Source organism: Paraglaciecola sp., from assembly GCF_039943935.1.
Classification (GTDB): Bacteria; Pseudomonadota; Gammaproteobacteria; order Enterobacterales; family Alteromonadaceae; genus Paraglaciecola.
The window spans coordinates 173,015-369,265 of record NZ_JBDUZQ010000001.1 but is presented as its reverse complement, the minus strand read 5'-3'; the positions used below and the strand labels follow the sequence as shown (position 1 = coordinate 369,265).

The following is a 196,251-nucleotide window of genomic DNA, read 5'->3' as shown; positions in this document are numbered from 1 at the left end:
AATGCAGATGCATCGCCACCGTAAGTTTTTGCTAATACAGTTGTGATTGCAGCTGTTAATGTGGTTTTACCGTGGTCAACGTGGCCGATAGTACCTACGTTTACATGCGGTTTAGTACGTTCAAACTTTTCTTTTGCCATTTTACTGGTTTCCTAGTTAAAAGTCCGGCCCCTATCCTATATGGAGTAGATAACCGGACCAGACCTTCATTAAGATTTACAGTCGCGACTCGGAGATAGCTTTTGCTACCGCACTCGACGCTTCTGCGTAATTAAAAAATTCCATAGAGTATGAGGCTCTACCCTGAGTTGCACTTCGCAGATCAGTAGCATAACCAAACATTTCTGATAAGGGTACTTTCGCATGTATTATTTTAATACCTGCAACACCATCATCCATGCCTTCTATCATACCGCGGCGCCTATTAAGGTCACCGACTACGTCACCCATCCAGTCTTCTGGAGTGGTGACTTCAACTTTCATAGTTGGCTCAAGTAAAACAGGATTTGCTTCTGCAGCCCCTTTCTTGAATCCCATCGACCCTGCGATTTTAAACGCCATTTCTGAAGAGTCAACATCATGATACGAACCGTCGTATAAAGTTACTTTTACATCAAGCACTGGATACCCGGCTACGACACCACTTTGCATTTGTTGCTGAATACCTTTATCAACAGCTGGGATGAATTCTTTTGGAACGACGCCCCCAACCACTTCATTGATAAATTCGTAGCCAGCACCTTCTTCATTAGGTTCGAGCTTCAACCAAACGTGACCATATTGGCCTTTTCCACCTGATTGACGAACAAACTTACCTTCAACTTCAACGCTAGAGCGAATAGTTTCACGGTAAGCTACTTGTGGTTTACCTACATTACAATCAACACCAAACTCACGCTTCATTCTGTCGACAATGATATCTAAGTGCAGTTCACCCATACCAGATATGATTGTTTGCGCAGTTTCTTCGTCAGTATGTACCTTGAATGATGGATCTTCTGCCGCTAGCTTACTAAGGGCAATTCCCATCTTTTCTTGGTCTGGTTGAGATCTAGGTTCTACTGCAATAGAAATAACCGGTTCTGGAAATTCCATACGCTCAAGGGTAATAATATGATTAGGATCACACAAAGTGTCGCCTGTAGTCACATCTTTTAGCCCTATAGCTGCAGCTATGTCTCCTGCTCGTACTTCTTTAAGCTCTTCTCTATCTTTGGCATGCATTTGAACAATACGTCCAAAGCGCTCACGCTTACCTTTTACAGGGTTGTAAACGGCATCACCTGAGTTAACTACGCCAGAATAACAGCGGAAGAAAGTTAAAGTTCCAACAAAGGGGTCTGTAGCAATTTTAAATGCTAAAGCAGCAAAAGGTTCGTTGTCGTTTGCAGGACGTTCCGCCTCTGTCTCATCTTTGTCGTTTAGTACACCAGTAATTGCTGGCACGTCCATTGGTGCAGGTAGAAACTCGATAACAGAATCAAGTACAGCCTGAACACCTTTGTTTTTGAATGCCGAACCACAGGTTGCAAGCACAATTTCATTAGCAAGTGTACGTTTGCGTAAACCAAATTTGATTTCGTCTTCGGAAAGCTCTTCGCCTTCCAAATATTTATCCATCAACTCATCAGTAGCTTCTGCTGCCGCTTCAACTAACTCGGTACGAAGTTCTTCCGCACGGTCTGCTAAATCAGCTGGAATATCTTCATAGGTGAATGTCATACCTTGGTCAGACTCATTCCAATTAATGGCTTTCATCTTGATTAGGTCAACCACACCTTTGAAGGTTTCTTCAGCACCAATATTCAAATGAATAGGAACACAGTTAGCCCCTAAACGATTTCTTATTTGATCTACAACACGCTCAAAATCTGCCCCTGCACGGTCCATCTTGTTAACAAATACCATGCGTGGGACGCGATATTTATCAGCTTGACGCCAAACAGTTTCAGATTGAGGTTCTACACCTGACGAACCACAAAATACCACCACTGCACCATCGAGCACTCGTAAAGAACGTTCAACTTCGATAGTGAAGTCAACGTGTCCTGGAGTATCGATAATATTGATACGGTGTTGGTCATATTGCTTGTTCATGCCCGACCAGAAACAGGTCGTGGCAGCCGAAGTAATGGTTATGCCGCGTTCTTGTTCTTGTTCCATCCAATCCATAGTGGCAGCGCCATCATGGACCTCACCGATCTTATGAGAAAGACCAGTATAGAAAAGAACCCGTTCAGTGGTGGTAGTTTTACCAGCATCAACGTGGGCGACAATACCAATATTTCGGTAACGCTCAAGGGGCGTTTTACGAGCCATAGCTTTCTCTTATTACCAACGGTAGTGAGCGAATGCTTTGTTAGCTTCGGCCATACGGTGAACGTCTTCACGTTTCTTAACCGCAGAACCTTTGTTTTCAGCAGCGTCGAGCATTTCAGCTGCAAGGCGTTGAGCCATTGATTTTTCACCACGTTTACGAGCAGCGTCAACTAACCAACGCATACCTAGTGCATTTCGACGAACGGGACGTACTTCTACTGGTACTTGGTAAGTAGAACCACCAACACGACGAGATTTAACCTCTACCGTAGGGCGGATGTTGTCCAACGCATCTTCAAATATGTCTAAGTGTGCTTTGTCAGCTTTAGAAGCAACAATATCTAGCGCACCGTAAACGATTTTTTCAGCAGTCGATTTTTTGCCATCTAACATGACGACATTCATAAATTTAGCTAATAACTCTGATCCGAACTTAGGATCTGGTAGGATTTTACGTTGTCCTACGACTCTTCTTCTTGGCATCTCAATTCTCCGTAGAATTCAGGGGATTCCCAAAACTCAATTAATACTATAGTTTGGCCTTACTAACGGAGAACCGTTAAGACTTAGGCCTTTTTGCGCCGTACTTAGAACGGCCAGCACGACGATCACTTACGCCAGCACAATCTAATGTACCGCGAACTGTGTGATAACGAACACCTGGTAAATCTTTAACACGACCACCACGAATAAGAACAACACTATGCTCTTGTAAGTTGTGACCTTCACCACCGATATATGAAGAAACTTCAAAACCGTTAGTTAAACGAACACGACATACTTTACGTAATGCTGAATTCGGCTTCTTTGGTGTGGTTGTATATACACGAGTACATACTCCACGACGTTGTGGACAGGCCTGCAAAGCCGCGACGTTGCTCTTCGTCGCAGGTTGTTTGCGTGGCTTGCGCACTAACTGGTTAACTGTTGCCATTAACAAGCTCCTGATTAAAATTACGACTGTTTGCCCTTTTTATAAGGGCGTAAAACGCGAAAAATCCGCGAGCCTCAATAAAGTGATGAAATCATCACCAAATTTCGGGTCGCGGAAGTCTAATGATCAATAGCTGACCTGTCAAGTAGGAGTATCGCTAAACTGTGTTTTATATAGGTTTAGCGACAATTCTAACTTTTTCAGATCATATTTGATCTTATTTTTTACTCATCAGCAGGAATATCACTTACTTCAGCATTTAATGCTTCTGTTAATGCTAACTCTGCTTCAGATGCAGAAACTGAAGGCTCTTCAAGCTCCTGTAGTTCTGCTAGTTTTCTAGCAGTACGTTTTTGATGGTATGTGAAACCTGTACCAGCTGGTATCAGGCGTCCAACAATTACGTTTTCTTTCAAGCCACGTAACTCATCTTCTTTACCTTGCACTGCTGCTTCAGTAAGTACACGAGTTGTTTCTTGGAAAGAAGCTGCTGAGATAAATGACTCAGTAGACAATGACGCTTTTGTGATACCTAATAACTGTGTTTCGTACTGAGCAGGGATTTTGCCCTGTTTTTCCAATTCACGGTTAGCGATTTTCACGTTAGATACTTCTACCTGCTCACCTTCTAAGAACCTACTGTCACCAGCGTGAGTGATCATGCACTTACGCAACATTTGACGAATAACCACTTCGATGTGCTTATCGTTAATTTTTACCCCTTGTAGGCGGTAAACTTCTTGTACTTCATTAACGATATAGTTAGATACAGCACTGATACCACGTAAACGTAAAATGTCATGCGGAGACTCAGGACCATCGGCAATAACTTCACCTTTCTCAACAGACTCACCTTCAAACACGTTAAGTTGACGCCATTTAGGGATCATCTCTTCGTAATGGTCTTCACCTTTAGGCGTGATGGTTAAACGTTTCTTACCTTTAGTTTCTTTACCAAAGCCAATCATACCTGAAACTTCAGCTAAGATAGCTGGCTCTTTAGGCTTACGAGCTTCAAACAAGTCAGCAACACGTGGTAGACCACCGGTAATGTCACGAGTCTTCGAACTTTCTTGTGGTATACGTGCCAATACGTCACCAGGCTTAGCTTCCATACCATCTGTAGCTTCGATAGTAGTAAAGCTTGGTAAACGAATCTCTTGTAAGCCAAACTCTTCACTTTCAAGGATTAGCTTAGGTTCTTTAGCATTCGCTTTAGATAGATCATTTACAACGATACGAGTTAAACCAGTCAACTCATCTTGTTGCATTTCAGTATTACTGTCATCAACATCAGCAAAGCTAATTTTAGCGGCACGCTCTGTAACAATTGGATGTGAATGAGGGTCCCAGTTTGCAACCACTTCACCCGCTTCAACTTTAGTATTGTCATCAGTTGTTAATATTGCACCGTAAGGTACTTTATAACGTTCTTTCTCACGACCTTGATCATCAATAATAGTGATCTCAGTTGAACGAGAAACAATAACCACTTTGTCGTCTGTATTGCGTACAAATTTCGCATTATGAAGTTTCAATGTACCAGTAGTTTTAACTTGTACACTGTTTTCAGCAGACGCTCTAGATGCAGCTCCACCAATGTGGAAAGTACGCATGGTTAACTGTGTACCTGGTTCACCGATTGACTGTGCGGCAATAACACCTACAGCTTCACCATGACCAACCATGTGTCCACGAGCCAAGTCACGACCGTAACATTTAGCACAAACACCAAAGTCGTTTTCACAGGTAATTACTGAGCGAACCATAATTTGGTCAACTGAGTTTTCTTCAAGCATGTCCACTAAGGCTTCATCAAGAAGAACGTTACGCTCAACCAGTACTTCAGTGGTGCCTGGTTTCAGTACGTCTTCAGCCACAGTACGACCTAGTACACGTTCACGAAGCGGCTCAACTACGTCACCACCTTCGATTAGCGGTGTCATTTTAACACCTTCAAACGTGCCACAGTCATCGTTATTAATAACCAAATCTTGTGCAACATCTACTAAACGACGAGTCAAATAACCCGAGTTAGCTGTTTTCAATGCCGTATCGGCCAAACCTTTACGAGCACCGTGAGTAGAGATGAAGTACTGAAGTACGTTCAAACCTTCACGGAAGTTTGCAGTAATAGGTGTTTCGATGATTGAACCATCTGGTTTTGCCATCAAACCACGCATACCAGCTAGCTGACGAATCTGAGCGGCACTACCACGAGCACCAGAATCGGCCATCATAAAGACTGAGTTGAAAGAAGCTTGTTCTTCCATTTCACCATCACGATTTAAAACTGATTCTTTAGATAAGTTTTCCATCATAGCTTTAGCGACTTTTTCATTCGCGTTTGACCAGATATCGATAACTTTGTTGTAACGTTCACCCGCGGTAACAAGACCAGATTGGAATTGCTCTTGGATTTCGTAAACTTCAGCTTCGGCACCTTCAATGATGTCTTTCTTAGCGTCAGGAATAACCATGTCATCAATACCAACCGATGCACCAGCAATCATTGCATAGTGAAAGCCGGTATACATGATTTGGTCAGCTGCGATAACAGTATCTTTCAAACCAAGTGAACGGTAACAAGCATTCAATAACTTAGAAATCTGCTTTTTACCCATGGCTTGGTTAATAATCTCAAAAGGTACACCTTTAGGTAATACTTCAGAGAAAATAGCACGACCAACAGTAGTATCAGTTAAGGTAACCTTTTCAGTCTTAGTTCCATCTTCAGCAACTTCATATTCAGTAATACGAACTTTAACACGAGCATGTAATTCAGCAGTTTCCGTACGGTAAGCTTTTTCAGCTTCCTTAGGACTGGTGAATACCATACCTTCGCCTTTACCATTAACACGATCACGTGTCATATAGTACAAGCCCATTACAACGTCCTGTGAAGGTACGATAATTGGCTCACCGTTGGCAGGTGAAAGAATATTGTTGGTAGACATCATTAAGGCACGAGCTTCTAGCTGTGCTTCGATAGTCAAAGGTACGTGTACCGCCATTTGGTCACCATCGAAGTCGGCGTTATATGCCGCACAAACCAATGGGTGCAATTGAATAGCTTTACCTTCGATTAGAATAGGTTCAAATGCTTGGATACCTAGTCTATGAAGTGTTGGTGCACGGTTAAGCATAACTGGATGTTCGCGGATTACTTCATCAAGTACATCCCAAACTTCCGGATCTTCACGCTCAACTAATTTTTTAGCAGCTTTAATAGTCGTAGCTAAACCACGACCTTCTAGTTTTCCGTAAATAAATGGCTTGAATAATTCAAGTGCCATTTTCTTAGGAAGACCACATTGGTGCAAACGTAAAGTAGGACCAACGGTGATTACAGAACGACCAGAATAATCAACACGCTTACCTAGTAAGTTCTGACGGAAACGACCTTGCTTACCTTTGATCATATCGGCCAAAGATTTAAGAGGACGTTTGTTAGAACCAGTAATAGCACGACCACGACGACCATTATCAAGAAGTGCATCTACCGCTTCTTGTAACATACGTTTTTCGTTACGTACGATAATGTCAGGTGCTGCTAGGTCTAATAGACGCTTAAGCCGGTTGTTACGGTTGATAACTCGACGATACAAATCGTTCAGGTCAGAAGTCGCAAAACGACCACCATCTAGAGGTACCAATGGACGTAAATCAGGTGGTAAAACAGGAAGAACCGTTAAAATCATCCACTCTGGCTTGTTACCAGATAATTGGAAAGATTCTAATAGTTTCAAACGTTTGGTGATTTTCTTACGCTTAGTTTCAGAGTTAATAGTAGGTAACTCTTCACGCATAGCAACTACGTCAGCATCAACATCTAATGCTTTAAGCAATTCGAATACTGCTTCAGCACCCATTTTTGCTTCAAATTCGTCACCATGCTCTTCTAACGCATCCAAATACTCTTCTTCAGTTAGAAGTTGGCTACGCTCTAAGGTTGTCATACCTGGTTCAGACACCACATATGATTCAAAATAAAGAACACGCTCAATATCACGTAATGTCATATCTAACATTAAGCCAATACGAGACGGTAGTGATTTAAGGAACCAGATATGTGCTACTGGGCTTGCCAGTTCAATGTGTCCCATACGCTCACGACGTACTTTAGTTAAAGTAACTTCAACTCCACATTTTTCACATATAACACCACGGTGTTTAAGGCGTTTATACTTACCACATAAACATTCGTAATCTTTTACTGGACCAAATATACGGGCACAGAACAAACCATCACGCTCAGGTTTAAAAGTACGATAGTTAATCGTTTCTGGTTTCTTAACTTCACCAAAAGACCACGAGCGGATCATGTCCGGAGCAGCTAAGCCAATTCGAATATTATCGAACTCTTCAGTCTTATGTTGTTGCTTAAGAAACTTTAATAAATCTTTCACATTTCTCTCCAGCGGAGTTAGTTGCAAAGATCCTGTTAGTGTTAATCACACTAACAGGACAATCGGTCTACAAGCTATATCTGAACGTCTATTGCTCTTCTAGTTCGATATTGATACCTAGTGAACGGATTTCTTTCAACAATACGTTGAATGATTCCGGCATACCAGGTTCCATACGATGATCGCCATCAACAATGTTTTTATACATTTTAGTACGGCCATTCACATCATCGGACTTAACGGTTAGCATTTCTTGTAAGGTATATGCAGCACCATATGCTTCTAGTGCCCATACTTCCATCTCTCCGAAACGCTGACCACCGAACTGAGCTTTACCGCCTAACGGTTGCTGTGTAACTAAGCTATATGAACCAGTAGAACGAGCATGCATTTTGTCATCAACCAAATGGTTAAGTTTCAGCATGTACATGTAACCTACTGTTACTGGGCGCTCAAATGGGCGACCTGTGCGACCATCAAACAAAGTGATTTGACCACTTTCAGGAATGTCAGCTAACGTTAACATATGCTTTATTTCAGCTTCCGTTGCACCGTCAAATACTGGTGTAGCCATTGGCACACCTTTACGTAGATTACCGGCTAAACGGGTGACTTCATCATCAGTAAAGTTATCAATATCAACAACTTGATGCGATTTCCCTGCACTGTAAACTTCTTTTAAGAAGTTACGTAGCTTGGCCATCTCTTCGTGCTCTTTTAACATACGGTCTATTTTCACACCGATACCGCTTGCAGCCATACCTAAGTGAGTTTCAAGAATCTGACCGATGTTCATACGCGAAGGTACACCAAGTGGGTTCAATACGATATCAACAGGGGTTCCGTTCTCGTCATAAGGCATGTCTTCAACTGGTTGAATAGTTGAAATAACACCTTTGTTACCGTGACGTCCCGCCATTTTATCACCAGGCTGAATATGACGTTTAACTGCAAGGTAAACCTTAACAATCTTAAGTACACCTGGTTGTAAATCATCACCTTGAGTGATCTTACGACGCTTAACTTCAAATTTAGTGTCAAAGTCAGCTTTGATTTCACTATGCTGTTCAGCAATTTGATCAAGCTCGGCTTGTGCGTCTTCATCACTTAAGGTTAAGTCAAACCACTTATCGCGAGGTAAACTATCAAGTTTATCTTGATCAATTCCAGATTTAAGTAACAAGTTACTAGCTCTGGCAAAAATGCCATCCGCTAAAATTCCAAACTCATCGCCTAAGTCTTTCTTAACTTCACGCAATTGCATATCTTCGATTTCACGAGCACGTTTGTCTTTCTCAACACCATCACGGGTGAATACTTGAACATCAATAACTGTACCGTGAACACTATTTGGAACACGTAATGATGTATCTTTTACATCAGACGCTTTCTCACCAAAGATTGCTCTTAAAAGTTTCTCTTCTGGCGTAAGTTGAGTTTCACCTTTAGGCGTAACTTTACCTACTAAGATATCGCCACCTTTAACTTCAGCACCGATATAAACAACACCAGAATCATCCAGTTTTCCTAAGGCAGACTCACCCACATTCGGGATATCAGCACTAATTTCTTCTGGACCAAGCTTAGTATCACGAGCAATACAGCTTAGTTCTTGGATGTGAATAGATGTAAATCTATCTTCTTGAGCAACACGCTCAGAGATTAAGATTGAATCTTCGAAGTTATAACCATTCCAAGGCATGAATGCGATACGCATATTTTGCCCTAGCGCTAAGTCACCCATATCTGTGGATGGACCATCAGCTAATACATCACCAGCAACAACTGGTTCGCCAACATTACATGTTGGTTTTTGGTTAATACATGTATTTTGGTTTGAACGGGTGTATTTAGTCAGGTTATAAATATCAATACCTGCTTCACCAGCTGTCATTTCTGACTCGTTCACTTTAACAACGATACGACTTGCGTCTACGTAATCTACTGAACCACCGCGTTTCGCGACTACCGTTACACCAGAGTCAACTGCTACTGTTTTCTCCATACCCGTTCCAACTAGTGGCTTTTCAGCTATAAGTGTTGGAACAGCTTGACGTTGCATGTTGGCACCCATCAATGCACGGTTAGCATCATCGTGTTCTAGGAACGGAATAATACTCGCTGCAACAGAAACGATTTGCTGTGGAGAGACATCCATGTACTTGATGTCATCTACTGGCATTAACGTGGTTTCACCACGGAAACGACAAGGGATCAATTCTTCAGCTAATTTGCCATCGTCATCTAACACGACATTTGCCTGTGCAATCGCAAATTGGCCTTCTTCGATAGCTGATAAATAATCGATTTCGTCGGTTACAACACCATCAACAATTTTACGATAAGGTGTTTCTAAGAAACCAAAATCGTTTGTTCGAGCAAAACTTGATAAAGAGTTGATCAAACCAATGTTTGGTCCTTCAGGTGTTTCGATTGGACAAACACGACCGTAATGAGTTGGATGTACGTCACGTACTTCAAATCCAGCTCTTTCACGTGTTAAACCGCCTGGGCCTAATGCAGAAATACGACGTTTATGCGTAACTTCTGATAACGGGTTATTCTGGTCCATAAATTGAGATAATTGGCTTGACCCAAAGAACTCTTTTACTGCAGCAGAAATAGGCTTAGCGTTAATCAAATCTTGTGGCATAACAGCATCAAGGTCGCCTAAACTTAGACGTTCTTTAACGGCACGTTCAACACGTACTAAACCAACACGGAATTGGTTTTCAGCCATTTCACCAACAGAACGAATACGTCTGTTACCTAAGTGATCGATATCATCAACTTCATCTTTACCATCACGGATAGTGATAAGTTGCTTCATTACTGAAACGATATCATCATTACCTAAAGTGCCAGAACCTGTTGATTCTTCACGTCCTAAACGACGGTTAAACTTCATACGTCCAACAGACGATAAGTCATATCTGTCATCAGAGAAGAATAAGTTAGTAAACAAGGTTTCAGCGGCATCTTTAGTTGGTGGCTCACCAGGACGCATCATGCGGTAAATTTCAACTAAAGCTTCTAGCTTATTAGTTGAATTATCTATACGCAAGGTATCTGATATATAAGCACCATGATCTAACTCATTAATATAAAGAGTATCAAAAGTGGTAACACCGGCTTCAGTAAGTTCTGCTAAGTTTTCTAATGTTAGTTCATCATTAGCACTAACTATAACTTCGCCAGTTTCTTCATTGATGTAGTCACGAGCAAAGACACGGCCGACTAAATATTCAGCAGGAACTTCTAATTCAGTTATTTTTGCTTTTTCTAATGCTCTAGTATGACGAGCTGATATACGGCGACCCGCTTCAACAAGAACCTTACCTTTCGCATCTAGAATATCAAACTGTGCAGTCTCACCTCGTAGGCGGTCTGGCACTATATCTGATAGATATTTATCACCATCAATTCGAACCTGATTTTTCTCAAAGAATAAATCAAGAATTTCTTCTGTGGTCATTTCTAATGCACGTAAGATAATAGTAGCCGGTAATTTACGACGTCTATCTATACGTACAAATAAGTTATCTTTAGGGTCAAATTCAAAGTCTAACCACGAACCACGGTATGGGATAACGCGAGCGTTATACAACACTTTACCGGATGAGTGAGTCTTCCCTTTATCGTGATCAAAGAACACGCCTGGTGAACGATGTAATTGCGACACAATAACACGCTCAGTCCCATTGATAACGAAAGTTCCGTTATCTGTCATAAGTGGAATTTCACCCATGTAGACTTCTTGCTCTTTAATGTCTTTTACTGTGCCTGGTGCTGCTTCTCTATCGAACAACACTAAACGCAATTTCACACGTAGAGGGGCTGAATATGTAACACCACGTATCTGACATTCTTTTACGTCAAATACTGGCTCACCTAAACGGTAACTTACATATTGTAATTCAGCGTTACCAGAGTAACTTTTGATTGGAAAAACTGATCTAAATGCTGCTTCCAGTCCATGTTGACCTTCTTCATCGAGGTCAATAAACTTCTTAAAAGAATCTAACTGGATTGAAAGTAGATACGGTATTTCCAATACCTGTGGGCGTTTGCCAAAATCCTTACGGATACGTTTCTTTTCGCTATAGGAGTAAACCATGGGTTCCTCAGCCTGCCGATTTTTGACCCAACTTGTTTAAGGAGTGCACTCATTAAACAAACTTCCGCTATCCTTTAAGTTTGTACTTCAAATCTTTTCCAAATTCATTAAGAGGCTTACTTAACTTATTGGTTTTATTAGATTTAAAATACATTTTGCACTTTATTACTAGGATCCATATAAAAGGATGAAAATACCAAATCCTACAGCGCAAAAAGGCTGGTGACTAAAAAGTCACCAGCCTATGCCATTTCAGGCTAACAATCTGTGTTTAGACAGATTACTTAAGCTCAACTTCAGCGCCAGCTTCTTCAAGCGTCTTCTTAAGTTCTTCAGCTTCTTCTTTCGATACGCCTTCTTTGATAGCTTTAGGAGCAGATTCAACTACTTCTTTAGCTTCTTTAAGACCTAGACCAGTTGCGCCACGTACAGCTTTGATTACAGCAACTTTGTTACCACCGAAAGATGTCATAACAACATCAAATTCAGTTTGTTCTGCAGCAGCTTCAGCAGCAACAGCAGGACCGGCAACAGCAACAGCTGCAGCAGCAGAAACGTTGAATTTTTCTTCAGCCGCTTCAATTAGTTCAACTAGTTCCATTACTGGCATTTCAGCAATAGCGTTTAAAATATCATCTTTAGTTAGAGCCATTTCTCTAAACTCCTGGGTTTAATGTTAAAAATTTAAATGTACAAAAACGAAAGTTATTTTTCGTCTTTGATCGCCGCCAATACACGCACAAATTTGCCTGGAACTTCGTTGATAGTACGAACGAATTTCTCGGCAGGTGCTTTGAAGGTAGCAAGTAATTTTGCCAACGCTTCGTCGCGGGTAGGTAGTGATGCTACTGCATCCAGTTTTTCTGGACCCAATAAACCACTGCCAATAGAAAGTGCAGTTACGTTTAACTTGTCATTAGTTTTTGCATAGTCTTTAAAAAGACGAGCAGCACCACCAGGTGCTTCAATAGAAAAACCATAAATCAATTGACCAGTTAGCGCACTGTCCATATCAGAAAACTTACTATCAGCTAGAGCGCGTTTTGCTAATGTGTTACGTACTACTCGTAAGTAAACACCTTGCTCACGTGCTTTAACACGAAGATCAGTTAATTCTGCTACTTCCATGCCACGGTATTCAGCGACGGCAACAGATAGAGCTCGAGATGCAACATCGTTAATCTCTGCTACGATCTCTTTTTTTGCTGCTAAGCCTAATGCCACTGAGTTCACCTCTTAAAGTCTGAAACTTCATTTCTTTATGAAATATCCGTTTCAGGATTCACAGATTGATATCATTACTAAGGGGTTAACCTAGGTAAATCCACCGCTCTACGGTGTTCGTTAATCCCAGAGAGTCTGAGTCGAAACCACCGTCTGCGCAGGCTCGCTTTTTAAGTAAGTTGTTTGCGATGTGTAATATCAAAATTACAATCTAGGCGAGTGCTCTCTTACTTCACTCACCAACTTACGCCTGCGGTCTAGGACGGGAGTCTGTCGTTATACTTATCTTGCAACAAGCCTAACTCAGACTCCAACCCATAACCTTTACAGAGAAACAAACAATCAAAAATGATTACTTGCCAAAACCAAACTAATTAAGCTTAAGCGCCTAAAGAAGCTTGGTCTACAGAAACACCTGCACCCATAGTTGTGCTAAGGCTTACTTTCTTGATGTAAGTACCTTTAGCTGAAGAAGGCTTAGCTTTGTTAAGCGCTTCTAATAATGCTGCTAGGTTTTCTTGAATTTGATTTGCTTCAAAAGCGATCTTACCAATGCTTGCATGGATAATACCGTTTTTGTCGTTACGATAACGAACCTGACCAGCTTTAGCATTTTTAACTGCTGTCGCTACATCTGGAGTAACTGTACCCGTCTTAGGGTTAGGCATAAGTCCACGTGGACCTAAGATCTGACCTAGTTGACCAACGACGCGCATTGCATCAGGAGAAGCAACAACAACGTCAAAGTCCATTTCGCCTTTTTTCACTGCAGCAGCTAAATCGTCCATACCAACGATATCAGCACCCGCTTCTTTAGCAGCTTCAGCGTTTGCACCTTGAGTGAAAACAGCAACACGTACGTCTTTACCTGTACCATTTGGTAGTACAGTCGCGCCACGAACGTTTTGATCAGATTTTTTAGCGTCTATGCCAAGATTGATTGAAACATCAATGCTTTCAGCAAATTTAGCAGTCGCTAATTCTTTTAACAAAGTTACTGCTTCGTTAAATTCGTATTCTTTAGTTGAATCTACTTTCTCGGCAATTAGGCGAGCTTTTTTTGATAATTTAGCCATGTCTTATCCCTCTACTACCAAGCCCATGCTGCGTGCAGAGCCAGCGATGGTGTTTACTGCGGCATCTAAACTTGCTGCAGTCAAATCAGGTTCTTTCACTTTAGCAATATCTTCTAATTGCGCGCGTGTCACTTTACCCACTTTCTCAGTGTTAGGACGGCCAGAACCACTCTTAATACCAGCAGCTTTCTTAAGTAAGTAAGATGCAGGCGGCGTTTTAGTTTCGAAGGTAAAAGAACGATCTTCGTAAACAGTAATTTCTACTGGTACTGGAGCGCCTTTTTCTTGAGATTCTGTTTTTGCGTTAAACGCTTTACAGAATTCCATGATATTTACACCGTGTTGACCTAGTGCAGGACCAACTGGTGGACTTGGGTTAGCAGCACCTGCTGCTACTTGTAGCTTAATTAAGCCAGTGACTTTTTTCGCCATGATTAATACTCTCTAATTTGGGTATAACGCCTTGTAAACATTGAGAATGCTCACTCTAACGGCTTCCCTTTCAATAAAATCGGGTCGCGCATTATAGATGAAGTTTTAAACAGGCGCAAGGTTAAATGATATAGAATTTAAATATTTATGCTTACTGAAAGACCACAAACTAAAAAAGGATGCCGTAGCATCCTTTTTTAGTTTTAACATCTGTCAGTGCAGAGTGCTTAAAGAATCTAACGTTAGCCTTTCTCTACCTGTCCAAACTCTAGCTCTACCGGAGTTGAACGGCCAAAGATCAGAACAGACACTTTCAAGCGGCTTTTTTCGTAGTCTACTTCTTCCACTACACCATTGAAGTCTGCGAATGGACCGTCGGTAACACGTACCACTTCCCCTGGTTCGAATAATGTTTTTGGTTTTGGCTTATCCACGCCTTCTTCAAGACGGTTAAGAATAGCGTTCGCTTCTTTAGTTGTGATTGGAGCAGGGCGGTCAGATGTTCCACCAATAAAGCCCAGTACACGAGGAACACTTTTAACCAAATGCCACGAATCTTCATTCATATCCATTTGTACCAATACGTAACCTGGGAAAAACTTACGTTCACTTTTCCGTTGTTGCCCTGCACGCATTTCAACAACTTCCTCAGTCGGTACTAAAATCTCACCGAAAGAGTCTTCCATTTCATGCATTTTAATATGTTCAAGTAATGTTTTTTGAACACGGCCTTCGTAACCAGAAAACGCTTGAACCACGTACCACTTTTTGTCTGACATAGTTTAAATTCCTAATCCGGTTATAAAGGAGACAACTTCAACAATAATCCCGTCTAAGCCCCATAAAATGAGAGACATAACAATGGTTGCTGCCAACACTATCATAGTTGTCGTAGTGGTTTCTTGGCGAGTCGGCCAAACAACCTTTCTTACTTCTGTACGAGAGTCCTTCGCAAAAGCTAAGAAAGTACTACCTTTAACAGTTGTTGAAGCAATAAACCCTGCAATACCGACACCGGCAACAGCTACAAGTGCAATATACAGCACCGAAAGCTCAGGAAAGAAATGGTTGAAAGCTACAACGCCAGCCAACAAACCGAAGACCAACAGCCACTTCAACAAATCTAGAGAATTGGAACTGCTTTCTGTATTTTCGCTCATGCTAAACCCTAATTCTGTTACGCCTTATTGGTTACCCAAATTAGGCTTATCTAATTCAACAACTTGTACGTGTCAAAAATGGCAGGGGTGGAGGGATTCGAACCCCCAACCGTCGGTTTTGGAGACCGCCGTTCTACCAATTGGAACTACACCCCTAAAATATTAATGTATTACCGCAAATTTTAGTCACACTACCCTTGTAGATACATAGATTTTTTCAGGAAAAATTTAGAATCACAAACGGGAGGGTGGCGTATTATACTTATTGGCGAAGCGGATTCAAGCAGAATAATACGCCTACCTTGCCAAGAAGTATAATTAACGATTAAAAACTAAACACAGTACACTTTGTGATAGTAGCTTAGTTAAATTTTCATGAATTAAAAATTACCTTTCCATTAAAAGGTTTACAATAGCTCATCAATGACACTCTGAGTTTATTTAAACATCAACATATTTAGTTCATTAAGCCATTTATTTTGGGAAGATCCCGTTGCACAAAGTATTGGGTTAGCAGCGCTTAGTATTGGTGTCAGCGCTTTTTTTCAAAAAGACGACCAAAAATTACGTTATTTTTTAACAGTCTTCACGCTATTTATGACTGTGCACTTTTTAATGCTTGGACAATGGCCCGGTGCTTTAATGGCATTTTTAGGAAGCCTCAGAAACTATGCATCGAGTAAAACAAATAGTGTAAAAGTGATGTATGGGTTTATATTTTCAGCCTGGGTTTTAGCCATACCGAATATGGAAAGCTTGATTCATCTTCTACCAGTCATCGCCACTACCTTTGGGACCGTAGCCGTATTCAGAATGAAAGGTATACAACTGCGCCTTTTGATGTCAATGGGAACACTATGTTGGCTAACTCATAATTACCTTGTATTTTCAATTGGTGGGGTTTTGGTCGAATCCTTATTTTTAATTATTAATACCCACACAATGTTTAAATTAAGCCAAATTAAAAAGGGGAACTAATTCACACGCCATGCTACAGATTCTCTGTAGGTTAGGTTCAGTAGATTATGGTTAAGTGTGTTCATATTAGTTTTTTCATTGACACAGATATTTTTATTGATATAACCCTTTTGGTTTTTTACTTTCTAAGGGATCTGTATTTTGAATAAGAGCTTGATAACTAATTTGGTAGCATTAACCATACTGCTAGTGGGAATTTTCACCAATTACAGCTTATTAAAAAGCATAGGTATCTTTGCTCTATCTGGGGCAATAACCAATTGGCTAGCGGTACATATGTTATTTGAAAAAGTACCTGGCTTGTATGGCTCTGGTGTTATCCCTAATCGCTTTGAAGAATTTAAGCAGAGTATTCATAATTTGATTATGAGTGAATTTTTTACACAATCTAACATTGAGCGGTTTGCCACTAGCAAGGGAGAAAATGGTATAAATCTATCGCCAATCATTGCAAAAATTGATTTATCACCGACCTTCGATTCATTAATAGAAGTAGTGCAAGCGTCCTCTTTTGGGCAAATGCTAGGAATGTTTGGCGGTACTGAAGCATTAGAGCCAATGCGCCAACCCTTTGTAGAAAAAATGTCAGAGGCCGTTGTGAAAATCACTCAATCAGATAATTTTAAAGGTTTATTACAGGCGCATCTAACGCAATCTGACACACAACAAACTATACAGCAGAACATTACGACAGTTGTTACACAAAGACTAAATGAATTAACACCAGCAATTGTCAAAGACATAGTGCAGAGAATGATTAGACAGCACCTAGGCTGGCTAGTGGTTTGGGGCGGCGTGTTTGGGGGAATAATAGGTCTAATCGCAGCACTGTTAAATATCTAATCTTAGCAATTCAGAAGGGGCTTGGGCTGATAAATGAAATTGGCTTCTGAGAGTGCGGATGTGTAATTGTGATTTCCACGGCATGAAGCAATAGCCGTGCAGCTAAACCTTGAGTCTCAACTGAACCATACAAATCACACCCTAAAATTGGATGCCCAATAGCCTGACTATGAAGTCTTAATTGATGTGTTCGCCCCGTTAAAGGGGTAAATTGCACTCTAGTTCTTGATGGCCCGGTTAACCTTTCAAGTACCTGGTATTTAGATCTAGCCTCCTTCCCCTCTTGATTGCAAATTTTTAGCCTGGGAAACAAGGCCGCATCTTTTGCAATAGGTAAATTAATCACACCCTCTTCATTGCGTAAATGCCCTGCTAAAATTGATTCATAACGCTTAGTAACGGTTCGAGCTTGAAATTGCTGAGTCAAATTAGCGTTAACTTGTTTGTTTTTAGCTAATAACATGACCCCTGATGTCCCAAAATCCAAACGATGAGCTAATGTGACCGTTGGATAATCTTCAACTAATCGATAATGAACTGAGTCTTTGTTTTTAGGGTTTTTACCAGACAAACTTAATAATCCACTTGGCTTATTAATTACCAGTAGAGATTCATCTTCGTACAAAATAGATATCTCTTCGTGGCAATCCGGAACAATAAAATGATCGACTAAATCAACGCTGACTTTTGTTTTAACGCCTTTTACATTCATAATTTTTAGTATTTTTCCCAGTATATACACGACATAAACTTCTAAAGGTATTAATACTATGCAACTCGATAAACGATCGGATTTCGAATTTAACAGTTGTTAACACTGCCATATCTCAGTCAAATAAATTTACACAATATTTACATTCTCATCACATAAAAAATATAACCCACTGAAAAATATGAATAAAAATAAGTGGTATCAAAAATGCTAATCCATAGTCACTCTAAGTGTTGTCGCTCAACTTACATGGGTACTTGAGCTTATTAGGAGTACGTTAAGAAACAATTCATTATATGGTGATTAATATGAAATTCAAAACAACAACAATTGCTTGCGCTGTAATAATACAATCTGTTATCGCTTTGCCAAGCTATGCAACCTTGTCAACTAGTTACTCTTTTAACGGTAATGGTAACTGGTCGTTAGATGGCTGTGGTAGTAATGATACACCTACATGCTCAATTGATGCGATAGTTCCAAATGGCTCAACAGTAGAAGCCGCTTTTCTATATTCGACAAATTATGTAACAAACCTTATTCCAACTGTTAGTTTCGATGGCACTGTCTATTCTGGAGCTGATTGGACGGCATTGGGCCCAAATGCCTCTACAAGTTTCTTAGAGGCTTTTAGAGTAGATGTCACTGCACAGGTGGCAGCAACCATTGGGAGCGGAAGTGCTGCCCCATACTCTTTTACCGTTGATAGTGAAACACCTAATACCTCAATAGATGGTGAAGTATTAGCTATTGTCTATAGTAATCCTTCAGAAGTATTGCGTACTATTGCCTTTTTAGATGGCTCAAGCTCTTCTGCAGGGGACTCAGCGTTTATCTCATTGGCAGATCCATTGACTTCTGCTGACTTATTGGACCCAAATTTTGAAGCCAGTTTATCTTTGGGAATTGGGTTTGGTTTTCAAGGTAATGATAACAGTCAAAGCTCTACAGTAGATGTAAATGGTAGCACTTTAACTACCTGTGCCGGCGGTAGTGATGATGGAATTGAAGCGAATGGAGGCCTTATAACTATTGGCGGCATTGGTGATAACGTTGCCAACGACCATGATTGTAGTGCGCTCAATGGTGACGACGAACTTTACTCACTTGATAGTTTTTTAAGTGCAGGTGACAGCTTGATAACTATAGATACACTTAATCCTTCAAATGATGACAATATTTTCTTTGCAGGATTAAATATTACGGCTGATGCAACTATTAGTGAAAACCCAGTAACAGAGGTACCCGCACCTCAGGCTTTAACGTTACTAGGTTTAGGATTACTAGGATTAGGTTTTAGAAGTAGAGCTCCAAAATAATAGCAATAATTTCTAAGCACTCTGTAATTCGGAGTGCTTTCATTCAATCCCAATAAAGCCACCGGTTTGGTGCTCCCATAACTTGGCATAAATTCCTTTTTTAGCAATTAATTCATTATGTGAACCTTGCTCGACTATACGCCCTTCATCCAGTACTAAAAGCCGATCCATTTGAGCAATAGTTGATAACCTATGAGCAATAGCCAATACAGTTTTATTTTCCATTACCTTATCTAAGCACTGCTGAATCGCGACCTCTACTTCTGAATCAAGCGCTGAGGTGGCTTCATCTAAAATAAGAATTGGTGCGTCTTTTAACATGACTCTGGCTATGGCAATGCGTTGACGCTGGCCACCAGATAATTTAACGCCACGCTCGCCAACATGGGCGTCATAACCTACTCTTCCCTGCAAATCCGTTAGGTTCTGGATGAATTCATGTGATTCAGCTTGTTCAGCGGCCTTGAGCATATCTTCTTCACTTGCGTCTAATCGACCATACAATATATTATCTCTCACAGAACGATGTAGTAGCGAGGTATCTTGCGTCACCATACTGATGTTTGCTCGTAAGGTTTCTTGTTGTAGTTGGCTAATATCCTGACCATCAATTTTGATACTGCCACTTTGAATATCATAAAAGCGTAACAACAGGTTCACTAACGTTGATTTTCCAGCACCTGAACGCCCAACCAAGCCCACTTTTTCTCCTGCTTTAATTTTAATATCCAAGTCATTAAATACAGTTATGGGCAAGTCATTGGCACCTTGGTAACCAAAATTAACCATATCAAAATGAATTTCACCGCCTTTCATTTTAAGTGGCTTAGCATCGGGAATATCTTTCACCGCTACAGGCACAGACAAACTATTAATGCCGTCTTGTACAGTACCGATATTTTCAAACAGTGATGACACTTCCCACATAACCCACTGAGACATACCATTAAGTCTTAGACATAAACTAACAGTTATCGCAATTTCACCCGGAGTAACCAGCTCTAACATCCATAAGTAAATGGCCAAAGCACTGATACTAAAGACCAACAAAGCATTACTAAACCAAACACAAGCATACAGCACTGTTACGAGTCGCATTTGTGGATAGACACTTTTCAAAAAACCTAACATGCCGTCTTTAGCATATTCGGCCTCGCGACTGGTATGAGCAAACAACTTAACTGTGGTGATATTAGTATAACTATCCACAATCCTTCCAGTCATCATAGAACGTGCATCTGCCTGCTTTTGAGAGACACGCTTAAGCCTGGGTATTAAGGTGCGTAAAATCACCATATATATGAAAAACCAAACAATCAATGGCGCGCTTAAACGCCAATCTGCTGTGAATACCAAAAATACTATACTGATGAAATACACACTAACATAAACCAAAATATCTAAGGTTTTCATGACTGTTTCACGGACAGCCAGCGCAGTCTGCATGACTTTAGTTGCCACTCTTCCAGCAAATTCATTTTGAAAAAAACCTAGGCTTTGACCTATTACATACCTATGCGCCTGCCAGCGAATTCTCATAGGAAAATTTCCCATCAAACCTTGATGAGACAATAAAGACTGAGTAATAACCAAAGCAGGCAACACCAGAAGCACCAATAGCCCCATCCAAATCAAATTACCCTTTTCTGTTTCAATAAAGGTATCTCTGTCGCTTACAGCGAGCCAATCCACTAACTGGCCTAAAAAACCAAATAGAGAGACTTCAAGGGCTGCAATAGCGGCTGATAAAAACGATACGCAAAAAATAGCTGGCCACATGCCTTGAGTATAATAACGACAAAAAGCGAAAATGGTTTGAGGTGGTTGCTCTGGATGAGCTGCCGGAAACGGGTTAGTTAACCGTTCAAAAAATGCAAACATGGAGACATTAAACCTTGGAGTGACAAAAACTTATAATTTGACTTAACCTAATAAGCACTAGTAATACACTATATCATCCTCCCAAGCTCAACATTAAATATTTCTGAGTGTTGTCATTAGTAAAGATGTAAACGTCATCAAGTTAATATGTTGAAGTAACAACGGTCCCAATCAATTTTGTACCAACGCACAAATTTCTACGACTGACTAAATAACTTTCCTGAATACTAATTAGTGTGAGTTAGGCAACAACCCACCAATACTAGGATCAAAAACATCATTAAGCGCCTAAAAACTTATAGAAGAATTTCACCACCCAAAAACAACAGATTCCAATTTGAATTAAGAAAAACACAAAGCGAATCTGTACAGCTAAGACACTAGTAGAAATTAAGTGAGTGATTGATTGCCCAAGCCGTGCAGCCAGTAAAAACCAAGCTAGCCCATTAGTGATAACCGCAGAATTTGTAGCCAATGCCAATAACATTAATCCGCCATTAAATGAAAAACTCTCTACACAATTTCCCATCGCTCGGCTTAAACGCTCTCCAAATGGAGGGGAGTCCGACCCATCTGATTTAAATCCATTCGGCTCTTTTTGCTTTTTCATCACCAGTAAGGTTCGGTAAATAGCAATGAATATCAAAAGGAATAGAATCCAAGAAATGTAACCTAATAAAGAAAATATAGTGTCATTCATATGCAGCTCCTCACTCGAAAAATTATACAGTACTGTAACGCAGCCATTAAAATTAACCAACTCACTTATAGTAGTAACGAAACTAACACCACTACAATGACGCGGTTTAAAAAAGTCGGTTGATAAAAAGCAATTGCCATATAGACATAATCATATTACTGACAACTGCTAGAACACGTCAAAGTTCAACAAAAATGCTTATCATCAGCTATATCAACACTTGATTTAAAGTTATTTCTGTTTACATTATCATGACCGGTTGCTTGATGGAGTATGGTTATTATTGTGAAAATGTTTGTTACAGATATAAAACTAAAATACTGTCTTGCTATTTTGCTCACATCAATAATAAATACTCTCGTAGTGGCTGCTCCTGTTGTGCCCACCCATTTCACACACTTATCAGTTCAAGATGGATTATCTCAGGTGACAGTATCCGATATCATTGAGGATAATATTGGCTTTATGTGGTTCTCAACTCAAAGTGGTATTAATCGATATGATGGCTACAACTTTGTAAATTATAAAAAAGACCAAAACCTCGATGGCTCAGGACCAATGGGCGACTATGTTTATAAGATGGCTCTTAACAAAACAACTGGAGATATCTGGGCTGCTAGCTCTAGAGGCTTGAGTCGATACGAACAGAAATATGACCGCTTTATTCATTACCCTTTAATTGACTCCGAAGGGCTACAACATCATTTTGTAGCAACAATTGTATACGATAGAACGGGAAAACTATGGGCGGGCACTAATCTAGGGTTATTTGAATATAACCCAGAATCAGATTCATTCATTCATGTTGAATTAAACCAAAGTGCTAAATTTCGAATACAAGACATTGAACAGGATAGAAATGGTGTAATTTGGCTTGCTACCAGCCAGGGGTTATATGCATTTAGGGAAGATAGGCCCCTATATACGATACCAGAGTTAGAAGGTGTTGAAATCTCAGATATCGAACTTATTAATCAAAACCAAATATGGTTTTCAACCAATGGGAAAGGCATTTACGCAAAACAAGACAATACAAACTTACAGCACATTATTCAACCATTGAAAAAACTGTCCTCAGAACTATCCAGTCCTTCTGTTTCTTCAATTAAACAAATTCGCAATGGTGATATATGGATAAGCACATTAGGCGGCTTAACAATTACCGGCTCAGAAAAGAATTCTGAAATCATCAATTTGAAACACAGCAAAGAAAATAATAGCTTACTTAGCGGTCATCAAATGAGTCGCACCTTTGAAAGCCAATCAGGATTGATTTGGCAAGGAACATGGCGTTCGGGGTTTTCTAAGTTTGACCCTAGCAGTTTACAATTTAAAACCCTACTTGCCGGTAATGAAAAATCAACCAGAGGAATGACGAAAGATAATCAAGGTAATATATGGTTTGGCACCCCAGAAGGATTATGGAAAAGAGAACTGTCTGGAAAAATCGCTGGCCCATGGACATTTGAAGATAGAAAAAATGATGTCGAATTTATAGAGTCAAACATGATCTCATCTATAGCTTACTCTGCATCTTCAGATACAATCTGGATTGGGACACGAACCGGCTTAGCTTACCTTAAAAGAAACCAAGAGCATTTAAAGTATGTAAAAACTATGCAAGGCACGAGAATTTACACTTTAAGTACAGACAAAATTGGAGACCTTTGGTTAGGGAGCTTTAACAATGGATTAATTTATATAGATGGAAAAAATCACAAAATAAAAAAACAATGGTCAATGGGAAGTGTTACTAAAATTTTATTAGATGCTGATGGCTTCGTCTGGGTTGGCACAATGGAAGGATTGTTAAGGATAAATAAACACACTGGAGAAGTCTTAGATTTGTATGCCGCTAACAGGCTCCCAGCCAATCGCAGTCCCCGTATAGTTACCTGGATTTCGAAATCAAAACATGGACAACACTATTGGCTAGGCGCCCAAGGATCTGGCATTATAGAGTTACATTACGATGAAGAAATAGGTGACTTTAAATTTCAACAAGTGGCACCAGGATCGCACTTATCGACACTAGCAATAGGTGGCATAGAGGAAGACAGTAAAGGCAACCTTTGGGCCAGTACCATTGAAGGTATAGTGAAAATAGACCCAAGCTTAGAAAACCTAGAATACTATAACGATAGTCATGGTGTAAAAACAGAAGGGTATTACATCAATCACAGTTTAACTAATATTGATTCAAAAATATTTTTTGGAAGCCCTTCAGGTATCACTTACTTTAGCCCAGAAAATGCCTCTCAATCAAAGTGGAATCCAGCTGTTGTGTTCACTAAGCTGTCGATATTAGGTAATCGTAGTGCCAATACTCAAAATGAACTCCCCACTCATCAACTTCAAATTTATCAGACTAAAGAAATAATTTTACAACCTGAAGACCTTGTATTTAGTATTGAATTTAGCTCACTTGACTTATCTGCTCCTAAGTTTAATCAATATAAATATAAATTAAGTGGGTTTGATACAGCTTGGAATACCACTAGCTCCAAAAATAGGATGGCAACATATACAAATCTAGATGCCGGTAGCTATACATTAATGGTTAAAGGAACTAACAAAGACGGAATGTGGAGTGACCAAATTGGTGAGGTAACAATTACCGTTGTGCCTCCATGGTGGCTGACTATGTGGGCAAAAACACTTTGGATAAGCATAACTGTGGCTTTGCTGATTGGCTTTTATCGAAGAAGAGTTTATGCCTTTAAGAAACGTTCGGAGCTGTTATCAATTCAAGTAGAAGAGCGAACTGCCGAGTTAGAAGCGATGAATAGAAAGTTACTAACATTATCAACAATTGATGACCTAACAGGCCTTAAAAACCGAAGAGATTTTAGAAATAATGCATTGCAAGAATTATCGCGATTTAAAAGAAGCGGGGAAGCATTTTGCATATTGCTTATTGATATCGATTATTTTAAACAAGTCAACGATATCAATGGCCACCTTTGTGGTGATAAAGTGCTTGTTGAAACCGCGCAACTTATGCAAAATCATATTAGGCAGCAAGACTTTATAGCTCGCTGGGGGGGGGAAGAATTCATTATGATGATAGTAAATTCTGACGCCAAAAAAGGTAAAAAGGTTGCCGAAAAAATAAGGTTAGCTATCGCTGACAATATAGTGAAATATGAGGAACAAGAAATTCGTATTTCAATCACTATAGGAGTCAGCCAAATTTATGCAAATGAAGAGCTAGATGTCTGTATAAATCGCGCCGACAAAAACCTTTACCTAGGTAAAAATAAAGGTAGAAATATCGTGATATCAGATTACTAGCAAATTTACCGTGCCTCCCTTTACAGCAACCTTCCAATACCTTGACTAACATCATGCAACGAACAATATAAACCACTACACCTAACTCTATACGATGGTAATCGAGGCAATGAGATAGCTTAGCTTAATTTTCTAGCCTTAAACTTACGGCCTTTGAGTTTACCTTCGTTAAACTGCTTAAGGGCACGTTTTACACTTCGAGTTTTCACAGCAACATAAGTGTGCATTGCGGTAACATTGATTTTACCAATATCATCAAACACAATGTCAGCGTCTTTAGTTAAGGCTCCTATAATATCACCTGGGCGAAGTTTGCTCTTTTTACCACCATCAATACAAATGGTTTCATATTCGGGCTGGATCAACCGGTTAGCATGAAAACGCAAAGCCTGAATACCCGTCCATTTAATTTTAGATTTTTGATAGTCCTCGATGGCATTAGCTCGATGCACTTCTTTGGGTGAACATATGGTTAATGCTAAACCTTTCGCGTCGGCACGGCCCGTTCGGCCAATACGGTGAATGTGCACTTCAGGGTCTGGCGTAACTTGGTAACTGATTACCGCGTTCACTTCTTTTATATCTAAACCTCGAGATGCCACATCGGTCGCAATTAACACAGATACACTTCGATTAGCAAAACGAGTAAGAACTTGGGTACGCTCTCGTTGTTCTAAATCACCATGCAGAGCAAGAGCCGATACCCCAAGCTCTCTCAGTTCGTCATAAACTTCTTGGCAAGCAATTTTGGTATTGCAAAAAATGATCGCTGACTCTGGTTGATAATGACTTAACATGGCGGCAACCGCTTTTACTCTATGAGCTTCTTCTACTTCAAAAAATAGCTGTTCAATTTTACTAGTTTCATGAGTAGCCTCGACACTTACCTCAACTGGGTTACGCTGCACATCCTGACTAATTTGTGCGATTGTATCTGGATAAGTCGCTGAAAATAATAATGTTTGTCTCTCAAGAGGGACAGCTTCAATGACTTTTGCCATTTCAACTTCAAAGCCCATATCTAGCATACGGTCAGCTTCATCAAGCACAAGCGTGTTCACTTCGCTCAAATCCAAACGCTGACGAAAAAGGTGATCCATAATTCGCCCAGGTGTGCCCACTACAATATGCGCTCCATGTTCTAACGAGCCTATCTGTGGCCCCATAGGAGTGCCGCCGCATAAAGTGAGAACTTTGATATTATGAATACCTCGTCCTAGGGTACGGATCTCTAACGCTACCTGCTCAGCTAGTTCTCGTGTAGGGCACATCACCAAAGCTTGGACTCTAAACCGCTTCACTTTAAGGTTATGTAGTAAGCCCAAGCCAAAAGCAGCGGTTTTACCGCTTCCTGTTTTAGCTTTAGCTACCACATCTTTACCTTCTATGATGGCTGGTAAGCTCATTGCCTGTATATCAGTCATCTCTTTGAAACCCATGGTTTCTAGGTTATCTAGTAAGGCATTATTTAAGCCTAATGAAGCAAATTCTTTATTCAAAATATTCTCTTTAGTTACACAGTTTTTAATTACAAACTGCTGTGGCGATCTTTTTCAATACTTTCATCTAACACTTGCAGTAATTCTGCACGGGCTTTTAATTTAGTTTGATGATGAGCTTTCATGTCTAACTTAGTCATGGCTTTTGCAATAAAACTAACTGTAGGTAAGAACTCCTCTTCGGATACCACTTTATCTAAAAATCCTGCAATCACAGCGTCTTGAGGCGATACCATTTCGGCTAAAATCACAGACCGATTAAAAAACACTGGCGCTAATCTGCCTCTCGCTAATTCTACCCCAGCGTGATGCATAGTCATACCAATAGCCACTTCATTTAAACCGATTTTAAACGGCCCTTCTACTCCAATACGGTAGTCAGCAGCCAATAATAAAAATGCTCCTTTAGCTACTGCATGGCCACCACACGCTACCAAAACAGGAAACGGAAAAGACAACATGCGTTTAGTGAGGCTAGAGCCTTTAGCGACTAAAGCCATAGCAGCTTCCATACTCTCACCCATGACTTTTAAATCATATCCACCAGATAACATTCCCGGCTGCCCCATTAATACAACTACAGCTTTATCTTGTTCGGCTTGATCTAAGGCTTGATTTAACTCATCAATAACTTGATGTGATATGGCATTTACTTTGCCATTCTGAAGTGTAATTGTGGCTATATTGTTCTCTATGTGACATGTGACTAGGTTGCTCATAATACTCTCTCATCGGTAAATGGTTATTGTTTCAAATGACTAGGTTGATGTGTGCATATGGGAAGCAAATAGAGCGTAAAGAACAACTCATAAATATTCATATCAAACTATCATTTTAATTAACAGTAGAGGTCCCTTACCTATTGAGAGTCAAGCCAAGTCAACTTTCGAGTAGAATGCCGTTTAACAATCTCATCCACCACACCAGACTGTTTCATATCCTCTATGTGTAAATTAAATTCGGGCAACCTTTGCAACCAAACTTTACTTAACATCAGTGCTATGGACTCTTGCGCTACATAGTCAGGCGTGCGATGTAAAGTATTCATATCAGCAATATTATTTCGCAACCATTCAGTTCTAAAATCATCAACTAACGTTAGGTCACACCTACCCGTCATCATAATTCTGACAATAGGCGCACCCAGTGAAACATTAAGTCTTTTTAATGTTTTTTGCTTCAGAAAAGGTTCAATCACAGGATGTATGAAGTTATCTCTAGTACACACAGTTCTACCTTCAACCCAATTACTTAAAGAGCCGGTACTTTCAAAAGGACGAGTTGAATATAAGTATTCAGCATAGACATAAAAGTCTTCACTAAATAACACCTGCTCTTGAATTGATACCCAGCTCTTAGCTAAAAAAGTGGCATTGTAATTACCGTTTAAGATATTTTCTTCCAGCTTATTTCTGGGTGTAGAAATAAACTCAACGTTTAATCCCATACGCCTGCCGAGCTCTTCAGACAAATCTATCAAAATGCCTAAATAACGTTCATCACTAGGATTAAAGTACACAAAAGGGGGCTCTTGAGCATGAAGGACCCCCACTTTAAAGACATCATCGTTACTGCTAGCAAACACATTGACAGCACTCAGCATTACAAAAATGCTAGACACTAATGCCCAACTAGGGATTCGGAAAATATATTTACTCATATCTAATTCAACTGAACCTACAATGCAATTTTATTGCTAAATTCAACTTTTATCACCCTGATATTTTGATGTAAGTTTGGCCTAAAATAACTTAACTTGATGATAGGTAACTAAGAAAAACCTAACTTATTTTCCAAGCTACAGATTGCCCCGCAAAGAAAGGAACAATCGCTTCGCCACTCGGTAAAGTCACAGTGTCTGGCACTGACCAAGCCTCTTTCACTAACGTCACTTTAGAGGTGTTTCGAGGCAAGCCATAAAAGTCTGCACCATGAAAACTTGCAAACCCTTCAAGCTTATCTAGTGCATTTAACTCTTCAAATACTTGAGCATAAAGTTCTAACGCACTCCACGCGCTGTAACAACCTGCGCAACCACAGGCATTTTCTTTAGCATGCCTAGCGTGCGGGGCTGAGTCTGTGCCCAAAAAGAATTTATTAGAGCCACTAGCTACCGCTTCTCTCAGAGCTTGTTGATGCGTACTTCTTTTTAAAACGGGTAAGCAATAATTATGAGGTTTTACGCCTCCTACAAGCAGATCATTACGGTTTAAGAGTAAATGTTGTGGCGTGATGGTAGCTGCTAAGTTAACAGAGCCAGCTAAAACAAACTCAGCAGCATCTCCTGTAGTAATGTGCTCAAACACAACTTTTAACGAAGGAAAATCATCAACTATCTTGCTCATATACTTATCAATAAATACTTTTTCACGGTCAAAAATATCTATATGACTTTCTGTTACTTCACCATGAATAAGCAGCAATAAGCCTTGTTTTTGCATTTCTTCAAATACTGGATAGAGGGCTTCTATGCCTTTAACCGCTTGTGCTGAGTTAGTCGTTGCCCCAGCCGGATACAATTTTGCTGCAACAACTCCCGCCTCTTTTGCATCAATAATATCTTGTTTAGACGTTTGATTAGTCAAATACAAAGTCATCAATGGCTCAAAGTTACTACCTTGTGTTCGAGCAGCTAGAATTCTTTGTTTATATTCCATAGCTAATTTAGCATTAACAACTGGCGGCACTAAATTAGGCATCACAATCGCCCTTGCAAAACACCTAGCCGTAGCAGGCACAGTTTCGCCTAACATATCATCATCTCTAAAATGTAGATGCCAATCATCTGGGGTTGTAATAGTAAGTTGTTGCATAACCTTGCCTAAAATAAAGAGGAGTATAATTAATCTACATATTATGCCTTAATTTATGCTCTAAAGCCTCTGCGTGTATTCCCTTTTTTACATTATTCCTAACTGACATATAATAAGCCGTATCTGGACATAATAAATTGCTGATTTTCAAAAGAAATTAAAGCAAAATAGATAGATTCTAAATTTATTAATATTATGGAGCTGGTGTTATGCCTGCAGCCATTAGCCTGCTTAATCTTATCCCAAAAGATAAATTAAACCCCTTCAAAACATTTATCATCAAAACTCTTGATAAAGCTCTAGGTATTTCACAATTAAACGAACTGTATTTAAAAACTCGTCTTCAAGGAGTGGATAAAACCACTTTCGCAAAAGGTCTACTGGATACACTTAATATTCAGTTAGAAGGCGTTGCAGGTCTGCAAGCTAAGATTCCTAAAGAAGGACCTGTTGTGATTGCTAGCAATCACCCTTTTGGCGGAATAGAAGGAGTAATTTTAGCATGGGCAATTGAACAAGTTCGACCCGATATTAAAGTGATGGCTAACCAGGGTCTTAAAATATTTCCTGAATTGCAAGACTACTTTATCTTCACTAATCCTTTATCAGAAAATGACCCTAAAAATGCGCCGTCTATACGTCAGTGTTTAAAGCATGTGAAATCTGGTGGAGCATTATTATTGTTTCCAGCAGGTAGGGTGAGCTACTTCCATAAAGATACAAAACGAATTGCGGACCATACCTGGAACAGAATTGTTGCCAGTATTGCAAGCCGTGCCAAGGCACCGTATGTCCCAGTCTTTGTAAGTGGTTTAAATAGTCCTCTTTTTTATCGTTTAGGTAGAATTTACTATCGTTTACGATTACTTATGTTGGCCCGAGAACTTACCAACAAGCAAAATGCAAAAATTAAGGTGTCGGCAGGCTTCCCAATAGAAGAAAAACACTATGCCAAAGATGCTGACTTAACATGTCGTACAGAGTTATTCAGAGCACAAAGTTATTTGATTTCACCTGAATATGAAAAATCCTGGCCTGCAGATCCTGTAACCCAAATGCAACCTCTGGCAGATGAAGTTCCCTATCATGAAGTGCTAGCAGAAATTGCCAAGCTACCGCCAGAACATCACCTGTTAGATCACAAAGATTTCTCTGTTTATTATGGGTATCAAAAACAATTGCCAAAAACGGTAGACGAAATCGCTCGCCTAAGAGAAATGGTATTTCGAGAACACAATGAAGGCAGTGGGGAACCTAGGGATACCGACCACTTTGATGCAACCTATATACAACTCTTTGTCATTAAAAAAGACACAGGGCAAATAATAGGTGCTTACCGAATGGGGCAAACAGATAAATTATTGGCAGACGGTAACTTAGAAAATCTCTACCTTCACCGTATGTTTGATTTTGGTCCAGAGTTTGTCAACCGCCAAAAGCCTTGTTTAGAGATGGGCCGCTCTTTCTTAATTCCTGAATATCAACGAAGCTTTCAAGGGTTATTTTTACTATGGAGAGGGATTGGCGCCTACGTATGTAAATACCCTCAATACCGAACTCTATACGGAACGGTATCAATAAGTAAATTATACGACATGCGCAGCGTGGCAGTGATCGAACAAGCTATGGTTACCACCACAAATAATGTGGCTCGCAGATACCCATACTCTTACAACTTTCATCCGGAGTTTACAGACTTTGCTAAAAAGTATGGACTTAGAGATCACCTTACCTCGCTATTAAAGACAGTTGAAGCAGATGGTAAAGATATTCCTGTTTTACTGAAACACTACAATAAATTAGGTGCGGTATTCCACAGTTTAGGTGTTGATAAAAGTTTTAATGACACACCAGGCTTGTTACTCAGTGTTGATTTACCATCAGCACCAGAAAAGTTACTAAAGCTGTATTTAGCAGACGGTTGGGAAGATTATAAAAAGGCAGTCAAACCCGAAGAGTAGCGATAACAAAAAAGGGCTTAACTAGGTAAATAGTTAAGCCCTTTACATTTCGTGACGCTAAACACATTATATATTGCTACCCATCTTATTAGACATTTCAGTTGGGTCTTTAATAGCGTTTTAATCTCTACCCACTTCTACAAAATATGCTCACTTAAAACACAAATCTGCCCACCTTGCTAAACCAGAAGTAACCGAGCCTTCGTAATCACCATTGGCAATAGGTACGTTACCCACTACTGATTTTATCGCCGCTCTTAAGAGTGGAGAGCGAGCAGAGCCACCTGTGATGAATATTTCATCAGGCTGTATTTGTGCTTGTGCGAGAGTCTCTTGCACTAACTTTTGGATTTTAAGTACCGGGCGATAAATAGATTTTTCCATTTGCAGTATAGAAACAGGAATATCTATACTCTCAGCAGGCAGCTGCAAAGTAGCAATAAAGTTATCGTTATTAGATAAAGCAATTTTTGTTCTTTCTGCCTCAGCCACAATACTATGGCCTAAGGTATTGTCGTACACGTCTATCAGCCTTGCCAGCTTATCTGGCTGCTTAGCCGAAGACTGCATACTCTTCAACTCTCGATAATTAGCCCGCGAATAAAAGGTTTTTTGGGCAATCACATCGTTAATAGCAATACACTCCCAAAATGGCATATTGGGCATAGGTAAGCCAGATTTAGCATCGGTGTCTTTACCAAATTCAAACATAAAACTTTTGCTAGCAAGGTGGATATCTAAGTCATTACCGCCAACAAAACTGCCAGCATGCCCCAGCAAAGATTCCGCACGTTGCTCTTTACCTACCCAACTAGGCCCCATGCGTATCAAAGAGCAATCTGAAGTACCACCGCCAATATCCACCACCAGCACATTTTTGTCAGAGGTTAAACTCGCTTCATACTCTAACCCTGCGGCCACCGGTTCAAACTGAAATTCGATATGTTTAAAGCCCGCTCTAGTGGCAGCTCGACGTAAAATATCCTCAGCCTGAATATTGGCTTGCTCGCCGCCCTTATTATGAAAATTAATTGGCCGTCCAATGACAGTTTCAACTACCGGTTTACCCAATGACACTTCAACCTTTTGCTTAATATTGGCCATCATGGCACACACAATATCTTCAAATATGGTGTAACGAATTTCATCTAAACCCAACAAGCCTAAAAAGGATTTAGGCGATTTCACATAGTAATAGTCGGTTGGGTCTTCTAGATACAAAGCCGTAGCTTGTTTACCAAAACGAATATCATCAGGTACCAGATCTATGCCTTCTCTTTTGTTGGTATTAATCGAGTTTTGTAGCAAGGTTTTACCCACACTACTGATAGGTAAAATTTTTAAGTGTCGATATAGGTATTCAGTAACCGACTCTCTATTAGGCGCGCACAAGGTAGATGAAAGTAACACCTCTCCTTCGTTTAATGGAATGGACTGAACCTTATTATTAACTATGTGTGCAACAGAACATGTGGCGGTACCGAAATCAAAACCAACGGCCATTATTACCTCTTAAAAGATTATATCTAGCTGACTACCTGAGCTCTAAAATAAACGACTCTGTGAACAGCAAGGAAATGCTGAGCTTATATTTTACAGAGAACACAAAGAAAAGACACGATGGCTTAGCTGAAAGATAAGTATCTGTATCTTATGGTCATTACAACCCAGTGAAGGCTGACGGACTCGGGTGAGCGATTTACAGACATATTAGAAATTGTCTTATAGTCTAGGTTAAGGTCAGTTTTCGACACAGAGTAGACTAAATAATCAGGCTACATGGTCGAGGAAAGCCTATGTCATTTTCGGTTCATAGCTACCACGAAGCAAAACTGAACTAGTCTCGCCCCCGCAGGTCCCTTTATAGTGTTAAATTGAATAAGGTCACATCACCTTCCGCATAAATCCTGCATTGATTGACAACGTTATATTTATGGCGGCGCTGTTCACATAAGCTAAGAGCTAAATCATTAGCCTGATTCTGAGATGACTTGTTTACAACATAAGAGTATGCGTACCCCCCATTATCAGCAATGGCTAGTGCAAACGCTTTGTCATATTTAAAATCAAAATATTTCCGAAACGCCTCATTTATTGTACTGATAACCTTTTCAGCTGTGCTGCCTTCTGCAGGGGCAACCTCTACTATTTCATCTTTAAAGGTTAGAGTGTTTAAGAACTGCTCTGCGTCACTACTACTCTTTCGATTAAGCCCATTATAAAGACGCTTATAAAAGTCTATTATCTCATCGTCATTTAAATTTATATCATCTAAATGCGTCTGAACAAATTTTGGCTCTGTACGACTGAGGTCATTCAGGTAATCAATTTTATAGCGGTTAACATCAATATCATTTTGCGCTGATAACCAATTCATCGCATTAGAAGCTTTTGCATCCGGCCATGTCCGCATTATGTCTTTTATCGTTTTAAGCTTATTCGACGAATTTGCTAAATGGTAATCTGCGGCAGCCTCAGGCTCATTATACATCCAATAATGAAAGGCAGTGTCGCTTAGCTCTTTACGTTCAATGATGTTTTCAATGTCACCCAATCGCGCAAACACTGCATCAGGTGATATTTTAACCCAACTCATAAGCACTGAGCTCAATATGGACATATCATTCAACTGCCTTAATTCGTTAAATAGATTGAGGTGGTCATCATCTGTTTTTAACCCATAAGATAAACCAAACATACTATTCTTAAGGTTTACACCCATATTTTTAAACTCGGCAAGGACGGAAACCAACTGTTTTAAGTCAGCTTTAGCTAATACTTGAATCAATGCTGTATTTTTACTTAAATCAATCTCTTCAATTGAGAGCCCCAGCATTTGATTTAAAAACTCAAACCCTAACTCAGGATTTTTCTCAGCTATTTTCGCTTTTATTGATGCTAAATAGTAAGGAAAGTCAGGCATTGAAATATGCTCTTGTGCAAATGCTAGTGCTTTGTTTGGAGCCTTCTCAATCAATAGCGAAATAATCATTTTATTTAGTGTGTTACGTTTAGCATCAATCTCATCTTCAAACATCGACGCTAACGTCATCAACTGTGCTACAGATAAAGTTTCAAGGATCGCATACAATTTTATTGTGGAATGACTATGATTAGGACTTTCAACTAACATGGCTAATAAGCGGCTTACTTCAGCACCAACTTCGTCCATTGTGGAAAACACCTTTGAAGCCGAATTTAATGCAAGTGTAGTCTCAGTATTAATTTTCGAATTCGAAGTAGATTCAAGATTTTCTGAGGTCGTTTCTCTGTCAACCCAAGTGTTTTCTGGGTTTATAACTTTTTTAGATTTAAGTGGCCCATTTTGACCAGTCACATAACCTATCGCAAAAGCAGTAACAAAAGTAATGATTATGGCTGTGGTAGCTATCCAATAACTAACTTTCATGAAACTCCTTTTTTAAAAAACTGTTATCTAGACAATCACAATAAATGACTTTGCTAAGTACGTCCAATTAAACACCCACCACCACGATGATTTTTGAAAGGCTTTGAAGGCTATTCTTGTTTTGAGTTCAAGTCAGCGCTTATCGAGACACCCATTGTAACAAAACAATAAAATACACTTTAAATCAATATTTTACAGAAAATAGCATCGTAAAGAATAGTGATGGAGTGACCAAAACGGTACTTGGTGAAGCCGATGTTTTTGACCTTTACCGACTATAATTTTTACGTTGGTTGTCTATGCCCTAAGTTGAAGTCACGTTGAATATTGAGGTGGCGCTCGCAAAGGTCGTAATAGTGTTGTTTATGTAGACGTTGGAGCCATTACAATCTTGATTAATTGTTCAATAGTTCACTAAGTTTTTTCCTGAGCGTATCACGTAATAGTAGTGCGGCCGGAGTAACTTGTTTACGGGTTGGGCATATGAGATTTAGCTCCACTGGTGATGAACCAAAACTTGGCAATATCCTAACCACCCTGCCTGCATGTAAATCTTCTGCCATATCTAAACGTGACTTATACGCTATGCCTTTCCCTGCAACGACCCAACGGCGAACAACATCACCATCGTTACAACTGCGATTACCATTCACTTTTACTTTAACGCTTTCTTTCTTGCCTTCTAGGTTACAACTGAAACTCCACAAATCGAATAAACGATTTTTTAACTGATAAATAAGACAATTATGTTGTTTCAAATCATTTGGATGTGATGGCATACCGAAAGAACTAAGATAACTGGGAGATGCACATAGTATCCTATCAAAAGTGGCAACTTTAAAAGCTATCAATGATGAATCTTCGGGTTGACCGTAGCGTAAAGCAAGATCAACTCGGTCAAGATAAAAATCTGCCATTGAGTCACTAACATTTAAATGGATAGATAAATTAGGGTGCAGTTCCATAATTTCATCCATACAGTCTATAAGTACATTTCGACTGAGATCTGAAGGTGCTGATATCCTTAACTCACCAAAAACCTTTCCTTGTAACGCATTCATAGATGCCGTGCCTTCTTCCAGAGCATCGAGAGCCTGTCGGCAGTGCAATAAAAAATGCTCACCTTCAGCAGTAATTCGCAATTGACGGGTTGAACGAATAAATAGTTGTACCGCTAGCTCTTTCTCTAAACGCTTCAGAGCGGCGCTCGCAGCAGCTGAAGTAATATCTAACTGTTGGGCGGCATTCGTAATACTTCCGGAATCGGCTATTCGAACAAAAAGGGCGAGGTCATGAGTGTTCATTGTCAAAATATTTTTGATTATATTTCATTTATTACCCCGTTTATATCACATATTAATTAATGAACAATAGTACCCATTGTAAATTAATGAAAAAGTGTGGAGTCGTAATTTTGGACAATATAAAAAATGCCTGTAATGGAGATCCCTCCCTCAAAATTTTACAAGTTGGAGCCGTTGAATTGGCTTATCACGATGTGGGTGACGGGCCACTGGTTATCTTGCTCCATGGATTTCCAGACACAGCTTATACATGGAAAAAGACTCAAACTATTCTTAAAAATGCCGGCTACCGCAGCGTTGCACTTTATTTACGTGGATATTTTCCTTCACAAATACCAGCCGATGGTGACTATAGTCTATCTACGTTAGTTTATGACGTAATTAAACTTGTAGAAAAACTGGGCTATAAAAAGTGCATTCTTATTGGCCATGATTGGAGAGCAATGATTACCTATGCTGCTGCCTTGCTTCACCCCAATATAGTGACCAAAATAGTCACCTTGGCGATACCGCCACCTGCAGTAAGCCTCACGAATATAAGAGAAAGAATTGCTAGGCCGCATAATATATATTTAGGTTGGGGAAAAATTGCCCATTGGTGGGTTAACAGAAAAGAACTTAAAGCGTTAGACTTTTTTTATCGACAATGGAGCCCCAATTGGTTAATTCCACAGCAGCACATGACACATATCAAACAGGTATTCTCATTGCCCGGACGGACGGCTGCAGCGGTAGATTATTATTCGGCGCCAATGGGTAAAGAAGTAGAAAGCATCATAAATTCCCCTATTAATCAGCCAACATTGGTTATTTATGGACTCGATGAACCCAAGGTGCGACTCAGTATGTTTTCAAACGCAAAAAGCGTACTCACAGATACGAGTGTCGTCTCTGCCTTTAAAATGGTCGGCCATTGGCCTCACAGAGAGTCACCGATTAAATTTCATCAAAAACTTGTAAAGTTTTTAGCTGATATTAATATTTCCTGACGCATGAAATTAAAAAATAATCGGGGTCAGATGAACATTAAATCAATAAATCTTGAACTGATTTAGATGTAGCTGTCTTTACTAAGGTTTTTCGTTCAGAGGTAAGGATATCGAGCGAGTAGCCTTCCCCGAGTTTGCCTGATTGGTTTCCACAACAAAAGTCTAAGACATAGAAAATAACCTTGTTCTGACCCCATTAGTTCACCCGATAGTTCGTGAAACAGCTTTAAAAGCGATTCCGGCTCAAAAGACTACCGGAATGAAACGTTTGTGATGGATGGACTAATCCATGATGAAATAACGAGTTGGCGGTGGAGTGATGTTGTATTAATGGTATGACAAACCTATGGGAGTAGCGCAATTGAAATCTCAGATTCACCTACGAAACTAGTTACCCCCCTTCAGTCTCGGATCAGTGGCTTTGGCCCCAATTATTTCACAGACGTCAAACCCTATTTGTAAAAAACTCAGGAGGCTCAACGAGTTGATTCATTGAGCCTCCTGAGTTTTAATCACTTCTTACTTTGGGAGTTTAGCAGTGATCCCCCGCTTGGCTAAGGATTTTAAGCTGATTGCTTTTTCACAAATTTAGCAGTTACCATCATTTCACCAATACCATCCACTTTGCAGTCTAACTCATGGTCTTTTTTATCAAATATTCTTCTAACCAAAGCTTTAGTTCCAATCTTAATAACTTGTGAGCTACCTTTAATTTTTAAATCTTTAATCACTGTCACTTTATCGCCATCAGACAATAAGGCTCCATTGGCGTCTTTGATTAGTATTGCATCATCATCTACTTCACCTGACTGAGGCCATTCATGACCACATTCAGGGCAAACATACATATCCCTGTCTTCGTATGTATAAGTTGAGTTGCATTCTGGGCAAGCTGGTATATCGCTCATTGGAGACAATCCTAGGTAATCATATAATTACCAAGATTATCCGTGGTTTAGCAACTAAATACTAGAGTTGGAATATAGGAGTGTTGATTAAAACGTTACGCTTGTTGACGTAAATAAGTCGCTGTACTTGGCGCAACACCAAAATTAGCACTACTTGCATTACCAAGAAGTGAGCTGATAACACCTAGCAATGAAAAATGATGAATAGCATGACTCGATACAAATACTAACTCTCTGGCTAACGTTGACTTAGTTTGAGTATTTTGTGTTTCGTTAACAGAGGTTTCGCAGATAACACTAATAGCCAAATCTGCATCTAACTCACTTACTTCGTGTAGCCAAGCTTCAATTTCAGACCATGTCGCCAATGCAGTAGTTAAACAAGACTCAACATTGGAGTGCCTATTGCGCTTATTGTAGTTAACTAATCCATGGGTAATGCCATCTTTTAGGGCTAGGTAATGATCTAAAATATGTCGCATGTGCGCCCCTGCACTACTAGCAAAATGTGGTTTGAGAACCTTTTGGTAGCCATCTGGTGTGATCTTTAACAGAAAGTCTTTAGCCTGCTGAACGGTTTCCAATTGACCTGTTAACGCTATTGTATTGTTGAGCATGTGCTACCTGTTTTACTTATATATGTGATTAATTAATTCTGACACGGGTATGACCATGACCAACCGTAAAAACTTTCATTACCAGATTACACTTTTTAGATTCAATTTAAAAAGGTTGTCTAACTAAGGTCTATAAAATTACTACATTTATATTACAAACATATTATTCGAGAAATCATTGTTTTACATTAGTTTAATGTAAGCAAGAACGCTATTTTTACATAACTTACTCGCTCTTTTCATCACAAATACTTCACTTTTTACACCTCAAGCACTACTTATATTCTATAAAATCAAATTCTCGATGTATTTTACCCCTTATCATAAAAAAACAAAGTAATCCTTGACCTGAATCAAACAAGATTCTAAACTTTCAATAATTACTGAAACTTTAGAAGATTAGGAAAGCGATATGAAAATGACACCTATGATCGAAACCTTTGTGATGCACTTTGGCGAGATGGGTAGCCGCTGGGGGTTTAACAGAACTGTTGGCCAGATATACGCTTTGCTAGTTATCACTAAAGAACCCGTTAGTGCGAACCAAATTGCTGAAGCCCTTAGCATATCCAGAGGTAACGTCAGCATGGGCATTAAAGAGTTACAATCTTGGCAACTCATACAGCTGCATCACAAAGCAGGAGATCGCAAAGATTATTATCAAACTAATGGCAGCATATGGGATATGGCTAACAAAGTATTTGAAGAGCGTCGTAAACGTGAAATGGACCCAACCCTCTCATTATTAAGAGATATTTTATTAGACACAGCTGCCAATGAAAACGAAGTCTATGCTCAAGAAAAGTTGCAAGAAGTTCACGACCTACTTGAAGGAGTAACTAAATGGTCAAGCGAATTACAGCGACTCAGCCCTGAAAAATTAGACACATTAATGAAACTCGGTTCCGGAGTCGGGAAAGTACTAGATATTAAAGAGAAACTCTTAAAACGTACCAACGAATAACACTTAACATAAAAAATTAGTCAAACCTACATTCTTAAAACCATCTTTTAAATTAAATATAGAGGTGTCCTATGGACGACGTCTTCCTGTTGTCTCGCCTGCAATTTGCAGCCAATATTAGTTTTCACATTTTATTTCCTAGCATAAGTATCGCGTTAGGCTGGTTTTTATTTTACTTTAAGCTCAGATTCAGCATTAGCGGTCACCCAGTTTGGATGCGAATTTATCGTTTCTGGGTCAAAGTATTTGCGCTGACCTTTGCAATGGGAGTGGTAAGTGGCATAACTATGTCATTTCAATTTGGGACCAACTGGCCTGGCTACATGGAAACGGTTGGAAATATAGCCGGTCCTTTATTGGGTTATGAAGTTCTCACCGCGTTTTTTCTAGAAGCCACTTTTTTAGGCATTATGTTGTTTGGTATACACAAGGTGCCAAACTGGGTGCATACACTGTCGATATTAATTGTGGCAGTAGGAACGACTATCTCAGCTTTTTGGATAATCGTACTGAACTCTTGGATGCAAACACCTGCAGGGTTTGAAATGCGCGAAGGCGTAGCGCACGCAGTTGATTGGTGGGCAATTATATTTAACCCTTCTTTTCCTTATCGCTTAAGTCATGTTTTATTAGCTTCAGGGTTAACAGCATCATTCTTGATAGCTGGTTTGTCTGCTTATCGTATATTGAGAGGCGACCATAAGAAAGCGCCCAGACTGGCTTTAAAAACGGCAGTATTTGCAGCCGCAATCTTAATGCCTTTGCAAATATTTGTTGGTGATGCACATGGTTTAAATACGCTTGAACATCAACCCCAAAAAGTTGCGGCAATGGAAGGTATCTGGGAAACAGAAAAAGGTGTGCCTTTATTGTTGTTTGCCATTCCCGATGAAAAAAATCGTACTAATCATTTTGAGTTGCCCATTCCAAATGTGGCTAGCCTTATATTAACTCACGATCTTGAGGGTGAAATTAAAGGCTTAAATGAATTCATCGGCGAGCACCCGCCCGTTGCTCCGGTATTTTATGGATTTAGAGTAATGGTAGGTATAGGTGTATTGATGCTTATTGTTGCTTGGTATTGCAGCATAACACTTATCCGCAAAAACGTTCTTAGTTCAATGCCTCTTTATGTCCTGCTAGCTATGACCTTCTCTGGGTGGGTAGCCACGCTAGCGGGTTGGTATGTAACAGAAATTGGACGTCAACCTTATCTGGTGTCAGGCGTGCTAAAAACCGTAGATGCAGTCACCGATATCGCGCCAGAAAACGTTGTCTTTAGTTTTATTCTGTACATGTCTGTTTATGTGGTTTTACTAATTGCTTATTTGCATACCCTATTTTTAATGGCAAGAAAGTCCGTCGAAATTGAAGAGATGCGACCTGAAGAAGAAATACAGTCACCGTTTAAAGGTATTGCCAACAAAACAATCGAGCAAGGAGCATAACTATGTTTGCTGATTATAATTTGCCCATAATCTTTGCAGGTCTTATGGCCCTGTCTGTAATTGTATATGCCGTTTTAGATGGTTACGATTTAGGAGTTGGTATATTACTCCCCTTAGAAAACGACCAGCAAGCTGATCAAATGATAGCTTCGATTGGCCCATTCTGGGATGCAAATGAGACATGGTTAGTACTGGCCGTGGGGTTATTACTGATAGCGTTTCCAACTGCTCACAGTGCCATACTCAAAACCTTGTATATTCCAACAGCCATAATGTTAATTGGACTTATATTACGTGGCGTAGCCTTTGATTTTCGTGCAAAGGTAGCTCAAATTAATAAACATCGCTGGAACCAAGTATTCAAGATTGGTTCATTTATCGCCAGTTTAAGTCAAGGATACATGTTAGGTAGTTTTGTAATGGGATTTGAATCATCTGTGGCGGCTTATCTATTTTCAGCCTTGAGTGCGCTCGGCGTAACCTGTGCATATGCATTAATAGGCAGTACCTGGCTAATTTTAAAAACAACAGACTCAATGCAATTACGTGCAATAAAATGGGCAAAATTAACAGGGGTAATTAGCTTTGCTGGTATCTTAGCGGTGTGTATCGTAAACCCCCTCATAAACTCCTTTGTATTTGACCGTTGGACCACAGCGCCTTTTGTTTATTTTGTAGCCTTTATTCCATTTGCCTGCTTTACCCTGCTAACGATAGGCTACCTTGTACTCAATAGGTTACCGTTAAAAGATGATTCAGCTTGTTGGCTACCCTTTTTAATTACGGTAATTGTCTATATTTTTTGTTTTTGTGGCTTAGCATTCAGTTTTTATCCCTATGTAGTTCCTGGCGAATTAACCATATGGCAGGCTGCAAGTGCGCCAGAATCACTCAGATTTATTCTTTACGGAGCCTTAATTGTAATACCTTGCATTTTAGCTTACACCGTTTTTTCATACCGTATATTTTGGGGTAAAGTAGAGGAATTAAGATACCATTAGTTCGATAACTCACATGATAAATTCTGTTCATAAAAAGCACTTTGACGAATATGGTTTTGTTAAGTTACCTAACTTTTTCGTCGAAGGTCAGCTTTCCCCTATACGAGAGCTAGTAGATGTTTTTCATCATGCTTGGTGTAAGGATAATTATGCGTTTTATTGTAACCAAGCAGTAAATAGCTCTGGCTTAACGTCGAAGCAATACCTAAATAATTCAGCGAGACTACGCTTATTTCGACTGATTTGTGACACATCGGTACTCAATGTAATTGAGCAGCTGATTCCTAATCCACTATTTATGGGAACACAGCTCTTTTTTGACCCTATCACCTCTAACCAAGCTAATTATTGGCATAGAGACCTTCAGTATCACTTAACACCTTCAGAGCAAAAGGTCGCATTGACTGGCCCTGAAGTTCTGCACCTTAGAATTCCCCTTAAAGATGAGCCCGGTATAGAGTTGATACCTGGCACTCACAAGCAATGGGATAATGAAGAAGAATTACAAGTACGCTTGCAGCAAAATGGACATACGAATGCAGAGCACTTATCTCGAGGTAAAACACTCCCCTTACAATATGGAGATGCGTTAGTGTTTTCAGCCAATATGATCCATCGAGGCTTGTATGGCAATAATCGGCTTACCTTAGATATTTTATATTGCGAAAGAGCCACACACCTCATTGAATTTATTAATGTAGCGCATCAACCACCGCCATCAGTAAAAGAAAAACTAAAACAAAATATATTTTTATAAACCCCCTCATTGTAATAAATCCGTCACCCTAGCTTCACGTTACTGTCACCCTGCTTTCGTATCCTTACCAAAAAATTTATAACTAAATAGGGATACAGCCAATGACAATATCAACATTTTATAGCAAAACAGCTATCGCCTTAGCGATAACGTTATCAATGACAGGATGCGCCCTAGAAGGCGATGATGGTGCTGACGGTGTGGCAGGGTCACAAGGTGAAACTGGCACAAATGGTCAAGATGGCGCTGATGCGAATGCTGGCATAGAGTTAAGTTTAGTTGGCCGTATTCAATTAAATGAAGATGACCCAGAGGGCGCAGCTGAAATAGTACAATATCATGCTGCCACCAATACCATTTATGCTATCAACAGCGCCGCTGCCGAACCCACAGTGGTGGTTATTGATGCAACCTCAATTACAGATGAAGCGGTTTCTAATCCACTTACAGCCAACAACATGACGTCCAATGCACTTGTACTCCCCACTACACAAGAAGGTATTGATTTAGAAAACCCAACCAGTGTTGCAATTTCGGGTGATTTAATGGCGATTGCCGTTCCTGCCGATGATAAAGCAACTAATGGTTTCGTATTATTTTATAATGGCTTAAACGAAAATGCGCCAGCATTTATGAAAGCGGTAGAAGTGGGTAATTTACCCGACATGGTAACCTTCACACCTGATGGTTCAAAAGCCCTTGTGGCGAATGAAGGAGAACCAAGTGGAGACTACAATATCGATCCTGAGGGTTCAGTATCCGTTATAACCATAACGGATAACGCACCTGCCGATACCGCGATTGCAATTGACTTCCGCGCTTTTAACAGTCAGCAAGCAGCACTCGAAGCACAGGGCATGCACTTCCCTAATCCAACCGGTGAAATCATAAACGGCACCTTAATCGACATCAGCGTAGCGCAAGACTTAGAGCCAGAATACATTACAGCTACAAATGAAGTCGCTTATGTGTCCCTGCAAGAAAACAACGGCTTAGCGATTATTGACTTGTCTGACTACAGCGTAGAAATTATTGGTTTGGGCTTTAAAGACTGGAGCCCATACCAATTAGACGGCATGGAAGATGGCACCGTAAGTTTTGGGCAATACCAAGATGTATATGGTATGTATCAGCCAGATACCATCGCCTCGTTTACGTGGAAAAACGCGACGTTTATCGTTACAGCAAACGAAGGGGATGCTCGCGAATATTTCTTTGATACTTTAAATGCGGACGGTGAGCAAGACGAAGACTTATGTGACGCAGCTGGCGGTGTAGATTTTGATGATGATGATGGCTGTTTATCATATACAGATGAAACACAAGCTAGGCGTTTAGACTACGCTTCTGGTTCAAACCTAGACACCATAGCCGGTGATGATCCTGAAGATGATGACTTTACTAGCTACCCTCTGGGTCGCTTAACCGTTACATCGGCTTTGGGCGATGACGACCAAGATGGCGAGTACGAAGCGATTTACGCCTACGGTGCACGCTCTTTCACTATTTGGGACAATAACGGTTTAGTCGTATTTGACTCTGGTGATGATTTTGAACGGATCACAGCATCAATTCATGGTGATACTTTTAATAACAATAATGATGAAAACGAAGGTGACTCAAGGTCTGCTAACAAAGGTCCAGAACCAGAAGCTTTAACGGTTGGTGTAGTAGGTGACAAAACTTATGCCTTTATCGGTCTTGAGCGTATGGGTGGCATATTTGTTTACGATATAACGAACCCATACAATGCCGAGTTTGTTGACTACGTCATCAATCGAGATATTACCGAAGGCGGCGACTTAATAGGTGATAGTGCCCCTGAGGGGATGGTGTTTGTGGATGCGCAGAGTAGTCCAACGGACAAAGCACTATTCATTGTAGGTAATGAAGTCAGCGGAACAGTATCTGTATGGCAAATAGCAGAAGACTAACCACAAACAGCTACACGTTATTCTATAAAGCTGTGACTTAAGCAAATTAAAACGCCGTTATTTTCTCAAATAACGGCGTTTTTATTGTCTATTACGAGCTACCTATCGCTTTTCACATTAAATACTGTTTTAAAGATCGTATTTATCTTTCATCAAATATGCAAAGGCGGTATTAAATGCCACTTCTTGAAACATCTTCAATCCCGTTTCAGCCATGGGTACATGCACAGGGTTACGTTTTAAAGACTCTTTAATCTCAGTTGGACTAAGTACTTCTACATCAACATCTTGTAATAACTCTAATGCAGCTTCCAATTTAAACCCTACGGCACCACCAGCAAACTTACCTTTCATAGGTCGCTGACGAATAACAATTTTATCAATTTTATAATCAGTAACGAGTTGTGAAAATGACTTTTGGAAGTAACGTATATCTTTACTAATAGCATTTTTAGGTAATGTAAACTTTCGAGCTCGGCAATCTGGAATTTGAAACACTTCTTCTTCTAATGATAACAAACACACATTTGCATCATTTCCACTTAACTCAACACCACATACACGCATTATTTCTCTCCCAAACTTAATTGGTGTCAGTATAACTCAAAGTGCTAATTGACCACAGCTTTCACTATTAAATTAATTCTTGGGTAGCAAACATAACTATAGGAAGCTGCTATGCTGATATTTACAAAGACGATAACTCAAAGAAAAATACACCATGTGCAAAGATACTTACAAACTAAGAAATAGCCTACTTATTCTTATGTTTTTGCTCTCCTTCCCCTTGCAGGGTAAACAAATCGCGTTTAACAAAACTCAAAATGGGGCAGATACTTTGTTCCATTATCGCTGGGACACTGAGTTAGAACAAATGTCCGAAATAAACTTCAGACTAGCCACTAAAGAGTTCAATGTAAAAAGCCACAAACATTTTGTTCCAGATCTGGCACAACAATATGTGTACATAGAGTTACATAAAGAAGCTCGTAAAATTGACCCTCGGGAAGCCCGCATTCAAATAAACAAAACAGGCCAAGATATTCAGGTAAATGTAAAAAGTCGCTCTGACAAACTGTTAAGCAAGTGGCGACAGTCCATGGCACAAAGCCAAGTAAAGGCATTTGACCAATATCTTGATGATAATTATTACAGCCGCTTCCAATCATATTTAGGGCAAGAAGCCGTAAAACCAGACCATTTACGATACATTAATGAAAATAAAACCTCACTACTTCCCATTGCACAAGCAATCTATGAAATGGTGCCTGAAAATAGTGATTCGCGAGATTACATTCGATTACTATTAAGCTGGGTTCAAAGTATTCCTTATGACAAACTTCAAGATCGCATGACATCAAATGGAGCTGGGTATCTGCCTCCGCTATCAGTCATTGCGAATAACATTGGTGATTGTGATAGTAAAAGTGTGCTTATGGGGAGTTTAGTGCGATCACTCTTGCCAGATATAAAAATGGTAATGGTTTATCTCCCAAATCACGCTCTACTTGGAATTAAACTCCCCTTTAGACCTACAGAAAAAACCTATGAAATCGAAGGGGTAGATTACACTTTAATGGAGCCAACAGGCCCAGCACATATGCCGCTTTCAAAAATATCAGCGACTAGCGCCAGGAACCTAGCTTCTCGTATGTTCACATACGAAGTCGTGCGTTAAGTGCCTTAATTAAGTAAATCCTTAAACTAATAAAGCTTGCACAATACGGTCAGCACCATCACGCAATGGGTCAACGCAAGGTAAATCAAATTTCTTGCTAAGTTCTGCACATATTTGTTTGCCTTCATCCACACTCACACTTGAAGTATTTACTGCAAGGCCTACCACTTTAACATCTGGGTTAGTTAATTTGGCGGCTTGGAGGTTTAATGCAATGGTTGTCTCAATACTCGGAAATTGACTACTTGGAAGCCCTCTCATATGGCTACGATTTAACGCATGACATACTACTAACGCATCTGGCTGTGACCCATGTAGAAGCCCCAAACTTACACCGGCAAAAGCTGGGTGAGACAATGACCCTTGTCCCTCAATGACATCCCAATGATCAGGCCTATTTTCTGGAGATAGCGACTCTGATGCGCCAGAAATAAAGTCCGAAATAACACAGTCAACAGCTAGTCCTTGCCCCGCAATCAAAATACCGCATTGTCCGGTGGCACGAAAATCAACGTTAAGCCCTAATTTTTGCATAGCTTTTTCAATACTCAATGAAGTGTACATTTTTCCCACTGAACAGTCTGTACCTACGGTAAGTAGACGTTTACCGGAACGTTTTATGCCAGTGCCAGTTGCAAAATTTTGTTGGGGATGGCGAATATCTAAAAGTGCTCTTTTAGTCTGTTGTGCCTTTTCAACGAGTTCGGGGATATCACTTAGCTTTTGATGTAAGCCAGACACAATATCCATACCTGCATCCATGGCCTCTAAAATATAGGGCACCCATTTTTTATCTAGTATCCCACCACTATTAGCGAATCCCAGAATGAACGATTTAGCCCCTTTATTAGCGCCTTGCTTAATTGTCATTTTTTCCATGCCTGTACTCACAGTACAACCATTTACACTGAACTCACCTATACATAGTTCAGGTCTCCAAGTGGCGACCCCACGAGCCATCTTAATAGCAAGTTGATCGGTTGCGTCACCAATAAATAATAAATAAGGAGTAACAATTTTCATATTAATGTCCATAAAAAAAGAGGGGTACTAGAAGTTTTGCATGCAGTGTAATGGAGTGCTTTGATAATAAAAGTAACAAAGTTTTTGTTGCTCATAACTAAAGGCTATAGGTGGGTTTAAACGTTTTAAATATTTGAGATACCTTGCAACAAATAAGGTAAAAACTCATCGATTAATTTTGTTTTGTTTTGGCTCTCTAGATGTACAGCTTTAATGTCAAAAGTTAGCGGTGGTTCAAATGAAGCAATAGCAATCTTATCGGTTAAATTTCCTTGGGCTGTAGAGCGATCTACCACACATACGCCAAGGCCTTGGGTAACCAGCCTGACGGCAATAAAATACGTTTGCACATTAATTGAAGACTTAAACTCAATATCTTCTTCTAATATTCGAGCCAAAAACATCTCCCCTAAAGGACCACTGTCTCTTATATCAATAAACTCCATATTACTCACATCTGCAAGGCTTAGTTTATCAGGACAATCCGGAAACACTTGCTTTGGGTAAACAATCACTAACTCAGACTGAGCTAGTGGAGTGGTAACAATTGAAGGCATCGTACTTGGAGAAAATAATACTCCTAGGTCGCATTTGTATTCTACTAAAGACTGCATCACCGCATTATTGTGGATTGTTTGGATATTAAAACTAACATTTGGAAAATCTCGGTGATAATTTGCTATCACATCAGGAATAACGTCAAAACCTAACGCTGGAGTAATGCCCAAAGTAATATTGCCAAATTGAGACTTTTTAATGTTTTGAGATAGGTTTCTGATAGAGTGAATTTGCTTATAAATTTTATCCACTTCGTTAAATAGCACCTCAGCTTCATCTGTTGGAGTTAGCCTACCTTTAACTCTTTCGAATAAATTAAAACCAAGCTGTAATTCGGCGTGAGTCAAGACTTTACTGACAGAAGGTTGTGATACGTTTAACAGCTTAGCCGCATTCGTAATAGAACCCGTCGTATATATGGCATGAAACACCTCTATGTGACGCAAGCGCATGTAATTACCTTTAAGAAGCTACAGAGTACATGTGAATATCAATAATTAAAATTAACAATTAGAAGGCCCGACAACATAGCTGGCTATGTTATCGAACCTCATTTTGGGTAGGGTAAACTATAACTGCTCTTCAGCAAACTCTGCTAAACGACTGCGTACTACACCATCTAAATTTAGAGTGGCACTCCCCGAGAAGTTTTTGAACTTCTCAACCAAGTAGGTCAAACCAGAAGTAACCGCACTTAAATAATTACTATCAATTTGCGCTAAATTCCCACTACAAATTAACTTAGTACCTTCACCACAACGGGTAATGATAGTTTTAAGTTGTGAGGCTGTGAGGTTTTGGGATTCATCTAAAATTACAATGGCATTTTGAATACTACGACCACGCATAAAATTAACCGACTTAAACTGTATATTGGCTTTCTCCATGATGTAACTCATTGAGCCTTTAGTATTTTCATCATTTTTATGGAGCACTTCCAGAGAATCAGTAATCGCCGCTAGCCAAGGCGCCATTTTTTCTTCTTCAGTTTTCCTAAGATCCACACTCACGTTGTCAAAAACTAAAATACACAATAGAATAAAATAAATAAGTGGTTATTTAAAATATAACATTACAAGCAAGCTATCAAAATACAATAAAAATGAATAAGTAATAGAAGTATTTTAATGGAAATAAACTCAAACAAGATTTGGACATCCAAGGAATGGGAATCTCATGCAAATGATCTTCTTCGCGAAAGATATCAATCCTCTTCAAGCTACATTCCTATACCAGATACTGACGGTGGCGATGGTGGTATTGAAGGATTCTCATTAGATGGTAACGCCTATCAAATGTACTGCGCTGAAAACCCAATGACAGTTAAAAAGTTATATGAAGACCAGCGCGATAAGATGACTACTGATATTGGTAAGTTTATTAACAATACCGGTAAAATGTCCGGCTACTTTGGTGAAACAAAAATAAAAAGGTGGATTCTTGTCGTACCTACTCATAAATCACGTCATCTTGTTAACCATGCTACCAAGAAAACACAAGAAGTAATCAACGCAAATTTACCTTATGTAGACAACAATGAATTTAGAGTACTTATTTGGGATAGAAACGACTTTAAACGAGAAGAAGCTAGTTTGTTATCTCAAGGCATCGCAATATTAAAACTATCACCTATTGAAGTAACTGATACAGATATTACGGATTTCTCCGCAAGCTCTTCTTCCGAGTTTAATGAAAATATAGACTATAAATTATCTAAACTTGCGACTTCTGAAAGTAGTATACAGCGAGGAAAAGAAAGGCTTATAAAGAGTGCAATTATAAGCCAAAATATGCTGAGTGAACTTAAACAAGATTATGGTCAAATATACGAGCAAGTAATGAATACCGCTATACATCGAGCTGAGCAGCTTGATATTGAAGCTTTTGACTCTCTTCCCGAAATGCATTCTCTTAGCTACCAGATAAATAGGCTTTCTGAACAATTACAAAACAACTGCAATTTGCATAAAGAAAATATAACAGTGATATCAACAGGAACGATATCTGACTGGTTAATGAACTGCACTCTAGGCTTTGACTAATGGATATTTTTAATTCTATTCCCAAAAAAGGTATCACTTTTAACCATAGAGGAGCACCTCTAGACCCTGATTTGCGTCCACTTTGGCGTATATCTTTGATATTGATTATCTTGAAAAAGCTTTGCTCCGGACAAAAAGCCAACTCAAAAAAGGTACAAGCTTTATATTCTCTCGTTTCCTCAGAGAAAAAACGAAACGCTTATCCTGTTAGCAACAACGCTTTAGCTTCAACTAAACCAATAAACATACATTTTGATCCTCTAGTTGACAGGGCAGTTGATATGGGAATCGGATATGACTTATTCAAACTTGATGATTCGAAACGCGTTTGCCTTACAGATAAAGGTGAGAATTTCAGTAAAAAAATAGAAGCAGATTCACATATATTTACTGTCGAAAAGGATTACATGAGCCAATTTAAGAAAAGCCACTTTACTGACAAAGTAATAAATACTCTTATTGCAGGAGATCTATTGTGAGTAAATTAATAATCGAGCAGCTATCAATTAGAACGAGAACAAGTGACGGTTTGTATGGCGTTGACATCCCCTTTCAAGACGGACTAAATGTTATTCACGCAGAGAATACGCATGGTAAATCTACATGCATGCAATCGATAATTTTTGCGCTTGGACTTGAGGGCAGCTTAGGTCCCTCAAGGAAAGTACCATTAAAAACAGCACTGACAAGTCAATTGAGAACATCTAATGGTTCAATGGCACAAATTATTGAATCGAAAATATATTTGCAGTTACACAACGGTGTTAATCGCATCACAATCTTTAGAAGTAGTATCGAAGAAAAAGCAAAACTAGTTTCAGTATTTAACTCTTCAACGATTGAACAGGTATTATCTAATAGAAGTAGTGCTTCTAAAGATTACTTTTTAAGAGACGAAGGCTCTGCTACCAGAGAACGTGGTTTTCACCACTTTCTGACAGGCTTTATGAACATTTCATTGCCAGAGGTAATGAAATTTAATGGTAGTGAATGCCCTTTATATTTAGAGGCAATTTTTTCTATTAACTACGTTGAGCAAACTCGTGGTTGGGGAGGAATTTTAAATATACTTCCAACGTATCTAGGTATAAAAGATCTATCAACTCGGATTATAGAGCATACGCTGGGCTTAGAAGTTCAAGAATATGCGCAGAAAAAGCAGGCACTTAATCAAAAGAAAAAAGATGCTGAACGAAAATGGGCTATTGCGCTAGACAACCTTATATCGATTGCAGGCAGTAGCAAAGGCTTCGTATCAAATGAACTAGATGAGAAAATCGTCAAAAATACTGTAGTTTCAGAAAAAAGCTATTTATATTTATTAGTAAACGATGAAAAAAGCTCTTTTCAAGATCGTATTAACTATCTTAAAAGCGAACTAGAACTAATTAGTTCACGCGTAAATAGCTCTCAAGTTAACACTGAGAAAGTAAACGAATTAGAAACGCAGTTGTCTAAATATAGTAACCTTCTTTCAGAACAAGAAAAAGCTATCTCTATACTTGTATCTGATTTAGATACCTCTGAAAATTACATCGACTCAATAGAATTAAGAATTCACGATGTCAAAGATAGCTTGCGCAGATATAAAGATCTTGTTCGCTTAGAATCTATTGGCTCTGAAGAAGAGTTTAGATTTGACTTTAATAGCTGTCCAACTTGTCATAGTGATATAGATGACTCACTTCTTTCACAAGCGAAAAACAACCAAACAAAAGTTCTTGGGCTTGAAGACAATATAAAATATCTAGAAAAACAAAAAGAAGCTTTTGATGCGCTTTTACTAGGAGAAATAAAGAACACAAGCTTAAAACAAGCCCGATTGACTGAGGGTAAAAGCAAACTTGCCGAAACGCGTACACTGATTAGGGCTATAAAAGATAGCTTAATTGATTCCCCAAGAGCCCCATCAAGAGTAGATATCAAAAAAGAACTAATTATAGAGAGTGAGATAGATAAACTTGAAACAGCAATGAATGATGAACATAAGCTCAAAGAAAAGCTCACTTCTGCGTTAGTTGAATGGAAACTAGCATCGTCTGGATTGAACGCTATTCCACATTCGGGCTTAAGCCAAAACGACTGGAAAAAGCTAAAAGCACTTAAAACTAGTTTTATCAATAATCTTGAACAATTTGGTTATAGCAGTAATTCTTTGAGTGACTTTGAAATATCACAAACTAGCTATAAGCCTACTTTAAATGAGATTGATATCAACGCGGAAGCTTCAGCAAGTGACAATATTCGTGTTATTTGGTCTTATTTATATTCTGTTTTAACGCTCGATCATACGACCAAACTATCAACCAACCACTTAGGTTTATTAATAATGGATGAGCCTCGACAGCAAGAAGCCAAAAACGAAAGTTTCACTAACTTCATATCCAAGGCTGCCAATGTGAAAGATATGGGTAAACAAATTATTATTGGTACTAGTGAAAAATACACTGATCTTCTTGAAGCATTAGTTGGTAAAGATACTAATCTCCAGCATTTTGAATCAGATATCATTAAAAAACTTAGTTAACCTGAACTCGGTTTAAGAAATTGAACTAAATGCCTGTTCCAAGATCGGATCTTTCGACCAAAAACGATTCGATTTAAACAAGGAACAGGCATGAAGAATTTAGTTGAGTTGTACTGCGATGTCGATGATTTTTGCAAAGTGTTTATCCCACAATGGCAAAGGCAAAGGCAAAGGCAATTATTGGCAGATGGCAGCAGAAAAAGACGTCGAGAGGGCCACATGTCTATCAGTGAAATCATGACGGTGGTGATTGGTTTTCACATGAGCCACCACCGTGATTTCAAAAATTATTACACCGGTTATGTGTCAGTATATTATAAAAAAGCGTTCCCTGATTTACTCAGTTACACCCGTTTTTTAGAAATGATGCCACGACTCATTGTTCCCATGTGCGCCTATTTCACATCACTAAAGGGTAAGCCTACAGGTATTGAATTCATTGACTCTACTAGCTTAAAGGTTTGTCATAACATCCGTATTCCTCGCCATAAAACGTTTGATGGTATTGCACAAAGAGGGAAAGGAACGATGGGCTGGTTTTATGGTTTCAAATTGCATTTGGTCGTGAACTATAAAGGTGAAATTGTGGCGGCAAACATCACCACAGGCAATGTCCACGATACCCAACCTGTCGAAGAACTGGCTAAGGGGTTACCGGGTACGCTTTATGGTGATAAAGGGTATTTGAGTAAGAAATTAGAGGCTAATTTGTCAGAGAAAGGTGTGAAATTAATCACGACCGTTCGTAAAAACATGAAGGCTAAAGCGATATCTATGTGGGACAGAGTGATGCTGTCGAAACGCTTCATTATTGAAACGATAAATGACCAATTGAAGAATATTTCATTCATTGAACACTCAAGACATCGCAGTGTACATGGCTTTACCCTCAATTTATTGGCTGGATTGGTGGCCTATTGCCTAAAAGAAAACAAGCCATCCCTTAATTTAACTGACGTAGAGCGTAATTCCATGGTCATGGCTTAAACCGATCTGGGGTTAGTTAAGCATCACTCTTTTTACTGTTATCGATTTAGTACTAATACCCAATAATTAGTAAAGGCGCATCTTTAACAGCAAGTAATTAGTCATATGCCAAAAGGGTGAGAACAACTCACTTTTTTGGTATAGCAAAGTGCTCTTTTGATTAATACACTCCTCACCTTACCTCGAAGCTCCCCGACTAAAAATATCCCAAACACGGTTAAAAACTAGATATTAACTTTAAAGCTACTGCACACTTTGAGTCGAGCTAAGTTTTAGGTTACCTTCGAAGTGGATGGCTAATTGCGGACAATGTCAGGTTCCAACTGTGGATTGGCATTGTCCACGTCTTCGAAGAATTCAACACTACTATCAATTGTAATATGAGTAATTACTTTTCAAAGGAGTACAAAATAGTAACCGTTGAAAGGTTATTATTTGGCGGCAAACAAAATCTATAATAGACCTCAACTGTAATTATGGAATTACTTTGAATACGCAAGCTTAAGACTAGAATCAGTGAAAATAAAAAATCCACATACGCTCAAGCAAGCTTTAGCAAATATTAAGCTCGAAAACTTGTCTCCATCTCACGAAGTAAGTGTACTTCTGCAACAAGCATTAGTGGATGAGAACATTGACACAGAGGACATAAGAAGCCTGTTACGTTCTGCGCACCGTACTGATGAAAAGCGTAAGTAAATAAATGAATTTGCTTCGCACCAAAGTCTGATAATAGTTTATGAAAAAGTACCTGAAGTTTTGAGCTTGTAACTAATTTTGTAGTTAACTGCTTACCATCTTGCGGATGAGATATTGTACCACTCCCCATAAACTCTCTTTTAGCTTTAACAGTAATAACTATGCCACTACAGAAGAACCTATTTGGCGACTTAATGAATTATAAAACAACTTCAATTTAATTTCTTTAAATCAATATTTTAAGTAACTTCCGAGTAGTTCAACTAACTATTTAGGCTTCATGCGTTCTATGGTTCTATGAACGGTTGCCCTGCTAATACCGTATTTTCTAGCTAATGCTGAAATAGACTCACCATTTAATTTATCTTTATGTAATGATTTTGCTAGCTTATTAGACAAAGCAGGCAATCAGCCCATGTGTTTACCTTTAGCTTTAGCTTCTTCACGACCTTCTGCTGTTCTGGCTTTAATTAAATCCCGCTCAAGCTGAGCGAAAACGCCACATAGGTTAATCATAGCGGTAGAAAATGGATTATCATTAACAATGTTTAGTGGACCATCAATGATATTTAAACACGCTCCTTTGTTGTGAATACTTTCAATAACTTCATCACCTTCTCGTATAAAACCTATGAGATCTTTTAACTTCTCATCATTTTTAATCGAGGCACCACTTTGTTTCCCTTGGAATATTTTTTCACAACCATGAGCGTCCAACTTGGACAGTTGAACTTGTAAATCTTGTTCTTGAATCGAAACTCGTGCAAAACCAACTTTCATATGCACGAAACCTATACCTTTCGTACAGGCTAACCAATAAGTGAACAAATATGGGTTGTGATCAATTATTAGTTTGAAAAAATAAAATTACCCACTAAACTTAATTAAGTTAAATAACTTAATTAACTTATTTGGGTGAAGTATGGGTAGAAGAGCTGAATTTACAGACCAACAAATTATCGAAGCGGGAATTATCATCGAAACAGAAGGCAAGCTTGTAAGTCCTTTTGCAATCAGAAATAGATTAGACGGCGGAAGCTCAGAACGAATAAAAAAAGTATGGGATAAATACGTAGCTCAAAAAGAAGTGGTAGTTGATCAAAAAATTGAAGAAATTGACCTACCTAATGAAATTTTAGATAAATTAGAAAAGAACCAGCAAACTGCCAAGCTCCAACTGGAGAAGTTAGCACTTGAAAGCTACCGGGTAGCCCAACAAGTAGCAGAAAAGAGAGTTAAATCTACTATTGAAGATTACCAAGCCAAAATTGCTGAATTTGAAGAATCCGAAAATCAAGCTTCTTTAGCTATCGACTCAAGTGATAGAAAAATAGATCAACTTGAATCAACTATTGAATCTTTAAGTACGAAAAATGAAAAACTGTTAGCAGAAAACTCAAAATTACAAGGTTCACTCGACACTTTGATTGAACATACCCTTAAATTAGAAGAAAAAGAAAAACAGTACGACATATTACAACGAGAGTTTGGAAAGCTTGAGGGAAAATTAGAATCAATACAAAAAACGTGATGTAGTGGCATAGTTAATTTGGCCACCTAACAAGAAATGTTATGCTGCTAGCATAGCAAGATTAGGTGACAAAAATGAAGAAAAGTAAGCGACCTACTTATAGCCCAGAATTTCGGTTAGAAACGGCTCAACTGGTAATTGACCAAAACTACACTCAAGATGAAGCGGCAAAAGCAATGAATGTTGCGCCATCGACTATTAGTAAATGGGTGAAACAACTCAAGCAAGAGCGCCGTGGCGTTCAGATTAAGCAAACACCTATGACGCCAGAACAGATTGAAATTCGTGACCTAAAGAAGCGTCTAGAACGGGCTGAATTAGAGAAGGAGATATTAAAAAAGGCTACCGCTCTGTTGATGTCGGACTCCATGAACAACTCTCGTTAGTCGAGAAACTGAGCCAGAGCGATAAACGCGTTTATTCAATAAAGCTGCTGTGTGAGGTATTTGGAGTCCATCGCAGCACATTTAAATATTGGCGTAAAAGAGATAAACGATTGCCGCCTGAAGTGGCCAAATTACATAGTCAGGTGAAAGAAGTTCATCGGCAAAGTAATGGCTCAGCTGGTGCGAGAACAGTCGCAGTGATGTTGACTAACAACGGTTTCCCACTGACTCGCTATCGAGCCACCAACATCATGCGCAAGCTTAATTTGGTGAGTTGCCAAATCCCAAAACATGCCTATAAGAAGGCAGGGCAAGAGCATGTAGCTATTCCGAATATATTGGATAGGCAGTTTGCGGTAATTGAGCCTAATCAGGCATGGTGCGGCGATGTAACGTATATTTGGACTGGCTCGCGTTGGGCCTATTTAGCTGTAGTATTAGATTTATTTGCAAGAAAACCAGTTGGATGGGCAATGGGCCGCTCACCTGATAGCAACCTAACAAGTCAAGCCCTGACGATGGCATTTGAGAGCCGCGGCAGACCTAGTAATCTGATGTTTCACAGCGATCAAGGAAGTCATTACACAAGCCGTCAATTTAGACAATTAATTTGGCGGTATCAGATTAAACAGAGTATGAGTCGGCGGGGAAATTGTTGGGATAATAGCCCCATGGAACGCTTCTTTAGAAGTTTAAAAACGGAATGGATACCGACAACTGGCTATGTGTGATTCATAGACATCCTTTCACTATAATTGGGTGTTATGAACGATGAAATTCAACAAAGATTGGTCTGGATAAAATTACTTGAATCATCAGGTGATGCAGGTTTAGTTTGCCGTAAATGTGGCATCACCAGACCAACTCTCCGTAAATGGTGGCGGCGCTATAAAGAGTTAGGTAAGGATGGTCTGGTTAGCCGAAGTAAGCGGCCTCATTCATCACCAAACCTTAAAACTACAGACAAGGTTGAGAAGCTAATTTTAGAATTACGCTCAGCAAGAAATCTCGGAGCTAGAAGGCTTCAAAGTGAGTTATTTAGACTTCACAACATATCATTAGGTCTTGCGACAATTCACAAAGTTCTCAAGAAGCATCAAGTTAAACCTGTGCAAAAATTCAGGCGAAAAGTGGATTACATTCGATACGAACGACCATTGCCTGGCGATAGAGTACAAATGGACACTTGCAAAATAGCTCCAGGGCTTTATCAATACACTTCGGTTGACGACTGCACTAGATACAGGGTTCTGAGGCTCTACGGACGTCGTACGGCAGCAAACACATTAGATTTTATTGACGCTGTTGTTGAAGAAATGCCTTTTCCTATTCAACGTTTTCAAACTGATCGTGGCAGAGAATTTTTTGCTGAAAAGGTTCAGAAAAAAATGATGTCACTAGGTATCAAATTCCGTCCTAATAAACCAGCTTCACCTCATCTTAATGGAAAGGTTGAGCGATCCCAGAAAACCGACAAAGCTGAATTTTATGCAACTGTAGATATTGAATCTGATGACTTGGACAATCAACTTTCTGAATGGCAGCACTACTATAACTGGAATCGTCCGCATAGCGCTCACAAAGGCAAAACACCAATGGAAAAGTATTTCGATGTATCAAACGAAACACCGTTCTCAGACGAAGTTCTAGACAATTATGAAGTTAAAAATGAACGGGCTCAGGATGCCAATTACAGACGAGATTTAGAGATCGCAAGATTGAAACGATCTCTATGAATCACACATTTTAGTGAAGCCAAACATAGAATTAATGACTATATTATTGGCTATTACAGTAATATTAGGCTGCATTCATATAATGGTAATTTAACTCCAAATGAATCGGAAGCAAGGTACTGCCAATTTTATAAAACTGTGGCCAAAACCACTTGACCACTACATATGTCCGCAATCGTATCATTGTTGTATTAATCGTTAAGTGTCACTCTTCAAGCAACTGCAATACCCCACACTCTTTAACTTTTCTATCATCTGTGCATGCCGAGGCCATCTCAGATAGTGTAAGTTTTAGCTCCTCAAGTTCTGCAATTCGATGTGTGACGTCAACCATATGTTGATGGATCAAATTGTTCACACTAGAACAACTTTTGTCGGGATTATTTCTTGTATCCAACAGCTGTCTAATTTCTATTATAGTCAAATCTAATGAGCGACATTGCTTAATGAATCGCAGTGTCCTTAACGATGAGGCGTCGTAAATTCTGTAGTTGCCTTCACTGCGATTGCAAGCTTCCAACAAATCCTGTTTTTCATAAAAACGGATCGTCTGAATAGAACACCCACTTTTTTTTGATAGCTCACCTATTTTCATAAACGCGCCTTTTTGTTGTTGACTCTATACTAAGTATAGACTTTACACTGTACCTATAATTTTGGGAATAAGAGTTGAACAATGAGTGGTTGCGGCTGTGAAGTGGAAATCAAATATGCCTCACAAAAACGGGTTTTATATTGGCTGCTTGGCATCAATGCGACGATGTTTTTCGTTGAGGTGACCGTTGATTTTTTGGCTGACTCTACTGCTTTGATAGCAGACTCTATCGATATGCTAGCGGATGCGGTTGTATACGGCATAGGTATTTATGCTGTGGGTCAATCTATACTTCACAAAGCCAAAGCTCTGCAAATCAGTGGTTACTTTCAGTTATTGCTGGGCGTGATCATTCTCATTAATATTACCAGAAGATTAATCTTGGGCAGTGAGCCTATCTCATCATTAATGATAGGAATGGGGGCATTGCACTAATTGCAAACGTCGCTTGCTTGGTGATTATTCGTAATCATAAAAATGACGAAGTACATATGCGAGCCAGCTAGATTTTTTCAGATAACGATGTCATTGCCAACATGGGGGCATCATCGCCGGTGTTCTAGAGGTATGGCTTGATAGTAGAGTACCGGAGTTGGTTATCGGCTGTATAGTGTCGATTGTCGTGCTACGCGGATCGTGGATGATCCTGAAAGACGCCAAGCAAGAAATACTTTATAACGAAGTTCAGAAAGGTAATGCGAGTAATCCACTATGACATACAATAAAGCCGTTAAGCCATATATCGATTCCAAATTAACAGATTACTCAGATGCAATGTCTAACAATAATGAGAGGCAGGCATTTACAGCGCTGGAGGATGCGCATGTAATTGGTCAGCACTCTACTTATTATCATTGTTTAATTCATTGTAAAATGCTGCGACATGGTCTTCTAAACAAAGATTGGAGAGCCGCTTTTGGACAAGTTATAAGAATAGTTGGTGCTGTAACCAAAACAGCTATCGGCCTTGTACCCAAAGGGAATACAGGCGGCACTGACATCAGCCCTTTTAAGCGGCTGCCAATTAGTGCTGAAAATCAAACGATATTGGATAAAATCAACAATGCATAATCATAACCATAGTCACAGTGATAACAGCGCATCAAAACGCATTGGCTGGGCATTTTTCTTGAATGTCGTATTCACTATCATTGAATTTATCGGCGGATGGCTGACAAACAGCACGGCTATAATGGCCGACGCAGTGCATGATTTGGGCGATAGTTTATCCATTGGCACTGCTTGGGGCTTAAATAAACTCAGTGAAAAAGAAGCAACCAATACATTTTCCTATGGCTATAAACGATTTTCACTTCTTGGTGCATTGATCAATGGGTTAGTGTTAACGATTGGCTCAATATGGATCTTATTCGAAGCTATCCCAAGGCTTTCAGCACCAGAAATGCCCCAAGTCGAAGGCATGTTACTCCTGTCAATTTTTGGAATCGCCGTTAATGGATTTGCTGCGTATAAACTTAGCGAAGGGAATTCCTTAAACGAGCGTATCTTAAACTGGCATTTGCTTGAAGATGTATTGGGTTGGGTGGCAGTGCTGATCGTATCGATTGTGCTGATGTTTAAGCCATGGCCAATTTTAGACCCTATATTATCTATTGGCTTCACGTTATTCATTTTATTCAATGTAGTCAGAAATCTAAAAGAAACCTTATTGTTATTCTTGCAAGCCACACCCGATGCTAAGCAGATGGAGGAAGTGCGTAAAGTGCTCAAGTCAAACAGTTATGTGGCGGATATACATCATTTTCATATCTGGTCTTTGGACGGTGAACATAGCGTCATGACGGCACATGTGGAGTTAAAACAAGATGTTTCGGTTTCTCAATTGAGAACACTTAAAGACGAATTTCGCCAAGGCCTTGATGAGTTTGATTTTGTGCACACTACAATAGAAATTGAATTTGCTAGTGAGGATTGTCGTGATGAGTAATGTAATAATTGAAACACTTTGTTTCGATTGGTCTTAGTTCGATTACCTGTTAATATGAAAAAGATGAGGGTAGATAGATATGTTTAGTATGAAGGTGACAAGTTACCTGTTGATTTCGCTGATATTATATCAGTCGTTTTCTGCTGTCGCCAATACCTTGGACTTTCATACTATTGACTCTGAACATTTAAGTGAAGTTCATGAGCATCAGTTTGGTGACAATACCCCTACAGACAAAATAGAAATTCATTCAGAATATGGGATACAAGCTAGTATTGATGGCTCGTCAAACGAAATGTCTCACAATCCAGCTGATTGCCACCATTGTGGACATTGTCATGGAACCCATGCCCAATGGCTTGGAAGCCTTACTTCAATCGAACTTACTTCTATAACAACCCTTCATGATTTCTATTACTTATCGAAAGTAATAGATGGACCGGTCACGCAGCTATTACGCCCCCCTATAGCTTAACCCTGAACTAATCAAACACCTTTTGCCAACAATTTGGCGATGTAATTTTTTGATAATTTAGGAATAAAACAGTGAATCAAATTTCATTGAACCGCCCCTTGCGTGTGCGTGCTTGGGTGGTTTCTGCTATGTTTGTCTTTGCGACAATACATACAATGGTAATCGCACAAACAAATAGTATCCCCAATAGTGCATTAACATTGCAAAGCGCTATTAAACTTACTCTAGCCAATGCACCAGAACTGCATGAGTTTACATTTAAGCAACAAGCGATTGAGGGGGACATAAAAACAGCGTCACTTAAACCTGAGCTTATTGCTGGTATTGAAGTAGAGAACTTTTTAGGTACAGGAGAGGTCTCTGGGATTAAAGATACCGAACTTACACTTACCTTGTCTTCAGTAATTGAATTAGGGAATAAACTCAGCTCACGAAAAGCGTTTGCTTCTGCTCAATCGCAAGCAGCAGAAGTACGAAAACAAGTACGTACACTAGATATATTGGCCGAAGTTACACGCCGCTATATCGATGTGTTAGCACAACAAGCCCTGATAAAGGCTCAAAAGGATGCAGAATCGCTAGCTAGATACACGTATCAAGCCGTCACTAAGCGAGTTGAAGCGGGAGCATCTCCTGCGTTTGAACAGCAGCGGGCCGAGGCTGCGCTGGCTAGAGCTAGGCTGGAAGTGTTAACCGCACTGCAAACGAAACAAGGTATGATAAATAGTTTGGCCATCATGTGGGGGGAGCAAAATCCGACCTTTACCAATGTTGAGGGTGATCTATTTGCTTTGCCACCTTCCCCCTCTTTGACTTCGCTGTTCACAATCTTGTTAGAAAGCCCCAACCTTGATGTTTATGCACAAGACGCGAGGCTACAAACAGCACAAGTCCGTCTTACCCAAGCCGCTAAACAATCAGATTTGAGCTGGACAGCGGGAATAAGACGTATTAATGGGATTGATGAAACAGCCTTTGTAGCGGGCGTGAGTATGCCGTTGTTTGCAGGAAATCGAAATCTTGGTGAGTACGAAAAACAACGGGCTATTCAAGGGCAATTGGAGCAACAAAAACAGTCTGCAACCCAAAACCTTTACCATCAACTAAATATGGCACTAATAGCGAGAAATAATGCGCTACTAAACGTTCAAACATTGAAAAACGCTATTATTCCACCGCTAGTTGATGCGCTCAGTTTGGTTGAGCAAGCCTATATTAATGGGCGTTTTAGTTATCTTGAGTGGGTCAGTACCCGTCAAGAACTACTTAATGCCAAACAAGCCTTAATTCAGTCTGCCAAACAAGCACATCAGCGGGGGGCGGATATCGAATCACTCACTGCACAACCGCTTGCTGATGCAAATGTCACATCTTTTTCGAGTAAAAACCAATGAATAACAAAACATTAATCAAGACACAAAACCCCCTGCTAACTTTCATAACATGCAGTGTGTTCATATTGCTTATAAGTCGCCCAATATACGCATCAGAAGGCGAACATGGAGATGAAGATACCCATGATGCTGAATTTGTACTCATGTCTGACAGTATGGCGAAAAAAGTGGGAGTAATGACGCAAAGTGTGCAAACGGGTAGTCTCAATATCACCACTACTGTCTACGGAAATATCGTGACCGACCCTGCTTCACTGAGTCATGTGCGTGCACGATTCGACGGTATGGTGACCAAGGTCAATGCAAGTTTAGGTGAAAAAGTTAAAAAAGGCGAGACACTGGCGGTAGTTGAATCCAACGAAAGCCTGAAAAGTTATCCCGTTGCCGCGCCGTTTTCAGGCACCGTGATTGCCAGACATGCCAATGAAGGCGAGTTATCTAATGGCCTAGTGCTATTTTCAATCGCAAACTATGATGATGTGTGGGCACAGCTTAAAGTCTTCCCACAACAGCTATCAGATATTGCAGAGAATCAAAGTGTTCAACTTAGTGTGGCAGGCTCATCATTAGAAACCACTATCCAACATATCTTACCCTCACCCGATGAAAAACCGTATGTATTGGCATATGCCAAAATAGCTAATACCTCAGGTCAGTGGCCGGTTGGCGTGGCTATCAAAGGGCTTGTTACAATCAACAAACTTGATGTCGCCATGATGGTGCCTAAAGCTTCGATTCAAGAGTTTGAGGATGCTTCTGTCGTGTTTGTCAAAGAAGGTGATGAATACCATCCTGTGCCCGTTACGTTAGGTCAGCAAGACAGCCACAATATCGAAGTGTTATCAGGTCTGCACATTGCAGATGTGATTGTCAGCCAGAATAGTTATCTGTTGAAAGCCGATTTAGAAAAGTCGGAGGCCGGTCATGATCATTAATAACACAATGCTATGTACATGGTCAGGCGTCTCTGTAATTGGGGGACGAACACATGATTGAATCCATATTACGTTTATCCATAGAGCGACGAGGGATAATGCTGATGTTGATCTTCCTTGTGCTGGGCATGGGGATATTCAGTTATCAAAAATTACCTATTGATGCGGTACCTGATATCACCAACGTGCAAGTGCAAATCAATACACAAGCACCGGGTTATTCGCCTTTGGAAACCGAGCAGCGGATCACATTCGTAGTAGAAACCGCACTGGCGGGATTGCCTGACCTGTCCTACACCCGCTCTTTATCACGCTACGGCCTCTCTCAGGTAACAGCGGTATTTGATGAAGGCACCGATCTGTATTTTGCGCGGAATCTTATTAATACCCGACTGGGAGCGATTAAAAGTCAGTTACCTCAAGAATTAGAGCCTGAAATGGGACCTATCGCCACGGGGTTAGGCGAAATTTATATGTATACCTTGCGAGCCGAAAAAAGTGCCATGCAAAAAAACGGCAAGCCATATGATGCAATGGCACTTCGGGAAATACATGATTGGATTGTCAAACCGCAACTTGCGCTGGTGAAAGGGATCACTGAAGTAAACGCTATTGGCGGGTATGTGAAGCAGTACCACGTCAATCCTGATCCACAAAAAATGCTTAATTTCGATATCAGTTTGAGTGACATCCATAGCGCACTGACACGCAATAACGCGAATCAGGGAGCGGGGTTTGTTGAGCGAAATGGGCAACAAATTCTAGTGCGCTCACAAGGTCAGCTCCAGACACTTAGCGATATAGAAAATGTGGTAATAAAACGCATTAATACTGTCCCCGTTGCGGTGAAAGACATTGGTAGTGTAGCTATTGGCAAAGAGCTGAGAACCGGTGCGGCGACACAGGAAGGTGAAGAGACCGTTTTAGGTACCGCAATGATGCTGGTCGGCGAGAACTCACGCGCCGTTGCTCAATCAGTTGCCACTAAGGTGAAGGACATTCAATCCAGCTTACCTGATGGTATTGTCATTGAGCCAGTCTACGACCGCACCCTACTGGTCGATAAAGCGATTGACACCGTTCAGAAGAACCTAGTCGAAGGTGCATTGCTGGTTATCGTGATTTTGTTCATCTTATTGGGCAATATCCGCGCGGCACTTATCACCGCAGCTGTTATTCCACTGGCGATGTTGGCCACCATCACTGGGATGGTCAATACCGGTGTATCTGCCAATTTAATGAGCCTTGGCGCATTGGATTTTGGATTAATTGTCGATGGGGCGGTGATCATCGTTGAGAACTGTATCAGGCGGTTATCCGAGTCTCAGAAGCGCACAGGTGGAGTCTTGCCACTAAAAGAGAGGCTAGAACTGGTTTTTCAAGCGACCAACGAAGTCATTCGTCCTAGCTTGTTCGGTGTATTGATTATTACTGTGGTGTATATCCCGCTGTTCTCATTGACAGGCGTTGAAGGTAAGATGTTTCAGCCAATGGCAGCCACGGTCATCATGGCGCTGATAGCGGCAATGCTGTGTTCCATTACTATTGTACCGGCAGCGGTCGCGATGTTTATGGGCGGTAAAGTCAGTGAAAAAGAAAGTTTCATTATTGTCGCAGTAAAATCCGCCTATCGCCCCATCATTTTTCTTGCACTAAAATTACGCTGGTTTGTGCTTGTCGGCTCAGTCGTGCTGGTAGTGGGAAGCTTATGGTTGGCAACGCGACTAGGCTCTGAGTTTGTTCCCCAACTTGACGAAGGGGACATCGCACTGCACGCTATGCGAATACCGGGCACAGGTATTGAACAAGCCGTCGAAATGCAAAAAACACTTGAATCTACCTTGATGGAATACGAACAGGTACTCACTGTGTTTGCGAAAACTGGTACCGCAGAAGTAGCTACCGATGCGATGCCGCCCAACGTAACCGATACCTTTGTGATGCTAAAACCACGGGCGCAGTGGCCAGATCCAACTTTATCAAAAGCTGATTTCGTTGAAACCCTTGAGCGAGACTTACAAGCGGTAACAGGCAATAACTATGAGTTTACCCAACCTATCCAAATGCGCTTTAACGAGTTGATCAGCGGGGTGAGGGCTGACCTTGGTATTAAAGTCTTCGGAGATGATTTAACTACGCTGGTTGCTTCTGCAAACGACATTTTGACAGTTTTGCAATCAATTGACGGCGTAGCGGATGCACGGCTTGAACAGGTCGATGATATTCCTATTTTTACTATCAACCCTAAACCAGTCGAGTTGGCTCGCTATGGATTGGACGTGGCCGACTTGCAGGAGTGGCTGGCGTCAGCCATCGGTGGCAATACCACAGGCTTGATATTTGAAGGAGACAGGCGATTTGAACTGCTGGTGAGATTTGACGAAGATATTCGCACAAACTTAGATGCCATTGGCAGAACACCTATCATTACATCCGATGGGGAATTTGTGCCGTTATCAGAAGTCGCTACGCTGGGTTACTCGTCTGTTCCCAATCAAATTAGTCGCGAAAACGGTAAGCGCAGAGTCGTGGTTACCGCCAATGTCAGAGAGCGCGACTTAGGGAGTTTTGTTGACGAAGCAAAAATCAAAATAACCGAACAGGTTGTACTCCCAGCAGGTTATTGGCTGGATTATGGCGGCACATTTGAGCAGCTTGAAAGTGCCAGTCAGCGGCTGTCTATAGTAGTGCCTGCCACGCTTTTTCTAATACTTGTGTTACTAGTGGTGGTGTTTGGCTCATTTCGTGATGCCTTGATCATCTTCACTGGTGTGCCTTTAGCCTTAACAGGAGGTGTTTTCGCGCTCTGGATGCGTGACATGCCACTGTCTATATCTGCCGGAGTCGGGTTTATTGCGCTCTCTGGTATTGCGGTACTAAACGGCTTAGTGATGTTGTCATTTATTAAACAGCGAGTACTGGAAACAGGTGACTTAATTAACTCAATCGTTGACGGAGCTATCACAAGATTGCGTCCGGTTTTGATGACAGCACTGGTAGCAAGTTTAGGCTTTATTCCCATGGCACTTAATATCGGAACGGGGGCTGAAGTGCAAAGACCATTGGCAACGGTAGTGATTGGCGGGATCATCTCTTCCACCATTTTAACATTGGTCGTTTTGCCTATTTTATATCGGATGATGCACTCTAAATTAACCAGAGTGTGATTGCTAGGCACCGTATTGCGGAAGATACGGTGCTCTTCGTCTGGAAATGCAAAACAACTGAAAATGATTACTGAATTGTATATTCGCCAATAAGAAGCTAATTGTCCGCTTAGGTTCACATCTTCCTTCCAGAGAACTTCTTCTCAACGGCTGCAATTGGCACAAAGAAGTCCGTCAGTTCTGATCAAGCTCTGTATAAAGAGAATGTAAGATTGAATTTAGAATAAGTGTGATTACCAAGGGAGGCTGAGACTACATCATCTACTGTTTCTTCCATATAACTTTTATTTTTACTCATCCATTAAACTCTATCAAAATGCCTATTGTTACAGTCCCTTTTAGTTAATTAAACGATCACCAATCAGATTCCGAGCCGTTTTCAAGTTGTTTCAATCCATGCGTTGGATCTAAGCCTAATGCTTCACAGTACTGCACATATTCATATACAAAAAGTTTTCGCTGTCCCTTCTCTATTTTACTAACCATTTGGTATGGCTCATCTAATAACAAGCCTAATTCACGCACTGTCATGCCCTTCCTAATACGCTCATTTTTGAGCCAAGAAAGCAATCTGGTGTAACTTTGGTCATTGGTGGACTTTTTCATCTTGTCCCTATTATGACGACATGCTACGATGTCCCGAAATAAGGGACAAACAGATTAAAAATTTGAAGTATTGTGTCAGATTTTGGCAGGCCTATTTCAAAATGATAATTAGAGTAGAATTCCTACGTCTATTGAATAGAAGAAATTAACTGCTCTATTTTGAAATACTTGTCCATCAGCAAAATATGATAATGAATATCTAGAATTTACTTTACCTTTAAAAGAGATTGGGGACTTGGGAGTCTATTGACCGCGAGGGGCACTTTTACTGTTGAGAAAATACATTAAATTAGAATCTAAATTATAAACACGAGGTATTTTTCATGAGCAATGAAGATAGAAATAGGAATAGCCAATATACAATGTTCAAAACATTAGACGATACCGGTCTGCACTCAGCGCATATTACTATCTCAAACCCAACAGATTTGGCCATAAGAGTTGACACATCTAAATCAGGCAAAACAACTTCCCAATTGACAATTGAAATCGCAGGTGAGGACTTTGATAAATTAACGAAAAATTGGGTTGAGATGAGGTCGAAGGAAAAGCAGGGTTAAAGCATATACCGATAGCGATTTACGTTGTAGATGTTGTGGCATTAAGGATAACTCTGCTGCAAGCCCGTCTAGGAGACTACTTTCCAATCCAAGAAGAAGAGAGAGAAATAAATATCTAGGCCTCAAGAACCCGAGTTTTAAGAGCTATTTAGCTTAAGCAACACCCCCAAGTGAAATAGTATTAATATATTTCAAAACATCATCTATATTACCTCGCACTACAGCAACTTTGGCTGTGCAGCTAAGCTCCAATATATGTTCAAGTTGTGCTATTTGGCGGCGGGTTTGTGACCGCCAGCCCATGTTTTAATTTTTAAAATGATTTGTTATTCGTCGTTTACCTTAGTTTCTACTAATTGTACTTTTAAATTAAATTGATCAAACAGCCGTTTAGATGAAGGTGAGCATATCTTTGCTACTTTTTTGCACCAGTCTATATAAGCTAACTTCCGTTCAAGCGACCACTGGCTAGGAAGAGAAGATACGTTAGATGTTACGTCTGCTAATTTGATTGATTGCGCAGCATTACTACCTGAGGAAATCTGATTCAATAGTGCTATTTTTTTATCATCAGAATTGGTTGCTGAATCACACGTCAGTTCTAATACTATCTTTGAAACTTCATCCCCAAATAGGTAGCGAACACCAATACTGGTAACCTCAGTATCTTCCAAGATGTCATGTAAAACTGCCGCTATTAGTGTATTTTCATTGCTACTTGATTCATAAACCTGAAGAAGTTGCACCACTTCAATTAAGTGGTTTAGGTATGGTTCGCCAGTACTCTTACGTTTTTGGCTCGCGTGATGTAGCGAGGCAAATTTAATCGCAGATTGTAGAGAGCGGGTGTGCTGATGTCCGTATAGTGAAGCGCTGAATACACAACGAATTGATGTCTCATAGGGAGTCATCTCATCTATGGTGGTATGCTTAATAGGCAATGTAGATAAGACAACAGCATACAGCTCGCTACCTTTAAGACTATTGTTTGAAATTAAGCATTGATATTCGCTAGGCAACTCATATACGTTAAAATTCCCTAAACCAGCATAGAATCCGTATAAATATTTCTTACGATCTGGACTGTAATAAAGAGATCTAGCTGCTATCCAGTTACTGATATTTTTTAACGCTATTTCAAGACTTATATCATATCCCATGATTTCTCCCGTCTAGCTTTCTATTAATACGCTGAATCTAACTTAAGTAGCCAGAACTAATGGACGCATTGGAGAGCTAGTAATATAAATCCATGTCATCATTATTACCGTTACTTCTTCGAATCTTAATTCATGAAAGCTGAGTGGTCAACAAAATAAAAACCGTAACATGTTGTATTTAAAGGACTTTTAAAATAAATGATTAACAAAACATCGGAAAATTAATCTTTATCAGATCATTTGATTTTGATAACTCGCGTGGTGAAAACGTTAATATCATCACTGCCTATTAAATTAAAAAAGTGTTCACTGGATTAATTTCACATACCCAATCAGTGCCCAAACTCAGTTTATTTTGCCTACAACCGATTAAAACCTAATGATTCAGGATTGATTTCATTCACAAAAACATCAGTGACTCGAACGGGATTTTCAGCATCGACAAAATCATCTAGCACTTCAGGCAATAAGGTGGTTTGCGTTCTCGATTAACCTTGAATATGGTGAGACATCGCAGATTCTCTCTGGTTTGACTGACCATTTAATTATACTGAAAACGAAGATTAAAGGTAATCGTCCGTCAAGTTAAGAATATTGGAAAAGACAAGGCAGTTCTGGCTGACGGGCAGTAAATACGGTCGTTTGTAAAATACAATTAAACTAACTGATCAATTTTGTGTCACAAACTCTTTGGTAAATTGTTCAGCATCTAGTTTCTGATTACTTTTACATGCTGAAAATACTCTTTCTAACAAACGAGGGTTAAGTGGTAGACCGTCAATACGGCTGTTAGCGACGGCCTCACGGACAATTTTAAGCTGCATACTTTTATCTTCGTGAAAGGCGTCTACTTTGCTCATCATTGGCCTATTGCTGCCAGAAATACTCTGGCAGCAAATTATTAACCTTACATATTTTTTTCTGTAAATTCAGCCAAACTACTTCGCTCAACTTCATCAAAAATTAATACGCTTCCTTTTTCATAATTCCGGAAAATATTAACCGCTGCACTAGCACCACTTGATGCGGGTGTTACAAATCGATCATCAATTTGCGCAAGGTTACCAAGAACAATTGTACGGCAATTTTTACCACCTCTGCTCAGCATACCTTTCATCTGAGCGCGAGTCATATTCTGAGCTTCATCAATAATTAAAACCGCATCATCTATGGAGCGGCCACGAAAATACGCCATCGATGTAAACTCAATGTTAGCGCGGTCAATGATATGCTCAACTGTAGCACGAGTACTTTTTTCATCATTACTGTCATCTGCGTGCATCGAAATCAATGCGTCTGTAACCCCAGCCAAGAGTGGAAGAGATTTTTCTGTTAAATCACCGGGTAAAAAACCCGGGTCGTCATCCATAAAATCTCGACTTCTTACAACAACAATTTTTTTATAAATTTTTGTTTCAAGTACTTGGTGCAATCCAGCTGCAATAGCTAAGAAAGTCTTCCCTGAACCTGCTGGTCCTAATATAATATTTAAATCATAAAAGGGATCGGTCAATTGACTAAGAGCAACAGATTGTCGCGGGTTTTTAGGCGATATACCCCAAATTTTGTCTTGCTGTCTCGGCAACAATTTAGTGTAAACACTACCTTCAGCAACTTCAGTCACTAGCCCAATATGGCCAACAGCATCATACCAGTACATGTTTGCTTGCACTTCTTCATTAAAGAAGCTCGCTGGAAATTTATACACTTCCCCAGATAGTTTAAAATCTTCGTCAGATTCTAAACGATCAAATAAATCACCTTCGAACGATTGCACACCGGTATAAAGCAAGTCAACATCAGAAATCTGGTTATCAACTAATACATCTTCAGCATCAACACCTATAGTTCTGGCTTTGAGACGCATATTGATATCACGACTAACAATCGTGACCTTTTGTCCAAGCTCCTTTTGCATATAGAGCGCATAGTTAATAATACGATTGTCCGCATCACTGCCGATAGCGTGTTTTAACTCATCTGCAAAATCTATTTGAGTATCGATACCAATAAACAACTTCCCTCGCTTAGCTGATTCAGTTGAGGGTAATTCAATTCCTTTTTCCATCTCCTCGGATGTATGACCGTTAATGATATCTTCAAGCATTCTTATAACAGCACGTGCATCCTGACTTACATTTTTATCAGTTCGTTCTTTTAAATTATCTAGCTCTTCAAGAACAGTTAAACAAATATAGATATCATCTTTATATGCGAGAAGGCTTTTGGGATCATGAACCAGTGCAGATGTATCTAATACACGTGGGTTTCGGTTACCAATTGAATTTTTCATTACAGACTCTCCTTAACTCTCATCCACAGGTTTAATATTATATTTTTGTTAATAAAATCTATAATGATGTTATCCAAAAGAATTCACTACCACGTATTAAAGTTTTTTTTTTAATTGAATAACAATAGTTTTTGTTAAATTTTTGATGTTTTTTGAGGCAAATAAATTAGTTACTTCTAGGATTAGAAATAATATGATTGAAAAGGTACAGCACAAAACAATTTTAACTATGTTACTGCTCACTTAGTTTATAAATCTATTAAAGTAAGACACTTGAATATTTAACTACAACGTTAGCAAAAAACAATTAGCTTTACACCACTTTTCCATCCAATAATTCATAAAGATCATCAAGCATATGTCCAACATCATCCATTAATTCAGCACTACTAATTTGACCCGATTGAATTTTCGCTTTTAACTCCTTCACCTCATCTTTTGCAGAGCTAACTCCATATACCACTTGTGCAGCATCCATAGTTTTATTAACACCAGATAACTCACTAAATGCTAAATGAATATAAGGAGAAAGAGACTTTTCATGTTTATGCCCTGTCCAAGCCATGACTTTATCTTTAAAGGCTTTTTCAACAGCAAACTTAGCTTTAAACTCCCCTTCATCTTGCAAATTGAAAAGCTCAATTAACATTTCAATCTTGTCGGTAATAAAGCTATGCCTAAATGCATGAGCCATTAAATTTCCTGTCGCACCTATATCTTTCGCCCACTGATTAAAATAGGTGGTAATCGTATCAGGACCCAGTGGCAACCCACTATTCTCGCCTATAAACACATAACCATGATCTTCTATAGAACTCATCCCTTTTTCTTTACGGGACTTATTTACTTTTTTGAGTATTCTTGCACGATTTCGCTTTATATATTTGGCGATAGACTTCAACGTGGTCCTGTAGACAGGAACAAACCTTTCTTCTTTTTCCTGTTCAAGTGCATGTTCCCTCTGCTTAAGCGTTATTAAGCGTAATAATGGAATTTTGTCTTCGCTAGCTAATGCTTTTTCAATATCGGATACTTGAAGGTTCGCCACTTCTGAACGTCTTCCTCCAGTCGCTTTATAAGCTTTGACTAAACTCTTATTCCTTTCAACAAGATTCCTATTTTCTCCAGCAGAAATAAAAGTCATTAGCTTTTCTACATCGCTGATAGCGACAGGTAACCGCTTCTTATACTCATCTTTAGTGGGAATACATACGTGATTATAATAAGTAACTATTTTTCCATATTCCTTGTATTCACATTCCTCTACCGTCAATCGACAGCCCGATTCCGCTATAAACGACTTATCACTTAGTCTTTTTCCTATACCCACTAAAAAAGCCAATGTTTGGCGGCCAATTTTTCCTACACGAGTATTGCTTCTTACCTTCTGCCCTTTCTTTTTTCCCGTCTCGTGCTTTTCAGCCATTAACCCATTTATGAAAAGTTCAAAATAAGCATTATTCAATTCACTAAAATGAATATTATTGCTAAAACAAAAACGAATAATATGCGGCAGTAAATCAGCATTAGTTTTCGCTGTTCCACCTTTCCCTTTTAATGACCAATTTTTAGTAGTAATACCTTTCATTATGTACAAATTAGCTTCAATACATGGCAGTCCACTAGGCCAATAAAGCATAGGCATGTTCGGTAAAGTACGGTATCTATAATCGTCGCTTAGAACATTGTGAAATAATGGTATTTCCACATTCTCTAAGTTTATTCTTAATTGATGCTTTTTCATGATTTATCTAACTTGAAGCTTTTCATTAATAAGCTTTCAATTCGATTTCTCTCTGACTCAATAGTATTTAGAACTTTTTGTTCTTTCGATGATTCAGCCAAACTACCGAGGGCTTCAAGCGTAACCTCTATGGCTTTAGACAGCACTAAATTTGATGCACGAACATTTAGGAGTTGCTTTTCTAATTCATCCACCTTTAAATTCAGCCCTTCTCGTGTATCCGCCCTCACATCTCGTGTTTTGCAAGTTAGCTCTCTTTGGTATTCATCAATCGCATTTAGGGCCTTTTCTCTAAGCTTATCTAACCCACTAAACCCGTCTAATAAGGCTTGATCACAATGACTTTTAAAAGAATTTAAAGACATTGATATAAATTCATCACCTCGACTAAATTTGGCCCAGCTAGATTGAGATTGAAGTGCATTGATTAGCTCCTCATCTTTAACAAACTTCCCTATTTCTTCAGCTTCTTCAAACAATTTGAGAAAGTCATTTCTTCGTTGTATTGAAGCCAGCTTTTTTTCTTTGTTTTCAGCATGACTACTCATATTTCAATACCAAATCCATAACTTCAGCCTTACTTCCATTGGCATTGGTTACTACTGCATAATCTGCTTTTAAATCAATTACCCCATCAGCCAACATCTGCTCTAAAGAAACTAAAAGTGCTTCGTAACCGCTGTATCTTTGAGGGAGAACATGCTTATGAGCTGGTGACAATGATATAATTTCATCTTCTACATCTTCACATATCTCTTCATAAGTTCGATATTCCAAGCTATTGATGCCGAACCTATTTTTCAAAATGATTTCTAACTCACCAATCTTACTAATGTCATCGTTTTTAATACCATCAATTAGCCGTTCAGCTTGTACACCTCGTAATTCTTCCCCTGTCATTTCTTCCTTGATATAGCGTTCCAAATGAGAAATATCTGTGTGTGCCAAAAAGTACCTTAGTGTTTCACCAGCCTCATAACCATAAGACCAGTAAAAAGTCATGGCAAAGAAGCGTCTCAATTGATGCTGTCGAATATAAAGCCTTCTTGTAATACCATCTTCATCAACATAGGTACTAGTTTGAAAGTAATCACAAAAGGCATCTAGATTATCAACAAAAGACTCTGAATTTCCTTCTTTAAAAGTCAATGTATGAGAGCTTAACGAGTTAAACAACCCCATATTATCAAGGTGTTCAACCAGTCCCAACTCCTTTATTTTTGCATTAAAGGTTTGCCATTTATAAATTAGTGAAGCCAAACTATTCAATATGGGTCTACTCAACTCTTCCCTAAGAATTTCACCACCATAAGCGACACCAGACTTTCTATTATCAAAAATAAGACTAAACTCCTGATCATTTGATTCATCAGGATCTACATCCGATGGTGAGATTGCGCTCAATGGGTCCAAATCTACCAGCTCCCCCATTCTTCTTGCCATTGTCGCACCGATAACTATCTGCAATGAGCCTTGGAGGACGTTAAATAAAAAGAATAAATCTTTATTTTCTCTTCTTTTTTGATATCGATCCTTTTCTGTCGAAACATAACCGATCACCTCAACTCCCAACTCAATGATTTCAGGAGTTAAGTATTTTTTATAGCCAAAGTTAATAAACTCTAACAGCGAAGTCTCTTCTATTTCTTTGCTTCCCGCTTCAAGCATTTTGGTAATTGAATCAAAAAGAATCTCTCTATTGTCATAGATAAATTCAAATGCATTCCTCATTTGAATTAAAACTTCACCAGCACCAATTGTTAAGGTTCTACCTGCTCGCTTCGCAGGTTTTGCCATCAGAGCCTCCAAGTTTATTTCTCCAAACAAGCGGCTATTAATTTCAACAACTTCCAGCCCACTATGCTCTGCAACATGAGCAATATCTGACAATAAAAAGAAATTCTGGCGAATAGCACTAAAATAAGCATGAGAGATCCCAATCTCAGCTCTTTTATTTAAAGGGTGCTGTTTAAATTCACTGGTTTGATTATATGCAGGGTTAGCTATGATCTGATATGCCTGAGGCATGGGAAGCTGAACTCTATGCCCATAAAGCGTGTTTGAGTATAGTTTTTTGCGCAAAAATGATGCGCTAATATTTCCATATCGATGACTTCCCTTTTTAAAATCAAAAGCTCCCTGCGACATCAAAAATGCAAGTTTTCGGATTTGATTCTTATTATCTAAAACCGAGCCATCTATCGGAATTTTTTTTGATAATTTATTAATTTGTTTATCTAATTCTTTAGCACTATATGAAGATATATTCTGCTCAATATAACTAGCTAGTCGCTCTTCTGTGTCATAAACACCAACTGTTATTTTATCTTTATCGAATAAGTCAGCTAACATTGAATAAACATAGTCAGAATTCCAGTTAGAAAAATGTTTTTCCAAATGAAATTTATCCGAGTTTAATAACAGATAATCAATTAAATATAGAGTATTCCTAATTTTTTTAGATATCGTGGCTTGCGATAGTTTTTGAAATCCACTATGTAATGAAGAAGATTGAATTAACAACCAACATTTAAATGTATTGAGTAACTTATGGTGTGCTGGAGAAAGTAACTTTTCTACCCCTTCTTTACTATTAACAAACATGACATCGAAATCTATCTTAACAGCAGCGCTATCAAGTTTTATATTCCAAACTGTATCTGGATAATTCGAAAGCAGCCATTTGGGCGCTAAGATGTCAGAATCATATCCTTCAACATACTTATCAACCAACTCTTTACTTTGAAGGAAGCTCTCCAATGGTGAAAGTCCGACGACCAAACGGTGATATTCACTTTTGTTTTCAACATCAACTAATTTCATATCATCCTCTCACTCTAAAATTACTTATCGTCAACGGGTTCGCTTTGGCCTCTTGATACATATCTAGCACTTCTTCTTCAAACGACTCTGATGTGACGTCATTACTTGTCAACTGATACTCTAATTGAGTAATTATCAACGTTGATAGCTCTTCCCACGTATTGATAGTTTCAACCACATAATCTAAACGTTCAATTTCTTCACTTGTTGCCTCAAAGAAAAAGAATAATATTCGCAATAAAGGGGTAGATAAAACTATCGACCCATCCTGTTTAGGTTTTGCTTCATTAATATTAAAGACATTTCCATCTTTTACATGCCCATGCATACTATAAAGTCTATGATTTTCTAAAAACTCTTCTAACGCATCAGGCGATATATCAATAGCTTTATGCAGATGCTTAGATTCCTTCATTGCTTCATATACGATTGCATTCTGAAAAACCCTTATCCAACGATCTTTAAAATACTTCAATATTGGCAAAGGTAAATAACGATTAACCAAGTCAGCTCTTTCTTCTTTGTGCCCTAGCGCTTCACACATTTTTTTAACTGAATTGGTTTTTAAGAAAACTTCGACACCTGAGCTAGATCTCAGCCTGCTAATAGTCAACATATTGGCAACTTCTTGTGCTCTTTCTTTAGATACATGTGAAGATCGCAAAGATAAACTTCTCGTAAATACAGAACTAGATGTTATTTTCTTTAAATTTGTAATACCTTTGAGCTTAGCTGGCAACTTTTCCAAAGAAGCTATCAATAACATATACTGATAGTCATTATTGCCTTGGCGCTTCAAAAATTCCCTCGCCAATTTTGTATGTTTAATAATACGTTCAACAATAACTTTGGAAGTATCGTTTAACTTAACTATCTGTTCTGCATTAACTGGACCTCTGCGTTTTTTAACACTTCGAATAACCCAGCCATCTTTCACTTTTACATAACCTAATGGTTTTCCACCGTCATCATAAAAGCGCCAGTTCAATAACCATGACTCAGTTATTTTAGGGTGTTCATGTACAAGTAATAATAAAAGAGGGTATAGAATATGATAGGTGGGAATACTTAAGATTTTGTTGAGGTATTCAGTTTGATCTCGATAACCTAAAAACGTTGAATAGCCACCACTTTTTGCGGGTTGTCCCCACAAAAAATGACTAAACGTTGCACAAGCTATTGCTTGTTTTTGAACGATTGAATCATAATCTATAACATCGCCAAGTTCTTTCGGTGCAGCAATAGCTGCATATTGTTCAAAACGTTTTAGCCTTCTATAATTAATCTCACTTGCTCTTTTAGATGTGCTGATCACATGACCTATATCTCTTCGAACGTCCTTAAGCACTTCTTTTATGGCTTGCTTATCAGTTCGTTCAAGTGGAATTTTCGTTAATAATTTATGGTTAAAAATACCGGAACTACACCCTTCAGACTTTTCCATTGAATTATGAGAGCCTGATAATGTGATAGCCTGTCTAAATCTAGGCACAGGAAGTGAAAAAATAGGTTCGTCAAAAATAGAATACGTTATTAAGCACTCTCTATAAATGCTCATTTTTGTCGACCAAGCTTTTACAAATGCGCTTCCATCCAATCCTTTCTCGATATGACTTTTCAGCTCTATATTGAAGATAACGGAAAGATATTTGACCGCCAAACTAGACTGTAGATACTGCCTAAGGGTAGGAAAATCATCAGCTAATTTTATAAAGTATTTAAACAAGCCTTTAAAGTGCTTTATATGGCTTTGAGCCGTCTGTTCTTTAACCTTACGACAAAAGCGTGAAAGTGCTGAAAAAAGTTGCTCAGCTACTTTGTCACCATAAGCTTCTCTAATAAAAGAAAATTCTACTGATATTTTGTTGCCTGTATTATCTTCTAGTAACCAGCCTGAAAAAAAGCCAAGCTTTTCATCGTTAACTCCACTAAAGCTATCAAGTATTTTTTGAACATCGGTATGTACTTTTACCTTAGATAACACTGGAAAAGTCAATTCTACATTTGCCTTTTCAGCAACATGAACAAACACTTGAACCATGTAAGTACTGTAATTGTATTTATGAATAAGAGAGCCATCTAGTCTTTCATAAATAAAGCCAATCACTGATGAAAGATAACGGTCAATTTCGCTGCCACTATTGAATGACTTTAACGTTAAGTACTGTTCAGTAGAATAAAGATATGCGTCAAGAATTTTTAGAACAAGAGAATAACTCTTTTGTGCTTTGTCAGTGCAACTTAGTTTATGCTCTTCAAATGTAGCTCGTTGCGGTTCTGATAATACTTTAAAAGGAAACTGCGATAATATTTTTGTATTGATTAAATTTGTCATTAGGATAAAACTTTTCTTTTATCCAGACTACCATCATTCTTTGACAGTTATCAATAAAAATAAAAACTTAAAATAACACCTCAAGCAGCCAAATACGGCAACTTATTATCTTTTTGACAACCACTGTAAATTAGGAAATACTCTGTACCCGGTAAGAATCCAATAGATTCAGCAATTTCAGGTGTGCTTCGGGTGACAATAATTTTGTCATACATGTTCTTCTCAACAACCATTTCTAAGGCTGCGGCTAACGCTAGCAATGTCTTACCACTACCAGCTGGGCCAGTAAGCACAACTAAGTCAATATGTGGGTCAAGTAAGGCGTGTAATCCCATTGCTTGACCAATATTTTTAGGATGAATCCCCCAAGCCTTATGACTCATAAGTCTGTCATAGCCTAAATCTAACACCTCTAGATAATCGCCATTAATAGACTCAACAACTCCTCCAAAGCTCTTACTCTCATCAATTAAAAACTCATTCACGTAAGCTTCTGGCAGTACTTTTCTGTCGATTGTGTGAATTGTATCTCGGCCTTCGGTTCGGCTATCCACAGCCTTAACTACATCCCAAAAATTACCAGGGAATTCGTGATATCCCTTTGATAAATATTTAATGTCGGTAACAAGTTGATCGGTACGATAATCTTCAACATGAGCAAGTCCAGCGCCTTTCGCTTTCAGCCTCATGTTAATGTCTTTAGTGACTAAAACAATATGCGTCGGATGTTGTGATTTTTGAAGATAAAGTGCGCTATTAATAATTCGATTATCATTTTCATTACTGGTAAAGACCTGTTGAGACACTGGCATGCCATGATCAACAAAAATAGACAATTTACCTGTAGGGGCGGTTTCGCCAGCACCAAGCCCCTTCATAGATACCCCTTGCATCAACTCTTCTGGGGTAGCTTCATGGAGCAAATCTTCCATTGCTCTAATGGAAACCCGAGCATCTCGTGCGACATCTTTTTTACTGTCTTTAATGTAATCGAGCTCTTCGAGGACTGTCATGGGAACAACAACATCATGTTCTTTAAAAGATAAAAAGGCGAGAGGTTCGTGGAGGAGAATATTGGTATCTAAAACATAAATTTTTGAATCTAGTGCTGCTTTTTTTTGCATCCGGCGCTCCTAAATTTACAGATAAGGGCCTGCCAGCTAAAGCGTATTTTGATTGACACTAGATGTAGTAAACAACTGAGTTTAATTATCTATGCCAAACACACACATTTAACTACAGGTTTACGATTGGGTTATTACCCTAACTAATTATTACGTTAGTTGACACCAACAATAAACCACTTTCTTCTCACAATCATCTACTTTTAAACAGTATAAAACTTTATTTTTGCTACAATGCGCGCCGTTTTAGCTTTAGGTGTTGAAAAAGTCCTGATGGCCAAAAAATTTATGAGTGAGGATACAAATGGCAAAACAAGATAGTTTAGCGCCGGGGCAAAGGTGGCTCAGTGACACTGAGGCAGAATTAGGCCTGGGAACCATAGTATTAATAGAGGCACGCACTGTTACTGTATTATTTCCCGCAACGGGAGAAAGCAGAGTATATGCATCGCAAACCGCGCCACTCACTCGTATAAAATTTTCAGTTGATGACATTGTAAAAAGCCATGAAGGCTGGGAGCTTGTTGTTGAACATGTTGAAGAAATAGATGGGCAACTAATTTACATAGGATCCCGCACTGATAACCAAGAATCTGCAATTCTGAAAGAAACGTTCATAGACCATCATTTTCAACTTAACCAGCCAGAACAACGCCTACTTAATGGTCAGTTCGATGACCCTAAGTGGTTTGCCTTACGAGAGCAATGTTTAACCCATCAATTCAACCATAGCACTTCGCCTTTACTAGGTTTTGTTGGCGCAAGAGTCGACCTTATTCCACATCAGTTGCATATTGCATCAGAAATAGGACAACGCCATGCCCCAAGAGTGTTATTAGCCGATGAAGTAGGGCTAGGTAAAACCATTGAAGCCGCTTTGATTATTCATCAACAATTACTAACAGAGCGAGCCCAGAGAGTATTAATTGTTGTGCCCTCTAGCCTAGTTCATCAGTGGTTAGTAGAAATGTTACGCCGAGTTAACTTGGCGTTTTCAGTGTTTGATGCTGAGCGGTGTGAAGCCATGGCTGAAGATGCCAGCAACCCCTTTGAAGCAGAACAATTAATCATTTGTAGTTTAGATTTCCTGACCCACAACAGTCGTTACTACCAGCAAGCATTAGAAGCGCAGTGGGATTTAATGGTTGTAGATGAAGCCCATCATTTAACCTGGTCAGAAGGACAGCCTTCTCAAGAGTATCAAGTGATTGAAGACCTAGCTAACGTTACCAAGGGAGTATTACTACTGACAGCTACACCTGATCAGCTTGGCCATGAAAGTCATTTTGCACGTTTACGTTTACTTGATCCCGCTCGTTTTCACGATTATCACAGCTTTGTAAACGAAGAGAAACAATACAGTAAGTTAGCACAAGCGATTAACCCATTATTGTCAGGTGATTCGCTGTCTGATGAAGATATCGACGCTATCGCTCAATTTGCAGATAAAGACATGCTGCAAGGAATCAATAATGCAACAACAGAGCAAAAAGCCAAACTGTTGCACACCTTATTAGACCGCCATGGTACAGGGCGTTTACTATTTAGAAACAGCCGAGCTGGAGTGAAAGGCTTCCCGAAACGGCAAATATTTAGTCATGCCTTGAGCTTGCCAAAGGAATATGCGGCCATACTTGCCAATGAACCAGAAAACATCCAGCTACAGCTTACCCCTGAGAGGCACCCAGACTTAGTCAATACCTGGACTGATATTGACCCAAGAGTAGACTGGTTTATATCTCAGCTAAAGTCATTAAAAGGTAAAAAGGTATTAACTATATGCGCTAATGCGAGCACGGCGTTGCAACTGTCTGAAGCTTTACGGATAAAAGCAGGCACCCGCTCTACCGTATTCCACGAAGGCATGAGCATAGTTGATCGTGACAGAGCGGCAAATTACTTTGCGCAATCCGATGATGGCGCACAGGTACTTATTTGTAGCGAAATAGGTAGTGAAGGTAGAAACTTTCAGTTTGCCCATCATTTGATTTTGTTTGATTTACCCTTAGTCCCAGATTTACTAGAACAAAGGATTGGGCGTTTAGATCGTATTGGTCAAAAATATGATGTGTGTATCCATGTTCCTTATTTTGATATGAGCGCACAGCAAGTGTTGCTTGATTGGTATCACCAAGGATTAGGGGCTTTTGAACATACTTGTCCAACCGGCATGACAGTTTACGAAGAAACCCAAGAGCTATTGCTTGAATGTATTCAGCATCCCGAGAATACAGACAAATGTTTTCAGCTAATAAATCAAACCGCCTTACTTCATAAAGAATTAAAGAAACGTCTAGAACAAGGCCGCGACAAACTACTAGAACTTAACTCATCTGGACATGGACGGGTTGAACAATTTTTGACACAAATTAACGATGCTGAAGACTCACCTACCCTTGAGCTATTTATGACACGGTTATTTGATAGCTTAGGTATTTTGCAGGAAGAACATGACGAAAGCTGTTACTTGCTAAAACCTACCGAAAAAATGATTGGGCCTTTACCCGGGCTAGATGAAGAAGGCATGACAGTTACCTATGAAAGACCCACAGCAACTCTATTAGAGCATGTACACTTTTTAAGTTGGGACCACCCAATGATCCAACATGCAATGGATACCTTAACAACCGATGTCACCGGAAAAAGCGCTGTCGCCCTATGCCAAGATAAATCTAAACCAGCAGGAAGTTACTGGCTAGAATGTTTGTTTGTACTTTCAGCCAAAGCAGATAAAGGCTTGCAACTCGCACGATTTTTACCACCCACTCCGATAAAGGTATGTGTAGATGCAAACTTACAATTGACTGATAAACACTTCACTCGTTTAGATCCAGTATTACCTAAAATGGGTAACCAACTCATTAATGCTTTAAAGTCTCAACTTGAAAAATGTTTAGAGCATAGTCACCAGCATGCTGAAAAAAGTGCACAGACTATAAAGTCACAGCGTGTCGCACAAATGAATGAATTATTAAATGATGAACTGGCAAGGCTTAAAGACTTGCAACAGGTTAACCCTGCCATTCGTGATGATGAAATAGAGCATGTTGCCAAGCAAATCAATAACTTAGAAAAAGTTATGTCTAACGCTAAGTTACATTTAGAAGCCGTTCGCTTTATTGTGAACAACCCCTAATGGATTACTTATGGCCATAATTAATTACTCTCCCCCAACCAAGCCCTACCTAGATATTGTCTATCAAGATAACGACATTATACTTTTGAATAAACCAAGTGAAATATTAAGTGTGCCAGGTAAAGCGAGGGAGCATTTTGATTCACTGCAAACTCGTGTGCAAACAGTGTTTCCAACAGCAACCGTGGTTCACAGACTCGATATGGCAACATCAGGTTTAATGTTAATGGCACTAAATAAACCTGCACATCGTCATATTTCAAAACAGTTTGAGCTTAGAGAAACGGCAAAGACTTATCAAGCAATAGTATATGGGCTTGTTAAAGGAGAAAGCGGAGAGGTTAACTTACCTCTCATATGTGATTGGCCTAACCGTCCTAAACAAATGGTAGATCACCAACGGGGTAAAAAAGCACTGACCCATTGGCGAGTTATTGAAAGGTACCGACAAAGTACTCGAGTCGAGTTAACGCCTGTAACAGGCCGCTCCCATCAATTAAGAGTTCATATGCTTAGTATGAATCACCCTATTATCGGTGATAGGCTCTATGCTCATAAAGACGCGCTAAAGATGGCTCCAAGGCTTAACTTACATGCTGCTGCATTGAACTTACGACACCCATTGACAGAGCAAAATATAGAGTTTAAAACAGACATTCCATTCTAAGTTAAAGAACTTTAGGCAATGTTCCGATAACCTATGTACAGCTAACTGTGAGCCAACATTATTTTCAAATATTTAACGACTATCTCACTGCTAATTCTATCATCTATCAGTGAAGCCGCCCCCGATACCCAACTATTAAAAAAGCTGGACTTAGAGCGCTCGCTCTTTTCGGAGCAATATGAAAATTTCTCTATAAATAGCCAAGATATAATTTATGTCATACAACAAAGTACTACGGCTATAACCTTGGGAGTAGCAGTGATGATTGCAGAGAGCGGAACCTCTGTAATAGGTAAAAATGGCCTTAGACCGCTAGCAACTCAGCTCAATGATTTAGGATGGGTCACCATTATAATGCCGGCACCAGACACTGCGTTTCTACCCAGCATACAAGAGCCATTAGACACTGATATACCAGAACCAGACGAGCAAGGATCTGAAGTTACTCAACCAGATCCAACTGGAGATAAAATAGCTGAAATTGCACCCACAAAAAACCAAAGTAGGTCAATTGAAAGTCAATTAAACGCTGTATCCTTCTTAAAACATGAAAAAGAATTGATTGCTTTGTTAAAGGAGTCGGCCACTCGAGCTGCCAACTACCCCGGTTTTTTTCTGGTTATCGCTCAAGGCACGTCAGCAGCTTGGATGGCCAAAATATATTCAGAGAAAATGTTAGAAACGCCAGATGCTCTAGTAACTATTAGCCCTTTTTGGCCAGATAGAAAATTAAACGAAACATTGCCAATACTGATAGCCAATACGCCTATGCCTGTTTTAGATTTATATAGTGAGAACGATAACAAATGGTCGCTCCAGACAGTCAAACGTAGAGAAGTTTTTGCTGTTAAGGCTTTAAAACTACAGTATCGTCAAAGAAAAATGTTGGGGTTAACTAATGCCGATCAAAATAGCCTTTATCTCAGTAAAGAAATATACGGCTGGACAAGTTATATGGGGTGGTAAAGCAGTTTACCATTCACACTAAATGAAATGTGCAAATACAGTGTAAAACTTATTATTTCCCCCTAAATCAAATTTTTTATCTATACTAGACCTTAGTCTATAAAATATTTTATTTAGGGTTTTACTAAAAACGTGTCCACCGTCAGTCTATTTTTCCAAATTAAATCCAGACAACTGGCATTTTTTGTCAGAGGATTTTTAAGTCAAGAGATACCTTATACTGAATTAGATTTGTATTTTTGGGATACAATGGAAGAGTGGTCACAAATAAAAAAAGCTAAGCAACAGGCGTACGAAGAAACCGAGCATGTGTTCTGGCATGTACTACATCAAATTCATTATTGGCCCCAAGAAGTGTTGTTAAAAGACCCCTTTTTACGAGGCGAAATTGAAACTTGCCTAGACTGTTTAGAAAACCAAGGTAAGTATCCACTTCCATTAGACTGCATTGGTATTAGACCTTAATTATCGATATGACCTTTCAATTTGTTTTCATTCCATGGGGCTATTTTATATAGCATTAGCATTCCAGGGATTGCACATAAAAAACAAATGATAAAAAACTGTGTATACCCAACCGATTCAATAATAAACCCTGTCGTTGCACTTACAAACGTTCTTGGGATCACTGCAATACTTGATAACAAAGCAAACTGAGTGGCAGTAAAATGCTTATTAGTTGAGCTTGCCATAAATGCAATCAAGGCAACCGATCCTAAGCCAACCCCTAAATATTCTAGCCCACTAGCTAATGCTAAAACAAAGTGGTTGTAGCCTACAATAGACAACAAAACATAGCCTAGGATAGAAATAATTTGAAACCCACCAAATATCCAAAGGCTGCGGTTTATTCCTAACTTAACCATTGCTAAGCCACCAATTATGGTTCCTAAGGTAGCGCCAATTGTTTTTGATATTTTAGCTATCGAGCCTATCTCTACAGTAGTAAACCCCATATCCATAAAAAATGGAGTTTCTAATGCGGTGGCCATACTATCGCCTAATTTATATAAAATGATGAAAAATAAAATCCACAACGCATTTTGCCAACCACTACGCTCAAAAAACTCTTTAAAGGGTTCTACAACGGCAAGTTTAAGGGTTTGAGGGGCTTCTCCTGGCTTTGAGGACTCTTTAATTAATAAGGTAGTTATTAGGCCTACCAACATAAATACAGCAATAGATAAATGAGCAACAGACCAAGGAAAGAATCCAGCTAAAATCATGGCCAAAGACCCGGGCACAAAAGAAGAAACCCTATAAGCCTGAGCGTAAAAGGCATTACCTGCACCTAACTCGTCATCAGGCAGAATTTCTCGGCGATAGGCATCTATAACAATGTCTTGGCTAGCACTAAAAAATGAAATGGCTGAGACGATAATAATAATGTCACGTAACTGGGCTGCTGGATCAAACAAAGATAATGATGCCATCAATGCAATTAGTCCTAGCTGTGTAACAAACATCCAGCCTCTACGACGGCCAAAAAACGGCAGCACGAACCTGTCCATAACAGGTGACCATAAAAATTTCCAAGTGTATGGAAACAACACTAAGTTTATTAAACCTATGGTGGCAAGATCTATTTCGGCATCGCGCAACCAAGCGGGAACAAACTGGATAAGTAAATAAAGGGGTAAGCCAGATGAAAACCCAGTGGTTATACACACTAGCATTCGCTTATTTAAAATCGCTTCTTTAAAGGTTTTTGTAGTCATTAAGTCACATTATTATTATTTATTTTTCGATACTACTATTCACTACTACTCTGCCAACATGACCCTATTTCTGCCTGACTCTTTAGCCTTGTATAGCGCTTTATCAGCTGCATCTAACCATTGCGTGTGGCTTTGATATGAGGCTTTGAAGCCTGCAACACCTATACTAACCGTATAATTAACTTCAGTGTTGTCATGAATAACATATTTTTTTTCAGCAAAACGGCGGATTCGCTCAGCAACAAATTCGACATTTTCAATAGGTGTGTCGGGTAAAATTATGGCAAATTCTTCACCACCGTAGCGACAAATTAAGTCAGTTTCTCGAGTCGCTTTTCTAATAACATTGGCAAATGATTTAATAACACTATCACCTGCTAAGTGCCCGTAGGTATCATTAATTTTTTTAAAATGATCGATATCCATCATAATTAATGCCGATGCAACTTCTGTTCGCTTGTCTCGCTTATATTCAAGGGATAACTGCTCCCCCCAATACTGCCTGTTGTACAACTCAGTTAACCCATCAAGACGGCTCATCTTTTCAAGTTGTTTATTTAAAGACTCAATACGCAAACGCCCTAAGGCCTCATCTGTCACATCATAAATAACTAAGCATATTTGCTCAACTTGCCCTGTTAAAGAGGCTAGTGGGAAGATAGTGATGTTTTGAAACATACTTTCTGACTGAGCAGTAATAGGACGGTTGCAGTCAAACCTAAATAAATGAGGCCTTTGTTCCCAAATAATAAAAACAGGGCTTTTAAGAGTAAATGCAGGCTCAGCCTTACGACAAAACCATTTTTCGTCAATCTCAGGAAAAAATTCAAATATATTTTTATCCTGGATCATACCGGGCACTATACTACTGTGGTTTTCCATAAATTGGTTCCACACTTGTACATTATAATTTTTATCTAAAACTACAATCCCAACCTCAATTGAACCAAGGAGATCATGCTTCCAATGCATTTCGGCCAAACTACTATCAATTGCCATTTACATACCCTTCTTAGTTGTTTGTCACAAGCTTATCGAACATAAGCCCAATAGATTTTTTAGGGAATAAAAGCAACAAATCAAAATGAATGTCTTGGCTTTTAATCGAGTAGGCAATCTCAATGGCTAGCATGTCTTCTTCGCGATGTGATGTCGTTTGCAACACTTCATCTAAATCACAATGTCTTCCCAAAATAATAGGATGATTGTGACTAAAAACAGAATGTAATTGCGCTGACAATGCTCTTAAGCAGGCTCCAATCAAAATGTTCGAAACATCCATCAAGGCCTCTAATTCATAAGAAGCATCACTATCGCCATCTGTATAGTTAAGTAAAGTCACCATGTTTGCAAAATTAGAATCATTAAAAATAACTAAAGCTTCGCCGTTTATACCTGCGCTGATAAACCCTTGAGAGACTGCCGAAACACTTTCATTAGTTTGAATATCAGCAATAGCCATATGCAGCTCTGTGTTTGTTATCAAATTAACGTTAGGGATGGGAAGATCAATAAACTCACCTAATAACTTAGCTAGACTTTCACCAGCTTGCCCCATGGCAACATTCGCCATCTCACGATATGCGTCTAGCTTGTCCTTGATAGAATCTGTGGCGACAGTTGCTACTTTTTCAGCTCTATTCGCAGCAGAAGCTTTCCCAGCATATAAACCAAACTGACTCAGTACCTCGACCAACTTGGCATTTTCAGTAGGTTTACGAATAAACTCCAACGCTCCTAAGTTGAGCATACGAGCGCGTGCTTCGGGCTGCACATCACCAGACACCACAATAACCATCACAGGAAGATCTTCGTCTTTAATTGCTTGCATAGTTTCATAGCCATCCATGACAGGCATATTAAGATCTAAAAACATTACCTCAACTTTCCCTTCACGAATAATCTCCAACGCTTGGAGCCCGTGTTCGGCAAAGGTAATATCGACTTCCCAGCCATCAGGAATAGCTCTTTGCATCTGTTTACGTGCAAAGCTTGAATCGTCACAAATTAGTACAGGAGTAGCCATTTTGACACATCACCTAATTATTGTTTAAAGAGACAGAACTAAATAGCCACAGGCGCTTTAATATGAGCATGAGCTTTATAGTTTTTTAATTCAAAATCATTTATATCAAAAGAAAAAATATCTTTAACACTAGAGTTAATAACCATTTTTGGCAAGTCATGAGGAGTCCTAGAAAGCTGTAATTCAGCTTGTTCTAGATGATTTGAATACAAATGAGCATCACCAAAAGTATGAACAAAGTCACCCAATTGTAACTCGCAAACTTGTGCCAACATCATAGTCAACAAAGCATAACTAGCAATATTGAATGGTACACCAAGGAAAATGTCACCGCTTCTTTGGTATAACTGACAAGATAGCTTACCTTCTAGTACATAAAACTGAAACATAGTATGACATGGTGGTAAAGCTTGCCGACCTTGCTCTGCGTTTTCTTTTGGAGAAAACTTTGTATCTGGCAGAACTGCAGGGTTCCATGCACTGACAATCAAACGCCTGGAATCAGGGTTAGTTTTAATTTGTGTTACTAATTCACTAATTTGGTCAACAACAGTTCCATCAACCCCCTCCCAACTTCGCCACTGTTTTCCATACACTGGACCTAACTCACCAGAATCTGTTGCCCACTCATCCCAAATTTTGACGTTATTTTCGGTTAGATAACGTGTATTGGTCTCTCCTTTGAGAAACCACAACAATTCATGAATAATTGAGCGTAAATGGCACTTCTTAGTTGTCACCAAAGGAAACCCTTGGCTCAAGTCAAACCTCATTTGATAACCAAAAACACTCATCGTGCCAGTTCCGGTTCTATCTTCCTTTTTGACTCCGTTATCTAAAACGTGACGCATTAATTCTAAATATTGTTGCATATTTTAATACTCTTACTTTGGTATTAACCAAATAACATAAACAAACTGACAAGTGTCAAGAATCCAGCGAAGACCTTTTTAAGTACACTTGTATCTAATTTTTGACTAACTTTAGCCCCTATCCCAGCAGTTAAAACAGAGGTAATTACAATTCCTACGGCAGCAGGTAAATACACATACCCAAATGAAAACTCTGGTAAATGGATATTATTCCAGCCAGCTTGCACAAAACTCAAGGAGCCGAATACAGCAATAACCACACCACAAACAGAGGCGCAACCAATTGCTTTCTTGATGTGTACATTAAACCAGACCAGCGATGGCACCATGATAGATCCTCCCCCAATCCCCATTAAAGATGACAAAAAACCAGCAAATAAACCCACTCCTGTTAGTCGTGGTTTACTCGACTCTTGGTGTGATGCTTTACGTTTACCAAACAACATATAACATGCAATACCGAGTACTAAAAAAGCGAAAGTCGATTTAAGTGCTTGTCCAGGTATGTTGCTTGCCAACTGTGCGCCTAAAACTGCTCCTAACGCAATTCCTAAACCACTCCAGCCAGTAATTGACCAATCAACATTGCCCAATTTGTAATGCGTTCTTGATGCCGAAAAACCGGTTAAAATAATCGTAAATAATGATGTAGCGATCGCCATGGGCATGGCCTGAGACAATTCTAAATTGAGCTCTGAAATTAGTAAGCTAAGTAAAATAGGTACAATAATTAAACCACCTCCAATACCTAAAAGCCCAGCCAAGAAGCCAACTACCGTTCCAATTATCAAACAAAACAAAAATATAATTACAAATGGTTCCATTACGGATAGACACTCCAATAAAAATGATAAAATATTAGCATCCTGCTCTTACTAAGCCTCCTAGCCCGGTAGCTTCTAAAAACAAATTAACTTCCGAACGAACATCTTCAGGGTTATTCAATGTAACCACTTTTGCTAGCAACTGCTCTGCTTCATTTTGATAAATATTACGTATAATCCACTTCACTTTTAGTAAATTGTGAGTATTCATACTGAGCTTTCTATACCCCATAGCAACCAGCAAAACTACGCCACCTGGTTCTCCTGCCAACTCACCACAAACGGTAACTGGAACCTGTAAAGTGTCCGATGTCTTAACAATAGAATGCAAGGCTGATAAAACTGCGGGGTGATAACTATCATACAAACCAGCGACACGGGCATTATTTCGGTCTACAGCCAATAAATACTGGGTTAAATCATTACTACCTACAGAAAAGAAATCTACAATTTTAGCCAGCTGTGGTAGCTGATACAAAACAGCTGGCACTTCCAGCATTACACCAATTTGTGGCATAACAAGTTTTGCACATTTCTCTTCAGCCTCATCTTCTACTTCGTTAAATGCTTGACGTATTAATCGTTTAGCTTCACTTACTTCACTTACAGATGTAATCATCGGGAGCATAATACTTAGGTTATCTAAGTCGAAGCTTGCTCTCAACATTGCACGAATCTGTACCAAGAAAATTTCAGGATGATCTAAGGTCAATCGAATACCTCGCCACCCTAAGAATGGATTTTCCTCAACGATAGGAAAATAAGCTAAAGGTTTATCACCTCCAACATCCAAGGTACGCATAGTAAATTGCTTATCAGGCTCGGATTCTAGCAGCCCTTTATACAACTCGACCTGCTCTTGTTCTGTTGGAAAACGTTGCCGCATCATAAATGGAATTTCAGTTCTAAATAATCCAACGCCATCAGAGTATGGGTTAGTACTTACTTCTGTCTCCATTGATAAACCTGAATTTACTAGTAAACTCATAGTGCAATTGTCTTTGGTCAATGCTGGTAAGGTATCTTCTGAATGAATGCGCTCTGAAAGTAACTTTTCTTCAAGGATCAGTTGATCAAATTCATGTCTAATTGTGCCATTAGGAGAGACAATGACATCACCTGTATAACCATCTAGCAGTATTTCTTTATCTCGTAGCATAACAATAGGGACATTATCTAACCCCATTACAGCAGGTACGCCCATTGCCCTTGCCATAATAGCTGCATGAGAATTATTAGAACCACGTATAGAGATAATCCCAACCAACTTTTCGCTAGGAAACTCTGCCAACATTACAGCGGTGACTTCTTCGGCAATCAATATAGTTTGATCATGAGGTTCACGAGTAAAAGGTTCGTTGGCGCTGATACCGATAATATTAGCTAAAACTCGGTTACCCATATCCTCTATGTCAACAGCTCTCTCTCGCATATAAGCGTCATTCATAGATTGAAATTGGCGAATAAAACTTTCTATAACCATTTTTAAAGAAGTGGGGGCATCCCAACCTTTCTTAATTTCTTTTTCTACATCTCGACCTAAACTATTTGCATCTAATAAGTGATGATAAAGTTGAAAAATAGCTTGGACATCATCCGGCACTTCACCTTGAACTCGGTCCGATAGTATCGCCATATCCTCTTGAGTTTTTTTAACGGCCTGTCTGTAATGCTCAATTTCTTGTTGGGTATGATTACTTCTTTTGGGCAGGTGATTACGTATATTAACCATAAGGTTTTGAATAAACCCAAAACCAATAGCGAGCCCAGATGATCCAGGTACGCCTTTGACCGCTTTTTGCCAATCTTTAGGGATGTTTTCTTGTAATAAGTTAATTGAACCTCTTGCTTTAGCATTGGCAATTTCTACTGCTAGCTGCATGGCTAACGTCACCAAAAAAGCTTCTTCGTCTTCACTAAAACGCCGTTTTTGTTGCTGCTGTAACGTTAGCACCCCCAACACTTTCCTTTGGTGTATGATGGGTGCACCAAGAAATGCGTGGTAGTTGTCTTCTTTTACTTCGGGATAATGTTTAAAGCGAGGGTGATGGTGTGCATCACTAATATTAATAGGTTCTTCACGTTGCGCGGTTAATCCAACTAAGCCCTCTGAGAAGCCGATTTTAACTTGACCCACAGCAGATTTAGCCAACCCCTCCGTAGCGAATAACAAAAAGTGTTGTTGCTCATAATCCGCTAAATAGATACTGCAAGAATCTACTTCTAGAGCCTCTTTTAACCGATCAGCTAGACAATTTAACGCGTCATCTAGCACTGGAGTTTGGTTTACTTCTTGAACAATACGTTTGAGGGCAGTCAGCATAAGGCTTATTTATCTCTCAGATTTGTATCATCAGGCGACACTGTTAAGCCTTACGACGGCGTTTTGATTTCTGCGAATTACCTTGGTTCTGTATAGAGTTATCAGGCATAGCAGTCAATGAGAACTCTTTCATCACACGGCGATACACATCACGCTTAAAAGACACGACATTACGCACAGGATACCAATAGCTTACCCAGCGCCAGTCATCAAACTCAGGATGACCTGAATGTAATAAATCTACGTCATGCTCTTTACAAACGAGTTGCAATAAAAACCACTTCTGCTTCTGCCCAATACATACTGGACTACTACCATGCCTAACCAAGCGTTTAGGCAATTTATAGCGTAACCAATTTTTGGTCACCCCTAGTATTTTTACATGTTCTGGTTGCAGCCCTACTTCTTCATGTAGTTCGCGATACATAGTTTGTTCGGCAGTTTCACCTTCATCGATTCCGCCTTGCGGAAACTGCCAGGAATGTTGCCCATAGCGCCTTGCCCAAAAAACTTGTCCTATCTCATTGCAAATCACTATGCCAACATTGGCGCGGAATCCTTCGGCATCAATCACTTAGACTCCCGAGAACTCAATTCTTTTAATGTCATGCATTCTTCCATAAACTACTGCGTATTCAAAGGAATAAAAAAGCATAGAACCCTTATACAAATCTAAATGAAACAATTTAAACTTATTAAATCAGAGCCAAACAGCCTAGATGAACTACTAATTAGAGCTGAAACCCTAGCAGGACTAACCTTGGGAGAGGTTGCTGAAATTGCTAAAATTAAAGTGCCAAATAACTTCAAACGAGAAAAAGGCTGGACTGGACAACTTATCGAAACCTGTTTAGGCGCAGCTGCTGGCTCTAAAACACGTCAAGACTTTGCAAAAATCGGAGTTGAATTAAAAACAATTCCGATTGATAACTATGGTCGTCCATTAGAGACAACTTACGTTTGTTATGCACACCTAACTCAAATTGCAGGAATTGAGTGGTCCAGTAGCAATGTAAAAAACAAGCTTCAGCAAGTATTATGGGTACCAATTCAAGGAGAACGTTCAATAACGCCTACCAATCGAGTTATAGGCACCCCATTTTTGTGGACTCTTAGCAATGAAGAAGAGAAGCAATTACAACAAGATTGGGAAGAGTTAATGGATATGATTGCCCTAGGAAAAATTGAAGAAATAACAGCACGTCATGGGCAATTTCTGCAATTACGTCCTAAAGCAGCTAATGGCAGTACAGTGACAACTGCAGTGGGTATAAATGGACAGAGTATTCAAACCCGTCCAAGGGGGTTTTACCTCAAAAAAGATTTCACCCAACAAATTTTAAGTAAACGATTTTAGTTGAACACACACATCATGCCCACTTTAGCCTGCGCATCAACAAGGATAATAAAGCTACCTAATAGTGATGCGTTTCGATGATTAAAAAACAAAAACGCCTCCGAATTAGGAGGCGTTTTATTAAACTAAGGTTATAAAAACTAGCTAGGAGTACGCAATACCATAAGACGGATTTCTGTCATATCTTCCATAGCAAAGGTAATTCCTTCGCGACCTAAACCAGATTCTTTAACACCGCCATAAGGCATGTTATCTACGCGCCAACTAGGTACGTCTCCGATTACCACACCACCAACATCTAACTCGTCCCATGCTTTATGCGCCTTGTAGATATCTCTGGTGAATATACCTGCTTGCAGGCCAAATTGACTATTATTCACTTCTTTTAACGCATCATCAAAATCACTGAATGAACTAAGAACAGAAACTGGTCCAAATGCCTCTTCAGTATTAATAGCGGCATCGTTAGGTACATTTTCAAGCAAAGTTGCTTGCAACATATTACCATCACGTTTGCCACCACATAATAAAGTTGCACCTGCAGATACGGCTTCTTGTACCCAAGTATCCAAACGTGAAGCTTCAGATTCTGAAATCATTGGACCAATAAAAGTATCTTCTTTCAGCGGATCTCCATGCGCTAGGTTTGCAACACGGTCTGTATAGCGTTTTTTGAAGTCAGCATAGATTGATTCGTGTACGATGACACGTTGTACACTGATACAACTTTGACCTGATTGGTAATAAGCACCAAATACAATACGCTCGATAGCGTCATCTAAATCGGTGTCATGATCAACCAAGCAAGCAGCGTTACCACCTAACTCAAGAATAACTGGCTTTTTGCCCGCTTTAGCTTTTAGATCCCAACCAACTTGAGGTGACCCAGTAAAGCTAAGTAACTTAAATCTGTCATCTGTAGTAAACAAATCTGCGCCATCACGGCTACATGGTAATATTGAAAACGATCCTTTTGGCAGATCTGTTTCAGCTAAAATTTCTCCGATAATCAATGCACCAAGCGGTGTACGACTTGCGGGTTTAAGCACAAATGCACACCCAGTTGCTAATGCTGGAGCAATTTTGTGAGCAGCCAGATTTAATGGAAAGTTAAAAGGCGAAATAAACGAACAAGGGCCAATTGGCACTCGTTTGTACATACCAGTATAGCCTTTAGCGCGTGGGGTTATTTCAAGGTTGATAACCTCACCATGCATGCGTACAGACTCTTCAGCTGCAATGCGGAAGGTGTCGATTAAACGCGTAACTTCTCCGCGCGCATCTTTAATAGGCTTACCTGCTTCGATACATAAAGCATGAGCTAGTTCATCAAAGCGCTCTTCAAAACGTTTAACACAGTAATTAAGAATATCCTGACGCTGATAAGGTGCCATTTTATTTAATTCTGGTTGACTAGCTTCTGCCGCAGCAATAGCCTCGTCAATGACCTTGGCGTCTGCCAAAGCGGCGTATGTCGCCACTTCGTTGGTATACTTATTTGTAATCTCTAGATTTTCATTAGCAAATACAGCTTCACTTGCTAAAAAATAGGGATAAGCTTTCGCTAACATTCTATAACTCCTTAAACTGCTTCACTGCGGATACGCAATGTTTGATTCAATGTTTGATCATTCAAAGTGTAATCTACTGGTACGTCAATCAAATGAACGCCAGGTTCAGCTAAACACTTTTGAACCTGTGGTAACAAAGCTTCTGCTGAATCGACTCTCCAACCATGACCACCGTAACTTTCAACATATTTAACGAAGTCAGGGTTACCGTAATCTAACCCGAAATTTTCAAATTCCATATTCGCTTGTTTCCACTTAATCATACCGTAAGCGTCATCACGTAAAATGATAACTACAATATGTAAGTTAAGGCGTACTGCTGTCTCTAATTCTTGGCTATTCATCATAAAGCCACCATCACCACAAACTGTAATAACAGGTTTGTCCGGGTGAACCATTTTTGCTGCCATTGCTGATGGCAAACCAGCTCCCATAGTTGCAAGTGCATTGTCTAGTAACAAAGTATTTGGTAAAGCGGCAGGGTAATTACGGGCAAACCAAATTTTATATACGCCGTTATCTAGCGTAACAATGCCATCATCGGGCATAGCTTCACGGATATCTTTAACAAACCGCTCTGGCAAAATTGGGAAGCGATCATCATTTTCGCTTTCAGATTTATGCTCTAAGTAAGCTTGATGAACTTTTTTGAAGAAACTAAAGTCCCAATTATCTTGAGATTTAACCTGTTCTTTAACTTGCCAAATAGTGTTAGCAATATCTCCGACTACTTCTAGCTGAGGGAAATATACTGGATCAACTGCTGCTGGCTCGAAGTTAACATGAATAACTTGACGCCCACCGTGCTTCATAAAGAAGGGCGGCTTTTCTACAACATCATGACCTACGTTGATAATCAAATCAGCACTGTCGATTACGCGGTGAACAAAGTCACCAGAGGATAAAGCGGTATTACCCATAAATAATTCATCACGCTCATCTAACACACCTTTACCAAGTTGCGTAGTTACATAAGGAATACCAGTTTTATCAACTAACTCTTTTAACATTTTAGACGTTAATTTACGGTTAGCAGCCGCGCCAATTAGCAAAAGAGGAGACTTCGCAGCTTCAATCATTTCGACTGCTTTGTTTATTGCTTTGTACTCAGCGATGGGACGACGACTAATGCTAGGGGTTAGCAACTGCATACTAGTGTCTTCAGCAGCTATGTCTTCTGGTAATTCAATATGTGTAGCCCCAGGACGCTCATCATGCGCTAATCTGAACGCTTCACGCACTGCAGATGGAATTCGGTCACCACTCACTAATTGAGTCGTATATTTAGTAATCGGACGCATCATATCAACTGCATCTATCACCTGAAAACGCCCTTGTTTACTCGTTTTAACAGGTTTTTGCCCTGTAATCATTAACATAGGCATGGCGCCCAATTGAGCATATGCTGCTGGCGTTACCAAGTTGGTCGCACCAGGGCCTAAAGTAGAAAGACAAACGCCAACTTTTCCCGTTAGGCGACCATAGGTAGCCGCCATAAAACCAGCGCCTTGCTCGTGACGAGTTAAAATAAGCTTAATATCCGACTCACGCATTGATTCTAATAAGTCTAGGTTTTCTTCTCCGGGGATACCAAAGATGTATTCAACGCCTTCTGCTTCGAGGGCTTTGATAAATAAGTCTGACGCTTTCATGTGCGCTCCTTTTTTATAATGTAGGGTGAATAAACTTAAGCAACACGATTATTCGCAGTGGCAATAAGCATTTAATTTTTATTGGAATCTATCCTATTATTATTATGGGTATATATTCCACTTTGTTATAAGGTTAGGTAAAGCATAAAAAATCGATTAACTAAATCTTTTTTATATTGCTTATAATTAGAACACGAAAAACAACCTAAAACAGGCTGAATTAGTTATTAGTCTCAATTAAAAAACCAATTAAATCGCTAATTATAGTTTACCCAAGGCTTCTCTAACATTACTTGAACTAAGTCAAGTTGAAAATCAATCGTTTGAGAATTAGTTAAAAAAACTGATAACTTCTCTAAAAACTCAAAACTATCTTCCTTAGCTGCTTCAATATCATGAACTATTGATGACCAATGAAACGTTAAACTTACAGATTTATCACACAGTACAGACAACTCATTACATAAGGTCAGGTTAAAAAGTTTTTGCAAGCTTAAAGTTAACAAATTGAATGCTTTAGATATATCAGGCACGCCATCAAAATTTAATTCTAGATGGTTGAAACAGAAGAAAGCCGAAGCAATCTGAAAGTGAGACAATGCCTTATTAATTAACACAACACACTCTTCGATGTTTAATGCAACATTGTTTCCAAAATTAGGCAAAGTAGCTCTTGATATCTTAACATTGTCTGCCAACCTGTACCCTCTAGCAGCTTTGCTGTGTACGCCTATTCCTAATGGCATCAAGGATGAGATTTGTTTAGCTAATTTAAATAAATCTTTTACTGCCCCCTTTTTTAACTCCAACTCTATTTCACAAATAGGTAAAGTAAATTCACCTGAACGCACCTCACCATTATCCCATACTAATTCAATACTAGAGGTTTTATTGTCTAGCAAGTAAACATGACGAGTGAAATTAGTTGAAAACATAGTTTCAAGGTCTTTCTGTGCAGCCTCCAAGTCAAAATTCTTGGGCCACGCTGAATTTTCAAATAGGCTTAAATTGGGTGATTTTGTATTGCTTCTATCATAGCAATCTAAGGAAACATTATATTCTGGTCTCTTGTGCAAGCCTCCTATTGAATGTCCTGACGTTTTTAATGTCTGTTCACAATATTGATCACTACTCCGAATGCGCAACCCTATGTCATGCTTTCTCAGTAAACGATTAGGAGTATCAAAGTAATAGTTAGTTAACCTCATTACCTTTTTTTTTGCATTGCACGTTAGGTTAGGTAATAATTTTTTGTCTATTACTTCTCCTGCTTCATTATTAGTCAATAATTTAAGCTCAATTTCAAATTCCACTGTAGATTCTTTCTCTAACATTCTAAACAAATTAACAATAACCTGATGACCCGACTGAATCAATTATCTGAACTAGGTTAAAAGCTATTTCAATTGAATCAATACTTGCCTTTCCTTGTTTCAACCCATACCATTTAAGGCTGATTTTTAAGGCTAGTTTTCAAATATGAATAATCGATTAATACAATGTTTTTTATGGGTTATATGTTGTTCGGTGGGGTTTCAACTCGGTGCCCAAGAACCAAATGATAGTGAAGGTGACATTCGTTATATTTCTGATGAGCTTTACACTTATTTACACTCTGGGCCAGGTCGAAATTTTCGCATATTAGGGTCTGTTGTAGCGGGAACCCGAGTCACACTGCTTCAAGAGGAGGGCGACTACACGGAAGTCATTGATACCAAACAACGTACTGGTTGGGTTGACTCTACATTTATTAGTACAACTCAGAGCGTCAGAGAATTAGTACCGAGCTTACAACAGCAAGTTTTAGAAGCTAATCAAACTATTACGCAGCAACAAAATGACATCGATCTATTACAACAAGAGCTTGCTTCAATTAAGTCTCAAAATAATAGATTAGAAAGCAACATAGCTTCAGCTGGCAAAGAAAATGCAAAACTTACAAAAACTATAAATGAGCATGACCAAACAGCACAAATAGAATGGTTTACCCGTGGAGGGATTGTAGCTGTAATAAGTTTGGTTTTAGGTGTGATCATCACCTACTTACCTAAAAAGCGGCGTAGAAATGATAATTGGATGTAACCGAAATTTTTGAATATTTTCAGACAAATTTAGGTTTACAATTTTAACTCTTTTCTGACATAACTAACGACGTAATTTCCGGGATGTAAAAATGGGCTTATTAGCAAAATTATTTAAAGCACTCAATTCAGATGCATCACCATGGCAACTTGCCTACGGGTTTGCATTGGGAATGGCAATGGGGTTAACACCTTTTTTGGGATTGCATTCATTAATACTAATTTTCTCAGTACTTTTTTTTAGAGTGAACATTAGTAGCTTTTTAATCGCTTGGACTGTGTTTTCGGTTATTGCGATTCCAGCTAGTTATGGCTTTTCAGAGTTAGGGGAATCAATATTATTAAGTTCTAACTTGGAGCCACTATGGACTGGCTTTTATGGGACCTTCATCGGGCAATTAACTCAATTTTACCATACCACTACACTAGGAAGCCTTCTTGTTAGCATTATTTTGTTTCCTTTTGTTTTATTACTAAGTAAGAAGTTAATTGAACAATACAGAGAGCGTTTTATGAAGTGGGTTAATCAGTGGCGTATCGTGCAAATATTGAAGGGCTCAAAGTTCTTTCAAATTTATCAAGCCATTAAGGATTAAGCTATGAAATCAATTATTCGCTGGCCTGGATTAGCGGCTTTCTTCGTAGTAGTTGGACTACTTACTGCTATTAGTATTTTGTTTTTAGATTTTTGGATTAAATTAGCTGCTGAAAAAACGTTAGGCTTAGCTAACCATGCTGAAGTCAATATTGAATCTGTGGAACATACTTTTTCTCCTTTTAGCATTACATTAAACCGTGTACAAATGACGGATCCTAATGCCCCTGATACTAATCAGCTAGAAACGCAATCTGTAACAGCTGCAATAGATTTACCCCCTTTGCTATTACGCAAACTCATTGTCGATGATTTAAAAGTTACTGGTGTTGAGTTCGGAACCCTTAGAGATTCCACAGGCGATGTTTATGAGAAGTCAGAAGACGAATCGGTTGACAGTGAAAACCTATTTGTTGAAACCCAAGGCATCCCTAGTGTTGATGAAATTTTAGCTAAATCTCCCCTTAAAACCACTCAAGCGATTGAAGATGTAGAAGTCGCCTACAATAAGCACAGTGACAAGCTACAAACACAATACGAAGCTTTACCCAGTAAAGAGAAGTTAGAAAATTATCAAAAGCGCATTAAAGAATTAACTGAAACTGACTATAAAGATGCCACTAAACTTTTTGCAGCTAAAAAAGAGTTTGACCAACTAAAAGATGAAATCAAAGCAGATAAAAAGCAATTAGAAGCATTTAAAACTTCTGTTGATGAAGCCAAAGCAGACTTAGGTCCAAAAGTATCGATATTAAAAGAGGCTCCAAACCAAGATTACAATCAACTGAAGTCTTTATTGGCTGGTGATGCAGATGCGATTGAAGATGTAACCACTCTTGTATTCGGAGAAAAAATGGGAGAGTGGAGTCAATACGCATTAGCTGCATTTGAAATTATAGGTCCTATGTTAAAAAGTAGTAGCAAAGCAGACAAAGAAGCCACAGCATACCAAGGTAAATGGATAAATTTTGATAACGACGCAGGACTTCCAGATTTGTTAATACGCAAATCTGAAATATCTATAACTTGGCAAGAAGAAAACATTAACAGTTATTGGACAGACATAACTTATCAACATGACATTATCGGCAGAGCCACAACCTTCGTTGTAGACTCCAGCGCCAGCAAACTCTGGAATTCATTAAAAGTTGATGGGGATCTTTGGTTGAGTGATGCCAGCGGAACAAAAGCGCAACAAACATGGGCATTAGATGGCTTAACATTGTCTGATTTAGATTTAGTAGACCAAGATAAAATTAGTGGCGTGCTCAAGTCCGGTATAGTTTCAAGTACAGGAAGTGTGTCGCTTGTTGGCGATGCGTTGTCAGGAAAAAGCTTGATCGATTTACAACAGTTACTCATAGATGCCACTGGAAACAACAAAATAACTAACATAATTGCTGACACGCTCAATCAATTAAAAGAGCTCACTCTAAACACTGGCATAGCCGGCACATTCGGAGACCTAGACCTTTCTATTAACTCAGATTTAAATCAACAAATAGGTAATGCTCTGATATCAAATGTTAGTGCTGAACAGCAGGACAAATTAGAGGAACTTAAGCAGAAGCTGAATTCCCAAACCACTGGAGTGTTAGGTGAAGGGAATGAACAATATCAACAACTCCTCGATTGGGAGAAGTTTGCTGATGGCGACTTAAGCTCAATCGATTCTTTACTCGAAGCCAAACTTGATAGCCTTGTTGACCAGAAAAAAGATGAAGCAAAAGATAAACTTTTGAATAAACTTTTTAATTAACCTTCACAAGTGCTTAGACGACTAGCCGTATAACTAAAACCTCGGCATAATAAGTTTTATTTTAGTTTATTGGAGAGCAGAAAAATGAAGTGGGTAACCATAATTTTACTACTATTGCTTGCTACTCTCCAATATCGCTTATGGTTTGGTAAAAACAGTGTCACTGATTTTGTGATACTAAAACAAGAAGTAGACACACAATTCACCTTAAATAGTAATCTACAACAACGAAACAACCTTCTGAAAGCCGACATTCATGACTTAAAAATTGGTTTAGAAGCCGCAGAAGAGCGAGCAAGAAACGAACTCGGTTTAATTAAACAAGGTGAGACCTTTTATCGTATTCTACCTACAGAGAATTAAAACTATTTAATGCCATTATCTCCACAATATACAGTCATAGTACCTGCTGCAGGTATTGGTAAACGCATGCAATCCGATTGTCCAAAGCAATACTTACATATTCTTGGGAAATCAATTATTGAACACACTCTTGAGAATTTATTATCTCACCCGCAAATTAAAAGTGCCGTGGTGGTATTAAACCCTAACGACACTATTTTTAAAGATCTGCCGATTTCCACCCATCCATATATTGATATAGTTATTGGTGGTAAGGAACGAAGTGACTCTGTCTTAGCAGGTTTAAATGACCTATCAAATTCAGAGCGATGGGTATTAGTGCATGATGCAGCCAGACCTTGCCTAAACCATACAGATTTAAGCACTCTACTCAGTTTGGCTACTCATGGTGAAAATGGAGGAATATTAGCAGCGCCGGTTCGAGACACTATGAAAAGAGGCTCGGCTATTACCTCGAAAAAATATAACCGTGTAAAATACACCGAATCCAGAGAGAATTTATGGCATGCCTTAACCCCTCAGTTTTTTCCACTCGCATTACTTAAACACGCTCTTAATTTGGCAATAGATGAGGGGGCTGAAGTTACAGATGAAGCCTCAGCCATTGAATACCTATCAGAACCTGTCATGTTAGTTGAAGGTAGTGCCTCCAACATCAAAGTAACACGACCGGAAGACCTGCTTTTAGCAGAATTCTACCTCTCACAAACCAAAGCTTAGTGAAATGCTCCTAAGGATTATTAAATGAATATGCGTATCGGACATGGCTATGATGTCCATAAATTTGGCGGAATAGGTCCAATTGTTATGGCTGGAGTCAACATTGATTACGAATTGGGATTGATAGCTCATTCAGATGGAGATGTCGCCATACATGCGTTGTGTGATGCCTTACTTGGTGCTCTCGCTTTAGGAGACATTGGCAAGCATTTTCCAGATACAGACCCAAACTTTTCCGGAATAGATAGTCGAGAACTCCTGCGGCATGTTCAAAAGTTGGTCAAAGCAGAAGGCTACGAATTAGCAAACCTAGACATGACAATCGTTGCACAGGCCCCCAAAATGGCGCCACATATTCTTTCTATGAGAGAGAATATAGCTGCTGACCTTGACGCAGAATTGAGCCAAGTTAGTGTCAAAGCTACAACAACGGAAAAACTTGGCTTTGCGGGACGTAAAGAAGGCATCGCTGCCCACTCAGTTGTATTATTAACATCAATGAAAGTTAATAGATAATGCAAATACAACATTGGAGTTATCAATACCCCTCACTCAATATTGATGGGTTATTTAAAAGTATACCCGAGGACTTTCAGGTTACTGAGTTATTGGGCTACGAACCAATTGGCGAAGGTGAACACATCTATTTATGGGTTCGAAAAACCGGATTGAATACTGCTTTTTTAGCAGAGCAAATTGCTAAGTATGCAAAACTACCTTTACGTGCTGTAACTTATGCGGGTCGCAAAGATAAGCACGCTCTAACTGTACAATGGTTTGGTGTTCATCTACCTGGTAAAGCTGAGATAGACTGGTCAAACTTTGCAGTGCAAGGAGCAGAAATACTTAGATCTATACGGCATAATAGAAAACTTAGAACGGGAGTACTGAAAGCCAACCGATTCAAAATCACCATTAGAGAGCTGAGTTCAACAACAGGCCTGGAAACTAGATTGCAGCAGCTTGCTTTACAAGGTGTACCAAACTACTTTGGTGAGCAACGGTTTGGCGATACACGATACGATCCAAAAGGTGGAAATCTAGTACTTGCTGAAAAGATGATAGCCGGTGAAGAAATTCGTAATCGCAATAAACGTTCGATGGCAATTTCTGCGTTACGCTCCTGGTTATTTAACGAAGTGGTACACCATAAAGTCCAAAACAGCACCCTAGTGACCCCGCAAATAGGCGACATAATGCAACTTGCAGGAAGTAATAGCTTTTTCTGCGTTGATGAAATCAATGACAAACTACTTCATAGATTGAAAGAGAGAGACATATTTATTTCTGCGCCTTTGTGGGGATCGGGTCACTTATCAAGCAAAGATAGCGTATTAGAATTTGAAAAAAACTTTGCATCAAAATATGAAAATATAACCCAAACCCTTGAAAGTATAGGGTTAAAGCAAGAAAGAAGAGCAGCTATATTGTATCCTTCTGATCTATATTGGACAGTAAATAATAACAACTTAACCTTAGAGTTTTCTCTGCCTTCTGGCGCTTTTGCTACCTCAGTAGTTCGCGAGTTACTTAATATCCAAAAAAACAGTGTTACAGGTTAAATTTTGCTAGCACATTAAAACATGTCATTGATATGATAAATTTGTCGCGATATCTCTGAAGTAACTTGCTTACTAGCAATTAAGACATGTGCGGAAACGAACAATAAAGATATTAAAACCATATATTAATAAAAATAGGTAAGTTATGAGAGCAACCTCACGCAAAGGTGAAAACCTAGCTCAACTTTTACACCAGGAAGGCATAATAAACTCTAAAGTATTAACTGCTATTGCTAACACCCCAAGAGAATTATTTCTGCCAGACGCTCTAAAGCATAAAGCCTATCAAAATACAGCCCTGCCTATTGGCCAAGGGCAAACGATTTCCCAGCCTTATATAGTGGCTAGGATGACAGAGCTATTACTCGAATCTGACAATGATGCTCAAGATGTATTAGAAATAGGCACAGGCTCTGGTTATCAAACGGCCGTTTTGGCGCAACTTTTTAAACAAGTATTCTCTGTAGAAAGAATAAAAACTCTGCAGTTTCAAGCTAAACGTCGTATGAATCAGCTAGATTTACACAATGTCAAAATGAAACATGGTGATGGTTGGCAAGGTTGGTCCAGTAAAGGACCTTACGATGCCATTATCGTGACTGCAGCAGCGAGCTCAATCCCAGAAAAACTATACCAACAATTAAACGACGGTGGCAGATTGATCATTCCAGTGGGAGAGTCTACCCAACAACTGCATTGTATTACCCGCCAAAAAGATGAGTTCATTTCATCCATCATAGAAGCTGTACGATTTGTGCCACTAGTGGCTGGAGATATAATTTGAAAGCAAAAAACTCAAAAACATATGTTGGGCTTACTCTAAAAGGCATGTTAATGGGTGCTGCAGATGCAGTACCGGGTGTCTCTGGGGGCACAATCGCATTCATGACGGGTATTTACGAAGAGTTAATATTTTCGCTTAAACAGTGTGGGCTTACTGCCCTTCAAGTTCTTGTTAAACAAGGTATAAAAGCAACTTGGCAACACATTAATGGTAATTTTTTATTAGCTGTTTTTGGCGGAGTTTTACTCAGTTTGCTGACCGTTTCTCGAGCTGTTTTGTATCTTTTAGATAATCACCCGATCTTACTATGGTCCTTCTTTTTCGGATTAATATTAGCCGCTGTATGGTCATTAGTGAGGCATATTAAGAAATGGAACTTGCCTCTTATTCTAACATTTATAATCGGAGCAGTAAGCGCTTACTACATAACTATAATAAGTCCCACAAGTATAGAGTCTACGCCACTCATTATATTTATATCAGGTATGATTGCCATATGCGCAATGATCTTGCCGGGTATTTCAGGAAGCTTTATATTACTTCTTTTGGGCATGTATGCACCAATGTTAACTGCTATTAAGGAGCTTCAAGTCTTCACTCTGGTCATATTCGCCTCTGGCTGCGCAACCGGACTAATTAGCTTCTCTCACGTGTTAAGTTGGATGTTTAAACACCATAAAACTAAAACATTAGCTTTACTTGGCGGGTTTATGTTGGGGTCGTTAAATAAAGTATGGCCCTGGAAAGAAACAATAGAAACTATTATTGACCGTCATGGTAAAGAGGTACCTTTAGTACAGAAAAACATTTCACCCTTCGTCTTTGAAACACTTAACAATCAAGCATCTTACCTTTGGTATGCAATTGCTTTGTTTTTGTTTGGGATACTCTTAGTTATTCTATTAGAAAAAATGGGCTCCCCAGATAGCAACTAAGCGATGACAAAAACTCCCATTAAACATCGTTCTTATAGTTATGCTTCACTGGGATACCTATTGGTCTTTAGTAGTGTATTTTTATGGTCCTGCAGCAGCAGAAAAGCACCCGCACCCGTTGTAGAGTTATACCAAGGGAAAACCTACAAAGACTTTGAAAAACAAGGATATGAAGGCAAGTATTACAAAGTACAAACTGGAGACACCTTGTTTTCAATTGCCTGGTATAGTGGCCAAGACTATAGAGATCTTGCCAAAGTTAATAAAATCCCATCACCCTACCATATATACCCTGGCCAACGTTTGCAGTTAAATTCAGGTAATAAAAAAAACCAACCCCAAACCAGTGAACAAACTACAACGTCCTCACAAAAAATTAAGAAACCAGCTATTGACCCGCCTAAAAAGCAAGCGTATGGTAAAAGTGAAAAACATGTTAATGAAACTACTAAAATTGTTGCAAAAAGCATGTTTACCGGCCAAGTGAAGAGTTGGTATTGGCCAACTAAAGGCGTCATTTCTAGAAGCTTCTCTTCAGAGAATGAAGGCAATAAAGGTTTAGACTTTGATGGTAAGCGAGGTGATTCTGTTTTAGCTGCAGCTGATGGAAAAGTTGTTTACACAGGCGATGCTTTACGAGGTTTCGGAAAGTTAGTCATAATTAAACATTCAGAAGCTTATTTAACAGCATATGCACACAACGACACCATTTTAGTCTCAGAGCAGCAATGGGTAGAACTAGGCGATAAAATCGCCACTATGGGTAAGAGCGGGACCGATAAGGTCAAGCTTCATTTTGAAGTGAGATACAAAGGAAAATCTGTTAATCCTTTGCGTTATCTACCCAAGCGATAATAACTATAAATAATAATAATTAAAAAAGGAGACCAAAACACAATATTGAGGAATCAACAATATGAAACAAGACCAAATAGATACTGCTGAAGAAAGTGCAGTTGAAAATATAGAGCTCGAATTACTTGATACGGTTAAAAGTAGCAAAGAGCAAGCAAAAGAAGAACTAGTTAACCTAGAAGATACTCCAAAAAACCTAGATGCTACCCAGCTATATTTAGGGGAAATTGGTTTTTCACCATTATTATCAGCGGAAGAAGAAGTCTACTTTTCAAGGCGTGCCTTGAAAGGGGATGAAGCAGCTCGAAAACGTATGATAGTCAGTAACTTACGATTAGTAGTCAAAATTTCAAGGCGCTATAACAATAGAGGCTTAGCTCTGCTCGATCTTGTTGAAGAAGGTAACCTTGGACTAATTCGAGCGGTTGAAAAATTTGATCCAGAAAGAGGTTTTAGATTTTCAACTTATGCAACTTGGTGGATTAGACAAACAATTGAACGGGCGATAATGAATCAAACACGAACAATTCGATTGCCGATTCATATAGTCAAAGAACTTAATGTCTATTTAAGAGCAGCTAGAGAGTTATCCCAAAAATTAGATCATGAACCTACTGCTGACGAAATCGCTGAAGCACTAAACAAACCAGTCAAAGATGTCACAAAAATGCTGCGACTGAATGAAAAAATTACTTCTGTTGATTCTCCAATTGGTGGCGAAAATGACAAAGCCCTACTCGACTTAATTGCTGATGAAAAAGCAGATGGTCCCGAAGAATGTTTGCAAGACTCAGGCATGAAACTAAACATAGTGAAATGGTTGCAAGAACTTAACCCTAAACAAAGAGAAGTGCTAGCTAGGCGATTTGGATTATTAGGATATGAGCCTTCTACTTTAGAAAACGTAGGCTTAGAGATAGGCTTGACAAGGGAGAGAGTACGCCAAATTCAAGTTGAGGCCTTACGAAGGCTTAAAGATATGCTGAGCCACCAAGGATTAAACTTAGATGCTATATTTAACAAGTTTACCTAACAAAAAGACAATAAAAAGCCTCGCTTGAGGCTTTTTATATAGTTATAAAACAGCTATAGCAGCAGCGTAATATGGCTCTTCAGTAGTTTCAGCCACCTGTTCCGTATACAACACCTTACCTTGCTCATCTATCACAACTATGCTGCGAGATAACAAGCCACTTAATGGACCAGTAGTAAAAGCAACGCCATAGTCGGTACCAAAATCACTTCTAAAACAAGAAACTGTGGCTACATTTTCGATACCCTCAGCGCCGCAAAACCTTGCTCCAGCAAACGGTAAATCCGCAGAAACACAAAGTATTTTAGTACCATCTAACGCTGTCGCTTTCTCATTAAATGTTCGAATTGATGCTGCGCAAACACCTGTATCTACAGAAGGGAAGATGTTTAAGATCAATTTTGAACCAGCGTAATCTGTTAAGCTTGTTTCTGATAAATCTGTTTCTACCAAAGTAAAGCTAGGGGCTTGTTCACCCACTAAAGGAAGCTCACCAATTGTTTTAAAAACATTACCTTTTAAAGTCACGTTAGCCATTTAGACACTCCAAGTTTAATATGAGCAAAAAGTGTAACGTAAAATACGACTAGGTATCGTATTAGTTCACAAGTTTCCGTTGTAAGATGTCTGCTTACTTCGAATAAAAGGTCATACAATTATGTCGTCGAATGTCCGACTTGCACTTTCTGCTGTCATTTCTTTTGTGTTTTATTTTACATGGTCATATTGGGCTAATAGCTTAGTAACTGAAAACATGAGCATTTTAATTAGGTCTGCATTTGTTCAAGGATCTCTCAGTGCAACCATAACAATACTATTTACTTTTATTTTAGAAAAAACAGTGGGGAGGTTTAATCAAAGCTATATATCTTTGGTATTTGTGGTTCCTATCATCTGTAGTGTTTACTCTAAAACCAAACAGAATATAGCTATTTTTAAGACATTCCAAAATGCGTTAAGCAAATCAGCCACTTACTTGAGTCATAACCCTTTACCAGGAACTATTTTTGCTCCACTTCTTCCTATCACTGTCCAAGCGTTTATAGCAATTGCAGTAAATACTGTTAACCAAACTCCTAATTTATGGTTAACAGTGGCGCCTAGCATTCTCATCACCGCTATTTATGGGTATGTTTATACCTTTACTTTACTAATAACTAAGCCAGTTCAACCTGTTTCAGAAGATTAACAAATTGATAAGAATAAGGATTAGCTTCATCAGCTGTAAATGACTCTCTGGACTGTTCAATCCATAAACCGCAGGATTGATAATCAGGAAAATATGTATCTCCTTGAACCTCAAAATCAATAAAAGTTAGGTAAAGCCGATGGGATAGAGGTAAAAAATGCTGGTAAATAGTACCACCACCTATAATCATTACTTCGAGCTCTGTTATTCCCTCTGATTCACTATAACTTTTTGCCTCTTCGATAGCTTGTTCACAGCTATTTACGACAGTAGCATCAGGTAGAGCAAAAGCAGGATCTGAGCTCACTACAATATTTAACCGCCCAGGTAATGCTTTACCAATCGACTCATAGGTTTTTCTACCCATAACAATAGGCTTGCCTAGAGTAACCTTTTTAAAATGCTTTAAGTCTGCAGGAAGGTGCCAAGGCATAGTGTTTTTTGAACCTATTACTCGATTATTGGCCATAGCAGCAATCATTGAAATTTGTATCATTAAGTATTTTACACTTTTAGGATTAATCAAAGTTTAAGGGGTAACTTAGCCTACCCCCATCAATCATAGGTTATGAAACGAGTTATTCTTTAGTGTAAATAACCTCAAAGTCATCATCGCCTTCAAAATCATCATCGTCATCATCATCAAAATCGCCATCTTCCATAGCATACCCTTCATCAAATGAGTCTTTCTGCGGGGTATCCCATTTAAAGCCATCTTCGTGTGCAATTGGCTCTTCTATCTCTTCTGGTAAGGCATCAATAAAGTCCATAGTTTGATGACATAACTCTTGAGTACCGAGTTTTTGAAAGGCAGAAATTTGATAGTAATCTCCTTCCCAGCCAATTGCTTCAGCAACTCGCTTACATTCGGCTACTGTTTCTTCCTCAAGCATTAGATCGACTTTATTAAAGACTAACCATCGAGGTTTTGCAGCCAATTTCGGGCTATACTTTTCTAACTCAGCAACAATAGCCTTAGCGTTATCAACAGGATCAGTACCGTTTGCTGGCATCAAATCAACCAAGTGTAATAACACCCTACAACGTTCTAGATGTTTCAGAAACTGAATACCTAGACCAGCGCCCTCAGCTGCACCTTCAATTAACCCTGGAATATCAGCAATCACAAAACTACGCATCGCATCCAAACGCACAACACCTAGGTTAGGCACCAAGGTAGTGAAAGGGTAGTCTGCTACCTTAGGTTTAGCTGCTGAAACACTGCGGATAAACGTCGACTTACCAGCATTTGGCATACCAAGTAAACCAACATCGGCCAACAGCATTAACTCTAATCTTAAGTTTCTGATTTCGCCTGGTGTACCATTTGTTTTTTGTCTAGGGGCTCGGTTAGTACTGGTTTTAAAGCGCGCATTACCTAAACCATGATAACCACCTTGCGCAACTTTCATTTTCTGCAAGTGTTTGGTCAAGTCACCTAAGACTTCCCCAGTATCACTATCGGTCGCACGTGTACCTACGGGCACTTTAACTTCTAAATCAGAGCCGCCTCTGCCAGTACAATTAGCACTTTGACCGTTTTTACCTCGCTCTGCACGATGAAAGCGCTCAAAACGGTAATCAATCAAGGTATTCAAGTTTTCGTCTGCAACTAAATAGACACTACCACCATCACCGCCGTCGCCACCATCAGGGCCGCCATCAGGGACATATTTTTCTCGGCGAAAACCCACTACGCCATTGCCACCATCTCCAGCTTCAACGCGGATATCAGCTTCATCTACAAATTTCATGACTTACTTAACACCTTGATAATCAAACAACCTAATACCAGTATAACCTGTGAAACTTTAAAGTAAGTTGCATACAATTCATACAGTTCAAATAAAAAACCCCGCATAAAGCGGGGCTTTTAAAAATAATACACTGATTACTTATTCAGCAACAATGCTCACAAATTTGCGATTTTTTGGACCTTTAACTTCGAATTGAACTTTACCATCAGATAAAGCAAATAAAGTGTGGTCTTTACCGATACCCATATTGTTACCAGCGTGGAATTTAGTACCACGTTGACGAACAATAATGTTACCAGCTAATACAGATTCACCACCGTAACGCTTAACACCTAAACGTTTACTTTCTGAATCACGGCCGTTGTTAGTACTACCACCAGCTTTTTTATGTGCCATTTGTAATTACTCCTATTAAGCGCTAATGCCAGTGATTTTCACTTCCGTGAACCACTGACGGTGACCCATTTGGGTACGTGAATGCTTACGACGACGGAACTTAACGATTTTTACTTTTTCGCCACGTCCATGAGTTACTACTTCAGCAGTAACCTTTCCACCATTAACAAAAGGTGTACCAATCTTTATATCGTCACCATTGCTCACCATTAAAATATCATCGAATTCAACTGACTCACCAGGAGCCACTTCGATTTTTTCTAGGCGAACGGTTTGGCCTTCAGCCACACGGTGTTGTTTGCCACCACTTTGGAAAACCGCGTACATAATTAAACTCCGCTCTGTGTCTCTTGACACTATATATTCAAAAACAGGGCGCGAATTGTACGTGAACAGGTATCACCAAGCAAGCCCATTTTTTATTTAATTTGGTTAAATAACAATCGTTTTACGTTTCCTCTGCATTATTGTGACATATATGTTCAAGTGTGACTGGATACCCTACTAAAATTCTGTAAAATCCGTTTGCGAATTTAACCGTATGGATACTTAAGCTCAATCAAAAAGTGAATGCATGAAACTAGAAGATATCAATAACCTAGCGCATCAAGATATGATGGCTGTAAATGAATTAATTCAACAGCAAGTCAACTCTGATGTTTCACTGATCAATCAACTTGGTTTCTACATAGTTAACAGTGGTGGTAAACGCCTACGTCCTTTAATAACTGTGCTTGCAGCAAATGCAGTAAATAGCCCTAATCAACAACACCACGTGCTTGCTACCATAATAGAATTTATTCATACCGCTACCTTATTGCATGACGACGTGGTTGACGAGTCGACTATGCGCCGAGGTAAAGAAACAGCCAATGCCGTATTCGGCAATCAGGCAAGTGTACTGGTAGGAGACTTTTTATATACTCGCTCTTTTCAGATGATGGTAAGTTTAAAACGTATACGTGTAATGGAAATTTTATCTGACGCCACTAATGTGATATCTGAAGGTGAAGTCTTGCAGTTAATGAATTGTAACGATCCAGACACCACAGAAGAAAGTTACATGCAGGTAATTTACAGTAAAACAGCTCGATTGTTTGAAGCAGCAACGTTATTGGCCGCAGTGCTTGCCGACCAGCCACAAGAAATAGAAGTCGCAATGCAAAACTATGGTAAATATTTAGGTACGGCCTTTCAACTTATAGATGATGTACTCGACTATGATGCCGACCCTGATGAAATGGGTAAAAATGTTGGTGATGATCTAGCGGAGGGTAAACCAACCTTGCCATTGTTACACGCAATGTGGAATGGCAACGAAGCGCAAGCCAGTATGATAAAACAAGCCATTGAAACTGGTGATGGTATGCAACACTTTGATGAAATAATGGCGGCAATGCAACAAGCGGGCTCTTTAGAATATACTAAAAAATTGGCAGTAGAAGCATCACAGCAAGCTATTAATGCTTTAAAACCTGTTCAAGATTCTAACTATAAAGAAGCGTTGATAGGCCTAGCTAAAATATCAGTACAGCGGTCAGCTTAACTACAGCTAACCGCTAACAAATTCAATTTCATATTTTACTTCGTTACTTGTTACTTAATTTGACCTTGCCGCTAACAGTAGATATATCTACTTCGCTATGACCACCGTTTACTGAAAACTCTAACCAACGGCTTGGGCCATATTTAGCTTTCTGCATTTTATCATCTGATAACAAATTAGTAATAGACCCACCAGCGTGAGCTTGAATATCAAACCTTGCAGAAACTTCTTTTTGAAAATTCAAATTAATCCCGCCACCAACAGAATAGGCTTCTACATCACCATTTTTTAGTAATGTTAAATAAGCATCAATATCTCCATTTACAGTAACAGCGTCCAACTGTCGTATATTGCCCAATAACAAGTCAATATCTCCATTAACCGTTTCAACATTGATTTCACGACTGCTACTTTTCACTTTAATATCGCCGTTTACCGTCTCATATCGATCTTGATTACCATCCGATTTTGAAGAATCAATATCACCATTAACCGTTTCAATTTTCACATCTCCAGCCAATTCTTTAGCTGTAATATCTCCATTGACAGATTCTAAATGAATACGACCAGCCAATTTTTGACTATTTATATCTCCGTTCACTGTACTAATATTTGCCCCCCCATTGAATCCAACAGCCTCTACATCAGCATTTACTGCGTCGTAATGTATTTTGCTTCCAAGAGGTACATAAATCTCAAGGATATCCTCGTCTTTAGCTCCCCAGTTTTTCCAACTTGAGTTTTGTTTTACTCTTACCTCTATCATTACTTCATCATTGTCATGTATAAAAATAAACTCTTTAGTTTTATCACCTAGGGTACCCAGTACTCTCACTTTATTTTTATCCCACCCTTTTATGGCAGCCTCACCATTAATATGCTCAATTTTTATGAAGACATCCTCATCGACCTCAACAGTCCGATCTACCTTCTCCCCTGCAAAGATTGCAAAGCCAACACAGGACAGTAGTAAACTTACAAATAATTTTTTCACTTATTACTCCTTAAACCAAATGGCCTAAATTTGAGTCCACTTAGGCGAATGTACTCGCTCAATAAGACTAATTTGTTGTTGATGCACGCTTTGTAACATCTTTAATAGCGCCATATTATTTGGGTCGTTTTCTAACGCCAATTTAATCGCATTTGCCGCATCATCTAACTCTGCAAGTTGGCCTTGCCAATTCTCTGTCAACGCAGGTTGGCTTTGTAATGTTACTAGCAGTTCGTGTTTTTGTTGTTCGTGTTGTGCGCTTAACGAAGCAACCAAATCATCTCCAGTTAACAGCTCAACCTGTGGGCTAAACGTCAACCATCCAACTAAACCTAAAAACGCTACACCTGCTACCCACTGAAACTGTTTTCGTCCACCATTGGTTTTAAGTAAATCGCTTTCATGGGTATCTTTAGAAATAGCTAACTCAATACCGGTCCATAAGTCTCTTTCGGGTTGCTTCTCTTTTTTAAGAGCATTAATTTGTTCCCCGAGGCTTTTCTCAAAATTAGCGTTATTCATTGCTCATCCACTCCTTTAGCAGTTGCTTAGCCCGATGAAACTGGGATTTACTCGAACCAACTGCCATATCAGTCATTGCTGCTATCTCTTCGTGGCGATAGCCTTCAATAGCATGTAATACAAATACAATTCGCGCTCGCTCAGGAAGCCTAACGACATAACTTTCTAAGTCCACACTTGCGCTTGACCCTTGAGCCTCTTCATTCATCGCTGCTGAATCTTCGATGTTAAACATCTTTTGTAACCAGCCTTTTTGCCTACGAATATAAGAAATCGTGACATTAGACGTCACTGTATGTAACCAAGTAGAAAACTTACTTTGCCCTCTAAAGTTTCCTACTTTTCTCCACAACTGGATGAAGACCTCTTGGGCTGCATCTTCGGCCAAGGTTTTTTCACCGGTTAGTCGATAACATAACCCATACACTTGCCCAATATATTGGGAATATAAAGTGTTATAAGCCTGTTTGTCGCCGTTCTGCACCGCCTTAATTAAGTCTGCCTCACTTTTAGAGGCGAACTTATGTTCGGCAGCAACAACGTTTCCTTGGTTAGTCAATGTAAGGTATTACTCTTGTTTAGTTGATAGATTAGTCGCAGAGTAAAGTGTAAAAGTTTAAAACGCCAAATAAAAAAATACGCTAATATTCTAGAGCACTCGATTTTGCAACTAACGATTGAACTCGTCACTTACTCTCTATAAAACTTAAGGTAGGCATAGTCATGGAACAAAACTTATTAATAAGACCAGTAAAACCTTGGAGCAGTGGAAAACTTTATTGACAACACAATCCTTTAGCAAACATGGAGAGTATATGAGCTTCTTGAAAAAAGAACTTAATGTTACCCATGGCTTTGCAAACTTAATTATCCTGAAATATCGTGCAGTTGATCCAGCCTAATTCAGAACTGAGGATTTAATTACTAACCAATATTTAGGAAAAAACAATCTAAAAGCTGTCTTCAACCAGACAATACAAGAATTTGGACTTGATGTGACCGTCGCCCCTAAAAAGTCAGCGGTCAGCTATAAGATGAAACGGCAATTTGCTTTCATTAAACCCAGCACTAAAACATGGATAGGACTCGGCTTAAAGTTTAATGACAAAGCACATACACAAAGATTAGAAACATCGGGACCATTTGGGACGATGTGCACGCACCGAGTTCAAATAACTGATGTAAAACAGATAGACGATGAACTCGTAAACTAGCTTAAAGACGCCAACGAAGAGGCAAAATAAAGAGTGATTCAAGAGACTCAACTTTAAGCCCAATCTACATTAATTATTTAAAATAAGGGTACTAATGAAAGTAATTGGTTTATATAAGGCACAACTTAAAAGAATCGGGCCTAAAAGTGAATTAACGGGGATCTACAAATATCCTACCGCTTCTGCAATCGTCAATAAGTTAGGTATTGAAGGTGATATACAGGTAGATAAACGGTTTCATGGTGGCCCCGAAAGAGCTTTGCACCAATACGCCCTAAGTAATTATGAAAAAATAATAAAGCACTACCCATTATTATATAGAAAAGCCAATATCGGCTCTATGGGCGAAAATATCAGTATAAATATCATGAACGAGACAAATGTTTGTATTGGCGATACATACCAAATTGGCACGGTCACTATACAAGTATCCGGCCCTAGAATGCCTTGTTTTAAAATTTCCGAAAAATTCAGTACGCCTGGATTAGATAAATTTGTCGCTAAGCATGGTATTCACGGTTGGTATTACCGTGTATTGAAAGAAGGCGCGTTTTCAATTGATGACGACGTTTTACTTGTCTCCAGAGTGAACCCTAATGTGAGTATTGCAACGTTCTTAAAAGTAGTGCAAGGCAAAACATCAGCTGAAGACATCATAAAGGATGCAATAAATGCCGTAGGATTAGATCCCGAGTGGAAAGAAAAACTTGAAAAGAAACATCAATAATTCATGAATATCAGACATAAAAAAACACCGCTAAATTGGCGGTGTTTTTATAAGTGTTACAACAAGTAGCAATTAAGCTTCTTGAATGATAACCAACTTGATAACAGCACTAACGTCTGTGTGAATTTGCAAATCGATATCGAATTCGCCAGTTTCACGTAAAGTACCTACAGGTAATTTAACTTCAGATTTAGTTACTTCAACACCAGCAGCAGTAATTGCATCAGCAATGTCGCGAGTACCGACAGAACCAAACAATTTACCTTCATCACCAGCAGGAGAAGCAATAGTCACTTCACCTAAAGCAGTGATTTTATCTGCACGAGCTTGTGCTGCAGCATGTTTGTCAGCGATTTTCGCTTCCAACTCAGCACGACGCTGTTCAAATTTCTCTACATTTACTTTAGTAGCGGGAACTGCTTTACCTTGTGGAAACAAGAAGTTACGCGCGTAACCTGATTTTACAGTGACTTTGTCACCCAAGCCGCCTAGGTTAGCGATCTTGTCTAATAGTATAATATCCATCTCTGCTACCTACGATTACTTGTGAGAATCAGTATATGGAAGCAACGCCAAGAAGCGCGCACGCTTGATAGCAGTTGACAACTGACGCTGATACTTTGCGCTAGTTCCAGTGATACGGCTAGGTACAATTTTACCACTTTCAGTGATGTAATTTTTTAACATAGCGATGTCTTTATAATCGATTTCAGCAGCACCTTCTGCAGAAAAACGACAAAACTTACGACGTCTAAAAAAACGAGCCATTATGCGTCTCCTTTTTCTTCTGCAGCTGGAGCTTCTGTAGCAGGAGCAGCGGCAGCAGGTTTGTCATATGATTTTTCTTCACGCTTTTCACGACGTTCTTCTTTAGCCATAGGCGACTGTTCAGTAACAGCAGCTTTGGTACGCATAACAAGGTTACGCAAAACAACATCATTAAAACGGAAAGCAGTCTCTAGTTCTTCAACAGCTTCTGCAGTTGCTTCAGCGTTGATCAAAACATAGTGTGCTTTGTGAAGTTTATCGATAGGGTAAGCCAACTGGCGACGGCCCCAATCTTCTAAACGGTGAATTTGACCACCCTCTTGGGTAAGAATTCCGGTATAACGCTCGATCATACCTGGAACTTGTTCACTCTGGTCAGGGTGAACCATGAATACGATTTCGTAATGACGCATCATATTGCTCCTCACGGTTGTAGTCTCGATAGCACAGTCAAGCTATATAGAGACAAGGAACTGAAAGTTAGTGACTGTTTTAAGCGGCGCGGATTGTATATAAATCGGGCGTTGGATACAAGGTTTATTTGTATCACAGCCATGACTATCACTATTTTTGAAGTTTCAGTCTAAAATTTTAACTCCCTATCATTGATATTTACGACTTTAAAAGTCGCAGCAGATACAGACCGCACTCCTTAATTACCTATTACTTTAAAACTTCATCAAAATAACGTAGCCAGTTTAGGCCTAATATCTTTTCAATATCCCCAGTACTATAGCCTCGCTTATCAAGGGCTTTGGCAACATTCAAAAACCTTTCTGGTTCGTCTAGTTCAGGGATCCATGCAGGCCACTGAACTTTATAAGAAGGTTTAAAGCGGGTTAGCCTCGGGGTATACCAATTTTCTTTAGTCGCCCCGGTTGCTTCGAGTCCTTGAATAGCGAAATCCGAAGCGACACCTACGTGGTCAATCCCTCCCACTTTAACGGCATGATCTATGTGGTCAATATAGGTTTCCAAGGTAGTCTCTTTTCTTACCTTTGGGCCTAACATATAACCCAATGAAATAATTCCAACCACTCCGCCTTTGTCCGCTAATGCCTTAATTTGCTTATCTGTTTTAGCTCGGGGGTGATTTCTGTGAAGCGCTTCGCACATTGTATGATTGCATGAAGCCGGAGCTTTACTAAAATGAATCCCGTCGTCAGTGGTTTTTGGCCCGCAATGCGATAAATCAACAATAATACCTAGTTCATTCATTCTCTCTACCGCTTCTATTCCGAAATCGGAAAGCCCAGAGTTGGTTCTTTCAGTAGAGCCATCTCCTAGCAAGTTTCGCTGGTTATAAGTTAACTGAATCCATCTGGTGCCTTTTTCATAAAGAAGATTTATGTTGTCGATAGACCTTTCAATCATGGTTGAGTTTTGGAAGCCAAACAATACCGCGGTTTTATTTTCTTTTTTTGCCTTAATAAAATCTGCTGCAGTTGTTGCTAAAAGTAATTTATCTGGATTGTCCTCAATTCTTTGATGCCACTCATTTATAGAGTTTAAAGCAAGTTTTAGGTTGTAAGACGTAAGTGAAGTAGCGAACCCTGTATACCCAGATTTGGGCAATGCCTCAAAAGAATCTTGATTCCAGCCCTTTGGTATAACTAATCCATCAATAACTATCGATTTTTTGAATAGCTCTTCTATGTGTTTTTGATTTGAAGAATCAACACCTGATAAGGCATTTCCTGCAGAGCTTGCGAAAACATTGCTTATCTGACTTTGGGCAAGTGCACCTATGGATAACATTTTTAAAATACTTCTACGTTCATTATTCATTGTTTACTTCATATCCCATCTATTTAATTTAAAAATTAGGTAACCCATAAACTATATGCACACGTCAAATTGTTGATAAATTAACGGTTTCAGTAACAACATTTGCGCAAACCTTCTGCAGTAAATGAATATTAAGAATTACAATTTTTCGAAAATATACTTTGTACCCCTGCCCATTCAGTTGTTAGACACTTTAGCTTTAGAAATCCCCCCCTTGTCATAGAATAAATTTTTATCATTGTCACTTACTATTATGATTGATTTTGATTACGGAGGGGGGATAAACAGGTTTCAAGTGTCAATGCATTATAATTTACTAAATTGATGTGTATTAGTTTTGTTAAAGTCTTTTGACTAAATACTCAGAACGGCTACCTGTCACCTAAAAATAATAAGAGGCTATTTGTGAAATTTTTGTTGAAAAATAAACTGACTTTATTAGTAACTAAATTAGTTCTAATACTCATACCACTAGGATTAGTTGGTTGTGCTAATGATTCTAAAGAAAAGGCTTGGCAAAACATTAACGAAGAGTCTTCATTTCAAATTTATAGGAGACAGTCACTTATAGGTGAAGAGGCTTACAAGATAATTTCTGATCAAGAAAAAATAATTGTTACGTCCTTACAAGGAGAAAATGAAAGAGGTCGAGTATCTGGAACCGTTAGCGAGCTATATCTTACTAATACACTTGAGCCCTTATTTTATTCAAGTAAAAGAGTGAGAGGAGAGCAAAGCCAGCCTATATTTATTTTCAATGGAAAGTCTGAATCAGTCACTTTTACTGAGAAAAATTTTGACTCAGTTACAGTTAAGAAACCCGAGTTGTTTTTTCCTGTTCATAGCAACATTTCCGCGGCTGCAGAGATGATGTTGTATCACTACTTTTTAGAAAACGGCAAACCTAAAACTATTCAAACATTTCCCCGAGGTGAGGTTTCCGTCACGTTTTCAAAGCAAGATGAAGTGGTTATTAATGGCAAAAAGGAAATGCTCGATAGATATGTTGTTACAGGAATAAATTGGGGAGGCAGAACAATATGGTTAAACCAACAAGGCGATTTGGTGGCGCTGGTAAAAGCCAACACTCAAATCAGAGAGATGGTACGCAAAGGGTATGAAGATGCTTTACAGACTTTCATTGATGGAAATGTAGAAGAGCAAATCAAGCAATTAGTGGCATACACTAAAGAAACTAAGACAGAAGCAGCTCCATTAACTGCATTAGTTGGTGCGGATATAGTTACCGGCCTTAATGAAGACGTCATGAAAGACATGACTTTAATTTATCAAGGCAAAAAAATAATCGATATTGGCAAACGCAACCAAGTAGTCATTCCCAGTAATGCTAAAACGATAAACCTAGAGGGTAAAACTTTAATTCCAGGGCTTTGGGATATGCATGCTCATTCGAATCAAGTTCAGTGGGCGCCAGCATATTTAGCCGCGGGAGTAACAACCATACGTGACAACGGCAATGAAGTAGAATTTGCGACTGCATTTAGAGATGCTGTTGCCGGAGGCCTTGTTGGACCAGATATATTACTAGCAGGGATGACAGATGGAGCTGGTAAGAGAGGGAATGGCGTGATTAGAGCTAGATCACCTGAAGAGGCTCGAAGTGTTGCCCGAATGTACCACTCAAAAGGGTACAAGCAGATAAAAATATATAGCTCAATGGATCCAGATATAGCAAAAATATTGATAGATGAAGCTAAGAAATTAGGCTTGACTATTACCGGACATATTCCAACCAAAATGCCAAGTATTCGCGCTGGAGTTGAGATGGGAATGAATCACTTAAGTCATCATAGTATCTTTTTGAAAATTCTTTACCCAGACAGAGAACTGTCATCATTAAAAAGGCCTTATCTGGTAGACAATGAGTTTACAGAAGAAGATCTCGCCAGTGCCACTGAGTTCTTGTTAGAACATAATGTCGCCCTTGAGCCAACGGTTGCCTTAGATGTGGCGAGGACAATGGAATGGGGGGCAAAAATTGAAGAGTTAGAACCAGATGCTTATAGGATTGCTTATGAACTATGGGAAAGCAAACGCCTTAGAAGCGGTCTTTCTCCAGAAGCAACTGAAAAAGGGATTGAGAATTATAAGATCGCCATGGATATAATTGGGCATTTCCATCGTGCTGGGATTCCTATAATTGCAGGCACGGATAACGTCGTACCCGTTTTTAGTCTTTGGCTTGAGCTAGAGTCATTTCATAAATTTGCTAAAATGTCAGCATTAGACACTATCCGAGCCGCGACTATTGTTCCTGCACAATTGATGGGAATGGATAAACTGACGGGTACCCTAGAAGTAGGAAAAGAGGCAGATATAGCAATACTAGACAAAAATCCACTAGATAAGATTGAAAATTTGCGTTCAGTATCTGCTGTTATAACCAATGGAAATTACTATCAAAGTAAGCCTCTTTTTAAAGCGGCAGATTTTAAACCTACAAGGTAATAAACCTAAAAAGGTAAGTTAATTCTTGTTAACTTACCTTTTTCATTTTTGTATTCACATCTAATTTTAAATTTCTAACCTTAGTTATTTTCTTCTCGTCACGTTAAAAATCATTCAGCGTCTTTAGAATAATTATTTGTGGGGGGATCTTAAGCCTAGAGTGTCTATTATTCTGAACTACTTCAATTGTGTTTGATTACGAATACATTGAGGTTAATTATAAAACAATGAAAGGATAGCCCATGAGAAACTCAAAATTTTTAAAGTCCCTAATTACAGGAACTTTTATTACTATTATAGGGCTCAGCGGTAGTGTTAACGCTCAACAAAAATATGACCCAGAAGCACGATTGAAAGAACTGAAAATAACATTACCTCCAGCGCCAAATCCAGTTGCGAATTACGTAAATGGGGTGAGGACAGGCGACTTAATCTTTCTTGCAGGCAAAGGGCCTTACTACCCAGATGGCAAAGAACTGAGAGGGAAAGTAGGAAAAGATGTGTCAATCGAACAAGCATACGAAGGTGCTCGCCAAACCGCCATCAATCAAATGGCGGTATTGAAAGAAATGTTAGGTGACTTGGACAAGGTGGTTCGCGTGGTGAAGGTTTTAGGAATGGTTAACTGTGAACCCGACTTTATTCAACAACCCGCGGTAATTAATGGCTTTTCGGATCTCATAGTAGAAGTGTTTGGCGAAAAGGGAAAGCACGCCCGGGCAGCAGTAGGAATGGCTACATTGCCTCGTGGCCAATCTGTTGAAATTGAAATGATTGTAGAAGTGAGAGATTAAGTATGAAAGTTAATAATCTATTTCACCGTTTTATTTTCTCTTTCGCATTGGTATTTATAACAAGTGCTGGGGCAGTTGAAGAAAAGACAAATACCCCCTCGTTAGAGATGACTTACTTAGGGACTGCTGGATGGATTATTAAGGATGGAGATATTACCGTTCTTCTTGATCCTTATGTATCTCGCTTGCAGCTTAAAGGTCGCGAGCTTGATGGAGATAACCGTAAAGTTTATTCAGGTGACGATGTAGGCCCAATAGATAAGACGCAGGTAGACAAACTTATTACTGATGCTGACTATATATTAATACATCACAGTCACCATGACCACTTAGGCGACGTGCCCTATATTGCAAAAAAGACCGGAGCCAGAATAATAGGCACAGAGACAACACAAAGGATCTTGTTAGCTTATGGAGTACCAAAAGAGCAAATATATGTGGTTGTCGGAGGAGAAGATTATCAATTTGATAACTTTTCTGTGCGTGTTATGCCGTCAATTCACTCTGCTCTAAACAATAAGCTATATCATGATTCAAGCAGGTATGATGGTAATACTGAATTGAAAGCCCCACTTACAATAAATCAATTTGTAGAAGGTGGTTCACTTATGTTTCTCGCAAGGTTCAAGAATAAAACAGTGTTAACTATGGGCTCAATGAACTTCTTACAGCGTGAAATGACAGACCTAACCCCTGATATTCTGTTAGCAGGAGTGAATGGTTCTAGACTAAATATTTACAATTACGATGAGCGACTAATCGAGTTAACTGGGAAGCCCCCTGTTGTGATCCCTACCCATTGGGACTCCTTTAGTTGGCCTTATGGGGTTTCCCAAGAGGTAAATGTGAATAAAAAACTCATTCCATTTAGAGAAAATGTTCTCAAAGTCGCACCTAAAACTGATGTTATTTTCCCGATACACTTAAAAACGATAGTTATAGACTAATCAACAGGATATTTTATGAACTTAAATAGACTCAATCTAGGTTTGGTATTTCTAGCCAGTACGTTAAATTTACTATCTTTCTATAGCAGTGCTGCAGACAGTAAAATTAGCTATCCTAAAAGAGGAGGGGCATACCCCATTTCTGTGGAAAACTTTTTCACCGGCGGCGTAGCTTTAGGTGACTTAGACAATGATGGGGATATTGACTTAGTTGAGTCTAATGGCCGTCATTGGGCACAGGCAAACTATGTTTATTTAAATGCTGATAATAGAGGGTTTAGTAGTAGAGTTAAGCTCGGAGATATCGACACGACATCCTATAGAGCAATTCTAGCAGACATTGACTCTGATGGTGATTTAGACATTATTCAACCCAATGATAGGCTTGAAAATCAGATATATTTTAATGACGGCAGTGGCAATTTCAACGTTATTAAAAGCTTCGGCAGTGTTCACTCAGCCACTCGAAGTATTACCGTCGCAGATATAGATGGGGATAATGATTTAGATGTTCTAGAAAATTGTAGAGGTACACCCAATCTTATTTTCTTAAATGATGGTAAAGGTAATTTATCTTCAAGATCTAAAAATAATGAACAATTGACCTATGGTAATTTAAAGGATAGAACACTGGCGGTTGTGGTTCATGATATGAATAACGATGGTTTTGTTGATCTAGTCCAAGCTAATCGAAACGGCGACCAAAATAAAATATTGCTAAACGATGGAAGTTTAAATTTCGTTAAATCCATAGACTTTGGATCTGGTGAAGATGATACCCGAGGTGTCGCGGTTGCCGACATGAATAATGACGGTTTACCGGATATTGTGACGGCTAACATTGGTGAAAAAAATACTGTAATTTTAAATAAAGGGAATGGGAACTTTACGATTTCTCAGTCTTTTAGTTATGAAAAAAGCAGGAGTTATGCGGTTTTAATTCACGATCTCGATAAGGATGGGGACAGTGACGTGGTTATCGCTAATGACTTAGATTACAACCAAGTATTTTTGAACGACGGCTCAGGAAAACTAACATTACTTGCAGAAATTGGCGAAAAAGAAGATAAAACCTATGCACTTGCCGTAGGAGATATTAATGGCGATTCGCTTCCAGATATCGTTGCAGGTAATTCAGGTTCGGCTAATTATATGTATCGCCAAAAGTTAGTAACATCAAAGAAATAAACTGCTACTTCCCTTGCTATTGCCACCTCAAAATGGGACCTAAACCTGTATTTAGATCCCATTTTGTATCTATCTTCTACTCCTGTCCTTTCACCTAACGTAGAATAGAACACCTGAATTCAAATAATCTGTATAAGTGTCTTTACACACCTTACTTTTTAAATATTTGGCAACTAGCCCCAAATATGAGGCACCCAATAAATTGATAATAATGTCAGTAACAACACTCCGATAATATTCATAAGGATGCCTGCTTTAGCCATTTGAGGTATTTTAATAAAGCCTGACGAAAAAACGATAGCGTTAGGTGGTGTTGCAACAGGTAACATAAAGGCACAACTTGCTGCCATGGCAATTGGCACACAAAGCATTAGCGGATCGATGCCAGCTTCTATAGCAATTGCTCCCATAATCGGTAATAGAGTCGCGGTTGTTGCTAAGTTACTAGTTAACTCTGTAAGAAGCACAACTAAAAGTACTGACGCTAAGACCAACATAGAAACCCCCAATGTGCCTAGAGGAGCTAAACTATGACCTAACCATAACGCCAAACCACTATCGGCAACAGCTGCAGCCAAGGATAAACCGCCACCAAACAAGAGCAACACTCCCCACGGTAACCTTCCTGCTTCGTGCCAAGTCATAAGCTGTGGTTGATGTCTATTACCACTAGGAATGATAAATAAGAGTATGGCAGCAGCCATCACAATTCCTGGGTCAGATAGTCCCGGAATATCCCAAAAAATAGCGATTGGCTTTCGCAGCATCCAAGCGACGACAACCACTGAAAATATTATGGCCACACGTTTTTCTGCTAAAGTCATTGGTCCAAGCTCATCTCTAAGCTTTTGTAAGTAAGCCGAGGTTTCTTTGCTTTCTGGAATATTTACTGGATATAAGAGTTTAGTTAAGGTTAGCCAAGCAATAGGTAGCAATATCATTGACACTGGAAGACCAACAGCCATCCACTCCAAAAAGCTAATTTCATAGTCATAATTTTCATTCATAAATCCAACCAACAACGCATTAGGTGGCGTGCCTACCAAAGTAGCAAGACCACCTATAGTTGCTGAGTACGCTAACCCGAGTAGCATAGCAATCTGAAAATTACTTTTTTGTTTTTCAGTTAGGTCAGGCTGATTGTCGAGTATCGTTCCCACCACAGATAGCGCGATAGGCAAAAGCATCAAGGTCGTACTTGTGTTTGTCATCCACATAGATAAAAACGCGCTAGCTAGCATAAAACCACCAATAAGCTTTACGCCATCGGTTCCAGTTAAAGATAAAAGAAACAAAGCAACCCTACGATGCAAATTCCACCTTTCAACGGCTAATGCCAATAAAAAACCGCCTAAGTATAAGTAAATAATAGGGTTGGAGTAAGGTTCCGCCGCCTCTCTTAAAGACTTGATACCAAGAGGTTCAAATACAACTATTGGAAGACAAGCAGTAACTGATACAGGTAATGCTTCTGTCGCCCACCATGCTGCCATCCACAGACTTATAGCTGCAGTTTTCCAAGCCACGGGATCCATTATGGTTTGAGAGCCTGAAAACAACATCATTAACGCAAATAATGCTGGGCCAAGGGCTAATCCAACATTTTGATAGGTAGGCCGCTCTTCGGTTATTGCTGATGCTTGTGGATTACTATTCATAATTCTATATTTCTCTGCTTGAACCCTGTTTTACGAAGTTACTCATCTATTAACCTTTACCTTTAATAGCACTATCTTATCTAAACGAATCACATAGGCCGCACATTGACTATTTAGAGCAAATATTACTTCTCTGATATAATTTGACACTTGCATATCAGTTATTCCCCATTACTCTGTAATTTTTTACTTCTTAATATATATCTGCCAGGGCGATACTCGTTTGCTTGAATACCTTGCTTTTGCAACATATCAATAAATGTTTTCGCGTCACCAGTTTCTATGGTTCCACTAAGATAAACATTGGGTAAATTGGTTGAAGCGATTAGAAACCCCCCTTCAACATATCTGCTGAACTCTTCAACAGCTAGGGAGAGAGGGACCTGCTTCCAAACCAGAACCCCTTTGGTCCACGTAGGCTTTGTATTTAGATTGGGTCCCTGTTGTTCTGGATACACTTGCCCTGCGACTAACTCAAACCCTTTACCTTCAATAACGTGATTAGCTTTATAGTCATACTCTGAAAGAATGGCTTTGGCGACGGGTGGAATAACCTCTATCTGACCTGAGTATACTTGGATTTTTTTTGATGAAGGCAAATCTGCTATATGAAAAGTAGTATGTGTTGAATGAATACTCCCGAAACTAGTATTAACATTGAAGGGACGCGCGTCATTTGAAACATCAAAAATAGCTTCACCTTTTAATAGTGTTAGTTGACGAATGTCATCAGTCATGCGTACTTCTATAAGACTATCAGTGTTCAGAGTAACGGTGGATTGATCAGAAAGCGTTATGGTTTTTTGCTCTCCTTTTACCGTAAAGTAAACATCGGGTTTTGGTTCAAAGAATATAAGTGCTAAAAATCCAATTATTAAGAAACATAAGGTCGCTTTAATACTCCAACCTGGTGCACTCCCCCTTGCACCTATTGTAGATTCAATTGTTAGTGTTTTAGCTTGAAATAAAGGAATAATATCTTCGTGATCTACTAGTTCTTTGAGCTCACTCAAAGTACTTAACCTAGCCCAAACCGGGGTAAGCTCTTCATAAGCTTTAGCATTTATGGGATCACTCTGGAGCCATTTAGCAAAATCACGATGGTTTTTTTTAGTTACTTCTTCTGAGTCTAATCGGGCAATCCATAGTGCTGCTTCATCAAGCTTGTCGTCTGGGATGTTATCTACAACCCATTCGTGTATTGTCATGAAGCCGTTTTCTTGATCGTCGTTTCGGTATCGCTACCTTTCTTAATAGACTTAAATAGTAGGTGTGTGTAGCGAACTCCTTTGGCTAAATGCTTTTCAACGGTCCCTATAGAAACTTGTTGGCGTTCTGCGATTTCTTTATAAGAGAGCTGTTCAACATGCCGCAATATGAAAGTTTCTCGACATTTTGGAGGGAGAGTATTAATAGCTTCAAGTACCTGCTGAAGATCTTGCTGAGCTTCAATTGCGTTTTCTATATTAGTGGGCTGACCTTGTCCTTCTTGAACCTTTATGGTATCGATGGCTTTTTGCTTATTTTTATTACGTCTAAACTCATTTAACGTAATATTTTTCGCAGTACTGTACATATAAGCTTTGAGATTAATCACATTATTAATCTTATCTGTAGATTGTGCTCGTATTAACCTTTCGCAGGTATCTTGAACAACATCTTCGGCTTCAGCCGCATTTAATGACATTCCACGCAAAAACCTGAATAGTCCAGGTAACGCATCTATGATGAGTTTATCAAATTTATTATTTTTATTAAGCATGACAACTGTTTTATTTTTATACCGCAACTAGCGGACTGTTTTTCAAGCAAGGACTCTAAGCGCAGTATTTTTACTGGATATTAAAAGTAAATTCAAGAACAACTTTAAAATTAAAATCAAATTCAATGCAAACAAAAATTTATAATATATTTTTTTATAGGTGGGGGGTAAGCCTTTCACATGTGTCTTACTTATGCATGTTAATTGAATTTTTATGCACTTACTGATGCATATAAAACCTTTCAACTGTTTAGGTTAAATAAAAATAATAAGTTCTGGAGGCACATAAAGTGGTATTTAAAAAAAGTTTACTCTGTAAAAGTATATTAGTAGGAATGTCTTTAACGGCATTTCAACTGAAAGCGGCTGAAACCTCTAATGGGGAAGAAGTTGGTAACACTGAAAAAATTGAAGTTACAGGCTCTAGAATAAAACGAACAGAATTTTCTTTACCTGTACCGGCACAATCTCTCACCATAGATGATTTAGAAGCAATCGGCGCGAACGAACTTAGCGAGGCAATCACAGAGATTCCAGCGGTAAGCCCAGGTATCACTACTGAAACATCACAAAGTAGTGCCCAAGACAGTGGCCTTTCAACCATTTCATTAAGAAACCTTGGTTCAGAGAGAACCTTGACCTTAATTGATGGTAGAAGAACCGTAGGTAATACCTCAACTGGAAGTACAGTTAGCTTATCGACTATACCTGATGCATTTGTTGAGCGAATAGAAGTCATTTCTGGAGGAGCTTCTGCGCTATACGGCTCAGATGCGGTTACTGGTGTGGTTAATATTATCACGAAGCGCAATTTTGAAGGGCTCACGTTCGACTATCGTTACGGAACGTCACAAGAGGGTGGCAATGATGAAAAAGGCATTGAAATTGCTGCTGGTGCTAATTTTAATGATAATCGCGGCAACCTGATGTTTGCTTTTGAATGGGATGAAGAAACAGCTATCTACGAAAATCAACGTAGTAAAATGATAGATCCCCGTACAATATCAACGTCTTCTGATAGTCCCGATGAGTTTTCAGAAACACTGAGTACTCATATTTTAGGAGGGCTTTTTCCGGGTAACTCTGGAACAGCAGCAGATCCAAGCAGTGATTCACAATATTGGTTCTATAATAACGGTGGTACCGGAGAGCTAACCGAAGATTTTAATCGTTCAGAAGATGGGTATTTTGCTTTAGGGCCAGAAACTGCATCAATTCCTAGAGAGCGATTTTTATTGGCAAGTCACTTAACGTTTGACTTGACTGACGACATTGAGTTTTTTGCTAATGCCCATTATTCAACGGTCTACACCTACTCAAACCGTACTCCTGATACAGCAACTTCAACTCGACTGTTTGAAGACTTTCCGCTTTATTTATCAGACGGAGTCACTCCTCACCCTTATGTTCCGCAAGGGATTTTTGATGATACTCTTGAGCTTGGTAACGACTCAATCGCTTTTCGTCGTAGATGGGCTGAGCTAGGCAATCGTTATCGTGACGCTGATAATGATACATTACGAATGTGGACAGGTTTAAGGGGATATTTTGCTGATACATGGTCATGGGAATTAAACTATGGCTATGGCGAATGGCGTCGCTCTCAAACCAAAGCCGGTGATTTACTTGTGGCAAACTACCAACAGTCAATCGATGTTGAATATGTCGACGCAACCGATACTTCATTAGGACTGCAATGTGCGAATGAGTTTGCCAGAGACTCTGGTTGTGTTGCATTAGATATCTTCGGTTTAGGTGCGGTAACAGATGAAGCTGTTGATTGGCTTAAATTAACAGATAAATTATTAGCAAAAAATGAAACAACAACAGTTAGTGGCTGGTTAACTGGGGATGTAGTTGATTTATGGGCTGGTCCGTTATCTATGGCAACAGGTTTTGATTACCGTGAAGAAAAAAGTCAAACCCGTTGGGATAACATTAGTACTTCAGGCGGAAGTACAGCGACTCAACAAGTAGACCAAACAGGGCAACAAGAAGTTACTGAAGTATTTATCGAGTTAATCATGCCGTTGGTTAAAGATACCTTCTTTGCAGACTATATTTCGGTTGAAGGCGCCTACAGGGTAAGTGATTACTCAACTGTTGGTAGCATAAACAGTTGGAAATTTGGTGGCTCATGGGTGCTAAATGATCAAGTTACATTTCGCTCTGTAGTTGCTGAAGCAAATAGAGCGCCGAACAACATCGAATTATTTAGTGTAGGGTTAGGGAGTCAAGGGGGTCTAAATGACCCTTGTGATTTAGTAACAGCTACGTCAACTCAGTCTTATTCAGATACTTGTCGACAAGATCCAAGCGTCGCCTCAATTATCGCATCAGAAGGCATATTCGAAGATGACTCTAACCAAGTGCAACAACCAACATTTGGTAATGAAGGCTTAGGTGTAGAAACGGGTAAAACCTTCACCGCCGGAGTTGTTTATTCTCCTGACTTTATTCCAAACTTAACTGTCGCACTAGATTATTATGATATTACAATCGAGAATGCGATCAGTGAAATAGAAGCAGAAGATATTTTACAACTTTGTTATTCATCAGGAGATTTTAATTCAACTGAGAGCTGTAGTATTCCAGTAAGGGATGTTACTACAGGCCAACTTACAGAAGTTTCACAAACATCTTTGAATACAGATGAGTTGAGAACCAAGGGTTATGATGCAACCTTCTCATATAACTTAGATGGTGAAGATATTGGCCTATCGGGCTCTTTTAAAGTTTCGGGTACTTATAATATCATTAAAGAATTAGAAGAAGAGTCACCTGTACCAGGTACAACTGAAACCTTCATTAATGACGAACTCGGCTTATTAGGCACTCCAGATAGAACTGGTCGATTCTCTGTTAGCTGGAGAGATGGACCCATCAAAGTATCATGGAGAACGCTACACATTGGCAGCATGTTAAACGACAATTACGCTAGAGACCGTCTTAACGCTTGTCATGAGTATAGTAACTGTAGTGATAAAATAAATCTGTTTATCAGAGACGTGACGACTCATAACTTACGTGTTTCTTATAAAATAGAAGATGTCTTGGGAGGCGATCATAATTTGTACTTCGGTATAAATAATATCACTAATGATCAAGGTCCTAATTTATTCGGCGATGGCAATGTTGGTGAAAACCATAGCTCGTTGCACGACTTAACTGGCCGATTCTTCTATGGTGGATTCAAAACTACTTTCTAACAAGTGGACGAATTTACTACTTTATTTAACATAAAGTTTAAAAGAATCTAATCGTTGATATAAAAGCCCTTTTTTAAGGGCTTTTTATTTACAAGCGGTGACGCTAACAACTTAACTAAAATACATAACGACTAACTTTCTTGCTTTAATCCTTATAAAGTTTAAACAACTCACCTTTAAAAATAATCTTGGCTGTTAAGGGATAAATCTCACGCACCACTATAAACTAACGCTTCCTATCTACCTGATACCTTCTCTTCACTTTCCCACAAGCGCCATACGACACCTGCCCCAAATGAATATGTATTTTCATCAATAAATAAAGGACTATTCTCGTTTGCCGAACCACTATGAATTGAGGTGCTAGCCCCTAAAAATACTCTCAAGTCTTCCGTCGCGTTGAAAGACACGCTCACTAACAAACGCGTACCTAAGTATCCAGCTTTAGCGTCAAACTGGTTACGTTGTTCGGTCACAAACCTTTGGTCAACTTGATAAAAGTAATCATGTAATTTTTCTGTTGCCCAAGTAGGTGAAAGACTAATAGACAACGCTGTTTTTTCGCTAAGCCAGCCCCGTTGTCTATACCTCAAATCTGGTTGAAACACATACCCTCTATGATCAATTCCAGAAAAATCAGTAGAAAATACTGCACGGGTTTGTAAGTTAAGAAATAACTCCCCTTTACCATGATTTTCAAATTCAAACTTTGATAAACGCAATTTCAATTGCGGCCCAAGTTCAAAATTAAAGTCTAAGTCCGGCATACCAGATCGTGCTTCATTATCTTTTGAGTTTGCCCCAAATGATGCAGCCAATGACAGATCTAACTCATACCAACTTTTGTCTAGCGCCACAGCTCTAGCAATAGAACCATCACCAATACGAAGGGTTTCCCCCCTGTATATAAAGTACGGTACTGGCACCACATTGGTATTACTTTGATTTGATGCAGGGTATTCAGGCGCATTAAACACTCCTATAAAGGCACCGGCTTCCCAAACAGGGCGCATCTCATCTTCTAGGATGATCTCTTCTTGAGCAACGATGTTTAAGGAAAGGAGCATCGATACTACAAATAACAGATATTGAGTAGTTACTTTCATTTTCTCTCTTATTTTTGAAGTCATATTTACTGTCCAATTTTACTAAACCCGCACTATTTTCAATTGTAGAAACAATACAATTTAGAAAAAAAAGTGCCAAGTTAAAAGGATATTGCTTTGTTATAGCAGAAATTCACCATAAATTTTCTAACAAATTTCTTTCTATACCCTTGAGATAAGAATGGCTAACCCCATCTCTGGACCCAGAACACAGTTCTAATAATAGAATTCCGGACAGTCGTTTAGCTCGACTTTTCGATTACTGCCTAATTTTGATAGGCAACAAACACCATTAACATTGGAATTTTCAGGAGATTTGAAAATGGCAATTCGTCCTTTAAACGATCGCGTGATCGTTAAGCGTCAAGAACAAGAAAGCAAATCTGCAGGTGGCATTGTGTTAACAGGCTCTGCAGCAGAAAAATCTACTCGCGGCGAAGTCGTAGCAGTAGGAAATGGTCGAGTACTAGACAACGGCGAACTTAAAGCTGTTGACGTTAAAATCGGCGATATCGTTATTTTTAACGATGGATATGGCGTAAAAACTGAAAAACTAGACGGCGAAGAAGTGCTTATCCTTGGCGAAAGCGACATCCTAGCAGTAGTTGAATAAATCCAATCCATTAACAGAATTTTAGAGGAATAATTATCATGGCAGCTAAAGAAGTTCGTTTTTCTGATGACGCTCGCGTCAAAATGCTTGCAGGCGTTAACGTACTAGCTAACGCAGTAAAAGTTACTTTAGGTCCTAAAGGCCGTAACGTAGTGTTAGACAAATCATTCGGTGCACCTACCATCACTAAAGATGGTGTATCAGTAGCCAAAGAAATCGAATTAGAAGATAAATTCGAAAATATGGGCGCTCAAATGGTTAAAGAAGTCGCGTCTAAAGCTAATGATGAAGCGGGTGACGGAACGACTACAGCTACAGTATTGGCACAAGCTATCGTAACTGAAGGCCTTAAGTCTGTAGCTGCGGGCATGAACCCAATGGATCTTAAACGCGGTATCGACAAGGCAGTTAAAGTAGCAGTTGAAGAATTAAAAGCCCTTTCTGTTCCTTGTGCAGACAGCAAAGCTATCGCACAAGTAGGAACTATCTCTGCAAACTCTGATTCAGAAGTAGGCGACCTTATCGCTGAAGCAATGGACAAAGTAGGCAAAGAAGGCGTTATCACTGTTGAAGAAGGTCAATCTCTACAAAACGAATTAGACGTTGTAGAAGGAATGCAATTCGACCGTGGTTACCTATCTCCATACTTCATGAACAACCAAGAAAACGGCACAGTTGAATTAGACAGCCCATTCATCCTTTTGGTTGACAAAAAAGTATCTAACATTCGTGAACTACTACCAACTCTAGAAGCAGTAGCAAAAGCATCTAAACCTTTATTAATCATCGCTGAAGACGTTGAAGGTGAAGCACTAGCGACACTAGTAGTGAACAACATGCGCGGTATTGTTAAAGTTGCAGCAGTTAAAGCGCCTGGTTTTGGTGATCGTCGTAAAGCAATGCTTCAAGATATTGCCACACTAACTGGTGGTACTGTAATTTCTGAAGAAATTGGTCTAGAGCTTGAAAAAGTCACCCTAGAAGACCTAGGTACAGCTAAGCGTGTTGTAATCAACAAAGACAACACAACCGTTGTTGACGGTGCAGGCGAAGAAGGCGGCATTCAAGGCCGTGTTGCTCAAATCCGTGCACAAATCGAGGAGTCTACTTCTGACTACGACAAAGAAAAACTTCAAGAACGTCTAGCTAAACTAGCTGGCGGTGTTGCAGTAATCAAAGTTGGCGCAGCGACCGAAGTTGAAATGAAAGAGAAAAAAGACCGTGTTGAAGATGCACTTCATGCGACACGTGCTGCAGTAGAAGAAGGCGTAGTAGCCGGTGGTGGTGTTGCACTAGTGCGTGCCGCATCTAAAATCACTGACCTTACTGGCGAAAACGAAGATCAAACTCACGGTATCAAACTAGCACTACGCGCAATGGAAGCGCCGCTTCGTCAAATCGCATCAAATGCTGGCGCAGAAGCCTCTGTTGTGACTAACTCTGTTAAAGGTGGCGAAGCCAACTACGGATACAACGCAGGTAACGACACCTACGGTGACATGCTAGAGATGGGTATTCTTGATCCAACTAAAGTAACGCGTTCTGCACTACAATTTGCAGCATCAATCGCAAGCTTGATGATCACCACAGAAGCTATGATAGCTGACGCACCTGCTGACGACGCAGCTGCACCAGCAATGCCTGATATGGGCGGCATGGGTGGTATGGGCGGCATGGGTGGTATGATGTAATTTTACTGGTCTAAAACGTCGATTACTGCGTTGTTATTTCGCTCACGTACAAACAATCGTACGCTATGCTCATAACGCCTTGTACTAAACGTTTTATTCTGCGTAAAACATCACACTTGACTCAAAGCTTTGCTATGAAATAATAAAAACCCGCTTTATGCGGGTTTTTTATTGGCTTTACTTTAATGGACTGCGTTTCTGAGAAAGTTACTATTAGTTTAAAAAGCTCTTACGAAGCTCCATTTTTCAGCTTAGAACGACTCTGATAATTTCAAAAAGTCGGACCCACAGGTTTTTACTTATGCATATAAAGCGTAACACTGTCTCCTTCATCACCTTGAAGTAAAATATGTTTTATTTTTGATAACTGTTCAGCCTTTAACGTTGCTGTACTTGTGCCTCGATACCCCTTCAACAAAGTTCTTTTAAACTTAATACTGTCACCGTTTTCTAATACGACGCTAGCTTTATGTTTTTTAGCAATACAGTTTCGGCAATCAATACCTAGCCTAATAAATACCTTATTCTCAGATTCAGAAATGAACATGTCTACTTTAGGTAAGCCGGTAATTGAGGGGTTTGTGACTAAAGGTTTATGATAGTCGTCTTCTACATATGCAATCTTGTTTAGTGCGATAAGAGCGAGTAGCGTACCAAAAAAAATAGGGATGATGAGCACTGTAAAAGTGACATATTTCATCCCTCCAAATATGTTCTTTATCCAACTATCTTTTCTTCTTTTCTGAATTCGCTTAACAAAAATGATGATCCCAGAGGCACTCATTACGCAGACTAACAAACCAAAAAAGAACCAAACGAGTTTAACCCCCAAGCCAGAGAACGTGCCAAAATGCAAAGGGTCAGCCATATCGACCCAAACAGATAATGCACTTAGGTCTTTAGTTGCTCTATATTCGATCACATTACCGTTAACAGGATTAATAAACACTGAATTAGAGCGAGGTCGTACTAAGATAACGTCAGTATAACCGGTAACAATTATAGGGCCTGTTTGATTTTTAGGAAAAGCAATACTGGTAGGTGTTAAGTTTGAAATTGTACTAACAGCTGTTTTTATTGCCTCAGAAACATTTATTTGCTGTTCTATAAATTGATTATTTTGAATATCCTTCTTGGGGGTATATTGTCGCTCTTGTTGTATCTGAACGCCTGCGTCTCTAATTATTCTTTCAGCTAAATACCAAGTACCTGTTATACCTATTAACAACAAAAACCATAAAGACCACAAACCCACAACTTTATGTAAACTGCCCCAAAAAGCACGAGAACCCGAACGCAACCTTAGTTTAAAAAACCCTTGCCACCACTTTTTATAAAAGAGTAAGGCACTGATAGTTGATACAAGCAAAATTATACCTAGAGGCCCGACGATATATAGCCCACCTATGGGGGCGAACAAATATCGATGTAGGTCTCGTAAAGTACGTTGAAAACTAGCGTAGTAAGGAAGTTCTCCTTTAACTTCGCCAGTATAAGGGTCAACAAATACCCTTCGAAAACCGAGTTCAGGGTCATCAGTCAGTACAATAGAGGCAAAATTAGAATATAGAGGAGCATTAATAGTGTTAATTGAGCGTTGTGGGTATTCTACTTTTACATTGTTATATATCGCTTCCCAATCAATATATCTTTCGTCTTGAGCGGAAATACGCAACTTGTCTGTAAATAACCAATCAAGTTCATGGCTTATTACGGCAAACGTACCCGTTAAACAAACGATAAACATAAGTAATGATAGCTTTAAACCTACCCAATTATGTAACGCTAACATTTGCTTTTTATTCATAATTTTTATCTTTATATAAATAAAAAAGTGCCTGATTGCTCAAGCACTTCTATTAAGTTTACTTGTTTAATGGTTTTCGTTAAAAAGAGTAATCAACACCAACACCAAATGTACGTGGCGCTAATATTCTTGTAAATGTGCCACCTGTTTCTAAAGAAACATTACCAGATGCTTGGTCAACACCAGCAATATCTAGAGTGGTTACAACTTCTTCATCAAGGAGGTTAGTAACAAAACCATAAAACGTTACATCATTCATTTCATAACCAAAGCGTAAGTTAACGTTCACGTAAGAATCAACTTCTTCAGTTAAGCGGTTAGCGACACTTTCTGAAACGCCTCTATCAATGGCTGCTTGATAAATATCACTAGTGCTAAGGTTTTCGGTGTCTGAAAACCTTGAACCCGTGTAATAAGCTGAAACGTTAGCAAATAAACCGTTATCACCTCTCCAATTTGCGCCAATTGAGGCACTTACATGAGCAGAGTCAGGTAACTCATTGCCTTCAAGATTACTAAAGTCACCTTGCGCAGCAAAAGGAAAATCATCGTACTCAGCGTTTAATAAACCTAGACTGGCATATAGATCAAACTCTTGCGTGACGAAATATTCGAATGATAATTCAACACCTGATATAGTCGACTCAGCCGCATTCACAATCAGATCATCTAATGCATTAGCTAAATCTTCTCCGGGTAAAGACACTTGTTGATCTTTATATTTGCTATGAAAAATATTGGTATTAAACACAATATCACCGTCAGCAAAAATAGAACGACTTCCAACTTCAATAGTATTTAAATATTCAGGTTCGTAAGTATCAATAGCCAAAGAGGTACCCAAGCCATTAGTATTATCAACCAAGGTAAAGTAAGAACCACCAGCACGGTAGCCACGTTGTGCTGACGCAAAAAATGAATGGTCTTTGTCTAATTTATAAGTCAGCGTTGCTTTAGGTAACCAAGCGTTATATTTTGCCGTTTGAGGTTGCTCTATTGAAGGTTCGCCTAATGTAGCATTAACTAATGTTATACAAGGTAAATTGGCTAAAGGCTCTGTAGAACCAATTAAAAAACCAGGAACCGTAGCAACACAATTATCTGGAGTAACAGTGCGCTCAACGTTATCTGAACCAGCGTAATCAAATTGTTCATCATCATAACGTAAACCTAAATCAAGCGTAAATGCGTCGCTTAAATCTATTCGGACTTGAGCAAAAATTGCCGTATTTTTGGTATCAGTCATTGCACCATTTGTTAATACAATAGCAGCGGTATCTGCTGGCGTTACAAAACCAAAACCAAGTGTTGCGTCAGCTACTTGTGGATTAAGTATAGCTTCATTGTAAGTTGTATTATGACCATCCGCATCAAAGTAGTATCCGCCGATTACACCTGAAATATTATCGTAATCAAAGGTGAGTCGTAATTCCAAAGAATCAACTGTTTCATCAAAAGTATTGTTTGCATACAGTCCAATTTCTGCCAATTGCTCTTGGTCACCAAATAGACGATCAACATTCGTTTTTTCATGAGTGATGATGTTTTTAATAGACCAATGTTCAGACAATGCATAGTGAGTATCTAAAATAACACGTGTTGTTTGAGTATCATTACGAGGGTTTGTACCTGAATCAATAAAATCAAATGGATCATAGGCAATGTATTCGTCAGAAACGACACCAAAACTACTCCTTACACTTAAGCTGCCATTACCAACTTGAATATCATTGTGATCAACTGTCAACTTCATCGTTAAATCATCAATAGCTTTAGGCTCGAATAAGAACTTAGCACGAAGCAATAAACGCTCTTCTTTATCAGTGTTGTCATCAAAATAAATCGAATCAATAAAACCATCTGTGTTTTGAAAATCAGCAGCTACTCTAAACGCTAATTGTTCATCAATAATTGAATTACCGTAAGCCCCTGCTATTTGAGAAGTATTATGTTCACCATATGATAATCTAAATTTGCCTGATTCTTCATAAGTTGGTTCTGCAGTTGTTACAACGATTGCACCAGCCAATGCATTACGCCCTTGTATGCTGGATTGAGAGCCACGTAATACTTCAACTTGCTGAGTATCCCATAATGACGTCACACCACGATTTAATGCAGTGCCAGATAATGGCGAACCGTCTATATAAATATTAGAAGTCACACCTTGACCAGAACCGGTAGAACCAGTACGCCCAATACCACGAATAGTCACACTGCTACCTGCACCATTGCTTGCAACGTTTGGGATTCTAATAAGTACATCACTTATATCAACAATACGCTCAGCGTCTAAACGCTCTTCAGTGAATAACTCTACCGAAGCATCTACTTCTTGAAGGGTAAGCTCTTGTTTACTCCCTACAATATAAATTTGCTCTATCTCTTGATTTGAAGAAACGTTATCTTCTGCAACGGCGTTTGTCATAAAACTACTGGCGATGACTAACATCACACTATTCAATTTAAACTTCGACATGCTCTTCCACTTTACCTCTGATCCGACCAAAACCTAAATGCAAATAACAATAGTTTACATTAACAATGCAGTAGTGTAAATGGAGATAACTAAAAGCAATGAATTATCGGGCGGACTATCAAGTCAGTTAGCAGTGAAAAACGAGTGTGAGTGAACCGAGAGTTCAGCTTGTAAAAACGCAGCTCTTTCGTTAAATGAAAACCTACAAAAAAATGCTTGATACCTTCTTCTTGTAGAAAAAAAGGTTAACCATTCTATGTAGTTAACCTTTAACTTTATCTAATTATGCTTCTGTCGCATTATACCAGTCAGTAACATTTGTTTAAAAATCAATTTCTAACGATAAACCAACACGTCTAGGTTTAGCTGCACTTGAACTAAACGTTTTATTCTGTGTAAAACATCACACTTGACTCAAAACTTTGTTCTAAAGTTATGACAAATTGAAAAGCCCGAATAGCAATATTCGGTCTTTTTTACGTATAATACTTATGAAATAAAACGTAATCTCTGGCTTCTGGTTACACTTGATTTCTATACAGCTCATGCACACTATATGAATATAGATAATTGAGGTCTAGAAAGTAGTTAAATACTTCGAAAGAAAAATTACCGAGCAAGCGTAATACAAGCTATTTGCATACCACAGTATTGCTCTCATTTGACGCCTGTATTATGAGATTTAATTTATAGCCGCGGCTCTGTGCATGAAGTAGGCATTCTTTATTCATAAATTAAAAACTAAAGACTTTAAGCCGATTTAATAAAATTACGTTAAAAAAGTCCAACTCATTGAAGTGCTCACTTGACGATTATAAAGGACTATATGCAATACAAAAGACGTTTTTTAGGTACTACTCTGCTGACCTTAACAGTGATTATTTTTGGTATGCGCTTCTTTGCACTTGAGGAAAAATCCGCACTCAACAGGGACTCAACAAATATCGACACATCTGACCAAAATGCCACTACTAAGAAATACGCCTCTACAAATGATCAATTAACACCGGCTCATACTGAGGTAGCGTTGAACAACACAACACAAATCTATTCAGCAAGTGAAGCCTACAGTATCTGTGAAGTAGAAAATGCAGAGGTCTGGACTCAACTCGAAGCCGTAAAAAACGCTATTAACACTGAACTCATGAGCATAAAGGATAACAATATTCTTAGAGATGCAGTGTTCTTACTCCAGGGTGAAGGGTATTTTAAAATCCATAACGCTCTGTTAAATTTATATCGATTTACATTAAAAAACGAAAAGCAACACTTCCAGAGGGCAACATTTCGTCCCTCTCAAGAAGAAGTTGATCAATTTACGGATGCTTCCTACCTTCTGCGCGGAGTATTTGACGCCGCGATGCATCACGATATTACACAAACCATAAAGGCTGCAAATTCCTATAGTCAAAAGGACACTAATATTGGCTATGTGTTTCGCAGCAGAGGAGAAGAGTCTCTCTGGAGTCCTGACATTATTGTTGGTCATATCGTCGCTACTGCGCCATTAGATTTTGTTGATGGTATTGTCGCACGATATCCTGTTAGCCCCTTACTTTTCACTCAAGCAGTTCGCTCGGGTGCAAGTAATGAGGTTTTAGAGAAATTACTGTCGAGCTTTGACTTTAATAACTCCCCGGTTTATACCAAACACAACAACCTACAAACGGCATTGCAAGCATCAATTGAGATAGAGTCACTTGATGCAATGCGCCTAATCCTCTCTCAACCTAACCTTCAGTACACTGAGTTTTTCTTTAATCCTCTCAATACGATTGTTGCTGATACCTTGAATACTGAGGAGGGTGAGTTTACTGACGCCCAAAAAGCTATGATGGCATTATTAGTCGAACACGATTTTCACGTTGATATTGTTTCTACGCCCTTTAACAAAAAACCTATGTTAGCCGGCTATGTAGCCATATTTGAGCGACCTATCGTAGATCAATTAGAAGCCTTGTTGATTCCCCCTCGCCATATCAAAAAGCTACGAATACATCCTGACTCAGCATTGTCCTTACATATACAAGATCAACTAAAACGTGATGCGTTTCAAAGCAAGATTCTGAAAGACGAACACAATGAAAGGGCGAAGACCTGCAAAGAGCTAAAGCAAACGCTACAGTCTTTGGTGCCCGCCCTAACAAAAATTGATAACGTCTTTGCTTATGTGAGTGTCGAAAATAGTTTTGTCGAAAATGTTCAATTGTTGAAGCAAAAATCGCTAACCTTGGTTGACGCCTATTACGCTAAGATGGATCACAAGGTAGCAGATACCCAAAGAGTTGATGCTATAGCAGCATCCACTATTTCGCTTGAAGATATTCCCTCTGCAACTCGCGCACAAATTGACGAATTGCCTCTATTTGAGCGACATCATCTCACCGAAGTCTATTGCGTAAAATTTGGTAAGGGCTTTATGGATAGTATTTTTGATACCGTTCAGTACATGAGTTTTAACTGGTTTAACGTTGAAGCATGTCTTGCCGGCACCCCAGATGACTATACTGAAACAGAACACATTTTTTACCTCCGAGAGAATACCTATCCCGGGATCATCTATAGTAAAATAGAACGCAATGCCTTTGATAAAGCAATAGAAGCATTAGCCGATCCCGCCTTTCAGCGTTCAAAAGATTTACAAGGCTATCCCCATGGTCGTGATGCCTTGATGTTGATACTGGATTTAAAACTCGCCGCTTATAGTGCCGACAAAAAAGACTATAAAACATTGATAATTGCCCTTATCTCGAAAATCAAGTTACAAGAAGAGCATTTCAAACGACTTCATCGGTTGAAGGTTGAACACTTTTGGTTTTTCGAGGAGATTGCTTCATTTCACCCGAACATTCGCCAAGCCGTTGAGTACCCACTGGCAATGTATAGAGAGCATAACTAAGGCCTTCGAGATATCTCTTAAATATTAGAGATGATCGCTTACTACCCTAATAACTCATTCGATAATGGTAAATCAACGGATCAATTGGACGTAAAACATCAGGCTTTTTATAGGTGATGTTTAATTGTTAGTGATTGATAAAACGTTGCGTTGAAAGGGAAAAAATCTTAGTAACAATATTCAAAAAACTCCCCTTACACTGCCTTTCTTCAACATACATAAACTTGCAAACCAAACGGATTATCAATGCTTTCACTGGGCTCGGTAAACCAGCGGGGGCCTTTATCAGTCATATAAAAATGGTCTTCTAACCGAATACCAAATTCATCGGGTATTACCAGCATTGGCTCGTTACTAAAACACATGCCTTTAGCGAGCGGGGTTTTGTTACCGCCCACTAAATAGGGCCATTCGTGAATGTCTAACCCAATACCGTGGCCAGTACGGTGGGGGCAACCGGGTGTTTGATATTCAGGGCCTAAGCCTTGTGTGGCTAGGTATTGACGAGCGGCGTTGTCTACAGTTTCACATGGCGCGCCAATTTGGGCTGCGTTAAAAGCAGCCTGTTGCGCGGCTTTTTCGATACCCCAAAACTGTCTTTGTCTAGCTGTTGGCTCGCCAAATACATAGGTACGGGTAATATCTGATATGTAGTCATGTACTTTGCAGCCAGTATCAATTAATACCACATCGCCGGCCTTTAAGGTTTGCGGGTCTTTTACCCCATGTGGGAATGATGTTGCCACCCCAAACAAAACAATACAAAAATAGTTACCCGATGCGCCCACTTTTTGGTGAGCTTGCTTGATAAAGGCTTCGACTTCTGTGGTGGTTATACCCGCATGTAACATGCTTGCGGTGGCTTGATGTACAGCCAAGGTCATATTCATGGCTGCTTGCATAAGGGCTATTTCGTTATCAGACTTATGCATTCTGCAGTGGGCTGTTACCTCTTGTGCATTAATTATATTTAGCCCTGTTTGAACTTTATTGATGCCGTCGAATATAAAAAATTGGGCGCTTTCATCAATGCCTATAGTAGCGGTATCTGCTATGTTTAATTGCTTTAAAACCTCAACAAATAAACTATAAGGGTTTTCATGTTCTTGCCAGCCATGTATGGGTCCGTCTATCACTTTAAACCCGTTCAAGCTGCCAATTTCAAAATAAGGTGCAATATATTGCACCTCACCTTTAGCTGGTAATATTGCCCCCACCATACGTTCACTGGCATGCCATTTCATCCCGGTAAAGTAAGTGAGATTAGTACCCGCATTAAGGTAAATTGCATCTATGTTATGAGCTTGCATATAGACTTGGGCCTTTGCCATTCGCGCTAAATGTTCTTGGGGCTGAATAGGCTCCAGGTTATTGGTCATATCACTTAAGCTAGCTAAAGCTTGTTCTGGCGACTGGGTACCCACACCAATAGTAGTCATGTTTTCTCCAAATTCTTAACAGCTATGAATCAAATATTTTATGGGCAAGAAGTGACTAGCTTAAGGCTAACCAAACCCCAACGCCAATTAATAAGGTGCCAGAAATAGCATTCATCCAGCGTATGTTGTTACCTTTGTTCAGTAAGGTTTTTAATCCCCTGCCACCCGAGGCATAAATCAACATACAAGCAAATTCGCTTAGCATAATAATTACCACCAGCACCAAAAGTTGAAACGTAATTGGTCGGTTTGTATCAATAAAAGGTGGCAAAATCGATAACATAAAAGCCCAGCCCTTGGGGTTAGCTATGGCAGTAATAAACCCCTGCGACATCAGTGCATAACGACTAAGAGTTACATCAGCCTTAGAGTTCAGGCTTAGGTGCCTGCCTGCCCAATACATTTTTAGCCCTAAATAAATAAGATATAAGCCCCCTATCCATTTGAACCAAGTAAATAACGATGGATAATTTAACATAAGCGTGGCGGCACCCATCACTGCAGAGACAGAAACCACAGCCACGCCAAATACCTCTCCAAGCATCATCCATAGTGCTCTTCGTAGGCCAATTTTTAAGCCCAATGTCATAGCCAAGGTCATACACATACCTGGTGTTATTGAGATAAAAAACATAGTGGGGATAAATACGGCTAGGGTGGCGAAAGTAGGCATGAATAGTTCTTAGAGTTAATTAAACATAGTTTACAGTGCAGTAAATACTTTTTGAAAGAAAATAAAGTACTAAGATGAGGTAGTGAATGTAAGCCATTACACCTAGCCATCTAAGTGCATTATTCTGCTAACAGTAAGTTTGACTACCTCATTATTTGGTCTTTTTAGCTTGGTCTATAAAATCCCTTAAGTAATCAATATTCTGTTCGTTGTTACGAATACCCACAAAGATTTGTTTACTAATTCCCTTTTTACCAAAACGGAGACTTTTAATGGGAAGTGATTTTGAATGTTCATCCACAAGCCAACCTGGTAAAGCGCATATCCCTCGTCCTGCTGCCACCATCTGTAACATGATCTCTGTAGTTTCGATGTTCTTATGTTTCTTCACTGTGCATTTTGCAGGGTTAAGAAACTGGCTAAAAATATCTAGCCGCATCGATTCTACTGGATAACTAAACAACACCTCATTACTAAGTTGCTCGGGTAACACAAAATCTTGATCTGCCAATTTATGGGACTCAGCCACCACCAGCCTGTGTTCGTAGTCAAAAACGGGAATATAATCAATTTGTGGCTTAAAAAGCGGGTCGGGAGTAATCAGCACATCTATTTCGTAACTAAGTAAGGCGCCTAAGGCACCAAACTGAAACTCTTGCTTTACGTCCATATCAATATCTGGCCACTGCTCTAAATAGGGTTGAATAACCCTAAGTAACCATTGATAGCAGGGGTGACATTCCATGCCAATCCGTAGCGAGCCCATTTCACCTTTGGCAATTTGACTAAGCACTAATTCGGTATGGGAAAACTGCGGCAATACTCTATTAGCCAAGGTCTGAATACGCTCTCCAGCGGCTGTAAGGCGCAAGTTTCGACCGTCTTTCTGCCAAATCTGAGTGGCTAGTTGGCCTTCTAGCTTTTTGATACTGTGACTCAGTGCTGACTGAGATAAATGCAACGAATCAGCGGCTTTGGTTAAGGTGCCATGCTCTTTTATTGCAGTGAGTATTTCTAAATGGATCCTCTCTAGCACCTGTTAACTCCTACTTCACGTTTTATTGATGAACAAAACTCATTGGTTTATAAGGTTATATCATTTTTGCTCATCAAATAAGTGACTTATCTTTAGGCTCGGCCGCAAACATTCCGCCCTAGGCTTTGCTAACGTGCTCCCAATCAATTTTATATGAGCAGGTTTCAGAATATTGACTGCCTAAATCGGATTGCCTGATAACTCACTGCGAATAATTTCAGCGCCGGCACTTAAAGCATTCAGTTTGCCTCTAGCAACATCACGAGATAAAGGGGCCATGCCGCAATTTGTACATGGATAAAGCTTATCCGCATCAACATATTTAAGTGCTTCTCTTAAGGTATTGGCGACTTCTTCTGGGGTTTCAATGGTATTGGTCGCCACATCAATGGCCCCTACCATGACTTTTTTGCCGCGAATAAGGGCTAGCAGTTCAATTGGCACATGGGAGTTATGACATTCTAATGAAATAATATCGATATTCGATTTTTGCAGCTTAGGGAAGGTTTCTTCGTACTGACGCCACTGTGAGCCCAGTGTCTTTTTCCAATCAGTATTGGCCTTAATGCCATAGCCATAACAAATATGTACTGCGGTTTCGCACTTAAGTCCTTCAATGGCTCTTTCTAAACACGCAATCCCCCAGTCATTTACTTCATCAAAAAACACATTAAATGCAGGCTCGTCAAATTGAATAATGTCCACCCCAGCAGCTTCTAACTCTTTTGCTTCTTGATTAAGAATTTTGGCAAATTCCCATGCCAGTTTTTCACGACTTTTATAGTGGTCATCAAACAAGGTATCTATCATCGTCATAGGACCAGGCAAGGCCCATTTTATCGGCTTATCAGTTTGCTGCCTTAAAATTTTAGCGTCTTCTACAAACACGGATTTAGGGCGAGAAACCGGCCCAACAACAGTTGGCACACTTGCATCGTATCGATCACGAATTTTTACGGTTTTGCGATTTTCAAAATCGACACCGGTAAGGTGTTCGATAAAGGTGGTCACAAAGTGCTGGCGGGTTTGCTCACCGTCACTCACGATGTCAATTCCTGCCTGTTGCTGTTCGTATAACGACACACGTAGTGCATCATGTTTGCCGTCGATTAACTCCTGACCTTCTAGTTTCCAAGGAGACCAAAGGGCTTCTGGCTCTGCCAGCCAAGAAGGCTTAGGTAAACTACCTGCCGTTGCGGTAGGAAGTATGTTATTCGAAATATGCGGTTTCACACTGTGGTTTTCTAACGTAGATGTTTTCATAATACTCGCTGCTGTACCTTTTATTCTTTGAAGCGTGCTGGTAAGTTTTGACTAATTACACGGCGTAATTAGCAGACCACTGTTCAAGCACTGCCTGATAGGGTTTGATGAAATGCTCTTCAGCATACTTACCCTGCTTAATCGCCAATTTACTGCGTTCTTCTCTGTCATACACTATGTGCGTTAGTGAATGATCTTGGTTCTGTAAATTTGGTTGATAACAGTTCCCAGCCACTGCATTGGCATTATAAATTTCAGGGCGATAAATCTTTTGAAATGTTTCCATAGTACTGATGGTGCTAATCAACTCAAGATTGCTGTAATCATTTAGCAAGTCTCCGAAGAAATAGAACGCCAAAGGGGCAACACTGTTAGGCGGCATAAAATAACGAACCTTTAAGCCCATTTTTTTGAAATATTGCTCAGTTAATGACGAGCCATTAGGTTGATATTCAAACCCCAATACTGGGTGTCGGTTATCTGTACGGTGATAGGTTTTGTTATCTGACACACTCAAACATATAACAGGCAACGTTTTAAAGTGCTGCTTATACGCATTTGAGTTTACAAAATGCTTAAAGATTTTTCCGTGAAGCTCACCAAAGTCATCTGGCACACTAAACTGAGCCTGCCCTTTATTATGGTCGCCCAACAAAATACTAAAGTCATAATCTCGCACATAAGAAGAAAAGTTATTGCCTACTATGCCTTCAATACGCTCATTTGTTTGGTGGTCAACAATATTAGATTTCAATACTTCAATTGATGGAAAGCTCTCACCACTATTTTCAATGTCCATACCCACAGAAATAATTTCAAGCTCTACAGAATAGCGATCTGCTTTAGGGTTATCCCAGTACGCCAAGGCATTAAAACTATTATCAATCATCTTTAAGGCATTACGTAAATTCTGCTGACGACTTTCGCCTCTAGCTAAATTCGCAAAGTTAGTGGTAGCTCGAGTGCTGTCAGCTGGATGATAGTTTTCATCGAGGCAAATGCGCTTTATGGTAAACGTAAAATCTGTATTCATGATAAATAGGTATCCAATATCCTGTAGTAAACTTGTATGTACTACTTGCTATTGCGGGTTGTTAATTGGTGTTTATTTACTTCCAATTAGTAGCCGCTAGTAATTAAGAATGATTTATACGCACTTAATTACATGAATAAAATTGATATTACTTCATGATTGCATGAAAAAAATTCATATATTATTAAATTCACAAGCTTCAGCTCAATTTTCAATTCAGTTGGTGTTGCGTTGAGGATTGCAAAAGCGCTACCTGTAGCTAAAAGGCACACTTTAAGGGCTTACAGTGCTTGCTTATTTATTCACTTTTTTCCTTGAGCTGGCTCAAACATACCTTAACTACTCATTGCCTTTTTGATCCAGTCAACAAACACTCTAACCCTTAAAGATTGCTCTGCTGGGCTAGGAGATACAATAAAAAGTTGATTGGTAGGCGCTATGGTGTGATCCCATAAGCTGATAAGACGACCCTGTCGAATGTATTGCGCAACTTCTAATTTATCAGCGAGAGAAATACCAAAACCCGATAAGGCTGCGTTAATGGCTTGGTGGGCATTAACGAGTTGAAACTTTTTGGTGGTTTTGGGGATATCAATGTTCAAGCTGCGAAACCAACTTGCCCAAAGGTTAGACTGGTCCACAATCAAGGTAAAATCTAATAAATCTTGGGGGGCTTTTATGTGCTTGTTGTTTTCTAGTAATTGCGGCCTACAGATAGGAAACAACTGTTCTTGATATAAAAGCTCAGTATACTTCAGCGTATCGTTGGGTTTACCGTAACAAATCGCCACATCGATGCTGCTGTCTAAATCTATTGCGCCCGGCTCAATCATCTTTAAGCGCGTGTTGACGTCGGGGTATTGTAATTGAAACTCACCCACTGCATCTAACAACCAAGTAGATACCTGTGACTCTGTGCTCGCCCACACTAGCGACCCTTTCAATTCTTCAGGGTCTATGTTTAACGCACCTTGAATAATAATATCTAAGCCTTCAGTTGTAGCTTGTAACAAGCTCTGCCCCGCTGAAGTTAGAGCAAGTCTGTTGTGTTTTCTATCAAATAACAACACACCAAACTTATCTTCCAATAACCGAATTTGGCGGCTCACAGCAGCATGGGTCACACCTAATTCTTGCGCTGCAGCACGCATATGTAAGTGCCTGCCGCACACTTCAAATGCTCGCAGGGCATTGAGGGGTAAATCTCGCCTCGTAATCACATCAACCTCTTGGTTAGTTTTAATTACCATAAGGGTGACAATATATAGATTGTGGTAACTAAAACAAACAAATAATATCTATAAACAAATACGTCCAAAATAGGAAAACGACATGTCTGCTATGATTTATCCCACCTCTAACTTTGCCGATGAACATAAACTCTGTTTTGAGCGCGCTGAAGGTGTATATATCTATGACTCTAATGATAAAAAATATCTAGAGGGCATGTCGGGACTTTGGTGTACGGCATTAGGTTACGGTAACCAAGAGTTAATAGACGCAATATCAGACCAATTACACACGCTCTCTTTTAGCCATTTGTTTGGTGGTAAAAGCCACGCTCCTGCAGAAAAGCTCGCCAATAAGTTAGCAAAAATGGTACCTGTGGCTGATGCCCATATCTTCTTTGGCAACTCAGGTAGTGATGCCAACGATACCCATTACAAAATGTTGCGTTACTATTTTAATGCCATAGGTAAGCCAGAAAAGCGTAAAATCATCACCCGCCAACGGGCCTATCATGGTGTAACCGTAGCTGCAGGCTCGCTAACCAGTTTACCAGTAAACTTAACCCACTTTGATGCACCATTAGATGCGCTGCATATTCTCCGTACCGATGCTCCCCATTATTATTCAGGACACCAAGTGGGCGAATCTGAAACCCAGTTTGTTGACCGTATTATTGGCAATTTAGAAAAACTCATTTTAGAAGAAGGCGCAGATACCATAGCCGCCATGATAGTTGAGCCTATTACTGGCGCGAGTGGCGTGATTGTACCTCCCGAGGGATATTACGAAAAACTACAAACCTTACTACGCAAACACAACATTCTGATTTGGGCAGATGAAGTCATCACAGGTTTTGGCCGCACAGGTAACGATTTTGGGTGTACCACCATGGGTATCAAGCCCGATCTCATGACCTTTGCTAAACAACTTTCGTCTGCGTATTACCCTATTAGTGCTTCGGTTATTCCTGGTTTTATGTACGATGCAATGATTGAGCAAACTCAAGCCAATGGAGTATTTGGCCACGGTTATACCTACTCTGGGCACCCTGTAGCTTGTGCGGCCGCGTTAAAAACCTTAGAGATATTTGAACGAGATAACCTATTCGAAAAAGCAGCAGTAGCGGGTCGCTACCTACATCACAAACTAAGTACCCTAGAAACCCACCCTCTAGTAGGTGAAGTGCGCGGTGAAGGTTTATTGGCAGCCATTGAGCTTGTCGCCAATAAACAAAAAGAAAGCCATTTTAAAGACACAAAAGTAGGCACGTTTGCCCAAAAGGCATGTGAAAAACATGGTTTAATTGTGCGGGCGGTAGCTGGTAACTCTTTAGCGCTATGCCCGCCATTAATCATTACCCACGAACAAATAGACGAAATAATCGATAAACTAAGCTTAGCATTAGAAGACACCCTTGCCTTTACTAAGCAGCACAACCTCTTAAAACCCTAACTATTTAGTTGATTGCATACAATAAGATATAAAGCGGCTTTTGTTTGCAACTGTTTGTCTAAACAGTCTTCAGAAAGCATGTCCATATAATGATTTCACAGACCTTATGGTTTGAGTTGATTACCGTTCTTCATTACCCCATTGCAACCACATAATGTAACAATAGAGTATACCGTGGAAACAAACTATCAGGTCACTGATTCTTTGACTGTACGAGCAGAAGTTAACAACTTGTTTGACGAAGAGTACTACACCAACTCTTACGCAAGCGTATGGGTACAACCGGTTACACCTCGTATCTTTAGAGTATCAGCAACTTACAACTTCTAGATGTAAGGCTACTCACTCAATAAGACAAAAAGCCCCCACGTTGTTAAACATGGGGGCTTTTTATTTTACGTAAGGTCAAAAGCTACTGCTGAGTATCCTAATGACTATGGTCTGGTTTTGTACTTTTGGTAGATGTATCGAGTGGTTGAATGGGCTGATTTCTAACGCACATTAAATTCTCCCCCATATATTGGCAAGTCCCAATATATACATCATTGTGCCCTCCTTCATACCGACACGCTTTAGATTTAGTCTTTTCAAAACAAGCATCAACTGCCAATTTATTTAAGGGGCCAGCGTGGGCATTAGCATCGCCAATATAGAGTAATAGGCATAGTATTACAGACAGTATGCCTAGTGCTTTAAGGTTCAACATAGTCAAACTTAATGCCTGCTCATTTCTGATAGGGCACCATGTGGAGGAGGCCTGCCACCACGAGGAGGGCCACCAGCAGGGCGCACACTTTCGCCATGTAAGCAGCCTATAAACACGTTCTCACTGGGGCTGGCAGCATGATAATGATAACCTCTAACATCATCAGTTTGACCGCGACATTCATCTAAGCCTTCAGCTTCTTTGCCTTGGGCATCTTTCATCGCATATATGCCATACCCATCAATGGCATAGCCTATTAACGGAGCATGATCGTCTTCACCCTTTACCGTTTTATCTGTACAGCCGGTTGTAGAGTGATAATGGTAACCTTGATGTACATTAATATGACCACCACAGTCATCAAAGGCGGCAATAGTGTATGCCCCCAAAATTGCATTAACTGGAGCAGGACCAGACAACTCGGTACCATCTAACGCAAGACCGACAGTACGCACACGGCCTGTTGTTTTAGCTGGAATTGGCTTAATGGGAATAAGATAAGTAAGGGAAAAATCATCGTCTAGGTATTCAAGTTTACACTCGATACAGTTTTGCATGTACTCTTCTTCTACGTCAGGTTTAGCCGCCCCTAAACACGCTTCTTTCGTGGCGGTATAACGCACCTTGTTGGTTTCTGCGTCATACAACATCCACTTTTCATCACCATAATATTCATCGAGTTTCAGGATGAATTCACCTGTGATGTCTACTAAGTCACCTGAACCACTTTTATCGAACCAAGCTCCACCTGCATCCGCGCCATCATCAATATTTCTTGGACAAAATGCGCCGGGTTCGCGGCCCGCTGGCGCACCCGTTGTCGTAAATTCATAACAGCTAGTTTCAGTGCCTTGGGCGGTTTCGCAATCTACTATTTTAGGAGGCGTTGAAAACGCCCCCTCTATGAACAAAGAAAGATCGATACCTGCTACTACTTCTTTGGATTTAATGCCCGACGCTGGTGTTTTTGACACACCACCACAGCCTACTAATGCTAAGACGCTTAGCGTAGATACAACAAATAATGATTTATAATATTGTGAAATCATTGATGAATTCCCTTTAATTCGATTAATTGATAAAGCTCTGTCAGCTATACTCATAGCAACAGTTTACACAACAATTGTGCAGATATTATGGACACTCTCTTTTTAATGAATGATCTAAAAACACTATGACTTTACCAACCAATATTTTTGATATTGATGTAAGATAGGTATCATGAATTACCTTAATGCTTTGTTTTTAGTGTTTGCTCTTTGCGTCAATACGTACGCAGGTGCAGGGCTGTGCTCTATGGAGCATGAAGCTAAGACAGAAAAAACCCAAGCTATGCCTTGCCATGATTTAGAGCAAGTGCAAGAACAGCATCATAGTGCTGAATCGCAATCTCATGTATGTGATTGCGACATGTGTGTGCAGATCACCTGCTCTGTCAACATAATCAAATCAAACGCACTGTTTAATGAAACGCCACACTTTGTTGGCATGCCGTATAAATCCTTATCTACCAGTCCTAATTACCGCCCTCCTATTTACTTTCTCAGTTAAAAATCGTTATCGCTGTTAATCAGCATTTTTTAATTTTTGGAAAAAACAATGAAAGTAATTCTCACATTTTTATGTGCGCTGTTAGTAACAAGTGCGCAAGCTAAAGAAGTTCGATACCAACTCAATGTCGGTTATAAAACCGTTAACGTTTCTGGCAAAACATTACAGGCCATGGCTATCAACAACAGCATTCCAGCGCCTGTACTTGAATTCACTCAGGGCGATACCGCTATAATACAAGTCACTAACCGTACTAATGATAACGCCTCTATTCATTGGCATGGTTTACTGCTTCCACAAGAGCAAGATGGGGTGCCATATATTACCTACTTCCCTATCAAAGCAGGGGCCACGTTTGAATATCAGTTTGAGCTAAGTCATGCCGGCACTTATTGGTATCACAGTCATACCCGTATCGATGAACAGCGTGGTCAATATGGTGCGATAATCGTTCACCCTAAAGATGGATATGATGATGAGTTTGACCATGATGTACTGGTACAGCTTTCTGACTGGACAGATGAAGACCCTATCGATGTGTTAAAACATTTAAAGAAAGATGGAGATTGGTATGCCTATAAAAAGAATTCTGTCATAAGTATTAAGGGATACCTGCAAAACAGTGATCTAGATGCTTGGATGAGTAATCGTTGGCAACGTATGGAAGGAATGGATGTATCCGATGTGGGCTACGACGCCTTTCTTGCTAACGGACAAACTTCGTTAAACCTGCTCCCTAAAGCCAAAGCAGGTGACAGAGTAAGAGTCAGAATAGTCAATTCTGGGGCCTCAACTTACTTTGATATTCAGCAAAACTCAGGCCCTCTTGAAGTGGTTGCTGCAGATGGGATAGATGTAGAGCCAGTAACCGTCAATGAAATAAGAATGGGTATGGCTGAAACCTACGATGTCATAGTGACTGTACCTGACTCTGGGGCCTATGAATTTGCTGCCAATAGTATGGATGGCACCGGCGGGGTAAAAGTGACCTTAGGTAACGGGAATGCTACCCCCTCTCCTGATCCGCTGCGTCCTAATGTATTTGCCAAAATGGCACATGGGGATAGTCACCAAGGAGGAGACCACTCAATGAACTCGATTTATTCGATGCATGACATGGAACAAGAGCCTCAAGCGCCATCGCAACATCAGTCACATGAAAACCATCATGATCACCATCAAATGATGGCAATGGATGATGAGTTTGATGCAGAAAAATTAGATTACAGTTTACTTCAAGTACGAGAACCTGTGACGTATGAAGGGGAGCGACAAGAATTCACCTTAAGGCTAACAGGCGACATGGAAAGCTATAATTGGACCTTTAACAATACTCCGCTATCCCAAGCAGATGTAATCAAAATTGACCGAGGTAAAGTTGTACGTTTTCACTTTCAAAATGAAAGCATGATGCACCACCCGCTGCATTTACATGGGCATTTTTTCAAGGTTATATCTGGCAATGGAGACTACGACGTATTGAAACACACAGTCGATGTTCCTCCTATGGAGAGCGTCACCATTGAATTTGCAGCCAATGAAAGCAAAGACTGGCTGTTTCACTGTCACAACCTCTATCATGCTAAAACCGGTATGGCTCGAGTCGTAAGGTACAGTGATTATTCAGGTAACCCTGATTTTGTTAAAGCTAAAATGCAAAGCAATGAAATTATGGATTTTGATTGGTATAGCAGAACTGACTTACACTTGTTTTCTTCTCACGCAGAAGTCATGTATCGATATAGCAATTCGAAACACATTATTGAATTAGAAGCTGTTAAGCATTTCTCTGAAGATAGTGAGTTAGAAGCCCACTACAACTACAAACACTCCCGTTGGCTTAGGTCTTTTATTGGGGCAAGGCGCATGGACGATGAAAACGAATTATTGTTAGGGGTAAAATATGTTTTACCTTTTAGCATAGATACCTCACTTTGGATCACCCATGAAGGACACATAGACGCTGAGATAGAAACAGAATTTCAACTAACTAAACATATTGGCATCGAGCTAAGCACCTCAACCGAATCTGAATGGGAGGCCACATTAGAGTATCGCTCTTCACCGAGTTGGTCTTTAGGCCTCAACGCCAATGAAACCTCAGGAGTGGGTGTAGGCTTAACTGCTACATTTTAAATTGAGGTACTTAATTGAAGGAGAGGCCTGCGCGCGCCTCTCCTTCAATTGCAAACACCGTATAAATCACCTGTGTAAGTCTACTTCCCATATACCCAAAATCTCATTACAATGGCCGTGATTTTTAGTAGAGATAAACATGCCTAAACCATTATCAAAATTGTTGATTATGACTACCTTATTGATTGCCTTTGTTGGGCAAGCTATGGGTTCTTATGTTTTAACGTTTGATGATGTTAGTGCCAATCAGCAAGTAAACATCCAGCAGCAAAGCGCAGTTAAAGGCTATAGTGATCATGATGCTAACGAAGTAGATGATTGCTGTGATATCGACTGCTGTGAAGGCGAATGCTTTTGCCCAGAAAACGCTTGTACTTCAGTAGTGTATTTAGACAACCCCCATGCTCAATCAACCTTAATGCTTATCAGTGAGTTCGCATTAGCCACTGTACAAGAATCCCCACAGTTTTTTGCGACCTCTTTATATCGGCCACCTATTTTTACCTCTTAGATTAAAACCAATCGTCACCCCATAAAAAATATTAAAACTCGTTTTATTAATTGCGAAACACTCGCAGTTTTTAGCATTATTTTGAGGTAAAAAATGCTTACTAAATATTCTAAAGTCGCCATGGCTCTGTTGGTGATGCCTGCAATATCTTATGCAAACCAAGATGCACAGCAACAGGCTACCCATGACGACCACCAAGAAGAACACCATGACGAACATCATGAGCATAGCGAAACTAAAACTGAAAAAATTCAAGTCACAGCATCACGCCTTGGCCGCATAGTGACTGAGTCAGCCACTCGTACTGAAATTATCAATGGTGAAGAAATTCAAGAAAAAGCCATGATGCGCCCGGGTAACATTTCTATGTTAGTTGCCGAAACGGGTGGTGTGCGCGTTCAAAACACTTCACCCGCCTTGGGTAGCGCGAATATTCGTTTGCAAAGCTTGTATGGCCGCTATACCCAGTTGTTAAGTGATGGGTTGCCTTTATACGGCGGGCAAACAGCCTCTATAGGCTTATTGCAAATCCCCCCTACAGATTTAGCTAATGTAGAAATAATTAAAGGGTCGGCATCATCACTTTATGGTGGTTCAGCTCTTGGCGGTGTGATTAATCTTATTTCTCGCACTCCATCTGATGAATTTGAAGGCGAGGTCTTACTAAACGTCACATCAAAAGATGGCCAAGACCTTACTTCGTATATTGCATCGCCTATAAATAAAAATACCAGCGCATCGTTAACCGCAGGTTTGCACAATCAAGCACAACAAGATTTAGACAATGACGGTTGGCTAGACATGGCCGAGTTTCAGCGAGCCACTCTTCGTCCCCGTTTGTATTGGCAAGGAGAAAACGGCGCGAATTTATATGTAACAGTCGGCGCCATGAAAGAAGAGCGCGATGGCGGCACCGCAGCTGGTGCAACGGTACCCGATGGCAATCCATTTATTCAAAGCCAAGATTCACTTCGACTCGACAGTGGCTTTATATTTGATCAGTCCCTTAATGATGAGCTTAATCTTAATATACGTGGCTCAGCCATGCGCCAAGAGCATGACCACCGTTATGGTGAAGTTGAAGAAAGCGACCTTCATCAAAGCTACTTACTTGAGTCCAGTGTGTCGGGTTACAAAGATGCAGTAGCATGGGTGGCGGGCTTGGCCTACCAAGTTGACCGCTTTGAATCAGAAGAGTTTTCTGAATTTAACTACCACTACCAAGTGCCAGGGTTATTCTCCCAAGTAGACTACGAAGCCAGTGATGATGTTTCGCTGTCATTAAGTGCCCGTGCTGATTGGCACAGTGAATACGGCACTCAATTTAGTCCGCGGATTTCAGTGTTATATAATCCAGACAACTGGACCATTCGCGGCGCTTACGGACAAGGCTTCTTTGCCCCTACCCCTTTTATTGAGGGTATTGAAGATGCTGGGTTATCACGCTTAGCCTCCTTTGATGATGTCGTTGAAGAACAAGCCACCACAGCCTCAATAGATATCAGTTATGTATTTGATAGTGTCGAAACTAGCATGGTTTTATTTTCCTCTGATGTTGATAATGTCACTGAGCTTGAAGAAATTGATCCAATTGATACTTTTTCAAACAAGCAAGTGCATATAGTTAATGCTCAGGGAGAGAGCGAAATTCGCGGCGCTGAATTACTGCTTCGTTATCGCTGGCGAGACATTAAACTCACAGGCAGCTATCTGTACACAGATGCCACTAAACAAAGTGAAGATGGCCTCGGACGCGAACCATTGACACTCACCCCGCAACATTCGGCGGGTGCTGTCATCATGTGGGAAGAACATGGTAGTCACCTAGTGGGGTTTGAAGCGTATTACACAGGTACTCAACATCTAGAAGGCAATCCACTGCGTAATAGAAGCGACGCCTATTGGCACTTAGGCTTACTAGGACAAATTACCATTGGCAAAGTAAGTTACTTTTTAAATGCCGAAAACCTGCTCAATGTGCGCCAAACCAAAGATGAGTCGTTGGTGCTACCAGAACAAGCCCCAAGCGGACGCTGGACCACAGATATTTGGTCAAGAAACGATGGTTTTACGGTGAATGCGGGGGTTCGTATTCAATTTGGGGATTAAAAGCTTAATAGTCTAATATTCAAAATTTTAAGTCATTAAGTGACATCAAAAATTAAGTATTCAACACGAATGAGAAGTGCATAAGCATTTCTCACTCTTCACCTCAAACTATAAGTCGTTGCACTTTGCAAAGACGACCTTCCCATTTGTTAGAATAGGTTCTGGTGCACTTAGGGCCTACCCGCTAGAAAAAGTATTTTAAATTCGTTAACCCCTTCTTAACCATCACCTTGCTATCGTTCATGCAATCGTAGGCTAATCCACTTTATTTTATGCTCGTAGCATGAAAGTTGAGGGTTAACAGCCCCAAGTTTTAATGTATTTAACGAGGAAAAGTTCATTATGAAATTCTCAACACCTATTGTGGTTTTATTACTGGCCACAACCGCTCTTGTTGCCTGTGAAGAAAAGGTTGCGCCTAACAAACGTATGCGAACGCCAGCAGTGTCTTATATCACAGTAGAAGCAACACCTCACAAAATTGATACTAATATGCAAGGTCGGGTTGCGGCATCATTAATCGCTGAGGTTCGCCCACAAGTGGGTGGTATTTTAGAACAACGTTTATTCAAAGAAGGTAGCTCTGTTAAACAAGGTGATTTGCTTTATCAAATTAACCCTGCGACCTATCAAGCAGCTTACAATGAAGCAAAAGCTAACCTAAACAGTGCCAAAGCATCAGTAGAAACTGCCAAACTAAAAAATCAACGTTACGCTAACTTACTAAAAATCGAAGGCGTTTCAAAACAGGATGCCGATGATGCTTATGCCACTTACCTAGAAGCAGTCGCAAATATCGAAAAATATCAGGCCGCCTTAGCCACGGCAAAGATCAATCTCGACTTTACTAAAGTAAGAGCGCCAATATCAGGCAATATTGGTATTTCTGGTGTAACTCAAGGCGCTTTAGTCACTGCAGGCCAAACGATAGCTTTAACAACGATACGCACCTTAGATCCTATTTATGTTGATATGACTAAAAGCAGTAAAGAGCTATTAAAACTTCGTCGTTTAATGAACGAAATTGGTATCGAGCAAGGCAATGCAGAGGTGACGTTAACATTAGAAGATGGCAGCGAGTACGATTTTAAAGGACAACTTACCATGCAAGAAGTGTCAGTTGACTCTTCAACCGGTACCGTAACCCTACGAGCTGAGTTTCCTAATCCAGATGGCATGTTATTACCGGGTATGTTTGTGCGCGCAGCGGTAAATGAAGCTATAGATGCCAATGCCATATTGGTACCCCAACAAGGTATTTATTATGCCGCTAACGGTGATGCTTATGCATACGTCATCACTGAAGACAACAAGATAGAAAAACGCGCAATTACTACAGTTAATGCAATAGGTAATAAATGGTTCATCGACTCTGGTTTATCAGTGAATGACAAACTATTAGTAGAAGGCTCTAACAAGGTACGCCCAGGTAGTACAGTTAATCCAATTCGCGTAGAAATGGATAGCTCTGGCGCAATGATTACAGTTACAGACAATCACAACGCCACATTAGTTGGAGGCTTGTAAGTCATGTTTGCTCGTTTTTTTATCGACCGCCCCGTATTCGCTTGGGTAATTTCTGTCATCATTATGCTAGCCGGCATTGCCTCAATAATGTCTTTGCCGATAGCTCAGTATCCAAATGTTGCCCCTCCTGTTATTAGTATTAATACCTCCTATACAGGGGCAGATGCACAAACAGTTGAAAACAGTGTCACTCAAATACTTGAGCAGCAGTTAACAGGCCTTGACGGCTTATTGTACTTCTCTTCATCTAGTACATCAGCTGGCTCTGCGTCGGTTAGTGTGACCTTTGAGCAAGGTACAGATCCCGATTACGCTCAAGTACAAGTGCAAAATAAAGTACAGCAGGTTACTTCTCGTTTTCCAGAATCTGTCCAAGCACAAGGGGTTACGGTTACTAAGTCCAATAGCGATTTTTTATTAGTCACCGCAATTTACGATGAAACTGACCAAGCAACGTCACTTGATGTAGCTGATTATATTTCTTCAAATATCGAAAATGAGTTAGCACGAATTAATGGCGTTGGGGATACGCGTGTATTTGGATCTGAATATGCGATGCGGATCTGGTTAAACCCTAATAAACTAGCGGCTTACGAACTAATGCCATCTGATGTGACGAGTGCCTTAAGAGCACAGAACGTACAAATTGCAGCCGGTAAAATTGGTGCCATTCCGGCACTTGGTAACCAAGAATTAAATGCGACGGTTACTGCCCAGTCTATGATGTCTTCTCCACAGCAGTTTCGTGAAATCATTATCAAGTATCACTCAAGTGGAGCAAAGGTGTTACTAAGCGATGTGGCCAGAGTAGAAGTTGGTAGTGAAAACTATAACTCTATTCCTCGTTTAAATGGACATCCTGCGTCAGGTATTGCAGTCATGCTATCACCTGGTGCAAATGCTCTAGATACTGCTGTTCGCGTAAAAGAAAAGGTTGCAGAACTCGCTAAAAGCTTACCTGATGGGTATCAAGTTACTTTTCCACGTGACAGTACTGACTTCATTAAAATATCAATCAGTGAAGTCGTTCAAACCCTAATAGAAGCCGTCATATTAGTGGTAATTGTTATGTGGTTGTTTTTACAAAATTGGCGAGCAACCTTAATTCCAGCCATTGCAGTACCAGTAGTATTACTTGGGACGTTTGGCGTGTTATCTGCTTTTGGATTTTCTATCAATACCTTAACTATGTTTGGCATAGTCCTATCGATAGGGTTGTTGGTGGATGATGCTATTGTCGTGGTTGAAAACGTTGAACGCTTAATGCGAGAGAAAAATTTGTCTCCACGAGACGCAACTATAGAGTCTATGTCTGAAATAAGTAGTGCACTTATTGGCATAGGTGTTGTTCTGTCTGCTGTGTTTTTACCTATGGCTTTTTTTGGTGGCTCAACAGGTGTCATTTACCAACAATTTTCAGTTGCGATTGTGTCTTCAATGACTTTGTCAGTAATTGTTGCCTTAACGCTTAGCCCCATGTTGTGCGCCAGTTTACTTACTACAACTGAGCACAATTCCGAAAGCAAAGGATTTTTTGCCGGGTTTAATCGCTTATTTGAGCGCATGACCAACTCATACACTGGCCACGTAACACATATCATTACCCATAAAATCCGCTGGATAGTGGTTTATGGTGTCATCATTACTATTTTAGGCTTGTTGATTGTTCGCATGCCCACTGGCTTTTTACCACAGGAAGATCAGGGCAACACTATGTTTCAAATTAGCTTGCCTTCCGGTGCATCCATTAAACGCACCCGCGCAGTTGCAGAACAAGTGGAAGAATACCTGTTAACCGAAGAAACCAAAGATGTCGTAAGAGCCTTTACAATCTCGGGTTTTAACTTTTCGGGCACTGGCCAAAATGCAGGAATGGGATTTGTAGGTTTAAAGCCTTGGAGCGAGCGAACCGCAGACAACCAAAGTGCCGATGCCTTAATAGGCCGTATGAATAAAAACCTATCAACTATTCGTGATGCCAATATTTTTGCTATGCAGCAGCCTGTTATTCGAGGTCTTGGCCAAAGCAACGGCTTCACATTTGAACTGCAAGCAGCTGCTGGTACCAGTCGTGAAGAACTCGCTCTATTAAAAAGTGAGCTACTCATAAAAGCTAGACAAAGTGAATTACTCAGTGGCATTCGTGAAGGTGCACTAAGTGACACCCCACAACTAAAAATTGACATCGACAACACCAAAGCCACTAGCTTAGGTTTGTCACTATCTGATGTATCTAGTACATTAACATCGGCGTGGGCTGGCTCATATGTCAATGACTTTATTGATAATGGTCGAGTGAAAAAAGTATATATTGAAAGTGACGCTCAATTTCGCTCTCGGCCCGAAGATTTAGGCCAATGGCATGTTCGCGGCATGAATGATGATGGCAAAACTACCATGACACCTTTTTCAGCCTTCAGCTCATCATCTTGGTCAAAAGCCCCACAGAATTTATCTCGCTTTAATGGAATAGCGTCTTATCAAATACGAGGGGCGACTGCAGATGGCGTTAGTTCAGGGCAAGCGATGGCAGAAATGGAGCGTTTAGTAGATGAGGTAGGTCAAGGAAAGCTTAGTTATGCCTGGAGTGGTCTATCTTACCAAGAAAAAATATCAAGTGGGCAATCAACAGCCTTATATGCAATCTCTATTTTAGTGGTGTTCCTAGTACTCGCTGCGTTATATGAAAGCTGGTCTGTACCATTTTCCGTTATTATGGTTATTCCATTAGGGTTAGTGGGTGCAGCTATCGCAAGTACTATTCGCGGCTTAGAAAATGATATTTATTTTCAAGTTGCCTTACTGACTACCATAGGACTGGCATCAAAAAATGCCATTTTAATTGTCGAGTTTGCAGAGGCTTCATATCAAAAAGGGTTGTCATTGATTGGCTCAGCAACTGAGGCAGCCAAGCTACGCTTAAGACCGATAATTATGACTTCATTGGCATTCATGTTTGGTACTTTGCCTCTAGCCCTATCATCTGGCGCTGGTGCGAACAGTCGGATATCCATAGGTACCGGTATTGTAGGCGGAACGTTTACAGCAACATTTTTAGGTATCTTCTTTGTCCCAATGTTTTTTGTATTAATTCGCGGACTATTCCCCAAAAGGAGGCCTGTTTATGAAGCCGATAGGTCAGCTGATTAGCAGATAGTAATTAAATCTAGCGACACGAGAAAAAGTTGAATGGACTAACACTGCTCAACCCTTTTTATTATCCATGGCTAATGCCATGATGTGTGAGAAATAGGAAGTCTACAATGATAAACGTACTATTGGTTGAAGATGATATTGACCTTGCAACTGCCATAGTTGAATATCTGGAAATCGAGGCAATTAATTGTGACCATGCGAGTAATGGATTAATGGGTCTAAATTTGATAGAAAATAATCAATATCAGATGATCATGTTAGATATAAACATGCCAAAAATGGACGGTTTAACACTGTGTAATACACTTCGAGAAAAAGGCATGGATATTCCTATTTTAATGCTTACTGCCCGTGATAGCCTTGAGAACAAGCTTCAAGGATTTGAAGCAGGTACTGATGATTATCTAGTCAAACCCTTTGCCATGAAAGAGCTAGTCGCTAGGGTGCAGGTGTTAGCTAAACGCAAAAGTGGAGAGGTTAAAACCATTAAACTTGGGGACTTAACTCTAGATTTAAGTGAGTTTAGCGCAAATTTAAACCAGCACTCCTTAAAACTATCACCCATTGCCTACAAACTTTTAGAAGTACTTGTAAGAGCTAGCCCCAAGACAGCCACCCGTCAACATATTATGCAAACTGTTTGGGGCGATGAACAACCAGATAGCAATAGCTTGAAAGTTCACATTTATCATTTGCGTAAACAACTTGAAAGTGTGCCAAGCAATATTAAATTAGAAACCGTATCTGGAATTGGTTTTACTATAAAAGTAGAAAGTGAAACGGAAGTCCATGGAGTCCAATAGTGAAAATTAGACCAAGCCTAAAGCTGTATTTTTTTATCAGCGTTCTGTTACTTGGTTCTGTTATGGCTATTGGCTTTTCATTTTTGAGTGTTAATTACTTCATTGACGGGCTAGACAGAAGCTTAAATGGAGTCATGTTTGAACTAGCCAAGACAGCAGATGTAAAAGATGAACATCCCGTCGACATAGCAGGCATTAATATCGCAAGTCGCTGGCAAGATACGCCAGAAGTCATTCAACGCAGCTTTGTTAATCCGCCTTCAGTGATTGGTGATTTACAAAAGCAAAAAGTCCAAACTACGATTTTCACTATGCCCAAAAGCGTGTACTTTTTAGTGCTATTTGAAAGCCCAGAAGGTGAACCAAGATTCATTTCTAGAGTCATGCTTGAAAAAGACTTTATTGCATCTACAAATGCAATAAAACCAAGCCACCGCTTATTTTGGACGTTTGTAGTGGCCATATTAGCTATCGTCTTATTCGCATTTTTACTATTCATGATTATGCGAAAAATCGCCAGACCAATAGAATCTTTAAGAAATTGGGCGAAATCATTGAATCCTAAAAATGTCCAAGCTCCCCCACCTGATTTTACGTATAACGAGTTGAATGTACTTGCCTCTTTAATTCAAGGCAGTCTAATTTCAACCCACCAGAGCCTAGAGCGAGAGCAACGCTTTTTAAGTTATGCGAGCCATGAAATACGTACTCCTATTGCGGTGATACGCAGCAACGTAGAGCTACTACAAAGACTTAACGAAAAACAGCCCACCACTGAAAAGCAACACTTAGTGTTAGAGCGTATTCAAAGAGCTGGGCTTACCATGAGTAATTTGACCGACACCTTACTATGGCTAAGCCGTAATGAAGAACTCAATGTAGCACCCGAGCCTTTAAATTTAGAAAAAGCAGTACAGCAAGCTTGTGTGGATTTAGAGTATTTACTGAAAGGAAAAAGCGTAGAAGTTACCGTTAAAAGTGAAGAACATAGCGTTGACACTATAGCCGTAGCTTGCCATATCGTTATTAACAACTTAATCCGCAACGCCTATCAGCACACCCAAGAAGGCCAAGTGCTCATCAAACAACAAGGTAGCCGCATTACTATTATAAATAGCAATAGTAAAAGTGATACTGGGCAACAAAAATCAGACTCTAATCAAATCGCCTTTGGAGAGGGTTACGGTTTAGGGTTACAACTAAGTGAAAAAATAGTGCAGCACCATAATTGGTACTATGAAAAAACCAACACTCAAGAATACTATCAAGCGGTAGTCGATTTTGAAAAACAAGGGAACTCTGTAAATGAATAAATTAAGCCTTTTAACAAGGCTTAATTCAATTTTAACCTAGCTACGTAAGGTACTAGTGCTGGGCAACAAAATCATCAACCTGCGCCAGATAGCTGTTTTTAGTTGCCTCATCTAACCATGAAACTTTAAATGCATTACTCACCATAGTAGTAATTTGCTTTTGGTCAAAATCTCCTTCTTTTTGTAACTCTAGAAAATTCTCATTTAAATAAGCACGAAAATAAGCAGGATCATCTGAATTAATTGTCACTAACATGTCTTTATCGAGCATGGTGTGGATCTCATCAGAAGTAAGAGACTGCACCACAAAACGGTTAGATACTGGGCAGACAGTTAAGCCTAGCTTTTTGTCTTTAATCATTTCACACAGTGCATCGCTTTCTAATGAATTCACACCGTGATCAATTCGATCAACTTCAATGGTATTAATGCACTGATCGATATGAGTCAGGGTATTAAGTTGATTTACATCACAGTGCATAGTGAGTTTTAAACCCATTGCTTTTGCTTTAGTAAATACCTCTGCAAACTTAATAGGTGGGTTATTGCGTTCGTCTGAATCTAAGCCAACACCGACTATCCAGTCTAGGTAAGGCTTGGCCATGTCTAAATGTTCCATGGCAGACTCAGCGCTCATATCTCTTAAAAAGCATAAGATGAGTTGGCTTTTAATGCCTAGCTTTTCTTCAGCATCGAGCTGGGCCTTATGGATACCCGTGATCACAGTTTCAAAACTCACGCCCCTTGAAGTGTGACCTTGAGGGTCGAAAAATAACTCTGCGTAAACAATTTCTTGGCTTCGTGCTTTGCTTAAATATGCGTAGGTTAACTGGTAGAAATCGTCTTCATCTAGCAGCACATTCATACCCGCATAATAAATGCTTAGAAACGAAGGTAGATCATGAAAGTCATAGGCTGCAACTAAAGCTTCTGGTGTTTCAAAAGGAATATCTACACCATTCTTTTTTGCCAATGCAAAACTAAGCTCTGGCTCCAAGGTGCCTTCTAAGTGCACATGTAACTCTGCTTTGGGGATATTTTCGATAAAGGATTGCATAAGTGAGTCTCTTAAGTTTTATTCAATTAACAGATTAAGCAAATTTGATACCCATGGGTATAACGCTAGGTTTTATAGAAAACATTCAAAAATCGGGTAAGTTAAGCACTCAAAACTGTGTAAAACACAAAAAATACGCACTGTCTAAGTGCAATACATAGATCTAAAAAGTAAATAAATACGGCTTGGCGCTCATCTAATGACTGTCGCATTTTCTTGAATATAGCGAAGGTGGCATATTATACTGCGCCTGAAAGCGGCGGTTAAAGTGACTCAAATTAGCATAGCCCAGAGAGTAACATACTTGGCTCACCGACTCTCCTGTACTTAAGCGCTTTGCTGCGTTTTCAATTCGTAATTGCTGCTGCAACGTAAGGGGAGTGCACCCCAACTTATCTTTAAACTCTTGATAAAAGCGAGTACGACTCATGCATGCTATTTTGCATAAAATATCAATATCTAAATGCTCACTCAAATGGGTTTTAATATAATGAATAGCCGCTTGTAAACCACTGTTATCTGAATGGGCTTCGGTGTCTGTTAGAGCGAGATCCCTGGCTTGATGCTTGAGTATTCTGGCCACCAGCTCTGATACACCAAAATCGATTACCAAATTTCGTTCATTGTCATTCTCAACAAAGCAATTAAATAATCGCTCTAATAACATTTGGGTGCCCTCAGAGTGTTGAGTGTGTAAATGTTTGTCAGACAATAATTGCCAACTATCCAATGTTAATGGGACACCAAGTTTCACATCTAACTGCTGTGCTAATAATGCGATACGCTCACTACTAATTTCTATAGTTAAACAACGGGTGGGTTTGTCCATAGTCGCTTCTGGAAAATCAATAGCGACTGAGGTATTTGCTGACATCACAAAAGACTGGTGTGGGATAAACTCTTGAGACTGTAAAGTTTGTAATTGCGGGTGCATTCCATGTAACACCTTCTTGCCTTGTATCATGCCGCAATACAGTAAACCCGAAGAGTGTAACAACACTTTTTCAGCAGGCAGGTAGGTATCATAAATACTTAATTCAGAATCAGACCCCGCAAAACTCACTCGGTTCTCAATCAGTTTTTTAGGTTGACTTAAACCTAACCGGCTAACAAGTGCTTCATTATTCATTGTGTACTCACCCAAGTTAATCATGGATTGTCAGACAAGCGATATGTACTCCCAGACAAGTACTACTTAACCACTCTGCATTATATTAACAACTGAAACGACATTAATTAAATATTTTTTAACATTAAAATTAAGGAAACGTCATGATTTATGCTAATCCTGGTTCACCCGATTCGTTAGTCACCTTTAAAAAACAATATCAAAACTTCATTGGCGGTGAGTGGGTAGCTCCCGTTAAAGGACGCTACTTTGATAACCTGAGCCCGATTGATGGAGAAAAGTTTTGTGAGATCCCCCGCTCTAGTGAAGAAGATATCAACCTAGCACTAGATGCAGCCCATAGCGCTAAAACGACTTGGGGCAAAACCTCTGTCACTGAGCGTTCAAATATATTATTGAAAATTGCTGATCGCATTGAACAGAACCTAGAATTATTAGCCGTTGCTGAAGCATGGGATAACGGTAAAGCGATACGTGAAACCCTAAATGCAGACATCCCTCTTGCAGCCGATCACTTTCGTTATTTTGCTGGGTGTATGCGAGCCGAAGAAGGGACCTTGGGTGAAATAGACGCCAACACAGTGTCGTATCATATTAATGAACCTCTGGGTGTGGTTGGGCAAATCATTCCTTGGAACTTCCCTATTTTAATGGCCGCATGGAAACTAGGCCCAGCACTGGTAACAGGCAACTGCGTAGTATTAAAACCAGCAGAACAAACCCCCGCCTCTATCTTGGTTTTAGTAGAACTCATTGCCGATTTACTGCCACCAGGGGTCTTAAATATAGTCAATGGCTTTGGTATTGAAGCAGGTAATGCCCTTGCTACCAGTGATCGAATTGCCAAAATTGCTTTTACAGGTTCAACACCCGTTGGTATTCATATTTTAAAATGTGCCGCAGACAATATTATTCCCTCTACTGTAGAGCTTGGTGGAAAGTCTCCAAACCTTTACTTTAACGACATAATGAACTTCGAAGACAACTATTTAAGTAAATGTGTTGAAGGATTGGTACTCGCATTTTTCAATCAAGGAGAGGTCTGTACTTGTCCTTCTAGAGCACTTATTCAAGAAGATATTTACGACCCATTTATGGAGCTTGTTGTTGAGCGAACAAATAGCATAGTGCGAGGCAACCCTTTAGATACCGATACTCAAGTGGGCGCTCAGGTATCTAATGAACAATATGAGAAAATACTTGGGTATATCGATGTGGGCCAAAAAGAAGGTGCAAAAATATTAACTGGTGGTGGCCCAGCCAATCTATCAGGCCCTTTTAATAAAGGGTATTACGTACAACCGACTTTACTTGAAGGTAAAAATGATATGCGAGTCTTCCAAGAGGAAATTTTTGGTCCTGTTGTTGGAGTCACCACCTTTAAAGATGAGGCAGAAGCTATTGCCATAGCGAACGATAGCATGTTTGGTTTAGGTGCCGGGTTATGGACCAGAGACATGAACCGCGCATACAAACTGGGGCGAGAGATTCAAGCTGGCCGTATTTGGACTAATTGTTATCACGCCTACCCCGCACATGCTGCGTTTGGAGGATATAAAAAATCTGGTATTGGTCGAGAAACCCATAAACTCGCGATCGGTAGTTATCAACAAACTAAAAACCTGTTAGTAAGCTACGATACCGACCCGTTAGGTTTCTTCTAAAAAATCCCCACTCAATCAAGGTTGGCGAACAGAGGTTCGCCAATTTTCTTTATAAGTCAGTATATTAGACATACATACTCTATAACTTTAAAGCTTAAAAGTTTTTTACTGCATAGGTGATAACTACCCCGCAATCGTTTATATTCGCTGTACACATATTTAGTGTTTGTAATAATCAAGCAAACAAGCAGCCCCAATGAATTTGAAAATATCTGTTTTACAACATGCCTTAGCTGTTGATAAAAAGTGGAGTAAAATGTGTTAAAAAAAGGCAAAGACCTTTTCTTTCTGCAAGATTGGCAAGTAAACCCTAGCACCAATACTTTGATACGGGGCGAGCAAACTAAGCAGCTTGAGCCGAAAGCCATGGATGTATTGTTACTTTTATGCAACCAGCAAGGTAAGGTTTTAAGCGCTGATGAAATTGCCACTCAATGCTGGGGCGGTATCGACATTGGTGATAACCCAGTACACAAAGCCGTAACCCAACTACGCAAAGCCCTAGGTGATAAAGCCAGCGCCCCTACTTATATTGAAACCATTCGTAAACGTGGCTACCACATTATTGCCCAGCTAGACTTTCCATTAGATGAAGAATTAAAAGCAGAACAAGCCAACTGGCAAGGCACTTCGCCCTTCCCTGGCTTAGTGCCGTTTTCTGCAAAAGATGCGCAAGTCTTTTTTGGCCGTAACGAACAAATAGCAACCTTATTAGAGCGTATTTCAAATCAGGTTAATGCTAAACATGCATTTACCTTAATTTTAGGCCCTAGCGGTACCGGTAAATCATCTTTAGTTAACGCAGGTTTGTTACCAAGGCTTACCAGTGAGAATGGCTACAATGGTATAGGGGTGGTATCTCACACCAGTATCGATTTTGCCGATATTAGCCAAGAACGGCTATTGATTGATATCGCTTCTGCCATGCTGGATTTGGATGTAAATGACCACCCTGTATTTTCAGGCATGAGTGCCGAAGGCTTAGCTACCCAATTACAGAATAATGCTGCAGCGTCTATCCAGCAATGCCACTTGGCTCTTAAAGCGTCTCAACAAAGTTACAGCAAGCCACAGTTTTTATTGTTTATCGACCGTTTAGAAGTGCTGTTATCTTCTCCTACGTTTAGCGATGATGAGCGAGAAAAAGGTCTTAATTTAATTGAAACACTCACTACTAGCGGCGCGATTATTGTCATCAGCGCTTGTCGCAATGACTTTTACCCGCTAGTGGTTAATCATCCAAGTTTAATGGCCAATAAAGGGGCTGGCGGACATTTTGATTTACTGGCACCTAGCCGTGCAGAGCTGATGCAAATAATCCGTTTACCCGCCATTGCCGCTAACCTAACTTGGTCAGTAGATACTCATTCAGCTACACCACTTGAGCAGTTGCTGTGTGATGAAGCAGCAAACAACCCAGACGCACTGCCGATGCTGCAATATACATTGCAAGAGTTGTATTTACAGCGCAGCAAAACCGACGAACTACAAGTATCTGTATACCAAGCCTTAGGCGGTATTGAAGGTGCTATTGGTAAAAAAGCTGAAGAAGTCTATCAAAGCGTACCGGCGGAGCATCAAGAACAGCTCGCTTACCTTTTGTCTTTATTAGTTACTCTAAGTGACAATGGTAAAACCATCACTAGCCGTGCCGCTCGCTGGTCGCAATTGACCCAGCCCAGCCAAAAAGCCTTTGCACAAGCTTTGGTAGACAGCCGTTTATTTGTATCCCACTTACAAAATGACGAGCCCTGCTTTAGCTTGGCCCACGAAGCCTTGCTACGCCGTTGGCCACGGGCCAGTGATTGGATTGAAACACACAGAAACAGCCTAGAAATAAAAAGCCGTATTCAAAATATGGCATCTCGCTGGATAGCAGAGCATAAAAGCCCAGCCTATTTACTACCAGAAGGTAAGCCCTTACTAGAGGCACAGAGCCTACAAAGCAACGCAACTTTTAATTTAGACAAACAAGAACAAGCCTTAATCATCGCCTCAGCACAGAAAGCCAGAGTCAGACGCTGGTTTAAGGGCTCGATTATGAGCCTATTGTGCTTACTCACCTTTGTCGCCGTACTTATGAGCTACCAAAGCCAGCAAGCACAAAACCTAGCCCAGCAAAAAAGGGTGGAGGCTGAGAGTTTATTAGGTTTTATGGTGGGTGAATTCGCCGATAAGTTGCGTAGCGTAAAACGAATGGATTTGTTGGACGGGATCAGTAATAAAGCATTGGAATATTTTAGCCAACAAGATGATAGCTATGGGGGGGGATTATATTCTTTGACAGATAGTGAACAGAATTTTAAAGCGCAGTTTCAACATGCACAGACTCTCATGGCTATGGGTGAAGTAGCCTACTCAAGGGTTAAAAATGATGAGGCTCAGCAAGCATTTTCGTCGTCCAAAGTGATATTGGGTAATTTGTTTCAACGACAAGCTAAAAACATAGAAGTACTAAAAAGCTTAGGGGCAAATGCTTTCTGGTTAGGGCAATTAGCTATGGACAGCGCAGATTTTAATGTAGCCAAGACTCACTTTAACAATTATTTAAAATACAGCCAAGCTATGGTCGAACAGTCACCTAACAATCAGGATGCTCAGTGGGAGCTGTCCTATGCGTATCAAGCCATTGGCGGTATTGATACTAAACTGCAATTACTCGTAAACGCTAAAGTAGCATTCGAAGCAGCGCTAAAAATTCAAAATAAAATTGTTAGTGAGTTACCGCTAGGTGATTTCAGCAACTTGTATGTTTCGGATACTATCGAATGGCTGGCAGAAACTGAAGAACAGTTGGGCAACTTCAACAATTCAATACAGAGTCGAAAAAAAGTTCAAGCTATTCTAATAGAGATGTTGGATATATTTGGCTTTAACGCTGATATATTAGAAAGCCTAGCTCATTCTTACTTGAATCAAGCTAATACACTGTATTTTCTTGGAAAATATTCAGAAGCCAATACAACGGTAACATTATCAATTTCTAGATTTGAAGCATTGTTAAAACAAGATCCAACCAATCAAAATTGGCAGATAAGCTTAATAGGCGCAACAGCTTTGCTACGTTACTTGGATAAACAACTCTTTAAACAATCAACAGCACCGTTAATCAGTATCAGAGACTTTAATAGGTTACTAGACAAAGTAGAGCCATCCTCTCCGTTTATAGAGATCACTATCAAAAGCTACCAAGCTAACGATGACTTAGACTTGGCTAAAAAATCTTTACTGTTAACACAACGTAAAGTAGAAAGCTTACTTACCAGCCAACCTACAAACATGAACTTTCTCTACGCTCTCAGCAATACCTACTTATTGGAAGCGAAACAATCGGAGATCAGTAGGTTAACAAGAAATGAAGGGACCAAGAAAGAACAACTAGGCGCTTGTAAAAAAGTGATTGATATACTGGAACCATTAATCACCAAAAGCAGTAATTACCGACTAATGGTGACTTACATAAGAGCTCAAGACTGTTTAGGGCATTTAGATAAGGTCTCTCACTTTATAAAGATAATAGAAACACTGCAGATAACTAAATATGCATTTTAAAAGAGATAAAAATATGACCAACACAGTCGTCCCAACCAGAGTATCCAATTCAACCCCATCAATTGTAGAGTTTAAAGACCCATCAACAGGTGTATGGGGGCCAGAAGTAGAGGTTACTTTTAGTGATGTAGGTACAATAACATTTGTATTGCTACAAGATCCCATAAGCTCTGCATATATCTTCTTTGGCGCGACACAAAAAATAATTGAAGGGACAACAACATCGCCAGATACTGAATGGCGATTGACAATTAGTGAACTAGGTAGAGCGATTACGTTCGCTACTAATGACAATGAAGACCAAACCATTGGTGTAAAACTTGGTTTAATACCCAAGAACACAGATGACTTGTTAAATGTAATTATCAGCGCAGATCCTAGGCTTAAGAATATAAAAGTATAAAAGGAAACCTGTGGGGTCAGAGTCGTTGATCCCACACAATTTTCAAAAAACAACCTGCTTGCTATGCAATAACTTAACCCTCCATGACCTGATACCTGATTTAGTTTATTTCTGAACCCGGCAATTAAACCTACCATCACTAAACAACAGCAAAAATAAAACATATATATATCAGTTAGTTAAAATCAGAAGATTACCAGAAGGTTACCTCAGGCTTTTATCATTAAAGTATTAGACATCAACTACATAAGTTTATGACTCATAGGGTTTAAAGATGTCTATGCCTAAAAATAAAAGTACAAAAAATGATGCTGATACTGACATGTTTTTAGTGGCAGATAAGTTTTCAATTCCACTTATTACGGGAAAAATGAACTCGTTCATAGAGATGATTAATGTAATCTCTGAAGGAATTTTTTTGATCAATGCTGATGGTATTATCGATATGACAAACCCAATGGCAGCCAAATTTTTTGGTGATTCAAATGAAAATTTAGTAGGTGAAAGTTGGTTTAAATTTTTACACGATCGCTATCGTGAACAATATGAATATATATTTATGAATTGGAAAGACAATAGAAATAGCACATTAAACCATGGTCCTAAAGAAGTGTTATTAACGCGGAGTGACAGTACCTGGTTAGAAGCGGATTTATCTATCTCACTTTTGCCTGAGTCTTTAACCGGAAGCAATACTATATTTATTGGCGTATTACACAACTTAACCAAACATAAAGAAGAATATAGCCAACTACGTAAACAAGCCAGTACCGACCATTTAACCGGATTAGCGAATCGATACAATTTAGAGAAAAGCCTTAATAAAAGTTGGAACGATAGCATTATCAACAATCAACCCATCGGTTTAATTTTAATCGATGTTGATTATTTCAAACATTTTAATGACCAATTTGGACACGTGAACGGCGATAAATGTTTACAGAAAATAGCCAAAGTTATCGATAGTTGCTTACCCTCAAACGAAAGTCTGGCGGCACGTTACGGTGGAGAAGAATTCGCTGTTATTTTGCCTCGAACTCATATTGAAGGCGCTAAAGCTGTTGCGCGTCATATACAACAACAAATTAGCATCATTAATTTTACAGATTTACATTTACCTAGCAACTTCAGAGTAAGTGTTAGTCAAGGTATATCGTGCGAGCACAATGGTCAGTATCGCACACCTGAGGCTCTAATTTGTGCTGCAGACACTGCACTTTATCGGGCTAAAGAAGAAGGCAGAAACAGAGTGAATGTAAGTAATTAGTTTACACACAGTTTTATACCAAGAAGCGGACAAAAAAACCTCGTATTACGCTTCTTGGTTTTTTTATTCAATAATATTTTAGTCACGTGTTAACACTTCAAATAACTCTATTTCAAAAATCAAATTAGAATTCGCAGGGATCATATTACCGATTTGGCGCTCACCATAAGCTAAGTGTGCAGGAACCCATAATTTACGTTTTCCTCCTACTCTCATATCTTTAAGACCTAAAATCCACCCCTGAATCACCCTTTTATTGCTAAGCACAGTTTGAAAAGCTGAGCCTTTTTTAAAAGAAGAATCAAACTCAGTTCCATCTTCAAGCCAGCCTTTGTAGTGAGCTGTGATTAAAGCACCTCTTTCGGCCGCTTTACCTGTACCTACCACCAAATCTTCTATTTGAAGGTCTTGTTGCATAATTACGTTCTCCCTTTACTTTGAGGGCTCAATTATAACCACTAGTGCGCAATGAAAACGTTATTAATGCATTATTTAACGATATGAAATAAGTATTTATATTTCCCCAAACATCTTTTAAAGGTACATTAAAGATTCTTAGCTTTAGATGATTTCTAATAAGGAACTACCTTGATAGAGCATGGGCATTATGTAAGTAGTCGATCTAAACAGTTAATGTTGTTTTCTGGCAAAGGCCCATGGAATGATGAGGCACTGACTTATGGAACCAAAAGTACTCAATTAGATATTAACGCAATAGATCACAAAAAACCTTGGGGGCAAATAGGTTTTTTGTATGGCGAGAGCTTAATGCCACCCACAGCGTTTAAGCTATTTTCAGACGTCATATGCCTACGCCAACAAATGGGTTTAAAGGCGATAGCAATAATAATTCAAGATTCGGATGTAATTATTACGATTAAAACCCAGTTAAAAGTGGCTTATAACAAAGCTGGGATTGAAAGTGAGTTTTTTGATGATTTTGACAGCGCCACTAATTGGCTAACTAGCTTTAATATTGAGTTTGACCAAACAGAAGTAAAGAACTTCTATCAGAACAACCAATTTATCAACAACCTGTAGCATAAACATAACCCCATCAAACCACGCTGCCTGTCGATTTCAGAATACATGCCAGCATAGTAAGCTGGCACTTTTAAATTTCGAGTAGCTGCTATCTACAAGCTTAAAATACGTAGTTGTATTGTGCGGCAACTAAGGCGGCATCACCCTGACTAGTGTATTCCCATTCTGCTCCAAGGTTATCAGGCTCTATAAACGTGCGCTCCTTACCTTTAATAATAGTTGCGCCAACATCAATTGTTGAACTATCACTCAATGCATAAGTAGCACCTGCGCTTAACCACACTCTATCGGTATCAGGAATTGAGATAGATAGATGGTTAGGATCGGTTGGTGTTTTGTCGTATGCAATACCCGCACGAAGTGTAGTTTGATCATTTAACTGATAATCACCACCAATTGAATAACGGAAACTATTGGAGAAATTCTCTGTCTTAGAAAATACAGGCGTATCACTTCCTTCAACATAGGCTTCTAGTTGTTTAAAGCTGCCCCACTGTGTCCAATTAATACTGTAATGCAGACCATATTTTTCATTTAATTGATGACTTCCTGAGAACTCTGCCATAGCGGGTAGCTCTAAGTTTAACGAGCCCGGTAATACCGTACCTTCTAAACCACCCAAAGCAGCAGGTAACTCATTACCATAATCCCCTTTAAAAGTAATATCCGTTGAACTACGATAATGAAAACCAAAACGAGAATTCTCATCTAAATCATAAGCTAAACCTACATTCCAACCGTAACCAGTATCATCGCCTTCTAAGTATGCGACTTCTGTGTCACCAACCACACCTAAGGTTGACCCAAAGTTGGCTTGTAAATATAAGGGAAAACCAACACCAGCATGGCGAGTTAATTCTGCTTCTGCATAAATAAAATTAAGACCTGCCGCAATAGTTAGCGCATCATTTACTTTATAAGAGGCGCTAGCATTAAAGTTCACGGTAACAATTTCAGTCTTGCCTGCAATTTGACCTGCAGCATAATCTTCTGGAAAATCAGTTGCTAATCCAAAATGAGAGAACAAACCAAACCCTACTGCAGTCTTGTCATCTATTGGCATCACAAAATAGGTGGCAGGTACTAAAGCGTTAGGAGCAATACTATCATCGTCAATTGCTTCGGCTGATGAGTAAGCAGGGGCGCTTTCACCCTCAAGGCTTACATCAGGAAGTACAAAAGTACCAACAATAGATAACTGGCTTTCAGTAAATTGTGACATCAAGGCTGGGTTACGCGCTACTACAGAAGCGTTCTCTGCAACTGCGGCATCACCAGCAAAAGATCTGCCTAAACCTGAAGCGCTATGTTCAGACAATTGAAATGCAGCAGACAATGCATTCAGTGAAAAAACACTCAAGCCCGCTGTAAGTAAAATGCAATTAAATTTCATGATCTCTCCAATACTATGAACCAAGCATTATTAATCGCTGCGTGGTTACTCAAACAAATTTATAGGTAACTCAGCCGAATTCAGATACAAAAATCGGGCAGCGCATAATATAGACTTGCAGACTAAATACCAGAAAAAGTCACAAAAAATGCATAAAATTCACCAAAAACACCATAACGCAACAAGTATGACCAGTTACATTAACAAATTTAATACAAAGGTATATAAAAATGGCGGATTAGTTGAATTCGCACTTTAATTATAAATGACTTCGATTCACTCTTAACCAATGAGTTAAACACATAAACCCTATTCCAAGGGCTGTTCCTATTAAAGATATCTTACTCCACAAAGCAGACGTAAAAATATGGTTGGGGTTGTCCTCTTGCTGAATGCTACCTGGAATCAACTCTCTAGCAAGAGCCAAATATTCCCATAGTGCCTCTCTTAGGTAGTGTGATTCTAATTTTAAATACCCTACTACATAAAATTCAACTATTAATAATAGTACGACTGGTAATACAGCCCATAAAAAAGGGGCCTTATTGGCATACATAGACGCTAACATTAACCAAGAGAATAGCGGAAACATCCATAAGGCATAAAAAAACAGCCCCGACCACACCGAACTTAAATGACTTAAAATATCGGCATGTCTCCATAACTCCCAGAAAGAGACGTCATACCCAGAACCTAAGATACAACTACCAATCAAAGCGAAGAAAACAAAGATAAAAACAACTGATGTTGCAGCCAACATAAATATAGCAGGCACAACCAACGCCCCAGTCATAAGCTTAACCATGATATTTTGTAAGTCAGATACAGGTAAGGATCGCCAAAAATAGATAGATTGATCTCGTCTCTCATCAAATAGGCAGGTCGTAAAGTAGTAAAGCTGAATCACTAACCCTACTAAAATAAAAGGGGCAAACATTCCCATAATTGTGGCGAGAAAAATTTGAGTAAGCCCATTTATATGAATCAGACTATCTGCATTAGATACGCCCTCTATCACTATGCGTAATTGAGCGCTTTCTAGTAACAGCAATTGAAGTAAAGGCGCAGTAATCATAAAGATACCAATCACTATAGGTACCCAAAATAAGGTTTTCTTAAATTCCCAAAGCTCTTTCCTAAAGGCTATGAAGATTTGCATTAAGTTCATTTGACACCTTCTTGGGTCATAATCCCTACAAATACGTCAGCTAAACTCGGAGAACTCACCTGCCCTATAGATGCCAATGCATCAAGGTCGGCATCATCAAACAGCATACTAGTTAACCCCAGCATATTATTCACACATATTGGGGCGAATGCTTTTGCAGCTGCTAGGTTCTCATTTGTAACCGCTAGTAACTTAAAACGAGAACGAATACCTTCAACACTTTCATTCACAACAATTTGCCCATCTTTAATAAAAGCAACGTCTGTTAGGATATGCTCTATTTCTTCAATTTGATGAGTGGTAATAATGATGCACTTGTCATCATTGTGAAAATCTTCTAACAAATGACTATAGAACTGGCGACGAGTTAGAATGTCTAAACCTAAGGTTGGCTCATCTAACACTAGCACTTTTGCATCTACGGCTAATATTAAAGCTAAATGCAATTGTGTCACCATACCTTTAGATAAGGCTTTTACTGTGGCTGACATGGGAATGTTTGTTTTGGCTAAAAAAGCTAAAGCTTTTTTACCGTCAAAATTAGGGTGCACGCCTTGCATATAAGTTAGAGCCTGACTCACCTTTATCCATTTTGGTAACACCGCAACATCTGCAATATAAGCAACACTCTCTAACATTTTAGTGCGATGTTTAGACGGATTGTGCCCTAATACTCTGATGTCGCCTTTATAACGGGTTAACCCCAGTAATGCCTGTAAGCAAGTTGTTTTCCCTGCTCCATTTGGACCCACCAATCCTAAAATCTGTCCGGCTTCAACATTCAAGTTTATATCTTGAAGCACATGGTTTTTCCGATAAAATTTGTTTAATCCAGAAATAGATATTAAAGGGGACAATAGAAGCGTTCCTCGATGGACTTTAATGATAGTTCAGTTGATGTCTGAACTTCAGGAAATAGTGAGACTAGATGTCATTTTTTTGCATCCAATAATTCTAATATAAAAACTACAACAAAGAACCATAAATGAATCTGGTCTCTCTAGAACAACAAAATTGCAACCAATAGGTCAAATCTTAATGAGAATGGGCATTTTCTGATTTAGAGTTTTTAACTTGAAGCTTTCTAAAATACTGAAACGCTATTAACCCCATCAACACCAAACCACATATTTGGTAAACCCACCCCATCATATCTGAATGCCCTCCATGTACTAACGCTAATTGCCATTCAAAAACGTTTAAAATTTTATCAAAAATAACACCTGATACTAACGCACCGCTAACAATACCTAGTAAATATAAAGCCAATTCTTTTTTCCCCAACTCATTTTTAATCACCATTAAAGTCGCAATATTGGTTGCAGGCCCAGTTAACATAAAGACCAAAGCAGCCCCAGGTGTGATACCTGAAAGCAATAAGCCAACAGCAATGGGTGTAGATGCAGTAGCGCAGACATACATAGGAATTGAAATTAGCACTACTAATAGCATAGTCCCTAGCCCTTGAGCATGCTGGGCAATATAATCTTCAGGCAGGTAGGTAGTAATTAAAGCAGCAAAAAACAATCCGACTAGAAACCATCCCATAAAATCTCTTAATAATTGACCATAACCAAATGTAAAGGCTGCACTAATTTTTTGGATTAAGGTAAGTTGCGTCGATTTAGTTCCACTGCAACAAGAAGAAACAGCTGCTTGGTCTTTTTTATGTGTAGGTGGCTTATTGTCAGTAAACATTGCAATCAGAGTACCGGTGAAAATTGCAGAAAATATTGCAGCAATAGGCCTAGCAATCGCCATTACTGGGCCCATTAATGCATACGTGACGCCAATCGAATCTATACCCGTCTCCGGTGTCGCCACCAAAAAGCTAGCAGTACTTGCTTTAGATGCACCACTTCTTCTAATACCCATAGCTACAGGAATAACTGAACAAGAACACAAAGGAAGAGGGGCACCAATGACAGCAGCATTGACCACTGAACCTTTTTTCCCTAGTGTTTTCTCAATCCAATTTTTTGGAACTAATTGATTAATGACACCCGCAATCAGCATGCCCAACAACAAATAGGGCGCAGACTCAACAAAAAGAAGAATGAAGTTCGACAATAGCTGCACATTACACCTCGCTTTCTAGGGTGGAAATTATTGAACAAAACTCAGCACTTTCTTGACCACCACAACAATATTGCGCTAGCTTCTCTAACGTACTCTGCATGTATTGTAGCTGCATAATTTGCCCCGCAATATCTTTGATTTTTGTATCTGTTATTGACTTTGCTTCAGCACAAACATGTTGGCTTTTGTCATTTTTAATAGCGAGAAGTGATTTGATTTCGGACAAGCTAAATCCACAAGCTTTACTTCTTTTAATAAAGTTAGCGGTAATTAAGTCATCTTGAGTATAAATACGGTAGTTATTGTGGCCTCGACCTGAAGGCTTTAATAACCCAGATTTCTCATAATAACGTAACGTATGCGCATTTAAATTAGATAATTTAGCCAGTTCACTGATCTGCATTTTATATCCGCCTATTGAGTCCAGAAACACTATGATAAACCTTAAACTAACATCTAAGGTCAATAGTGTAATAAACAATAATTACGATCTTTAGTAAATAAAATGGCGTGTGGCTTCAGTCGTAATCTTAGGCTTGATTTTATTTTAGAATTGGACTCCGAAGCGTACACTCCACCTTTAGCCAAAACACAACTTTTATATTAGGAAGACTGTAGATTCTGATAAAAGCCGGTTATGACAGAGGAAGAATGTATTTTTCTATCTTGTTGCTAGAAATAAAACAATTTTATTTTTGTTGAGAAAATTCGACTTAAGATTGAAAAAGCACAATGCTTAAACAGTGAGTATGACTATCAGCGTAGTCCCACCCAAATGCAAAAGTAGGATAGGTATAAAAAGGCCACAATCAATTCAAATTTATTTCATAGACCATTTTTTTAAATCTAGTAAGATAAAAAAACTTTACATTTTCTACTAGTATCAAATTGATGGCTGTTTAACAGAAATGCGTGTTTTTGTTTTAGGCACCAAAAGAAAACTTAAACTAAAGTATCAATCTATTTTGAATCATTATTCTCGAAGAGCTCATGACTTGATGAAAATTTTCACAAAAATTACTTTACTTCAATTGATTAAGGCAGTCGCTTTTATCGTAACCTTAGTGCTTCTCCTTTTTTACGAAAACCTTCCTAAACGCACTATGGCTTTGCATCCAGAGCTAACGAAGAATGTACATGAATCTGTTGATAACATTATTGGCGGAAACTCTGAAATAATTTGGATTGATAAAACTCAGCTTAATTGGGTATGCCATCTTAGAGCTGGCACCCTATATCCATATTGTGGAATTTCCGTATCGTGGTCTAAACCTGCCGCCAAACAATTAGACTTATCTTCATATGGTGCTCTTGAAGTAAAACTAGACTACAAAGGTCCCGCTTCATTTTTGAGAGTTTTTTTACGTAATTATTACCCAGTTCCGGGTATGACGGATATTGTAGGAAAAGCTAAATTTAATAGTTTTTCTACCTTAGCAACAGATTACAGCAAAACTGTCATACTCCCATTTAGTGACCTAAGGGTGGCTGATTGGTGGATTGAAAATAACAAAATACCACCTAAAGAAATAAAAACTGATATAAGTAAAGTTATCGCCATAGGAATTGACATTCCATTCCCAAACAAATTGGGTCGCCATAACTTTCAACTTAAATCGATTACTGCCACAGGTAATTATTTTTCCAAAGAAACCCTATATTTTTCTATTATTTTATTCTGGGCTGTATTTTTAATTTCTGAGAACTTGATACGCCAAACAAAGTTACTGTCAATGATTAAAGTAAGTGACGCCCAGATCAAAGAATTTAGAACAATAAGTGAAATATATCGCGAGAAAGCTGAAAATGACCAGCTAACAGATATTTTAAACCGAGAAGGCTTAAATAGAATTGTAGATGATTTGTATGCAAAAAAATCGCTACATAATTACGCCCTTTTAGTAATAGATTTGGATTTTTTCAAAACCATAAATGATGACTATGGCCATGCTGTAGGCGATAGTGTACTTCAAGAAGTATCTAAAATTTTTAAAGCATGTATACGCTCCTATGACATTGTTGCAAGATGGGGGGGAGAGGAGTTCATTGTTTTATTTCATTGTATTGGCAGCGAGAGTATCGAACCTTTTGCAGAAAAAGTACGTCAAACTATTGAATCAACAAGTTTTGTTGCTGGCACAATTCAAAATGTAACGGTTACCATTGGAGTAACTAAAATTGCTCGATCTGAGCTATTTGAAAATGCTTTTATTCGTGCAGATAGAGCCTTATACCAAGCCAAAGAAACAGGAAGAAATAAGACAATTATCAACTTGTAAAGAATAGCAACAGACTGACGCTTCTTTGCTCACTAAAAACTAAAAGCAATTATATAGGAGAAAAAAATGGACAAATTTATGGCTGCAGCAATAGAAGAAGCACAAAAAGGATTGGAGGAAGGTGGTATCCCAATTGGCTCTGTAATAGTTCACAAGGGAGAAATTATAGGTCGTGGCCATAATCGCCGAGTTCAAAGCGGAAGTCCTATTCTTCATGGAGAAATGGATGCATTAGAAAATGCAGGGCGACAAACAGCTGCCACATATCGAGAATCAACCATTTATACCACTCTATCTCCCTGCTCAATGTGTTCTGGAGCAATTATTTTGTATGGCATTTCAAAAGTAGTTATAGGAGAAAACAGCACATTTATGGGCGAAGAGGCTTTACTCAAGTCTAAAGGCGTATCAGTCACAGTTTTGCAAAATCAACAATGCATAAACTTAATGGAAGCATTTATAAAAGCTAAACCAGAGCTTTGGAACGAAGATATTGGCGAGTAAGGCAATAAATCATTAACCACAAGTAAAAAAACAATAACGTCAAGTAAACAAATAATAACTTAATGTAATAAAACATGAGAATTAAACAGTTTTTTATTGTTATAAATTGTATAAATACATTACGAATGAAGTTTGAAATTTTGAAACTCGCTTTAAATATTGAGCACAACCAAAAAAATGTAAGTTTAAAGCCTTAAATTAGAAAGAATATTACTAGGCATCCACTCTGTAAATCTGGCTTTAAAAAAGCGACAAAAGTTTACAATTGACATTATTGTTTAAACAGCAAAATAACTCCACTCAACACATACGAATTAAAATAATTGGAGTTAGAAAAGAGCAAGAAATTGCACTAGAACAAAGCTTTGCTATTGCTAAGTAAACGGTAATAAATTTAATAGTAAATGAACTCGATCATTCAATTTTTTTAAACCGACATATTATTTGGCTTACCTAGCTTTAACTAGTTCTTATATATTTACACTATAAATTTGAGTGACAAACATGATCAAAAACAAGATCCGTGAACTGCGTTTTTTCGCAGATGAAATGACCCAAAAAGAGTTAGCCGAATTAGTTGGCGTTACTCGGCATACTATTATGGCAATTGAAAAAAGTAAGCACTCACCAACTCTCGAGGTAGCCTTTCAAATTGCAGAAATATTTGGGCAGTCTATTGAAGAAGTATTCGAATATCACAGTAGTTAAAAACGTTCTGTTGATACATTTTACAATACTCAAAGCTGAACGTTTACCATAGTCAAGCATGTTGTTTGTTTTCTATTATATGTTCAAATAAATAATAAAATGTAAATGCTCACACACATTATAAAACACTAAAAATAAGGAAATGCTAAAAATTATATTAGTATGTTAGCATTTACTTAATGTTTGAAATTACCATTTCATTGTTGCCAAAACAATGATTCATTAAGAGCTTTTACAGTATTACTAATCTCTACCTCACTTCAAATCAATAAGGTTAAAGAGAGTTTACGTAAAGCCTAAACGTTCGATTGTAGACACTAGGTATAAGGCTTCCTTGTACTCTAAGTTTGTAGATTTCTTATATGTTCCACAATGTAATTTAAACATTATTACAGTCACTATAATGGCTATATTGTTGTTAAAAATGCATTTGAATAAAGTCTGAAATATAGGCATATCAGACTTCATTTAATGTATCTAGGTTTACAAAATCACAGCTACTTGCAATACGCTAGTTTAGTCAGTTTTTTAGATTATCCTCCTTCCTTTCTACCAAATGAAATAAAACTATTTTGATTACTGACTACCATAGAGCCCGAAATAAAAACTCAATGAGTGGCAAATTTTTGCATTGATTAGATTACGTTTAAGAATGTTTATTTTAGAAGTTTCTAATGATTAAAAAGCCAAAAAACATGTCTGTTTTTTTGGCCTTTTATTTTTAATAAAAGGCAATCACCAAAGAGACAATTAACCTTCATTATCGCCAGTATGCAGAGCATCAACAATAGCTAAACCTTATCCTCACAATTCAGCCAACTCTTAGTAATATCAACCCGTAGCTACTTTTCACTCATCAAGAGTTTAAATCAGCTTATCAAGGCCGTTAATCAATTAGAATTGTTGAGCTATATTGGATGTGTCTCTCAAACCAATAAAGTGACATCACAATGTGAGTGTATACGCTAATACCTAAGCTCTTAGAAATTTTTAATATTGTTTTACTTGCTCAAGTAAGGAGGGTTCTACTTTAGTCGATTTTATGATTTTAACCACAATCGTCGATGTAGTGAGACTTTTGGTATCTCTAATGCTTACTTCTCAGTTGTCTATTTAATGTAATAGTAAGTACATCTCACTGCTGAAATTTTATATTTGGTTTAAATCAATAACCATAAAATTTAATCATTAATTGTTAGCTAGTTTAAATGTTGTTATTTATAATTCTGGCTTTTCCACCTCCCTAATTTGGTAATGTAAAATGCCTAGAAATAAAAAATGGACTATTGAAGACTCAGAAAATTTATACCGTGTAAATCGCTGGGGAGCGGGCTATTTTGAAATTGGCGAGAATGGAAATTTACACGTCACACCAGACCCATCAAATACCGGTATGCGTATCGACTTTAAAGCCGTTTTAGACGAAATAAAACAAGAAGGCATTCAGTTTCCTGTGGTGGTTCGTTTTCACGATATTTTACGCACACAGGTATCTTTACTAAATACTACTTTTCACAATACGATTGCCGAAGCAAACTATCAGGGCCAGTACAGGGGAGTATACCCGGTAAAGGTAAATCAAATGCGTGAAGTAGTAGAGGAAATTGTAGATGCTGGAACCACCTTCCATTATGGTCTAGAAGCAGGATCTAAAGCGGAGCTTCTCACGGCCATGGCGATGAATACCAACCCAGATTCACTAACCATATTGAACGGCTATAAAGATCAAGAGTTTATGCGACTTGCCTTACTTAATTTAAAACTAGGTCGCAAAACTATAGTGGTTATCGAAAAGTTTTCTGAGCTTGTGTTACTGGTAAAAATCGCCAAAGAATTAAATATAAAACCTTTAATAGGTGTTCGTTCTAAAATGACGGTTAAAGGCCGTGGTAAGTGGGAAAGCTCAGGGGGCGACAGAGCAAAGTTTGGCCTTACCATTAGTGAAATAATTGGGGCAGCACGTTACCTAGAAGCACACGACATGACTGAGAGTTTAATTCTGTTGCATTTCCATATCGGAAGCCAACTGACGGATATCCGCGCCGTTAAAGAATCAATAAGTGAGGGGGCGATGATTTATTCAGAACTTCACAAAATGGGCTATAAACTTGAATATGTAGACGTTGGAGGCGGCTTAGGAATTGACTATGACGGCAGCCAGTCAACCAATGACTCATCCCGAAACTACAGTATGCATGAGTATGTGGCTGATATCGTTTATGGTATGCAACAAGTCTGCGATCTAGAAAAAGTCCCCCACCCTACACTTATTAGCGAAAGTGGCAGGGCAATTACCGCTCACCATAGTTGCGTGATAACCCAAGTTGTAGGAGAAATCAAAGCTCACAGCATAGGAATACCTACAGATAAACAAGTTGGAGAGCATGTACTACTGACCGATATTCGTGAGCTTTCAGAATTAATTGAAACACATAATAACCTGCAAGAAATATTTAATGATGCATCTCAATTTAAAGAACAAGCACTCAATGCATTCAAATTAAGAGTCATTTCATTAGAAGAGCTTGCCAAAATCGAAACCTTATACTGGCAAATTATGGAAACTCTTCAAGTCAGGCTAAAGACGGCTGAGTTTATTCCCGAACAAATGCAAGAACTCCCTTTCAATCTGTCGTCTCAATATTTGTGTAACTTTTCGGTGTTCCAATCAGCAGCAGATACCTGGGCGATAGATCAAGTTCTTCCCGTTGTGCCACTAACTCGTATGAACGAAAAACCCACGATTAATTGCTCTTTAGTAGACATTACATGTGACAGTGATGGCAAATTAGATCAATTCATTAGTGACGATGGCATATCTAACGTCATCCCCATGCATACAGTTAAACCAGATGAAGATTATTACGTGGGCCTATTTTTAACGGGCGCTTATCAAGATGTTATGGGAGATATGCATAACCTGTTTGGACGGTTGAATGAAGTACACATATTTAGCTATGACGATGACCCCGAAGACTTCTATATTGAAGAAGTGGTTGCAGGCTCATCGGTGGAAGATGTGTTATCAATTATGCAATACAATCCTCAGTCGATGGCCCAAGGAATTAAAAAACTGATTGATAGCCACGTATCTAAAGGTGAAATGAAGCCAAGAGAAGGGGTTAAGTGGACTGATTTTTACGAAAACTGCCTAAAGGGTTACACCTATCTTAAAACCACAGACTAATTAGTAACAAACCTTAGGTAAGTAGCAAGCATGTTTTGTTATTTACTTGAGACTTTAGTCTCCTACCTTTGCCGTTAATTGAAGACTCTCTAGATGTTCAAAACAGCGAGCCCAAAAATCAGGGGTAAATTCATTGATTAAATTCGATTCAGCGTTCATTAACATCACATAACCCACACCAAACTCTGGCGAAAAAGCCACATCTGCTCGATACCCTTTTACCCACCCTCCGTGGTAATTTAATTTGTGGCCTTTAAACTCATACACTCGCCAGCCCAAACCGTAGTGCGCATCTGATAAATGATTACGCCATTGACGCCTATACAGCTCTTTCTTACTTTTCACTCTTGGTTCGGTGACTTGTTTAATAAGTTCAGGCTTAATTACACTAGGCTCTTCGCCAAGCAGTGCTCGCATCCACACTATCATATCTTCAAGGCTAGCATTTACTCCTGCAGCGGGTGAATACCGGTAATAATCATCTTTTACTGATGTTGAACGCCATTTATTTTTAGAAATTGCTACATGGGGTTTAGCCCATTTCTTAGAAGCCTTTAAAGCTTGCTTACCAACGCTAGCATTTGGCATGCCTAAAGGCTCAATGATTGTCTTAGTTAATGCTTGTTGATAAGAGGTATTTTGATTTGCGAAGTATTCTTCAATGACTGCAAATAGCGTATTTTGGTAGGTATAGCACTTACCTGGTGAGCAGAGAGGCTCAAGGTCAGATAACATATTAAGTACACGTTCTACTGAATAGTTGGCTTCAATGAGGTTATCGTAAGCATTAGGAGTGTACCCACTAGACTGGCCAATAACATGCTGCAATAACAACGGACTATTAGCGCTCTGAGAAAAAGGATAGTCAGGCACCAAACTCACAACAGGCATTTGCCAACTAAGTTGTTTTTGCTCAACATACTTAGCCATTAGCATCGAGGTAAAGGTTTTTGAGACAGACGCCAACCTAAACACAGTATCAATATCAATTGCAGCGCCTGATTTACTTTCGTTTCCATACAAAACAACCGAGGCAGGCCCTCCTTTTTCTATATATGCAAAAGCATAACCTGGCAGGTTCTTTACCTTAGCTTTACGCTCAATATCAGCAGCATATTCTGCCAACCATTGATCAGCCGACCAAGCAGGGCTGCTAAGCCCAATGGCAACAAGACATAAACATACGAGCCTAAACATTATATAACCAAGTAAAAAACATAACCCTCTTCACGTAACCTTACAATTCATAACAACAATACGTTAATACATAAACAACATTTGTATTGTCTCATTATCCTCTGACTCTTATCCGTGAATCAACCTACTTCGGCATCTTAGTTGTTACAATTAATACAAAATAGAATTTACATTCAGTTCCGATTTTATCGCATTTGCAACAAAAAAATCATTACAATAACAACTCAAGTCTTGATTAAGAGCCCTATGCAAACCAGTATTTATCAGCAAGCAAGAATCACCCGAGACCCTAGGTTTGATGGGGTGTTTTTTATTGCAGTTAAAACCACGCATATTTTTTGCCGACCTATATGCCCAGCAAACTTGCCCCATGAAAAAAACGTAGAATATTTTCAACACGCACAACAAGCTATGAGCCAAGGTTACAGGCCCTGTTTACGATGTAGGCCAGATAGTGCGCCACAGTCATATGCTTGGAAAGGGGTCGAAACTACCGTGCATAGAGCCATGAAGCTCCTTAGAGAGCATCATGATTTAACGATCAATGATATCACGTTAAAATTGGGGATTTCTGATCGTTATTTACGACAATTATTTGAAAAACATTTAGGGCTAACACCGAAACAATACCAAATATTTAATAGAATTTTGTTTTCAAAAAAGTTATTGCATGAAACTGCTATGGACATAGAAACTGTGGCCCATGCTAGCGGTTTTGCAAGCTCTCGACGTTTGCAACACAACTTCAAAAAAATCACTGGTTTAAGCCCCCTTCAAGTTAGAAAAAAAAAGATTAACCAAAATCAATACCTTTCGCTAAAACTACACTTTAGGCCACCGTTTAACTGGCATTATATACAAGCATTTTTACAAAAAAGGGCGATCTCTGGCGTTGAGATTGTTGAAACGAATTGTTACTCAAGAACCTTTTCAATTGAAGGCTGTAAAGGTTGGTTTGCTGCAACCTATCAGCCAGGCAAAAACTATCTGTTACTAGAGATAAACTTAACTAAGATTGAGCACTTAAGTCTATTACTAAGCAATATCGAAAGAGTATTCGACCTTAATGCAGACATTCTGCAGATTCAAAAACAGTTGATAAAAAGTGGTATTCCTAAGAATAGAATTACTGATGGAATACGCTTACCTGGTGTATGGGATACATTTGAAGCTGGTCTACGAGGGATTCTCGGTCAACAAATATCCGTTAAAGGGGCTATTTCGTTATTATCTTTGCTAACTCAGACTTTAGGTGAAAAGGTAGCTGACAAATATTACTTTCCAACACCTCAAGCCATCATTGATAGTAACCTAGAATTTTTAAAAATCCCCATGAGCCGTAAGCAAACCATACGAGACTTTTGTGAGTACTACTCTTGTCACCCAAACCACTCTCCCGATGAATGGATAAAAATCAAGGGAATTGGTCCCTGGACAATTGCTTACGCAAAAATGCGCGGTCTATCTGAACCCAACATATGGTTGCAAACAGACCTCATTATAAAAAAACAACTCGACAAATATAAAATAGATTCAGCTCTATCTTCACCTTGGCGCAGTTATTTGACTTTTCAACTTTGGAATATGGCATGACTGAACAAAGGTTTACCGAATACCTAAAAACCACTTTAGGGGTATTAGAGATACATGCCGATAATATAGGTATAACAGCCATTGGCTTTGTGACAACTCTAAAATACACCACAAAAGGGAACCTGCACACAAAACAGGCCGCAATACAGCTCACTGAATATTTAGCTGGAAACAGAACACACTTTACATTGAGCCTAAATCCCAAAGGCACTGAGTTCCAACAACAAGTATGGACCCAACTATTAAAAATACCCTTTGGCCAGACATGTAGTTATGGAAGCATCGCTCAAAAAATTAATAACCCTAAAGCGGTGAGAGCAGTTGGAGCAGCGAATGGGCGCAACCCTATTACTATTGTTGTGCCATGCCACCGAGTTATTGGTAGCAATGGTAAACTTACAGGATATGCTTGGGGAACCGAAATAAAATCAGCGTTGTTAACCTTAGAAAAGAATCTACAACCTTAACCTTAGGTGTCACCCAAATAAAGTACAAGACAAGGCAGCTATATTTTCGTTATGCTAAAACCGTTGACTTCTTGCTTCGCACTCGACCAATAACCTAATGCCCCATGCCCCATCAAAAGGAAAGGTAGCTATGCCCTTTAAATATTTTTGTGAGCTCGTTTTACTATCAGCATTGTGGGGCGGGTCATTTTTATTTATGCGAACCACAGTTGAAGATTTTGGCCCCGTAATGTTAGTGACACTCAGGGTTGGTATAGCAAGTTTAGTATTACTCCCTCTACTATTCTTTAAAAAATTAGGTCGAGAATTAATAGAGAACTGGCGCCCAATCATGTTTATTGGTATCACCAATAATGCTATTCCGTACTTTTTATTTAGCTATAGTACCCTTTATTTAAGCGCAGGGTACGCATCGATACTAAATGCTACAACTCCAATGTTTGTAGCTATCATCGCATTTATCTGGTTAAAAGATAAATTAGCTCCAATAGCATTTATAGGTTTAGTCATAGGTTTTTTAGGGGTGTTTGTGCTTAGCATGGCAAAGCTTGCACTCCAAAGTGATAATACATTTCAAGCTATAGTGGCTGCACTTATTGCCACATTTTTCTATGGCCTTGCAGCGTGTTTTACAAAGCGTTCATTGCAAGGAGTCAGGCCTTTAACGATAGCATCAGGCAGCCTATTATTTGCTACAGTATTTTTAGTTCCTGTTAGCTTATTTTACTTGCCATCGAGTAGCCCTAGCTTAGACAGCTGGTTTAGTGTCTTGATATTGGGAGCGTGTTCAACTGGCTTTGCAGCTTTGTTGTTTTTCAGGTTAATTGCAAATGTAGGTGCCTATAAAGCAATTACAGTGACTTACCTTGTCCCTGTATTTGGCATTATTTGGGGCATGATTTTCTTAAGGGAACAACTAACACTTAATATGTTTATCGGCGCGGCTATGGTGTTATTTGGCGTAGCACTCACAACAGGCGTTTTCAAAAAAAGAATGGCTGCATAATTAGGATGACTCAATCAACTTGGTTCTAACTAAATTACGACCATCTCTTTTAGCCAAAAATAAAGCATCGTCAGCAGCTGCGATAACTTCAGACATGCTCCGTGTTATGGCAGTATAAGAAATACCAAAACTAGCAGTGATCTGAATTGATGTAGTACCGGTGGTAATAGTCATTCCTGCTAATTTTTCACACAATTTTTGACATAACTCCGCAGCTTCATGAGGCCCTGTTTCTGGTAACAATAGAATGAATTCTTGACCACCCCAACGACCTAATATGTCGGAATCTCTCACTTCATTATGTAACATACTCGCAATTTGTCGTAATACAATGTCACCCGCTTTTCTGCCATGAGTATCATTGATTGGCTTGAAATTGTCCAAATCAATCAATACTAGGCTCACCGGCTTATTTTCATACATCACTTCTTCAAACTTCAAAGTTAAATGACTTCGATTCGGTAACTCTGTGAGAATATCTATTTGCTTATTTTTTTGCATATCCTTTTTGAAATAGTACAAAAGATTGTATATCAAAATAAACAAACCAAAAATGATAGCTAACAAAGTCACTATGCTAATTATAAACCCTCGACTGATCTCGGTTTGTCTCGCTTGTAGCGGTGTTATAATATACATAGTCCAATCAAATGGTTGAATATTGAGTTCTGCAATTAGCGCTTCTTGCCCATTGATAGGTAACAATAGGTTATTCAAAGAAGATTCTTGTTGTTGAGGCGTTAAATCTGTAAACCAAGGAAGCTCAGTTAGGTTTTTAAAGGTTACTCCTTTGATCAGTAACTCCGGATCGGAAGTGAGAGTAATATCTTTATTTTGGTCAACAAAAATAAAGTCATAACCGTAGGTTTTTTTATACTGGCTAAACACCTCAGTAAACCCTTTAAGGCTTTTTCCTACGCCAAACACCCCTAGAAAATTATCATTCTCATCATATATTTTTAAGTCAATATAAAATTGCGGATTTTGCCATTGCCCAATATCAGCCATGGCATCCTCTGGCTGTGCTTTATATCTGAAGTACCAATCTACTTCTCCCTCAACTAAGTCTATCAGCTGCCTTTCTGAGTTGTACTGTTTACGACTCATTTCACTGGCAATGAAAAAGTTCAAATTGAACTCTCTATGCAGCCTTTCTAGGGTTAAAAATATTTGTTCTTCGTTTTGTTCTGGTTGTTTCATTAGCTCTATCAACTCTTTTGCTTTCGCCAACGTTTGAGCAATATGCAAAGGCTGCATAAGTTGTTCAACGACCAGTTGAAAGGCGGGGGAGTTAGACTGTTGTTGAACACGGCTTTGCTCAGCAACAATCTTTGAAATACTAATGTGGGTTAGAGTGACAATGGCGATAACTACTACAGCAAACAGTAGTAAAAAACTTCTATGTAAAGTGCGGAAAATATTCACGGTAGCCTTGTTCCATTTAAAGTTTCAATCATTGATACTATTTGTAATGATAACCGAAAAGTGCCTTTTGAGTAATTAAAGGTAATGATTATTTTTATTGTAGCGGTACTTGGGTTGCTTTGCTTATATTCACTGATTCACAAAAAAACCTTTGAGCTACTGACACTATGTTAGCTTAGAAGTAGAATAACTTTATCATTAAGGTCAACAGAACCAATACTTATAGGAAGATATATGGAATTTTCGGTAGTTGTTTTAGCTGCAGGCAAAGGCACCAGAATGAAATCCAGCCTACCAAAGGTGTTACACCCTATTGGTGGCAAACCTATGGTGCAACATATTATTGATACGGTTAACGACTTAGGCGCGGCCAATATTCATTTAATTTATGGCCACGGAGCTGAGCAACTTAAAGCCCAACTAAGCCATAACCAGCTATCTTGGTGTTTACAAGCAGAACAGCTAGGCACAGGTCATGCTGTACAACAAGCAGCACCACATATATCAGATGACGAAGATGTATTAATTTTAGTGGGCGATGCTCCACTTATAAAAACGAGTACTCTACAACAGCTTATCAGTATTAAAAAAAACGCCGATCTAGCCTTGTTGACAGTGCACTTAGAAGACCCAACAGGCATGGGCAGAATTATTCGAGAAGGTGAACAAGTCACCGCAATCGTTGAGCATAAAGATGCCAGCGAAACACAAAAACAAATAACAGAAATCAATACCGGCATGATGATCATGGCAGGCATTGATTTAAAACGTTGGTTAGGAAATTTAGACAGTAATAATGCTCAAGGCGAGTTTTATCTCACTGATGTTATCGCCATGGCTGCCGCAGAGGGCAAAACCATAAAAGCTTCACATCCCAGCTCGGCCATTGAGGTTGAAGGCATTAATAATCGAATGCAACTGGCCAATATCGAACGAGCCTTTCAATTTGACCAAGCACAACAAATTATGGCTAAAGGGGTAAGCTTAGCTGATCCTCATAGATTTGATTTACGAGGCGAGTTAACCGTTGGACAAGACATTAATATCGATATTAATACAGTTATTAAAGGTAAGGTATCCATAAGCTCAAATGTCAATATTGGCCCCAATTGTGTACTCATTGATTGCGATATTGAAGAGGGGGCAACTGTTGAAGCAAACTCTATAATCGAGCAAGCACAAGTCGGTAAAAACTGTAACGTAGGGCCTTTTGCAAGATTACGACCAGGTGCAGTAATGGCTGAAAAGTCCAAAGTAGGTAATTTTGTGGAAATGAAAAAAACCACTTTAGGAAAGGGCTCAAAAGCGAATCATTTTACTTACCTTGGAGATACACAAGTAGGCGAAGGCGCAAATATTGGTGCTGGCACAATCACTTGTAATTACGACGGCGTAAATAAATTTAAAACCATTATTGGAGACGGTGCATTTATAGGCTCTAACAGCTCTTTAGTCGCCCCAGCAAATATTGGTAAAAACGCAACAGTTGGTGCAGGCTCAGTCATAACCAAAGAAGTAGCGGATAATGAGTTAGCCCTTTCAAGAGCTAAACAAAGAAACCTTAATAATTGGGAAAGGCCAGTTAAAAAATAACGAATAAATAAAACCATCATGCCTAGGTTTGCCTTTAAAGGTTAACCTAGAAATTTATATTCTAATCGTTATTTACTAATAGCCCAATCTACCACTGAACACACTTCCTCACCATAACCACACCTAATTTCAATAATAGGCTAATTTTCCAATCGGTTTAGCTGGTTCGCCAAACTACTATCGATATCGACCTAATAGTTTTAAAGAAAGAAGAACAACGTCAAATCAGACAAGTAAAAAATCTATAACTAAAGAGGTTTGTTGATAAGTTGGCATATAGAAGATAAAAAAATGCCGCTTGTTAATGAGCGGCATTTTATTTAATAGTTAAAAGATTAATCTAAACCTAGTAGATTATTAGTCTTCTACAACAGTTGCTTCAGCAGAGCTCGAATACGTTGAGCTCAAATCATCACCTTCAGCAAACATCTCAAAGTCTTCAGATAGAACTGCAGTACCTGTATCGTCTGCGATAACAATATCATCAGCTAACAACTCTTTTGCTGACTCTTTCGATGAGCTACCAATACGTATTTGATACGTTTCTGTCGCTGTACCTGTATTGATTGCAAGGTAAGGCCCGAAGAATGTTGCGCCACCATCAATTGAAACCGAGTAACCTGTTGCAGTCCATTCAATGACCGCATCAATCTCAGTGTCATCAGCATACGTTAAGCCCTCTATGGTTTGCTGAGATTTTGCAGCATCACGATACTTAACCGCGCCATTACTAAAGACAAGTTCACCCGTTAGGTTATCTGAAGAAGCAGAACCACCGTAAATACTAATATAAGCGGTATTATCTTCATCAACGCCGTCTGTAGCGGTAAAGCCAGATATAGCTTGTATCTTAATGGTTGCAGAAATAGAACCTTCAGCAAGTGCATCCGTTGTTAAACGTAATTCAGCATCAGCATCAGTGGTTGTATCTGCCATTCTTGCTACATTGTTCGCACCAGTCGCAACAACTATAGTTCCAGAAATTGTAATTGCTAACTCGGCGGTAGTACCGTCAAGAGATTCAATAGTGAAAGTATCTATCTCACGCTCACCAACAATAAGTTCGGCAATAGTGGCATTGTTAGAATCAAGACTATAAGTCCATGAACCATCTTCTAAAATGTCTAGCGTACCATATGTACCCATTAACATTGACTCAACAATAAATGCCTCGCCTTCATTTTGGTCAAATACACTTACCATTCCGGTTAACGCAGTTGTCTCATCACTGCTAATTGACCCGGTCAGATTTTGGAATATAGCTGGCGTAGCCTCAACTGTGCCATCACCTACATCATACACTGCAACCTCAGAGTAGATAGCTAAGCTATAGATGCTGCCGGTTCCATCTAACGTATCGCCTTCATCATAGCTCTCAAAGTCATCTTCAAACACGCTTACAGTACCAGCGGTATCAGAAAACACTTCAATGTTATCAACATAGTAAGAACCAAAAAGAATGGTTCTGTCATTGTCACCAAACCTGAATTGGATTGACTGAATTCCATCTAAAAACCACTGGTCTAAACCGGTGAAATCTGTATCAACAACAGCAGCGGTTGAGAACGAACCGCCACCAATTACTTCACCGTCAATGGTTACTGTAATTTGCTCAGTTGCGTCTAAATCCCAAGCAATTTCTACATCATAGAATTGATTTTCAACAAATGGTGCTGTGATCATGTCACCTGGATAAGCGTCACTATCTGTATTTCGAACAAAGAAGCGCGGGGCAATTGGGTTGCCCTCACCGTCAGTCTGATTGCCTTGAATACGTAGGTCGATTAACGACTCACTAGAGCTACCTGAACTACCGTAAAGAGTAATATATGCATCCTTTACGTTTCCATCACTAGCAAGGGCATCTTCTTTAGCGAAAGAAGCGCTTAGTTTACCTTGACGCAAATTATCAACATCAAAACGAATTTCACCTGTATCACCACCAATATCGGTAATCTTAGCTACTTGTGTTAGCGCTGCGACACGCACTTCAACTTCTGCTGTTGTACCATCAATAGATGCAACAGTCACAGAGTCATTAACTGAACTCCCTAACTCAAGAGCAGCAACCGTTTCATTAGCTACATCGACTGTATATGACCAACTTCCGTCAGCTTCAATACTAAAAGTACCATAATCCAAAGCAACATCAGCTTGAATAATAAATGCATCTTCTTCAAAGTTAGGGTCAACAATTGTAAGCGCACCAGTTAGAGGGTCAGTGGCAGTATTATTAACAACTCCACTAACGGTGCCTTCAATAATGGCAGCAACGGGGTCATTGTTGTAACCAACTGCAGAGCCAATTACGTCAAGTAGGCTTGAGTCAACTTCTGCGGCAACTACTGAAGTTGTTTCTAGGTTTTCTTGAGCGGTTTCAAATGCGGTTAGTGTTGCTTCAGAATAACTACCATCATCTGATAAATCAGCCACAAGCTCAGATAAAATTGCTGCCATATCGCTGTCAGCATCATCTGCGTCTAATTGAGAAATAAGAGCCAGTACAGAACCATATCTGTCTGCATCTTCAGCGCCATCTGCGCCAAGTGCATCTACGCCAACAATAGTAGGAAATGTTTCAGAAGTATCAAAACGAATACCAAAGCGGGCATTAATAATGTCAGCTTCGTCAGAATACGTCGTAAGATCATCCGCAGCTGCCAGAACTGCCATTTCAGTTAAAGGAGACACAATGTAGTCAGGAGCTACAATTGAGTTATCAATCTCTTCACTTGAGTCAGTATCAGGAACATCTTCAATTACTTCAACCACAGCTCTTAATGATGGAGCGTCTAAAGTCTCACCAGTAGACTCATCAATGTAAGTACCACCAACACATGAAATTAATCCTGTTCCTGTAAAATGCACATCTACAAAAGAAACGGCACCACTTGCATCAGAAGTAGATGAAGCTTGAATACTTGAATCTGCTACACCGCTATCATCTACTGAGACGATATCACAGCTAGCACCACTTACAGGCCCTTTAACAACAAAAGCAGATACATCTAAAGTTGGAAGTATTTCAGTAGTATCGGCACCAATGGCTTGGTAAAAACCTGCCGCGTCTGTATATAAAGCAGAGGCAGTTAAGATAGATCCTTCGTCTTCTTCAGTAATCGTATACGAAGTACCTGTTGCAACAGTTACACCGGAACTTCTTGTCCATGAATAACTAACAGAGTCATCCACGATGCCATCTGGGTCAGTTAGAGTTAATGATAATGTAGTGCCAGCGATGAAATCGCTACCCACAATCTCAATGGCTCCGTTACTATTACCTTGTAACTTAGCCTCGTCGTCTCCACACCCAACTAAGGCTGTTGCTACAACTATAGGTATTAGTGATTTCTTAAACATGCTTTCTACTCCCGAAAGTTTTACTTATAAAATGGTGCTGCATAGCAAACCAACTGGTAAATGTATCTATAGCGCAAACCAAATTGGTATGACAGAAAAGCGAACCTTTGGTATTACCAATATATTTAACTTAGTGAGATACATTGATTATGAAACCATAAATTTTCCAATCTTACTAGCCAATTTTAACGTATTTATACATTTTTTTTACAAACTATCTTATTACTGGTAACTTATCGACTTCCTTTGGTTAGTGGGCGCAGCAGTGATATCCTCCTTTTGTGTAATACCAATTTACAGGCAACGCCATGACCAATTGGAATGGGTTAATATTATTTACACACTTACCAACTCATTTAGTTAGGTAGCAAGGCTTAAGTTAAATTTTTTAAAGGTTGAATTATGTTTTTACAAAAACCTGCTGTAATCCCATCATTATTTTCTTTAATAATGTGTTGTACAACAATAGCTAACGAAAAACATACACTTAATGCAGCACTTCCTCCTGGACATAATTTTGAGCTACTAGACTGGAATATCAGCCTGCCTATTGATACCAATAAAGATGGCCAAGTCGATATTATCCCCGCGGTTTATTTAGAAAAAGGATTTGAATACAAACCCTATTTTTATACGGCTGATGACGGCGGTATGGTTTTTACTGCATTTGTTGAAGGTGTAAAAACCTCTAAAAATACGAAATACACACGCAGCGAATTACGAGAAATGTTAAGAAGAGGTGACAACTCAGTTAACGTCAAAGGTGTCACTAAAAACAATTGGGTATTTAGTAGTGTGAGGGGCCAAACCCAAAGGCAAGCGGGAGGCGTTGACGGTACCCTCAAAGCTACCGTTGCAGTCAACAATGTCACTGTAACCGGCGAGACTACGCAAGTTGGCCGCGTCATTATTGGGCAAATTCATGCTAAAGATGATGAACCAGCGAGACTGTACTATCGTAAGCTACCCAATAATACTAAGGGAGTGATTTACCTAGCACACGAGCCACGCAAAGGTAACGAACAGTACTACGAATTCAATGGCTCTAGAGCCAGCAATATAGAAGACCCAATAGATGGTATCGCCCTTAATGAAAGGTTCAGTTATGTAATTGATGTGAAAGGAAACACCTTAACTGTTTCTCTTATTCGAGAAGGCAAAGAAGATATTACTCACGTCATCGACATGACAGACAGTGGTTATCACAAGCGTGATCAATACATGTACTTCAAAGCTGGAGTCTATAATCAAAACAACTCAGGTAACCCTAAAGATTATGTTCAAGCGACATTCTACCGTTTAGAAAATAGCCATACAGGTTACAACTATTAACCTAGCTCATTAAATGTAAACTTATGTAGTAAAAATAGAGGTGTATTACACCGACTAGAATCTAAGGTTTACTGCAAACTCTGCATGCATAGACCTACTACCTATAAATAACAAAAGAGTTTAGGTACAAAACCTCATACTTACATTTCGAAAGAAATACTTGAAATTCGAAAGATAATAACTAAAATTGATTTCAAATCGAAACTTTATTTGATGCGAAATGCAAAAGCGTAATACCCAACAAAGACGAAGAGCC

Annotated in this window: 165 protein-coding genes, 1 tRNA gene and 5 pseudogenes (1 of these 171 running past the window's edge); 83 read left to right on the top strand and 88 right to left on the bottom strand. The window is 39.3% G+C overall.

Annotation, left to right across the window (positions count from 1 at the left end):
* The 13 genes from ABJD71_RS01615 to ABJD71_RS01555 all read right to left on the bottom strand — a co-directional run.
* A partial coding sequence (locus tag ABJD71_RS01615; protein ID WP_348112728.1) for a GTP-binding protein occupies positions 1-140 on the bottom strand: 140 nt, incomplete at its 3' end.
* Between the two features lie 76 nt (positions 141-216).
* Entirely contained in the window at positions 217-2,319 is a 2,103-nt protein-coding gene (gene fusA / locus ABJD71_RS01610; protein ID WP_348163472.1) for an elongation factor G, read from the bottom strand.
* Between the two features lie 12 nt (positions 2,320-2,331).
* Positions 2,332-2,802 carry a 30S ribosomal protein S7 gene (gene rpsG / locus ABJD71_RS01605; protein ID WP_133471475.1) on the bottom strand — a complete coding sequence of 157 codons (471 nt, stop codon included), beginning with the start codon at positions 2,800-2,802 and terminating at the stop codon, positions 2,332-2,334.
* Between the two features lie 76 nt (positions 2,803-2,878).
* Positions 2,879-3,253 carry a 30S ribosomal protein S12 gene (gene rpsL, locus ABJD71_RS01600; RefSeq protein ID WP_007623100.1) on the bottom strand — a complete coding sequence of 125 codons (375 nt, stop codon included), beginning with the start codon at positions 3,251-3,253 and terminating at the stop codon, positions 2,879-2,881.
* Positions 3,254-3,477: 224 nt separating this feature from the next.
* Positions 3,478-7,662, bottom strand: coding sequence for a DNA-directed RNA polymerase subunit beta' (gene rpoC, locus ABJD71_RS01595; RefSeq protein WP_348163469.1), 4,185 nt, complete (start codon positions 7,660-7,662; stop codon positions 3,478-3,480).
* Positions 7,663-7,750: 88 nt separating this feature from the next.
* The gene (rpoB, locus tag ABJD71_RS01590; protein WP_348163467.1) at positions 7,751-11,779 is read right to left on the bottom strand and encodes a DNA-directed RNA polymerase subunit beta; all 4,029 of its coding nucleotides are present in this window, start codon (positions 11,777-11,779) and stop codon (positions 7,751-7,753) included.
* A gap of 280 nt (positions 11,780-12,059) precedes the next feature.
* On the bottom strand, positions 12,060-12,431 hold the full coding sequence (rplL, locus tag ABJD71_RS01585) for a 50S ribosomal protein L7/L12 (protein ID WP_133471472.1): 372 nt from the start codon (positions 12,429-12,431) through the stop codon (positions 12,060-12,062).
* A gap of 53 nt (positions 12,432-12,484) precedes the next feature.
* Positions 12,485-13,003 (bottom strand): 50S ribosomal protein L10, encoded by a 519-nt coding sequence (gene rplJ / locus ABJD71_RS01580; RefSeq protein WP_133471471.1) that lies wholly within the window; start codon positions 13,001-13,003, stop codon positions 12,485-12,487.
* A 380-nt stretch (positions 13,004-13,383) separates the two neighbouring features.
* A complete protein-coding gene (gene rplA / locus ABJD71_RS01575) occupies positions 13,384-14,079 on the bottom strand; it encodes a 50S ribosomal protein L1 (protein ID WP_348112720.1) in 696 nt (231 codons plus the stop codon).
* Positions 14,080-14,082: 3 nt separating this feature from the next.
* Complete coding sequence (gene rplK, locus ABJD71_RS01570) at positions 14,083-14,511, bottom strand: 50S ribosomal protein L11 (protein WP_348163463.1); 429 nt, start codon at positions 14,509-14,511, stop codon at positions 14,083-14,085.
* Between the two features lie 242 nt (positions 14,512-14,753).
* On the bottom strand, positions 14,754-15,290 hold the full coding sequence (gene nusG / locus ABJD71_RS01565) for a transcription termination/antitermination protein NusG (protein ID WP_133471468.1): 537 nt from the start codon (positions 15,288-15,290) through the stop codon (positions 14,754-14,756).
* Positions 15,291-15,293: 3 nt separating this feature from the next.
* Positions 15,294-15,671, bottom strand: coding sequence for a preprotein translocase subunit SecE (secE, locus tag ABJD71_RS01560; RefSeq protein ID WP_348163460.1), 378 nt, complete (start codon positions 15,669-15,671; stop codon positions 15,294-15,296).
* Between the two features lie 79 nt (positions 15,672-15,750).
* Positions 15,751-15,827, bottom strand: a tRNA-Trp gene (locus tag ABJD71_RS01555).
* 291 nt (positions 15,828-16,118) lie between these two features.
* Here ABJD71_RS01555 and ABJD71_RS01550 point away from each other — a divergent pair.
* Together ABJD71_RS01550 and ABJD71_RS01545 are read left to right on the top strand one after the other, a co-directional pair.
* Positions 16,119-16,649 carry a YgjV family protein gene (locus ABJD71_RS01550; RefSeq protein WP_348163508.1) on the top strand — a complete coding sequence of 177 codons (531 nt, stop codon included), beginning with the start codon at positions 16,119-16,121 and terminating at the stop codon, positions 16,647-16,649.
* Positions 16,650-16,790: 141 nt separating this feature from the next.
* Complete coding sequence (locus tag ABJD71_RS01545; RefSeq protein ID WP_348163457.1) at positions 16,791-17,492, top strand: DUF445 domain-containing protein; 702 nt, start codon at positions 16,791-16,793, stop codon at positions 17,490-17,492.
* A gap of 10 nt (positions 17,493-17,502) precedes the next feature.
* Here ABJD71_RS01545 and ABJD71_RS01540 read toward each other — a convergent pair whose 3' ends face one another.
* A complete protein-coding gene (locus ABJD71_RS01540; RefSeq protein WP_348163454.1) occupies positions 17,503-18,204 on the bottom strand; it encodes an RluA family pseudouridine synthase in 702 nt (233 codons plus the stop codon).
* A gap of 308 nt (positions 18,205-18,512) precedes the next feature.
* Between ABJD71_RS01540 and ABJD71_RS01535 the strand changes: the two genes are divergently transcribed.
* Positions 18,513-19,523 (top strand): hypothetical protein, encoded by a 1,011-nt coding sequence (locus tag ABJD71_RS01535; protein WP_348163452.1) that lies wholly within the window; start codon positions 18,513-18,515, stop codon positions 19,521-19,523.
* Positions 19,524-19,562: 39 nt separating this feature from the next.
* Here the strand turns inward: ABJD71_RS01535 and ABJD71_RS01530 are convergent, their stop codons facing one another.
* Together ABJD71_RS01530 and ABJD71_RS01525 are read right to left on the bottom strand one after the other, a co-directional pair.
* Positions 19,563-21,404, bottom strand: a complete 1,842-nt coding sequence (locus ABJD71_RS01530; RefSeq protein ID WP_348163450.1) for an ABC transporter ATP-binding protein — start codon at positions 21,402-21,404, stop codon at positions 19,563-19,565.
* 280 nt (positions 21,405-21,684) lie between these two features.
* Positions 21,685-22,104 carry an MAPEG family protein gene (locus ABJD71_RS01525; RefSeq protein WP_348163449.1) on the bottom strand — a complete coding sequence of 140 codons (420 nt, stop codon included), beginning with the start codon at positions 22,102-22,104 and terminating at the stop codon, positions 21,685-21,687.
* Between the two features lie 291 nt (positions 22,105-22,395).
* Between ABJD71_RS01525 and ABJD71_RS01520 the strand changes: the two genes are divergently transcribed.
* Entirely contained in the window at positions 22,396-25,398 is a 3,003-nt protein-coding gene (locus ABJD71_RS01520; protein WP_348163505.1) for a diguanylate cyclase, read from the top strand.
* Between the two features lie 119 nt (positions 25,399-25,517).
* Here ABJD71_RS01520 and dbpA read toward each other — a convergent pair whose 3' ends face one another.
* From dbpA to pyrC, 4 genes are all read right to left on the bottom strand, one after another.
* Positions 25,518-26,897 (bottom strand): ATP-dependent RNA helicase DbpA, encoded by a 1,380-nt coding sequence (gene dbpA / locus ABJD71_RS01515; protein ID WP_348163447.1) that lies wholly within the window; start codon positions 26,895-26,897, stop codon positions 25,518-25,520.
* 29 nt (positions 26,898-26,926) lie between these two features.
* Positions 26,927-27,616, bottom strand: a complete 690-nt coding sequence (locus tag ABJD71_RS01510) for a crotonase/enoyl-CoA hydratase family protein (protein WP_348163444.1) — start codon at positions 27,614-27,616, stop codon at positions 26,927-26,929.
* Between the two features lie 140 nt (positions 27,617-27,756).
* Positions 27,757-28,557: a transporter substrate-binding domain-containing protein gene (locus tag ABJD71_RS01505; protein WP_348163441.1), complete on the bottom strand. Its 801-nt coding sequence runs from the start codon at positions 28,555-28,557 to the stop codon at positions 27,757-27,759.
* A 121-nt stretch (positions 28,558-28,678) separates the two neighbouring features.
* Positions 28,679-29,710 (bottom strand): dihydroorotase, encoded by a 1,032-nt coding sequence (pyrC, locus tag ABJD71_RS01500; protein ID WP_348163438.1) that lies wholly within the window; start codon positions 29,708-29,710, stop codon positions 28,679-28,681.
* A 209-nt stretch (positions 29,711-29,919) separates the two neighbouring features.
* On the opposite strand from pyrC, the gene ABJD71_RS01495 reads away from it, so the two are divergent.
* Positions 29,920-31,671: a lysophospholipid acyltransferase family protein gene (locus tag ABJD71_RS01495; protein WP_348163436.1), complete on the top strand. Its 1,752-nt coding sequence runs from the start codon at positions 29,920-29,922 to the stop codon at positions 31,669-31,671.
* Positions 31,672-31,821: 150 nt separating this feature from the next.
* Here the strand turns inward: ABJD71_RS01495 and yegD are convergent, their stop codons facing one another.
* The 3 genes from yegD to ABJD71_RS01480 form a co-directional block, all read right to left on the bottom strand.
* On the bottom strand, positions 31,822-33,174 hold the full coding sequence (yegD, locus tag ABJD71_RS01490) for a molecular chaperone (protein ID WP_348163433.1): 1,353 nt from the start codon (positions 33,172-33,174) through the stop codon (positions 31,822-31,824).
* Positions 33,175-33,532: 358 nt separating this feature from the next.
* Positions 33,533-35,080 (bottom strand): hypothetical protein, encoded by a 1,548-nt coding sequence (locus ABJD71_RS01485; protein WP_348163430.1) that lies wholly within the window; start codon positions 35,078-35,080, stop codon positions 33,533-33,535.
* Positions 35,081-35,475: 395 nt separating this feature from the next.
* Positions 35,476-36,384 carry a LysR family transcriptional regulator gene (locus ABJD71_RS01480; RefSeq protein WP_348163427.1) on the bottom strand — a complete coding sequence of 303 codons (909 nt, stop codon included), beginning with the start codon at positions 36,382-36,384 and terminating at the stop codon, positions 35,476-35,478.
* 110 nt (positions 36,385-36,494) lie between these two features.
* Here ABJD71_RS01480 and ABJD71_RS01475 point away from each other — a divergent pair, with 110 nt between their 5' ends.
* On the top strand, positions 36,495-37,373 hold the full coding sequence (locus tag ABJD71_RS01475; RefSeq protein WP_348163424.1) for an alpha/beta hydrolase: 879 nt from the start codon (positions 36,495-36,497) through the stop codon (positions 37,371-37,373).
* A gap of 563 nt (positions 37,374-37,936) precedes the next feature.
* Here the strand turns inward: ABJD71_RS01475 and ABJD71_RS01470 are convergent.
* Both ABJD71_RS01470 and ABJD71_RS01465 read right to left on the bottom strand, forming a co-directional pair.
* Positions 37,937-38,281, bottom strand: a complete 345-nt coding sequence (locus tag ABJD71_RS01470) for a zinc ribbon domain-containing protein YjdM (RefSeq protein WP_348163421.1) — start codon at positions 38,279-38,281, stop codon at positions 37,937-37,939.
* A 95-nt stretch (positions 38,282-38,376) separates the two neighbouring features.
* Positions 38,377-38,898 carry a hypothetical protein gene (locus ABJD71_RS01465; RefSeq protein WP_348163419.1) on the bottom strand — a complete coding sequence of 174 codons (522 nt, stop codon included), beginning with the start codon at positions 38,896-38,898 and terminating at the stop codon, positions 38,377-38,379.
* Positions 38,899-39,310: 412 nt separating this feature from the next.
* Between ABJD71_RS01465 and ABJD71_RS01460 the strand changes: the two genes are divergently transcribed.
* The 5 genes from ABJD71_RS01460 to ABJD71_RS01440 all read left to right on the top strand — a co-directional run bounded on the left by ABJD71_RS01460 (position 39,311) and on the right by ABJD71_RS01440 (position 45,002).
* A complete protein-coding gene (locus ABJD71_RS01460) occupies positions 39,311-39,862 on the top strand; it encodes a MarR family transcriptional regulator (protein WP_348163416.1) in 552 nt (183 codons plus the stop codon).
* A gap of 71 nt (positions 39,863-39,933) precedes the next feature.
* Positions 39,934-41,310, top strand: coding sequence for a cytochrome ubiquinol oxidase subunit I (locus ABJD71_RS01455; protein ID WP_348163413.1), 1,377 nt, complete (start codon positions 39,934-39,936; stop codon positions 41,308-41,310).
* A gap of 2 nt (positions 41,311-41,312) precedes the next feature.
* Positions 41,313-42,311, top strand: coding sequence for a cytochrome d ubiquinol oxidase subunit II (gene cydB, locus ABJD71_RS01450; protein ID WP_348163410.1), 999 nt, complete (start codon positions 41,313-41,315; stop codon positions 42,309-42,311).
* Between the two features lie 13 nt (positions 42,312-42,324).
* Positions 42,325-43,068 carry a phytanoyl-CoA dioxygenase family protein gene (locus ABJD71_RS01445; protein ID WP_348163407.1) on the top strand — a complete coding sequence of 248 codons (744 nt, stop codon included), beginning with the start codon at positions 42,325-42,327 and terminating at the stop codon, positions 43,066-43,068.
* A 101-nt stretch (positions 43,069-43,169) separates the two neighbouring features.
* Positions 43,170-45,002 (top strand): choice-of-anchor I family protein, encoded by a 1,833-nt coding sequence (locus ABJD71_RS01440; protein WP_348163405.1) that lies wholly within the window; start codon positions 43,170-43,172, stop codon positions 45,000-45,002.
* 129 nt (positions 45,003-45,131) lie between these two features.
* Here the strand turns inward: ABJD71_RS01440 and ABJD71_RS01435 are convergent, their stop codons facing one another.
* Positions 45,132-45,569, bottom strand: a complete 438-nt coding sequence (locus ABJD71_RS01435; protein ID WP_348163402.1) for a DUF3010 family protein — start codon at positions 45,567-45,569, stop codon at positions 45,132-45,134.
* Between the two features lie 154 nt (positions 45,570-45,723).
* Between ABJD71_RS01435 and ABJD71_RS01430 the strand changes: the two genes are divergently transcribed.
* Positions 45,724-46,680 (top strand): hypothetical protein, encoded by a 957-nt coding sequence (locus tag ABJD71_RS01430; protein WP_348163399.1) that lies wholly within the window; start codon positions 45,724-45,726, stop codon positions 46,678-46,680.
* A gap of 21 nt (positions 46,681-46,701) precedes the next feature.
* Here ABJD71_RS01430 and dgcN read toward each other — a convergent pair whose 3' ends face one another.
* The 3 genes and pseudogenes from dgcN to ABJD71_RS01415 all read right to left on the bottom strand — a co-directional run.
* Entirely contained in the window at positions 46,702-47,703 is a 1,002-nt protein-coding gene (gene dgcN / locus ABJD71_RS01425; RefSeq protein WP_348163396.1) for an N-acetyltransferase DgcN, read from the bottom strand.
* A gap of 125 nt (positions 47,704-47,828) precedes the next feature.
* The gene (locus tag ABJD71_RS01420; protein ID WP_348163393.1) at positions 47,829-48,713 is read right to left on the bottom strand and encodes a LysR family transcriptional regulator; all 885 of its coding nucleotides are present in this window, start codon (positions 48,711-48,713) and stop codon (positions 47,829-47,831) included.
* Positions 48,714-48,830: 117 nt separating this feature from the next.
* Positions 48,831-49,250, bottom strand: a pseudogene (locus ABJD71_RS01415) (PhoH family protein); the annotation flags it as partial.
* Positions 49,251-49,388: 138 nt separating this feature from the next.
* On the opposite strand from ABJD71_RS01415, the gene ABJD71_RS01410 reads away from it, so the two are divergent.
* From ABJD71_RS01410 to ABJD71_RS01390, 5 genes are all read left to right on the top strand, one after another.
* On the top strand, positions 49,389-50,303 hold the full coding sequence (locus tag ABJD71_RS01410; protein ID WP_348163390.1) for a hypothetical protein: 915 nt from the start codon (positions 49,389-49,391) through the stop codon (positions 50,301-50,303).
* Positions 50,303-50,782 (top strand): hypothetical protein, encoded by a 480-nt coding sequence (locus ABJD71_RS01405; RefSeq protein ID WP_348163387.1) that lies wholly within the window; start codon positions 50,303-50,305, stop codon positions 50,780-50,782. Before ABJD71_RS01410 ends, ABJD71_RS01405 begins: the two co-directional genes overlap by 1 nt.
* On the top strand, positions 50,779-52,830 hold the full coding sequence (locus ABJD71_RS01400) for a hypothetical protein (protein WP_348163384.1): 2,052 nt from the start codon (positions 50,779-50,781) through the stop codon (positions 52,828-52,830). The genes ABJD71_RS01405 and ABJD71_RS01400 overlap by 4 nt, the downstream gene beginning before the upstream one ends.
* Before the next feature lie 90 nt (positions 52,831-52,920).
* Positions 52,921-53,817 (top strand): IS982 family transposase, encoded by an 897-nt coding sequence (locus ABJD71_RS01395; protein WP_348163381.1) that lies wholly within the window; start codon positions 52,921-52,923, stop codon positions 53,815-53,817.
* Between the two features lie 516 nt (positions 53,818-54,333).
* Positions 54,334-54,516: a hypothetical protein gene (locus tag ABJD71_RS01390; RefSeq protein WP_348163378.1), complete on the top strand. Its 183-nt coding sequence runs from the start codon at positions 54,334-54,336 to the stop codon at positions 54,514-54,516.
* 267 nt (positions 54,517-54,783) lie between these two features.
* Here the strand turns inward: ABJD71_RS01390 and ABJD71_RS01385 are convergent, their stop codons facing one another.
* Entirely contained in the window at positions 54,784-54,915 is a 132-nt protein-coding gene (locus ABJD71_RS01385; RefSeq protein ID WP_348163375.1) for a helix-turn-helix domain-containing protein, read from the bottom strand.
* 9 nt (positions 54,916-54,924) lie between these two features.
* The gene (locus ABJD71_RS01380; RefSeq protein WP_348163372.1) at positions 54,925-55,296 is read right to left on the bottom strand and encodes a recombinase family protein; all 372 of its coding nucleotides are present in this window, start codon (positions 55,294-55,296) and stop codon (positions 54,925-54,927) included.
* Positions 55,297-55,438: 142 nt separating this feature from the next.
* On the opposite strand from ABJD71_RS01380, the gene ABJD71_RS01375 reads away from it, so the two are divergent.
* The 4 genes and pseudogenes from ABJD71_RS01375 to ABJD71_RS01360 all read left to right on the top strand — a co-directional run.
* The gene (locus tag ABJD71_RS01375; RefSeq protein ID WP_348163369.1) at positions 55,439-56,047 is read left to right on the top strand and encodes a DNA-binding protein; all 609 of its coding nucleotides are present in this window, start codon (positions 55,439-55,441) and stop codon (positions 56,045-56,047) included.
* A 74-nt stretch (positions 56,048-56,121) separates the two neighbouring features.
* Positions 56,122-57,158 (top strand): annotated as a pseudogene (locus ABJD71_RS01370) (IS3 family transposase); the annotation flags it as partial.
* Positions 57,159-57,197: 39 nt separating this feature from the next.
* Positions 57,198-58,169 (top strand): IS481 family transposase, encoded by a 972-nt coding sequence (locus tag ABJD71_RS01365; protein WP_348163366.1) that lies wholly within the window; start codon positions 57,198-57,200, stop codon positions 58,167-58,169.
* Between the two features lie 9 nt (positions 58,170-58,178).
* Positions 58,179-58,325: pseudogene (locus ABJD71_RS01360) on the top strand (IS3 family transposase); the annotation flags it as partial.
* 49 nt (positions 58,326-58,374) lie between these two features.
* On the opposite strand, the gene cadR reads toward ABJD71_RS01360, so the two are convergent.
* On the bottom strand, positions 58,375-58,764 hold the full coding sequence (gene cadR / locus ABJD71_RS01355) for a Cd(II)/Pb(II)-responsive transcriptional regulator (protein WP_348163363.1): 390 nt from the start codon (positions 58,762-58,764) through the stop codon (positions 58,375-58,377).
* An 81-nt stretch (positions 58,765-58,845) separates the two neighbouring features.
* Here cadR and ABJD71_RS01350 point away from each other — a divergent pair.
* From ABJD71_RS01350 to ABJD71_RS01320, 7 genes and pseudogenes are all read left to right on the top strand, one after another.
* Positions 58,846-59,479: pseudogene (locus ABJD71_RS01350) on the top strand (cation transporter).
* Positions 59,476-59,835 carry a DUF3703 domain-containing protein gene (locus tag ABJD71_RS01345; RefSeq protein ID WP_348163360.1) on the top strand — a complete coding sequence of 120 codons (360 nt, stop codon included), beginning with the start codon at positions 59,476-59,478 and terminating at the stop codon, positions 59,833-59,835. Before ABJD71_RS01350 ends, ABJD71_RS01345 begins: the two are co-directional and overlap by 4 nt.
* Complete coding sequence (locus ABJD71_RS01340; protein ID WP_289028158.1) at positions 59,828-60,712, top strand: cation diffusion facilitator family transporter; 885 nt, start codon at positions 59,828-59,830, stop codon at positions 60,710-60,712. The genes ABJD71_RS01345 and ABJD71_RS01340 overlap by 8 nt, the downstream gene beginning before the upstream one ends.
* Before the next feature lie 79 nt (positions 60,713-60,791).
* A complete protein-coding gene (locus ABJD71_RS01335) occupies positions 60,792-61,187 on the top strand; it encodes a hypothetical protein (RefSeq protein WP_289028159.1) in 396 nt (131 codons plus the stop codon).
* 155 nt (positions 61,188-61,342) lie between these two features.
* A complete protein-coding gene (locus tag ABJD71_RS01330) occupies positions 61,343-62,581 on the top strand; it encodes a TolC family protein (RefSeq protein WP_289028386.1) in 1,239 nt (412 codons plus the stop codon).
* A complete protein-coding gene (locus tag ABJD71_RS01325; protein ID WP_348163355.1) occupies positions 62,578-63,516 on the top strand; it encodes an efflux RND transporter periplasmic adaptor subunit in 939 nt (312 codons plus the stop codon). The genes ABJD71_RS01330 and ABJD71_RS01325 overlap by 4 nt, the downstream gene beginning before the upstream one ends.
* A 53-nt stretch (positions 63,517-63,569) precedes the next feature.
* On the top strand, positions 63,570-66,683 hold the full coding sequence (locus ABJD71_RS01320; protein ID WP_289028161.1) for a CusA/CzcA family heavy metal efflux RND transporter: 3,114 nt from the start codon (positions 63,570-63,572) through the stop codon (positions 66,681-66,683).
* Positions 66,684-67,037: 354 nt separating this feature from the next.
* Here the strand turns inward: ABJD71_RS01320 and ABJD71_RS01315 are convergent, their stop codons facing one another.
* Complete coding sequence (locus ABJD71_RS01315; RefSeq protein WP_289028162.1) at positions 67,038-67,289, bottom strand: helix-turn-helix transcriptional regulator; 252 nt, start codon at positions 67,287-67,289, stop codon at positions 67,038-67,040.
* Positions 67,290-67,612: 323 nt separating this feature from the next.
* On the opposite strand from ABJD71_RS01315, the gene ABJD71_RS01310 reads away from it, so the two are divergent.
* Positions 67,613-67,849 (top strand): hypothetical protein, encoded by a 237-nt coding sequence (locus ABJD71_RS01310; protein ID WP_289028163.1) that lies wholly within the window; start codon positions 67,613-67,615, stop codon positions 67,847-67,849.
* Positions 67,850-68,175: 326 nt separating this feature from the next.
* On the opposite strand, the gene ABJD71_RS01305 is transcribed toward ABJD71_RS01310, so the two are convergent.
* From ABJD71_RS01305 to ABJD71_RS01270, 8 genes and pseudogenes are all read right to left on the bottom strand, one after another.
* Positions 68,176-69,009 (bottom strand): HD domain-containing protein, encoded by an 834-nt coding sequence (locus ABJD71_RS01305; RefSeq protein WP_289028164.1) that lies wholly within the window; start codon positions 69,007-69,009, stop codon positions 68,176-68,178.
* Positions 69,010-69,677: 668 nt separating this feature from the next.
* Positions 69,678-69,872: a hypothetical protein gene (locus ABJD71_RS01300; RefSeq protein ID WP_348163349.1), complete on the bottom strand. Its 195-nt coding sequence runs from the start codon at positions 69,870-69,872 to the stop codon at positions 69,678-69,680.
* A 44-nt stretch (positions 69,873-69,916) separates the two neighbouring features.
* Complete coding sequence (locus ABJD71_RS01295; protein WP_348163346.1) at positions 69,917-71,302, bottom strand: PhoH family protein; 1,386 nt, start codon at positions 71,300-71,302, stop codon at positions 69,917-69,919.
* A gap of 313 nt (positions 71,303-71,615) precedes the next feature.
* Positions 71,616-73,046 (bottom strand): tyrosine-type recombinase/integrase, encoded by a 1,431-nt coding sequence (locus ABJD71_RS01290; protein WP_348163343.1) that lies wholly within the window; start codon positions 73,044-73,046, stop codon positions 71,616-71,618.
* Entirely contained in the window at positions 73,043-73,594 is a 552-nt protein-coding gene (locus tag ABJD71_RS01285) for a hypothetical protein (protein ID WP_348163340.1), read from the bottom strand. Before ABJD71_RS01285 ends, ABJD71_RS01290 begins: the two co-directional genes overlap by 4 nt.
* Positions 73,587-75,869: a hypothetical protein gene (locus ABJD71_RS01280; protein ID WP_348163337.1), complete on the bottom strand. Its 2,283-nt coding sequence runs from the start codon at positions 75,867-75,869 to the stop codon at positions 73,587-73,589. The genes ABJD71_RS01285 and ABJD71_RS01280 overlap by 8 nt, the downstream gene beginning before the upstream one ends.
* A gap of 1 nt (position 75,870) precedes the next feature.
* A complete protein-coding gene (locus ABJD71_RS01275) occupies positions 75,871-78,204 on the bottom strand; it encodes a hypothetical protein (RefSeq protein ID WP_348163334.1) in 2,334 nt (777 codons plus the stop codon).
* A gap of 140 nt (positions 78,205-78,344) precedes the next feature.
* Positions 78,345-79,328, bottom strand: a pseudogene (locus ABJD71_RS01270) (PIN domain-containing protein); the annotation flags it as partial.
* 304 nt (positions 79,329-79,632) lie between these two features.
* Between ABJD71_RS01270 and rapA the strand changes: the two are divergent.
* The 4 genes from rapA to ABJD71_RS01250 all read left to right on the top strand — a co-directional run bounded on the left by rapA (position 79,633) and on the right by ABJD71_RS01250 (position 84,562).
* Positions 79,633-82,464 (top strand): RNA polymerase-associated protein RapA, encoded by a 2,832-nt coding sequence (rapA, locus tag ABJD71_RS01265; protein ID WP_348163331.1) that lies wholly within the window; start codon positions 79,633-79,635, stop codon positions 82,462-82,464.
* Positions 82,465-82,474: 10 nt separating this feature from the next.
* Positions 82,475-83,131: a pseudouridine synthase gene (locus tag ABJD71_RS01260; RefSeq protein ID WP_348163328.1), complete on the top strand. Its 657-nt coding sequence runs from the start codon at positions 82,475-82,477 to the stop codon at positions 83,129-83,131.
* Between the two features lie 57 nt (positions 83,132-83,188).
* A complete protein-coding gene (locus ABJD71_RS01255) occupies positions 83,189-84,097 on the top strand; it encodes a DUF3530 family protein (RefSeq protein ID WP_348163500.1) in 909 nt (302 codons plus the stop codon).
* A gap of 132 nt (positions 84,098-84,229) precedes the next feature.
* Positions 84,230-84,562: a hypothetical protein gene (locus ABJD71_RS01250; protein ID WP_348163325.1), complete on the top strand. Its 333-nt coding sequence runs from the start codon at positions 84,230-84,232 to the stop codon at positions 84,560-84,562.
* Here ABJD71_RS01250 and ABJD71_RS01245 read toward each other — a convergent pair.
* Genes ABJD71_RS01245 through rppH form a run of 7 tightly spaced genes read right to left on the bottom strand, consistent with a single transcriptional unit; the run spans position 84,559 to position 92,434 of the window.
* The gene (locus tag ABJD71_RS01245) at positions 84,559-85,815 is read right to left on the bottom strand and encodes an AmpG family muropeptide MFS transporter (protein WP_348163322.1); all 1,257 of its coding nucleotides are present in this window, start codon (positions 85,813-85,815) and stop codon (positions 84,559-84,561) included. The genes ABJD71_RS01250 and ABJD71_RS01245 overlap by 4 nt on opposite strands.
* Before the next feature lie 45 nt (positions 85,816-85,860).
* On the bottom strand, positions 85,861-86,814 hold the full coding sequence (locus ABJD71_RS01240; protein ID WP_348163319.1) for a GGDEF domain-containing protein: 954 nt from the start codon (positions 86,812-86,814) through the stop codon (positions 85,861-85,863).
* 13 nt (positions 86,815-86,827) lie between these two features.
* Positions 86,828-87,841, bottom strand: coding sequence for a response regulator (locus tag ABJD71_RS01235; protein WP_348163316.1), 1,014 nt, complete (start codon positions 87,839-87,841; stop codon positions 86,828-86,830).
* 38 nt (positions 87,842-87,879) lie between these two features.
* A complete protein-coding gene (locus ABJD71_RS01230; RefSeq protein WP_348163313.1) occupies positions 87,880-88,713 on the bottom strand; it encodes a thymidylate synthase in 834 nt (277 codons plus the stop codon).
* 23 nt (positions 88,714-88,736) lie between these two features.
* Entirely contained in the window at positions 88,737-89,537 is an 801-nt protein-coding gene (locus tag ABJD71_RS01225; protein WP_348163310.1) for a sulfite exporter TauE/SafE family protein, read from the bottom strand.
* A 34-nt stretch (positions 89,538-89,571) separates the two neighbouring features.
* Positions 89,572-91,860, bottom strand: coding sequence for a phosphoenolpyruvate--protein phosphotransferase (ptsP, locus tag ABJD71_RS01220; protein WP_348163307.1), 2,289 nt, complete (start codon positions 91,858-91,860; stop codon positions 89,572-89,574).
* A 43-nt stretch (positions 91,861-91,903) separates the two neighbouring features.
* Positions 91,904-92,434, bottom strand: coding sequence for an RNA pyrophosphohydrolase (rppH, locus tag ABJD71_RS01215; RefSeq protein WP_348163304.1), 531 nt, complete (start codon positions 92,432-92,434; stop codon positions 91,904-91,906).
* Positions 92,435-92,536: 102 nt separating this feature from the next.
* Here rppH and mutH point away from each other — a divergent pair, with 102 nt between their 5' ends.
* A complete protein-coding gene (gene mutH / locus ABJD71_RS01210; RefSeq protein WP_348163300.1) occupies positions 92,537-93,217 on the top strand; it encodes a DNA mismatch repair endonuclease MutH in 681 nt (226 codons plus the stop codon).
* 140 nt (positions 93,218-93,357) lie between these two features.
* Here the strand turns inward: mutH and ABJD71_RS01205 are convergent, their stop codons facing one another.
* From ABJD71_RS01205 to ABJD71_RS01195, 3 genes are all read right to left on the bottom strand, one after another.
* On the bottom strand, positions 93,358-94,788 hold the full coding sequence (locus ABJD71_RS01205) for an aldehyde dehydrogenase family protein (RefSeq protein ID WP_348163298.1): 1,431 nt from the start codon (positions 94,786-94,788) through the stop codon (positions 93,358-93,360).
* 11 nt (positions 94,789-94,799) lie between these two features.
* Positions 94,800-96,440: an acetolactate synthase large subunit gene (locus ABJD71_RS01200; protein ID WP_348163295.1), complete on the bottom strand. Its 1,641-nt coding sequence runs from the start codon at positions 96,438-96,440 to the stop codon at positions 94,800-94,802.
* A 257-nt stretch (positions 96,441-96,697) separates the two neighbouring features.
* The gene (locus ABJD71_RS01195) at positions 96,698-97,753 is read right to left on the bottom strand and encodes a CYTH domain-containing protein (RefSeq protein ID WP_348163292.1); all 1,056 of its coding nucleotides are present in this window, start codon (positions 97,751-97,753) and stop codon (positions 96,698-96,700) included.
* A gap of 166 nt (positions 97,754-97,919) precedes the next feature.
* Between ABJD71_RS01195 and ABJD71_RS01190 the strand changes: the two genes are divergently transcribed.
* From ABJD71_RS01190 to rpoS, 11 genes are all read left to right on the top strand, one after another.
* Complete coding sequence (locus ABJD71_RS01190; protein WP_348163289.1) at positions 97,920-98,522, top strand: TIGR04211 family SH3 domain-containing protein; 603 nt, start codon at positions 97,920-97,922, stop codon at positions 98,520-98,522.
* A gap of 91 nt (positions 98,523-98,613) precedes the next feature.
* A complete protein-coding gene (locus tag ABJD71_RS01185) occupies positions 98,614-99,117 on the top strand; it encodes a TIGR03546 family protein (protein WP_348163286.1) in 504 nt (167 codons plus the stop codon).
* 3 nt (positions 99,118-99,120) lie between these two features.
* Positions 99,121-100,875, top strand: coding sequence for a TIGR03545 family protein (locus ABJD71_RS01180; protein WP_348163283.1), 1,755 nt, complete (start codon positions 99,121-99,123; stop codon positions 100,873-100,875).
* A gap of 84 nt (positions 100,876-100,959) precedes the next feature.
* Positions 100,960-101,238 carry a cell division protein FtsB gene (ftsB, locus tag ABJD71_RS01175; RefSeq protein WP_348163280.1) on the top strand — a complete coding sequence of 93 codons (279 nt, stop codon included), beginning with the start codon at positions 100,960-100,962 and terminating at the stop codon, positions 101,236-101,238.
* Between the two features lie 9 nt (positions 101,239-101,247).
* Positions 101,248-101,958: a 2-C-methyl-D-erythritol 4-phosphate cytidylyltransferase gene (gene ispD, locus ABJD71_RS01170; protein WP_348163277.1), complete on the top strand. Its 711-nt coding sequence runs from the start codon at positions 101,248-101,250 to the stop codon at positions 101,956-101,958.
* A 24-nt stretch (positions 101,959-101,982) separates the two neighbouring features.
* Positions 101,983-102,474, top strand: a complete 492-nt coding sequence (gene ispF, locus ABJD71_RS01165; protein WP_348163274.1) for a 2-C-methyl-D-erythritol 2,4-cyclodiphosphate synthase — start codon at positions 101,983-101,985, stop codon at positions 102,472-102,474.
* Complete coding sequence (locus ABJD71_RS01160; protein WP_348163271.1) at positions 102,474-103,520, top strand: tRNA pseudouridine(13) synthase TruD; 1,047 nt, start codon at positions 102,474-102,476, stop codon at positions 103,518-103,520. The genes ispF and ABJD71_RS01160 overlap by 1 nt, the downstream gene beginning before the upstream one ends.
* Positions 103,521-103,665: 145 nt before the next feature.
* The gene (locus ABJD71_RS01155) at positions 103,666-104,304 is read left to right on the top strand and encodes a protein-L-isoaspartate(D-aspartate) O-methyltransferase (RefSeq protein WP_348163268.1); all 639 of its coding nucleotides are present in this window, start codon (positions 103,666-103,668) and stop codon (positions 104,302-104,304) included.
* On the top strand, positions 104,301-105,239 hold the full coding sequence (locus tag ABJD71_RS01150; protein ID WP_348163265.1) for a DUF368 domain-containing protein: 939 nt from the start codon (positions 104,301-104,303) through the stop codon (positions 105,237-105,239). The genes ABJD71_RS01155 and ABJD71_RS01150 overlap by 4 nt, the downstream gene beginning before the upstream one ends.
* 3 nt (positions 105,240-105,242) lie before the next feature.
* The gene (locus tag ABJD71_RS01145) at positions 105,243-106,094 is read left to right on the top strand and encodes a peptidoglycan DD-metalloendopeptidase family protein (RefSeq protein ID WP_348163262.1); all 852 of its coding nucleotides are present in this window, start codon (positions 105,243-105,245) and stop codon (positions 106,092-106,094) included.
* Positions 106,095-106,155: 61 nt separating this feature from the next.
* On the top strand, positions 106,156-107,127 hold the full coding sequence (gene rpoS, locus ABJD71_RS01140) for an RNA polymerase sigma factor RpoS (RefSeq protein WP_348163259.1): 972 nt from the start codon (positions 106,156-106,158) through the stop codon (positions 107,125-107,127).
* Between the two features lie 42 nt (positions 107,128-107,169).
* Here the strand turns inward: rpoS and tpx are convergent, their stop codons facing one another.
* A complete protein-coding gene (gene tpx, locus ABJD71_RS01135; protein ID WP_348163256.1) occupies positions 107,170-107,664 on the bottom strand; it encodes a thiol peroxidase in 495 nt (164 codons plus the stop codon).
* A 121-nt stretch (positions 107,665-107,785) separates the two neighbouring features.
* On the opposite strand from tpx, the gene ABJD71_RS01130 reads away from it, so the two are divergent.
* Complete coding sequence (locus ABJD71_RS01130; protein WP_348163253.1) at positions 107,786-108,316, top strand: hypothetical protein; 531 nt, start codon at positions 107,786-107,788, stop codon at positions 108,314-108,316.
* Here the strand turns inward: ABJD71_RS01130 and folA are convergent.
* The 4 genes from folA to rplU form a co-directional block, all read right to left on the bottom strand.
* On the bottom strand, positions 108,285-108,812 hold the full coding sequence (gene folA, locus ABJD71_RS01125; protein WP_348163250.1) for a type 3 dihydrofolate reductase: 528 nt from the start codon (positions 108,810-108,812) through the stop codon (positions 108,285-108,287). The two genes, ABJD71_RS01130 and folA, sit on opposite strands and share 32 nt — an antisense overlap.
* An 82-nt stretch (positions 108,813-108,894) precedes the next feature.
* Positions 108,895-110,070: an Obg family GTPase CgtA gene (gene cgtA / locus ABJD71_RS01120; protein ID WP_348163247.1), complete on the bottom strand. Its 1,176-nt coding sequence runs from the start codon at positions 110,068-110,070 to the stop codon at positions 108,895-108,897.
* Positions 110,071-110,211: 141 nt separating this feature from the next.
* Complete coding sequence (gene rpmA / locus ABJD71_RS01115) at positions 110,212-110,469, bottom strand: 50S ribosomal protein L27 (RefSeq protein WP_133471404.1); 258 nt, start codon at positions 110,467-110,469, stop codon at positions 110,212-110,214.
* Positions 110,470-110,484: 15 nt separating this feature from the next.
* Complete coding sequence (gene rplU, locus ABJD71_RS01110; RefSeq protein WP_133471403.1) at positions 110,485-110,796, bottom strand: 50S ribosomal protein L21; 312 nt, start codon at positions 110,794-110,796, stop codon at positions 110,485-110,487.
* Positions 110,797-111,043: 247 nt separating this feature from the next.
* Between rplU and ispB the strand changes: the two genes are divergently transcribed.
* Entirely contained in the window at positions 111,044-112,015 is a 972-nt protein-coding gene (gene ispB / locus ABJD71_RS01105) for an octaprenyl diphosphate synthase (RefSeq protein ID WP_348163244.1), read from the top strand.
* A 43-nt stretch (positions 112,016-112,058) separates the two neighbouring features.
* On the opposite strand, the gene ABJD71_RS01100 is transcribed toward ispB, so the two are convergent.
* From ABJD71_RS01100 to ABJD71_RS01090, 3 genes are read right to left on the bottom strand one after another with little or no spacing between them, the layout of a single operon-like run.
* Positions 112,059-113,009: a DUF4097 family beta strand repeat-containing protein gene (locus ABJD71_RS01100; protein ID WP_348163241.1), complete on the bottom strand. Its 951-nt coding sequence runs from the start codon at positions 113,007-113,009 to the stop codon at positions 112,059-112,061.
* Between the two features lie 24 nt (positions 113,010-113,033).
* Complete coding sequence (locus ABJD71_RS01095) at positions 113,034-113,531, bottom strand: hypothetical protein (protein ID WP_348163238.1); 498 nt, start codon at positions 113,529-113,531, stop codon at positions 113,034-113,036.
* Positions 113,524-114,090: an RNA polymerase sigma factor gene (locus ABJD71_RS01090; RefSeq protein WP_348163235.1), complete on the bottom strand. Its 567-nt coding sequence runs from the start codon at positions 114,088-114,090 to the stop codon at positions 113,524-113,526. Before ABJD71_RS01090 ends, ABJD71_RS01095 begins: the two co-directional genes overlap by 8 nt.
* A 178-nt stretch (positions 114,091-114,268) precedes the next feature.
* Here ABJD71_RS01090 and ABJD71_RS01085 point away from each other — a divergent pair, with 178 nt between their 5' ends.
* The 3 genes from ABJD71_RS01085 to ABJD71_RS01075 all read left to right on the top strand — a co-directional run bounded on the left by ABJD71_RS01085 (position 114,269) and on the right by ABJD71_RS01075 (position 115,472).
* The gene (locus ABJD71_RS01085; RefSeq protein WP_348163497.1) at positions 114,269-114,433 is read left to right on the top strand and encodes a DUF4287 domain-containing protein; all 165 of its coding nucleotides are present in this window, start codon (positions 114,269-114,271) and stop codon (positions 114,431-114,433) included.
* 18 nt (positions 114,434-114,451) lie between these two features.
* A complete protein-coding gene (locus tag ABJD71_RS01080) occupies positions 114,452-114,745 on the top strand; it encodes a DUF5655 domain-containing protein (RefSeq protein ID WP_348163493.1) in 294 nt (97 codons plus the stop codon).
* A 94-nt stretch (positions 114,746-114,839) separates the two neighbouring features.
* A complete protein-coding gene (locus ABJD71_RS01075) occupies positions 114,840-115,472 on the top strand; it encodes an MOSC domain-containing protein (protein WP_348163232.1) in 633 nt (210 codons plus the stop codon).
* A 72-nt stretch (positions 115,473-115,544) separates the two neighbouring features.
* Here the strand turns inward: ABJD71_RS01075 and rplI are convergent, their stop codons facing one another.
* The 4 genes from rplI to ABJD71_RS01055 form a co-directional block, all read right to left on the bottom strand.
* Positions 115,545-115,997, bottom strand: coding sequence for a 50S ribosomal protein L9 (rplI, locus tag ABJD71_RS01070; RefSeq protein WP_348163229.1), 453 nt, complete (start codon positions 115,995-115,997; stop codon positions 115,545-115,547).
* A gap of 15 nt (positions 115,998-116,012) precedes the next feature.
* A complete protein-coding gene (rpsR, locus tag ABJD71_RS01065) occupies positions 116,013-116,240 on the bottom strand; it encodes a 30S ribosomal protein S18 (protein WP_133471395.1) in 228 nt (75 codons plus the stop codon).
* Positions 116,240-116,653, bottom strand: a complete 414-nt coding sequence (rpsF, locus tag ABJD71_RS01060; protein WP_133471477.1) for a 30S ribosomal protein S6 — start codon at positions 116,651-116,653, stop codon at positions 116,240-116,242. Before rpsF ends, rpsR begins: the two co-directional genes overlap by 1 nt.
* A gap of 250 nt (positions 116,654-116,903) precedes the next feature.
* Positions 116,904-118,028: a membrane dipeptidase gene (locus ABJD71_RS01055; RefSeq protein WP_348163226.1), complete on the bottom strand. Its 1,125-nt coding sequence runs from the start codon at positions 118,026-118,028 to the stop codon at positions 116,904-116,906.
* Positions 118,029-118,433: 405 nt separating this feature from the next.
* Here ABJD71_RS01055 and ABJD71_RS01050 point away from each other — a divergent pair, with 405 nt between their 5' ends.
* From ABJD71_RS01050 to ABJD71_RS01035, 4 genes are all read left to right on the top strand, one after another.
* Positions 118,434-120,497, top strand: a complete 2,064-nt coding sequence (locus ABJD71_RS01050; RefSeq protein WP_348163223.1) for an amidohydrolase family protein — start codon at positions 118,434-118,436, stop codon at positions 120,495-120,497.
* A gap of 242 nt (positions 120,498-120,739) precedes the next feature.
* Positions 120,740-121,291, top strand: coding sequence for a RidA family protein (locus ABJD71_RS01045; protein ID WP_348163220.1), 552 nt, complete (start codon positions 120,740-120,742; stop codon positions 121,289-121,291).
* A 2-nt stretch (positions 121,292-121,293) separates the two neighbouring features.
* Complete coding sequence (locus ABJD71_RS01040) at positions 121,294-122,238, top strand: MBL fold metallo-hydrolase (protein ID WP_348163217.1); 945 nt, start codon at positions 121,294-121,296, stop codon at positions 122,236-122,238.
* 15 nt (positions 122,239-122,253) lie between these two features.
* The gene (locus tag ABJD71_RS01035; protein ID WP_348163214.1) at positions 122,254-123,426 is read left to right on the top strand and encodes a VCBS repeat-containing protein; all 1,173 of its coding nucleotides are present in this window, start codon (positions 122,254-122,256) and stop codon (positions 123,424-123,426) included.
* A gap of 173 nt (positions 123,427-123,599) precedes the next feature.
* Here ABJD71_RS01035 and ABJD71_RS01030 read toward each other — a convergent pair whose 3' ends face one another.
* The 3 genes from ABJD71_RS01030 to ABJD71_RS01020 form a co-directional block, all read right to left on the bottom strand.
* Positions 123,600-125,084 carry a DASS family sodium-coupled anion symporter gene (locus ABJD71_RS01030; protein WP_348163211.1) on the bottom strand — a complete coding sequence of 495 codons (1,485 nt, stop codon included), beginning with the start codon at positions 125,082-125,084 and terminating at the stop codon, positions 123,600-123,602.
* Between the two features lie 161 nt (positions 125,085-125,245).
* Complete coding sequence (locus tag ABJD71_RS01025; RefSeq protein ID WP_348163208.1) at positions 125,246-126,292, bottom strand: FecR domain-containing protein; 1,047 nt, start codon at positions 126,290-126,292, stop codon at positions 125,246-125,248.
* Positions 126,289-126,846, bottom strand: a complete 558-nt coding sequence (locus ABJD71_RS01020; protein ID WP_348163205.1) for an RNA polymerase sigma factor — start codon at positions 126,844-126,846, stop codon at positions 126,289-126,291. Before ABJD71_RS01020 ends, ABJD71_RS01025 begins: the two co-directional genes overlap by 4 nt.
* 290 nt (positions 126,847-127,136) lie before the next feature.
* On the opposite strand from ABJD71_RS01020, the gene ABJD71_RS01015 reads away from it, so the two are divergent.
* Positions 127,137-130,055, top strand: a complete 2,919-nt coding sequence (locus ABJD71_RS01015) for a TonB-dependent receptor plug domain-containing protein (RefSeq protein WP_348163202.1) — start codon at positions 127,137-127,139, stop codon at positions 130,053-130,055.
* A 236-nt stretch (positions 130,056-130,291) separates the two neighbouring features.
* Here ABJD71_RS01015 and ABJD71_RS01010 read toward each other — a convergent pair whose 3' ends face one another.
* A complete protein-coding gene (locus tag ABJD71_RS01010; RefSeq protein WP_348163199.1) occupies positions 130,292-131,161 on the bottom strand; it encodes a MipA/OmpV family protein in 870 nt (289 codons plus the stop codon).
* 322 nt (positions 131,162-131,483) lie between these two features.
* On the opposite strand from ABJD71_RS01010, the gene ABJD71_RS01005 reads away from it, so the two are divergent.
* Complete coding sequence (locus ABJD71_RS01005; protein WP_348112635.1) at positions 131,484-131,774, top strand: co-chaperone GroES; 291 nt, start codon at positions 131,484-131,486, stop codon at positions 131,772-131,774.
* Between the two features lie 38 nt (positions 131,775-131,812).
* Entirely contained in the window at positions 131,813-133,465 is a 1,653-nt protein-coding gene (gene groL, locus ABJD71_RS01000) for a chaperonin GroEL (protein ID WP_348163196.1), read from the top strand.
* A gap of 295 nt (positions 133,466-133,760) precedes the next feature.
* Here the strand turns inward: groL and ABJD71_RS00995 are convergent, their stop codons facing one another.
* A complete protein-coding gene (locus ABJD71_RS00995; RefSeq protein ID WP_348163193.1) occupies positions 133,761-135,272 on the bottom strand; it encodes a PepSY-associated TM helix domain-containing protein in 1,512 nt (503 codons plus the stop codon).
* A gap of 79 nt (positions 135,273-135,351) precedes the next feature.
* Positions 135,352-137,751: a TonB-dependent receptor gene (locus tag ABJD71_RS00990; RefSeq protein ID WP_348163191.1), complete on the bottom strand. Its 2,400-nt coding sequence runs from the start codon at positions 137,749-137,751 to the stop codon at positions 135,352-135,354.
* Positions 137,752-138,577: 826 nt separating this feature from the next.
* On the opposite strand from ABJD71_RS00990, the gene ABJD71_RS00985 reads away from it, so the two are divergent.
* Positions 138,578-140,650, top strand: a complete 2,073-nt coding sequence (locus ABJD71_RS00985; protein ID WP_348163188.1) for a hypothetical protein — start codon at positions 138,578-138,580, stop codon at positions 140,648-140,650.
* 209 nt (positions 140,651-140,859) lie between these two features.
* Here ABJD71_RS00985 and ABJD71_RS00980 read toward each other — a convergent pair whose 3' ends face one another.
* The 6 genes from ABJD71_RS00980 to ABJD71_RS00955 all read right to left on the bottom strand — a co-directional run bounded on the left by ABJD71_RS00980 (position 140,860) and on the right by ABJD71_RS00955 (position 147,344).
* Positions 140,860-142,089 (bottom strand): Xaa-Pro peptidase family protein, encoded by a 1,230-nt coding sequence (locus ABJD71_RS00980; protein WP_348163185.1) that lies wholly within the window; start codon positions 142,087-142,089, stop codon positions 140,860-140,862.
* 55 nt (positions 142,090-142,144) lie between these two features.
* Positions 142,145-142,762 (bottom strand): LysE family translocator, encoded by a 618-nt coding sequence (locus ABJD71_RS00975; RefSeq protein ID WP_348163182.1) that lies wholly within the window; start codon positions 142,760-142,762, stop codon positions 142,145-142,147.
* A gap of 151 nt (positions 142,763-142,913) precedes the next feature.
* Positions 142,914-143,798 (bottom strand): LysR family transcriptional regulator, encoded by an 885-nt coding sequence (locus tag ABJD71_RS00970; protein ID WP_348163179.1) that lies wholly within the window; start codon positions 143,796-143,798, stop codon positions 142,914-142,916.
* A 180-nt stretch (positions 143,799-143,978) separates the two neighbouring features.
* Positions 143,979-145,061 (bottom strand): methionine synthase, encoded by a 1,083-nt coding sequence (locus ABJD71_RS00965; RefSeq protein WP_348163176.1) that lies wholly within the window; start codon positions 145,059-145,061, stop codon positions 143,979-143,981.
* 55 nt (positions 145,062-145,116) lie between these two features.
* Positions 145,117-146,094: a DUF1852 domain-containing protein gene (locus ABJD71_RS00960; RefSeq protein WP_348163173.1), complete on the bottom strand. Its 978-nt coding sequence runs from the start codon at positions 146,092-146,094 to the stop codon at positions 145,117-145,119.
* A 335-nt stretch (positions 146,095-146,429) separates the two neighbouring features.
* On the bottom strand, positions 146,430-147,344 hold the full coding sequence (locus tag ABJD71_RS00955) for a LysR substrate-binding domain-containing protein (protein WP_348163170.1): 915 nt from the start codon (positions 147,342-147,344) through the stop codon (positions 146,430-146,432).
* Between the two features lie 82 nt (positions 147,345-147,426).
* On the opposite strand from ABJD71_RS00955, the gene ABJD71_RS00950 reads away from it, so the two are divergent.
* Both ABJD71_RS00950 and ABJD71_RS00945 read left to right on the top strand, forming a co-directional pair.
* On the top strand, positions 147,427-148,776 hold the full coding sequence (locus ABJD71_RS00950) for an aminotransferase (protein WP_348163167.1): 1,350 nt from the start codon (positions 147,427-147,429) through the stop codon (positions 148,774-148,776).
* A 174-nt stretch (positions 148,777-148,950) separates the two neighbouring features.
* Positions 148,951-149,106 (top strand): hypothetical protein, encoded by a 156-nt coding sequence (locus ABJD71_RS00945; RefSeq protein WP_348163511.1) that lies wholly within the window; start codon positions 148,951-148,953, stop codon positions 149,104-149,106.
* Between the two features lie 97 nt (positions 149,107-149,203).
* Here the strand turns inward: ABJD71_RS00945 and ABJD71_RS00940 are convergent, their stop codons facing one another.
* Together ABJD71_RS00940 and ABJD71_RS00935 are read right to left on the bottom strand one after the other, a co-directional pair.
* The gene (locus ABJD71_RS00940; RefSeq protein ID WP_348163164.1) at positions 149,204-149,482 is read right to left on the bottom strand and encodes a hypothetical protein; all 279 of its coding nucleotides are present in this window, start codon (positions 149,480-149,482) and stop codon (positions 149,204-149,206) included.
* An 8-nt stretch (positions 149,483-149,490) separates the two neighbouring features.
* The gene (locus tag ABJD71_RS00935; RefSeq protein WP_348163161.1) at positions 149,491-150,531 is read right to left on the bottom strand and encodes a YHYH protein; all 1,041 of its coding nucleotides are present in this window, start codon (positions 150,529-150,531) and stop codon (positions 149,491-149,493) included.
* Between the two features lie 172 nt (positions 150,532-150,703).
* Here ABJD71_RS00935 and ABJD71_RS00930 point away from each other — a divergent pair, with 172 nt between their 5' ends.
* From ABJD71_RS00930 to ABJD71_RS00895, 8 genes are all read left to right on the top strand, one after another.
* Positions 150,704-151,033 (top strand): hypothetical protein, encoded by a 330-nt coding sequence (locus ABJD71_RS00930; protein WP_348163158.1) that lies wholly within the window; start codon positions 150,704-150,706, stop codon positions 151,031-151,033.
* 48 nt (positions 151,034-151,081) lie between these two features.
* Positions 151,082-153,169, top strand: coding sequence for a multicopper oxidase domain-containing protein (locus ABJD71_RS00925; RefSeq protein ID WP_348163155.1), 2,088 nt, complete (start codon positions 151,082-151,084; stop codon positions 153,167-153,169).
* Between the two features lie 139 nt (positions 153,170-153,308).
* Positions 153,309-153,680, top strand: a complete 372-nt coding sequence (locus tag ABJD71_RS00920) for a hypothetical protein (protein WP_348163152.1) — start codon at positions 153,309-153,311, stop codon at positions 153,678-153,680.
* A gap of 93 nt (positions 153,681-153,773) precedes the next feature.
* On the top strand, positions 153,774-155,789 hold the full coding sequence (locus tag ABJD71_RS00915) for a TonB-dependent receptor (protein WP_348163149.1): 2,016 nt from the start codon (positions 153,774-153,776) through the stop codon (positions 155,787-155,789).
* Positions 155,790-156,131: 342 nt separating this feature from the next.
* Positions 156,132-157,316 (top strand): efflux RND transporter periplasmic adaptor subunit, encoded by a 1,185-nt coding sequence (locus tag ABJD71_RS00910; RefSeq protein WP_348163146.1) that lies wholly within the window; start codon positions 156,132-156,134, stop codon positions 157,314-157,316.
* A 3-nt stretch (positions 157,317-157,319) separates the two neighbouring features.
* Positions 157,320-160,466, top strand: a complete 3,147-nt coding sequence (locus ABJD71_RS00905) for an efflux RND transporter permease subunit (protein WP_348163143.1) — start codon at positions 157,320-157,322, stop codon at positions 160,464-160,466.
* A 113-nt stretch (positions 160,467-160,579) separates the two neighbouring features.
* Complete coding sequence (locus tag ABJD71_RS00900) at positions 160,580-161,275, top strand: response regulator transcription factor (RefSeq protein ID WP_348163140.1); 696 nt, start codon at positions 160,580-160,582, stop codon at positions 161,273-161,275.
* Positions 161,275-162,588, top strand: coding sequence for a HAMP domain-containing sensor histidine kinase (locus tag ABJD71_RS00895; protein WP_348163137.1), 1,314 nt, complete (start codon positions 161,275-161,277; stop codon positions 162,586-162,588). The genes ABJD71_RS00900 and ABJD71_RS00895 overlap by 1 nt, the downstream gene beginning before the upstream one ends.
* 52 nt (positions 162,589-162,640) lie before the next feature.
* Here the strand turns inward: ABJD71_RS00895 and add are convergent, their stop codons facing one another.
* Both add and ABJD71_RS00885 read right to left on the bottom strand, forming a co-directional pair.
* The gene (gene add, locus ABJD71_RS00890) at positions 162,641-163,645 is read right to left on the bottom strand and encodes an adenosine deaminase (protein WP_348163134.1); all 1,005 of its coding nucleotides are present in this window, start codon (positions 163,643-163,645) and stop codon (positions 162,641-162,643) included.
* Positions 163,646-163,841: 196 nt separating this feature from the next.
* Positions 163,842-164,774, bottom strand: coding sequence for a helix-turn-helix domain-containing protein (locus ABJD71_RS00885; RefSeq protein ID WP_348163131.1), 933 nt, complete (start codon positions 164,772-164,774; stop codon positions 163,842-163,844).
* Between the two features lie 143 nt (positions 164,775-164,917).
* On the opposite strand from ABJD71_RS00885, the gene ABJD71_RS00880 reads away from it, so the two are divergent.
* The 4 genes from ABJD71_RS00880 (at position 164,918) to ABJD71_RS00865 (ending at position 171,660) form a co-directional block, all read left to right on the top strand.
* The gene (locus tag ABJD71_RS00880; protein WP_348163128.1) at positions 164,918-166,438 is read left to right on the top strand and encodes an aldehyde dehydrogenase family protein; all 1,521 of its coding nucleotides are present in this window, start codon (positions 164,918-164,920) and stop codon (positions 166,436-166,438) included.
* A gap of 258 nt (positions 166,439-166,696) precedes the next feature.
* Entirely contained in the window at positions 166,697-169,990 is a 3,294-nt protein-coding gene (locus tag ABJD71_RS00875; protein ID WP_348163125.1) for a winged helix-turn-helix domain-containing protein, read from the top strand.
* Between the two features lie 13 nt (positions 169,991-170,003).
* Complete coding sequence (locus ABJD71_RS00870; protein ID WP_348163122.1) at positions 170,004-170,393, top strand: hypothetical protein; 390 nt, start codon at positions 170,004-170,006, stop codon at positions 170,391-170,393.
* A gap of 274 nt (positions 170,394-170,667) precedes the next feature.
* Positions 170,668-171,660: a diguanylate cyclase gene (locus tag ABJD71_RS00865; protein ID WP_348163118.1), complete on the top strand. Its 993-nt coding sequence runs from the start codon at positions 170,668-170,670 to the stop codon at positions 171,658-171,660.
* A gap of 78 nt (positions 171,661-171,738) precedes the next feature.
* Here ABJD71_RS00865 and ABJD71_RS00860 read toward each other — a convergent pair whose 3' ends face one another.
* Positions 171,739-172,077 (bottom strand): FKBP-type peptidyl-prolyl cis-trans isomerase, encoded by a 339-nt coding sequence (locus ABJD71_RS00860; RefSeq protein ID WP_348163115.1) that lies wholly within the window; start codon positions 172,075-172,077, stop codon positions 171,739-171,741.
* A gap of 171 nt (positions 172,078-172,248) precedes the next feature.
* Between ABJD71_RS00860 and ABJD71_RS00855 the strand changes: the two genes are divergently transcribed.
* A complete protein-coding gene (locus tag ABJD71_RS00855; protein ID WP_348163112.1) occupies positions 172,249-172,701 on the top strand; it encodes a hypothetical protein in 453 nt (150 codons plus the stop codon).
* Positions 172,702-172,804: 103 nt separating this feature from the next.
* On the opposite strand, the gene ABJD71_RS00850 is transcribed toward ABJD71_RS00855, so the two are convergent.
* The 5 genes from ABJD71_RS00850 to zntR form a co-directional block, all read right to left on the bottom strand.
* Positions 172,805-174,097, bottom strand: coding sequence for an outer membrane protein transport protein (locus tag ABJD71_RS00850; protein ID WP_348163109.1), 1,293 nt, complete (start codon positions 174,095-174,097; stop codon positions 172,805-172,807).
* Positions 174,098-174,356: 259 nt separating this feature from the next.
* A complete protein-coding gene (locus tag ABJD71_RS00845; RefSeq protein ID WP_348163106.1) occupies positions 174,357-175,265 on the bottom strand; it encodes a hypothetical protein in 909 nt (302 codons plus the stop codon).
* Positions 175,262-176,122, bottom strand: a complete 861-nt coding sequence (locus ABJD71_RS00840) for an ABC transporter ATP-binding protein (protein WP_348163103.1) — start codon at positions 176,120-176,122, stop codon at positions 175,262-175,264. Before ABJD71_RS00840 ends, ABJD71_RS00845 begins: the two co-directional genes overlap by 4 nt.
* Positions 176,123-176,300: 178 nt before the next feature.
* Positions 176,301-177,344 carry an SO_0444 family Cu/Zn efflux transporter gene (locus ABJD71_RS00835; protein WP_348163100.1) on the bottom strand — a complete coding sequence of 348 codons (1,044 nt, stop codon included), beginning with the start codon at positions 177,342-177,344 and terminating at the stop codon, positions 176,301-176,303.
* Position 177,345: 1 nt separating this feature from the next.
* A complete protein-coding gene (gene zntR, locus ABJD71_RS00830; RefSeq protein ID WP_348163097.1) occupies positions 177,346-177,747 on the bottom strand; it encodes a Zn(2+)-responsive transcriptional regulator in 402 nt (133 codons plus the stop codon).
* Positions 177,748-178,342: 595 nt separating this feature from the next.
* Here zntR and ABJD71_RS00825 point away from each other — a divergent pair.
* The 4 genes from ABJD71_RS00825 (at position 178,343) to speA (ending at position 184,022) form a co-directional block, all read left to right on the top strand.
* Positions 178,343-179,623 carry a diguanylate cyclase gene (locus ABJD71_RS00825; protein ID WP_348163094.1) on the top strand — a complete coding sequence of 427 codons (1,281 nt, stop codon included), beginning with the start codon at positions 178,343-178,345 and terminating at the stop codon, positions 179,621-179,623.
* A gap of 66 nt (positions 179,624-179,689) precedes the next feature.
* Positions 179,690-180,127, top strand: coding sequence for a nucleoside deaminase (locus ABJD71_RS00820; RefSeq protein WP_348163091.1), 438 nt, complete (start codon positions 179,690-179,692; stop codon positions 180,125-180,127).
* A 495-nt stretch (positions 180,128-180,622) separates the two neighbouring features.
* Positions 180,623-180,835 carry a helix-turn-helix transcriptional regulator gene (locus ABJD71_RS00815; RefSeq protein WP_348163088.1) on the top strand — a complete coding sequence of 71 codons (213 nt, stop codon included), beginning with the start codon at positions 180,623-180,625 and terminating at the stop codon, positions 180,833-180,835.
* Between the two features lie 1,261 nt (positions 180,836-182,096).
* Entirely contained in the window at positions 182,097-184,022 is a 1,926-nt protein-coding gene (speA, locus tag ABJD71_RS00810; protein ID WP_348163085.1) for a biosynthetic arginine decarboxylase, read from the top strand.
* A 54-nt stretch (positions 184,023-184,076) separates the two neighbouring features.
* On the opposite strand, the gene ABJD71_RS00805 is transcribed toward speA, so the two are convergent.
* On the bottom strand, positions 184,077-185,219 hold the full coding sequence (locus tag ABJD71_RS00805; protein ID WP_348163082.1) for a serine hydrolase domain-containing protein: 1,143 nt from the start codon (positions 185,217-185,219) through the stop codon (positions 184,077-184,079).
* A 246-nt stretch (positions 185,220-185,465) separates the two neighbouring features.
* Between ABJD71_RS00805 and ABJD71_RS00800 the strand changes: the two genes are divergently transcribed.
* From ABJD71_RS00800 to ABJD71_RS00790, 3 genes are all read left to right on the top strand, one after another.
* Entirely contained in the window at positions 185,466-186,812 is a 1,347-nt protein-coding gene (locus ABJD71_RS00800) for an AlkA N-terminal domain-containing protein (RefSeq protein ID WP_348163079.1), read from the top strand.
* Positions 186,809-187,279: a methylated-DNA--[protein]-cysteine S-methyltransferase gene (locus tag ABJD71_RS00795; protein ID WP_348163076.1), complete on the top strand. Its 471-nt coding sequence runs from the start codon at positions 186,809-186,811 to the stop codon at positions 187,277-187,279. The genes ABJD71_RS00800 and ABJD71_RS00795 overlap by 4 nt, the downstream gene beginning before the upstream one ends.
* Positions 187,280-187,409: 130 nt before the next feature.
* Complete coding sequence (locus ABJD71_RS00790) at positions 187,410-188,285, top strand: DMT family transporter (RefSeq protein WP_348163073.1); 876 nt, start codon at positions 187,410-187,412, stop codon at positions 188,283-188,285.
* Here the strand turns inward: ABJD71_RS00790 and ABJD71_RS00785 are convergent, their stop codons facing one another.
* Complete coding sequence (locus ABJD71_RS00785) at positions 188,286-189,710, bottom strand: diguanylate cyclase (RefSeq protein ID WP_348163070.1); 1,425 nt, start codon at positions 189,708-189,710, stop codon at positions 188,286-188,288. It abuts the gene before it with no gap.
* A gap of 234 nt (positions 189,711-189,944) precedes the next feature.
* Here ABJD71_RS00785 and glmU point away from each other — a divergent pair, with 234 nt between their 5' ends.
* Entirely contained in the window at positions 189,945-191,303 is a 1,359-nt protein-coding gene (gene glmU, locus ABJD71_RS00780; protein WP_348163067.1) for a bifunctional UDP-N-acetylglucosamine diphosphorylase/glucosamine-1-phosphate N-acetyltransferase GlmU, read from the top strand.
* 357 nt (positions 191,304-191,660) lie between these two features.
* Here glmU and ABJD71_RS00775 read toward each other — a convergent pair whose 3' ends face one another.
* On the bottom strand, positions 191,661-194,663 hold the full coding sequence (locus tag ABJD71_RS00775) for a VCBS domain-containing protein (RefSeq protein ID WP_348163064.1): 3,003 nt from the start codon (positions 194,661-194,663) through the stop codon (positions 191,661-191,663).
* Between the two features lie 402 nt (positions 194,664-195,065).
* Between ABJD71_RS00775 and ABJD71_RS00770 the strand changes: the two genes are divergently transcribed.
* Positions 195,066-195,995 (top strand): polysaccharide lyase family 7 protein, encoded by a 930-nt coding sequence (locus ABJD71_RS00770; RefSeq protein WP_348163061.1) that lies wholly within the window; start codon positions 195,066-195,068, stop codon positions 195,993-195,995.
* Between the two features lie 220 nt (positions 195,996-196,215).
* A protein-coding gene (locus tag ABJD71_RS00765; RefSeq protein WP_348163058.1) for a DeoR/GlpR family DNA-binding transcription regulator crosses the window boundary here: on the top strand, positions 196,216-196,251 show its start. The gene runs 732 nt beyond the window's last position; the window shows 36 of its 768 coding nt (coding positions 1-36); the start codon lies at positions 196,216-196,218; its stop codon lies off the right edge, out of view.

What these genes read in the sequence shown, in the direction of transcription:
- fusA (WP_348163472.1), bottom strand. Translation starts at nt 2,319, where the DNA reads ATGGCTCGTAAAACGCCCCTTGAGCGTTACCGAAATATTGGTATTGTC.
- rpsG (WP_133471475.1), bottom strand. Translation starts at nt 2,802, where the DNA reads ATGCCAAGAAGAAGAGTCGTAGGACAACGTAAAATCCTACCAGATCCT.
- rpsL (WP_007623100.1), bottom strand. Translation starts at nt 3,253, where the DNA reads ATGGCAACAGTTAACCAGTTAGTGCGCAAGCCACGCAAACAACCTGCG.
- rpoB (WP_348163467.1), bottom strand. Translation starts at nt 11,779, where the DNA reads ATGGTTTACTCCTATAGCGAAAAGAAACGTATCCGTAAGGATTTTGGC.
- rplL (WP_133471472.1), bottom strand. Translation starts at nt 12,431, where the DNA reads ATGGCTCTAACTAAAGATGATATTTTAAACGCTATTGCTGAAATGCCA.
- rplA (WP_348112720.1), bottom strand. Translation starts at nt 14,079, where the DNA reads ATGGCTAAATTATCAAAAAAAGCTCGCCTAATTGCCGAGAAAGTAGAT.
- rplK (WP_348163463.1), bottom strand. Translation starts at nt 14,511, where the DNA reads ATGGCGAAAAAAGTCACTGGCTTAATTAAGCTACAAGTAGCAGCAGGT.
- nusG (WP_133471468.1), bottom strand. Translation starts at nt 15,290, where the DNA reads ATGTCAGACAAAAAGTGGTACGTGGTTCAAGCGTTTTCTGGTTACGAA.
- secE (WP_348163460.1), bottom strand. Translation starts at nt 15,671, where the DNA reads ATGAGCGAAAATACAGAAAGCAGTTCCAATTCTCTAGATTTGTTGAAG.
- ABJD71_RS01540 (WP_348163454.1), bottom strand. Translation starts at nt 18,204, where the DNA reads ATGAATGTAAAAGGCGTTAAAACAAAAGTCAGCGTTGATTTAGTCGAT.
- ABJD71_RS01535 (WP_348163452.1), top strand. Translation starts at nt 18,513, where the DNA reads ATGAAATTCAAAACAACAACAATTGCTTGCGCTGTAATAATACAATCT.
- ABJD71_RS01530 (WP_348163450.1), bottom strand. Translation starts at nt 21,404, where the DNA reads ATGTTTGCATTTTTTGAACGGTTAACTAACCCGTTTCCGGCAGCTCAT.
- ABJD71_RS01525 (WP_348163449.1), bottom strand. Translation starts at nt 22,104, where the DNA reads ATGAATGACACTATATTTTCTTTATTAGGTTACATTTCTTGGATTCTA.
- ABJD71_RS01520 (WP_348163505.1), top strand. Translation starts at nt 22,396, where the DNA reads ATGTTTGTTACAGATATAAAACTAAAATACTGTCTTGCTATTTTGCTC.
- ABJD71_RS01510 (WP_348163444.1), bottom strand. Translation starts at nt 27,616, where the DNA reads ATGAGCAACCTAGTCACATGTCACATAGAGAACAATATAGCCACAATT.
- ABJD71_RS01505 (WP_348163441.1), bottom strand. Translation starts at nt 28,557, where the DNA reads ATGAGTAAATATATTTTCCGAATCCCTAGTTGGGCATTAGTGTCTAGC.
- pyrC (WP_348163438.1), bottom strand. Translation starts at nt 29,710, where the DNA reads ATGCAACAACTTACTATTACAACCCCAGATGATTGGCATCTACATTTT.
- ABJD71_RS01495 (WP_348163436.1), top strand. Translation starts at nt 29,920, where the DNA reads ATGCCTGCAGCCATTAGCCTGCTTAATCTTATCCCAAAAGATAAATTA.
- yegD (WP_348163433.1), bottom strand. Translation starts at nt 33,174, where the DNA reads ATGGCCGTTGGTTTTGATTTCGGTACCGCCACATGTTCTGTTGCACAC.
- ABJD71_RS01485 (WP_348163430.1), bottom strand. Translation starts at nt 35,080, where the DNA reads ATGAAAGTTAGTTATTGGATAGCTACCACAGCCATAATCATTACTTTT.
- ABJD71_RS01480 (WP_348163427.1), bottom strand. Translation starts at nt 36,384, where the DNA reads ATGAACACTCATGACCTCGCCCTTTTTGTTCGAATAGCCGATTCCGGA.
- ABJD71_RS01470 (WP_348163421.1), bottom strand. Translation starts at nt 38,281, where the DNA reads ATGAGCGATATACCAGCTTGCCCAGAATGCAACTCAACTTATACATAC.
- ABJD71_RS01465 (WP_348163419.1), bottom strand. Translation starts at nt 38,898, where the DNA reads ATGCTCAACAATACAATAGCGTTAACAGGTCAATTGGAAACCGTTCAG.
- ABJD71_RS01460 (WP_348163416.1), top strand. Translation starts at nt 39,311, where the DNA reads ATGAAAATGACACCTATGATCGAAACCTTTGTGATGCACTTTGGCGAG.
- ABJD71_RS01455 (WP_348163413.1), top strand. Translation starts at nt 39,934, where the DNA reads ATGGACGACGTCTTCCTGTTGTCTCGCCTGCAATTTGCAGCCAATATT.
- cydB (WP_348163410.1), top strand. Translation starts at nt 41,313, where the DNA reads ATGTTTGCTGATTATAATTTGCCCATAATCTTTGCAGGTCTTATGGCC.
- ABJD71_RS01445 (WP_348163407.1), top strand. Translation starts at nt 42,325, where the DNA reads ATGATAAATTCTGTTCATAAAAAGCACTTTGACGAATATGGTTTTGTT.
- ABJD71_RS01440 (WP_348163405.1), top strand. Translation starts at nt 43,170, where the DNA reads ATGACAATATCAACATTTTATAGCAAAACAGCTATCGCCTTAGCGATA.
- ABJD71_RS01435 (WP_348163402.1), bottom strand. Translation starts at nt 45,569, where the DNA reads ATGCGTGTATGTGGTGTTGAGTTAAGTGGAAATGATGCAAATGTGTGT.
- ABJD71_RS01430 (WP_348163399.1), top strand. Translation starts at nt 45,724, where the DNA reads ATGTGCAAAGATACTTACAAACTAAGAAATAGCCTACTTATTCTTATG.
- dgcN (WP_348163396.1), bottom strand. Translation starts at nt 47,703, where the DNA reads ATGAAAATTGTTACTCCTTATTTATTATTTATTGGTGACGCAACCGAT.
- ABJD71_RS01420 (WP_348163393.1), bottom strand. Translation starts at nt 48,713, where the DNA reads ATGCGCTTGCGTCACATAGAGGTGTTTCATGCCATATATACGACGGGT.
- ABJD71_RS01410 (WP_348163390.1), top strand. Translation starts at nt 49,389, where the DNA reads ATGGAAATAAACTCAAACAAGATTTGGACATCCAAGGAATGGGAATCT.
- ABJD71_RS01405 (WP_348163387.1), top strand. Translation starts at nt 50,303, where the DNA reads ATGGATATTTTTAATTCTATTCCCAAAAAAGGTATCACTTTTAACCAT.
- ABJD71_RS01395 (WP_348163381.1), top strand. Translation starts at nt 52,921, where the DNA reads ATGAAGAATTTAGTTGAGTTGTACTGCGATGTCGATGATTTTTGCAAA.
- ABJD71_RS01380 (WP_348163372.1), bottom strand. Translation starts at nt 55,296, where the DNA reads ATGAAAGTTGGTTTTGCACGAGTTTCGATTCAAGAACAAGATTTACAA.
- ABJD71_RS01375 (WP_348163369.1), top strand. Translation starts at nt 55,439, where the DNA reads ATGGGTAGAAGAGCTGAATTTACAGACCAACAAATTATCGAAGCGGGA.
- ABJD71_RS01365 (WP_348163366.1), top strand. Translation starts at nt 57,198, where the DNA reads ATGAACGATGAAATTCAACAAAGATTGGTCTGGATAAAATTACTTGAA.
- cadR (WP_348163363.1), bottom strand. Translation starts at nt 58,764, where the DNA reads ATGAAAATAGGTGAGCTATCAAAAAAAAGTGGGTGTTCTATTCAGACG.
- ABJD71_RS01345 (WP_348163360.1), top strand. Translation starts at nt 59,476, where the DNA reads ATGACATACAATAAAGCCGTTAAGCCATATATCGATTCCAAATTAACA.
- ABJD71_RS01340 (WP_289028158.1), top strand. Translation starts at nt 59,828, where the DNA reads ATGCATAATCATAACCATAGTCACAGTGATAACAGCGCATCAAAACGC.
- ABJD71_RS01335 (WP_289028159.1), top strand. Translation starts at nt 60,792, where the DNA reads ATGTTTAGTATGAAGGTGACAAGTTACCTGTTGATTTCGCTGATATTA.
- ABJD71_RS01330 (WP_289028386.1), top strand. Translation starts at nt 61,343, where the DNA reads ATGGTAATCGCACAAACAAATAGTATCCCCAATAGTGCATTAACATTG.
- ABJD71_RS01325 (WP_348163355.1), top strand. Translation starts at nt 62,578, where the DNA reads ATGAATAACAAAACATTAATCAAGACACAAAACCCCCTGCTAACTTTC.
- ABJD71_RS01320 (WP_289028161.1), top strand. Translation starts at nt 63,570, where the DNA reads ATGATTGAATCCATATTACGTTTATCCATAGAGCGACGAGGGATAATG.
- ABJD71_RS01315 (WP_289028162.1), bottom strand. Translation starts at nt 67,289, where the DNA reads ATGAAAAAGTCCACCAATGACCAAAGTTACACCAGATTGCTTTCTTGG.
- ABJD71_RS01310 (WP_289028163.1), top strand. Translation starts at nt 67,613, where the DNA reads ATGAGCAATGAAGATAGAAATAGGAATAGCCAATATACAATGTTCAAA.
- ABJD71_RS01305 (WP_289028164.1), bottom strand. Translation starts at nt 69,009, where the DNA reads ATGGGATATGATATAAGTCTTGAAATAGCGTTAAAAAATATCAGTAAC.
- ABJD71_RS01300 (WP_348163349.1), bottom strand. Translation starts at nt 69,872, where the DNA reads ATGATGAGCAAAGTAGACGCCTTTCACGAAGATAAAAGTATGCAGCTT.
- ABJD71_RS01295 (WP_348163346.1), bottom strand. Translation starts at nt 71,302, where the DNA reads ATGAAAAATTCAATTGGTAACCGAAACCCACGTGTATTAGATACATCT.
- ABJD71_RS01290 (WP_348163343.1), bottom strand. Translation starts at nt 73,046, where the DNA reads ATGAAAAAGCATCAATTAAGAATAAACTTAGAGAATGTGGAAATACCA.
- ABJD71_RS01285 (WP_348163340.1), bottom strand. Translation starts at nt 73,594, where the DNA reads ATGAGTAGTCATGCTGAAAACAAAGAAAAAAAGCTGGCTTCAATACAA.
- ABJD71_RS01280 (WP_348163337.1), bottom strand. Translation starts at nt 75,869, where the DNA reads ATGAAATTAGTTGATGTTGAAAACAAAAGTGAATATCACCGTTTGGTC.
- ABJD71_RS01275 (WP_348163334.1), bottom strand. Translation starts at nt 78,204, where the DNA reads ATGACAAATTTAATCAATACAAAAATATTATCGCAGTTTCCTTTTAAA.
- rapA (WP_348163331.1), top strand. Translation starts at nt 79,633, where the DNA reads ATGGCAAAACAAGATAGTTTAGCGCCGGGGCAAAGGTGGCTCAGTGAC.
- ABJD71_RS01260 (WP_348163328.1), top strand. Translation starts at nt 82,475, where the DNA reads ATGGCCATAATTAATTACTCTCCCCCAACCAAGCCCTACCTAGATATT.
- ABJD71_RS01245 (WP_348163322.1), bottom strand. Translation starts at nt 85,815, where the DNA reads ATGACTACAAAAACCTTTAAAGAAGCGATTTTAAATAAGCGAATGCTA.
- ABJD71_RS01240 (WP_348163319.1), bottom strand. Translation starts at nt 86,814, where the DNA reads ATGGCAATTGATAGTAGTTTGGCCGAAATGCATTGGAAGCATGATCTC.
- ABJD71_RS01235 (WP_348163316.1), bottom strand. Translation starts at nt 87,841, where the DNA reads ATGGCTACTCCTGTACTAATTTGTGACGATTCAAGCTTTGCACGTAAA.
- ABJD71_RS01230 (WP_348163313.1), bottom strand. Translation starts at nt 88,713, where the DNA reads ATGCAACAATATTTAGAATTAATGCGTCACGTTTTAGATAACGGAGTC.
- ABJD71_RS01225 (WP_348163310.1), bottom strand. Translation starts at nt 89,537, where the DNA reads ATGGAACCATTTGTAATTATATTTTTGTTTTGTTTGATAATTGGAACG.
- ptsP (WP_348163307.1), bottom strand. Translation starts at nt 91,860, where the DNA reads ATGCTGACTGCCCTCAAACGTATTGTTCAAGAAGTAAACCAAACTCCA.
- mutH (WP_348163300.1), top strand. Translation starts at nt 92,537, where the DNA reads ATGAAACAATTTAAACTTATTAAATCAGAGCCAAACAGCCTAGATGAA.
- ABJD71_RS01205 (WP_348163298.1), bottom strand. Translation starts at nt 94,788, where the DNA reads ATGTTAGCGAAAGCTTATCCCTATTTTTTAGCAAGTGAAGCTGTATTT.
- ABJD71_RS01200 (WP_348163295.1), bottom strand. Translation starts at nt 96,440, where the DNA reads ATGAAAGCGTCAGACTTATTTATCAAAGCCCTCGAAGCAGAAGGCGTT.
- ABJD71_RS01190 (WP_348163289.1), top strand. Translation starts at nt 97,920, where the DNA reads ATGAATAATCGATTAATACAATGTTTTTTATGGGTTATATGTTGTTCG.
- ABJD71_RS01185 (WP_348163286.1), top strand. Translation starts at nt 98,614, where the DNA reads ATGGGCTTATTAGCAAAATTATTTAAAGCACTCAATTCAGATGCATCA.
- ABJD71_RS01180 (WP_348163283.1), top strand. Translation starts at nt 99,121, where the DNA reads ATGAAATCAATTATTCGCTGGCCTGGATTAGCGGCTTTCTTCGTAGTA.
- ftsB (WP_348163280.1), top strand. Translation starts at nt 100,960, where the DNA reads ATGAAGTGGGTAACCATAATTTTACTACTATTGCTTGCTACTCTCCAA.
- ispD (WP_348163277.1), top strand. Translation starts at nt 101,248, where the DNA reads ATGCCATTATCTCCACAATATACAGTCATAGTACCTGCTGCAGGTATT.
- ispF (WP_348163274.1), top strand. Translation starts at nt 101,983, where the DNA reads ATGAATATGCGTATCGGACATGGCTATGATGTCCATAAATTTGGCGGA.
- ABJD71_RS01160 (WP_348163271.1), top strand. Translation starts at nt 102,474, where the DNA reads ATGCAAATACAACATTGGAGTTATCAATACCCCTCACTCAATATTGAT.
- ABJD71_RS01155 (WP_348163268.1), top strand. Translation starts at nt 103,666, where the DNA reads ATGAGAGCAACCTCACGCAAAGGTGAAAACCTAGCTCAACTTTTACAC.
- ABJD71_RS01145 (WP_348163262.1), top strand. Translation starts at nt 105,243, where the DNA reads ATGACAAAAACTCCCATTAAACATCGTTCTTATAGTTATGCTTCACTG.
- rpoS (WP_348163259.1), top strand. Translation starts at nt 106,156, where the DNA reads ATGAAACAAGACCAAATAGATACTGCTGAAGAAAGTGCAGTTGAAAAT.
- tpx (WP_348163256.1), bottom strand. Translation starts at nt 107,664, where the DNA reads ATGGCTAACGTGACTTTAAAAGGTAATGTTTTTAAAACAATTGGTGAG.
- ABJD71_RS01130 (WP_348163253.1), top strand. Translation starts at nt 107,786, where the DNA reads ATGTCGTCGAATGTCCGACTTGCACTTTCTGCTGTCATTTCTTTTGTG.
- folA (WP_348163250.1), bottom strand. Translation starts at nt 108,812, where the DNA reads ATGATACAAATTTCAATGATTGCTGCTATGGCCAATAATCGAGTAATA.
- cgtA (WP_348163247.1), bottom strand. Translation starts at nt 110,070, where the DNA reads ATGAAATTTGTAGATGAAGCTGATATCCGCGTTGAAGCTGGAGATGGT.
- rpmA (WP_133471404.1), bottom strand. Translation starts at nt 110,469, where the DNA reads ATGGCACATAAAAAAGCTGGTGGTAGTACTAACAACGGCCGTGATTCA.
- rplU (WP_133471403.1), bottom strand. Translation starts at nt 110,796, where the DNA reads ATGTACGCGGTTTTCCAAAGTGGTGGCAAACAACACCGTGTGGCTGAA.
- ispB (WP_348163244.1), top strand. Translation starts at nt 111,044, where the DNA reads ATGAAACTAGAAGATATCAATAACCTAGCGCATCAAGATATGATGGCT.
- ABJD71_RS01095 (WP_348163238.1), bottom strand. Translation starts at nt 113,531, where the DNA reads ATGAATAACGCTAATTTTGAGAAAAGCCTCGGGGAACAAATTAATGCT.
- ABJD71_RS01075 (WP_348163232.1), top strand. Translation starts at nt 114,840, where the DNA reads ATGAAAGTAATTGGTTTATATAAGGCACAACTTAAAAGAATCGGGCCT.
- rplI (WP_348163229.1), bottom strand. Translation starts at nt 115,997, where the DNA reads ATGGATATTATACTATTAGACAAGATCGCTAACCTAGGCGGCTTGGGT.
- rpsR (WP_133471395.1), bottom strand. Translation starts at nt 116,240, where the DNA reads ATGGCTCGTTTTTTTAGACGTCGTAAGTTTTGTCGTTTTTCTGCAGAA.
- rpsF (WP_133471477.1), bottom strand. Translation starts at nt 116,653, where the DNA reads ATGCGTCATTACGAAATCGTATTCATGGTTCACCCTGACCAGAGTGAA.
- ABJD71_RS01055 (WP_348163226.1), bottom strand. Translation starts at nt 118,028, where the DNA reads ATGAATAATGAACGTAGAAGTATTTTAAAAATGTTATCCATAGGTGCA.
- ABJD71_RS01045 (WP_348163220.1), top strand. Translation starts at nt 120,740, where the DNA reads ATGAGAAACTCAAAATTTTTAAAGTCCCTAATTACAGGAACTTTTATT.
- ABJD71_RS01040 (WP_348163217.1), top strand. Translation starts at nt 121,294, where the DNA reads ATGAAAGTTAATAATCTATTTCACCGTTTTATTTTCTCTTTCGCATTG.
- ABJD71_RS01035 (WP_348163214.1), top strand. Translation starts at nt 122,254, where the DNA reads ATGAACTTAAATAGACTCAATCTAGGTTTGGTATTTCTAGCCAGTACG.
- ABJD71_RS01030 (WP_348163211.1), bottom strand. Translation starts at nt 125,084, where the DNA reads ATGAATAGTAATCCACAAGCATCAGCAATAACCGAAGAGCGGCCTACC.
- ABJD71_RS01025 (WP_348163208.1), bottom strand. Translation starts at nt 126,292, where the DNA reads ATGACAATACACGAATGGGTTGTAGATAACATCCCAGACGACAAGCTT.
- ABJD71_RS01020 (WP_348163205.1), bottom strand. Translation starts at nt 126,846, where the DNA reads ATGCTTAATAAAAATAATAAATTTGATAAACTCATCATAGATGCGTTA.
- ABJD71_RS01010 (WP_348163199.1), bottom strand. Translation starts at nt 131,161, where the DNA reads ATGAAAGTAACTACTCAATATCTGTTATTTGTAGTATCGATGCTCCTT.
- ABJD71_RS01005 (WP_348112635.1), top strand. Translation starts at nt 131,484, where the DNA reads ATGGCAATTCGTCCTTTAAACGATCGCGTGATCGTTAAGCGTCAAGAA.
- groL (WP_348163196.1), top strand. Translation starts at nt 131,813, where the DNA reads ATGGCAGCTAAAGAAGTTCGTTTTTCTGATGACGCTCGCGTCAAAATG.
- ABJD71_RS00995 (WP_348163193.1), bottom strand. Translation starts at nt 135,272, where the DNA reads ATGAATAAAAAGCAAATGTTAGCGTTACATAATTGGGTAGGTTTAAAG.
- ABJD71_RS00990 (WP_348163191.1), bottom strand. Translation starts at nt 137,751, where the DNA reads ATGTCGAAGTTTAAATTGAATAGTGTGATGTTAGTCATCGCCAGTAGT.
- ABJD71_RS00985 (WP_348163188.1), top strand. Translation starts at nt 138,578, where the DNA reads ATGCAATACAAAAGACGTTTTTTAGGTACTACTCTGCTGACCTTAACA.
- ABJD71_RS00980 (WP_348163185.1), bottom strand. Translation starts at nt 142,089, where the DNA reads ATGACTACTATTGGTGTGGGTACCCAGTCGCCAGAACAAGCTTTAGCT.
- ABJD71_RS00975 (WP_348163182.1), bottom strand. Translation starts at nt 142,762, where the DNA reads ATGCCTACTTTCGCCACCCTAGCCGTATTTATCCCCACTATGTTTTTT.
- ABJD71_RS00965 (WP_348163176.1), bottom strand. Translation starts at nt 145,061, where the DNA reads ATGAAAACATCTACGTTAGAAAACCACAGTGTGAAACCGCATATTTCG.
- ABJD71_RS00960 (WP_348163173.1), bottom strand. Translation starts at nt 146,094, where the DNA reads ATGAATACAGATTTTACGTTTACCATAAAGCGCATTTGCCTCGATGAA.
- ABJD71_RS00955 (WP_348163170.1), bottom strand. Translation starts at nt 147,344, where the DNA reads ATGGTAATTAAAACTAACCAAGAGGTTGATGTGATTACGAGGCGAGAT.
- ABJD71_RS00950 (WP_348163167.1), top strand. Translation starts at nt 147,427, where the DNA reads ATGTCTGCTATGATTTATCCCACCTCTAACTTTGCCGATGAACATAAA.
- ABJD71_RS00940 (WP_348163164.1), bottom strand. Translation starts at nt 149,482, where the DNA reads ATGTTGAACCTTAAAGCACTAGGCATACTGTCTGTAATACTATGCCTA.
- ABJD71_RS00935 (WP_348163161.1), bottom strand. Translation starts at nt 150,531, where the DNA reads ATGATTTCACAATATTATAAATCATTATTTGTTGTATCTACGCTAAGC.
- ABJD71_RS00930 (WP_348163158.1), top strand. Translation starts at nt 150,704, where the DNA reads ATGAATTACCTTAATGCTTTGTTTTTAGTGTTTGCTCTTTGCGTCAAT.
- ABJD71_RS00925 (WP_348163155.1), top strand. Translation starts at nt 151,082, where the DNA reads ATGAAAGTAATTCTCACATTTTTATGTGCGCTGTTAGTAACAAGTGCG.
- ABJD71_RS00920 (WP_348163152.1), top strand. Translation starts at nt 153,309, where the DNA reads ATGCCTAAACCATTATCAAAATTGTTGATTATGACTACCTTATTGATT.
- ABJD71_RS00915 (WP_348163149.1), top strand. Translation starts at nt 153,774, where the DNA reads ATGCTTACTAAATATTCTAAAGTCGCCATGGCTCTGTTGGTGATGCCT.
- ABJD71_RS00910 (WP_348163146.1), top strand. Translation starts at nt 156,132, where the DNA reads ATGAAATTCTCAACACCTATTGTGGTTTTATTACTGGCCACAACCGCT.
- ABJD71_RS00905 (WP_348163143.1), top strand. Translation starts at nt 157,320, where the DNA reads ATGTTTGCTCGTTTTTTTATCGACCGCCCCGTATTCGCTTGGGTAATT.
- ABJD71_RS00900 (WP_348163140.1), top strand. Translation starts at nt 160,580, where the DNA reads ATGATAAACGTACTATTGGTTGAAGATGATATTGACCTTGCAACTGCC.
- add (WP_348163134.1), bottom strand. Translation starts at nt 163,645, where the DNA reads ATGCAATCCTTTATCGAAAATATCCCCAAAGCAGAGTTACATGTGCAC.
- ABJD71_RS00885 (WP_348163131.1), bottom strand. Translation starts at nt 164,774, where the DNA reads ATGAATAATGAAGCACTTGTTAGCCGGTTAGGTTTAAGTCAACCTAAA.
- ABJD71_RS00880 (WP_348163128.1), top strand. Translation starts at nt 164,918, where the DNA reads ATGATTTATGCTAATCCTGGTTCACCCGATTCGTTAGTCACCTTTAAA.
- ABJD71_RS00870 (WP_348163122.1), top strand. Translation starts at nt 170,004, where the DNA reads ATGACCAACACAGTCGTCCCAACCAGAGTATCCAATTCAACCCCATCA.
- ABJD71_RS00865 (WP_348163118.1), top strand. Translation starts at nt 170,668, where the DNA reads ATGTCTATGCCTAAAAATAAAAGTACAAAAAATGATGCTGATACTGAC.
- ABJD71_RS00860 (WP_348163115.1), bottom strand. Translation starts at nt 172,077, where the DNA reads ATGCAACAAGACCTTCAAATAGAAGATTTGGTGGTAGGTACAGGTAAA.
- ABJD71_RS00850 (WP_348163109.1), bottom strand. Translation starts at nt 174,097, where the DNA reads ATGAAATTTAATTGCATTTTACTTACAGCGGGCTTGAGTGTTTTTTCA.
- ABJD71_RS00845 (WP_348163106.1), bottom strand. Translation starts at nt 175,265, where the DNA reads ATGAACTTAATGCAAATCTTCATAGCCTTTAGGAAAGAGCTTTGGGAA.
- zntR (WP_348163097.1), bottom strand. Translation starts at nt 177,747, where the DNA reads ATGCAGATCAGTGAACTGGCTAAATTATCTAATTTAAATGCGCATACG.
- ABJD71_RS00825 (WP_348163094.1), top strand. Translation starts at nt 178,343, where the DNA reads ATGAAAATTTTCACAAAAATTACTTTACTTCAATTGATTAAGGCAGTC.
- ABJD71_RS00820 (WP_348163091.1), top strand. Translation starts at nt 179,690, where the DNA reads ATGGACAAATTTATGGCTGCAGCAATAGAAGAAGCACAAAAAGGATTG.
- speA (WP_348163085.1), top strand. Translation starts at nt 182,097, where the DNA reads ATGCCTAGAAATAAAAAATGGACTATTGAAGACTCAGAAAATTTATAC.
- ABJD71_RS00805 (WP_348163082.1), bottom strand. Translation starts at nt 185,219, where the DNA reads ATGTTTAGGCTCGTATGTTTATGTCTTGTTGCCATTGGGCTTAGCAGC.
- ABJD71_RS00800 (WP_348163079.1), top strand. Translation starts at nt 185,466, where the DNA reads ATGCAAACCAGTATTTATCAGCAAGCAAGAATCACCCGAGACCCTAGG.
- ABJD71_RS00795 (WP_348163076.1), top strand. Translation starts at nt 186,809, where the DNA reads ATGACTGAACAAAGGTTTACCGAATACCTAAAAACCACTTTAGGGGTA.
- ABJD71_RS00790 (WP_348163073.1), top strand. Translation starts at nt 187,410, where the DNA reads ATGCCCTTTAAATATTTTTGTGAGCTCGTTTTACTATCAGCATTGTGG.
- glmU (WP_348163067.1), top strand. Translation starts at nt 189,945, where the DNA reads ATGGAATTTTCGGTAGTTGTTTTAGCTGCAGGCAAAGGCACCAGAATG.
- ABJD71_RS00775 (WP_348163064.1), bottom strand. Translation starts at nt 194,663, where the DNA reads ATGTTTAAGAAATCACTAATACCTATAGTTGTAGCAACAGCCTTAGTT.
- ABJD71_RS00770 (WP_348163061.1), top strand. Translation starts at nt 195,066, where the DNA reads ATGTTTTTACAAAAACCTGCTGTAATCCCATCATTATTTTCTTTAATA.